The 174,544-nt window shown below is 59.1% G+C and carries 135 protein-coding genes and 2 tRNA genes; 67 read left to right on the top strand and 70 right to left on the bottom strand.

Annotation, left to right across the window (positions count from 1 at the left end):
* A partial coding sequence (locus tag ACNKU7_RS13865) for a hypothetical protein (RefSeq protein ID WP_418297582.1) occupies positions 1 to 199 on the top strand: 199 nt, incomplete at its 5' end.
* Positions 200 to 235: 36 nt separating this feature from the next.
* On the opposite strand, the gene tyrS is transcribed toward ACNKU7_RS13865, so the two are convergent.
* Positions 236 to 1,543, bottom strand: a complete 1,308-nt coding sequence (tyrS, locus tag ACNKU7_RS13860) for a tyrosine--tRNA ligase (protein WP_418297581.1) — start codon at positions 1,541 to 1,543, stop codon at positions 236 to 238.
* A 324-nt stretch (positions 1,544 to 1,867) separates the two neighbouring features.
* Here tyrS and ACNKU7_RS13855 point away from each other — a divergent pair, with 324 nt between their 5' ends.
* Both ACNKU7_RS13855 and ACNKU7_RS13850 read left to right on the top strand, forming a co-directional pair.
* The gene (locus tag ACNKU7_RS13855; protein ID WP_418297580.1) at positions 1,868 to 3,235 is read left to right on the top strand and encodes a peptidoglycan DD-metalloendopeptidase family protein; all 1,368 of its coding nucleotides are present in this window, start codon (positions 1,868 to 1,870) and stop codon (positions 3,233 to 3,235) included.
* Positions 3,236 to 4,357 carry an anhydro-N-acetylmuramic acid kinase gene (locus ACNKU7_RS13850; RefSeq protein WP_418297579.1) on the top strand — a complete coding sequence of 374 codons (1,122 nt, stop codon included), beginning with the start codon at positions 3,236 to 3,238 and terminating at the stop codon, positions 4,355 to 4,357.
* A 127-nt stretch (positions 4,358 to 4,484) separates the two neighbouring features.
* Here ACNKU7_RS13850 and erpA read toward each other — a convergent pair whose 3' ends face one another.
* From erpA to argC, 4 genes are all read right to left on the bottom strand, one after another.
* Entirely contained in the window at positions 4,485 to 4,838 is a 354-nt protein-coding gene (erpA, locus tag ACNKU7_RS13845) for an iron-sulfur cluster insertion protein ErpA (protein WP_226665087.1), read from the bottom strand.
* Between the two features lie 184 nt (positions 4,839 to 5,022).
* Positions 5,023 to 5,433, bottom strand: a complete 411-nt coding sequence (locus tag ACNKU7_RS13840; protein ID WP_418297578.1) for a bactofilin family protein — start codon at positions 5,431 to 5,433, stop codon at positions 5,023 to 5,025.
* Positions 5,434 to 5,508: 75 nt separating this feature from the next.
* Positions 5,509 to 6,252 carry a DUF6776 family protein gene (locus tag ACNKU7_RS13835; protein WP_418297577.1) on the bottom strand — a complete coding sequence of 248 codons (744 nt, stop codon included), beginning with the start codon at positions 6,250 to 6,252 and terminating at the stop codon, positions 5,509 to 5,511.
* A gap of 44 nt (positions 6,253 to 6,296) precedes the next feature.
* Positions 6,297 to 7,340, bottom strand: a complete 1,044-nt coding sequence (gene argC, locus ACNKU7_RS13830; protein WP_418297586.1) for an N-acetyl-gamma-glutamyl-phosphate reductase — start codon at positions 7,338 to 7,340, stop codon at positions 6,297 to 6,299.
* A gap of 147 nt (positions 7,341 to 7,487) precedes the next feature.
* Between argC and ACNKU7_RS13825 the strand changes: the two genes are divergently transcribed.
* The 7 genes from ACNKU7_RS13825 to hemB all read left to right on the top strand — a co-directional run bounded on the left by ACNKU7_RS13825 (position 7,488) and on the right by hemB (position 15,156).
* Complete coding sequence (locus ACNKU7_RS13825; RefSeq protein WP_418297576.1) at positions 7,488 to 9,326, top strand: chloride channel protein; 1,839 nt, start codon at positions 7,488 to 7,490, stop codon at positions 9,324 to 9,326.
* A gap of 20 nt (positions 9,327 to 9,346) precedes the next feature.
* Positions 9,347 to 9,769, top strand: coding sequence for a protoporphyrinogen oxidase HemJ (hemJ, locus tag ACNKU7_RS13820; protein WP_418297575.1), 423 nt, complete (start codon positions 9,347 to 9,349; stop codon positions 9,767 to 9,769).
* Positions 9,770 to 9,871: 102 nt separating this feature from the next.
* Positions 9,872 to 10,663, top strand: coding sequence for a bifunctional hydroxymethylpyrimidine kinase/phosphomethylpyrimidine kinase (gene thiD / locus ACNKU7_RS13815; RefSeq protein ID WP_418297574.1), 792 nt, complete (start codon positions 9,872 to 9,874; stop codon positions 10,661 to 10,663).
* 123 nt (positions 10,664 to 10,786) lie between these two features.
* Positions 10,787 to 12,070: a glutamate-1-semialdehyde 2,1-aminomutase gene (gene hemL / locus ACNKU7_RS13810; RefSeq protein WP_418297573.1), complete on the top strand. Its 1,284-nt coding sequence runs from the start codon at positions 10,787 to 10,789 to the stop codon at positions 12,068 to 12,070.
* Between the two features lie 150 nt (positions 12,071 to 12,220).
* Positions 12,221 to 13,414, top strand: coding sequence for a benzoate/H(+) symporter BenE family transporter (locus ACNKU7_RS13805; protein WP_418297572.1), 1,194 nt, complete (start codon positions 12,221 to 12,223; stop codon positions 13,412 to 13,414).
* Positions 13,411 to 14,037 (top strand): GntR family transcriptional regulator, encoded by a 627-nt coding sequence (locus ACNKU7_RS13800; protein ID WP_418297571.1) that lies wholly within the window; start codon positions 13,411 to 13,413, stop codon positions 14,035 to 14,037. Before ACNKU7_RS13805 ends, ACNKU7_RS13800 begins: the two co-directional genes overlap by 4 nt.
* Positions 14,038 to 14,145: 108 nt before the next feature.
* Positions 14,146 to 15,156 (top strand): porphobilinogen synthase, encoded by a 1,011-nt coding sequence (gene hemB / locus ACNKU7_RS13795; RefSeq protein ID WP_418297570.1) that lies wholly within the window; start codon positions 14,146 to 14,148, stop codon positions 15,154 to 15,156.
* A gap of 115 nt (positions 15,157 to 15,271) precedes the next feature.
* Here hemB and ACNKU7_RS13790 read toward each other — a convergent pair whose 3' ends face one another.
* From ACNKU7_RS13790 to mrcB, 3 genes are all read right to left on the bottom strand, one after another.
* On the bottom strand, positions 15,272 to 15,874 hold the full coding sequence (locus ACNKU7_RS13790) for a rhomboid family intramembrane serine protease (RefSeq protein ID WP_418297569.1): 603 nt from the start codon (positions 15,872 to 15,874) through the stop codon (positions 15,272 to 15,274).
* Between the two features lie 88 nt (positions 15,875 to 15,962).
* On the bottom strand, positions 15,963 to 17,723 hold the full coding sequence (locus ACNKU7_RS13785) for a cellulase family glycosylhydrolase (RefSeq protein WP_418297568.1): 1,761 nt from the start codon (positions 17,721 to 17,723) through the stop codon (positions 15,963 to 15,965).
* Positions 17,724 to 17,878: 155 nt separating this feature from the next.
* Positions 17,879 to 20,611: a penicillin-binding protein 1B gene (mrcB, locus tag ACNKU7_RS13780; protein ID WP_418297567.1), complete on the bottom strand. Its 2,733-nt coding sequence runs from the start codon at positions 20,609 to 20,611 to the stop codon at positions 17,879 to 17,881.
* Positions 20,612 to 20,886: 275 nt separating this feature from the next.
* Between mrcB and ACNKU7_RS13775 the strand changes: the two genes are divergently transcribed.
* A complete protein-coding gene (locus tag ACNKU7_RS13775; RefSeq protein WP_418297566.1) occupies positions 20,887 to 21,891 on the top strand; it encodes an adenosine kinase in 1,005 nt (334 codons plus the stop codon).
* 51 nt (positions 21,892 to 21,942) lie between these two features.
* Here ACNKU7_RS13775 and ACNKU7_RS13770 read toward each other — a convergent pair whose 3' ends face one another.
* The 4 genes from ACNKU7_RS13770 to ACNKU7_RS13755 all read right to left on the bottom strand — a co-directional run bounded on the left by ACNKU7_RS13770 (position 21,943) and on the right by ACNKU7_RS13755 (position 25,914).
* Complete coding sequence (locus tag ACNKU7_RS13770; protein WP_418297565.1) at positions 21,943 to 23,715, bottom strand: EAL domain-containing protein; 1,773 nt, start codon at positions 23,713 to 23,715, stop codon at positions 21,943 to 21,945.
* 151 nt (positions 23,716 to 23,866) lie between these two features.
* The gene (locus tag ACNKU7_RS13765) at positions 23,867 to 24,448 is read right to left on the bottom strand and encodes a YajG family lipoprotein (RefSeq protein ID WP_418297564.1); all 582 of its coding nucleotides are present in this window, start codon (positions 24,446 to 24,448) and stop codon (positions 23,867 to 23,869) included.
* Positions 24,449 to 24,520: 72 nt separating this feature from the next.
* Positions 24,521 to 25,102 (bottom strand): copper chaperone PCu(A)C, encoded by a 582-nt coding sequence (locus tag ACNKU7_RS13760; protein WP_418297563.1) that lies wholly within the window; start codon positions 25,100 to 25,102, stop codon positions 24,521 to 24,523.
* A 44-nt stretch (positions 25,103 to 25,146) separates the two neighbouring features.
* On the bottom strand, positions 25,147 to 25,914 hold the full coding sequence (locus ACNKU7_RS13755; protein WP_418297562.1) for an N-acetylglucosaminyltransferase: 768 nt from the start codon (positions 25,912 to 25,914) through the stop codon (positions 25,147 to 25,149).
* A gap of 167 nt (positions 25,915 to 26,081) precedes the next feature.
* Here ACNKU7_RS13755 and ACNKU7_RS13750 point away from each other — a divergent pair, with 167 nt between their 5' ends.
* From ACNKU7_RS13750 to coq7, 11 genes are all read left to right on the top strand, one after another.
* A complete protein-coding gene (locus tag ACNKU7_RS13750) occupies positions 26,082 to 27,962 on the top strand; it encodes a protein-disulfide reductase DsbD family protein (RefSeq protein WP_418297561.1) in 1,881 nt (626 codons plus the stop codon).
* Between the two features lie 275 nt (positions 27,963 to 28,237).
* Complete coding sequence (gene aroQ, locus ACNKU7_RS13745; protein WP_418297560.1) at positions 28,238 to 28,672, top strand: type II 3-dehydroquinate dehydratase; 435 nt, start codon at positions 28,238 to 28,240, stop codon at positions 28,670 to 28,672.
* 78 nt (positions 28,673 to 28,750) lie between these two features.
* Positions 28,751 to 29,230 carry an acetyl-CoA carboxylase biotin carboxyl carrier protein gene (gene accB / locus ACNKU7_RS13740; protein ID WP_418297559.1) on the top strand — a complete coding sequence of 160 codons (480 nt, stop codon included), beginning with the start codon at positions 28,751 to 28,753 and terminating at the stop codon, positions 29,228 to 29,230.
* 16 nt (positions 29,231 to 29,246) lie between these two features.
* Positions 29,247 to 30,590, top strand: coding sequence for an acetyl-CoA carboxylase biotin carboxylase subunit (gene accC / locus ACNKU7_RS13735; RefSeq protein WP_418297558.1), 1,344 nt, complete (start codon positions 29,247 to 29,249; stop codon positions 30,588 to 30,590).
* Between the two features lie 286 nt (positions 30,591 to 30,876).
* Positions 30,877 to 31,767, top strand: coding sequence for a 50S ribosomal protein L11 methyltransferase (prmA, locus tag ACNKU7_RS13730; RefSeq protein ID WP_418297557.1), 891 nt, complete (start codon positions 30,877 to 30,879; stop codon positions 31,765 to 31,767).
* Between the two features lie 68 nt (positions 31,768 to 31,835).
* A complete protein-coding gene (locus ACNKU7_RS13725; RefSeq protein WP_418297556.1) occupies positions 31,836 to 33,098 on the top strand; it encodes a DUF3426 domain-containing protein in 1,263 nt (420 codons plus the stop codon).
* A gap of 187 nt (positions 33,099 to 33,285) precedes the next feature.
* On the top strand, positions 33,286 to 34,284 hold the full coding sequence (dusB, locus tag ACNKU7_RS13720; protein ID WP_418297555.1) for a tRNA dihydrouridine synthase DusB: 999 nt from the start codon (positions 33,286 to 33,288) through the stop codon (positions 34,282 to 34,284).
* On the top strand, positions 34,281 to 34,586 hold the full coding sequence (gene fis / locus ACNKU7_RS13715) for a DNA-binding transcriptional regulator Fis (RefSeq protein ID WP_418297554.1): 306 nt from the start codon (positions 34,281 to 34,283) through the stop codon (positions 34,584 to 34,586). Before dusB ends, fis begins: the two co-directional genes overlap by 4 nt.
* Before the next feature lie 160 nt (positions 34,587 to 34,746).
* Positions 34,747 to 36,321: a bifunctional phosphoribosylaminoimidazolecarboxamide formyltransferase/IMP cyclohydrolase gene (gene purH, locus ACNKU7_RS13710; RefSeq protein WP_418297553.1), complete on the top strand. Its 1,575-nt coding sequence runs from the start codon at positions 34,747 to 34,749 to the stop codon at positions 36,319 to 36,321.
* A 288-nt stretch (positions 36,322 to 36,609) separates the two neighbouring features.
* Positions 36,610 to 37,905, top strand: a complete 1,296-nt coding sequence (purD, locus tag ACNKU7_RS13705; protein WP_418297552.1) for a phosphoribosylamine--glycine ligase — start codon at positions 36,610 to 36,612, stop codon at positions 37,903 to 37,905.
* Positions 37,906 to 37,936: 31 nt separating this feature from the next.
* On the top strand, positions 37,937 to 38,581 hold the full coding sequence (gene coq7, locus ACNKU7_RS13700; protein ID WP_418297551.1) for a 2-polyprenyl-3-methyl-6-methoxy-1,4-benzoquinone monooxygenase: 645 nt from the start codon (positions 37,937 to 37,939) through the stop codon (positions 38,579 to 38,581).
* Between the two features lie 461 nt (positions 38,582 to 39,042).
* Here coq7 and ACNKU7_RS13695 read toward each other — a convergent pair whose 3' ends face one another.
* Positions 39,043 to 39,450 (bottom strand): OsmC family protein, encoded by a 408-nt coding sequence (locus tag ACNKU7_RS13695; RefSeq protein ID WP_418297585.1) that lies wholly within the window; start codon positions 39,448 to 39,450, stop codon positions 39,043 to 39,045.
* A gap of 321 nt (positions 39,451 to 39,771) precedes the next feature.
* On the opposite strand from ACNKU7_RS13695, the gene crp reads away from it, so the two are divergent.
* The gene (crp, locus tag ACNKU7_RS13690) at positions 39,772 to 40,407 is read left to right on the top strand and encodes a cAMP-activated global transcriptional regulator CRP (protein ID WP_418297550.1); all 636 of its coding nucleotides are present in this window, start codon (positions 39,772 to 39,774) and stop codon (positions 40,405 to 40,407) included.
* 67 nt (positions 40,408 to 40,474) lie between these two features.
* Here the strand turns inward: crp and fba are convergent, their stop codons facing one another.
* Positions 40,475 to 41,539 (bottom strand): class II fructose-bisphosphate aldolase, encoded by a 1,065-nt coding sequence (fba, locus tag ACNKU7_RS13685; protein ID WP_418297549.1) that lies wholly within the window; start codon positions 41,537 to 41,539, stop codon positions 40,475 to 40,477.
* Between the two features lie 180 nt (positions 41,540 to 41,719).
* Entirely contained in the window at positions 41,720 to 42,883 is a 1,164-nt protein-coding gene (locus tag ACNKU7_RS13680) for a phosphoglycerate kinase (RefSeq protein ID WP_418297548.1), read from the bottom strand.
* A 342-nt stretch (positions 42,884 to 43,225) separates the two neighbouring features.
* Between ACNKU7_RS13680 and ACNKU7_RS13675 the strand changes: the two genes are divergently transcribed.
* Positions 43,226 to 43,999, top strand: coding sequence for an alpha/beta hydrolase (locus ACNKU7_RS13675; RefSeq protein WP_418297547.1), 774 nt, complete (start codon positions 43,226 to 43,228; stop codon positions 43,997 to 43,999).
* Between the two features lie 16 nt (positions 44,000 to 44,015).
* A complete protein-coding gene (locus tag ACNKU7_RS13670; protein ID WP_418297546.1) occupies positions 44,016 to 44,210 on the top strand; it encodes a CPXCG motif-containing cysteine-rich protein in 195 nt (64 codons plus the stop codon).
* Positions 44,211 to 44,331: 121 nt separating this feature from the next.
* On the opposite strand, the gene ACNKU7_RS13665 is transcribed toward ACNKU7_RS13670, so the two are convergent.
* On the bottom strand, positions 44,332 to 46,011 hold the full coding sequence (locus ACNKU7_RS13665) for an FAD-dependent oxidoreductase (protein ID WP_418297545.1): 1,680 nt from the start codon (positions 46,009 to 46,011) through the stop codon (positions 44,332 to 44,334).
* Positions 46,012 to 46,507: 496 nt separating this feature from the next.
* On the opposite strand from ACNKU7_RS13665, the gene ACNKU7_RS13660 reads away from it, so the two are divergent.
* Positions 46,508 to 48,085, top strand: coding sequence for a S8 family serine peptidase (locus ACNKU7_RS13660; protein WP_418297544.1), 1,578 nt, complete (start codon positions 46,508 to 46,510; stop codon positions 48,083 to 48,085).
* A gap of 76 nt (positions 48,086 to 48,161) precedes the next feature.
* On the opposite strand, the gene ACNKU7_RS13655 is transcribed toward ACNKU7_RS13660, so the two are convergent.
* The gene (locus tag ACNKU7_RS13655) at positions 48,162 to 48,545 is read right to left on the bottom strand and encodes a hypothetical protein (protein ID WP_418297543.1); all 384 of its coding nucleotides are present in this window, start codon (positions 48,543 to 48,545) and stop codon (positions 48,162 to 48,164) included.
* A 281-nt stretch (positions 48,546 to 48,826) separates the two neighbouring features.
* On the opposite strand from ACNKU7_RS13655, the gene ACNKU7_RS13650 reads away from it, so the two are divergent.
* On the top strand, positions 48,827 to 49,225 hold the full coding sequence (locus ACNKU7_RS13650; RefSeq protein WP_418297542.1) for a globin family protein: 399 nt from the start codon (positions 48,827 to 48,829) through the stop codon (positions 49,223 to 49,225).
* 143 nt (positions 49,226 to 49,368) lie between these two features.
* On the opposite strand, the gene ACNKU7_RS13645 is transcribed toward ACNKU7_RS13650, so the two are convergent.
* The 4 genes from ACNKU7_RS13645 to ACNKU7_RS13630 all read right to left on the bottom strand — a co-directional run bounded on the left by ACNKU7_RS13645 (position 49,369) and on the right by ACNKU7_RS13630 (position 56,372).
* On the bottom strand, positions 49,369 to 51,375 hold the full coding sequence (locus ACNKU7_RS13645) for a pre-peptidase C-terminal domain-containing protein (protein WP_418297541.1): 2,007 nt from the start codon (positions 51,373 to 51,375) through the stop codon (positions 49,369 to 49,371).
* 2 nt (positions 51,376 to 51,377) lie between these two features.
* Entirely contained in the window at positions 51,378 to 52,037 is a 660-nt protein-coding gene (locus ACNKU7_RS13640; RefSeq protein WP_418297540.1) for an Lcl C-terminal domain-containing protein, read from the bottom strand.
* The gene (locus ACNKU7_RS13635; RefSeq protein WP_418297539.1) at positions 52,037 to 53,614 is read right to left on the bottom strand and encodes an ethylbenzene dehydrogenase-related protein; all 1,578 of its coding nucleotides are present in this window, start codon (positions 53,612 to 53,614) and stop codon (positions 52,037 to 52,039) included. The genes ACNKU7_RS13640 and ACNKU7_RS13635 overlap by 1 nt, the downstream gene beginning before the upstream one ends.
* Positions 53,615 to 53,981: 367 nt before the next feature.
* On the bottom strand, positions 53,982 to 56,372 hold the full coding sequence (locus ACNKU7_RS13630) for a zinc-dependent metalloprotease (RefSeq protein WP_418297538.1): 2,391 nt from the start codon (positions 56,370 to 56,372) through the stop codon (positions 53,982 to 53,984).
* A 318-nt stretch (positions 56,373 to 56,690) separates the two neighbouring features.
* On the opposite strand from ACNKU7_RS13630, the gene ACNKU7_RS13625 reads away from it, so the two are divergent.
* Positions 56,691 to 57,509: a sulfite exporter TauE/SafE family protein gene (locus ACNKU7_RS13625; protein ID WP_418297537.1), complete on the top strand. Its 819-nt coding sequence runs from the start codon at positions 56,691 to 56,693 to the stop codon at positions 57,507 to 57,509.
* A 54-nt stretch (positions 57,510 to 57,563) separates the two neighbouring features.
* Complete coding sequence (locus ACNKU7_RS13620) at positions 57,564 to 58,709, top strand: pyridoxal phosphate-dependent aminotransferase (RefSeq protein ID WP_418297536.1); 1,146 nt, start codon at positions 57,564 to 57,566, stop codon at positions 58,707 to 58,709.
* 140 nt (positions 58,710 to 58,849) lie between these two features.
* Here the strand turns inward: ACNKU7_RS13620 and ACNKU7_RS13615 are convergent, their stop codons facing one another.
* Complete coding sequence (locus tag ACNKU7_RS13615; RefSeq protein WP_418297535.1) at positions 58,850 to 61,441, bottom strand: TonB-dependent receptor plug domain-containing protein; 2,592 nt, start codon at positions 61,439 to 61,441, stop codon at positions 58,850 to 58,852.
* Positions 61,442 to 61,717: 276 nt separating this feature from the next.
* On the opposite strand from ACNKU7_RS13615, the gene ACNKU7_RS13610 reads away from it, so the two are divergent.
* Positions 61,718 to 62,551: a DUF2884 family protein gene (locus ACNKU7_RS13610; protein ID WP_418297534.1), complete on the top strand. Its 834-nt coding sequence runs from the start codon at positions 61,718 to 61,720 to the stop codon at positions 62,549 to 62,551.
* Positions 62,552 to 62,674: 123 nt separating this feature from the next.
* Here ACNKU7_RS13610 and ACNKU7_RS13605 read toward each other — a convergent pair whose 3' ends face one another.
* Positions 62,675 to 63,193 (bottom strand): peroxiredoxin, encoded by a 519-nt coding sequence (locus ACNKU7_RS13605; RefSeq protein WP_418297533.1) that lies wholly within the window; start codon positions 63,191 to 63,193, stop codon positions 62,675 to 62,677.
* Between the two features lie 78 nt (positions 63,194 to 63,271).
* Positions 63,272 to 65,572, bottom strand: coding sequence for an Ig-like domain-containing protein (locus tag ACNKU7_RS13600; RefSeq protein WP_418297532.1), 2,301 nt, complete (start codon positions 65,570 to 65,572; stop codon positions 63,272 to 63,274).
* A 399-nt stretch (positions 65,573 to 65,971) separates the two neighbouring features.
* Here ACNKU7_RS13600 and ACNKU7_RS13595 point away from each other — a divergent pair, with 399 nt between their 5' ends.
* Positions 65,972 to 67,282, top strand: a complete 1,311-nt coding sequence (locus ACNKU7_RS13595) for a hypothetical protein (RefSeq protein ID WP_418297531.1) — start codon at positions 65,972 to 65,974, stop codon at positions 67,280 to 67,282.
* Between the two features lie 21 nt (positions 67,283 to 67,303).
* Here ACNKU7_RS13595 and ACNKU7_RS13590 read toward each other — a convergent pair whose 3' ends face one another.
* The 3 genes from ACNKU7_RS13590 to ACNKU7_RS13580 form a co-directional block, all read right to left on the bottom strand.
* Positions 67,304 to 67,738 carry a VOC family protein gene (locus tag ACNKU7_RS13590; protein WP_418297530.1) on the bottom strand — a complete coding sequence of 145 codons (435 nt, stop codon included), beginning with the start codon at positions 67,736 to 67,738 and terminating at the stop codon, positions 67,304 to 67,306.
* A 253-nt stretch (positions 67,739 to 67,991) separates the two neighbouring features.
* Positions 67,992 to 68,138 (bottom strand): hypothetical protein, encoded by a 147-nt coding sequence (locus ACNKU7_RS13585; protein WP_418297529.1) that lies wholly within the window; start codon positions 68,136 to 68,138, stop codon positions 67,992 to 67,994.
* A gap of 62 nt (positions 68,139 to 68,200) precedes the next feature.
* Positions 68,201 to 68,533: a hypothetical protein gene (locus ACNKU7_RS13580; RefSeq protein WP_418297528.1), complete on the bottom strand. Its 333-nt coding sequence runs from the start codon at positions 68,531 to 68,533 to the stop codon at positions 68,201 to 68,203.
* A gap of 97 nt (positions 68,534 to 68,630) precedes the next feature.
* Between ACNKU7_RS13580 and ACNKU7_RS13575 the strand changes: the two genes are divergently transcribed.
* The gene (locus ACNKU7_RS13575) at positions 68,631 to 69,647 is read left to right on the top strand and encodes a hypothetical protein (protein WP_418297527.1); all 1,017 of its coding nucleotides are present in this window, start codon (positions 68,631 to 68,633) and stop codon (positions 69,645 to 69,647) included.
* Between the two features lie 106 nt (positions 69,648 to 69,753).
* Here ACNKU7_RS13575 and ACNKU7_RS13570 read toward each other — a convergent pair whose 3' ends face one another.
* The 3 genes from ACNKU7_RS13570 to tkt all read right to left on the bottom strand — a co-directional run bounded on the left by ACNKU7_RS13570 (position 69,754) and on the right by tkt (position 73,524).
* Positions 69,754 to 70,233, bottom strand: a complete 480-nt coding sequence (locus ACNKU7_RS13570; protein WP_418297526.1) for a DTW domain-containing protein — start codon at positions 70,231 to 70,233, stop codon at positions 69,754 to 69,756.
* Between the two features lie 42 nt (positions 70,234 to 70,275).
* The gene (gap, locus tag ACNKU7_RS13565; protein ID WP_418297525.1) at positions 70,276 to 71,298 is read right to left on the bottom strand and encodes a type I glyceraldehyde-3-phosphate dehydrogenase; all 1,023 of its coding nucleotides are present in this window, start codon (positions 71,296 to 71,298) and stop codon (positions 70,276 to 70,278) included.
* 225 nt (positions 71,299 to 71,523) lie between these two features.
* On the bottom strand, positions 71,524 to 73,524 hold the full coding sequence (gene tkt / locus ACNKU7_RS13560; protein WP_418297524.1) for a transketolase: 2,001 nt from the start codon (positions 73,522 to 73,524) through the stop codon (positions 71,524 to 71,526).
* A 313-nt stretch (positions 73,525 to 73,837) separates the two neighbouring features.
* On the opposite strand from tkt, the gene ACNKU7_RS13555 reads away from it, so the two are divergent.
* From ACNKU7_RS13555 to metF, 4 genes are all read left to right on the top strand, one after another.
* On the top strand, positions 73,838 to 74,806 hold the full coding sequence (locus tag ACNKU7_RS13555; protein ID WP_418297523.1) for a metalloregulator ArsR/SmtB family transcription factor: 969 nt from the start codon (positions 73,838 to 73,840) through the stop codon (positions 74,804 to 74,806).
* Between the two features lie 154 nt (positions 74,807 to 74,960).
* The gene (gene metK, locus ACNKU7_RS13550) at positions 74,961 to 76,181 is read left to right on the top strand and encodes a methionine adenosyltransferase (RefSeq protein WP_418297522.1); all 1,221 of its coding nucleotides are present in this window, start codon (positions 74,961 to 74,963) and stop codon (positions 76,179 to 76,181) included.
* A gap of 72 nt (positions 76,182 to 76,253) precedes the next feature.
* Positions 76,254 to 77,639 carry an adenosylhomocysteinase gene (gene ahcY, locus ACNKU7_RS13545; protein ID WP_418297521.1) on the top strand — a complete coding sequence of 462 codons (1,386 nt, stop codon included), beginning with the start codon at positions 76,254 to 76,256 and terminating at the stop codon, positions 77,637 to 77,639.
* A gap of 99 nt (positions 77,640 to 77,738) precedes the next feature.
* On the top strand, positions 77,739 to 78,572 hold the full coding sequence (gene metF, locus ACNKU7_RS13540) for a methylenetetrahydrofolate reductase [NAD(P)H] (protein ID WP_418297520.1): 834 nt from the start codon (positions 77,739 to 77,741) through the stop codon (positions 78,570 to 78,572).
* Between the two features lie 40 nt (positions 78,573 to 78,612).
* Here the strand turns inward: metF and ACNKU7_RS13535 are convergent, their stop codons facing one another.
* The 3 genes from ACNKU7_RS13535 to ACNKU7_RS13525 all read right to left on the bottom strand — a co-directional run bounded on the left by ACNKU7_RS13535 (position 78,613) and on the right by ACNKU7_RS13525 (position 84,506).
* The gene (locus ACNKU7_RS13535) at positions 78,613 to 80,541 is read right to left on the bottom strand and encodes an alpha/beta hydrolase family protein (RefSeq protein WP_418297519.1); all 1,929 of its coding nucleotides are present in this window, start codon (positions 80,539 to 80,541) and stop codon (positions 78,613 to 78,615) included.
* A gap of 119 nt (positions 80,542 to 80,660) precedes the next feature.
* Positions 80,661 to 83,435 carry a TonB-dependent receptor plug domain-containing protein gene (locus tag ACNKU7_RS13530; protein WP_418297584.1) on the bottom strand — a complete coding sequence of 925 codons (2,775 nt, stop codon included), beginning with the start codon at positions 83,433 to 83,435 and terminating at the stop codon, positions 80,661 to 80,663.
* A 474-nt stretch (positions 83,436 to 83,909) separates the two neighbouring features.
* The gene (locus ACNKU7_RS13525; RefSeq protein WP_418297518.1) at positions 83,910 to 84,506 is read right to left on the bottom strand and encodes an OmpA family protein; all 597 of its coding nucleotides are present in this window, start codon (positions 84,504 to 84,506) and stop codon (positions 83,910 to 83,912) included.
* A gap of 152 nt (positions 84,507 to 84,658) precedes the next feature.
* Between ACNKU7_RS13525 and ACNKU7_RS13520 the strand changes: the two genes are divergently transcribed.
* Positions 84,659 to 85,396 carry a hypothetical protein gene (locus tag ACNKU7_RS13520; protein ID WP_418297517.1) on the top strand — a complete coding sequence of 246 codons (738 nt, stop codon included), beginning with the start codon at positions 84,659 to 84,661 and terminating at the stop codon, positions 85,394 to 85,396.
* A 21-nt stretch (positions 85,397 to 85,417) separates the two neighbouring features.
* Here ACNKU7_RS13520 and ACNKU7_RS13515 read toward each other — a convergent pair whose 3' ends face one another.
* The 6 genes from ACNKU7_RS13515 to ACNKU7_RS13490 form a co-directional block, all read right to left on the bottom strand.
* A complete protein-coding gene (locus tag ACNKU7_RS13515) occupies positions 85,418 to 85,585 on the bottom strand; it encodes a hypothetical protein (RefSeq protein WP_418297516.1) in 168 nt (55 codons plus the stop codon).
* Positions 85,586 to 85,615: 30 nt separating this feature from the next.
* A complete protein-coding gene (locus ACNKU7_RS13510; protein ID WP_418297515.1) occupies positions 85,616 to 86,275 on the bottom strand; it encodes an HAD family hydrolase in 660 nt (219 codons plus the stop codon).
* A 50-nt stretch (positions 86,276 to 86,325) separates the two neighbouring features.
* Entirely contained in the window at positions 86,326 to 86,691 is a 366-nt protein-coding gene (locus ACNKU7_RS13505; protein WP_418297514.1) for a hypothetical protein, read from the bottom strand.
* Between the two features lie 33 nt (positions 86,692 to 86,724).
* On the bottom strand, positions 86,725 to 87,462 hold the full coding sequence (locus ACNKU7_RS13500; protein ID WP_418297513.1) for a 16S rRNA (uracil(1498)-N(3))-methyltransferase: 738 nt from the start codon (positions 87,460 to 87,462) through the stop codon (positions 86,725 to 86,727).
* 187 nt (positions 87,463 to 87,649) lie between these two features.
* Positions 87,650 to 90,784, bottom strand: a complete 3,135-nt coding sequence (locus ACNKU7_RS13495) for an efflux RND transporter permease subunit (RefSeq protein ID WP_418297512.1) — start codon at positions 90,782 to 90,784, stop codon at positions 87,650 to 87,652.
* 2 nt (positions 90,785 to 90,786) lie between these two features.
* Positions 90,787 to 92,001, bottom strand: a complete 1,215-nt coding sequence (locus ACNKU7_RS13490; protein ID WP_418297511.1) for an efflux RND transporter periplasmic adaptor subunit — start codon at positions 91,999 to 92,001, stop codon at positions 90,787 to 90,789.
* 355 nt (positions 92,002 to 92,356) lie between these two features.
* Here ACNKU7_RS13490 and ACNKU7_RS13485 point away from each other — a divergent pair, with 355 nt between their 5' ends.
* The gene (locus ACNKU7_RS13485) at positions 92,357 to 94,705 is read left to right on the top strand and encodes a Tex family protein (protein WP_418297583.1); all 2,349 of its coding nucleotides are present in this window, start codon (positions 92,357 to 92,359) and stop codon (positions 94,703 to 94,705) included.
* Positions 94,706 to 94,799: 94 nt separating this feature from the next.
* Here the strand turns inward: ACNKU7_RS13485 and ACNKU7_RS13480 are convergent, their stop codons facing one another.
* Together ACNKU7_RS13480 and ACNKU7_RS13475 are read right to left on the bottom strand one after the other, a co-directional pair.
* Positions 94,800 to 95,477, bottom strand: coding sequence for a pseudouridine synthase (locus ACNKU7_RS13480; protein WP_418297510.1), 678 nt, complete (start codon positions 95,475 to 95,477; stop codon positions 94,800 to 94,802).
* A gap of 23 nt (positions 95,478 to 95,500) precedes the next feature.
* Positions 95,501 to 97,654: a winged helix-turn-helix domain-containing protein gene (locus ACNKU7_RS13475; RefSeq protein ID WP_418297509.1), complete on the bottom strand. Its 2,154-nt coding sequence runs from the start codon at positions 97,652 to 97,654 to the stop codon at positions 95,501 to 95,503.
* A gap of 316 nt (positions 97,655 to 97,970) precedes the next feature.
* On the opposite strand from ACNKU7_RS13475, the gene ACNKU7_RS13470 reads away from it, so the two are divergent.
* Positions 97,971 to 100,715: a TonB-dependent receptor plug domain-containing protein gene (locus ACNKU7_RS13470; RefSeq protein WP_418297508.1), complete on the top strand. Its 2,745-nt coding sequence runs from the start codon at positions 97,971 to 97,973 to the stop codon at positions 100,713 to 100,715.
* 123 nt (positions 100,716 to 100,838) lie between these two features.
* Complete coding sequence (locus tag ACNKU7_RS13465) at positions 100,839 to 102,140, top strand: alkaline phosphatase (protein ID WP_418297507.1); 1,302 nt, start codon at positions 100,839 to 100,841, stop codon at positions 102,138 to 102,140.
* Between the two features lie 85 nt (positions 102,141 to 102,225).
* Here ACNKU7_RS13465 and ACNKU7_RS13460 read toward each other — a convergent pair whose 3' ends face one another.
* Both ACNKU7_RS13460 and ACNKU7_RS13455 read right to left on the bottom strand, forming a co-directional pair.
* Positions 102,226 to 103,035 carry a DODA-type extradiol aromatic ring-opening family dioxygenase gene (locus ACNKU7_RS13460; RefSeq protein ID WP_418297506.1) on the bottom strand — a complete coding sequence of 270 codons (810 nt, stop codon included), beginning with the start codon at positions 103,033 to 103,035 and terminating at the stop codon, positions 102,226 to 102,228.
* Position 103,036: 1 nt separating this feature from the next.
* Positions 103,037 to 104,773, bottom strand: a complete 1,737-nt coding sequence (locus ACNKU7_RS13455; protein WP_418297505.1) for a phytoene desaturase family protein — start codon at positions 104,771 to 104,773, stop codon at positions 103,037 to 103,039.
* A gap of 151 nt (positions 104,774 to 104,924) precedes the next feature.
* On the opposite strand from ACNKU7_RS13455, the gene ACNKU7_RS13450 reads away from it, so the two are divergent.
* Positions 104,925 to 105,065, top strand: coding sequence for an OsmC family protein (locus ACNKU7_RS13450; RefSeq protein WP_418297504.1), 141 nt, complete (start codon positions 104,925 to 104,927; stop codon positions 105,063 to 105,065).
* 52 nt (positions 105,066 to 105,117) lie between these two features.
* Here ACNKU7_RS13450 and ampC read toward each other — a convergent pair whose 3' ends face one another.
* Complete coding sequence (ampC, locus tag ACNKU7_RS13445) at positions 105,118 to 106,341, bottom strand: class C beta-lactamase (RefSeq protein ID WP_418297503.1); 1,224 nt, start codon at positions 106,339 to 106,341, stop codon at positions 105,118 to 105,120.
* Between the two features lie 285 nt (positions 106,342 to 106,626).
* On the opposite strand from ampC, the gene ACNKU7_RS13440 reads away from it, so the two are divergent.
* The gene (locus ACNKU7_RS13440; RefSeq protein ID WP_418297502.1) at positions 106,627 to 107,199 is read left to right on the top strand and encodes an NUDIX hydrolase; all 573 of its coding nucleotides are present in this window, start codon (positions 106,627 to 106,629) and stop codon (positions 107,197 to 107,199) included.
* A 181-nt stretch (positions 107,200 to 107,380) separates the two neighbouring features.
* On the opposite strand, the gene hutG is transcribed toward ACNKU7_RS13440, so the two are convergent.
* Positions 107,381 to 108,334 (bottom strand): formimidoylglutamase, encoded by a 954-nt coding sequence (gene hutG / locus ACNKU7_RS13435; RefSeq protein WP_418297501.1) that lies wholly within the window; start codon positions 108,332 to 108,334, stop codon positions 107,381 to 107,383.
* Positions 108,318 to 109,547, bottom strand: a complete 1,230-nt coding sequence (hutI, locus tag ACNKU7_RS13430; protein ID WP_418297500.1) for an imidazolonepropionase — start codon at positions 109,545 to 109,547, stop codon at positions 108,318 to 108,320. The genes hutG and hutI overlap by 17 nt, the downstream gene beginning before the upstream one ends.
* 200 nt (positions 109,548 to 109,747) lie before the next feature.
* On the opposite strand from hutI, the gene hutC reads away from it, so the two are divergent.
* From hutC to hutH, 3 genes are all read left to right on the top strand, one after another.
* Positions 109,748 to 110,479 carry a histidine utilization repressor gene (gene hutC / locus ACNKU7_RS13425; protein WP_418297499.1) on the top strand — a complete coding sequence of 244 codons (732 nt, stop codon included), beginning with the start codon at positions 109,748 to 109,750 and terminating at the stop codon, positions 110,477 to 110,479.
* Between the two features lie 265 nt (positions 110,480 to 110,744).
* Complete coding sequence (hutU, locus tag ACNKU7_RS13420; protein WP_418297498.1) at positions 110,745 to 112,418, top strand: urocanate hydratase; 1,674 nt, start codon at positions 110,745 to 110,747, stop codon at positions 112,416 to 112,418.
* 76 nt (positions 112,419 to 112,494) lie between these two features.
* Positions 112,495 to 114,045 carry a histidine ammonia-lyase gene (gene hutH / locus ACNKU7_RS13415; protein ID WP_418297497.1) on the top strand — a complete coding sequence of 517 codons (1,551 nt, stop codon included), beginning with the start codon at positions 112,495 to 112,497 and terminating at the stop codon, positions 114,043 to 114,045.
* A 78-nt stretch (positions 114,046 to 114,123) separates the two neighbouring features.
* Here the strand turns inward: hutH and ACNKU7_RS13410 are convergent, their stop codons facing one another.
* The 3 genes from ACNKU7_RS13410 to ACNKU7_RS13400 all read right to left on the bottom strand — a co-directional run bounded on the left by ACNKU7_RS13410 (position 114,124) and on the right by ACNKU7_RS13400 (position 115,642).
* Positions 114,124 to 114,426 carry a superinfection immunity protein gene (locus ACNKU7_RS13410; protein ID WP_418297496.1) on the bottom strand — a complete coding sequence of 101 codons (303 nt, stop codon included), beginning with the start codon at positions 114,424 to 114,426 and terminating at the stop codon, positions 114,124 to 114,126.
* Between the two features lie 89 nt (positions 114,427 to 114,515).
* Entirely contained in the window at positions 114,516 to 115,148 is a 633-nt protein-coding gene (locus tag ACNKU7_RS13405) for a hypothetical protein (protein WP_418297495.1), read from the bottom strand.
* The gene (locus ACNKU7_RS13400) at positions 115,145 to 115,642 is read right to left on the bottom strand and encodes an RNA polymerase sigma factor (protein WP_418297494.1); all 498 of its coding nucleotides are present in this window, start codon (positions 115,640 to 115,642) and stop codon (positions 115,145 to 115,147) included. Before ACNKU7_RS13400 ends, ACNKU7_RS13405 begins: the two co-directional genes overlap by 4 nt.
* A gap of 253 nt (positions 115,643 to 115,895) precedes the next feature.
* Here ACNKU7_RS13400 and ACNKU7_RS13395 point away from each other — a divergent pair, with 253 nt between their 5' ends.
* From ACNKU7_RS13395 to ACNKU7_RS13360, 8 genes are all read left to right on the top strand, one after another.
* Positions 115,896 to 116,288: a MerR family transcriptional regulator gene (locus ACNKU7_RS13395; protein ID WP_418297493.1), complete on the top strand. Its 393-nt coding sequence runs from the start codon at positions 115,896 to 115,898 to the stop codon at positions 116,286 to 116,288.
* Positions 116,289 to 116,334: 46 nt separating this feature from the next.
* Positions 116,335 to 117,504, top strand: coding sequence for an isovaleryl-CoA dehydrogenase (locus ACNKU7_RS13390; protein ID WP_418297492.1), 1,170 nt, complete (start codon positions 116,335 to 116,337; stop codon positions 117,502 to 117,504).
* 175 nt (positions 117,505 to 117,679) lie between these two features.
* Positions 117,680 to 119,287 (top strand): carboxyl transferase domain-containing protein, encoded by a 1,608-nt coding sequence (locus tag ACNKU7_RS13385; protein ID WP_418297491.1) that lies wholly within the window; start codon positions 117,680 to 117,682, stop codon positions 119,285 to 119,287.
* Positions 119,288 to 119,479: 192 nt separating this feature from the next.
* On the top strand, positions 119,480 to 120,277 hold the full coding sequence (locus tag ACNKU7_RS13380; RefSeq protein ID WP_418297490.1) for an enoyl-CoA hydratase/isomerase family protein: 798 nt from the start codon (positions 119,480 to 119,482) through the stop codon (positions 120,275 to 120,277).
* Between the two features lie 208 nt (positions 120,278 to 120,485).
* A complete protein-coding gene (locus ACNKU7_RS13375) occupies positions 120,486 to 122,486 on the top strand; it encodes an acetyl-CoA carboxylase biotin carboxylase subunit (protein WP_418297489.1) in 2,001 nt (666 codons plus the stop codon).
* A complete protein-coding gene (locus ACNKU7_RS13370) occupies positions 122,483 to 123,379 on the top strand; it encodes a hydroxymethylglutaryl-CoA lyase (RefSeq protein WP_418297488.1) in 897 nt (298 codons plus the stop codon). Before ACNKU7_RS13375 ends, ACNKU7_RS13370 begins: the two co-directional genes overlap by 4 nt.
* A gap of 76 nt (positions 123,380 to 123,455) precedes the next feature.
* A complete protein-coding gene (locus ACNKU7_RS13365) occupies positions 123,456 to 124,712 on the top strand; it encodes a DUF945 family protein (protein ID WP_418297487.1) in 1,257 nt (418 codons plus the stop codon).
* Positions 124,713 to 125,158: 446 nt separating this feature from the next.
* The gene (locus ACNKU7_RS13360) at positions 125,159 to 130,534 is read left to right on the top strand and encodes a S8 family serine peptidase (protein ID WP_418297486.1); all 5,376 of its coding nucleotides are present in this window, start codon (positions 125,159 to 125,161) and stop codon (positions 130,532 to 130,534) included.
* Between the two features lie 115 nt (positions 130,535 to 130,649).
* On the opposite strand, the gene ACNKU7_RS13355 is transcribed toward ACNKU7_RS13360, so the two are convergent.
* The 4 genes from ACNKU7_RS13355 to alaE form a co-directional block, all read right to left on the bottom strand.
* Complete coding sequence (locus ACNKU7_RS13355) at positions 130,650 to 131,003, bottom strand: DUF4870 family protein (protein ID WP_418297485.1); 354 nt, start codon at positions 131,001 to 131,003, stop codon at positions 130,650 to 130,652.
* A 96-nt stretch (positions 131,004 to 131,099) separates the two neighbouring features.
* Positions 131,100 to 132,536: an ATP-binding response regulator gene (locus ACNKU7_RS13350; protein WP_418297484.1), complete on the bottom strand. Its 1,437-nt coding sequence runs from the start codon at positions 132,534 to 132,536 to the stop codon at positions 131,100 to 131,102.
* Positions 132,537 to 132,810: 274 nt separating this feature from the next.
* Positions 132,811 to 133,503, bottom strand: a complete 693-nt coding sequence (locus tag ACNKU7_RS13345) for an aspartate/glutamate racemase family protein (RefSeq protein ID WP_418297483.1) — start codon at positions 133,501 to 133,503, stop codon at positions 132,811 to 132,813.
* Positions 133,504 to 133,537: 34 nt separating this feature from the next.
* Complete coding sequence (alaE, locus tag ACNKU7_RS13340; RefSeq protein WP_418297482.1) at positions 133,538 to 134,116, bottom strand: L-alanine exporter AlaE; 579 nt, start codon at positions 134,114 to 134,116, stop codon at positions 133,538 to 133,540.
* Positions 134,117 to 134,402: 286 nt separating this feature from the next.
* On the opposite strand from alaE, the gene ACNKU7_RS13335 reads away from it, so the two are divergent.
* Positions 134,403 to 134,942: a PadR family transcriptional regulator gene (locus ACNKU7_RS13335; RefSeq protein ID WP_418297481.1), complete on the top strand. Its 540-nt coding sequence runs from the start codon at positions 134,403 to 134,405 to the stop codon at positions 134,940 to 134,942.
* A 39-nt stretch (positions 134,943 to 134,981) separates the two neighbouring features.
* On the opposite strand, the gene ACNKU7_RS13330 is transcribed toward ACNKU7_RS13335, so the two are convergent.
* The 5 genes from ACNKU7_RS13330 to acs form a co-directional block, all read right to left on the bottom strand.
* Entirely contained in the window at positions 134,982 to 137,015 is a 2,034-nt protein-coding gene (locus ACNKU7_RS13330; RefSeq protein ID WP_418297480.1) for a TonB-dependent receptor, read from the bottom strand.
* Between the two features lie 206 nt (positions 137,016 to 137,221).
* Positions 137,222 to 137,599: a VOC family protein gene (locus ACNKU7_RS13325; protein WP_418297479.1), complete on the bottom strand. Its 378-nt coding sequence runs from the start codon at positions 137,597 to 137,599 to the stop codon at positions 137,222 to 137,224.
* A 64-nt stretch (positions 137,600 to 137,663) separates the two neighbouring features.
* The gene (locus ACNKU7_RS13320) at positions 137,664 to 138,080 is read right to left on the bottom strand and encodes a hypothetical protein (RefSeq protein ID WP_418297478.1); all 417 of its coding nucleotides are present in this window, start codon (positions 138,078 to 138,080) and stop codon (positions 137,664 to 137,666) included.
* A gap of 95 nt (positions 138,081 to 138,175) precedes the next feature.
* Positions 138,176 to 139,027 carry a universal stress protein gene (locus ACNKU7_RS13315; RefSeq protein WP_418297477.1) on the bottom strand — a complete coding sequence of 284 codons (852 nt, stop codon included), beginning with the start codon at positions 139,025 to 139,027 and terminating at the stop codon, positions 138,176 to 138,178.
* A 167-nt stretch (positions 139,028 to 139,194) separates the two neighbouring features.
* Complete coding sequence (acs, locus tag ACNKU7_RS13310; RefSeq protein ID WP_418297476.1) at positions 139,195 to 141,132, bottom strand: acetate--CoA ligase; 1,938 nt, start codon at positions 141,130 to 141,132, stop codon at positions 139,195 to 139,197.
* Between the two features lie 110 nt (positions 141,133 to 141,242).
* Here acs and ACNKU7_RS13305 point away from each other — a divergent pair, with 110 nt between their 5' ends.
* Entirely contained in the window at positions 141,243 to 141,794 is a 552-nt protein-coding gene (locus ACNKU7_RS13305; RefSeq protein WP_418297475.1) for a cupin domain-containing protein, read from the top strand.
* Positions 141,795 to 141,836: 42 nt separating this feature from the next.
* Here ACNKU7_RS13305 and ACNKU7_RS13300 read toward each other — a convergent pair whose 3' ends face one another.
* The 3 genes from ACNKU7_RS13300 to panC all read right to left on the bottom strand — a co-directional run bounded on the left by ACNKU7_RS13300 (position 141,837) and on the right by panC (position 145,740).
* The gene (locus ACNKU7_RS13300) at positions 141,837 to 142,763 is read right to left on the bottom strand and encodes a histone deacetylase family protein (RefSeq protein ID WP_418297474.1); all 927 of its coding nucleotides are present in this window, start codon (positions 142,761 to 142,763) and stop codon (positions 141,837 to 141,839) included.
* Positions 142,764 to 142,804: 41 nt separating this feature from the next.
* Positions 142,805 to 144,682 carry a GNAT family N-acetyltransferase gene (locus ACNKU7_RS13295; RefSeq protein ID WP_418297473.1) on the bottom strand — a complete coding sequence of 626 codons (1,878 nt, stop codon included), beginning with the start codon at positions 144,680 to 144,682 and terminating at the stop codon, positions 142,805 to 142,807.
* A gap of 209 nt (positions 144,683 to 144,891) precedes the next feature.
* On the bottom strand, positions 144,892 to 145,740 hold the full coding sequence (gene panC / locus ACNKU7_RS13290) for a pantoate--beta-alanine ligase (RefSeq protein WP_418297472.1): 849 nt from the start codon (positions 145,738 to 145,740) through the stop codon (positions 144,892 to 144,894).
* A gap of 204 nt (positions 145,741 to 145,944) precedes the next feature.
* Here panC and ACNKU7_RS13285 point away from each other — a divergent pair, with 204 nt between their 5' ends.
* The 8 genes from ACNKU7_RS13285 (at position 145,945) to ACNKU7_RS13250 (ending at position 156,266) form a co-directional block, all read left to right on the top strand.
* The gene (locus tag ACNKU7_RS13285) at positions 145,945 to 146,571 is read left to right on the top strand and encodes a DUF6515 family protein (RefSeq protein WP_418297471.1); all 627 of its coding nucleotides are present in this window, start codon (positions 145,945 to 145,947) and stop codon (positions 146,569 to 146,571) included.
* 328 nt (positions 146,572 to 146,899) lie between these two features.
* Positions 146,900 to 148,822 carry a biosynthetic arginine decarboxylase gene (gene speA / locus ACNKU7_RS13280; protein WP_418297470.1) on the top strand — a complete coding sequence of 641 codons (1,923 nt, stop codon included), beginning with the start codon at positions 146,900 to 146,902 and terminating at the stop codon, positions 148,820 to 148,822.
* Positions 148,823 to 148,985: 163 nt separating this feature from the next.
* Positions 148,986 to 150,179, top strand: a complete 1,194-nt coding sequence (locus ACNKU7_RS13275) for a saccharopine dehydrogenase family protein (RefSeq protein WP_418297469.1) — start codon at positions 148,986 to 148,988, stop codon at positions 150,177 to 150,179.
* A gap of 63 nt (positions 150,180 to 150,242) precedes the next feature.
* Positions 150,243 to 151,436, top strand: coding sequence for a carboxynorspermidine decarboxylase (nspC, locus tag ACNKU7_RS13270; protein WP_418297468.1), 1,194 nt, complete (start codon positions 150,243 to 150,245; stop codon positions 151,434 to 151,436).
* A 399-nt stretch (positions 151,437 to 151,835) separates the two neighbouring features.
* Positions 151,836 to 152,711, top strand: a complete 876-nt coding sequence (gene speB / locus ACNKU7_RS13265; RefSeq protein ID WP_418297467.1) for an agmatinase — start codon at positions 151,836 to 151,838, stop codon at positions 152,709 to 152,711.
* Positions 152,712 to 152,924: 213 nt separating this feature from the next.
* Entirely contained in the window at positions 152,925 to 153,566 is a 642-nt protein-coding gene (locus tag ACNKU7_RS13260) for a DUF6515 family protein (protein WP_418297466.1), read from the top strand.
* Between the two features lie 164 nt (positions 153,567 to 153,730).
* Entirely contained in the window at positions 153,731 to 154,411 is a 681-nt protein-coding gene (locus ACNKU7_RS13255; RefSeq protein WP_418297465.1) for a phosphoribosyltransferase, read from the top strand.
* Positions 154,412 to 154,448: 37 nt separating this feature from the next.
* Entirely contained in the window at positions 154,449 to 156,266 is a 1,818-nt protein-coding gene (locus ACNKU7_RS13250) for an adenosylcobalamin-dependent ribonucleoside-diphosphate reductase (protein WP_418297464.1), read from the top strand.
* A 273-nt stretch (positions 156,267 to 156,539) separates the two neighbouring features.
* On the opposite strand, the gene dnaB is transcribed toward ACNKU7_RS13250, so the two are convergent.
* The 5 genes from dnaB to rpsF all read right to left on the bottom strand — a co-directional run bounded on the left by dnaB (position 156,540) and on the right by rpsF (position 160,180).
* Positions 156,540 to 157,982, bottom strand: coding sequence for a replicative DNA helicase (dnaB, locus tag ACNKU7_RS13245; RefSeq protein WP_418297463.1), 1,443 nt, complete (start codon positions 157,980 to 157,982; stop codon positions 156,540 to 156,542).
* Positions 157,983 to 158,122: 140 nt separating this feature from the next.
* The gene (rplI, locus tag ACNKU7_RS13240; protein ID WP_418297462.1) at positions 158,123 to 158,569 is read right to left on the bottom strand and encodes a 50S ribosomal protein L9; all 447 of its coding nucleotides are present in this window, start codon (positions 158,567 to 158,569) and stop codon (positions 158,123 to 158,125) included.
* Between the two features lie 34 nt (positions 158,570 to 158,603).
* Positions 158,604 to 159,443 (bottom strand): YybS family protein, encoded by an 840-nt coding sequence (locus ACNKU7_RS13235; RefSeq protein WP_418297461.1) that lies wholly within the window; start codon positions 159,441 to 159,443, stop codon positions 158,604 to 158,606.
* A 41-nt stretch (positions 159,444 to 159,484) separates the two neighbouring features.
* Positions 159,485 to 159,715 carry a 30S ribosomal protein S18 gene (gene rpsR, locus ACNKU7_RS13230; protein WP_226665363.1) on the bottom strand — a complete coding sequence of 77 codons (231 nt, stop codon included), beginning with the start codon at positions 159,713 to 159,715 and terminating at the stop codon, positions 159,485 to 159,487.
* A gap of 12 nt (positions 159,716 to 159,727) precedes the next feature.
* Positions 159,728 to 160,180, bottom strand: coding sequence for a 30S ribosomal protein S6 (gene rpsF / locus ACNKU7_RS13225; RefSeq protein ID WP_418297460.1), 453 nt, complete (start codon positions 160,178 to 160,180; stop codon positions 159,728 to 159,730).
* A 253-nt stretch (positions 160,181 to 160,433) separates the two neighbouring features.
* Between rpsF and ACNKU7_RS13220 the strand changes: the two genes are divergently transcribed.
* Both ACNKU7_RS13220 and ACNKU7_RS13215 read left to right on the top strand, forming a co-directional pair.
* Positions 160,434 to 161,291: an alpha/beta fold hydrolase gene (locus tag ACNKU7_RS13220; RefSeq protein WP_418297459.1), complete on the top strand. Its 858-nt coding sequence runs from the start codon at positions 160,434 to 160,436 to the stop codon at positions 161,289 to 161,291.
* Positions 161,292 to 161,406: 115 nt separating this feature from the next.
* Positions 161,407 to 162,117 carry a 2OG-Fe(II) oxygenase gene (locus ACNKU7_RS13215; RefSeq protein WP_418297458.1) on the top strand — a complete coding sequence of 237 codons (711 nt, stop codon included), beginning with the start codon at positions 161,407 to 161,409 and terminating at the stop codon, positions 162,115 to 162,117.
* 156 nt (positions 162,118 to 162,273) lie between these two features.
* Here ACNKU7_RS13215 and rlmB read toward each other — a convergent pair whose 3' ends face one another.
* Both rlmB and rnr read right to left on the bottom strand, forming a co-directional pair.
* Complete coding sequence (gene rlmB, locus ACNKU7_RS13210; protein WP_418297457.1) at positions 162,274 to 163,029, bottom strand: 23S rRNA (guanosine(2251)-2'-O)-methyltransferase RlmB; 756 nt, start codon at positions 163,027 to 163,029, stop codon at positions 162,274 to 162,276.
* 3 nt (positions 163,030 to 163,032) lie between these two features.
* A complete protein-coding gene (gene rnr, locus ACNKU7_RS13205; protein WP_418297456.1) occupies positions 163,033 to 165,942 on the bottom strand; it encodes a ribonuclease R in 2,910 nt (969 codons plus the stop codon).
* A 302-nt stretch (positions 165,943 to 166,244) separates the two neighbouring features.
* Here rnr and ACNKU7_RS13200 point away from each other — a divergent pair.
* Positions 166,245 to 166,331 (top strand) — tRNA-Leu (locus ACNKU7_RS13200).
* 137 nt (positions 166,332 to 166,468) lie between these two features.
* Here ACNKU7_RS13200 and ppc read toward each other — a convergent pair.
* Positions 166,469 to 169,135, bottom strand: a complete 2,667-nt coding sequence (gene ppc, locus ACNKU7_RS13195) for a phosphoenolpyruvate carboxylase (protein WP_418297455.1) — start codon at positions 169,133 to 169,135, stop codon at positions 166,469 to 166,471.
* 169 nt (positions 169,136 to 169,304) lie between these two features.
* On the opposite strand from ppc, the gene ACNKU7_RS13190 reads away from it, so the two are divergent.
* Positions 169,305 to 169,391, top strand: a tRNA-Leu gene (locus ACNKU7_RS13190).
* Between the two features lie 95 nt (positions 169,392 to 169,486).
* On the opposite strand, the gene ACNKU7_RS13185 is transcribed toward ACNKU7_RS13190, so the two are convergent.
* On the bottom strand, positions 169,487 to 174,544 hold a 5,058-nt coding region (locus ACNKU7_RS13185), incomplete at its 5' end, for a beta strand repeat-containing protein (RefSeq protein WP_418297454.1).

Genomic DNA, 174,544 nt, shown 5'->3' with positions numbered 1-174,544 from the left:
TTCCGGCGATCTCGATAAGGGCGCGCATTATATCGAGCTCTTATCGCTTGGCAAGCTGTTTTTTGACTTTCTTTCTCAGGGAAAACCCTTTGAAAATCAACAACCTTTCCTGCCTCTCGCGCTGTCTCTGCAGCAGCGAGGGCGCGAACTATACGGTCCTCACTATGACGGCGCAAGCACTTTTATGACAAAACTGTAAAAAAGATTTTTTGCGCCGATTTCCTACTTAATGAGATCAATTCGCACGGTAGAAAAGGTGGTACTTTTTCTTGCCCAGGCGGGCGATATAGAAGCGCCCGTGCAGTGCGCGCTCTGCAGAAAAGACGGCAGCGGGATCAGCATTGCTATCCATACCGACAGCCTCCCCATTAACCAGAACCGCATTGCGGCCAAGCGCATCCTTCACCGGCTTGCCAGACGGCGCCATACCCGCGTCGACCAGCAGCTGGATCAGGCTCTGATCACCAAAATCAGCCGGCAACTCGGAGCTTGGCAGCCCGTCGAGACGCAACTGCTCCAGATCCTCGCTGGAAAGCTCACCAATATCGCCAGAGAACATGGCCTGCGAAATTCGCTCAGCGGCAGCGAGACCGGCATCGCCATGCACCAGACGGGTGACTTCCCGCGCCAGAATGGCCTGCCCTTCAGGCTTGCCCGCGCGCTCCTGATCGGCTGCTTCAATTTGCTCAATCTCGTCGACACTGAGGAAGGTGAAGTAGCGCAGGAACTTGTATACGTCCGCATCCGCGGTATTCAGCCAGAACTGGTAAAAGGCGTAAGGTGAGGTACGCGCCGGATCCAGCCAGATAGTGCCGCTCTCGGTTTTGCCGAACTTGGTGCCATCGGCCTTGGTGACCAACGGCAGCGTCAGGCCGAAGACCTTGCCACGGTGCTGGCGGCGAGTGAGATCCACTCCACCGGTGATATTGCCCCACTGGTCAGACCCACCAATCTGCAAAGTGCAGTTATGGCGCTTGTAGAGCTCGGAGAAGTCCATGGACTGCAGGAGGATATAGGCGAACTCGGTAAAGGAAATGCCCCCCCCCTCGCGCTGAATCCGCTGCTTTACAGATTCCTTGTTGACCATATTGTTGACGGAGAAGTGCTTGCCAACGTCGCGCAGGAAATCGAGCACATTCAGGTCTTTGGTCCAGTCCAGGTTGTTAACTACCAGGGCACTTTTTTCACCCGCCTCAAAGTCCACAAAGGCACTGACCTGCTGCTTGATCTTCTCCACCCACCCGGAAACCACGTCAGGGGTATTGAGTGAACGCTCCTGAGCCTTGAAGGAAGGGTCGCCAATCAGGCCGGTTGCGCCGCCAACTAATGCAATTGGTTTATGCCCTGCCGCCTGAAACCTCTTGAGTGTCAGCAGCGGGACTAGACTGCCTATGTGAAGGGAATCTGCAGTGGGATCGAAGCCGCAATAGAGGGTGCGACTCTCGCCTGCCAGGTGCTGTTCCAGTTCGCCGTCACCGGTGGCCTGATTGACCAGCCCGCGGCGCGTGAGATCTTCCAGCAGTGTCGCATCCACTCCGGCCATTGTATCCCCTTGCGGTAAATTCAGATGTGCTTAAAGAAACCGCCCGACCAGCGGGCGGGCGGTGAAAAATCGGGCTGCAAATGTACCGAATCCTGCAGTAAATACAAGCATTCACCGGCGCTAGGGATCGCCAGCGCGCCGGGGCGGCTTAAGCACCGAATCGCAACGGAGCAAGGAACCGAATCATGGACAGACAGGTCAATTACCTCGTGAACCACGGCGGGAATTTTGTTATAAAGTCGCCTTGGTGTTCGTTTTTTAGGCACACAAGCTGCCCGAACCCCGTAACTATTTCTGTTTCTGTCAGCACTACCTGTTAAGACCATGCAAGAAGAACGCAACAACCCGCGCCTGCTGGGCGCCCTGGGCAGGCACTTTCCACGCACTCACGCGCTGGCCGCCGGCGCTGCCAGCTTTGCGCTGGCGCTGACACTATTCATATCTCCCCCGGAGGTGGAAGCCAAGCGCACCAGTCTCCAGGTATCACTCAGCCTGCCAGAATCAGCGGTAATGGAACCCGCGGTCGCCGCTGAAAGCGTGCCGCAGGAGCCCATTGCCGCCACTGGCCTGCGAACCATTCAGGAAGAAGTGCGCAATGGGGATACCCTCTCCGATATTTTTCAGCGCGCAGGTGTGAGCAACGCCGAGATGTACCAGCTACTGGGTAGCGGGAAGGAAGCCAAGCAGCTCGCAAAACTGACGCCGGGAGAAGAACTGACCTTTCAGGTCGATCAAGACGGCAACCTGCAGAGCCTGGAACTGCACCGCGATCGCCTCAGCAAGGTTGAGTTCAGCCGCGACAGCTCCAATGAATACAAGTACGCCCTCCACCAGCGGGAACCGGACAGCTACACTGCCTTCCGCCAAGGCGAGATCGACAGCTCCCTGTTTGTGGCAGGCAGCAAGGCCGGCCTCAGCAACAACCTGATTATGGAAATGGCCGACGTATTCGGCTCCGATATCGACTTCGCGCTGGATATCCGCAAAGGCGACAAATTCAGCGTCATTTTCCATGAGGAGTTTCTCGACGGTGAGAAAATCGGCAATGGTCCGATTCAGGCGGTGACATTCACCAACCAGGGGAAGACCTTCAGTGCGGTTCGCTACACCGATACCAACGGCGATACGAACTTCTACACACCGGACGGCAAAAGCATGCGCAAGGCATTTATCCGCACACCGGTGGATATCGGCCGCATCAGCTCACACTTCAACCCCCGTCGACTGCACCCGATCTTCAAGACGCGTCGCCCGCATAATGGCACCGACTATGCCGCACCGCGCGGTACCCCAGTCTACTCCGCAGGTGACGGCAAGGTGGTAAAGGCCGGCTACAGCAAAGCCAACGGTAATTACGTCTTCGTCCAGCACGGTGAACGCTATTTGACCCGCTACCTGCACCTGCACAAGCGCCTGGTATCGACGGGACAACGGGTAAAACAGCGCCAGGCCATCGGCACGGTCGGATCCACCGGGTATGCCACCGGCCCCCACCTGCACTATGAGTTCCTGGTAGACGGGCACCACCGCAACCCCGCCACCATCGTGCGTAAACTGCCGAAGGCCAAGGCCATCCCCGCTTCAGAGATGGATCGCTTCCTCGCCCAGACCCAACCGGTACTGGCGCAGCTGGAACGCTTCGAACAGCCTGCGCTGGCTCAGAACAACGACCAGGCCGAAACTGTAAACTGAATGACAGAGCTTTATGTTGGCCTAATGTCCGGCACCAGCGTCGACTGTATCGACGCGGTGCTGGTTGAGTTTTCCTCGCAGGAATCTGCATCCTCGTCGCCCGCACTGCGCACCGTTGCCGCCATAGGTCACCCGATTACGGCGGAAACCCGTGACGCCATCCTGGCCCTGTGTGCCCCCGGCCCTTCTGAGCTGGATCGCAGTGGGCAGCTGGATCGGCAGCTGGGCAGTCATTTCGCGGAAGCAACCCTGGCCGTACTCAGGGAGGCCAATGTCGCCCCCAGTGAAGTCCGCGCCATCGGCAGCCACGGCCAGACCGTGCGCCATCGCCCACCCGGTACGGTATCTACACCATTTACCTTGCAAATCGGTGATCCCAACACGATCGCCGCCTTGACCGGTATCACCACGGTGGCCGATTTCCGCCGCAGGGATATGGCCCTGGGCGGACAGGGGGCCCCGCTAATGCCGGCCTTCCATAACGCCGTTTTCCGCACTAACCAGGATCGCGCGGTAGTCAATATTGGCGGTATGGCAAACATCACCGAATTGGCCGCAGACGGCGGAGTTCGCGGCTATGACACAGGGCCCGGCAACGCTCTGCTGGACTACTGGGTAAAGCTTCACCTCGACAAACCGTATGACGCCGATGGTGCCTGGGCGGCCAGCGGCAGCCCGCACCCGGAGCTACTCAACCGTTTACTGTCCGACCAGTTTTTCGCTGCGCCACCGCCGAAAAGCACCGGTCGGGAGGCCTTCAATCCCAGCTGGCTGGAGCGGGCATGTTCCGGCCTCGAAGTCGCGCCGGCCGATGTGCAGGCAACCCTCGCCGAAGTCACTGCGGCGAGCATTGCCAACGGCGTCCATGAGTTTTCCGCCGGAGGGGAATTGCTCGTGTGTGGTGGGGGCGCGCGCAACAAAGACCTGATGAATCGGTTGCAACGGCGCCTGCCCACCTGGTCTGTGGCCCCAACAGATCAATACGGGCTGGATGCCGACTGGGTGGAGGGCGCAGGCTTTGCCTGGCTCGCACGCCAGACCCTGCTCGGCCTGCCCGGCAATTGCCCGGAGGTAACCGGTGCCGAAAAATCTACGATTCTCGGCGCCATATACCCGGCCTGAAACTGGGCCTGAACGGAACATGCCGAAGCCCACTGCGCACCAAAGGCCAGTGCAGCGACGATTGAACACAAATTGGAGGCAGCAGGGAAAAGCGGATCAGGCCTGACAGGACGCCAGGCCCGGAAGGTCAGATGGAAAAAGAGGAACCACATCCACAGGTGGAGGACGCATTGGGGTTTTGCACCACAAAGCGGGAGCCGGATAGCCCCTCTTCATAATCGACACTCGCCCCTACGAGATAGGGGTAGCTCATGGCGTCGACCAAGACCTGAATACCTTCTTTTTCAATGATCGCATCGTCTTCTGCGACCAACTCGTCAAAGGTAAAGCCGTACTGGAAACCGGAGCAGCCGCCGCCAGTCACGAAAACCCGCAACTTCAGATCCGGGTTGCCTTCCTCTTCCAGCAGCCCTTTCACCTTGGCAACAGCCTTCTCAGTAACCTGAAGCGGGTCGGGAGAAAAGGAAACAGCTTCTGACATAATGACTCTCGATACCTAACATGAACCCGCCCGGGATTACCCATCGAAGCGCCACGATGGACACCCCGGACACTGTGCGACAGCCGCAGTGTGGGCGAATCCGCGCATTATGGGTAAAACCCAGCAAACAGGTCAAGTATTGTCCCGATTACCAGGCTTCACCAGCCGGGTTCAGGCAGACGTGTTACTCGGCGTCCGCAGACGCTTCCGCAGAAAAACCGAGCATACGCGGCTCACTGGCGGAGTCGATTTCAACATTGGAAACCAGAGAGCCGTTGACCTGGGCGCCCTTGACCATCTCGATGAGCTTGTAGTGTACGTTGCCCTCGACGATTGCCTTGGAGGCCAGCTCGAGGTGACCAGTCGCGTGCACATCGCCTTTGACATTGCCGTTTACCACCACATTCGGTACGCGGATTTCGCCCTCGATCACACCGCCATCAACGATCTGCAAGCGCGCATCGCTGTCGCTATGGGCACAGACATTGCCATTGACCTTGCCTTCGATAACCAGGTTGCCACGGAAGTGCAGATCGCCAGTTACTTCGGTATGACGCGCAATAAGGGTCGTGTTGTTGCCACCGGTGTTAGCCATAGTTTTCTCTTTTTTCTTCAACATAATTCAACCAAAACCTCATGAATTGAGCGGGGCCAAGCGAGGCCGAAATACTTAGCTTTTCTGCACCAGCCAGCCATAGCGCTGGTCGATACTGAACCCCTTGCTCTTACTGGACTTGAGCGACAGCTCCACGCCCTCGGGCTCAAAGCCCTCCGGCAACTGCAACTCACCCTCTATGTTCTGAAAATACTTGAATCGCAGTGGAATCGACTCACTTTCCACCTGCGACGACAGATCCGACAGCGCGTAACGCTGCACTGCACCGTTCAGCTGACCGAAAATGGTAAATCGCACGGCACCGGTCACTACCTGGTGGCGCGCCGCAGACTGCTGCACCAAAAGCTTGTACTGGTAGCGACCAGGTGTTCCGGCTTCGGAAATACTGAAGCGACCAATAGACACTCCATCGCTGCCTTCGTCCGGTGCCATGATGCCCCGGTAGAAGGATATCTCCTGCTTCAGCTCGGCAATCTTGTTGTCTTTGGCGATAAGCTCCGCACGCACGGATTCACTGGCCTGCTCGCTGATTGTGACGGACTGCTCGGCCGACGCAGCGCGCACACGCAGGGTCTCAATTTCATCCCGCAGTGCCTCCAGCTGCTTTTCCGCCTGTTCGTGCTGGCGGGTTTTCTGATCCAGCCCCTTGCGCAGCTGGTACTGTCCGGCGAAATAGGCGCCAGCCGTGGTTGAAAGCACCAACAGACTCACCCCCAGCACCGAGAAGACGCCGAAAAACGGGCGGTGTGGAACCACCTTCATCCGATATTGCTTACTGCCTTTAACTTTGCGCGCCATGACCCTGCTGTCGTCTATTTTGTTGTTCCCAAGCCAGCCCGATTCTAAGGCAGCAAGGCAGGGCTCTCCAGCCCTTGGTTCTCATTTAGACCGAACATGATGTTCATGTTCTGAATGGCCTGTGCCGAGGCCCCCTTGGCCAGGTTATCAATGACCGAGAGAACCACCACCGTGTCGCGCCCCTGTGGCCGCAACACGGCAATCCGGCACATGTTGGTGCCGCGCACGCTGCGCGTCTGAGGGTGGCTGCCGGCCGGCATCACATCCACAAAGGGCTCATTCGCATAGCGCTGCTCAAACAGCTGCTGCAAAGCGTCCTGGCTCACATCGGATTTCAGCGTCGAATACAGCGTTGCGTGAATACCACGCACCATCGGCAGCAGGTGGGGAACGAATGTCATCCGCACATCGCTGCCACCACCATTCACCAGGTTCAGGCCCTGCTCGATTTCCGGCAAATGGCGATGCCCGCCCGCCGCATAGGCGCGGAAGCTGTCATTGTTCTCGGCAAACAGGAGATCGGTCTTACCCTGGCGCCCGGCACCACTGGCACCACTGGCGGCGTTGGCGACGAGACTGGCGGGATCAATCACCCCGGCTTCCAGCAGCGGAATGAATCCCAGCTGGATCGCTGTCGGATAGCACCCCGGGCATGCCAGTAATTGCGCACCGGCAATCTGTTCCCGATTGACTTCCGGTAAACCGTACACCGCTTCCCCGGCCAGTTCCGGACAGGCGTGTGCCTGTGCATACCACTTCTCCCAGGTGGGGATATCCTTGATACGGAAATCCGCAGAGAGATCGATGACCCGCACACCGCGACGGATCAGTTCCGGCACCTGCGCCTGCGCAACACCGTGGGGCGTGGCAAAAAACACCACATCGCACTCGGCCAGCTGCGCCACATCCGGAACGCTGAATTTCAGATCATAGTGACCGCGCAGGCTGGGGAAGAGTTCGGATACCGGCGTACCCGCCTCAGCGCGCGATGTGATCGCGGCAACCTCCACCTGCGAATGCCCGGCCAGCAGGCGCAACAGCTCGACACCGGTGTATCCGGTTCCACCTACGATTGCTGCCTTGATCACACTCACGCTTAGTCCTCGCTATCCAATCCATTTCGCGGTTCACGGCCCTTGGGGCCATCCTGGACACACCTGCGCCAAACCGGCGGGTGAGCCCTGTATACTGAGCCGAGCACTCTACCACAAGCCACCAGATAACAAGGACATAGTGTGCCGCGCTCCCCGCGATTCAGAGCCATTTCCAAGAACCTGTTTAACCGTACCCCGGGCCGTCTGCTGGATCGCCTGCAGCTGCAGCTTTCCGCACAGCAGGCCCTGCCACTCCTCGTATTCCTGGCACTGCTGATCGGAATCTGTGCGGGGCTGGTCGTAATTGCGTTTCGCCAGCTCAGTGAAGGCCCGACGATCCTTTACCTCCCGCGCCTGGAAGACTTTGAGTCACTGACACCCGAGTGGCGGTTTATGCTGCCCGTTGGCGGCGCCCTTATCCTGGGGTTGCTGTTCCAGTGGGTCAGTCCCTCCGGTCGCCCGACCGGTGTCGTGCATGTCCTCGACCGGCTGCACAACCACCAGGGCCGGATGCCAAGCAGAAATGCCGTGCTGCAGTTTTTCTCCGGAAGCCTTGCCCTGGTGAGCGGCCAGTCCATTGGCCGTGAGGGACCGGCGGTGCATCTCGGCGCGGCCAGCGGCAGCTGGATCGCCCAGCGTCTGCGCCTGCCCTACAACTCCGGGCGCACCATGCTCGGCTGTGGGGTCGCCGCGGCCATCGCCGCATCCTTCAATACACCGCTGGCCGGGGTGATCTTCGCCATGGAAGTGGTGATGATGGAATACACCGTGGCCGGCTTCCTGCCCGTCATCATTGCCGCCGTAAGCGGCAGCGCGGCTACGCGCCTGGCGTTCGGTCATCAGGCTGCATTCAGCGTGCCGGCCATTCAAATGGAATCGCTGGCAGAGCTGCCCATCCTGTTTGTCAGCGCACTGGTTATCGGCGCCCTGGCCTCTGTATTTATTGTCAGCCAGCGCCACCTCGCCCCCCTGCAGCAGAAGCGATCCCCCCTGCTGCGCTTCGCGGTCGTCGGCCTGGTCACCGGTGCGCTCGCGGTGTATGTACCGGAGATCATGGGCGCGGGCTATGACACTCTGGAACTGGCGATGCTCGGGCACCTGAGCCTGGCCGCACTCGTCAGCATTGTGGTTGCAAAACTGCTCGCCACAGCGGTGGCCACCGGACTCGGGATTCCCGGCGGCGTCATTGGCCCCAGCCTTATTCTCGGTGCCTGTATCGGAGGCGGCGCCGGGCATATCGCCAACTATTGGCTCGGTATCAGCAGTGTCAGTCCCGGTCTTTACGCCATGGTCGGCATGGCCGCCATGATGGGCGCTCTCCTCAACGCGCCCCTGGCAGCGCTGCTGGCCATTCTGGAGCTGACCTACAACCCCAACGTCCTGTTTCCGGCCATGATGACCATCGTTGTGGCGACCCTGACCAGCCGCCAGCTGTTTTCCACAGAGGGTATTTATCAGGAATCCCTGCGCGCGCTGGGCAAAAGCGGTACCCCCAGCTGGCGCGCCCAGATGTTGAGTCGGGTGGGCGTTGCCAGCGTCATGGAAAAGGCCATTGCAGTCGCGCCGCAAAAGCTCGAGGTGGCACAGGCCGAGCGCCTCATCGAGCAACAACCGCAGTGGCTGCTCGTGGGTGGTGAGGAGCATCCCCAGATGCTGCGCACCGCAGACCTTGCCAGCTTCCTGCAACGACCACGGGACGACGCAGCGGCGGAAGAAGGCGAAGTCACTGTGGGAATGAAAGACAAGAAGCCGCGGGAAGAGGAAAAAATAGACCTGCTGCGCCTGCCCGGCGAGCGCCTCGAACTGGCCCCGCTCAGCTGGCGCGCGACCTTACTTGAGGCCCAGCAGCTGCTGGAGAGCTCCGGCGCCGGTGCGCTGTACATTGGTCGCGACTACGATCAGGGCAATCCGGGTGTACTGGACAGCGATGTGGCGGGTATTATCTTGCCCCAACACATAGAACGTTATTATCGACAATAACCCCTGAAGAAGGACGTCGTATGCTCTGGGTCAAAGCTTTCCACCTCATCTCCATGGTTTGCTGGTTCGCCGCACTGTTTTACCTGCCGCGCCTGTTCGTCTATCACGTGGACGCCACCGACGCCCTGAGCAAGGATCGCTTCTGCATTATGGAGCGCCGCCTTTACCGCGGCATCGCGATCCCCGCCATGATTGCCACCATTGTGTTTGGCCTATGGATGTTCAGCTACAACCCGCGCTATTACGAAACTGCCGGCTGGATGCACGCCAAGCTCGCCTTCGTAGTGCTGCTGATCGGCTACCACCATATCTGTGGCGCCTACGTGAAAAAGTTCGCCAAAGGCACCATTACCAAAAGTGGCCGTTTTTTCCGGGTCTTCAACGAGCTGCCGGTACTGGTGCTGATCGCTATCGTTATTCTCGCGGTCGTGAAGCCATTCTAAGCCCCGCGACCAAAGGGGCGCCGTATGTTACCGGTCGCCCCGCAATTCGGGACTAGAATAAAACGATCGACAACCGGGAACCGCGCCCTTCCAGGCACGCCTATGGATACACGCCAACCCATCGTTCTGAGCATTTCCCATCACGACCCCAGTGGCAGTGCCGGGATATCTGCAGACACCGAGACTGCCGCCAGCCTGGGTTGTCACTGCGCATCGGTTGTCACCGCGATTACCGTGGGCGACACCCGTGAGCTGACCGGTGTCGCACCGGTGGACGACAGCCTGCTGGTCGAGCAGGCACGCGCCGTGCTTGAGGACATGCCGGTCGCCGCGATCAAGATCGGCTATCTCGGTTCCGTCGAGAATGTCCACGCCCTCCACAGCGTACTGCGGGATTACCCCGACATCCCCCTGATCATCGATCCAGACGCCACCCTCGCCGACAAGGAGAGCCTGCTCGCGCCGCCACTGTGGACCTCCATGTGCAATATGCTGCTGCCACTGGCAACCCTGGTCGCGCCCAACCGCCGCGAGGCGCGCGCCATGGCCGGAGAAGCGGATGTACACGACGCCCAGGCCCAGGAACTGCTGGAAACCGGCTGCCGCTACCTGCTGCTTACCGGCGTGCCCGTCACCAGCTGCGAACTGGAAAATCGCCTGTACGATGCCCGTGGCCTGGTGCGCCAGTTCCTGTGGAAGCGGCTGCCGCCCGCGGCCTATGGGGTCTGTGGTATCCTGACCACCGCCATCGCCTGTCATATTGCGCACGGGCTCACGATCCTGGAAGCCGTCAACCGCAGCCAGCAATTCACCTGGAGCGCGATCGCCGACAGCCGCCGCCTCGGCATGGGGCGCCCTGTGCCCAACCGGTTTTTCTGGGCCAATAAAGACTGATCTCAGGCCATACGGATATCTTGCCCAACACCCGTTTGCGGCGACCGGCGCAGGCGAAGATAATACGCCCAGTTTTTTACCCTTCCTCACCCCCAATTCATCCAATCCGGTTTCCGAATTTCTATGAGCAAGTCCGAAACTCTCTTTGCCGAAGCCCAGCAATACATCCCCGGTGGCGTCAACTCGCCGGTGCGCGCTTTCCGCGCGGTGGGCGGCACCCCCGTATTCATCGAGCGCGCTGAGGGCGCCTACCTGTACGATGCGGACGAGAAGCGCTACATCGACTACGTACAGTCCTGGGGCCCGATGGTTCTGGGCCACGCTCATCCCGACGTTATTGACGCCGTAGTGGAACAGGCACAGTCCGGACTCAGCTTCGGTGCCCCCACAGAACTGGAAACCGAACTGGCCGAAGCACTCTGCCGGATCTGGCCGAACATGGACTTGGTACGGTTTGTAAACTCCGGCACCGAAGCCACCATGAGCGCCATCCGCCTGGCCCGCGGTTACACCGGTCGCGACAAGATCGTGAAATTCGAGGGCTGCTATCACGGCCACTCCGACTCCCTGCTGGTGAAAGCGGGCTCCGGCGCCCTGACCATGGGCGTGCCCTCTTCCCCCGGGGTACCGGCCTCCCTGGCTGACCACACCATCACCCTCACCTACAACGACGCCGAAGGTGTGCGGAAGTGTTTCGACGAAATTGGTGACCAGATTGCCTGCATCATCGTCGAACCGGTGGCCGGCAACATGAACTGCATCCCCCCGGTACCCGGATTCCTGGAAACCCTGCGCGAAGTCTGCACCCAGCACGGTGCAGTGCTGATCCTCGACGAGGTGATGACCGGCTTCCGCGTCAGCCTCACCGGCGCCCAGGGGTATTACGGCATCGAAGCCGACATCACCACCCTCGGCAAAGTGATTGGTGGCGGCATGCCGGTTGGCGCCTTTGGCGGCAAGCGCGAAATCATGGAACAGATCGCACCACTGGGCCCGGTCTACCAGGCCGGCACCCTGTCCGGTAACCCGATGGCAATGGTGGCGGGTCTCGAAACCCTGCAACTGATTCAGGAACCGGGCCTTTACGATGAACTGACTGCCAAGACCGATCGTCTCGTCGAGGGCGTGCTGGCCGCGGCCAGGGACGCGGGTATTCCGCTGACCGCGAACAAAGTCGGCAGTATGTTTGGCTTCTTTTTCACCGACGCCGAACAGGTAAGCAATTACCAGCAGGTCATGGCCTGTGACACCGAGCGCTTCAACCGTTTCTTCCACGGCATGCTGCAGGAAGGGGTTTACCTGGCACCGGCGTCTTACGAAGCCGGCTTTATGTCTGCGGCCCACAGCGACGAAGACATCGATGCCACCATCGCCGCAGCGCGCAAGGTTTTCGCCACCCTGGCCTAATCCCGCTTGCCGGGGCTCTCTGCCCAAGGCCGCAAAAGCCCGCACAAATGTGCGGGCTTTTTTGTTTCTGGTGTTGCATCCGCGCCCGCAGTTGCACGAATCAGACAACCCGCCTATAAAATGTATACATTTTTGCGGAGGGTATACATAGTGCGCCGCTCACTCCGGGCCGACTTCAGCCTGTCTACGATCAGTGCCGGCTTCGTCGCCGTTCTGGTGGGGATCGCCAGCTCTGTGGCGATTGTCTTTGCCGCAGCCCGCGCCGCCGGCGCCACTGAAGCCCACATGGTGTCCTGGATCGCCGCCCTCGGGCTGGGTATGGGCATCACCTGCATCCTGTTCTCGTGGTATTACCGCGCGCCCATCATTACCGCCTGGTCCACCCCCGGTGCGGCACTGCTGGTAACCAGCCTTGCGGGCGTGAGCCTGGCCGAGGCAGTGGGCGCATTCCTGTTCGCCGCTTTGCTGACCATTGCGCTGGGGCTTTCCGGTGCATTCGAGCGGGTCATGGGAAAAGTGCCAACACCGATCGCCAGCGCGCTGCTCGCGGGCATCCTGGTACAGTTCGGCGTGTCCGTCTTTACTTCACTGCAAGCTAGCCCACCGTTGGTCGGCGCCATGCTGCTGATGTACCTGGCCGGGCGACGCTGGTTCCCCCGCTACGCAATCATTCTGGTACTCATCAGCGGCGCTGCTGTCAGTGCACTGCTGGGGCAAGTGCACATCGAGCAAATGCACTGGGCGCTGAGCCGACCGGCGTGGGTCACTCCGGAAATCAATGCGGCCACCCTGCTCGGAGTCGGCCTGCCACTGTTTATTGTCACCATGACCTCGCAGAACATTCCCGGCGTCGCCACCCTGCGCGCCAGCGGCTATGCAAAGGTGCCGGTTTCACCACTCATCACGGGTACCGGCATCACCGCATTGCTACTCGCCCCGTTTGGCGGCTTTGCCTTCAACCTGGCCGCCATTACCGCAGCCATCTGCACCGGCCCGGAATCGCACCCGGATCCGGCACGGCGCTATACCGCCGGCATTGCTGCCGGCGTGTTTTATCTGTTGGTGGGACTGTTCGGCGCCAGCGTGGTGGCGCTGTTCAGTGCTTTCCCTGAGGCGCTGGTGGCCAGCGTCGCCGGGCTGGCGCTGATTGGTACCATCGGGGCCAGCCTCGACGGGGCAACCCGGGATCCGGACAGCCGGGAAGCCGCCCTGATTACCTTTCTTGTCACCGCTTCTGGTGCCGAGTTTTTCGGCATTGGCGCGGCCTTCTGGGGGCTGGTGGGTGGCATGCTCAGTCACTGGCTGTTTAACAGCGCCCGCAGCCCGGTGGGAGACAGTAAGTGAGCCTGTATCAGCAAATTAAGCACGATTTGCAGCAAGGCCGCTTTGCGCCCGGCACCGTGCTGAAGCAGACAGATCTCGCCGAGTGCTACAACGTCAGCCGGATCCCGGTGCGCGATGCCCTGCAACGCCTGAAAAGCGAAGGCTGGCTGTGCGCACACGGCAAGCGGGGCATTGCGGTACCGCAGTTCGATGCCCGGGAAGCGGAAGACCTCTACCTGATGCGCATGCGCCTGGAACCCCTGTTGCTGACATTCGCCGCGGAACGGCTTAATAGCGAAATACTGGGGCGGGCGCGGGATATTCTCGAGCGCATGGATCACACCCCGGGTCTTGCAGCGGCGGAAATCGGCGCGCTCAACCGGGAGTTTCACGCCTGCCTGTACAGTGCCGCCGAGCGGCAAACCCTGTTCGCCACCGTCGCGCAACTGCAACAGCAATGTGAGCGTTACATCGGCTACCAGTCCCGCAGCCTCGACTATCAGCACACCAGCCAGCGCGAGCACTATGCCATTCTGGAGGCATTGCAGCGGGGCGACGTGGAAGGCGCCAGCCGGGTACTCGAGCAACATATCTCATCCGCAGGACGCGCCCTGGTGGATTATCTGAACGGGCGCCCGGAGTAACCGCGCACGCCTTGGCTCCATCTCGCGTCAGTTTGATATGATGGCAACCTTTCAGGCTGCGCCACCGACGGCGCAGCCGATCCGATCTTCCTCCCGGAGCGAATTCTTATGAGCAGCAGCCTTCTCCGCGGCGCTTATCCCAATACCCGGCTGCGCCGCCTGCGCGCCAACGACTTTTCCCGCCGCCTGGTACGGGAAAACCAGCTCACCAGCGACGACCTGATCCTGCCGCTGTTTGTGATCGAAGGGCGGGGTGAAACCCAGAAAGTGGCCTCCATGCCCGGCGTCGAGCGTCTTACCGTCGACTTGCTGGCGGCCAAAGCCAGAGAGCTGGTGGCGCTGGGGATTCCCGCTGTCGCCCTGTTCCCGGTGGTGGATGCGGCGCACAAATCTGAAGATGCCCGCGCCGCCTTCGCCGCGGACGGCCTTGCCCAGCGCGCGGTGCGCGCTCTGAAAGATGCGGCTCCGGAACTGGGGGTCATCACCGACGTGGCCCTGGATCCGTTTACCAGCCACGGCCAGGACGGGCTGATGGACAACAGCGGCTACATCGTCAATGACGATACCGTGGAGGTACTGGTTCAACAGGCTCTGTCCCACGCCGCCGCCGGGGCCGACGTGGTGGCACCGTCGGATATGATGGACGGGCGCATCGGTGCCATCCGCGCCGCGCTGGAGCGCGAGGGCTACGTGAACACCCAGATCATGTCCTACGCCGCCAAGTACGCGTCCGCCTACTACGGCCCTTTCCGCGATGCTGTAGGTTCCGCCGGCAACCTGAAAGGTGGCAGCAAAGTGAGCTACCAGATGGATCCCGCCAATGGCGATGAAGCCCTGCACGAGTGCGCGCTGGATCTGCAGGAAGGCGCCGACATGATCATGGTGAAACCCGGCATGCCCTACCTGGACGTAGTGCGACGGGTAAAAGACGAATTGAAAGTACCGACCTTCGCCTATCAGGTCAGCGGTGAATACGCGATGCACTGCGCGGCATTTGAAAACGGCTGGCTGAATCGTGAAGCGGTGATCCTGGAGTCCCTGCTCGCCTTCAAGCGCGCTGGCGCAGATGGTGTACTGACCTACTTCGCCGAGGAAGCGGCGCGGCTGCTGCAGCGCTGATCGGAGCCGGATTCACGTGTGAAACAAGGGGCGCTGAGGCGCCCCTTGTTGATATCCGTCCTGTCTATTCCCTGTTACCGCCACGGCGGAACAGCCACAGCGAACAGTTCGCACTTCAGAATATACGGGCCCAGGCACCGGGATCCGTGAACAACACGAACACCAATCCGCTTATCGCACCCCAGAAGTGCGCATCGTGATTGATTCGGCTGTTCTTCCCCCGGCTCGCATACATGCTGTACGCCAGGTACAGCAGCCCGAACAGCCACGCCTGAATCGGAACTGGCAAGAACAGCAGATAGAGCTCCGACGCGGGAAAGTAAACGATAAAGGCAAATACCAGCGCAGAAATGGCGCCGGATGCACCGACACTCGCGTAATTCGGGTTATCCCGCTGTTTAAGCAAGGTGGGAATATGGCTTGTGATCAGCGCCAGCGCATACAAAAGCACAAACAGGGTGCCGCCAATGCGCCGCTCGAGTACCCGCCCGAACAACCACAAACACCACATGTTTACCGCCAGGTGCAGCAGGTTCGCGTGTACAAATCCAGCGAGGCAGATGGAGGCGCGGTTTTTTCCACGCCACACCAGATAGGGACGGAAGGCGCACCGCTCCAGGAGGCGCGGAGACAGATAGAGCGCAATCAGGCTGACGCCGACGGTCACCAGCAGCAGAATGCCGGTTACATCGACAGAGGGTAAGTGAAGTCCATTCAATGGAGGCGCCACCAGAACTGGATTGGGCCCCCATGCTACACCGGTTTGGCGGCGCCGTTTAGCGCCACACGAGCATAGAACTGGCCCGCTATTGCGGAACCAGCTCCAGCTCGGTCAATAACGGCGCACCGGCAGCCACAGCCAATACCAGCGAGCGTGTGCCCTCGGACAAAGCCAGCTCCACCGAGTGCTGCCCCTCCGATTTTTGCAGGGCCATGGCCTGGCCATCGTCAATCGAGAGTGTCAGGGCGGCATTGCCGGTGCCCCCAAGCTCGCGCACCGACAGCCGGTAGTGTCCGGGCTCAGCCACCTCGATGGTATATCGCAACCACTCCCCGGGAGACGTATTGGCGACCGCGAAACCGGCATCCGTGGCGACGATATCCACACCGTCGTTGCGGTAGGTGCGCCCCCGGTTCCACAGAGTGCGCTCACCGCCGGTGCTCACGTGATAGTTTGCGGTTTCACTGTCTGCGTAGGCCTGGCCGGGACGCCCCAGATCGTAATCCACGGCCGCAATCACGATGCCGTTGCTAGTCAGGCGATGTGTGCGAAACGGGCGCACCTGACCGTCGCTGGGCTGGCGCAACATGGCATCCACAACGTCCATGTGGTGAAGTGTATTTTCGAAACGGATATCCACTTTCGCCAGTTGCATCAGCGCATTGAAGGCTTGTTCTGGCTGAGGTCTGGCCCCCTCACCGCGCCAGTACTGAACCAGGGCCCGGTATCCAGGATTGGGTTGAATCTGTAGCGGGTTATTGAAGCCAATTTTCTTCAACGGCCAGAATGCCCAACCGATACCTTCACTCTCCAGCAGCTCAATCGCATCGGTAAACCAGGCATTGGAGTTTTCACCGGATTCTCCCAGCCATACCGGTACCTGGTGCTCCTCGCGCAGTGCCAGTATGCCGGCAATACTCTCGCGACTGTTGTGATTCCAGTATTTGTGGAAACTCACAACCAGGTTGTCATCCCAGGGTGGCAACACGCCCGCGTAATTATTACCCCAACAGTTGCCCTCAACGATGACCATGTGATTGCGATCCACTTCGCGAATCGCCGCAGTGATATCCTGCTGCAGGTCACGCAATGGCTTGTTGCTCTTTTCCGTACAGCCGTGTTTATCCGCGGCATCAGTAAATCCCCAGTTGGGTTCATTGAGCAGGTCGTAGCCGCCGATCATCGGTTCATCTTTGTAGCGCCCAGCGAGCTTGCGCCACAGGGCGATAGTTTTGTCGCGGTTGGCCTGGCTGTCCCAGAGAGAGGGCAAATCGGGGTTGCGATCAGAAATGGCGAGGTCATTACCCTGGCCGCCGGGCGCAGCATGCAGATCGAGAATCAGGTAAAGATTGTACTTTTTACACCAGGCGAGCAGTTGATCCGTCAGTGCAAATCCGCTGTCGAGCCAGGTGTGTTCGCCGGGGACAGGCTCTTGTTCCACAGGCAGGGTAAACAGGTTGAAATGCATCGGCAGACGCACGGAGTTGTAACCCCACTCTGCCATCGCCCGAACATCCTCTTCACGCACATGATTGGCTAACCAGGCGCGGTAGAATTCCGCGGTTTTTTCTTCGCCAATGAGCGTCTCTATCCGCTCGCGGATCACGTGCTGCTGGCCGAGATTGCCCAGTTCCAGCATGTAACCTTCCTGCAGCATCCAGCCGCCGAGCCCCATTCCGCGCAGGATGACCTCGCGCCCACGCCCATCGACGATCTGAGTGCCCTGCGCCTTCAGGAAAGTGCCGGGATGCTCACGCTGATCCCCACCCTCTTGAGCACGGGTTGCCGAATTCACACACAACAGGGCCAGAGCGGCTGCCAAGCCCGTAATATTCTTTTTGTTCATTTGCATCACCCATCATCCGCATGAAGCGCCAATGATGGGCAATAATGGCTGGGGCGGCGTCCCACTTTGCACACCGAATGCTGATCGGAACCACGTTCGAATCGTGCGCGCTACTCAAACGGCGCCGGGGCAACAACCCAGCCTGAGGCCTGGCTTCAGGGCCACTGATCCTCTTCCTCCGGCGGCCACGGTTGTGCCTCCTCGATGGGCGCACCACGGCTTCGACGCAACTCTTCTTCCCGACGCAGGCGCTCTTCAAGGATTTGCCGCTCTTCCTGCGCGCGCCGCTCCTCCTCCAGGTATTGCTCCTCTTGGGCGCGGCGGGCATCCTCCAGCCGGCGCCAGCGCTCTTCTTCCGACTGCGGCAGAGGCTCCCCCTCCAGCGGATAATCGTCGGGCTCCTGTGGCACTGGCTGCGGATAACCGTCCGGGGTTTCCTGCTGCTCCCGCTGCAACTGTTCGCGCAACTCCCGTTCACGGCGTTGCTGCTCTTCACGACGCTGCTGCTCCGGGTCTATACCCCAGCCGGGAGTCATCTCCTCCCGTGGTGCCGCCTCTTCCCGCTCATTGCCAAACCAGTTGCGGAACCAGCCGCGACGCTGGCAGTTGGGCGCGGTTTCCAGGCGACTTTCATCCGATACCGGGATTTCCCGGCCACCCTCACAGTAGCGCGGATCCATGTATAGCCCCTGTTCGTTCACCGGCTTCCATTCGACACCGCGCGGCGCTTTGATTCGGCCGTGGCGGTGAGGCAGCTTGCGCATCATTTCGGTCCAGATGCTCAAGGCGCCGGTCGCACCGGTGAGACTGGTGCGCTCGTTGTCGTCGCGGCCAATCCATACCACCGCTGTCACTCCCGGGGAAAAGCCGGCAAACCAGCTGTCCCGGTAATTGTTGGTGGTGCCGGTTTTGCCGGCGAACGCGACACTATTGGGCAAGCGGCGCAGGGCGCTCTTGCCGGTACCCTCGCGCATCACCTGTTCCAGGCCATAACGCAAAAGGTACACAGGCACCTCATCGACGCCGCGATTTGCCTTGCGCCGGAAACGCTGTACCTGTTCGCCATCCGCATCGGATACCGCAAGCAGCGTGCGGGGTTCCACATGCTCGCCGCCATTGGCAAGGGTCTGGTACATGCCCGCCACTTCAAACGGGGTCATTTCCACCGCCCCCAAAAACAGCGACGGCACCCGCGGCAGGCTGGCCTCAACGCCGAGGCGGCGAATGGTCTGGCGCACGTTTTCAATTCCCAGCTCCAGTCCCAGGCGCGCAGTAGCCTGGTTGTAGGAACGCGACAGCGCAACATACAGAGGTACCAGGCCGTGGCTGCGATTGTTGAAGTTGGCCGGCATCCACACCTGGCCGTCCTGGGTCACTTCGCGAATCGGCGCATCGTCGATCAGGGTCGCGAGGTTGTACTCGTGGGCCCGCTCCAGCGCGGTCAGGTAAACCGCGGGCTTGATCAGTGAGCCGATCTGTCGACGGGCCTCCAGCGCGCGGTTGAAGCCCGGGTAATGGGGGCGGCGGTCGCCGACCATAGCCAACACATTGCCACTGTGGTTTTCCATAATGACCGTTGCCGCCTGCAGCGAGTTGGCCTTGATACCGCGGTTCTTCTCCAGCTGTTCAGCACCTTCACTGATCGACTTTTCCGCCAGCGCCTGCACCGAAGGGGCAAGCGAGGTGTAAACCCGCAGACCGGCCGTGCGCAACTCCTCCACCGAATAGTAAGGGCGAAGTTCTTCCAGCAGGCGCTCGGTAAACGCGGGGTACGGATTCTGGGCGGCGGCGCCGGCGGCAGCGACTTCCAGCGGCTTTTTGCGCAGGCGGTCGTGCTGCTCCTGGGTAATCAGTTTCTGTTCCAGCATGACATCAAGAACGGTGTTGCGCCGTTCCAGCGCCCGCTCCGGATTCCGCCATGGGTTGTAATAGGATGCCCCCTTGGCCAGTCCTACCAGCAGAGCGATCTGATGCGGCTCCAGCTGGCTCAGGGGCTTCTGGAAATAGAATTCCGACGCCAGCCCGAAGCCGTAAATGGCGCGGCTGCCCTGCTGCCCAAGCCACACTTCATTGATGTATTCCTGCAGGATGTACGATTTGTCGTAATGCACTTCCATCAGGATCGCCATCAGCGCTTCGTTGAATTTGCGCCACAGGCTCGGCTTGTGGTCGAAGAAAATGTTCTTCACCAACTGCTGGGTAATGGTCGAGCCACCCTGCACCACCCCCCCGGCCTTGAAGTTGGCCACCATGGCGCGGGCGATCCCGCGAGGTGAAACACCAAAGTGATGAACGAAGTCCTGGTCTTCCACGGCAATGAGGGTAGCGCCCAGCAGCGGCGGTATTTCTTCGATGCGTACCGGTGTGCGGTCGTCACCGCCCCCAAGCAGGGTGCCGATGGGCGCGGCGTCGAGCCGGAATTCCTTCAGGGCGGTTTCAGACTCGTCCCGCAACCGGGTGAGTTCGTCATTGCGCAGACGGAAACGCACTTTGGCTGCCGGTTCGCGCCCGTCAGCGTGGATAAAGTCCCGCCGCCAGACCAGGTACTCCATGCCATCGCGCTGCCACTGCCCGGGCTCGTCCACCGCCGGCATTTTCTTGTAGTTGAGCGCTTCAAACTCCGCTTCAAGCTCATCGGGGCGCATCACCATGCCTTCCCGCAGGATCAGCGGGCGTGCGAACACCCTGGCCGGCAGCTGGTACTGACGACTGTCCAGGCGCTCGCGCAATTGCACGTCCAGCCACACCATGTAGCCGGCCAATACCAGTACCCCCAGCAGAGCCAGCAGGCTCAGGCGCCTGATCCAACGTCCCAGACGTCCGGGCCGTGACTTGCTCGCCCTGGACCGGGTGTTCGACGCTTTTGTACGGCGCTTGTTAGATGCCATAAAAATCCAAATTTCAGCTCGTCAGTTCACTATAAAAAGGTTTGCAGGCAGGTCGAGCCGCTATCACGGCTGTTATAACCGGCTTTTATAAGGTCCCCAGCGCGCAAGTCAAACCGGCCTTGCCCGGCCACGCGCTCCTTCACGCACTCTTGCGGGCCCTGGCGATACACTTGCACTTGCTCCTGTCGCAGCCATAATGCGGCGCACTACTTACAGTCGCCTGGAATATTAGCCCTTCGCGACCCGCCAGTTTTGCAAAAATTAACGGAAGAACTATGCACCAGTACGATCTCTACGGCATTGGCGCCGCCCTGCTCGACACGGAAATTGAAGTCAGCGACAGTGACCTGCAATCCCTCGGCGTTGAAAAAGGGGTCATGACCCTGGTGGACGACCTCCGCCAACAACAGCTGGTAGACGACCTCAAGGATCACCTGGTAACAGCCAGCCACGCCTGCGGGGGCTCCGGTGCCAACACCATCATCGCCGCCAGCTACTTTGGCCTGGATACATTTTATTCCTGCAAAGTGGCGGCCGATGATAACGGCGATTTCTACCGCGACAATCTCGCGGCGGCGGGCGTCAACTACCCCAAGGCGCTGCACAATGCCGAATCCGGCACCACGGGCAAGTGCCTGGTACTGATCACCCCGGACGCCGAACGCAGTATGAATACCTTCCTCGGCATCAGCGCGGAGCTGTCGGTGGCCGAACTCGACGAGGAAGCACTGGCCGAGTCCCGCTGGGCCTACATCGAAGGCTACCTGGTGTCATCACCGACCGGTCGCGCAGCCGCGATCGAGCTGCGGCAGCAGGCTGAACGCAAAGGTGTAAAAACTGCCCTGAGCCTCTCCGACCCCATGATGGTGCAACTGTTCCACGACGGTCTCAAAGAAATGCTCGGGGACGGTGTCGACCTGTTGTTCTGCAACCGCGATGAGGCGCTGCGGTTCTGCGGGACGGATCAACTCACGGAAGCGGCACAGACACTGCGCCAGCACTGTCGCGCGTTTGCAATCACGCTGGGCGCCGAAGGCGCACTGCTGTGGGATGGAGAGCAGGAATACCGCGTTGCCGCGCCCAAAGTGAACGCCATCGACACCAACGGCGCTGGCGACATGTTTGCCGGCGCCTTCCTCTATGGCATCAACCGCAATCTGGGATACCGCGAAGCCGGTGAACTGGCCTGCGCCGCGGCCGCTCAGGTAGTCAGTCAGTACGGCCCGCGTTTGCGCCCGGAACAGCACGGCGAACTGCTGGCACAGACGGCCAGCGCTTGAAGTGTGGCGCGCCCAGCGCGCCGATTCATGTGGATAAAACCGGAATCGCGATCAGCGTACGGGCGTCGTGCGCGGGCCGCTGATTTCCGGCAGGCAGGCGGCCGCGGCAATGCCAAAGCCCTGGGCGTAATCCACCCCCATTACGCGCAGCTTTTCCAGCAGCTCAGGGGTTTCAGCGAATTCGGCAATGGTGCTGATCCCCATGCGCTTGGCCAGGTGATCCACCGTGCTCACCATGGCACTGTCGATTTCATCTTCGAGCATATTGCGCACGAAAGAGCCATCAATCTTCAGGTAATCCACCGGTAACTGGCGCAGGTAGGCCAGGGATGAGGCCCCGCGGCCGAAATCATCCAGGGCAAAACTACAGCCCGCCGCGCGCAGCTTGTGGATAAACACCAGCGCGCGATCCAGATTGTTGATTGCGCTGGTCTCGGTAATTTCAAATTGTACCCGCGAGGGCGCAACGCCAGCCTCAGTCAGCTCACGCAACACAAAATCTGCGAACAGCTCGTCGCCCAGGCTGATACCGGAAATATTGATCGCATAGTGGAAACCGCCCGCGCCAGTGCTCTGCTCCAGCGCCATGTAGCGGAAGATGTTGCGGATTACCCAGCGATCCACCTCATCAATCATCCCGTAGCGCTCGGCCGCGGGCAGGAACAGCCCGGGGGAAATCACTTCGCCATCCCGGCCCTGCATACGCACCAGCACCTCATAGTGATGCACGCGATTCTTGTCCTGCAAGGCGACAACCGGCTGGCGGTACAGCAGCAGGCGATCCTCGCGGATCGCGGCGTGGATCTCCGCCAGCCAGGAACTTTCACGGCGCTTCTCCAGTGCCTTGCGGGAGTCACTGAAAAACTTGATCCGATTTCGACCCTGATCCCGTGCGGCACTGCAGGCATCGTTGGCCGAAGCCAGTAACTGGCTTGCCGGTGGCGCCTGGTGATCCACACTCACGGCACCAATAGACAGGGCCGGGCGGGTTTCACTGTCTTCCCACTGGAAAACAAAGCTGTTAACCGCCTCGCGCAGGCGGGTAACAATACGGCGCGCCTCTTCCAGGGTGCAGTCGCGCAGCAACAGGGCAAATTCATCGCTGCCCACGCGCCCCAGCAAGTCACCCTCGCCGAGGCAACGAGTGAGAATTTTCGCCAGTGCAATCAGCAGCGCGTCGCCGGCACTGTATCCCAGCGAATCATTGACCACTTTGAACTGGTAGACATCCAGGTACAGCAAAATATGGTGCTGCCTGGCCTCGGAAGCAGCGTTGAGCAGGCCCTGCAGGGCGTGCTCGAAAGACTGGCGGTTGGGGAGGTGGGTGAGTGAATCGTGCGTATTTTGCCAGCTGAGGCGCGAGGATATCCGGCGGGCATCGGTGGTATGGCGCAGCACCACCACAAATCCCTCAACCCTGGCGCCTTCGCAAATCGTATTGATCTGCACGCTGACTTCCAGCTCGTCGCCCTCCCCCCGATGGATTCTGGCGCGCACCTCGCGCCGGCTGGGGACTATCTCTGCCCCTTCCTCCTCGACCGAAAGATTCAGGACAAGCGGCTCCCCGTTTTCCCCCAGCAGCGCCAGGCAGTCCACCAGCCGCTGACCGGGCAGCAACCCGACCACATGGCCGCACAGCTCGCTGACGACCGGATTGCTGTAGCGGATCCGCCCCGCGCGATCGGTAATCACTACGCCGTCCGCGACCTCTCCCAGCGCCAGCTCCGCGGCGGCGAGACTGAGCTGGACATCGGCGAACGGCAGACCGCCGGCCTGCGTAAGCAGGCCCTGGGCGTCGGTTTTTTTCTGGGTGAAATCGGTCAATGCAAATCCATTAATTCTCAACAAGCCGCCGGCTCAGCCTGGCCGGCGCTTTCATCCACTGATAATAACGGCATCTTGAGCGACGGGGGGACAACCCCGCCAAAACTGACCGCAACTGTGAACATGGTCACAGGCGCCGCTAAACCAAACCTTACAGATTCTGGCGCAAGAATGCCTTCAGTTTTTCATCCTCAAATGCGCGCTGCAATGTGGCGCTCAGTAACTGGTTAACGCTGGACTGCACCTCTTCCCGACTCGGCTTGATCAGATTGCGATCTTTGCCACTGGTGCTGTAGTTGCCAAAGAAGGTAGCCCCGCCCACGGTAACCTGCAGCTGGATGGAGGCGCCGCTGTCCACCTTGGTGGTATACAGCTTATTGGGACTGTTATAACTGAGGTCGGTCAAGTTGGCGACAACCTGGACATCGGCGCCGCTTTGGACTGGGCGAAACGACCAGGCTCCAAACCCCTGGTTCAGCGCCACCGCCAGGGACTGCTCTATGTCATTGGCCAGCGTCACATTGGACTCGTCAGCATAAATGCCACCCAGCGACCCCAGCCCACCTCCGGGCAACTGGTTAACACCGCGGGCATACACGGTATACCCGGATCCGATCGTATCGGCCGGCACATTGACCTGGGGCTGCACCATCACCTGCACCGGGCTGTGTGCACAGGCAGCCAACAGGGCCGCCGAGAATACGGCGGTCAAAAATACACTTATTTTTTTCATAACTTTACTCCGTTATATGGAAATCACAGGCGCGATGCTCGCGCCCCTGAGAAAGCAGTTTGCGGAAAACGTTCAACCGTGATGGTGATGATGCCCCTGCTGCTGAGCAGCATTGTCAGCACGTACTGGTATCACCACCTCTAAAGTGCCGCCATCGGCAAAAACAAGCCGCAGCGGCAGGTTTTCTCCCGCAGCAAGGCGAACCCCATGCAACATCAAATGGGTAGCACCCGGCTGCATTTCAAGGGATGCACCCTTGGGCAAGGTAACTTCTGCAAGCGGCCGCATACGGCTTACACCGCTCTCTTCAACCGTGCTGTGCAATTCGGCACGGGCCTTGGGATGACGAGGCAGTTCGACCCCTAGCAAGCGGCGCTGCCGATCCCCTCCATTATGAATATTCAGGTACGCGACCCCCATGGGCGCCCCCGGCGGGGTTTCGCGGGCAAAGCCCACCACTTCCAAAGCCGCCACCTTCACTTCCGCAGTTTCCGCCGCCACTGTAGTTAACGGGAAGGCCGCAGAGAAAAACAAACAGCCGAACACAGCCTTCAGGTGTCGCCGAAACAGCGGCGGAAAAGCAGTAACACGAGTCAACTGGCACACTGAAAACACTCCCTTTAACGATCTGGTTATTCTCTGAGAAACATCCAACCTAAATAAGCACACGCGCCCACGCCATCTGGCCTGTCTCACCCTCAAGGGTTTTTCTGCAACAGTAACCGCGGCGGATTGCCAAGCTTGATGTCACCCCGCACCCGATAACCTGGCACTGCCTCGCGCAATTGCCCGTAGATCCAGCGCCCTTCGGCATCGTTGCGGGCGACAATAATCACCCGCATTTCGTGCTGGCGAATCCGCTCCGCCGTAGACCGCAGCATTTGCACCACCTGCGGCGACTTGCTGGCAAGCTCAGCCGGCGGCAGTAATACGGCCTGCGCCCCCGGGCCATCCATTACCACATCAGCCGCCGCCCGGCGCTTCTCCTGTTGCAGCTGCGTCCGCACTTCCGCAGACAGGGCGTTGCCCGGTGCTATTTCATCGGCCCGATTCAACAAACTGTCGACCTGCCCGAACGCGCGCTGGCGCAATGCGTCGCGGGCCCTTGCAACCAGCTCCATCACGATGAGCTGGATTCCTGTGGCCGCGCGCTTGTTGCCCGGGTCCAGCTGCTGCACATTCAGGTAAAAATCGTACGCACTGGCGCCGGCAGGCATGGTGTAAAACCCCTCGCGCTGGGCCGCCTCGGCGCGCTGCAGAAAATGCTCGACTGCGCGCTGGCGGATTTCCTCTTCCGTCGGCCCCTTTGGCGCCACCGGAACCGGAATGGCCTTGGGCGCGGGCGGTGGCGGGGGGGCAGACGCACAGCCGGAAAACAGTACGCTGAGGCCAACCATTGCAGCCACCGAAAGCGTGGCCGGACGAAAGCGGCACGGCGCCGACACCTGACTCTGTTTCCCGCTCACAATCTTCGCCTGTCCTCTGTGTTGTTTTTTTGTACCACTGGCACCGCTATACTGCGCGTTCACCGCGTCCCGCGCCAACTGCGCCATATTCAAGGGACGTCGCACAGCGGAACCGCCGTGTGCTGTTTCAGTCCAATATCGCCAGACTATAAAGAATTTTGTTGCCCATGAGTGTGAAGCCCCCCGGTTTGCGAGAAAAAAAATGGCTGAATCGTTTGCTGGCACCGGCCTTCCTGGCGGTTTACAGCCTGCTGGCGTACGCCTTTGTGTCCTCGGCGTACGCGGCCGGTAATCCTTTATCCAGCCCCCCCTTAGCCAGCAGTAACTTTGGCGCCACGCAGCAGGATGAGTTCCTTCCTGTAGACCAGGCCTACCGCCAGGATTTCCTTTTCGCCCAGTCCGGGGAAGTCAGCGCCCTGTTCCAGATCGCGCCAGAGTACTACCTCTATCGCGACAAGCTGGCGCTCTATGTACTGGGCGAGGGCGGCAAGACCCCGCTTCCCCTCGACATTGAGAAAGGCGAAGTCATCTGGGATGACTACTTCGAGAAAGAAACAGAAGTTTATCGCTGGCAGCTTGAGATACCGGTTAGCATCCCCGCCAACCTGCGCACTGGGAGCGCGCCTGTAGAACTGGAAATCCACTACCAGGGCTGCGCCGACGCCGGACTCTGTTACCCGCCACAGACGCGCCGCTTCGCTGTCGACCTGAACCAGCAAACCGCTTCGCCGCTGGCCGTGGGCGGCCCTGCTTTCAGCACCGGCAACCGCGCCCCACTCGCCGATACTGGGCGGTCGCAAGCAGCGGTCGATAGCAGCAATACCGGGTTACTGCTGGCTCTCGTGCTGGCCTTTGGCGGCGGCCTCATTTTGAACCTGATGCCCTGCGTATTCCCCGTCCTGTCGATCAAAGCGCTGGCGATCACCCACAGCAAAGGCAACCGGCACCTGCACGGCTGGGCCTACACGGCCGGTGTCATTGCCACATTTACCCTGATCGCCGCGGTCATGCTGGCACTGCGCGCAACCGGGGAAGCAGTCGGCTGGGGCTTCCAGTTGCAATCGCCGCCAGTTGTGGCAACGCTGGTGTACCTGTTTTTCATCATGGGCCTGAGCCTTTCCGGACTGACCGAATTCGGCAGCAGACTGATGGGTATGGGGGGCCATACCAGCTCAGGGCTCGGCGGCTCCTTTTCCACAGGCGCACTGGCAAGCGTCGTCGCCAGTCCGTGTACCGCGCCGATGATGGGTTCTGCGCTGGGATTTGCGGTCACTCAGCCAGCTGCTGTGGCGCTGGCCGTATTCGCGGCGCTGGGGGCCGGCATGGCTGCGCCGTTCCTGCTGCTAACCTACGTGCCCCAGCTGGCCGAGCGCCTGCCTCGCCCGGGCCCGTGGATGGAGCGCCTCAAGCAATTACTGGCGTTTCCCATGTACCTGACGGCCGTCTGGCTGTTGTGGGTACTGGGCCGCCAAACCGGTAGTGACGGCGTTGCCCTGGTGCTCGCCGGCGCAGTCGCCATTGCATTTGCCCTGTGGCTCTGGCCGCGCCCCACCGAGGACACCCGGGGCGCGGGGCGCTTTGGACGCAGCGCACTGGCCATAGCCGCGCTGGCTGGCGCCGCCCTGCTGATCCCGCAACTGGACAAGGCGACCGGTTCTTCCGCGAGCGCAACCTCCAGCGCCTACTGGCAGCCCTACTCTCCAGAAGCTCTGGAAAACGCCCGCGCCGAAGGCCAACCAGTGCTGATCAATATGACCGCCGCCTGGTGCATCACCTGCCTTGCCAATGAAAAGGTGGTGCTGTCGAGTGACGCCGTGAGCGATGCCATTGGCCAGCTGGGCATCACCGCCCTCAAGGGAGACTGGACCAACCAGGATCCCAGGATCAGCGATCTGCTGGCGCGCTACGGCCGCACCAGTGTTCCTCTGTACCTCCTTTATCCCGCCGGTGGCGGCGAGCCCACCATCCTGCCGCAAATCCTCACCCGCGACGGCCTCCTTGCTGCGCTGCGCGATGCAGCGGGCACATCCGAAGTGGTTAGCGAATAACCACTAGTGCATTTCGGCCAAGGATTGGCCTTTGTGGCCAATCCTTTAGGCAAACAAGCCATTCACAGTGAAACTTTGCGCTAATCTGGAAGGTATTTTCGGCGAACTGCGTGCAACTTCTCGATTTCAAATTTTGGGGCATGGACAGAGGGTCACTTTTGCGGCAAACTCGCGCCCAATTGTGAAAAATGTGCGTATGGCAGGTGTTTGCCTGCAAGATGTATGACTTTTTCCAGATTTTAGTCACAGTTTCGCGCGCTTTACCGAGGCACAGTATGGCTAAACTGCTTCTGCTACACGGCCCCAACCTCAACCTGCTGGGCACCAGGGAACCGCAGATATACGGTTCCACCACACTGGCTCAAATTAATGAGGCCGCTCGCGCCCTGTGCGCGGAAGCCGGCCACCAGTTGGATTGCCTGCAGAGCAACAGTGAAGCGGAGCTGGTAGAGCGCATACATCAGGCGTTTGCCGACAAAGTGGACTTTATCGTTATCAACCCCGCCGCATATACCCATACCAGTGTCGCCCTGCGCGATGCGCTTGCCGGCGTGGCGATTCCCTTTATTGAAGTCCACCTGTCCAACCCGCACGCCCGCGAGCCCTTCCGCCACCACTCTTACCTGTCGGATCTGGCGCAAGGTGTTATCTGTGGCTTCGGCGCCGACAGTTACCGGCTGGCATTGCAGGCGGCCCTGGGGCGCATTTAGAAAACGATTTCATCCGCGGGTACCGTTCGCGAAACGGGGCCCGACCCGATATTCACACAGACTACGAGTGACACTGTTATGGACATCCGCAAAATCAAAAAACTGATCGAACTGCTCGAAGAATCCGACATCGGCGAGCTGGAAATCAAAGAAGGTGAAGAGTCCGTGCGCATCAGCCGCGGCGTCAGCGGGGCTTCCATCCAGATGCCGCAGATGCAGATGATGGCCCCCATGGCGCCCGTCGCCCCCGCAGCTGCCCCGGCCGCTCCGGCACCGGCTGCCGCACCGGCCGAACCCGCCGGCGATTCCGTTCCAGCCCTGACCGGCCACCCGATCAAGTCACCGATGGTCGGCACCTTCTATGCGGCCTCCAGCCCAGGTTCCGAGCCGTTCGTGAAAGTCGGCCAGCAGGTAAAAGTGGGCGACGTCATCTGTATTGTCGAAGCCATGAAAATGATGAACCAGATCGAAGCCGACAAAGCCGGCACCATCGCGTCCATCCTCGTGGAAGACGGCCAGCCGGTGGAATACGACCAGCCGCTCGTCACCATTTCCTGAGCGGGGGTGTCAGTGCATGTTTGAAAAAATACTTATTGCCAACCGCGGGGAAATTGCCCTGCGCGTGCTGCGCGCCTGTAAAGAAATGGGTATCGCCACTGTCGCGGTTCACTCTCAGGTGGATCGCGACCTGAAACACGTGCGCCTGGCAGACGAAGCGGTCTGTATCGGACCAAACCCGTCGCCGCAAAGCTACCTCAACATCCCGGCCATCATCTCGGCAATGGAGATTACCGATGCCGTCGCTGTGCACCCGGGTTACGGTTTCCTGGCCGAGAATGCCGACTTTGCCGAGCAGGTACAGAAGAGCGGCTTCACCTTTATCGGTCCGGACGCGGACGTTATCCGCCTGATGGGCGACAAAGTGTCGGCCATCGCCGCGATGAAGAAGGCCGGCGTTCCGACTGTGCCAGGCTCCGACGGCCCGCTGCCCGCCGACGGCGAGCGCTGCCTCGAGATCGCGCGCAAGATCGGCTTCCCGGTGATCATCAAGGCCGCCGCCGGCGGCGGCGGTCGCGGAATGCGCGTGGTGCACTCAGAGGGCGCCCTGCTGAACGCCATCTCGGTGACCAAATCCGAAGCCGGTGCGGCGTTTGGCGACAGCACCGTCTATATGGAGAAATTCCTGCAGAACCCGCGTCACGTGGAAATCCAGGTAATGTCCGACGGCCAGGGCAACGCCGTACACTTCGGTGACCGCGACTGCTCCCTGCAGCGCCGCCATCAGAAGGTGCTCGAAGAAGCTCCCGCGCCAGGCATTCCCGATGCCATACGCAAGGAAGTTCAGGACGCGTGCGTTCAGGCCTGTATTGATATCGGCTACCGCGGCGCCGGCACCTTTGAATTCCTTTACGAAGACGAGCGTTTCTACTTCATCGAGATGAACACCCGTATTCAGGTGGAGCACCCGGTTTCCGAGATGGTCACCGGCGTCGACCTGATCAAGGAGCAGATCCGCGTGTGTGCGGGCGAAAAGCTCTCCTTCAAACAGGAAGACATCAAGATCACCGGACACGCTTTCGAATGCCGGATCAACGCCGAAGACCCGAAGACTTTCTTCCCGTGCCCCGGCAAAGTGGAAACTTTCCACGCCCCCGGCGGCCTCGGCGTGCGGGTGGACTCCCACCTCTACTCCGGCTATACGGTTCCGGCAAACTACGACTCCATGATCGCCAAGATCATCACCTATGCGGAAGACCGGGAAACCGCCCTGGCCCGTATGCGCGTGGCCTTGAGTGAAATGATCATCACCGGCATCAAAACCAATATCCCGCTGCAGGAAGACCTGGTTCGGGATGCAGCTTTCGCCAAGGGTGGGGTGAATATCCACTATCTGGAGAAGAAGCTGGGGATGGAATAAGTCCCCTGACGCGCACTTTTAACAGCGCGTTGGCAGGCAAGCACCGGGGATAGGTTTTCAGAACCGGTGCAGATGCATCCCTGTACACTGCGTCGGCGACACCCCAGTCGCCGACGCTTTTGAAAACCTGTCCCCGGGGCACTTCCCCTTCAGTCACACCTTTCTTACCCTGTAAACATCCCATCTTTAGTAGAATGCGCGCAGATCAGAAGTGAAGGTGCGCTGCCAGTAAGACAGTGCAGCCGCCTCGACGCCCTCAAATACCACTATCCCGGACAAGCACCCAATGCCCTGGCTCCAACTCCGTGTAAACACCAGCCGCGAACAGGCCGAGAAAATCGAGAACGCCCTGTTCTTCGCCGGCGCCGTCTCCGTCACCCTGCAGGACAATGCCGACCAGCCCATCCTCGAACCGGGTCTCGGTGAAACCCCGCTGTGGGACGAAACCCTCGTCACCGGCCTGTTCGACGCCGAAGTCAACACCAGCGTCACCGAAGCCAAAGCCGCCTCCTACCTGTGCGAAATGCTCCCCAACGCGCGCTGGGAGCAACTCGAAGACAAAGATTGGGAACGCGAGTGGATGAGCCACTACAAACCCATCCAGTGCGGTGAAAACCTCTGGATCTGCCCGAGCTGGTGCGAGCCGCCACAACCGGAGGCAGTCAACCTGCTTCTGGATCCGGGTCTCGCCTTTGGCACCGGCACCCACCCGACAACCTTCCTTTGCCTGCAGTGGCTGGCCGCTGAACCTGTCGAAGGCAAAAGTGCAATCGACTTCGGCTGCGGCTCGGGCATTCTCGGAATTGCCGCCCTGCTACTCGGCGCCGAAAACGCCATTGGCACCGATATCGATCCACAGGCGCTGATCGCCAGCCGCGACAATGCACAGCGCAACGGCATCGATCCCGATCGCTTCCCGGTCTACCTGCCGGAAAAGGCCCCGGCCGCGAGCGAGGCCAATGCGGATATCATGCTGGCAAACATTCTCGCCGGCCCCCTGGTCGAGCTGGCGCCGCAACTGATCGAGCGCACCCGTATCGGCGGCCGCATCTGCCTCTCGGGGATACTCGAAAGCCAGGCGGAAAAGGTCAAAGCGGCCTACCAGCAGTGGATCGACTTCGAACCGGATGGCGAACGCGAAGGCTGGGTACGCCTGAGCGGCACCCGCATCCGCTAAGAGACGGACTACGCCCAGAGCCGGCAGGCTGATAAACTGGCCGACCAAAGCACTAATCGTCGAATTTCATGTCGCAACTGGTTACCCGCTGCCCACATTGCAGCACATCGTTTCATGTCAGTGAGCAGCAACTGCGCGCCGCCCGTGGTGCTGTGCGCTGCGGTTCCTGCCTGCAGGTATTCCGCGCCGATGAAAACATCGTCTTCAACGAAGACGACCCTCAACCCGCGACCAAGAAGGCGATCGACGAGCTGCTGGACGACGACGACTTCCTGATTCACGACGACATCGACCTCGACGGCGATGAAGCTCAGGACGAAGACGACGACCTACCCAGGGCCAAGCGGGCATCCGCTAGCAAACCAGCGAGCGAACAACCGCCCCGCAAGCCGGAACAGCAGCCACTGATCGACGATGCCTTTGGCGAGCTGCAGTGGCAGGAGCTCGAGTCTCCCACCGAAAGCGACGACCTGGAATTGGGCGAAGACCTGGAAGCTGCGCGCGATGACCTGTGGGCAGAAGAGATTGCGATGGAGGCGCCGCTGGAAACGCCTTCATCCAGCCCCTTCTCCTCAGAGCCTCCCGAAATCACGCCCCCGGAAAGCCTGCAGGATGACTGGAGCGCGGGAGTCCGCCGCGACGATCACGACAGGCTGTCTTCCGGCATGGGTGACAACGACGATTTGCTCCCCCTTCCGCCCAGCCCCAGCGCCAAAGCAGCCGAAGAAGCCACCGGCGACGACCATATCGATGCTCTGCAGCGGAATCAGGCCCCGCTGTTGCCGCGGGATCAGCTGATATCCGCCATTGGCCCGGCACCGATCGAGGTCAACTGGCAGCCCAAACGCCACAATCGTATTCCCGGCTGGCTGTGGGGACTCAGCGCGCTGATGCTATTGATCGCACTTGCCGCACAAATCGCCTTCTTCCGCTTCGACACCCTCAGCAAGCGGCAGCCCTGGCGGCAAATGTACGCCGTCGCCTGCCCGATGGTTGGCTGCACCCTGCCCGCACAGGTGGATGTCCGCGCCATTCACACCTCGAACCTGGTCGTGCGCAGCCACCCCCAGACCAACGGCGCCCTTGCCGTGGAAGCTGTGCTGTTGAACACGGCACCGTTTGAGCAGCCATTCCCCGATCTGCTGCTGCGCTTTACTGACCTGAAGAATGCACCTGTCGCTAGCCGGCGGTTCAAGCCCGCCGATTACCTCAAGGGCGAGCTCGCCGGGCGCCGCCTGATGCCAAGGGGCAATCCGGTGCATATTGCGCTGGATATTGTCGACCCGGGCACGGAAGCGGTGAACTACGAACTTGAAATAGCCCCGCGCTGAACGGTCGGCCACTTTTTGCCAGCCGGGGTTGCCACCCTCGCTGACACATATTGCTACAAATTGTTGCACAAACTTCGCCCTAAACGGCCAGCCATCGACCAATTTGCGCGCTTTTTCGCTTTTCCGCCGGCCGGGCAGCCGCTATCATAGGCGGCTCTTTTGACACCGACCGCAGCGGAGAACACATTTGCGAGGCAGTACCGCCATAGGCCCTTACGAAATCGGCGCACCAGTAATCCTGGCACCGATGGCCGGCGTTACCGACCGCCCCTTCCGCCAATTGTGCCGCGACCTCGGGGCCGGTCTGGTGGTTTCCGAAATGGTCACTTCCGACACCAGTCTTTGGAACAGCCGCAAATCACGTATGCGCCTGGATCACAGCGGTGAAGCCGGTCCCATTTCCGTCCAGATCGCCGGTGGTGACCCACAGATGATGGCGGAAGCAGCGCAGGAAAATGTCCGGCGCGGCGCCCAGATCATCGACATCAATATGGGTTGCCCGGCAAAAAAGGTGTGCAAAAAAGCAGCAGGCTCCGCATTGCTGCGCGACGAAAAACTGGTCGCCGACATTCTGGAAGCCGTGGTGCAATCCGTCTCAGTTCCAGTGACGCTGAAAATTCGCACTGGCTGGTGTCCGGATTCCCGCAACGGAGTGACGGTGGCCAAGATGGCCGAGGATCTCGGAATCTCTGCCCTGGCAGTTCACGGACGCACCCGCGCCTGTGGCTACCATGGTCAGGCCGAATTCGATACCATTGCCGAGATTGTGTCCGCGGTAAAGATTCCCGTCTTTGCCAACGGCGACATTACCGGCGCGGAAAAGGCCCGCATGGTGTTGGACTACACCGGCGCTGCTGCAGTCATGATTGGCCGTGCAGCTCAGGGACGTCCATGGATATTTCGGGAAATCGCCCACTTTCTCGCTACGGGAGAGCGGTTACCTGAACCCTCACTGGAAGAAGTCAGGAATATATTGCTCACTCACTTGAGTGAATTACACCGTTTCTACGGTGAGGTTATGGGGGTACGTATCGCCCGCAAACACGTGGGTTGGTACTTGAAGACACTCGCTGACAGTGAGTCCTTTCGCACGACCTTTAACCAATTGGAATGCGCAGAAGCACAACATGCCAGCGTTCGCGAGTGGTTTGAACGCCGAATAAATAGAGGGGCAAAAGCGGCATGAATAACGAAGCACTGATTCCGGATGCCAATAATGTGGTATCCACCGGGGGCCAGACACAACTACAACAACCGCAGCAGCAGTCGCTGCGCGATGCGGTTGAACACGCGATGGAAAATTACTTCCGTCACCTGGACGGGCAGATGGTCACCGATGTCTACGACATGGTGCTGTCTGAAATTGAAGCGCCTATGCTGGAAGTGGTGATGAAACACACCCGCCACAACCAGACCCGCGCGGCACAGCTCCTGGGTCTCAACCGCGGCACTCTGCGTAAGAAGCTCAAGCGCTACGGTCTGCTGTAAAGCGGCCAGCCGCCCAGGCCAGAGCCGGCAGCCATAGCCGGCGCGAAAAGGGCGGCAGAAATTCGACGAGGGGGGATGGGTTCAGCCTATCCCCCCTCGCTATTTGTTATTCCCGGTTATTTTCAACCTGCTCTTTGTACATTTAGATGGACGATGCGATATGACTGACAAGGTGGCCATTCGCCGCGCGCTGATCAGCGTTTCTGACAAAAGCGGCATTGTGGACTTTGCCCGTGAACTCTCCGCCATGGGCGTGGAAATCCTCTCCACCGGCGGCACCTACCGCCAGCTGGGTGAAGCCGGCATCCCGGTAGTGGAAGTCTCCGACTACACCGGCTTCCCGGAAATGATGGATGGCCGCGTGAAGACCCTGCACCCGAAAGTGCACGGCGGCATCCTCGGCCGTCGCGGCCAGGATGATGCAGTCATGTCCGAGCACGGCATCAAGCCCATCGATATGGTTGTGGTTAACCTCTACCCCTTCAAGGCCACCGTTGCCGACCCCAACTGCGACCTGCCCACCGCGATCGAGAACATCGACATCGGCGGCCCGACCATGGTGCGCTCCGCGGCCAAGAACCACAAAGATGTAGCCATCGTGGTCAACGCGCACAGCTACGACACCGTCATCGAAGAGATGAAAGCCAACGACGGCGCGCTCGGTTACGAAACCCGCTACGACCTGATGGTGCAGGCATTTGAGCACACCGCGCAGTACGACGGCATGATCGCCAACCACTTCGGCGCCCGTAACACCAACAACGAAGCGCGCGAGTTCCCCAACACCTACAACGTCCAGTACGAAAAAGCCCAGGACATGCGCTACGGCGAGAACCCGCACCAGAAAGCGGCCTTCTACGTTGAAGCCGATGCCCAGGAAGCTTCCGTCTCCACCGCCACCCAGCTGCAGGGCAAAGAACTGTCCTTCAACAACGTGGCCGACACCGACGCCGCACTGGAAACCGTCAAACTGTTCGACGAACCCGCCTGCGTCATCGTCAAGCACGCCAACCCCTGCGGTGTGGCCGTAGCCGCTGACATCAAGACCGCCTACGAACTGGCGTTCGCCACCGACCCGGAATCCGCGTTCGGCGGCATCATCGCCTTCAACCGCGAATTGGATGCCGAGACCGCCCAGCTGATCGTCGACAAGCAGTTCTCCGAAGTGATCATCGCACCGAAAGTTTCTGAAGGTGCCGCAAAAGCCGTTTCTGCCAAGCAGAACGTGCGCCTGCTGGAGTGCGGCGAATGGGGCAGCGAGCGCCCGGTCGCCTTCGACTACAAGCGCGTCACCGGCGGCCTGCTGATCCAGGAAAAAGACAATGGCATGGTTGCCAAGGAAGACCTGAACGTGGTCACCAAGGTGCAGCCTTCCGACGAACAACTGGATGAACTGCTGTTCGCCTGGAAAGTCGCCAAGATGGTCAAGTCCAACGCCATCATCTACGCCAAAGACGGCCGCACCATCGGTGTCGGCGCCGGCCAGATGAGCCGCGTAAACTCTGCGCGTATTGCCGCGATCAAGGCCGAGCACGCCGGTCTGGAAGTAAAAGGCGCTGTCATGGCGTCTGACGCCTTCTTCCCCTTCCGCGACGGCATCGACAACGCCGCCAAGGTTGGCATCAGCGCCGTAATCCAGCCCGGCGGCTCCATGCGCGACGACGAAGTCATCGCTGCAGCCGACGAGCACGGTATGGCGATGGTGTTTACCGGTATGCGTCACTTCCGTCACTAAGCGCGAATTCCGACGACTACCTACACAGGTACGTAATATTCCCGCGCTATACGGGAAGGTTCTGGGGCTGGTGCCCCTTCCCGAGACCGTATGCGGCCAGGACGGCCGCATCCGAGCCCCCACGGATGGGTTCACGGCGTGTCTCGGGAAGGGGCACCAGCCCCAGGGCCGCCACAGGACTGGCAACGAAGCGCCAATAGCCCTCTCTTGAGCCCAGTCCTTTCCCGGCAACCCAGCGCACAATGCTAAACTAGCCCACCTAAATAACAGGCACGGGGAAACTCAAGAATGAATATCCTGGTAATCGGCTCTGGTGGCCGTGAACACGCACTGGCCTGGAAGGCCGCACAGAACCCCGCCGTAGACACCGTCTTCGTCGCACCGGGCAACGCCGGCACCGCCCGCGAGCCCAAGCTCCAGAACGTCAACATCGGCGTCGACAACTTCTCCGCCCTGTCCGACTTCGTCGAAGAAAAAGGCGTAGAGCTGACCATCGTCGGCCCGGAAGCCCCCCTCGTGGACGGCATCGTCGACTTCTTCAACAGCCGCGGCCACAACATCTTCGGCCCGGAGAAAGCCGCCGCCCAGCTCGAAGGCTCCAAAGCCTTCACCAAAGACTTCCTCGAGCGCCACGCCATCCCTACCGCCGCCTACCAGAACTTCACCGAAGTCGAGCCGGCGATCGAGTACATCCGCGCACAGGGCGCCCCCATCGTGGTCAAGGCCGACGGCCTCGCTGCCGGTAAAGGCGTGATCGTCGCTGAAACCGTAGAGCAGGCCGAACTGGCCGTACGCGACATGCTCAGTGGCAATGCCTTTGGCGACGCCGGCTGTCGCGTGGTCATCGAAGAGTTCCTCACCGGCGAAGAAGCCAGCTTCATCGTCATGGTGGACGGCGAGCACATCCTGCCGATGGCCACCAGCCAGGACCACAAGCGCGTTGGCGACGGCGATACCGGCCCCAACACCGGCGGCATGGGCGCCTATTCCCCGGCCCCGGTCGTGACCCCGGATGTGTACGAGCGCATCATGAAAGAAGTGATCGAGCCGACCGTTCAGGGCCTGGCTTCCGAAGGCATGCCCTACACCGGCTTCCTGTACGCCGGCCTGATGATCAACGAAGAAGGCGCTCCCAAGGTTATCGAATACAACTGCCGCTTCGGCGACCCGGAAACCCAGCCGATCATGATGCGCCTGAAATCGGACCTGGTTGAACTGTGCATGGCTGCCATTGAGAAGCGTCTCGACCAGGTAACCGCCGAGTGGGACAGCCGCCCCGCGCTGGGTGTGGTACTGGCCGCCCACGGCTACCCGGGCAGCTACCGCAAGGGCGATGCCATCTCCGGCCTCGACCGTGCCGACAGCGAAAACGCCAAGGTATTCCAGGCTGGCACCGCGTTGGATGGCGAGCGCGTCGTCACCAGCGGTGGCCGCGTACTCTGTGCTACCGCGCTGGGTGATACCGTGGCCGAAGCTCAGGAGAACGCCTACAAGTGCGCCCGCAACATCCACTGGGAAGGCGCGTTCTACCGCAAGGACATCGGCTATCGCGCGGTAGCGCGCGAGCAGTCTGAGAACGCATAATTCGCGGTAGTAATCGATTGGAGGGGCTGACATGAGCCAACGTCAACTTTCCGGACTCGACCGCCTGCTGCTGCAGGCGGATCGCGCCCTGCGCACCCTGAGCCCCGGCTCGCCCTGTCACGAGCGGCCGTCGCCGGCCAAGTTCGCGGCGGAGGCAGAGCTGTCCGACGCGGAGCGACGCCATGCGGCGGGCCTGATGCGGGTAAATCACAGCGGCGAGGTTTGCGCGCAGGCGCTGTACCAGGGCCAGGCGCTGACGGCGAAGCTGCCGCAGGTACGGGCTGAGATGGAGCATGCGGCGGATGAGGAAATTGATCATCTGGCCTGGTGCGAGCAGCGCCTGCAGGAACTGGACAGCCGCCCCAGCCTGCTGAACCCGCTCTGGTACGGCCTGTCTTTTGGTATTGGCGCTGCCGCGGGCAAGATCAGTGACAGGATCAGCCTAGGTTTTGTGGCCGCTACTGAAGAGCAGGTGTGCAAGCACCTGGAGGGTCACCTGCAAGGTCTGCCGGCGCAGGACGAAAAAAGCCGCGCGGTGGTGGAGCAGATGCTGGTGGATGAAGCCAAACACCAGCATGCCGCGCTGGATGCGGGTGGAGCACGCTTCCCCGGTCCGGTAAAAGGCCTGATGACGCTGGTATCGAAGGCGATGACTTCGGTGAGTTACCGGGTCTAAGCCACTCTGTCCTTTTATCTTAAGAAGCCCCGACTCTCTTGGGAGGCTCGGGGTTTTTCATTAGTGGTAGTTCAGTGGTATTCGCTTTGAAGCTAGCCCGCTGACGCGCAAGCACTGGGTATTGGGTTTTGAAACCGGGCTAGGCGCCCCCCTTCCATACGTCCCTGTACGCTGCGTCGGAAACGTCCCTGTTTCCGACGCTTTCAAAACCCAATACCCACTACTTCCGCTTCCGTTTAAACACCGGCCCATCGATACAGGCTTGAGGAATCATTCGGAGCGACAAATTTGGATTTGAAGGTTCGGCCAGGGATAGCCATTCGCGAGACCTTCTAAAACAGGGATGTTTTAGAAGAGCCCCCAGGGATGGGTTCACGGCGTGTCTCGCGAATGGCTATCTCTGGTCGAACCGCCACGATAAGGGAGCAGTGCTCCGCGCCGGAAGCTACGGAGCAAGGAACTCAGACCTCTTCGATCCGGTAAGTGTGCACGATTTCCACCTCGCCCTTACCGAGCATGATGGAAGCGGAACAGTACTTCTCTGCTGACAGCTCAACCGCGCGCGCAACCTGGGACTCTTTGATGCCGTGTCCGCGCACAACGAATTCCATCTCGATCTTCTCGAACGGTGCCGGTACCGCGTCCGGGCGGTGGGCTTTCAGTTCAACGTGGCAGCTCCGCACGTCCTGGCGGGCTTTTTGCAAAATGCCAACGACGTCCACGGACGCACAGCCACCAACACCCAGCAGGATCATCTCCATCGGCCGGATGCCATTGTTGGTTTCGCCACCTTCCATCACCACCGAGTTGCCACTGCCTGCCTCGCCGACAAACATGACATCTTTCACCCAGGTAACTTGAGCCTGCATAACGCCAGCCATGGAACATACTCCTTCGAAATTGATGAGGGCCGGGAGCTTATCACAACAAAATCGCCAACTGCAGAACAGTCAACATGCGACCCGTCATTCCCACAGGCCGGCAAAAAGTAAGCCATTACTCACGGCGGTTGTAACAATACCCGACAACCGCTATAAACGACATCTCGGTTCGCCCCTCCAGAAATAGTGGTACAGATCACATTGCGGAGTATTACCGGTCACTGCCCCTGTCAGCCCTACACAATAAGCGGGATAATCCACCGCTTCCCGGGATCAGGCCCAAAAAAATTCTAGAAAAGGAGTAGATCCGTGACGGTTGCTATCGAAGAACCCCTGTCTACAGGCAATATCGAAGACTTCCTGGCGCACTGCCACCGCCGCCGCTACCCGGCAAAAAGCACCATCATTTACGCCGGTGATCGTTGCGAGTCTCTTTACTTCATCATGCGCGGCTCCGTAACCGTACTCATCGAAGACGATGAGGGCCGTGAAATGATCGTGGCCTACCTGAACGACGGAGACTTCTTTGGTGAGATGGGCCTGTTCGACCAGGACACCCGCAGCGCGTGGGTTCGCACCAAAACCGAGTGTGAAGTCGCTGAGATCTCCTACACCAAATTCCAGGAACTGACCCGTCAGCATCCGGAATTCCTGTTCGCACTGGCAACCCAGATGGCCGGCCGCCTGCGCAACACCACCCGCAAAGTGGGCGATCTCGCGTTCCTCGACGTGACTGGCCGCGTCGCGCGCACCCTGCTGGACCTGTGCAACGAACCGGATGCGATGACTCACCCGGAAGGCATGCAGATCAAGATCACCCGCCAGGAAATCGGCCGTATCGTGGGCTGTTCGCGGGAAATGGTTGGCCGGGTACTGAAAACCCTCGAGGAGCAGGGTCTGGTATCCGTAAAGGGCAAGACCATGGTTGTGTTCGGCACGCGCTGATACAACGCGCTTACCGCATACAAAAAAGGCGAACCATCCGGTTCGCCTTTTTTGTTTCAGCCCCGGATCAGTTGATCTTCGGCACCAGTTCGCCCTTTTCGTAGCGCACAGACATGTCATCCAGGCTGATCGCGCGGATCTTACTGGCCTGACCGGCAGTGCCGAAGGCTTCGTAGCGGGCCACACAGATTTCCTTCATCGCCTGGGTGGTGGCCTTGAGGAATTTGCGCGGGTCAAACTCGGACGGGTTCTGTGCCAGGAATCGGCGCACAGCACCGGTAGACGCCAGGCGCAGGTCGGTATCGATATTGACCTTGCGCACGCCGAACTTGATGCCTTCGCAGATCTGCTCTACCGGCACGCCATAGGTTTCCGGGATCTCACCACCGAATTCATTGATCACCTTCAGCCACTCCTGCGGCACAGAAGAGGAGCCGTGCATGACCAGGTGGGTATCCGGGATACGCGCGTGGATTTCCTTGATGCGATCAATCGCGAGGATATCCCCTGTGGGCGGGCGGGTGAACTTGTAGGCACCGTGGCTGGTGCCGCAGGCGATTGCCAGGGCGTCGACCTGGGTTTTCTTGACGAAGTCCGCCGCTTCTTCCGGGTCGGTCAGCAGCTGGTCGTGGGACAGCTTGCCCTCGGCACCAACACCGTCTTCTTCGCCGGCCATACCCGTTTCCAGGGAGCCGAGACAGCCCAGCTCACCTTCCACCGATACGCCACAGGCGTGTGCCATTTCTACCGCGCGCTTGGTGACATCCACATTGTATTCATAGGAAGCCGGCGTCTTGCCGTCGTCCATCAGCGAGCCGTCCATCATCACCGAGCTGAAACCCAGCTGGATGGAGCGCTGGCACACCGCCGGACTGGTGCCGTGATCCTGGTGCATGACAACCGGAATATGCGGGAATTCTTCGATGGCCGCGAGGATCAGGTGGCGCAGGAACGGAGCGCCTGCATATTTACGCGCGCCGGCGGAAGCCTGCACGATTACCGGAGAGTCCGTTTCCTGCGCCGCTTCCATGATTGCGCGCATCTGCTCCAGGTTATTAACGTTAAACGCGGGCACGCCGTAGCCGTGTTCGGCAGCGTGGTCCAACAGTTGACGCAAGCTGATTAAAGCCATGAAAAAACCCTTTCTCGTCGAAATTTAGCTGGATAAAAATTACTGCTGGTGTGCGATTCCGTGCGCATTGCGCCGGTCGCATCTCGTTTTAATAGTGAATACATCAACATCGGGAAGTGAGCGGCCCGGATTGCCCCGGACCGCCTGGAACCTGTAATCGGCTCGCGCCGGAGAGCCCCGTCAGTCGTTCGCGCGGGATTCCAGCATGGCCACGGCTGGCAGCACCTTGCCTTCCACGTACTCGAGGAAAGCACCACCCCCAGTAGAAATATAGGAAACCTGGTCAGCGATGCCGTATTTGTCGACCGCCGCCAGGGTGTCGCCGCCGCCGGCAATGGAAAATGCGTCGCTGTCAGCAATAGCCTTCGACAGGCGCTCGGTACCGCCGCCAAACTGATCAAACTCGAACACGCCCACCGGGCCGTTCCAGATAATGGTCTTGGCGCCCTTCAGGATTTCCGCCAGCGCCGCGGAAGAATCCGGGCCGATGTCGAAAATCATATCGTCTTCGCTCACCGCATCAGCAGGCTTGGTTTCGGCCGCCGCGGACTCGCTGAATTCCTTGCCGGTGACCACGTCGCTGGGCAGCGGGATGTCACATTTCTGCATCAGGGCCTTGGCGGTATCGACCAGGTCGTGCTCGCACAGGGACTTACCGACCGGCTTGCCGCTGGCAGCCAGGAAGGTATTCGCAATACCACCGCCAACAATCAGCTGGTCTACCTTGTCAGACAGGCTTTCCAGCACGGTCAACTTGGTGGAAACCTTGGAACCGCCAACGATGGCCACCATCGGGCGTGCGGGGTTGGCCAGCGCCTTCTCCAGGGCGTCCAGTTCCGCTGCCAGCAGCGGGCCGGCACAGGCAACCGGGGCAAACCTGGCGACACCGTGGGTAGACGCCTGAGCACGGTGCGCGGTGCCGAAGGCATCCATTACAAATACATCGCACAGGGCCGCGTACTGTTTGGACAGGGCTTCGTCGTCTTTCTTCTCGCCGACGTTGAAGCGCACGTTTTCCAGCAGTGCCACGTCACCGTCTGCAAGATCCACGCCGCCCTGCCAGTCTTTGATTACCGGCACGTCTTTGCCCAGCAACTTGCCAAGATGAGCAGCAACCGGGGCGAGGGAAAATTCCTCGGCATATTCGCCTTCAGTGGGACGCCCCAGGTGGGACATCAGCAGCACTTTGGCGCCAGCCTCCACAGCGGCCTTGATGGTGGGGAGCGCCGCGCGAATGCGCGCATCAGAAGTGACAACGCCATCCTTTACTGGAACATTCAGGTCCTCGCGGATCAAAACGCGCTTACCCGCCAGATCCAGATCCTTCATCAACTTAACCGCCATAGCCAATCCTCGTTTGCTAGTTACTGATCACTCACAAACCCCGGTGCATCATGCGCCGGGGAGGGGGCGCGGATTATAAGCTGTTGCGATTACCACTGCCCACAGCACGCAGTTCATCGCCGGCACAGGCGTACCGGGGGAAACTGGTCAGGCCGCGAGTATATCAACCCGCCTTGTAATTGGATTACCGGGGGACACGGATAAGTTATTGATAACGCTGTCATTTTTACAAAACCAACGTTTTTCACCCAACTGGGAGGCGGCGCGGCGTTGAAGGGGGTACCGCGCCTGCCTAAGATTGCCCTCCCCGACTTTTCACCCTCTAAACGCAAACGGCAGCCTATGACCAAGCGCAACACCCGCCGCAAAGTGACCTTCACCAATCGCCGTGGCCTGCGGCTCTCCGGCATTCTGGAGATACCTGGCGCCACACCCCGGGGCTTTGCGATTTTCGCGCCGTGTTTTACCTGCGGCAAAGATGTACTCGCCGCCTCGCGTATCGCCAGGCGCCTGGGCGAGCTGGGGCTTTCAGTGCTGCGCTTTGACTTCACCGGCATCGGCGACAGCGAGGGGGATTTCAGCACGACGAACTTTTCCGACAATGTCGAAGACCTGAAAAGCGCGGCGCGCTTTCTCCGGGAGGAATACCAGCCGGCGACCCTGCTGATCGGCCACAGCCTCGGCGGCGCTGCTGTTCTTGCGGCCGCCGGTGAAATCCCCGAGACCCGCGCGGTGGCTACGATCGCCACGCCCACCCACCCAAGCCATGTGCTGAAGCAGTTCGCGCACGCGCTGGACACGATCAACGAGCAGGGACACGCGCTGGTTCACCTATCCGGCCGCCCGTTTGTCATCCAGAAACAGTTTGTCGAGGACGTCCGGGAAAACCAGGCAGACATGAACATCCGCAACCTGGGCCGCCCACTGCTGATTTACCACTCCAGGAAAGATCAGGTGGTGTCGATCAGCGAAGCGGCGGCGCTGTTCGATCTCGCCCAGTACCCTAAAAGCTTTATCTGCCTTGAAGACGCCGATCACCTGCTCAGCGCGCGTAAAGATGCTATCTATGTAGCCGATACCCTAGCGGCCTGGGCCACCCCCTATTTAAGCGCGTGACGTGCGGAGACACCCGATGGACAGAGTGGAAGAATTCAGTGATCAGTGCCCCTACTGCGGCGAAACCATCCTGCTATTGATCGACACTTCCGCGGGCAGCCAGCACTACATCGAGGACTGCGCCGTATGCTGCCGTCCGATCCAGGTTCTGGTCAGTGTAGATATGGAGGGGGACTGGCAGGTACAGCTGAAGCATGAGAGCGACGTGTAACTTCGCGCCAGGCCTACAGTCAGTAGCCGTGCCACCAGGCTGACTGATTTGCTGTCTTCACAACCAAAAAGGCCGCAGGTATTCCCCGCGGCCTCTCCGGCATCCTGTGAGATGGAGAAACTTATACCGACTGGTGAATTTCCTGCGCGGCGCGTTCACCGGTGGATACCGCGGCGTCGATATAGCCGAAGTATTCCAGTTCGGTGTGCTCGCCACAGAAGTGGATATTGCCTTCCGCCAGCGGCTGCGCACCCCACCAGGAGGTGTAGCTGCCGAATGTGGGCGTCGAGTAGGAGCCTTTGGACCAGGGGTTGGCGGACCACTTGGATTGCATCGCGGTACCTGAGTAAGCCGCGGCTGTGCCCGGGAATACGTTATCCACAAGTCCGAGGAAGTGATTCACGTCGCCCGTTTTCGGCGCCGCGAACGGCGTATTACCGCCCAGATTCGCACCGTAGGTTCCGCCGAAGAAGTTCACCAGGATACCGTCGGTAGCGCCGGTGATAGAGGTGGAATCCCAGGTGTCGAACAGCTCCGGCCGGCCGACATAGGTCACACCGTTACCGGTCACCTGCTGGCCGTTGATGTACATGGGTTGGGCCCAGGGACGGCTATTGGCATGGATCGCCATCTTGCCGTTGGTACCAGATGCCATCTGCTCAATGGCCATGCGTTTCTCGGGACGGAAGCTCGCATACAGGGCCGGCTCGATGTCCACATCCCGCAACAGGGAGAATGGCAGCGCCAGTACCAGCTTGTCGCAGGTGTGCACGTAACCGTCTTCGAACGTCAGGGTGTAGGGCCCGGCAATATCGCCGCGAATGGCCACCAGTTTGCGTCCGGTTTCGACAGTACCTTCCGGCAGCTGCTCGACCATTTTGCTCCACAGCTGGTCGTTGCCACCGGAAATACGGAAGCGCTCGTCTGTGCCTGCCAGTGGCAGCGCGCTGTTTACCGGGTTCCAGGCCAGCAGGTAAATCAGGTTCAAGGCCGTCTGGTCTTCCGGCTGGAGACCATATTCCGCCACGAGATCCGCCTGGAATACCTGGCCCATATTGGAATGTGCGCCGATACCTACCTGATCCATCCAGGTATTGGAATCAATGTAATCCAGCGCCTTGTGCGTGTCGTTGTGCCACTCGTAAGTCGGCAGCCAGGGTGCCTGCTGCTGGGTTTTCTTGAAAATCTTGTATACGTCGCGCCACTCTTCATTCAACTGGTGCTCGGTATAATGCTGGCCGTTGACGTAGTAGATTTCACTGCCACCCGGCACCGCGTTGCCATTCACATCTTCCACATCCAGTCCCAGCTCGTTGGCCAGGTTGCGCACCGCATTGTGTTCGGTAGAAATGAGTTCGCCACCGCGCTCCACCGGACGGCCGAATATCGTGCGGTTGGTATTCACCCGGCCACCAAGGCGGGAATTACCCTCAAATACCGTGCTGGTGATGCCGTACTGTTGCAGCCGGTGTGCACAGCGGATTCCCGCCACGCCCCCGCCGATGATCGCCACACGGCCAGGGCGGCCATCGCCATTGCCGCCGCCCGGATCCGCCTGCGCCGGCCGCGATACGCCCCCCAGGGAAGCGCCTACCCCGACCGCTGCCGCACCCAGCCCGAGCTGCTTGAGGAACTGGCGACGCCGTTCATCGGAAGCCGACTTTCCCCCCAGACGCGCACCTTCGGTAATGATGTCGAGACTTTCGTCTGCAGAAATTCCGGTTTTGTCAGACAGCGCCTGCGCAGCACGCATCCGGCGTAGCAACCCCGCGATGGGGGAAAGGGACTTGCGACTTCTCATGACTTTTTTCCTGTGAGTCGAGACAAATTGGGATCAACGTCCCAATAGTTATTTTTAACGCCATTCTACATAGCACACAGAAAAATGGAATATTTGTTCGGTTTTGAGGTTTATTTGAAAATATATCTCTAAAATTCGGTATCTAGCTGTTTTTAAAAAGGTTTTCACGTCTATACCCGTACAGCCCACAGCGCGAATGTTTTTTCAGAAGAGAAAAATAGATGTTTTAACCGCTTACCGCGGTTTAACTCTCAGGCCACTGCGGACGAACACCCCGCAACTTACCTCCATCAGCTTGCCGCCAAAATCATCCTGAATATTTTAATTTGCATGGCAGCTCACACGCCCATCAGCGCGGAATTGGCGCTTTCCAGAAAGCTGCTACATTTTCTAAGCTGGCAATACATGCGTACCAAAAGCAGTATCCGACGCCGGTCAGCACAAAGTCACACCCTCAACAATAAGAAGTACCAGACCAAACTGGAGCTATAACAAAATGAGAAAACCCCTACCGAAACTTCTGGCCGGCGCACTCGCCCTGGCAATTTCTGCCCAGGCCAGTGCGGCAGATGATCGCTATATCGTCAAATTCAAGGAGGGCAAGGGCCCTGCAGTAAAGGCCCTGATGGAAAGGAATGGCGGCCGCTCGGCACTGGCGCTGGAAAAGCAAAATGCCATGGCCGCGCATCTGTCGGATAAGGCTCTCTCCGCGCTGCGCAGTAATCCCAACGTGGAATATGTCGAGCAGGATGTGAAACGCTATCTGATGGCGGAAACGGAGCCCTACGGTATATCGATGGTGCAGGCACACCTCGTGGATGATGGCGCCGCCAGTAACCAGACCGTATGTATCATCGATTCAGGCTACGATCAGCGCCACGTAGATTTGGCGGCAAACCTGGTCACCGGCAGCAATGACCCCGGTGGTACAGGATCCTGGGATACCGATGAGAACAGCCATGGCACCCACGTGGCCGGAACCATTGCCGCCCTCGAAAATGGTGAGGGGGTTATCGGTGTGCTTCCCGGCGGCAAGATCAAGCTGCATATCGTGAAAGTATTCGGCGCCGACGGCTGGGCCTACTCCTCGTCACTGGTGGCCGCCGCCCAGGAGTGTGCGAACAACGGCGCCAGCGTGATCAATATGAGCCTCGGCGGCACATTCAAGTCCCGCACCGAAGACCAGGCCTTTGCCGACCTCTATGCCAACCAGAACATACTCTCCGTGGCCGCCGCCGGTAACGACGGCAATACCCGCCACTCCTACCCCGCTTCCTACGACTCGGTGATTTCCGTCGCGGCCGTGGACAGCAGCAAGGTGGTGGCCGGCTTCTCCCAGCAGACCGACCAGGTTGAGTTGGCAGGTCCCGGCGTAGGCGTCCTGTCCTCCGTACCGATCGGCATGGGTTTATCCAGCACCGTGAGCGTCGCCGGCAACGCTATTGAAGCCGCCGGCATGGATGGCAGCCCGATGGGATCGGCCAGTGGCGCCCTGGTAAATTGCGGCCTGGGCGAAGCGACCTGTGCGGATGCCAGTGGCAAAGTGTGCCTGATCGAGCGTGGCAACATAACCTTCGCAGAGAAGGTACAGGCCTGTGAGGCCGGTGGTGGCGTCGCCGCTGTCATATACAATAACGAACCGGGCATGCTGTACGGAACCATGGGAGACACCATAACCGGCATTCCTTCTGCCGGCATCACCGATACCGATGGCGCAGCGCTTCTCGGCCAGATCGGTGCCAACTCCACCCTTACCATCGAAGCCAGCGACTACGCCTACTTTGATGGCACCTCCATGGCAACACCTCACGTTGCCGGTGTTGCCGCACTGGTGTGGAGCCAATTCCCCAGCTGTACGGCTGCGGAGATCCGCACGGCGCTGAACACCTCAGCGGAAGATCTCGGGGCTGCCGGACGTGATACCGCCTATGGCTACGGCCTGGTACAGGCACAAGGCGCGGTAAGCTTCCTGACCGCCAACCCCTGCGGTGGCGGTGGCAGCAGCAGTGGTGGCAGCTCTGGCGGTGGCAGTGGCGGCGGCAAGCCCTGCAAAGGCAAAAACTGCACGCTGTAAGCCAATCAAAAACTAGCAACCAACAAAAAAGGCTGGCCGGAAAACCGGCCAGCCTTTTTTCTTCACCGACAAAGATCTACCGCTGCAGATCAGTCACACACTTGTTGTATTCCTGAATATACACATCACTACCGCGGTTCGGCACTTCGTTGGACTTGTCCGCAGCAGCGTTACGACAACCTTCGATCTGATCTGAGGTCAGGCTGGTCGCCGGCACAGTCTGGCTGCGCTGATACATGTGCGCTGCACGATCCTTGTGAGCCTGCACGGTAGGCTGCGGAACCTGATAGAACATGCCTGTTTCTTCGTTGAACTGATAGAAATTATCGCCGCTGTGCCAGTAGGTTTTACCCATAATCTGCACCGTTTCGGCACCCGGAGGCAACTGCTGCACGGTATCGCCTGCCAAGGCAAAACCGGACATGCAGAACACAATTAAAAATGAAGCCAAATAACGCATGAGGTCTTCCTCCTCTTCCGATGTGCTTCGAAGTGTACTCACCCCATAGCACAATCCCAATAATCACATCGGTCGAAAACGCGACGACCCGCGGTTTCTGTCTGTGGGGTTACAACGCGGTACAAACTGGAATTACGTTTTACAAAGAACCCCGGAGGGTAGCCCTACAGACTACAAATTGATTTATATCAATTTTGCCCGAACCTTCTGGGCTACCATGCGCGCCCGCGGGCAAACCGCTCGCGCAAAGAAAATGACAATAGCTGTGGAGAGGGCCGGCGATGGGCAATGCCGACAGCGATATCGTGTTCCAGAGTTACGGCCGCTGCTGTAACAATGAACAATTTTTTATCGATTTTTACGATCGTTTCATGGGAAGTTCCGCAGAGATCCGTGCGCTTTTCGCCGACACGGATATGCCCGCGCAACGCCACCTGCTGCGCAACGGCATCATGCAATTGGTATTGCATTCCCGCGGGCTGCCGGACACCAAATTGAAAGCCCTGGGCAAAAGCCACTCGAGAACCGGCTACAACATTCGTCCCGAGTGGTATGGACTGTGGCTGGATGCGCTGCTGGCCACACTGCGCCAATACGACACACAATTCGATGAATCCACAGCACTGGCGTGGCGCCGCGCCATCGAGCCGGGCATCCAGCTGATTCGCGATGCCTATTAAGAAAAAGTGTATGGATAAAAAAGGCAGTTAATTTCCAGGAAAAAAAACCGGCGACCACAACCCACGCCATTGGTCGGCTATCGTCACCGGCAAAAAATCCGCGAGGTGGGCTCACAACCTCGCGGAGTGGCGCTGGGAAGTCTTCAGTTCCAGTCTGCCTGCAGGGCTACACCACTGTAGCTACTGTAACCTTTAAGGCTCAGGTACCAGGTGCCCGCCTGGGGGCTGGGTATACTGCAGTTTTCTTCGTTGCCGTTTTTATATGGCCGGCAGTCGTAAGCCGTGTTGGTCGGCTGCGAAGCCGCCCGCACATAGAGATCCGCATCACCACTTCCGCCAGTGATCGAAACATTCAGGCTCCCCGTACCGCTCGGCACTTCGATGGCGAAGTGCTGCCATGCGCCCTGGCCGCCGCTCAGATTGGACTGGCTAAAGCTGCCGGGCTCCGGGCCGGAACCACCATCTTCGCTGTAGCTGCCGGTCAGGGTTACGCCGGAGAAACTCGAATAGCCGCGCAGGGTTACAAAATAGCTCGTCGCCTGGGGGCTTGGATAACTGCAGGATTCCTCATTCCCGTTCTTGTACGGGCGACAGTCGTAGTCGCTCGTGGTGGGTTGTGCACCGGGTTTCACGTACAGGTCGGCATCGCCGCTTCCGCCGGTGATGGTAAGGCTGAGGTTCGATGCCCCCGCAGGTACGTCCAGCTGGTATTTGAGCTCCTCGCCCTGTCCCGCGGCGAGGCCGCTGGCGGGCACGCCGTTAGCCAGTGCAATGGCGCCATCGGGGGGGCAGTCTGTACATGGGCCGCCGCTGTCACTGCCTTCGATGATGCTGCGTCCCGCGGCGCTCTGGGTAAGGGTAAGTACCGACCCCACCGTATTGGCCGACCACCAGTTGACGTTGCCCGGCAGCAGGGTCGGGTTGCCGCTGCGCTGCTCGCGGGTGAGCGTGCCGGCGGAGCTGTCAAATTGCGCCGTGCGCACTTCCAGCGAATCCGCCGTGACCGTCAGCACTTTGAATTGCTGGATACTGGCGAGATCAATCGTCCACGCCTTGGGGTCGTTGGCCGAGCGAGCCGGTGCTCCCCAACTGCCCTCACCCACAAACACCGTTCCGCCGTCCACCACCGCGTTGTAGCCGTTGGTATCCGGTTTGAGTGCCTCGGTCAGCTTGTTCATGTGCGTATCCGACTCCACCACCAGGTTCATGCCACGCTGGTAGAAAAGACCCGACCACCAGTCGAACAGCGTCCAGTTATCGGACTTGCCGCTGTAGTGGGGAAACATCGGTTTGTGATACTGGGCAACGCGCCACACCGCCTGCTGGCCCGCCCCGGCGAGGTCTGAACTCAACCAGTTGTTCATGCGGCTCGCGTAGGAAGACCAGCCGCTATTCTGAAACTGGCTGTTGAGGGTATAGGCGCGAAACAGCGGCGATACACCCACTGCACCGTAGGTATCATCCGGCGTACAGCTGCCATCGTTATTGGGATCGATACCGAAGATTTTACAGATACTCGAGTAATCGCCGTCTTCGTGGTTGCCGTGGGTGGGCAGCAGCGGGTAAATACGCTTGTAGGCCACGCCATCGATGGTGTCGCTGGAATAGGTCAGCGCCCAGTCACTTAACCAGGAGCGCACTTGCGAAGCGGTATTCGCATCGGTGAAGTCTCCGCCGTGCATGATGAACAGCGGTCGCAGCTTGGCCACCAGCCGGTTACCCTGCTGGCGGTTTGTCCAGCCGGTACGGGTATCGCCACCGGCTACGGCCACAAATGGCGAGTTGTCGGTCGGTGCCGTGCGGAACCAGAAGCGCTCACCACAGCCATCCTGGTCGCACACCCGATAGTACACCGGTGAATTTGCCGGCAGGTTTTGCAGGCGAACAAAGTAGCTTTGCAGGCTCGAATCAAAAGTCCGACTCGTGGTAACCGCCACCGTCGACCAACTGGCTTCATTGGTACTGGTGCCATACTTGACCGTGGGGCTGGTACTGCTGCCGTTGGGCGAAAAACCGATTACCGCGGTACTGCTGGGATCCGCGTCCCAGCTCAACCGGTGATATTGGGTACTGGCCTGAGCCGAAAAGCTGGCCAGCCCCAACGCGGCCACCGCGGCACCCGCAGCAATCCTCCGTGAGGAAATGTTCATTTTTATTCTCCATCGTTTTTAAATAATGAAGCCGTACTGCCCGGTTCCTCGACTTCGGTTACTAATCGCAAAAATGCCGCATTGCGAAAAGGCAGGGTTCTCTGTCGGCCATCACCAAAATTCACCGCTACTGCGCCCTCTTTCAGGTGTTCAAACACACCACTTAGCCGCCGTCCGCTTGTGCTGCTCCAGTAGTCCCCGGAACGGGTGTGCGGAAAAAAATGTTTGTCAATTTGCGTGTAGCCCGGTGGCACGCTGGTATCCACCAGGCTCATCAGTTCATCCGGGGTGGGGAGCCGCCAGTCGCGGCGGCCGCACAGCCCCGCTTCATTGACACGCCGGATCAGATCCCAGGTGTCGCAGCGTTGCGGCTCGAAAAAACAATCGCCTCCGTTCTCCACACCACGCTCTCCATCGAACCAGGAATAAGTCCAGTCACCGTCGTGCAGATATTCCGCATCCGTTTTCACTTCCCACAACAGCCCGTTGCGCCGATCCAGCACGCAGGACCAGGGACCGGACCAGATCGGCACCGGTGTTCCTTCCGCCGAAATTTTCATTAACGGGAAATCCGCTTTCGGCAGGGGTTCAACCCGAGCAAAGTTGCAATAGGCTGCAATCCCCAAAACGATGGCGAGGAAAATGACCGCTCTGCGTAGCATCAGGGCCTCTCCAACTGCAGCTTGATGGGCCGGCTGTGACGGGTATGTGCGACCTGGGCGTGGTCAAATGCGGCCACCCACAGGCAGACGCCATCGCGAATGGCTACGTCCAGCGGTGAGCCGGTATCCAGCGTGCGCGCTAACTCCAGCGACCAGTAGCCATCGCGCCAGCGTCCGGCGGCGCGCACATCGGCCCTGTCGCCTTCAAAACGATTGGAGCGGTAAATCACTGAGGGAATCACACTGCCTACGGGCAAGTTGTCCTCAGCTTCGCGGTAAGCGGACAGGTCGAACCAGGTACCTAGCAGCGGGTCGGAGGCCACGGGCAAGGTCTGCTCGGCCTCCCGCGGGATGCGTTTGGGCGTGACGCCGTCTGGCTTGAACCAACGCCAGTTCATCACGTAACTGCCAGACTCCTTGCCATCCTGCATGTACCCTGCGGTATAGCGGCGACTGCCGGGGCGCTCGGCATAGGGCGGACCTATGTGGTTGTCGTCGGCAAGCCGCATGCCGTTGGTGCGCACCGCCTTCCAGTGCCACAGGTCGTGAATGGCGTTGTCACTACTGTAGTGATATCCCTTGCCGTGGAAATTCGCCGGCCTGTCTGCTACTGGCCTGGGGCCGAGATGGGATGTGCCAGCGGCTCCCAAGCTGCAGGAGTTGGAAAGCAGCAGGGCAAACTTGTCTTCGTAATAGCGGGTTTCGTCGTCGCGCTCAAAGCCCTGGTAAACAACCTTCCAGCCCTCCTCGGTTTTTTCGATGGGCAGGTGCAGCAGACTCTCGGTGGGATCCTGCCAGCGGACATGCAGGTAAACGTCGCGGCCGTTGTGCACTGCCCTGATCTGCACCTGGCTGCTGCCGCTTGCGAAATTTGCGCCCGAAAATGTATCCACCGTCAGTGCCTTGGCGTTTTGCCAGACGACCTCATCCGCCAGACCGTCCACATGGACGATCTGCTCAATCGGAATAGAGGCCACTTCCAACCTTGAATCCGTATTCTCGTAGACCAGTGCGAGCAGCAGGAGACAACACCCCGCAACTGCCGCAGTGGCCATGACGGGCAAGCCGGAAAATTGTGCGCCTGGCAAAATGCGGTGCAAGGCGGCCACACCAAACTGAACGAGGTAAAAAACCCCGTGCAACAAAATAAATCCCAGCCCCACCAGCGCGAGAAGAAAATGCGCGGCCACCAGTGTCGAAACGTCAGCGGCAGCGAAGAACAACGCCCCCCCGGATGCCAGGGATAGCAATAAGCCCAGACATCCCAGCCACAGCACCACACGGTGATATCGGGCGAGCCTACCGTGCACCTGCCGGTTGTTGTCGCGACAGAACACGTAATAGACGCTGCCACACAGTGCCAGGGCGGATAGCAGAGAACCGCTGACAAAGTGCCATGAATGCACCCGCCCCTGGGGAAGAATGGGCGACAGGAACTCGAGTACCGGGTAACTCAGGATGGCAATCCGCAAACCGCTGAAGAGACTCAGCAGCAGGAGAATCATCGCGGCCAGGTGCAGCCACGAAAAAAGGCTGCGCTTCCAGCGGCTGCCGGCTTTGGATTCAGAATGAGACATAGTCGAAATTATTTTTTTGCTGTTGAATCATGGACACCGCCACGTGGCTTGCGAACCGGGTGAATAATCAGCCCACAAACCGCCAGCCAATGAGCGAATCTAGATCTATTAATATCTACCTGTGCCCGGCTTCACACGAGAGGAGTAAAAGGAACGACATACCGCTTTATTCAGCTGGTTCTTTTTACGCGAAGAATGTTTAAGTTTTCTAACCGAAGTTGATACGGCCGTACCCAGCAACAAAAAATAAAGGTTTACCGCTGTAGCAAGTGGACGGGGCTTACGCAGGAAGAACACAGCAGAGAATTAAAAAAGCCGCACAGTTTCCTGCGCGGCTTTTTCTGTTTTTGAATCGATCGGTGTGCGATCAGATTGGCGACCCCGGCGGCAATGGCTTGAGGTCTTCCGGCTTGACCTGCAACCTGCCGTCGCGGAAGGCGGCGATACGATTTGCCTCGTAGAAGTAGTGAGCGTTGTATCCCTGGGGATCGTCACCGAACAGCTTCATGCTGCCGACAGCATGCTGGATTTTTGCCAGTTCGAAATGTGCGCGGGCACGGGCGGATTCCACCGCGCTCTGGTTACTGGCCAGCAACATCAGGTGGTGGATATACACATGGTTTACCCGCTGGTGAATAGCCGCCTCCAGCCCTGAGTACGGCTCGCTGTTGAGTGCCTGATCCGTTAACGCCGCCAGCAGGCTGCCAAAGCCGGGGCCCTCACCGCGTCGCGCGTGCTGCTCCTGCAGACGCGCTGCACGCTGAGGCTCCAGCAGGATGGAATAGGTATGCCCCGCCGCGGCTTCCGCCATGGCAATGCCGTCAAAGGCAACCCCCGTGTAGGCCGGGAAGCTCTCCCCGGTGCGCTCGTAGCCAAAGGCTTTGGGCGGCAGGAGTTTGAGCACGCGTTCGGGCAGGGCCAGAAAGTCCGGCTGCAGGGTCGCCATCAGCGCATCGATTGCCGCCTGCTGCCGTTCCGGCGAAACCATCGCATAGCTTTCCGGCGCCGCATCGTTATACAGGTAGTCGTAATCCAGCCCCCCGATCAACTTGCCAACCGCCTCGGCCTGGTAACGATGCCCGTAGTACACAGGTACCAGTGTTTCGTCGAGTGCGGATCGCGGGGCGTCCGGATGATTGGCGGCGGGGCTGAAGCCATTCAGTGCATAGCGGCGGAGCTCGCTCATCCGCGCGAATTCCTCTAGCACATCACCGCCGTTATCCCACAGGTGGGAACCTGCATGAGCGTTGTTGATCGTGCGCGAATCCTGATCCGTAATGAAACGCAGGTTTTGCGTGTCGGCTTCATCGAGCACTGCGGTGAGGTAGGCGGGCTCATCAGCGTCCGCTATACCATAACCGTAACGCACCGCGAGCTTGTCCCAGGCACCGATACCGGTGGCATAGGCCTGTTCCAGTGCCAGCTCGTTGTCACGCAGGCTTACCAGCGGGGCGGGGTAATCCATTACCGAGGCGCGGTCGCCGGTACTGGCAATAAAGTTGTGCGCCAGTCCCAATGTGTGGCCGACTTCATGCGCAGACAACTGGCGAATCCGCGCGAGTGCCATTGCCTTCAGCTGCTCGGTATCGGCATTCTCCATACCGTACGGCTGCAACAGCCCCTGCGCAATCAGGTAGTCCTGACGAACGCGCAGGGAGCCCAGGGTGACATTGCCCTTGAGGATTTCGCCGCTGCGGGGATCAAAGATCGAGTAGCCATAGGACCAGCCCCGAGTCGAGCGGTGTACCCAGTTGATCACGTTGTAGCGCACATCCAGCGGATCGGCATCCTCCGGCAACAGTTTTACCTGGAAGGCATTTTTGAACCCTGCGGCCTCGAAGGCCTGATCCCACCAACTCGCGCCCTCCACCAGTGCGCTGCGCACCGGCTCTGGCACGCCGGGATCCACATAATAAATAATCGGCTCTACCGGCTCATCGCTGCCAGGTTTCTTTTGCAGGCGATGACGGAAAATCAGCCGCTGGTCCAGGGGCTCATCGATCGCCGTTGCATAGTCCCGATAGACCAGCGGGAAGTAGCCGCTGTTGCTGTGGAACCTGCGGGGCTGGTAGCCGCCATCTGGCAGCTCCACCAGGGAAATATGCTGGCGCAGGGTCACCAGGCCGGGAGTCGGAACCACCTCCTGCATATAGTTGCCCGGCTCACTGCCGGCAAAGGTCAGTTGCGCCTCGAATTCGCTGTTTTTCGGAAAGCTCTTGGTGCGCGGCAAGTAGATCGCCGATTTACTTCCGTCCAGGGTGTACGCACCCTGCTTGGTTTCCTTGAGGCGCTGGGCAATACCGTGCTGGTCGCTGAGCAGGAACGGCGTGAAATCCACAAGTACATGGCCATCCTGCTCCGCCATTGCCTCAAAGCCCCACAACACCGATGAGGCAAAGGCTTCTGCCACGGCTCTGCGCTCCGCCGGGTTCTCGGAAACCGCGCGGTATTTCAGGTTCGCCTGATGCAGCAATACCTTGTTGCCGACACGCTCGAAGCGGACCACCCGGCTGTCGCCGGCCTGGTTGCGGTCGAGCCCCACGGGGTTGGAGCCCAGCCCCTGGGCCAGCCCGGTGAGCAACAGGAGTTCCCGGTCAAACTCTTCGATTTCCAGCAGCACACGCCCTTTGGCCCCGTCCCAATAGAAATCGAAGTACCCCTCATGCCGATCCATTCCCGCGGTCGCACCGCTGATGGTTTCCGCCTGTGCCGACACGCCAATGATCAGCAGTGCGGCGAGAACAAGCCGTCTTAACATGGTTCCCTCGAACGTGATTTTTATGGTTTATGAAATATTTTGCGTCATTGCGCACAAAAGATTAACACCTGACAGGATTCAGTACACCTCCATAGACAATTTTGACCGTATCCTCGCAATCCCCCTCCAGCCACAGTGTGAAATTCTGCTTGAGTGGCAATTTGTACGCGTGATCAAGCGCACATCAGTCCCATTCCGCTCGACACACTGAAGCCTCCACCCGTCGCTTGACGAGCCGCGCCCCAAGCATTGGCACACTTAATGCTTTTCCCTTGTTGTTCGGCAGCATTTCTTGCAAAAGCGAGTTAAGGGGAAAAGATGAGTCTCGAGGAAATTTCACTGTTTATCCTGCTGCTGTGCGCAGCCGGTTTGATCGCCGGCATCACTGCGGGCTTATTTGGCAATGGCGGCGGTTTTGTTGTGGTGCCGGCACTGCTGGCCGTGTTTCCATTTTTACACAGTGCATCGGACGAAATGATGCGTGTCGCTGTGGGCACCTCACTCGCGTCAATCGTCATCTCCTCGGCGCGCGCGGTACAGGCGCACAACCGCAGGGGCGCGGTGGATTTTGCCGTGCTCAGGGACTGGTCAATCTGGATTGTGCTCGGTGTCTTTGGCGGACTGGTTATCGCTTCTTATACCGACAGCAAAAGCCTGATTCATGTCTTTGCCGGTGGCGTATTACTGTATTCCATCTACTTTCTGTTCCCACATCTGTTTGACGGCCTCAAAGGGAAATTGCAGATGCCCACAGGACTCGCACGCGCTGGCCTCGCCAGCTTCCTTGGCGGGTTTTCATCACTACTGGGCATTGGCGGCGGCACCATCACGGTAATGACCATGGTGCTGTGTAATCGCCCTGCGCACCAGGCAGTGGCAACCGCGTCGGGGATTGGTTTCCTTATCGGCCTCCCCGGCGCCATCGGTTTTCTGGTTATGGGGCTCGGCGCACCAGATCTGCCCATAGGCTCAATCGGCTATATCAATATTCCGGCGCTTGTAGCCATTTCCGTGTTTTCAATTATTTCGGCTCCAATTGGTGCACGCTGGGCACACAGCCTCGATGAAATGCACCTTAAACGCCTGTTCGGCCTCTACCTGATTGCCGTATCCATCACCATGTTCGCAAAGGCATAAACCGGTGATCGACACTCTCGAATTTATTACCGACACAACCAGGAGATCACAATAATGCATAAATCACTGAGTAGAAGGTTGTTCTTGCAGGGCACTACCGCGGCACTGTCCACCGCCGCTATTGGCGGCATGTCTGCTGCTTCGGCAAAAGAAATTTCTCGCCCGGCCCCACTTTACGGACCACCCCCCGGCATAGCCAAACTCAACGCCAATGAAAACCCCTATGGCCCGAGTCCCAAGGCGCTGAAAGCGATGATGGAGGCGAGCCAGAAAGGCGCCTACTACGTATATGACAGCGTCGCGCGCCTGAAAGCCATGATTGCCGAGCGCCATGGCCTCACGCCGGATCATGTGACTCTGGGCTCCGGCTCCAGCGCCGGCCTCGCCGCCGCCGCGATTGTGGCGGCACAATCGGGAAATATTCTCGGCCCGGATCTTTTCTGGGACACCACTTCCCGCGTCGTCGAAGTTCAGAATATTGGCGAAATCAAGCGCCTGCCCAAACTGGACTCCCTCGCGATCGATCTCGACGCCATGTACAACGCCATCGATGACACCATTTCCATGGTGCAGGTGACCAACCCGAACAACCCGACCGGCATGCTGATCGATCCGGTTGCGATGCGAAATTTCTGCATCAAGGCATCGAAGAAGTGCACCGTCCTGGCTGACGAGGCCTATAACGAACTGACCGACGACAGCGATGCCAATACGGTTATCCCGTTAATCAAGGATGGCCACGACATCATCGTTGCGCGCACCTTTTCAAAAATCTATGGCCTTGCCGGCATGCGCGTCGGCTACCTGATTGCGCAGCCGGAAAAAATACAGGAAATGGAGCGTTATGGTTTGGGGTGGTACGGACTCAACCAGGCAGGCCTGGCCGCTGCCATTGCCAGCTACGAAGATCACCAGTTCATGGATTACTGCCGCAGCAAGGTAAAAGAAGCGCGCGAGATGGTGTATGCCGCCATCAAGGAAAATGGACTGAGCGCACTGCCTTCTGTGACCAATTTTATTTTCGTAAACCTGGGTGACCTTAACGCGGAAACATTCCGCACCGAGATGGAAAAGGAAGGCGTATTGATTCGCGGCATCTACCGCGACTACACCAACTGGTCCCGGGTCAGCATGGGCCATCTCGAAGACGTGCAGAAATACACTTCAGCCATACCGAAAGTCTTGCTGCGCATGTCCTGATTTTTCTCCACTGCAATATCTGCAGTCGCTCTAGCCCTGGCCAGCTCTGCTGGCCTTTTTTTATTTTGCAATTCAGCACAAATAACCAAAAAAATCCCCGCAGAGCGGGGATCAAGATGTATAGAAGACTATCGTGTCGGTTAAAAATTGTGATTCAGGCTCATATAGTAGAAAGCACCCTGCCAGTCGACCACAGTATCTGACGGGTAGCGGGCACCACAGCAGTAGTCCCCAAGCATGTCTTCTTCCGGATATTCATCGAAGATGTTGCGGCCGCCGAGGCTGACATTGGTGGACTCCGTCAGGTGGTACTTACCTTCGAGATCAACCTGAACCACCGAGCCGTAATTCTGGATCGCACCGGATTGATAGTTCTCGGAACTGCCATACCAGTTGGCGCGCGCCATCAAGGCAAGCGAACCGACATCGTGCCTGGCAGTCACGGCACCGCGAAGTTTCGGGTCAAAATGCTCAAAGTCGTACTGGTCTTCCTCGTTCAGGTATTCGCTGGGATCGGAAGTGAACTCAGATCGGTTGTAGTTGATGGAGGCCGTTATGTTGGTAACACTGTCGGCCGTCCACTCCAGCGGGTAAGTGGCGACGACATCGACGCCCTCGGTACGCGTATCGAAAGCATTGGTAAAGTAGAACACCCCACCAATCGATTCAGCCCCAACCACACCGGCATCCACCAGTGCCAGGTAATTGGCATAAGCTGCGGGATCCGAGTCATTGGACGAGACATCCAGCGTGGAAATCGCATAGGTGCGGTCGTCCACATCAATCCGGTAAAAATCCACCGTCAGGTTGAGTTTGTCGAAGTCAGCGGTAAAACCGAAGGTAAAGTTGGTGGAGGTTTCCGGTTTCAGCGCCTCGGCACCGAGCGCCTGGGCGACGCTACTGCTGGCAGGGAACAGGCCAGTCGCTACCGGAAAGCCGTTGGGCAGGCGCGTGGAAACGTTGGTGGTGCCCTGCTGCCCCGGGGTCGGCGCTCGGAAACCGGTACCGATGGAGGATCGCAGGCCGATGGTTTCCGTCAGGTCGTACTGTACCGCAAGCTTGCCGACAAGCTCTGAATCAAAGTCCGAATAGTCCTCAAAGCGCGCTGCCGCCTGCACAAACAACCGGTCGGTGAGGTCTGTGCTCAGATCGCCGTAGATTGCATAGGAGTCACGGGAATAGCTGCCGCTGTACTCGGGCGAGTACCCGGGGAACCCGTTCGAGCCGACACCTACCGCGGTGTATACAGGGTCATTTGCGTCCGCGCAATCGAGTGTCGACCCGGCATCGATCACCGCCTGCCCCGCAGCGGTGGCGACCGCACCATCACAGAAGCCCCACGGATCCTGGGTGGCATAGGGCCCTGCCGCGTAGGAATCTGGGTCTCCGCCGCTCAGCTCGTAAGTTTCATCCATGTAGCTCAGACCAAAGGCTGCAACCACCGGACTGGTGAGGCCCAGCATCAGCTCCTGGGAAAAATCCGCCTGCAGCTGGACTTCCTCGTTTGCCAACGTACCGGGCCTGAATGAGGTGGGGCTTTCGGGACCCATTGACGGGTTGATGGTGTTTTTCAGTGTGTAGGCAACTTCCGAGAGGCCATAGCGGGCGCTGATGTCGTAGGTCATTCCGGAGGACATCTCGCCCTTCAGGCCAGACACCAGGGAGTAGTCGGTAACTTCGCCAAAGAAACGCGGGGTAAAGCCACCGGGGAATTTTTCCAGCGGGCTGTAGATGGAACCGTCTTCTTCACGGAGATCCATAATGGTGCCGTTATTCGGGTAGCGGTAATAGAAGCTGCCGTCGGCTTCGCTTTCCGAGTAGTTACCGAATGCGTAGAGTTCCTTGCCATCGCCCAAGTCATAGCCCGCATTGAAAAACAGGCGCGCCGCCTCCGCATTCGGTTGCCCCCACGGCTGCACCACATCGCTCTCCAGTGAGGCATTTTTGGCTGCGGCCATAAAGTCCGGGTCTTCGGTATAAACGGCGTAGTCTTCATAGTCATCCCCCACGCCATACAGGGGGTTATTCTGATCCAGACAGAACCAGTCGCCGCAATACTGTTCTGCGCGGTTGGTAAAGTCTGATTTCGAGACCTCGCCGGAAATGCTCAGGAAGCCGTTGCTGCCCAGGGGCAGGCCAACATTACCCGCGGCTGTAGTCTGGAAACCGTCACCCTCGCTGTATTCGCCGGCATTGACGGTGAAGGAACCACCCTCGGCATTGTCTTTCAGGATGAAGTTGATCACCCCTGCGATCGCATCGGACCCGTACTGCGCCGCAGCCCCATCACGCAGCACTTCCACAGACTTGAGCGCTGTGCTCGGAATGGTGGCAATGTCCGGCCCCTGGGTACCAGATCCGCCGATCTCGACTAGAGAGGCGCGATGGCGGCGCTTGGAATTTACCAGTACCAGCGTCTTGTCCGTAGGCATTCCCCTGAGCTGAGCCGGGCGAATAAAGGTGCCACCGTCGCTGATGGGCTGGCGCGAGACGTTGTAGGAAGGCACCAGCGTCTTTAACACGTCGTTGGTGTCGGTATGGGCTACGGACTCCAGCGCCTCACTGCCAAATACGTCCACCGGAACCGGAGAGTCCGATACCGATCGCGGCTTGCCCCGCATCCCCGTGACCGCGACCTCTTCTATTTCATCAGCCATTACCGGCGTGACCGGCACCAGTGCCGAACTGGCGATTACGGCCATGACCGCACAACTCAGAGACTTCCGTTTCATAGGTTACCCTCTCTTTGGACTATTGCTTTATGCGTTATTTTTTTCAGGCAAAAGCATCCCGTGCGGCGCACCACTATGGGTTGCCGGTAAGTTTTAAGTGCGCGGTTGCGATTGCTTTTAGTGCAGAGAAACTGCGACTGCCGTTAACGGTGATGGAGCAATAAGCGTGCCAGCTGGGGAATACCGCCAGCGAACTTTTTTTTCTGAGCAGTGCATCCAATCCCTGCCCGGGATGTGTCATAGCTACAACTGAAACAATAAAGCGCTGGAAGCCCTATGCATTACCGAACGCTCATCGCCACTACCCTGCTGGCCTGCTCCCCCGTCCTGGTATCCGCCGCAGACCAGGTAACCCTGCACGCTAATAATGAGTTTCATTGCTCCGTGAACCTGAACCACAAGGCGCGCATCAGCCCAACACTGCTCGAGCTGGCCAGTGCCGACGAAAAGGAGACCCTGCGCTACAGCCTCGAAACACCGGACCAATTGGCGATCAATAGCGAGACCTTTGCCCTCACACCTAAGCAACAGGCATTAATGGTTCGCTACCAGGCCGGGCTACACCAATCCGCACGGGATATTCACGCGATTACCATTGATGCGATTGATATTGCCATCGAGGGGCTGGGCATAGCGCTGGCGACACTGGCGGGAGAGGATCACCCCGATACACTGGAATTCTGGGAAGCGGCAAGTGCGTTGCGCAAGCAGACCGAGCGCCGCCTGCTGAGTGCTGAAGACACCTACGTGATCGGCAACGACTGGGATGGCCATACCGGTCTTGAGATTGAAAAGGCGGTCAACGAGCTGGTGGAAAATGAGCTTGGCCCCAGAATTGAAAAGCTCGCCACCGCATCCGCGGGCACCATCGCCTGGCACGCATTAAAGGCGGTATTTACCGGCGGCCGCAGTATCGAGCGCGACGCTGAGGACGCTGCGGAGAAAGTGGAGGAACGCGTGGAGAAGCGCGCAGAGAAGCTGGAAATGTACGCAGACAAACTCTGTCAGAACCTGGTGGCGCTGGACATGACAGAAACAGAGTTGCAGCAAAGTATTCCACAGGCCAGGAACTGGGATTTCATCGAACTGGGAAAGACAGACAAAGATTGACCCCCCAATGCTCGGCCGCAACTGCGGCCTTTTTTTATTTCCCGAAAGTCTTATCCCCGCGTCACAAAAAAGGGCCGCTGATGCGACCCTTTTTCACCGAAACTCAAACCCCAAAAACAAGCTTCAGGACTTTTTATCCACGCCCAGCTCACCCAGGGTGCGCGCCATATCTTCGGCGCTGGTGGCTGGCTTGATATCGCGATCAATCTTCAGGACATTGCCATCTTTGCCGATATAGATGGTCACCCGCTTCGCCATGTTCAGCACCGGCATTTTGACATCGTAAGCTTCCGCGACCTCGCCAGAGGGATCACTCAGGAGTGGGAAGTCTGCCTTCTGCTCTTCCGCAAACTTCGTATTGTCTTCTACGTCGTCCGTGCTGGCCATGAAGTAGGCAACGTCGTAGGCGCGAATGAGATGACCATTCTCCGCCAGGGACTTGCATTCAATGGTACAGCCTTTGGTAAACGCCTTGGGATACCAGGCAACCACTACCGCCTGTTTGCCCTTGAACTCCGACAGCGTATAGGTCTTGCCATCGGAAGCCTGAAGCGAAAACTCAGGTGCAGGATCTCCCACCTCCAGAGCCAACGCCGGTAAAGCCATTAGCCAGGCCGAGAAGAATGCCAGAATAGTTCTCATGTTTCCCATCTCCCAAAATGAAAAAAACCATTGCCACTTAGTGGCAATGGTTTTCAAGGTTACACCTTTGAGGGGTAATTAACCATTTCCAGGGGTCTGCAGCGTTGGGTATGCCACTACCCGTGCTTGCGCTGGCGTGGCAGCACGGTTTACTTCGGGATTAGCCCAATCGCGATAGACGTTTATGCGCGGAGGGAATACCAACCCTTCATACTGCTGGAAGGACTCACGCTCCAGAACGATGATCTCGCCTTCTGACGCCTGCAGGCCCAACCACTCGCGGTTGCGACATGCTGCAGTTGGACAGCGGGTTACCGTCAGCCTGTTGTTAGCGACGTTCCATGTGCCAGGCAGACGGGTGTCCATCACTTCTGAAGTATTGCCGTCACCGTCTTCGTCGCCCAGGTCGAAATAGAACTGTACGTTGTTGGAAGTGCCATCCCCATTGAGTTCCCAGCCAAAGCCGGAGCCCTCAACGTACTGGAATTCGCCGCCCTTCCAGAAATCAGCGATCCAGCCGTTGACGAAAGTTGCCCAATGGCGCCCTTCCGCGGTCACCAGGACTTCTGGCGTCAACACTGCACTTTCATCCTGCCAGGTACCAAAGTTGTAACTAAACGCAATCAGCTCGCCTTCGCTATTGAAGGTGCGCAGGGAAAATGCGCTCAGCTCGCCCGCCTCATCAATTTTTTGCGCGGCCAGGACAGTGCCATCATCGAAGGTTACCTGCACTTCGTTGTCCACCAACTGCCAGGTAAAGGCGCGCTCAGACAGGTGCGCTGTACCTGTGCCACCGTCGACAAATTCCAGCAGGTCACCGGCGTAGCTGGTGGCTGCCTGGGGGCCATTGTAGGTAGAAACCTGATACTCGTAGTAGCTGTCAACCGCCCAGCTGTCTTCCAGGTCAGCGGCGACAATCGGCAGCGCCTTGGACGCGGCCGCGTCGCGCAGCAATTGCTGGCCGCTGCTGGTTGCATCCACCTGATCCGGAACAGTAAGGCCCGTGCCGGCTGTATCGAACGTGAGATCGTAGGTGCTCTCGTAAGAAACGGTATCGATAATGGCACCGTCTACCAAGCGCGTAAACGTGATCCCCTTGTCGCTGCGGGTAGCGCCAATCTGGCCTGATGCGGTCGCTTCCGCCCACTGGATTGCCAGCTCTTCACCCAGCAATTCTGCCGACGCCGCGTAGTAACCGTAAGACTCCAGCGGCGCATCGTAGGTCACCACAATCGAACCATCAGTGATGGCCCATTTGAAACTCTGTGCGCCCTGTTCGTTGGCCAGGCTTCCGGTGCCGTCCGCATTGAACTGGTAACGGTCGCCACCACGGGACAGGAAGCCCGGTGCCGCAGGGAAAGTACCGTAGTAAACGCGGGCGAGCTTCTCGGCGGTATAGCCTTGGACGAGGGCCGGATCTTTCACAATCTGATCCATGGCCTGGGTCAGAGCGTTATCGTCCGGATTTTCGCTGGTCACTTCGGCAACAAAAGTGTTGTAAGCCTCGGTGTTTTGCACAAGATCGACAACACTTTCCATGCCTTCCGGCAGGCTGTAGTCCGGGTTATCCAGAATGACCTTGATGACCGCGGCAATTTCAAGCAGCGCATCGGCATCGATGGATTTTTCGGCTTCCGCCATCGCTTCGTCAGAAGCGATTTCCTCACCACCATTGGCATCAACCGCGAGCACGTAACGGGCAGTTGTTACATTGGTCACGTTGGCTTCAGTTTCGCCCTCGCCGCCCAGGACTCGGTCTTCACCGGCGGACTCGATCAACGTGCCGATTTCACCCAGCAGGCTCACCAGTTCAATGCCCTTGCCTTCACTACCGTCGCCGCCGGTTGCGCTGACCTTAACGTAGCTGTCGAGATCCAGGGTGGAAATTTCCAGGGTGTAGTTGCCATCGGCATCGGCGACAGCCTGGAATTCGCGGCCACCCAGAGTGACGGTTACGATAGCGCCCGGAATAGGTTCATCAACAACCTGACCAGACAGTGATACCTGCTGATACGCATTGAACGTAACGGTGCCGGATACATCATCGGTACCGTCTGTCAGGGTAACACTCACGGTTTCGCTGCCGGCAAAGTCATCTGCCGGGTCGTAGGACAGCGTGAGTCCACTGGCTGTCAGTGCGCCATTTGCGACAGTGCCGAGCGCCTTGATCGACAGCACATCGCCATCTGCATCACTGGCGTGCGCGGCCAGATCCGCCTGAATTGCCCCACCATTCAGCGCGTCGACGCTGAAGGAATCAAAAACCGGTGCCGCATTTTGTGGAAGCGTGTCGACGCCGCCATCATTATTGCTGCCACTACCGCCCCCACAGCCAGTGACAACGGCCGCTAACGCGACGCTCAATAATCTGAGTTTCATTAAGTCCCCAATTCGAACGAATTATTTATTTTGCGGATAAAAAATATGCAGCCCAATGAGAACTGCATCACAAAATGAATGGTACACAAGTCCCACTTTATCCGGCCAGAGCTTTAAGGCTACTTTTTAGATTTTTTTATGGCTTTTGTCCTCAATGACACCGGAGACGTGAAACTTGATTACAAGGCATGCACTTTGTACAAGGTATATACGGCAAGAATGTCGCTGCACGCTGGAACTGTTCGATTTTTAACCGTAGAATCGGCGGCTTTATGCGGTACCAGGGACAAGCAAGGAAAAGGCACCGAAAATAGGCACGAAGGATTGAGGCGCAGGACTCCGAATAACCAGATGGGCTTGCCTGAAAGCCCACCAAGATGTGACCTCAACTCAAATAATATGCAACGTCCTTTAGCCAGACTGTTATCCGCCCTGTTTCTATCAACCCTGCTCGCCGCTTGTGGCGGTGGAGGCGCAGCAGGTGAAGCGCAGCAAGCGCCAGTGGAAGCACCGAACCCATCCGGATCCGTTCCAACCACACCGGGCTCCTCCGCAGGTACGGGCCAGGCCTCCCCTGACACAGAGTCCGGTATAAATACCATCCAGGTCTCGCCAGGTGACTACGCAGACATAGCCAACTGCCCACCATTTGTCGGTAGCGAAAACGCCGAGTACAAGTTGCTGTTTATCAACCTGGATTCAGCCCCGTACTTCGACGACATTGTCGATGACGCCATCACCAATCAATTCCAGGTACTCCCACCCTATTCTGACTACTTCTCCCGATTCGCGTTTTACAAAATGCCGCTGAGCGACAGTGCCGCGCTGGGTTGTGAAAAGTCCGACAGCACCAACGCTGCCGCCTTCAGTTGTGACGACGAAAAGATTCATCAGGCCATTCAGCAGCACTGCGCGGTGGATGACATCGAGGGAATCATCAAGGTGGTGATCGCCGGTGCCGAATTTGGCGCGTCCGGTGGTGAGGTGATCTACTTCGGCAGTGATGCCAGCTGGACTGATCGGGATACGGCGCTGTATTACACAAAAAACCTGGTGATCCACGAAGTGAGCCACAACTTCGGGCTGGCAGACCTGTATGACGGGGGCACCAATAAAGACGGTTCCGCGGTCACCGGCTGGCCCAGCAGCCTGTCCCGGCAGTGGCACAACCTTGATGGCCCGGGCTGTGACAAGTGGTGTGCCAGCGCCAAGCCCGCGTCCGAATATATCCTATCGGCCAATTCTGCGTGCCATACCTTCAGCGACCGGCAGAGCTGTGTCGACTTCAACCGCGCGCAGGATGGCGAGTGCAAGACCGATGACGGCGGCAGCTACGCATGCTGTGCCTGGTCCGAAGACACCGTGGACGATTATTTCGGCTCGCAGTGCACCCCGGCCTGGGGTACAGAGGATATCGGGCTGGATTGTCTCGACGGCGCCGGCTGCTATTACGGCGGCGCCTACGGCAATAACTCGTGGCGCCCGGTCAAGTCCCCCGCCGACAGCATCATGTACAGCGCATGGCAGGCGGCAGAATTTGACAGCGTATCCCGGCGCGAGCTCGCAGAGGCCATCCGCTGTTGTGGGACTGCCGACGACAGCACCGCTAGCTGCGAAATGTTTCGTCAGGAGTATTCGACCTTCCTGCGCGAGCACCAGCCATTCAAAAACCGGGTTGGTTCCTGTGGTGTAAAGCCCCCGGCCGAATAGATGAGCGGGGTCGCCACCGGCTCAGGTGGCGAACAGCTCCTGCTCGATATTCCTGAACCCTTTGAATTCCAGCGCATTGCCACTGGGATCCATAAAGAACATGGTGCCCTGCTCTCCGGGCTGGCCCGCGAAGCGGATGTAGGGTTCGATCACGAAACTGTCCACGAACGTCCGCGCGCGTTCGGCAAACGCCCGCCACTGATCAAATTCCATGACCACACCAAAATGGGGAACAGGCACACCGTGACCATCAACCGCGTTGGCGATCGCCGGCACTTTGCCATCCGGGCCGATAGCCGGATTAAGGTGAGTTACTACCTGGTGGCCGAAAAAGTTCCAGTCGATCCAGTGATCCGAACTGCGCCCTTCGGCGAGTCCCATTTTGTTGCCGTAAAAGTCCCGTGCCTCGGCGATATCGCGCACCTGAACAGCGAGATGGAAGGGGGTGAGTTGCATTGGATACTCCCGATTGTTGCCTGCCCGCGGAAGTATGCGAGCTGACGGTCGGGGATGCCAGTGAAGGCAGGCGAACACCGGCAACCACCTGCCGACACAGTCAGGGACAGAGGCCGGTGCGGCCCCCGATGTCATGGCTCAGGCCACCACTCAGGCTGGTAACGCAGAAGCTGACAGACAAGTTCCCACTAGCGGGCGCTGTGCTGGTAACCGTCGCAGTGCCATTGCCACCGGTGAGGCCAGTAGCACCCAACTAGAAGATGGTGCCGCTGAAATTACCGGTAACGGATACACCTGCAATACCTCGCCCAAGATTATCCAGCACTGTCACCGTCGCAGAGGCATATTTCTGCCCCCGGCCCGCGGACACCGTACCGGTAACGACACTGGAGTCATACATACTTGTGGCGCCATCGCTCACTGTCACTGCGAAGTTCGTCTGGCCACTTGCCCCCCTTATTCCTAGTGATTTATATAAATTGCCAGCCAGCATTGAACGCACATTAATGCAATATACGAAAAAACGCTGATATGATTGACTTCGGAAAGCAAACACGAACCAAATATAAAAATGAATAAATATATCCTCGCTTTAATTGCTAGCCTCACCATTAGCGCATGTGGCGGCGGCTCCGGCGGAGAAAGTAACCAAGAGACCGCGCCTCCGGCAACTTCCAGCTCCAGCTCCAGTTCCAGTTCCAGCTCCAGCTCCAGCTCCAGCTCCAGTTCCAGCTCCAGCTCCAGCTCCAGCTCCAGCTCCAGCTCTAGCTCTGGTTCCAGCTCTGGATCAGACAATGCGGGACGCAGCTACATCCCCCCGGGGAGTTACGCCACCATTGAAGGTTGCTCCCCTTTCGAAGGAGCGGAGTCAGCAGAAATCAAAGTAATGTTCGTGAATCTAGGTAACACGCCTCAATTCGATGATTTCGTCAATGACGCGATTGAAAACCAGATCAAAACCCTTTCCCCAACCCGAGATTACTTTTCCAATTTTTCGTTCTATCGACTCGACTTGGACGATGACGAGTCTTTTGAATGCAGAGGGACAGGAGGCTCCCTCAGCGGTTCGGGATTCACATGTAATGAAGACCAAATCCACGATGCGATCATGCAGCAGTGCAATGTAAGTGACATTTATGGAATCATTAAAATAGTGGTCACCGAATCAATTTATGGTGGCTCGGGAGGAGAAATAATATTTATCGGAGAGGGCCCTCAATTTAGTGAGAGCCAGCAATTAGACGCCTGGCGAAATACTGCCATCCACGAATTAGGTCACAATGTAGGACTCGCCGACCTGTATGGTGGCGGGATAAGGTTTAATGGTGATCCTGTCACCGGATGGCCTAGCACCCTCTCTAGAGAGTGGTATAACCTGGATGGCCCCGGCTGCGGAAAATGGTGCAACTCTTATAAGCCCGTATCTGAATACACCCAAAGCACAACCGCCGCCTGCCATCGCTTGACCACCAAAGAGGAATGCATCACCTTCAATCGCCTCGAAGATGGCGATTGCAAAGCAGACAACACTGAAAGCTTTTATGAGTGTTGCTCATGGTCGGATGACTCTATCGACGATTATTTTGAATCGCGATGTACCCCCGCGTGGGGAATGGAAAATATAGGGCACGACTGCCTAGATGGCACGGGCTGCTACTATGGTGGCGCATATGGCAACAACTCTTGGCGACCGGCCTATTCATGGAGTGACAGTATCATGTACGGGCCGCAACAATCTGATAGCTTTGACGGCGCCTCAGAGAGAGCTTTCAAGGAAGTATTGCGCTGTTGCGCCACTTCTGATGATGCAATAGAAAATTGCGCTGATTTTAGAAAAGAATTTTCTGATTTTCTGGAAGATTTCCAGCCGTTTAAACGCAGGGTCGGATCCTGCGGGGTTTCACAATAATTTCTAGACCTCGTTGAGTACCGCGGCTATCAGCATTCATGTGGTAGATCTACCTAGTTGGATGCTGATACCCCGAAATTTAAGCATCAATTAATTCTTTAAATACTTATTTTTTATTGAAAGCAAGGAAAAGACGCTCAACCTCATCGGCATATTCCTGCCTCCCTTTTTTTCGAAGAACTTCAATTATACATTCTGCCGTACACAGACCACTTTCCTTTTGATTTCTCCGCAAACGAAAGCGCGATTTCTGTTGAGGTCTCAATCTCACCCGAGGAACAGTTCTCAGGTAGGAACTGCGGTTGTACATCTTGCGCGCCTCCTGCCAAGTGGCGTCAAGCAGGATAAATTGTTCACAATCCGCGATTTCAACCTCGTAGCCTTCAACCTCAGTTACCGGGTATAGCAGACCACAGTTTTCGTTTGCGATCTCTGACAATAGCTCCTGATTCGGGGCGGTTCGGTTCCAGACAACCCGCCGGACAATATCGCAATCTCCTCCTGCAACGCCAATCGCAAGCGAACCGGTATTGCTAGGACGGTCGAGTTCACGCTCGTGAGTCAGCAGAATAATTTTCACGCCCATACTACGCCGCCAAGAGATTGAAAATAGTCGATTGGTACCACCTTAAATAGTCAGGTGCCTGGCAATATCGAGCATCCGGTTGGCAAAGCCCCACTCGTTATCGAACCAGATCAGTACCTTCACCAGCTTGCCGCCCGCGACCCTTGTCTGGCTGGCATCGACGATACCGGAGCGCGGATCGTGGTTGTAATCACAGGAGGCGAGGGGCTCTTCGGTGTAGCCGAGCACACCGGCGAACTGGTTCGCGGCGGCGGCTTTCAATACTGAATTGACTTCCGCCTGGGTCACTGTTTTGTGCAACTGCACCGACAGGTCGATCGCGGAGACATTGACCGTGGGTACGCGCATAGCCTGGGCTTCGAATTTGCCGGCCATGTCGGGCAGGATTCGCTCGATTCCGCGCGCGAGGCCCGTGTCCACCGGGATGATGGAATTCATCGCCGAACGGGTCTTGCGCAGGTCGGTATGGTGATAGGCGTCGTTTACCGGCTGGTCGTTCATGGCCGAATGTATGGTGGTGATCACACCGGCATCGATACCGAAGGCTTTTTCCAGCGCGGCGATGACGGGCACGCTGCAGTTGGTGGTGCAGGAGGCGGCGGAGATGATGGTCTCATCGCCCGTCAGCGCAGTGTCATTGACGCCGTAGACGATGGTGGCATCCACATCGCGGCTCGCGGGCTGGGAGAAGATGACTTTTTTGGCGCCCGCCTTGAGATGCAGCTCTGCCCTTTCCCGCTCACTGAAGCTGCCGGTGCACTCGAGCACGATGTCGACAGCGGTGCTGTGCCAGTCGAGATCTTCCAGTTTGCGGTGATGGGTGACGGCAATGGTGTCGCCATTGATGTGCAGGCAATCGTCGTGCACGGAAACGTCGCCGTGGAAGCGGCCGTGGACGGTATCGTATTTGGTGAGGTGCGCGATGGTGGCGCAGTCGGCCAGTTCGTTGATGGCAACGATCTGCAACTGGTCACGCTGCCTGGATTCGTAGAGAGCACGAAGGACGCTGCGGCCGATACGGCCGTAGCCATTGATGGCGATTTTTATTGGCGGTTGGTTACGCATGTATTCCTCGGGCTGTTTCCACCGCCCTCAGAACCGTTTTATTCCAGCGCGGTGGCGTCCGAGCACTGGGGGCAGATTTTCAGGACCGGGCTAGGCGCCCCCCAGCGAATACATCCCTGTGCGCTTCGTCGGCAACGTCCCTGTTGCCGACGATCCTGAAAATCTGCCCCCAGTGCTCGGCCTGCAATTCTGATTATTGAGCGTCGTCAGTAACCAGAGTGCTGATTACTTCAGCAGGCCTTCAACCGCTTCCGCAACTTTCTCGGCAGTGATGCCAAACTCTTTCATCAGGTCGCCTGCCGGAGCGGATTCCCCGAAGGTTTCCATACCGACAATGGCACCGTCGAAGCCGACAAACTTATACCAGTAATCCTTGTGTGCGGCTTCTACCGCAACGCGGGCGCGCACGGAGGAAGGCAGTACGGATTCGCGGTAGTCGGCGCTCTGGGCAGAGAAGGCTTCGGCGCAGGGCATGGAAACCACGCGCACCTTGCGGCCACTCAGCTGCTCGGCGGCGGCAACCGCCAGCTCAACTTCAGAACCGGTGGCGATGATGATGGCTTCCGGCGTGCCGTCGCAGTCGCGCAGGATATAGCCACCCTTCTCGATCGCGGCCAGCTGCTCGTCGGTACGCGCCTGCGGGGCGAGACCCTGGCGACTGAAGATCAGCGCGCTGGGGCCGTCGTTGCGGGATACCGCCATTTTCCAGCTCACCGCGGATTCGGTGGCGTCACAGGGGCGCCAGGTGTGCAGGTTCGGGGTGGCGCGCAGTGCGGTCAGCTGCTCAACCGGCTGGTGGGTCGGGCCGTCTTCGCCCAGGCCAATGGAGTCATGGGTGTACACGAACACCACACGCTGCTTCATCAGCGCAGCCATGCGCACGGCGTTGCGGGCGTACTCCATGAACATCAGGAAGGTGGCACCGTAAGGCACGAAGCCACCGTGCAGGGCGATGCCGTTCATGATGGCGCTCATGCCGAATTCACGCACGCCGTAGTAGACGTAATTACCAGAGGCGTCATCCGCGGACACGCCTTTGGAACCGGACCAGATGGTGAGGTTGGAACCGGCGAGGTCGGCGGAACCGCCGAGGAATTCCGGCAGCAGCGGGCCGTAGGCATTCAGCGCGTTCTGGCTCGCTTTACGGGAGGCGATTTTCTCGGCGTCGGCCTGGCACTGTCTGATGTACTCGTCGGCTTTCTGCAGGAAGTCCGCCGGCAACTCACCCTTCATGCGGCGCTCGAACTCGGCGGCCAGCTCCGGGTGGGTTTCCTTATAGTCTTCGAAGATGTCATTCCACTCATCTTCCTGGGCTTCGCCCTTGCCGCGCGCGTCCCAGGCGTTGTACAGCTCGTCCGGAATCTCGAATGGCGCGTGTTTCCAGCCCAGGGTCTCGCGTACCAGGGCGATTTCCTCGGCGCCCAGCGGGGCGCCGTGACACTCTTCACGGCCCTGTTTGTTCGGGGAACCGAAACCGATCACGGTCTTGCAGCAGATCAGTGTGGGCTTGGCGGTTTCCGCGCGGGCTTCTTCGATCGCAGCCTTGATCGCCTGCGGGTCATGGCCATCCACACCGGCGATCACATGCCAGCCGTAGGATTCAAAGCGCTTGGGCGTGTCATCGGTGAACCAGCCTTCCACTTCACCGTCGATGGAAATGCCATTGTCGTCGTAGAACGCGATCAGCTTGCCCAGGCCCAGGGTGCCGGCAAGAGAGCAGGCCTCGTGGGAGATGCCTTCCATCAGGCAGCCATCACCCAGGAAGCAGTAGGTGTGGTGATCCACCAGTTCGTAACCTTCGCGGTTGAACTGCGCTGCCATAACTTTTTCCGCCAGCGCCATACCCACGGCGTTGGTGATGCCCTGACCCAGCGGGCCAGTGGTGGTTTCGACACCCGGCGCGTAGCCGTACTCGGGGTGGCCCGGGGTCTTGGAGTGCAGCTGGCGGAAGTTCTGCAGCTCGTGGATCGACAGGTCGTAACCGGAGAGGTGCAGCAGTGAATACAGCAGCATGGAACCGTGGCCATTGGAGAGCACAAAACGGTCGCGATCGGCCCACTCGGGGTTGGCCGGGTTGTGCTTCAGGTAGTCGTTCCACAGCACTTCGGCAATATCGGCCATACCCATGGGCGCACCGGGGTGGCCGCTGTTGGCTTTCTGGACAGCATCCATGGACAGGGCGCGGATGGCATTGGCCTTTTCTGTGCGAGACGGAGTAGAAGACATAGGGAATTCTCGGTTTGGGGATCTTCGGTTCATCAGATGCGCTGCGGGCCCGGCTCTGACGGCCAGCTTGCCGCTGTCTCCATTTGCCGTATCCGGTTCGACCCGACGGCAAAACGGGGGCGTATTTTCCCGTAATCCTCCCGTCGGCGCAAAGGCTCTCAGCCCAATTACCGGTTGGTGACAGCAACATTTTCCTAACAAAGCACAATCTGGCCAATCATACAGGCGATGCTTACAACTGCATCAAAAAAACTTTATACAACTAAATCAAAAAACTTTGATGTAGCCTGCGGACGCTGCTAGACTCCCCGCCATGCTTGACTCCAGTAACGCCCTTCCGGGCCAGCCGTCGCCCAGCGACGACCAGATTCCGCAATTGGCGGCGACTCTCAAGGCCGCTGGCGACCCTCTTCGCCTGGAAATTCTGCGCTTGCTCGCCCAGGACTCCTACAGCGTGCTGGAGCTGTGCCGCATCTTCGATTTGCGCCAGCCTGCGCTGTCCCACCACCTGAAGGTGCTGGCACAGGCGGGACTCGTCAGCAAACGCCGCGAGGGCAACAACCTGTTCTATCGCCGCACTGCGGGCAGCGAGCTGCTTCAGCAGCTGTTTGCCGGCCTAGATCAACTGCCGCTGACCGAAACCCGCGCGGAGAATGTGGCGCTGATTGCCGCTGAGCGCGCTGAGGCGTCGCGGCGGTTCTTTGCCGACTATGGCAACCGCTTCCGCGAACAGCAGGAACTGATCGCCAGTTATAGCGTGTACGGCCCCCAGGTAGCACAACTGCTGAAACCGGGGCGTCATGCTCTGGAGGTGGGCCCGGGCGAAGGCGAGTTCCTCGAAGAGCTGGCAAACCGGTTTGGCACAGTCACCGCACTGGATCTGTCGAAGACCATGCTGGAGCGCGCGCAGGAATTTGCCGATGAGAAAGGCCTGCAGAATATCGAGTTTGTCTGTGATGACACCCGCGCGGCCGCGGCGCGCCCGGAGAGTGCGGACTGCATTGTGGTGAACATGGTGCTGCACCACACACCCGAGCCGGCACAGATTCTTCACGACCTGCAAAAAACGTTGAAAGTGGGCGGGCAGCTCCTGGTCACGGAGCTGCACGATCACACCCAGGATTGGGCCCGGGACGCCTGTGGCGATTTGTGGCTCGGTTTCGCCCCCCAGCAATTGGTTGAGTGGGCCGCTGATGCCGGGCTGCAGAAGGGACGCAGTGTGCACAGTGCGCTTCGCAACGGGTTTCAGATTCAAATTCAGGAATTTGTGAAACCTATTTGAGCTTCATCACTTTTTGTCAGGGGCTCGGCATGGAGCCCCTGCCGCCACCAGACCTAGATCAGTGCTTCGACCAAGAAAGGCAGGGCACACGAAGTTTTATACCCGCCAGCAGCGGAATAAATGGAGCGCCGAGAGCGCAAAGGAGAAACTCACAATGAGTGAATACAGCATCTTTACCTCGGAATCTGTATCCGAAGGCCATCCGGACAAAATCGCCGACCAGATTTCCGATGCAGTACTGGACGCACTGCTGGCGCGCGACAAGAACGCCCGCGTTGCGTGCGAAACCCTGGTGAAAACCGGTATCGCCATCATCGCCGGTGAAATTTCCACCTCCGCCTGGGTCGACCTCGAAGACCTGGTGCGCAAGGTGATCACCGATATCGGTTACACCTCCTCCGACGTTGGCTACGACGGCGAGACCTGCGGCGTACTGAACGTGATCGGCAAGCAGTCCGTAGACATTGCCCAGGGCGTAGACCGCGTAAAACCGGAAGACCAGGGTGCCGGCGACCAGGGGCTGATGTTCGGTTACGCCACGGACGAAACCCCGACCTTCATGCCCTCCCCGATTTACTACGCCCACCGCCTGGTAGAGCGCCAGGCGGAAGCGCGCAAATCCGGCCTGCTGCCGTGGTTGCGTCCGGATGCCAAAAGCCAGGTCACCTTCCGCTATGACGAGAACGGCAAGCCCTGCGCGATCGACGCCGTGGTCCTGTCCACCCAGCACAACCCGGAAGTCAGCCAGGAAGACCTGCGCGAAGCGGTAATGGAACTGATCGTGCACCACGTGCTGCCCGCCGAATTGCTGCATGAGAACACCAAGTTCCACATCAATCCCACCGGCAAGTTTGTAATCGGCGGCCCCGTGGGCGACTGTGGCCTCACCGGCCGCAAGATCATCGTCGACACCTACGGCGGCTCTGCGCGTCACGGCGGCGGCGCTTTCTCCGGCAAGGATCCGTCCAAGGTGGATCGCTCTGCGGCCTACGCCGGCCGTTACGTGGCGAAAAATATTGTCGCCGCCGGTCTCGCCAAGCGCTGTGAAATCCAGGTGTCCTACGCCATCGGTGTGGCCGAGCCGACTTCCGTGTCCATCAACACCTTCGGCACCGGCAAGGTCAGCGACGAAAAACTGATTGAACTGATCCGCGAAAACTTCGACCTGCGCCCCTATGCCATTTCCAAGACACTGGATCTGCTGCACCCCATGTACCAGCTGACCGCTGCCTACGGCCACTTCGGCCGCGAGCCGTTCGAGCACACTTACAAGTGGGTCGACAGCAACGGCCACGAGCAGACCGAAACCTTTACCGCCTTCCCGTGGGAAAAAACCGACAAGGCGGAAACCCTGCGCGCACAGGCAGGCATTTGATTTGAACAGGCGGGCCACGAGCCCGCCCGAAGCGCTTGGCACAACCAAAGCGACCACTCAGAGAATTAGGTAATGAACCAGATGAGCACCGAATTTAAAGACTTCAAAGTAGCCGATATCAGCCTCGCCAATTGGGGCCGCAAGGAAATTGAAATCGCCGAAGGCGAAATGCCGGCACTGATCACCCTGCGTGAAAAGTACCGCGCAGAGCAGCCGCTGGCCGGCGCCCGCATCATGGGCTGCATCCACATGACCATCCAGACTGCGGTTCTGATCGAGACCCTGGTAGCCCTGGGCGCCGAAGTGCGCTGGTCTTCGTGCAACATTTTCTCCACCCAGGACCACGCCGCCGCCGCCATCGCCGCCAGTGGTATCCCGGTGTTTGCCTGGAAAGGCGAAACCGAGGAAGAGTACGAGTGGTGCCTGGAGCGCACTATCGGTGCCGACGTGGCCGGCTGGCAGCCGAACATGATTCTCGACGACGGCGGTGACCTCACCGAACTGCTGCACCGCAAATACCCGGAGCTGCTGGACAAGGTCCACGGTATTTCCGAAGAGACCACCACCGGCGTTCACCGCCTGCAGGACATGCTGAAAGCCGGCACCCTGAAAGTTCCGGCGATCAACGTCAACGACGCTGTGACCAAGAGCAAGAACGACAACAAGTACGGCTGTCGCCACAGCCTGAACGACGCCATCAAGCGCGGCACCGACCACCTGCTGTCCGGCAAGAAAGCGCTGGTGATCGGTTACGGTGACGTGGGCAAGGGCTCCGCGGCATCCCTGCGTCAAGAGGGAATGATCGTTAAGGTCACCGAGATCGATCCCATCTGTGCGATGCAGGCATGCATGGATGGCTACGAACTGGTATCCCCGTACATCAATGGCGTCAACACCGGCGAAGCCTCCTGCATCAACAAGGATCTGCTGGCCAACACCGACCTGCTGGTAACCACCACCGGCAACGTCAATGTGTGCGATGCCAACATGCTGCAAGCGCTGAAGAGCGGCGCCGTGGTGTGCAACATCGGCCACTTCGACAATGAAATCGATACCGCATTCATGCGCAAGAACTGGGAATGGCAGGAAGTGAAGCCGCAGGTGCACAAGATTGTGCGCAATGCGGAAACCAACGATCACCTGCTGCTGCTCTCCGAAGGCCGCCTGGTAAACCTGGGTAACGCCACCGGCCACCCCAGCCGCATCATGGACGGCTCCTTCGCCAACCAGGTGCTGGCCCAGATCCACCTGTACCAGGAAAAGTTTGCCGACCTGCCGGCGGACCAGAAAGTATCCGCGCTGTACGTGAAGGTATTGCCGAAGCACCTGGACGAGGAAGTGGCCAAATACATGGTGGAAGGTTTCGGCGGTGTGATCACCCGCATGACCGAAGACCAGGCCAAGTACATCGGCGTTTCCGTCGATGGGCCTTACAAGCCGGAAAGTTACAAGTATTAATTTACCTCCGAGAAGCTGGATCCCGGGCCAGGCCCGGGACGACCAAATTTGTCGTTGCGGCGCGCGCCGCAATCCAGCCCGAGGGAATGGAACAGAGCAATGAGTGATTTACGTATCAGTTTTGAGTTTTTCCCGCCGAAAACCGAAGAGGGCCGGGAAAAGCTGTACAAGACCCGCGAAGAACTGCAGGCATTCAACCCGGCGTTTTTCTCCGTCACCTATGGCGCTGGCGGTACCACCCGGGACACTACCGCGAATATCGTGACCGGCCTGCGCAGGGACGGCATTTCCATTGCACCGCACCTGTCGTTTGGCGGTGACAACGAGGAAGCCGTACTTGGGCTACTGGAGCGCTACAAAGAAGCCGGGGTAGACCGGATTGTTGCACTGCGTGGCGACATGCCTTCCGGAATGGGTTCAGTGGCGCAATTGGTTTACGCCAACGAGCTGGTTGCATTCATTCGTCGTCATACCGGTGATCACTTCCACCTGGAAGTCGCTGCCTATCCGGAAATCCACCCGGAAGCCGAAAGCTACGACGACGATATTCGCTTCCTGAAAGGCAAGTTCGAAGCGGGTGCCAACAGTGCACTGACCCAGTACTTCTTCAATCCGGATGCGTATTTCTATTTCCTGGACCAGTGTGAAAAGGCCGGCATCGACAAGCCCATTTATCCGGGCATCATGCCAATCACCAATTTCACCAATCTGGCACGCTTCTCCCGCAACTGCGGGGCGGAAATTCCGCGCTGGCTGAAATACCGCATGGAAAGCTACCGCTCCCCGGAAGATGTGAAAAAGCTGGGGCTTGAAGTTGTTACCGACCTGTGTGAAACCCTGCTGGACGGCGGTGCACCGGGTCTGCACTTCTACACCATGAACCAGGTGGAGCCCACGGCGAGCATTCTTAACTCCCTGGACATTTTAGCTTGACGTAAAAATCCCGGCTTAAAGCCGGGATTTTTTATTTGCCTCATAGGCCGCCAGGGCCGCATCTTTTACCGAGATAGTCCTCGACACTGGTTAGAACCGCGAGGTGGTGCTGCGGAAACCACGGCATACTATGCCATAAATCCGGAATTTCCAGATACTCCACAGGTTTGCCCAGTTTCTCTAAACGCTCGTAAAATTTGCGAGACTGATCTATTGGTACACGCTGGTCACGGTCACCGTGGAAAATAAATAGCGGAATATTGGCCTCCTCCGCCACATACTGAGGCGATAATCCTGCAATCGTCGGATTCTGGAAGGCGCGGTTGAACGGGTTCTCGAAAGTGATCTTATCGAAAGTGTCCAGCTCGGACAGGCCCGCACCAGCTATAGCACATTGATAAGGACTATTGGGACGAACAGTTGCCGCCATCGCCGCATAGCCTCCGTAAGAGTAACCATAAAGCGCGATACGATCCTTGTCAGCGATGCCTTGCTCCACCAGCCATGCTGCACCATCATCCTTGTCGTCCTGCATTTTTTTACCCCACTCACGATCACCGGCACGCCAAAGCTCCTGCCCCCAACCTTCAGAGCCGCGGTACTGGGGCTGCAATACCGCATAGCCGCGATTGGCCAGATACTGCGCCCAGAGGTCCCACCCTAAATAATCACGAGCCCAAGGTCCGCCGTGGGGCATAATCACTGTCGGGAAAGGCGCCTTGCCTTGATTAGGTACGGTGAGAAATGCGGGAATTTCCAGGCCATCGCGGGCTCTATACGTAACGAACTTCATCTCGGCCAGTTCTTCCGGTTTCAAGTTCGGGTAACGACGTCCCAGTGACACTAGCTGCTGACCATTGATCAGCAAACTGTATGCGCCGGGCTCTTTGGGACCGCTAGATTGCACAACGATCAGCTTCATGTCTTTAGACATGGAAGTCATTCTATGCACCTGCCCCTTCGGTAAAGCAGCGTCAATATTTTCCTGCAGTTGGGCGAACTTTGGATCGGTGTATACAAGTTCTATACCGGGACCAGAAACATAATAACCGACGAGATCTGACTCCCCTTCAACCTTGTACGGTTTCGTGGCGATCCCGGTAATTTCATAATCTTCTCCGACGAATACAGGTTCACTCAATTTCTTTGCTTTCGGGTCATACTTACGAATGACAGCCTTGTCTCTGCCCGTGTTATCCGAAACATAAATTTCGTTATTTGCCGTGATAGTCAAGCCATCCAGGCCGACACCTTCACGTTTGGCCGCGTAAAAAGTGAAATGCTTAACCCACTCGCCGGTTGCATCATCTTTCAGGTATGTATCCATATGGATATCATCACCGGCACCTGAGACCTGCTGCCGAACCTTCACATTCCCCAGAGTATCGGTTCCGAAGCTACTTCTATCATCACCTCGGAACACTCGCTTGGTCGTCAGGCGATCCAAGTCCAACTCAAGAAATTCTTCATTTCTCTGACTCGTTGTAATACTAATCAGAACTTTATTTGGGTCACCTGACAACAAATTAACGACAGATGCGGACTGAATGTCGCTTCTGTGTCCCATCAGCTCGCGAAACTTACCGGTTTTAGCGTCCAGTACATAAGGGATATTCCTGAACCACTTGGTAAAGGTTCCGCCAAAACGATAGTCAAATTTTTGCCGGCCAACCGCAAACAGCTTTTCATCATTCAACCACTGAAGTGCTATTAACTTACTGGACTTTGGGCGAAACTTTTTCGGTTTCTGGGCAAAATTTCCGGTATCCCATATTGTTGCGAATGGCGCTTCATTGACATCATCCAAGGTCAGCGCTGCCAACCTGCTTCCCTGAGGGTTTACATTTACCGCATCAATCAACGGATCATGTATCCAGGCCTCAATCGGAATTTCATTCGCTACAACTGGGACTGTAGCGCTCAGTGCGACAAAGACACCAATGGCTACTTTCTGAAAAAAGAGTTTCATAGGCTTACATCGTTTTTATTCGGTAATTCCATTTAAACAGGATTTTTTTGTTCGGACAAAAAAATGCACCAGCCAGAATGTATCTGACTGGTGCAATATCAATCAAGTTAACCTGCTAATTAAAAATCGTAACCCATGCGCAGCATGAAGGTACGACCAATCAACGGATAACCCGAACCTGGCAGTGTGTTAAACACGCGACCACCAGATACAGAGCCGGTACCGTCGGAAACGATCGGCGGCTGATCGTCCAGCACATTGCGGACAGTTGCGGTCATGTTCCAGTCACCCTGACGGTATCGCGCCGACAGCGTGTGGAACAATTCGTTGTCTGTGCTAGTGATCAGACGCTCATTCGGCTCTTCGGCAGTTGAACCGATGTAGTCGATACGCCAGTTAAAGGTCCAGTCTTTGTAGTCGACTGCAACATCCATATCTCCACGCCAGTGCGGGAAAGAGAATGCACCTTCGTAGTTTTCAACCTCTCCAAGCATTTCGGAGTTTGCTTCATCGGTGTAGGTCACAGAAGTGTCTACCGTCAGATCAAAACTATTGAAGGAGTGCTCATAAACAACATCGACGTCGTAGCCAGAGGAGTTGTACTTACCAACGTTGATAAACGAAGCATCAATGGAGGTAATGAAACCAGCATCATCACGCTCGCCAATGCGGGAACAGAATACACTGGAGAACCCTTCAGAGGCATAGCAGTTGGCCAGCAGGGCGGACGCAGACAAGCTCTGAACCGTGTTTTCGAGTTGGATATCGAACCAGCTTACCGCCAGAGAGAGACCAATGTCTTCTGGCTGCCAAACAAATCCATAGGTGTAGGAATCTGAAGTTTCAGCCTTCAGGTCGTCGGCACCACCGGTAATGGTATAGATGCTTCTAGTTCCGTTCTGGCCGTAGTCCTCTGCAACCACAGCAGCACAGTTCTGGTAAACAATGTCCTCTGGGTCGTAGTTGGACGCATAGTTGATACACGGGTCTGACAATGCAGCGGAGAAGCTTGACTGGTCACCCAGAGACATTTCGTACAGATCCGGTGCACGGAAGGAAGTTCCTTTCGTCGCGCGCAGGCGGAAAGATGGAACCACCTGCCAGTTCAATGCCGCACGATAGGTAGTGTCATCGCCATAAGATGCATAATCGGTCCAACGAGAAGAAAGGTTCAGGCTCAACTCTTCCACGGCCATGACATTCGCCAGCAGTGGAACTTCAAGCTCACCGTAAATCTCTTTGACGTTATCGTCACCCTTGGTACGACCGGCCGCGGTATAACCCCACAGGTTGTCGTTCTGAGACTCTTCATCGGGCACATCATCAATGGACTCACGACGGTATTCGGCACCAATTACGCCCATTACCGCGCCAGCGGGCATGTCGAACAGCTCACCCGTCGCATGGCCGGCCAATTGGACACTGTCATAAGTGGTGGAGCCTTCTGTCCAGGCGGTGATGTAATCCAGCAGGGCTGGATCCAGTCGACCGTTAAGCAGTGCATCTTCGGTGAACAGGTCTGCGGCGATACAGCCCGGGTTGTTAGCGAGGTCCTTACAAACGAGGTTACCATCAGCATCCAGCTCCGCGTTCAGAGAAGCGGTAACCCGGTCATCCAGGAACATGTGATTGCGGTAGGTGCCCTTCGAGTAGCCATAGCCCATATAGGCGTCGTAAGTCCAGGTTGCGGACAGGTCGCCTCTCAGGCCGGTGAAGAAGTTGTAGCGATCAAGTTCAACCTTGGTAGAGCCATCGGTCAGCTCATAACTGGGCAGTACCGGCTGTACCGCAAATCCACCATAAATATCACCAAGAAGACCACTGTTTTCACCAAACGGGTTCGTCGGGTTATCCGCAGGGACTACCGGGAAGAACTGGCGATAGCCGCCGTTGGAATCTGTGGAACGACGGTTGTAGTAAAACTCGTAGTAGGCCGTCGCACTCAAGTCATTGATGGAAAAGTCATAACTGCCAAGGGATGACAAGGAGATCAGGTCCATCTCTGTCTGGACTTGTGCCACCGCGCCATCGCGGGTATCGCGATAGAAACCGCCGGCATTGTCCAGATCCGTTGCCGGGACGCCGGTGAAATAGGGAATCCCAAAGGTTCCGTTAATTGTTGGGTCGAAGTTAGGGTTACTCGGGTCGGCGTCCGGCCCCAGGCTCGGATCGAAGCGCACGTAACCAAAGGGAGATACGGTGAGACCGTAGATCATGCCGAAACATAGTTCTTCACCGGTCTCAGGGTTACGGTTATCTATATTGCCGTCGCCATCACTGTCAGTTAGACGCGGACGCGTTGAGCACTTCGCATAGTCAAGATCGTTACGTACGATTTCTGCCTGATGAGAAACTGACGTTCCAACACTGATACTCCAGTTATCACCGGTAGTGCCCCATACCGCGTCCAGAGAGTAGTCCTCTCCGTCACCAATTTCAGGCATGCGGTAAGTGAAATCCACTGATCCACCATCGATGGAAGTGCGGGTAATTGCATTCACAACCCCGGCAATTGCATCCGCCCCATAAATAGAGGAAGCACCGTCTTTCAGAATCTCATAACGGTTGAGCATCCCTGCCGGCAACGCAGTCAGGTCCACGGAGTTTGTCGCGCCGCGCACACCGGATGGAGCCCAGCGCTTGCCATTGACAAGCACCAACGAACGCTGACCACCCAGGCCTCGCAGAGAAATTTGATGAGCTCCCGGACCACCGTCAGTCACGTATCCGGAAAATGAATCATCAATTTGCTGACCGGAAGCAACAGAAGAATTCTGCAAAATATCAGAGGCTGAAATCAGACCAGCAAGTGCAGATTTGTCGGAAGTAATAACTTGTATCGGTGCGGTGGTATTAAAATTATCTCGCTGAATACGAGAACCGGTAACCGTCACATGCTCAACTTCTGTTTCTTTGGCTTTCAGCTCACCTGAGTCAGATTCAGGAGCGACTGATTCAGTTTGCAAAGTATCCGCAGGTGATTTCTCTTGTGCAAACGCTGGCACGAAGCCAACAGTAAACGAGCCAGCAATCGCGAGGCTCAGCAGAGTCTTATTGAAGCTTGGCAAAATTTGCCCCCCTCTTCATTAAATTTTTTTATGCAGGCATCCGAGCCTTAATCTGTCTTATCTATCGGAAATGACTGCCGTACGTAAGTGAGACGTACGAACCAACCTACCCCTCAAGAGGAAATGGAAAAATAATTGCAAAAAAAAGACCATACTAGGAAAATAGGACTATGCGTAAAAACATGACAATTCATGACGCGTAAGCCAATATCTATACCGCTTTGACGGAAATCTAGAATTAGCCATCCCGTACACGCGAACTTATTAAAAAATATGTGGGTGAGTATTTACTAATTAAAATCACCAACCTTTTATTCGACTTTCTCGCACGGGCATAGGTTTGCCGTTGTAATTCTTTACTCGTACTACCAACCTGCGATTTTTTTTCCGCTCTTCTTCCGTATCATTTCCGACTATTGGCTCACTATCCCCCATGCCTTTCGCGTCGACTCTTTCGGCGCTGATACCGCGCTCGAGTAAAAACTGCTTTACCCAGTTCGCCCGCCACTGCGAAAGTTTCTGGTTTTTCTGTGCATCCCCCGCATTGTCCGTGTGTCCCTCGATGGCGATTTCCAGCGACGGAAAATCGCGCATGACCACCAACAGGGCCTCAACGTCACCAATAGTGTCCATAATCGGCGCAAAGCCGCCGGGCTCAAAATCCACCCGCAGGATGAATTCATCGCCTTCACTGCGGGGTTTTCCCAGAAGGTAGCGCACCAGTTCATCGCCAAACGGCGCTGCAGCGCGCGCAGACTGTTCGTCGAGGCCATTGGCCACCAGGGCGCGCGGATCCAGGGTGTATTTCTTCATCGGATCCGGGCAGCCGGCAAGTAACAGTGCAGTAATGGGCAGCAGTGCACGAACCAGGGCAGGCTTTCGCCAAGCGGTAGACATGTAAGGAATTGCCTCCGTCAGAGCAGTCGTCGGAATGGCGTTAAACTCATTGTAGACCAGTTCTGCAGACTGCAAGCCCGCTCAGGTTTTTCTCCCATGCCGTATCACGCTAGCATTGGGCCAGAACGATACCCGATTAACTGGAGAACACTGTGGCCGGAAAACGCTTAATAACGCTGGGCCTTGCACTAATGGTGACCGCCGGTTCCGCTACTGCGCAGCAGATTGTCACCGTCGACCCCGGCGATGCCTGGCTCAACGCCAGTGACGGCTACCGCGAACAGGTCACCTGGCGGGTGGCCAGCCGGGGCGGTGCAGCCTCACCGCGGGGCGTATTCGTGAACCTGGACAACAACAGGGAACTGGCGGCGGTGGACAAGATCCTCGAGTTCAGCGGCGACCGCGGGGAGGTCACCGAGGTGCTGCGGATTTCCCCCGAGCAGGTGCGACAATGGCATCGCCAGGGTGTGCGCCGCGTGGGTTACCGGCGGATATTTGCCGGTGCTGCGGGCAGCATTTCCAACCACGTGCTGTTTGATCTGGACGCCAGCGGTCGCCTCGCCCAGGTGCAAGCCACGCCTCCGCAGCAGACCCTCACCGGAAAGTCCCGCCAGATGATGATGTCGTGGAATCTCGACGGTGACCTGGGCAGTATCAGTGCCCACTCGGTCAGTGGACAGTTTCTGGTTGGCGATCGGGTAGTTTACGAAGTGTTGGAACCAATTACGGCCAGGGCCGGGCAACCCATGCGGGAAACGGTAAAGCTGCCCGCGGGGCTGGTCAACGAACTGGTCGCCAACGGCATCTATCAGGTGCGCTATACCCGGACGTTTGTGGATGATAAAGATACCCGCCGCAGCGCGTCAGTAGAGCTCAACCTGACGGAATAAGCGAATGGGCGTGTGGCGCGATCAGTTGTTGCGCTCGCGCCGCCGGGTCAGCTGGAACCAGAACATCCCCTCCAGCAATAGCCCCAACACCAGGAAGACTGCGCCGCCGGCGGGAATGCCGAATACATAACAGGCGATGGCGGCAAACAGGCAGGCAAATGCCACCAAAAGCCGTTTGAATGTTTGCATGCAAAGATCCCTCTCACTCATTGCCGGGGATTAAAAGTAATCCACCAGCAGCTGCATATCATTGATAACGTGTGCCCCTTCTGCTTCCAGCTGTCGCGCGCGATTGTAATTGTGGCTGTAGCCGATCACCGGCATGCCGGCGGCCACTGCCGCTTTTACTCCGGCAATGGAATCCTCCACCACCAGGCAGTGCTCCGGCGCCACGTCAAAATGGCGCGCGCTGTGCAGGAACAGATCGGGCCACGGCTTCCCGCGCCCTACATCCTCGGCGCTGAAAATGCGCCCGTCGAAATAATCCCACAGGCCGGTTTTGTTCAAGGTGATCTGCATTTTCGCGTGCGGCCCCGACGAGGCAACGCAGGTCTGAAGGCTGGTGTTCTGGAGCTTTTCCAGTACTTCGCAGATTCCGGTCACCGGCTCCAGCTCGCTGTGAAAAGCCTCACGGATCCGGCGCTCGGTGTTGTGGAAGTAGGACTCGGGCAGCGGTCCACCGTAGCGCGCCTCAATATCCATAATGCAGTCCTGGGAGGGGCGGCCACTGAATTGCTCATCCAGTTCGTCCAGCGTCGCCGGCATCCCCAGCTTGGTCATCTCTTCTGCAATCACCCGGCAGACAATGGTTTCACTGTCCACCAATACCCCGTCGCAGTCGAAGATGACCAGCCGGGTAGCTCCATTGAGTTTTACCATCTTACCTTGCACCCAAACGTCCCAATCCGAATGTTTCCCTGGCAAATGCTTCAGCTGGCAGAAATCAGCAATATACCGACCAAAACCCCAGCGCCGCCGGCAACCCGCAGCAGGTTTTCATCCCCGTGCACGATTTTCAGCACCAGTGCCCGCGAGCGTTCGTAACCGATCTGCAGCGCATAAGCGCCCACCACCACCAGGAAAATACCCAGGACATTGAACAGGGTCGACCAGCTGCGGGTATCCGATACCAGCAGGAAAACGATACCGATGACCACCCGCGCCCAGGCGCCAAAGTAATACATCTGCGGGCTCATGCGCTCCGACAAATCCCGCGCTACCTGCGGTTTCAGAATCACAATAATCGACATCGCGGTAATCGCGACGCCCAACAACCAGATAATGGTCTTAACCATGATGAAATCCCTTTGTATGAAAAAATGCCGGGGTCAGAAATCGCCCCACTGAAACTGCAATACGGAAAGTGCCGCCACCGGTGCCGTCTCGGTGCGCAATACCCTGGGGCCAAGACGCAACGGGTGGAAGCCGCAGCTCAGGGCAAGTTCGATTTCCTCGGCCGACAGCCCGCCTTCCGGCCCCACCAGCAACAGGGCCGCCTGCGGGCGCCCGCACCGATCCTCAAGCTGCTGCAGTGTCACCTCGGTGCGATGATGCAGTACCAGGTTCATGCTGTCGCGGCCGGCACTGTCGAGAAACTGTGGCAGTTTCAGCGGCTCGAGAATCTGGGGCACCCGGTTGCGGGCACTTTGCTCACAGGCACTGATGGCGATCTGCTGCCACTGCCCGAGCTTTTTCTGCAAACGCTCACCGGACAACTTAACCTCACAACGCTCGGTAAACAGCGGCTGGATATCCTGCACCCCCAGTTCGGTCGCTTTCTGGATCACCCAGTCGAAACGGTCCCCACGGGAAACGCCAATGGCCAGGGTAATCGCCAGTGGCGACTGGCGATCATCCGCCGAAAAGTCACCGATACTCACGCGCGCTTTCTTGCCCGCTTCCAGCAACTCCGCGGAATACTCACCGCCCTCCCCATCAAACAGGATCAGCGGGCGCCCCGGCCCCAGGCGCAGGACTTTGACCAGATGACGGGAAGCAGCTTCATCCAGCTGGACTTCGGATTTACCCGCCAGTGATTCGGCGGAAAAGATACGGGGAATACGCAATGCAGGATCCTGGATGCGAAACAAGATTGCGTGAAGGGTAATACAGGCGGGGAAGAAGTTGTAGGTCGGAGGTGCTCTGTTCAGGGGGCCGGTGGCGGTGCAGCACCGGCGAGGTTGTTAAGCAGAGGATTACCCCGTTCCGGTGAGGGGCCGCCACCGGGCTACGAATACCCGGTGGCGGTAACAATCAGACCTTCTCGAAGCTGACCGGCAGCTCGTCGTGGATCTTGTCGCCTTTCACCTTGATACGCAGAGTCTCGATCACCTTGTACAGGTTCGGTACCAGGATCAGGGTCACAAACGTCGCAAACATCACCCCGAACGCCAGGCTCACCACCATCGGGATCAGGAACTGGGCTTGGATAGAGCGCTCGAACATAATCGGTACCAGTCCCACAAACGTGGTAATGGAGGTCAGGATAATCGGGCGGAAACGGTCGCGCCCGGCCTGCACCACCGCATCCATCACCGCCATGCCCTGGGCGCGCAGCTGATTGATGCGATCCATCAATACCAGGTTATCGTTAACCACAACGCCCGCCGCGGCCAGGAAGCCGAGCATCGACATCAGGCTCACGTTGTGCCCGGTAATCAGGTGGCCAACGATGGCACCGAAGAAGCCAAACGGTACCGCCGTCAGGATCAACAGCGGCTGCGAGTAGGAGCGGAACGCAATGGCCAGCAGCGCGTAGATGGTAAAGAGTGCCAGCACAAAGTACGCCACCATGGCACCGTTGAACTCTTTCTCCTCCTGCATCTGGCCGGAAGTCTTCAGGCTGAAGCCCGGGTAGCGGCGCTCCCAGTCGGGAAACGCGTTCGCACGCAGGTCTTCCAGAACCTTGAAGGATTCGGTAGTCCCCGGCAGGATTTCCGCGGTAATGCTCACCGCGCGCTCGCGGTCATTGCGACGGATGGTGGTGAAACCGGGAACATAGACGGCGTCGGCCACAGCGCTGAACGGTACTTCGCCCTCATTGGTGCGAATCCGCACGCGGTCGATCTGGTCCTCACTGGCACGCTCATCCTGTGGGTAGCGCACCATCACCCGCACATCCTCACTGCCCCGGGGAATACGCTGTACTTCCACCCCGTAGAAGCCCTGGCGCACCTGCCGCGCAACACCGCTCAGGTCGACGCCCATATTGCTCGCATGGGGCTTGAGCTGAATCTCAATATCCCGGCGCGCGCTGCTCAGGTTGTCGCGTACGTCGTACAGCCCCTGGTAGCTGGCGAGCTTCTGCTTCACTTCGTCTGCGGCGCGGCGCAACTCAGCCATATCCCCTGAGCTCGTGCTCAGGTGCAGCGACATGCTCGGGCCGGAGTCATTGATGCTGTGGGCAATACTCATGTCCTCGACGCTCGCCGGCACTTCGCCGATGTACTCGCGCCAGCGCTGCGACAGCTCCTCCGGCGAGACATCGCGGTCTTCGCCCGGCTCCAGCTGCAGCAATACAAAAATATTGCCGCGCCACAGGAACACCACGCTGCTCTTCAGGAATGGCTTGCCGTTGTTCTTGGCCAGCATCTCTTCGTCCGCCGCCATTTTATCCGCGGCTTCGACGAACTGTTCCATCACGCGCTCGGCTTCCTCGAAGGGTTCGCCCGCGGCCATGGTGGTGTTCAGTCGCAACATGTCCGAGGCCACATCCGGCATAAAGCTGGTTTTCAGGTAGCCACCGGCGTAGATCGCCAGCGAGGTCGCGAGGGCAAAGAAAAACACCATCACTGTGACCCGGCTGCTGCCCAGGGACTTTTCCAGCAATGGCATGTAGTAACGCTCATTGAGGGTTTTAAGGCCCCCGGCAAAGTGCCCGCGCAGAACCTGCAATTTCCGCCCGAGGCCTGAGCGCGCCGGCTGCTCTGGTTTCATGCCCACCAGGTGGGCCGGCAGAATCAGCAGGGACTCCACCAGCGAGAAAAACAGGCACAGCAGCACCACCGCAGCCAGTGACAGCGCCATTTGTGCGGTAGCACCGGGCAGCAGCAGGAACGGCACGAAGAACACCATGGTGGAGACCACCGCGAAGATCACCGGCTTGGACACCTGCCGCACGCCTTCATCCGCCGCCTGCAGGCCGGTGAGGCCGCGGTCGTGGGCGGCGTGCACGGACTCACCGACGATGATCGCATCGTCGACGATAATGCCGAGGATCAGCAGGAAGGCGAACAGCGACAGCATGTTCAGGGTCACGCCGGTGGCCGGGAGCAACCAGAACGCCCCCATAAACGCGGTGGCGATACCGGCAGTCACCCATATGGCCAGCGCAGGACGCAGGAACAGCATCAGCAGCACAAATACCAGAACCAGCCCGCCAATCGCATTGGACAGCAGCAGGCTCATGCGATCCGCATACAGGTCGGACAGATCGGACCAGATTTCCAGCTGCATACCCGGGGGAAGCGTCTCGCGCGCCTCTTCCACAAAGTTGCGCACGCGCTCGGCGGTGGCAACAACGTCCAGCGGCTCGCCCTGCAACACCCGCAGGTTCATCGCCGGCTTGCCGTTGAAGCGGATTACAGAGCCCTCTTCCTCAAAGCCGTCGCTGATGGTGGCCACATCGCGCAGCAGCAGCATGGTGCCGTCGGCGCGACTGCGCACCGGAATCTGGGCAAAATCCTCCGCGGTATAGGCCTGTCCACGGGTCTGCACCTGGATATCGCCGCGATCCGAACGGATCATGCCCGCGGGCAGATCCAGGGAGGAGCGGCTCACGGCATTGGCCACATCCTCAAACGTCAGGTTGTAGCGGCGCAGGTTGATTTCCGACACTTCGATCGACATTTCATCCGCGCGCTCACCCCAGATATCAACCCGGCGCACACCTTTCAGCAGCAGCAGGCCGTCGCGCAAACCGATCGCGGTCTTTTTCAACTGGCCTTCGGACACATCGCCGCCGAGCGCGATATGCATCATCTGCTGTTCCCACTCATGCACCTGAACCACCGGGCGCTCGATACCGGAGGGGAAGGTATTGATGCTGTCGACCTTGACCTTGATGTCATTGAGCAGGCGCAGCTGGTCGTAGCCCTGCACGGCCTGAACCTGTACCGAAGAATGACTGCGGCGGGAGTAGGAGTTGATCTCCTTGATGCCCTTGACCTCGGCGATCGCCTGCTCCACGCGCACTGTGACCTGCTGCTCCACTTCAGCGGGGCCCGCACCCGGGTAGGAGATTTCCACCGCGACGGTATCCGAGTCCACGGACGGGAACACCTGCCGCCCGATGCTACCGATGCCGAAGAGGCCGCCGATGATGATCATGATCATCAGCAGGTTGGCAGCCTTGCTGTTACGTACGAACCATCCAACAATTCCGTTCATACTCAGAAGGCTCCCTGCGCAGAGACAGATGCATCACTGGGCGACTTTGCCGTATCCCCGGCACCGACACCGGCTTTATCGCCAATGATCACCCCCAGGGGTTTTTCATTCAGCGGGTGAGGCTTCAACACCATCCCCTCGCGGGAATAGCCGAGGCTCGAAACCACCACCATCTCACCGGTGGCGATATCACCGCGCAGCCAGACCTGATCACCCACGGTCTGCAACAGCTCCACATCGCGGAAACCCAGCTGGTTTTCTTCATTCAGCACCAGAATGTGGCGGCCTTCGTGCAGCGCCTGGCGTGGCAGGAGGGTAATATCGTCAAAGGTGCGCCCGGCAATCTGCGCCTCCACAAACAGTCCGTTGATCAGCGGGGCCTCGCCCTGATAGGGATTCGGGACCTGCGCTACGGCGTAGACAAAGCGGCTGTTGGGGTCGATGGCCGCCTCAGTGCGCACGATCTGCCCGCGCCACTCACGCTGCTGACCGGCCAGGTTGGCGGTGAGGCGCACCGCTGGGCCGTTCTCGATGGCGCGACCGAGAGGCAGCTCCAGCAGTGACAGCTGGTGATCCGTCAGCGGCAACCGCACCTCGGCCTCGCCGACACTGTGGATACGTGCCAGCTTGGTGCCCGGCGTTACGTACTGGCCGATATCCACCAGGGTTTCCACCACACGGCCCGCAAAGGGTGTCTTCACGCGGGTGCGTTCCAGATCCAGGCGGGCCTGATCGCGGTCTGCCTTGGCCGCCTCGAGTGCTGCGCGGGCCGCGGCCAACTGGGGCTTGCGCAGAAACAGGGCATTGGCTTTTTCCGTGCCCAGATCGCGCCACTCGCGCTTGGCCTGTTTCGCCACACCCTCTTCCTGGGCGAGGGCGGCGGCGGCAGTCGCGACCTGGGATTCCGTTCGGGTCAGGGCATGGCGGTAGTCCGCGGACTCAATCTGGACCAGAGAGTCGCCCTGTTCGAAGAAACCACCGGGAACAAAGGCATCACTGACGCCTTCGATCACGCCACCCACGCGGGCCACCACTTCAATCTCGTGGCGCGCATGCACCGAGCCCTGGCTCGGCACCAGCATCGTGTGGCGCCCGGGTTCCGCGTACAGTACATCCGCAACCGGTGGCATCACGGTTTCCGCAACTTTTTCCTGCGGCTTCGGCCGCATGAGGATGAGCGCAGCGATTACGGCGACGCCGACCGCAATTACAATCAATAAAATTGCGTTTTTGCTTTTACTCGTTGTTGTTGGTTTCACAGATACGCCCATTGATCAAAATTTAACTAGCCGAGCATTCTACTGAAGTTCGGCGCCAATTGAACTGTCCCCAGGTGCAGGCTGTCGCAACCAAATGCGCTTGACCGCAAACCGCAGCTGTGAGCCAGTTCCACGACCGGCTGTCAATGTTGGTGACCGCGCCCGCATGGCCCATAATGGCCGCCACTTTTACACCGCCCAGCACCTGTTGTTGGACAATTTTTGCTCGAACCCGATCGCCGCAGCCTTTGAGAAACACGCCATTGTTCGTGTAGCTCGCGGCCAGAGATTTACCGAGGATGTAAATAACAAGATGTTGGATATCAACGCCCGTATCGCCGAAGAACTCAATGTGCGCCCCCAGCAGGTGGCCGCCGCCGTGGGATTGCTGGACGAAGGCGCCACCGTGCCGTTCATTTCCCGCTACCGTAAGGAAGTGACCGGCGAGCTGGACGACACCCAGCTGCGTACCCTCGAGGAGCGCCTGCGCTACCTGCGCGAGATGGAAGATCGCCGCGCCGCAATCCTCAAAAGCATTGATGAGCAGGGTAAGCTTACGCCGGAACTGGCCGAACAGATCAATGCTGCCGATACCAAGAACCGCCTCGAAGACCTCTACCTCCCCTACAAGCCCAAGCGCCGCACCAAAGGCCAGATCGCCATTGAAGCCGGCCTCGAACCCCTCGCCGATGCACTCTACGCCAACCCCTCCCTGAACCCGGAAGAGGAAGCGCAGAAGTACCTCAACAGCGACAACGAAGATGCGGCCCTGCACGTAAAAGACATCAAAGCGGCCCTCGACGGCGCCAAGTTCATCCTGATGGAGCGCTTTGCCGAGGACGCCGAGCTGCTGGGCAAGCTGCGCGACTTCCTGCAGCGTGACGGCCTGGTCAAATCCAAGCTGCTGGATGGCAAGGAAGAGGAAGGCGCCAAGTTCCGCGACTACTTCGAGTACTCCGAGCCCTTCTCCAAGGTGCCAAGCCACCGCGCGCTGGCCATTTTCCGTGGCCGCAACGAGGGTATCCTGGCGATCAACCTGGGCCTGGAAGGTGATGAAGAGCGCACCCCAACCCAGGGCCACCCCTGCGAGTCCATGATTGCCCGCCATGTGGAAATCGAAGACCTGGGCCGCCCGGCAGACAAGTGGCTGGGAGAAGTGGTGCGCTGGACCTGGCGTATCAAGCTGCTGACCAGCCTGGAAACCGACCTGCTGGGCCAGCTGCGCGAAATGGCGGAAGAGGAAGCCATCAAGGTGTTCTCCCGCAACCTGAAAGACCTGCTGCTGGCGGCACCGGCTGGCCAGAAAGCCACCATCGGCCTCGACCCGGGCCTGCGTACCGGGGTCAAAGTGGCCGTGGTTGACGCCACCGGCAAGGTACTGGACCACACCGCCATCTACCCCACCCCGCCGCAGAACCGTATCCAGGAGTCTGCCGCGGTCATCGCCGCCCTTTGCAACAAATACGACGTGGGCCTGATCGCCATCGGCAACGGTACCGCCAGCCGCGAGACCGACAAGTTTGTCGGTGACACCATCAAGCAGTACAAACTCACCGCACAGAAAGTGATGGTGAACGAGGCCGGTGCTTCCGTGTACTCCGCTTCCGAATTCGCCGCGCGTGAGTTCCCGGATCTGGACGTCACCATCCGCGGCGCCATCTCCATCGCCCGCCGCCTGCAGGACCCGCTCGCCGAGCTGGTGAAGATCGACCCCAAATCCATCGGTGTGGGCCAGTACCAGCACGACGTATCCCAGACCCAGCTGGCACGCTCCCTCGACGCGGTGGTGGAAGACTGTGTGAACGGCGTTGGCGCCGAGCTGAACTCCGCCTCGGCGCCGCTGCTGGCGCGGGTATCCGGCCTCAGCCAGTCCATCGCCAACAACATCGTGACCTACCGCGACCAGAACGGTGCATTCAAGAGCCGTGACCAGCTGAAGGAAGTGCCGCGCCTCGGCCCCAAGGCGTTTGAACAGGCCGCCGGCTTCCTGCGCATCAACAACGGTGAGAACCCGCTGGATAAATCCGGTGTGCACCCGGAATCCTACATCGTGGTGAAGCGTATCGCGGAGAAGAACGGCCGCGAGATCAACAGCCTGATCGGCGACTCCGGCTTCCTGCGCAAGCTGAACCCGGCGGATTACACCGACGACAAGTTTGGTCTGCCCACCGTGAAAGACATCATCGCCGAACTGGAAAAGCCCGGCCGCGACCCGCGCCCGGAATTCCGCACCGCGAAGTTCGAAGACGGCGTGGAAGAGATCAAGGACCTGCGTCCGGGCATGGTGCTCGAAGGCACCGTCACCAACGTCACCAACTTCGGTGCGTTCGTGGATATCGGCGTACACCAGGACGGCCTCGTGCACATTTCTGCACTTTCCGAGAAATTCGTGAAGGATCCGCATGAAGTGGTCAAGGCCAACGACATCGTCAAAGTGAAAGTCATGGAAGTGGACGTGGCGCGCAAGCGTATCGGCCTGTCCATGCGCATGTCTGACGAGCCCGGTGAGCAGGGCAGCGGCGGCGTCAAGAAAAGCGATCACCGCGAGAGCCGCCAGGCGCAGCGTCACAACAACCGCAGCCGCCAGCAGCAAGGCGCCAGTAGCGGTGGCCGCGGCAGCATGGGTGACCTGCTGGCGGCGGCGATGAAGGGCAAGAAGTAAGCCTGGAATCCCGCAAACGCAAAAGGGCGGCCACTGGCCGCCCTTTTTTTGCCCGCCCCCCATTCGCCGGCCGGCAGCGCGACCTGAACAGCTGCTAACCCGCACCACTCCCAGGGTGAAACTCAGGCCCCGCGTTGCACAAAAAGTGCAGCGGGCTTTCCAGTACCGGGTGTACGAATCCCAGCTCCTGGGCGTGCAACAGCAGGCGTGGCGCGGCTGCGAGCGCCTCGGCATGGGCATAGAAAGGGTCGCCCAGTATCGGGTGCCCCATGGCCTGCATGTGCACCCGCAGCTGGTGTGAGCGACCCGTGACCGGGGTCAACTCCAGCAGGGTCGTGTTGCCGTCTGTGGATAACTTCCGCCAGCGGGTAAGTGAGGGTTTGCCGACCTCGAAGTCCACCATCTGCCGGGGCCGGTTCGGCCAGTCGCAGATCAGCGGCAGATCCACCTCGCCGCTGTCCTGCGCCGGCTCGCCCCATACCCGCGCCAGGTAGGTTTTATCCACAGCACGCTGCTGAAACAGTGCACTGAGCTTGCGGTGGATGTCCGCGCCCCGCGCCATCACCACAAGCCCGGAGGTGTCCATATCCAGGCGGTGCACGATCAGGGCGTCGGCATACGCCCCCTGGGCGCGACTGGCCAGGCTGTCGCGGTGCGCGGGATCACGGCCCGGGACCGTGAGCAGCCCGCTCGGCTTGTCCAGCACCAGCAAGGCGTCGTCCACGTAAATGACGGACAGGTGGGGATCCGTTGGCGGGTTATACGGGCGCACGGTAGGTTCCCTTTCGACCTCGCTCAGTCATTGAGCTGAAACTGGTAAATATCTGACTGGTAGGGTTCCATCTGGGTAAACAGCAGCCAGTCCTTTTCCGGGATGTAACTGAATTCGCCATACTTATCCAGCGCCCCCCGCGGCAGCAGGGCCACACCGGAGACCTCCCCGGAGGACAGATCCAGTTTCATCACTTTGCTGTGTATTCCAGCGTTCACATGGAAGTACACCTGGTCTTTATAAGCGTCCCAGTTGTACAGCGGGGAAAATTGATCCTCGGGCAAAATCTGGCGAATGTTTTTCAGCTCGGGAACGCCCGTATCCAGCGCTGCCCGCCACAGGCCGCTGCCCGCCGCGCGGCTGAACAGTACTTCGCCATTGCCGATATGCCGCAATTTAAGCACCGGCATATCCGCAACCGGCAAGCCTTCCCCCGCTCCCAGATTAAATTGATAGGTCTGGTAGCCATGCCCGTCAGATACCGCCGCGTACAAGTAGCTGTCGTCTTCCGACCACACTGGGCGCCGGTAGTCGTGATGCTTCGGCTCCACCTTGCGGACTTCCCGGGTGGCGAAATCAATCACCATTAGCTGGTTTCCGGCCGCCGCCGGATCCGCCGCGATAAATGCGATGCGGTCGCCGTTATTGGACCAGCGCGGCATTTTCACTTCGCTCTTGAAATTGGTGAGCCGCTCCCGCTTGCTGCCATCCAGGTCGCTGACCCAAAGTTCCATGGCCCCGGATTCATTAGAGCAATACACCAGCTTCCGCTGCCGAGGGGAGTAGTGGGCATTGCCCTGGTCAAAGTTTGCCTGCAACAGTGGAATGGCCGCTTTCAGATCGCCGCCCAGATCCAGGTAGCTGATAAAGGTGTCGGTATTGCCGGCACCAAACACAAAGGTATCGGTGCCGGGCACCGGGTTGATGCTGCTGATGCCGGGCAATGCCAGCGGCTCGATGTTACCGGTCTGCAGGTTCACCATACGTGTGACACGCTTTCTCGCCACTTCACTGGCATACACAATCCGGTCATCGCCCCGGGACCAGGCCAGCCCCTTGATGTCACTTTCCCCGCTGGTGAGCTGCTGTTCTTCACCGGTGGCCAGATCGCGCAGATAAATGTTCTCCGACAGCAAGTCGGTGCGCCGGGTCAGTGCAATGCGGGTGCCATCATTGGAGAACGCCATATCCCGGTCTTCGTATCGGCACTCATCCCCGCATGACAGGCGCGTTTCCCGCACCCCGCGGATCCCCGTTTCTGCCGGGGAGATATCGCTGTCATGCAAATCCACCAGATACACGCCGCTGTTTTGAATACCGGGCCCGATTTTATTCACCGCGAGCGGGGAGCCCGATGGGTGAATCGCAAGGTGGGTATTGAGGTTGTAGAAGCAGTCGGTGATCTCAGTGCGCGTCAGGGTCGCAAGGTCCAGATACTTGACCGCACAGGCGTGCAGTGATTTGTCACGCTCAATGTAATACAGGCCCTTGCCGTCGGCAGCCCACACCGGGCCGTACTCGCTCTGTTCGGAAAAGGTCAGCTGTTTCGGCGCCGCCTCAGTTTTCAGCGAGCGGAGGTAAATGTCGGGGTTCTGGTTCGGGCGCGCCCAGGTGAACGCCACCCAATTGCGCTCGGGATCAACCACGGGGGTAAACTCGCTGCCGGGATAATTGGTCAGTCGCGCAATGGAGGACACTCTTTTCTCAGGTGCTGTACCCAGCCAAAGTGACTGAACAGTGAACCACGCGAGCGGAATCAGCATTGCGGCGCCGAGGCCCAATCGCAACCGCCATTTCGCCGGCTGGTTGCCCCCCTTAGCGTCAGAGACTTCGGGCACGCGCAAAACCGGCTCAACCGCCAGTCGATAGCCGTGACCGCGCTTGGTGACCACATACTGCACGTCTGGATCCACCTCAGCCAGCGCCTTGCGAATATGCCAGATGGCGTTGTTGATTGCCTTGTCACCGACAAAGTGGTTTCCCGCCCATACCAGGTCAATCAGCTGCTCGCGAGTCACCCAATTCGGATACTGCTCCACCAGACACTGAAGCACATCGAAATATTTCTTCTGCGACAACTCCAGGCGCTGCTCGCCGTGGGAAACACTCTGCTCCTCCAGATTGACCCGGACGCAACCGATTTCGTATTCCGCTTTGCCGGTCACTGGCTCACCCATTTCCAAGTCACCAAATCCTTATATTGAGTCTCGCGATATTTGGGCAGGAATTATACCTAATGCCCCCCGGTTCAAAACCGGGAATAGAAGCTTAAATGTGTGCAACTAATTGATTTCCGGTCAAAAGATATTAATAGAGATCGCGCGGACACTTTAAGACCAGCCTCTCCTTGTCCTCTTTTTGCCCGTTCACATAAAAAGTGACTCCCGCCTGATCGAAGGTCTTGGGTACTGCGTTGCCCTGTGGCAACGCCGAGTTATGCATTGTGACGGCGGACAGATAATAACCAGGCAAAAAGCTTCGGAGGGTTACCACTTGAAAGCGAATAAACTCGCGCTGATGATCGGTCTCAGCGTATCCGGTGCCTTGGGCACCATCCCGGCGCATGCCGTCATGCAGGAAGCGGGTGCTACAACTCCTGCAGCAGAAGAAAATCTCCTGGAGCGGGTTGAGGTTACCGGCTCCCGAATCAAGCGTATCGACCTGGAGGGCGTAGCCCCGGTACAGGTGATTTCAGCCATGGACATCGAGGCCAGCGGCCTCAACACCATCACCGAAGTACTGCAGACCTCAACCGCAAACTCCGGGGTGAACTTCACCGCAGATGGCTCTTACGTAGAGAGCGCCAGCTCGGTTAACCTGCGTGGCATGGGGGTTAACCGTACCCTGATCCTGATCAACGGTCGCCGCCAGGCCTCGTTCCCCACCGCCTACGGTGGCTCCACCAACTTCACCGACGTTTCCGACATTCCCGCCAGCGCCGTTGAGCGCATTGAGATTCTCACCGGTGGCGCCTCAGCCATCTACGGCTCCGATGCCATCGGCGGCGTTGTGAATATCATCCTGAAAAAGGGCTACGAAGGTTCCGAACTCGACATCCGCTACACCGCACCGGAACAGGGTGGCTTCGAGCAGACCGATATTGCCTTCTCCCAGGGATTCACCACCGAAAAGTCCAACACCATGGTGATGGTGGAATACAAGAAAGTCGAGGAATTACTGAACCGCGACCGCGACTTCCTTTACTCCCCGCAGTACTACACCAACGAAGATGGTGAACTGGCCTGGGGTAATGGCCCGGATCATACCGACAGCCCGTCGAGCACCGCAGCCTACCTGCGCGATTACGACGAGGTGTTCGGCGAGTCCCGCAACTACGCCAGCGAGGCCGTGTGTAACGACATCCTCGGCGAAGGTGCGGTTTACCTGCCCGACCAAACCTACAAGTGCTATTACGACAGCGATGCCACCGAAGGCGTACTGCCGGCGGACGAGCGTATCAACCTGGTGGTGAACACCGAGTACGAACTGAACGCGGACTGGACCCTGTTCGGCAGCCTGCAAAGCTCCTACAAAACCTCTGATCGCTTCAAAACCGACAAAGGCATTGGCGAAGACATCTACATGGATTCCGCCGATGGCCGCCTGGCTTATACCCCGGAAGGCATGGATGACTACCACCGCTTCCAGGTTCGCCGCCGCTTTGTCGATTTCCCCGGCGAGCGCATGTACGAGTCCACTGTGCAGAAATACGCACTGACCGCCGGCGCCTCCGGCATCCTATTCGATGACTACGATCTGGATATCTCCTGGACGTCCGGCCTGAACCTGTACGACCGCAAGAAGTACCACATGGTCAATGGTGCCGCGCTGCTGGACATCATCACCTTCGATCCCAACGATACTTCTTCTGATAAATGGTATCCGCTGGACAAGCTGACCGATGCCCAGGCCGCACGGATCATGGATGTTTCGGTCACTGACTCCGAAGCGACCATCAACCAGTTCATGGCCACCCTGTCTGGCGACCTGATGGAAGGTTTCGCCGGCCCCATCGCCTTTGCCTCCTCATTCGAGTGGGCCAGCGAAAGCTACGACGACTCTCAGGATGAAGACACCGTGAGTGGCGGCCTGCTCGGCCAGGGCGGCACCAACGGCGGCGGCGACCGCCAGCGCAGTGCCATTGCACTGGAACTCGCGATTCCGCTGCTGAATACCGCCAGCGGCCAGTCTCTGGAACTGTCCACCGCGGCCCGGTACGACCACTACAACGACGACTCCAGCGTGGGCGGTGCCTTTACCCCACAGGTGGGCCTGCTGTACCACCCTTACGAGGACATGCTGATCCGCGGTAGCTGGGGCAAGAGCTTCCGCGCCCCGGATATGCACCGTCTCTACGCCGGTGACACCCTCGGCTTCGGAGCGGCTGATCTGACCCTGGATACTGGCGAAGTCATCGAAGATCCCTATGACTCCTACTCCGCCGGCAACCTCGACCTGCAAGAGGAAAAAGGCGATTACTGGAACCTGGGCCTGGTATGGACACCCACCGACGATATCGAGATGACCCTGGATGTGTGGGAAATCGAGTTGCGCGGTGCCGTGCGCAGTATTAGCAACCGCGAAATCATCGACGACCCGAACTACAACATGACTGGCAGTTACACCGGCTGTAACCAGTTCAGCGGCCTCGGCTACATCTACACCGTCGACGACGGCATTACTAACCTGCTGTGCATGCGCAAAGGGCCTATCAATGCCGCATTCGAATCCACCCGCGGTATCGATGCCAAGTTCAGCAAGGACTTCGACCTGGGCAACTTCGGTATGCTGGATTTCTCTATCGAGACCTCTTACGTAGCGGAAAAGCTCTACCAGGAGTACGAGGGCGGCGAGGTGGAAGATGCCACCGAGCTGTTCTACACGCCAAAAGTGAAAGCCAACAGCAGTATCAGCTGGAGCAAAGACGCGTACACGGTAAACCTGAGCTACTTCTACACCGGCGAAGCCAAGGGTAACGATTACTTCGAATACCCCGACGGTACCGAAGAACGCGCTTACGACACGCTGGATGCGTACAAGACCATCAACCTCAACGCCAGTTACGAATTTGCCTGGGACGGCCGCGTAACACTGGGCGTGAACAATGCGACGGATGAACTGCCGCCGCTGTTCCACGAGTACAACGTGTACCGCAATAGTTTTCCCTACCATGCCGACTGGCTGGGTTACGACGTAATCGGTCGCACGGTATACCTGCGCTACAAGCACAACCTGTAAAAGGTTGCGACGGGGTGGTCCACCACCCCGTCTTTTCCATATTTCCAAAATTGGCCGGCACAATTTATTTGCTTCACGAAATCAATTGGGTAGCGCTGGCGAATAAGTATTACGGAAGTCTTTATGAAAAAGTTGTCTCTGTTGCTACTGCTATGTCTCGCCAGCCAGGCTTGCCAGACGCAGCCAAGACCGCGCAACGTCATTTTTATGATCGGCGACGGCATGGGCCCGGCCTATACCACCGGCTACCGCTACTACAAAGACAATCCGCAAACGGAAATTGTGGAAACAACTGTATTTGACCGCTTGCTGGTGGGCACTGCCAGCACCTATCCCGACGACGACACCTACGTCACCGACTCGGCCGCCTCGGCTACCGCCCTCGCCACCGGAGTTAAATCCTACAATGGCGCTATCGGTATCGACGCCGCACACCAGCCGCTCGACTCGCTGCTCAAGCATGCAAAACGCCAGGGCAAGGACACCGCGATCGTCGTCACTTCAGAAATAAATCACGCAACGCCGGCAAGCTTCGTTGCCCACAACGAATCCCGCCGCAACAAGGACGCCATCGCCGACCACTTCATCGATAACAAAATCGACGGCCGGCCAATGGTCGATCTGTTACTGGGCGGCGGGCAGCAATATTTCGCACGCAGTGATCGCAATCTGCTGCAGGAATTCGAAAATTTTGGTTACCAGAGCGGCAACAATATCCAGCAATTGCAGGAGTTGACGCAATTGCCAGCCATCGGCCTGTTCGCCGATACCGGACTGCCGCGCGCCATCGACAGCGATACCCCACAGCGCCTGTCCAACATGACCGAAAAGGCTCTGCGCCTGTTGCAGAAAAGCAACAATAAATCCGGTTTTTTCCTGATGATCGAAGGCAGCCAGATCGACTGGTGCGGCCATGCCAACGACATCGCCTGCGCCATGCACGAAATGGACGACTTCGCACGCAGCATTGAAGTGGTGGAAAAATTTATTCAGGACAATCCGGACACACTGCTGGTGGTTACCGCCGACCATTCTACCGGTGGATTAAGTCTCGCGGCCACTAAAGATTATCGCTGGCAGACCGATATTGTATCTATGCAGAAACGCAGCCTCGCGGCCTTTATTGGCTTGCTCAACGAAGATGCGGATCTGGCAACACTCTGGCAGGAAAATTTCGGCTACCCACTGGAGCCACAGGATCTGGCTGCATTACAAGAGAATATGAATGACCGCCGCGCGCTTTACGACACGGCGGTAAAAGTCAGCAGTAAGTATTCCAATACCGGCTGGACCACCAGTGGCCACGATGCCGTGGATGTACAGGTCTTCGCCAGCGGTAAAGGTCACGAACTGTTCCGTGGCTTTCAGGACAACACCATGATTAGCCAACGAATCCTCTTGCTCATGGATGGCAAACCTCTCTAGTTGTCATGTCACGACAATTGTTGTTTGCGCAGTTCGATGCATGATGCAACGGACTGCGCTTTTTTACGTTTCGCCATAGCGGCCGTTACTGCCACAGATACATGCTCGCCCGTTTGTTGAGAATATTCAGCACAAACGCTTGCGGCCGGCGCACTCCAGCGAGGCCACAACAGACATGCAGAGGCAGCAGGTGCTCCTCGCGCGGATGACAAAAACGCGCACCGGGTGCTTTTTCCCAGTGGATCAGGCGATCCTTCCGATCCTTTCCAGACAGCGCCGTGCTGGTACAGGTTTCCTGTAACCACTGTTCAAACGCCCCATTCAGTTCACGAGTCTGCGCTGTTTCCGGGGCAAAAAAGGCGCGCATATTGTGGAATGAAAACCCGGAGCCAACGACCAGCAGGTTATCCCATGCAAGGCCCTGCAGTGCCTCACCTATCGCCAGGTGTTCTGCAGCATTCAGGTTACTTGTGAGCGACAATTGCACACAGGGAATCGCGGCGTCCGGGAACAATATTTTCATTGGCACAAACACCCCGTGGTCGAAACCGCGGGCGTCATCCAGTGCGGCCTCAATCCCCGCACGATGGAAAACAGACTGGAGTTCCCGGGCCAGTTCGGGCTCTCCCGGGCAGGGATACTGAATACTGTAGGAGGCTTCGGGAAAACCGTAATAATCGTAAATCAGTGGCGGGGTCGCGCCGGAGGTGATCGTGGGTACGGCCTCCTCCCAATGGGCGCTGATCACCAGCACCGCCGATGGCTTGCGCAAGCGCCCGGCAATACGCTGCAGGCATGTGACCATTTCGTCATGCCCGGGATCCCCCAGCAATGGCAGCGGGCCACCGCCGTGGGACAGGAATAATATTTCTGGAGTGCCGCTTGCAACTGCCATTTTATGAACCTGATACCTGCCAGCGCGACTTTGTAGCCTTTTCAGCCTTTTCGCCGGCGGAGCCGGCGCCGGCCCCAGTGTTGGCGATAAAAATCTGCTTCAGTAACGCGCCGCCCCGCCGCCACCCCAGCACACTCTGAGCACACAGCAAACCGCCAAACATGGCGCCTGCAACGCCACAACTCATCACATCCTGACCGGTCAGGTACAACCCCTTGATACGGGTCTTCGGGCGCAGCCAGTCCTGATCAAAGCGCGCCGGGTCGTGATCCAGTCCGTAGATCTCCCCGTGCCGGTAGCGGCAGAAGTAACGGGTTGATAGCGGCGTCGACAGCTCGCAGTAGTCCACCTGTCCACGCAGCTGGGGAAAATGCCGGTAAAGATGCTCCAGCAAACGTTCGCTGAAGTGCTGCTTGAGCGCTTCGTAGTCATCACCGCGCTTGCCCCAGGTCTCGCCTTGCCACTGCTCGAACCACTCGTATTTTCCCGGCGCCACTATCTCGATGGTGGCGCGCTGTGGGTAGCGATCGCTGAAGCTCGGATCCTTGGCGGAGGGGAACGAGATGTACACCAGCGGTATTTCTGCGTCAGGATCCGCCATAAAGGCGGACACATCCCCTTCGTAGTCGGCACTGGGATACAGCCAGTAATTGGTCTTTGGCAATCCCAGCTCCCGCGCAGTTTTCTGCAGGCCGATATACAGGCACATGTGTCCCATGGACGGCCTGACCTCCCGCAACTGTCGCAGGTAACCTGCGGCATAGGACGCACTCTGCGGCAACAGTTTCTCAAATGTATTGAACACACCGGCATTGGAAATCACTGCCGGGGCATGAATTTCAAGGCCATCACTCATTCTCACCCCGGTGACCTTTTTACCATCCAGCAACAGGGTATCGACACTGGCGTAGGTAAATACCTCGCCACCGCTTTTCTGGATCTGGGGAATGATGGTTGCGGCAATCTGGCTGGCACCGCCCACCGGGTAATAACCACCATAGAGGTAGTGTTTGGCGATGAGTGCGTGGATGATGAAACTGCCGGTCTTGGGCGTCATACCATTATCGCCCCACTGGCCGGTCAACACTGCAATCAACTGCTCGTTGTCGGTCAGCTCCCGCAGAACTTCATAAGTGGTCTTGTTCAGGTAGCCCGGCGCCCGGAGTTTGCTGATCGCGTTCAGGATAGGGGCGCACCATGCGGGCAACAGTTTTTGCAGCGCAGCCAGCGGCATGGTTTTGGCCACCGCGTGTACCCGCTCCAGATAGCCTTCGATGGCCTGCCGCTCACCGGGAAAGCGCCGCACCAGCTCATCCACGAAGGCCTCGCGCCCGGCCCTCAGGTCGTAGCTCTCATCGCCGAGGCAGATGCGGTCGTAGGTTGCATCCATTGGCGCCCACTTGAGTTGACCCCCGGACAGGAAATCAAACAGCTTGCGCGTCATGGTGGGGTGCTCGCCGACATCCCCAATGTAATGAACCCCTACATCCCATTCGTAACCATTGCGGTCGTAGGCGTGAGTAAAGCCACCGGCCGTGTAGTGCTGCTCGAGCACCAGCACTTTCTGCCCCGCCGCGCTGAGCATTGCCGCGGTCGTCAGCCCGCCGATGCCGGACCCGACCACAATGGCGTCGTAAGGACCATCGAGACGGCTGGGTCGGTAGCGACGACCAATACGTAAATGCCCAGGCTTAACAGGCTCCGGCTTCCGGGTTGTTTTCTCGGTGGACTCGCTCATGGGTGACCTCAGGCCTTGTCTATTGTTATACCGCCACGATAGCTTTGGTCACAGCCAGATACAACGGATGGAACCGGCCGCTCGTCCGTCGCTCGGAAACATCAGCGAGCGAGCCGAAGCGGGTATTGGTCCCATCGAAGGCGGTTCTGGCTTGGACATCGATTTGTTTGTCACCCTTCCGGGCATGGATCAGTCAATCGCCGAGGACCTGGTCAGCAGCGCCCATGAAGTCTGCCCCTACTCGAATGCCACCCGTAACAATGTCGATGTCAGGTTGCATGTGGATACGTGAACAGTAGCTGCCAAGCCGACGTATTGGGGCGAGGCCGTGCCCCAATACACCGTTAATTTTCGGCCAACACATCCGGCGACAGTGCACTGAGTACATCCAGTAACACCTGGACGCGATGTTCATTGGGGAAATATTTGTTCGCCAATAGGACAAATCCAAACCGCCGATCCGGGATAAATGCCACGTAAGCGGAAAACCCCTCGGTTGAACCAGTCTTGTTGATCAGCACATCCTGTTGCGGCAGCAACGCGGGAGATAGACTGGTTACCGGGTGATCGCCGCTAATCATATTGCGCGAGTTCCCCGCCAGCAGCCGGGATCTTTCCACTGGCAAGGGATACTGCTCCCAAACCATATCCTGCACGTAATAGTCGGTTTTGAAGTAGCCCTGCCGGGTTTTCTGCAGGGCAGCATCCAGTGCAGTGCCTACCTTGATCATCTGCATCTGTGCGGCCAGAAAGCGCGTGAGATCGGCGGCGCTGGAGCGCACGCCGTAGGCTTCCTCGCCCAGCAGCCCCATATCCAGCCGCACCGGCTGCTGTCTGCTGTTGTGGCCTTCGGCATAGTCCGGCATTTTTGCCGCCGGCACATGGATGAACGTCTGCGTCATTCCCAAACCGCGGAAGATTTTTTCCTCCATCGCTTTGGAAAACGGCTGGCCGAGACTGCGCGCCGCCACCAGCCCGAGCAATCCGCTGCCGGGGTTGGAATAGGTACGTTTGCGACCGGCCGCGTATTGCGGTTGCCAGTTGCGGAAATAATCCAGTAGCTGGCTGTCGCCGCGCACGTCCGACGGCACCTGCAGTGGAAAATGTCCGGCGGTATGGGTCGCCAGGTTGAGCACGGACACGGAATCCAGGGCGCTGCCCCGCAGTGGCGGCAAATAGCGGCTAACCGGGCTATCGAGATCCAGCGCGCCGCTGACTTCGGCGTAGGCCGCCAGGGTTGCGGTAAAGGTTTTGCTGATCGAGCCGATTTCAAACAGTGTGTGTTCAGTGACAGGAGCACCGTCCACCAGAGCGGTCTCTCCCAGATTGAAAAAATACGCTTCGCCATCGATGGTCAAAGCCAGCGCCAGCCCCGGGACATCGTACTGCACTACCAAGGGCTGGATAGCATCAATGACGATGGATTCAAGCCGCTCCGGGTCTACCCCGATGCGGGTTTCTGCGGCACTGGCAACCAGGGTTGCCGCGGCCAGCACAACGGAAATCACATGGCGGGCATATCGGCAAGCCCCGCTGGTTGGCCGGTTTGTAGAGATGAGTGACCGCATGGGGACATTCCTTTGCGACGGGCCCTAAGAACGGTTCATTGACCGGGAGCATTCGCCCGAGCCCCTGAACAGAAGTGCAACACTATTTTTTATTTTGGCGCGTAAACAACCGTCCACTGAAACGGCGCCCGCCGTGCGGGGTCGATTATGTGACCGGCTCATCCTGAGGCGGGCACCACATAGTGCAATATAGACCGATTATGAACTCGAAAGCCCCGGCAATGGTCGGATACACTTAACCGGTCATCACCGCAAAGAATCTATTCCGGGATCATGCGTTTATTTTTGAAAAGAGCTTTTCTCCTGCTGCTGGCACTGGGTGTGCTGGCGGCAGGGGCGTTTGTGGTTTTTCCCGGGCTCAAATATGAACTGTACCGTAAACTGCCGCCCAAATTGCGCTGGAATATTTCCTATGCCCTTACCGACAAGTTTGTCGTGGGTATGGTGTATTTCGTCGAGCGCAACAACCAGTTATTGCTTGTGCGCCATAGCTACCAGGACAAGTGGGCGCTACCCGGCGGCTGGGTAGAACGCAATGAGTCATTCGAGGAATCCGCGCGGCGGGAGCTGGATGAGGAGCTGAACATAAAAATCGATGATTTCGAGGTGCTGGAAGTCAACAAGGTACCGCGCTCCGGGATCATCAACATTGCCATTCGCGGGCGCCTCAAGGATCAGCGTATCGCAATTCGTGACGGCGAAATCTACGGTTACCGCTTTTTCGAACTGCACCGGCTACCGGACGATGTGATTTACACCCACAAGCCTTATCTCAAGCGCTACCTGGAATCTCGCCGCCCACCGCGACAGACACCACCGGAGCCGCAGAGCAGTGAGCCCAAGGTTCCCGAGCGATGATTGTGTCCCGCCTCCATATGGACTAACCCCACAAAGCCAGCCTAGGCATCGCGCCGGTGGCAAACACAAAAAAGCCGCTCGCAGTGCGGGCGGCTTTTTCTACCGTCCAATCGCAGCCAACAGGGCGCGATCGGTCAGAAGTTCTAGTTAACGCCGACACCTCGATAGCCCCGGCTTGGTCCTAGCCCTTGACCCCGTTGGCGATCTGGAACGCCACGCGCGCGGCGGTGCGGGCCGCGTGGTCTTCAATATCGAAATACGGATTGAATTCCGCCAGATCCGCGAGGCAGACCTTCTTCGACTCCAGCACCGTATCCAGCAGGGGTTCGAACAGTTCGAAACCCACCCCGCGTCCGGCCGGGGCACTTACCGCAGGCATGATGGCCGCCGGGAATACGTCCAGGTCGATGGTCAGGTAAACAAAATCCACCTGGTCGATAAATTCCGCGATCTGCTTCTGCACCTGCTCGATACGCCAGGGCACAATCTCGCGGTCGGAAATCACCTTGGCCCCAAGCTCTTCCGCGCGCTGATACAGCGCCGGCGTATTGGCGGTGGCCGCCGCGCCAACGCAGAGGTAATTAAAGGCGCGACCATTGAGGTCGCACTGCTCGGCGATCTGGAAAAACGGTGTACCCGAGGAGCCCCGCGGGGTCGGCAAACGCAAGTCTAGGTGGGCATCAAAGTTGATGATGCCGAGAGTCTTGTCGCGGTGCTGCTCGCGCATCCAGCGGGCAATGCCCTGGTAACTCCCGTAAGCGATCTCATGACCACCGCCGAGTACCAGTGGGAAATGCCCTGCGGTCATCAGCTCCGTAATACGCGCACCGAGCATGGCCTGGCCGGACTCCAGGTCTTCCTTTTCCACCCGTACATTGCCCGCATCGTACAGCGGTGCACTGAAGGTCTTGGGCAGGTTGGCCATGGCCAGACGCAGGATGCGCGGCCCTTTGGCGGCACCAATGCGCCCCTTGTTTCGGCGCACGCCTTCGTCGGAGGAAAAGCCGAGTACGGCGATTCCCGGCGGGCTGTCCAGATGCAGCGGCACGATATCCTGGTGCCAGCGTCTGCCCGCTTTTCCATCTTCACTGTCAACGCGGCCGCTCCACAGACGCATATCAGCCAGCTGTAACATGGCGTCCTCCAAAAAATACATCAGAAGGCTTGAGCGCGCCCACTTCATAGGCGAGCTGATCCGGGCTGTCCATGGGCCAGAGCACCATGTCCGCCACCAGTCCCACGCGCAGGACGCCGCGGCTGCAGCAAATGCCCAGCGCCCGCGCCGCCGAGCGGGTCACGCCCGCAAGGGCTTCCGCCGGCGTCAGGCCAAACAGGTTACAGCTCATATTCATCATCAGGCGCAAGGATGCGATCGGGCAGGTGCCGGGGTTCAGGTCAGTGGAAATGGCCATAGGCACCCCCGCCGCCCGCAGTTTGTCTACCGGCGGCACCCGGGTTTCTTTCAGGGTATAGAAAGCACCGGGCAACAGCACTGCCGCTGTGCCGCTCTCCGCCATCGCCGCCACATCCGCGTCGGTAATGTATTCGATATGATCCACCGACAACGCACCGGCCTTGGCCGCCATTTCAGTAGCGCCAGTGCGCGCCAGCTGTTCCGCATGCACTTTAACCGGCAGTCCCAGCGCCTGCGCGGCATTGATCACGCGCTGGCACTGCTCCACCGAAAACGCGATCGTTTCACAGAACATGTCCACCGCATCGGCCAGCTGCTCTTTGGCCACCGCCGGCAGGATTTCGTCGCACACCAGATCGATGTATTCATCAGCGCGACCGTCATATTCCGGCGGCAGCGCATGGGCGGCCAGGCAGGTGGTGAGAATATTCACCGGATAGTGCTGGGCCAGTCGGCGCGCAACCCGCAGCTGCTTGAGCTCGGCATCCAGCTCCAGCCCGTAACCGGACTTGATCTCGATACTGGTGACACCTTCAGACATCAGCGCTTTCAGGCGCGGCTCCGCAGCGTGATACAGGTCTTCCGCACTGGCGGCGCGGGTAGCGCGCACGCTGGAGAGAATGCCACCACCGGCGCGCGCGACGTCTTCATAGCTCTCACCGCCGAGACGACGGGCAAATTCACCCGCACGGTGGCCGCCGTACACCAGGTGGGTGTGGCAGTCGATCAGCCCCGGCGTCAGCCACTGGCCCTCGCCGTCAATAATCTGATCGGCGGTGCACTCCGGCAGCTCCTGGCGCGGGCCTATCCACACGATCTTGTTGCCCGTCACCGCTACCGCGGCATCTTCAATCGCACCGTAGGCACCCGGTAAAGAAGGATCCATCGTGGCCGCGTGGACATTGGTAATCAAAAGATCACAGCGTTCAGTCATGTTCGCTCACTGAATTGGCGTTAATTGTAACGATAGCCCGAGTGGGGCTGTTTGGCGCAGATTCTCGCTTTGCCAACCACTGCGCGCTATTGACAGCGGGTAGACCTGAATTCATAGTTGCGCCTCTTACACAGCTTGTATATACAAGAATGTACAACTGGGTAGCCACTTTACCCGAGCAGGCAAAGACCACACAAGTTATGAGCAGTCAGGCGTCAGTCCCCGACAGCGGCAGCCAACCACGCTACGCCGCCATCAAAGCCCATATCCGCACCCAGATCGAAAGCGGCGAATGGCCCGCGCACTTCCGCGTGCCCTCGGAAAACCAGCTCGCGCAGGACTTCGGCGTCAGCCGCATGACCGCCCGCCGCGCCCTGTCGGAACTCACCGACGAAGGCGTACTGCTGCGCTCCCAGGGCCTCGGCACCTTCGTCGCCGAGCCGGTACCCGCCGGTTCCCTGCTGGAAGTGCGCAACATCGCCGACGAAGTCGCCGCCCGCGGTCACAGCTACGCCGCGCGCATCCTCAGGCTGGAACAGACCATCGCTAATACCGAAGTGGCCGTCGCCCTCGGCCTCGCCGAAGGCGCCGCGGTATACCACTCGATCATCGTGCACCTGGACAACAACCTGCCGATCCAGTTCGAGGAACGCTATACCAACCCCACACTGGTGCCGGAATACCTGCAGCAGGACTTCAGCGCGACTACCCCCAACGAATACCTCACCCGCGTGGCACCACTGACCGAAGTGGACACCACCGTAGAAGCCATCGGCGCGGATGAAACGGTCGGCAAAGCCCTGGAGATCAAACCGGGTACCGCCTGCCTGCAGATCTGGCGACGCACCAAAAGCAGCGCGGGCACCGTGAGTTTCGCGCGACTGGTGCACCCCGGGAACCGATACCGGTTGGGCGCGCAGCTCCGATTTTAATTTTCGTCATGCCGGACTCGGTCCGTGCTAACGAGAAACGAAGTACAGAAATTCGAATTGAAGGTGGGGTGCCGGGGGCGGGTTTTCAGGATCGTCGCAAACAGGATGTTTGCGCCGAAGCGCCCAGGGATGGGTTCACAGCGGTCCTGAAAACCCGCCCCCGGTACACCGCCGCCACAGCACTGAACAAAGTACCAAGGGCCAAAAACCCACAAAACTCAAATTCAAACTTATCCACAGAATTTGGAAAAAAGACGAGGCAACCATGACCGATAAACGCCACGACCCCAGCCGCAAGATCATTCCCCCCGCCGGCACCCAGCTGAACGCAAAAAGCTGGCTCACCGAAGCGCCCCTGCGCATGCTGATGAATAACCTCCATCCTGACGTCGCCGAGCGCCCGGAAGATCTGGTTGTTTACGGTGGTATCGGCCGCGCCGCGCGCGACTGGGAGTGCTACGACAAGATCGTCGAAGTACTGAAGCGTTTGGAAGACGACGAAACTTTATTGGTCCAGTCCGGCAAACCCGTCGGCGTATTCAAAACCCACGCCGACGCCCCCCGCGTACTCATCGCCAACTCCAACCTCGTCCCCCACTGGGCCAACTGGGAACACTTCAACGAGCTGGATAAAAAAGGCCTGGCCATGTACGGCCAGATGACCGCCGGCTCCTGGATCTACATCGGCTCCCAGGGCATCGTGCAGGGCACCTACGAAACCTTCGCCGCGGTTGCGCGCAAACACTTCGATGGTGAAGCCAAAGGCAAATGGGTACTCACCGGCGGCCTCGGCGGCATGGGCGGCGCCCAGCCTCTGGCTGCCACCATGGCCGGCTTCTGCATGATCGCCGTCGAGTGCGATGAAACCCGCATCGACTTCCGCCTGCGCACCGGCTACGTGGACAAGAAAGCCACCAGCCTGGACGAAGCGCTGGCGATGATCAACGAAGCGATGGAGAAAGGCGAAGCCATTTCCGTCGGCCTGCTCGGCAACGCCGCCGACGTCTTCCCGGAAATTGTCGAGCGCGGCATCCTTCCGGACTGCGTCACCGACCAGACCTCCGCCCACGACCCACTGAACGGCTACCTGCCGAAAGGCTGGACCATGGAGCAAGCGGCCGAAATGCGTAAGCAGGACGAAGCCCTGGTAGTGAAGGAAGCCAAGAAATCCATGGGCATTCAGGTACAGGCCATGCTCACCCTGCAGGAGCGCGGCGCGGCTACCCTCGACTACGGCAACAACATTCGCCAGATGGCGTTCGAAGTGGGCGTGGAAAACGCGTTCGACTTCCCCGGCTTCGTACCGGCATACATCCGCCCGCTGTTCTGCGAAGGCATCGGCCCCTTCCGCTGGGCGGCACTGTCCGGCAACCCGGAAGACATCTACAAGACCGACGCCAAGGTAAAAGAACTGATCCCGGACAACCCGCAGCTGCACAACTGGCTGGACATGGCGCGCGAGCGCATCCAGTTCCAGGGCCTGCCCGCGCGCATCTGCTGGGTCGGTTTGAAAGACCGCGCGCGTCTCGCGCTGGCATTCAACGAAATGGTCGCGAATGGCGAACTGGAAGCGCCGGTCGTGATCGGCCGCGACCACCTCGACTCCGGCTCCGTGGCCAGCCCCAACCGCGAAACCGAATCCATGATGGATGGCTCCGACGCCGTCTCCGACTGGCCGCTGCTCAACGCCCTGCTGAACACCGCCAGCGGCGCCACCTGGGTGTCCCTGCATCACGGCGGCGGCGTGGGCATGGGCTTCTCCCAGCACTCCGGTGTCGTGATCGTGTGTGACGGTACCGAAGCGGCGAAGAAGCGTATCGAGCGCGTACTGTGGAACGACCCGGCCACCGGCGTCATGCGCCACGCGGATGCGGGCTACGACATCGCCAAGAAGTGCGCGCGCGAGCAGGGCCTGGACCTGCCGATGCTGAAAGACTGATTCACAAACGCAATTTCTAAGCCGCCATGTCCAAAAGACATGGTGGAATTAAAAAATATTTTCGGTGAAAAATTTTATGTACCAACTGGAAATCAATCCGGGTCAACTGAGCCTGCAACAACTGCGTCGCGTTGCCCGTGAACCTGTACAACTGAGCCTCGCCAAAGATGCTTACCCGGCCATCGAAGCTTCTGCCAAAACCGTAGCGCTGGTGCTGGAACAGGGCCGTACCGTTTACGGAATTAATACCGGCTTCGGTCTGTTGGCTAACACCCGCATCGAGAAGCAAGACCTGGAGACCCTGCAGCGCGCCATCGTGCTTTCACACGCTGCAGGCACCGGCAACTTCATGACCGAAGACACCGTGCGCCTGCTGATGGTGCTGAAGATCAACTCCCTCGCGCGCGGCTACTCCGGCGTGCGCCCGGAAGTGATCGAAGCGCTGATCAAGCTGGTCAATGCCGGCGTGTACCCGGCGATCCCGGAAAAGGGTTCAGTGGGCGCCTCCGGCGACCTGGCGCCACTGGCACACATGAGCGTAGTGCTTCTGGGTGAGGGCGAATGCTTTATCAACGGTGAGCGCAAGCCGGCTTCTGAGGGCCTGCGTTTTGCGGAAATGCGCCCGCTGGTACTGGCGCCGAAGGAAGGCCTGGCACTGCTGAACGGCACCCAGGCTTCCACCGCGTTCGCCCTGCAGGGCCTGTTCTCTGCCGAAGACATGTTCGCCGGTGCCGTAGTGACCGGTGCCCTGACCCTGGAAGCCGCCAAAGGCTCGCGCCGCCCGTTCGACGACCGTATTCATATGGTGCGCGGCCAGAAAGCCCAGCGCGATGTGGCTGCTAGCTATCGCGACCTGCTGGGTGAAGGCAGTGAGATTGGTGACTCCCACGTGGACTGCGCCAAGGTACAGGATCCCTACTCCCTGCGCTGCCAGCCCCAGGTCATGGGCGCCTGCCTGCAGCAGATCCGCTTCGCCGCCGAGATTCTACTCGCGGAAGCCAATGGTGTTTCCGACAACCCACTGGTATTCACCGACGAGGAAAACCCGGAAAACTCCGACATCATCTCAGGTGGTAACTTCCACGCAGAACCGGTGGCCATGGTAGCCGACAACCTGGCGCTGGCGATCGCGGAAATCGGCTCCCTGTCCGAGCGCCGCATGGCCCTGCTGATCGACTCCAACCTGTCCGGCCTGCCACCGTTCCTGGTAGACAACGGCGGGGTGAACTCCGGTTTCATGATCGCGCAGGTTACCTCTGCGGCACTGGCCAGCGAGAACAAGACCTTCGCCCACCCGGCGTGTGTCGACTCACTGCCCACTTCTGCCAACCAGGAAGACCACGTGTCCATGGCCACCTTCGCCGGCCGCCGCCTGCGCGACATGGCGGACAACACCTGTGGCATCCTAGCGGTGGAACTGCTGGCCGCCTGCCAGGGCCTGGACTTCCGCGCCCCGCTGAAGACCACCGAGAAACTGGAAAGCGCCAAGGCCGCCCTGCGCGCACGCGTACCTTTCTACGACAAGGACCGCTACTTCGCGCCGGATATCGAGGAAGCCAAGCAGCTGCTGGCGAGTGCTTACTACCGTGAGTACCTGGCGACTGAAATGCTGCCAAGCAACCAGTAATTATCCATAAGCCCGCCTTCGCTTGCACCGCAATGTGTGCAGGTGAAGGCACTTTGTCCGACAATAAAAATCAGAAGATCAATTTCCGGGTTTCAGCGCGGACTCCGGAGATTGTGGACTGTATTTTTTCGCCAGTTTTCCGCTCATCTTGCCCGTGGAGGCCCACACCAGCAGTGCCACCCAGGCGATCCACGACAGCCCTGCGGGCACATTGGCGATGGCAATCTTCCCCAGGTGCGCGCGATTGAAAAAGATCGCCAGCAGGCTCGGCAGAAACCAGACCACAAAAAAGAACACCACAAAGATACCCGCCTGCAGCGGATCCATCTGCGCAAACAGGCTGAGGAAATCGGAAAATTTTTGTTCAAGGTTCGACAACATTTTTGAAATCTCTTCTATTAATTGGCTATTGAGTTCGTTTGTTCGATCGACGCCTTTTGTAGTACCTGCGCAATTCCATTTCTTACAATTTATTTTTTATTTGTTTCGATATCTTCCCACTGCCACTCGGCAATCTGCTGTTCGCTGCTTTTTATCCGGCGCCAGTACCACAGACTCCAGATCCCCATCCCCAGAGCAAATACCGAGACCCAGCTGACGGTAAAGATGGCCTCGCCCACAAAGATCGGCTCCAGCCAGCCAAATCTGGACAACCATTGCCACACCGCAAAGATTCCCAGCTCGGCAATAAACAGTATCCAGGCAAAGCGGAGCATGCGCCGCTTGCGCGCCAGCCGCAGCCGCGCCAAGTCCAGATAACCGCGGGTCGATTCCTCCAGCGGGTCCCACACCCCGCGGCGGTTGGACACCGAAAACGCCATAGCCCAGGTCAACAGTGCAACCACCAGTAGTGCGCGCCAGGGAGCATCACTCACGCTGCTGTTCAACATCAGATAAATACCGCCGACGCCCACCACAACGGCCCCCATCCATTCGAGTAGCGCAAACAGGCGCATACGCCGTTCCTGCTGGCGGATATTCGTGCGGATGACGTCGGGCACCGGTACGGTGACCGGCGCCTGCCGCCAGAGATTCGCCAGGTCCTGCAACGCATCGTGGTCGCCCAGCTCGCCTGCCGGCTTGCGGGAGTGTTCGCTATTCATGCCACCTCACTCAATTTTGTATTCAAGCGTTCGCGCGCCCGGTTCAAGCGCACGGCCACGTTGGATTCGCTGATACCCAGCACCTCGGAAATCTCGCTGTAACCCAGTCCCTCGAAGCGCAGGGTCAACACCTGGCGCATTCCCAGCGGCAGCGCGGACACTGCCCGCATCAGCCGCTCCGCCTCCCGGCTTTGCACAAGATGCGCTTCCGGCCCGGGGCGCTCATCCTCAAGCGCCTCCAGCAGGTCGCTGTCGCCGGTGTCGCGCCGGCGTGCGAGCTGGGTGACGCTGCGGTTGTGGGCGATGCGGTAAGCGAAGGTGCGCAGACTTGCGTCACCGCGAAACCCCGGCAGTGCGCGCCATACCGCCAGCCAGATTTCCTGTACCAGGTCGTCCCGCTCTGCAAGGCTGCGTACATAGCTGCCCGCGAGACGGGCGATACCGCCACCGCATTCCTCAAGTAATTGCTGAAAAATCTGTTCGCGTGCGTCCACGTATTCGCTCTTCTGTCCTTGGTGAGGGTCGCCGTAACACTGGCTCTTGCAGCCAGGAATGGCAGGTATCGCGTTCTTCTGTACCCAGCGGGCGGAAAACCTTACATAAATTTCTACTCCCGCGCTCAGCATCTTCGAGAACCAGCACCGGTAAAACAGTCACAATTCGGCCCAGATTGACGTTTACGTTAACGTAAACGTCAACTAGACTTCAGGCACTTCTGAGGTATGGCCCAATGAGCATTACAACAGCATGAGCACCGCAAGCGCCGACAGCTACAGCATTTCCGAGCTGGCCCAGGAATTCGGGATCACGACCCGAACCATTCGCTTCTATGAAGACAAGGGCCTGCTGAGCCCCGAGCGGCGCGGGCAGACACGGATTTACACCCCCGAAGACCGGGTGCGCCTGAAGCTGATCCTGCGCGGCAAGCGCCTCGGCTTCTCCCTCGATGAGAGCCGGGAAATCATCGACATGTACGACCCCGCCGGTGGCAATGTCGAACAGCTCAACCGCCTCCTCGAACGCATTGATTCGAAGCGCCAGCAGCTGCTGCAACAGCAGCGGGATATCGAAAAGATGCTGGCGCAACTGGATGACGCGACTGCCCGCACCGAGGCAGCACTGAAAGAACAGACCAACTGAACCCAATCAAATAACTACCTCTGACTGATTAAAAGCGGAGCAGCCAATGAATACTCCTTACCCAACTCTCAACTTCGACCTCGGCGAAGAAATCGACATGCTGCGGGACATGGTCTACAAGTTCTGCCAGGCAGAACTGGCCCCGCGCGCAGCCCAGATCGACGAGGACAACCTGTTCCCCGCCGACATGTGGAAAAAATTCGGCGAGCTCGGCCTGCTGGGCATGACCGTGGAAGAGGAGTACGGCGGTTCCAACATGGGTTACCTAGCCCACGCAGTAGCGATGGAGGAAATCTCCCGCGCATCCGCCTCCGTCGGCCTGTCTTACGGCGCGCACTCCAACCTGTGCGTCAACCAGATCCGCAAGAACGGTACCCACGAGCAGAAGATGAAGTACCTGCCGAAGCTGTGCTCCGGTGAGCACGTGGGCGCACTGGCGATGAGTGAGCCGAACTCCGGTTCCGACGTGGTGAGCCTGCAGCTGAAGGCGGAGAAGAAAGGCGACCGCTTTATCCTGAACGGCAACAAGATGTGGATCACCAATGGTCCGGATGCCGAGACCTATGTGATTTATGCACGCACCGAACCGGGCATCAGCTCCGGCGGCATTACCGCGTTTATTGTTGAGCGCGGTTTCAAGGGTTTCACTCAGGCGCAGAAGCTGAACAAGCTGGGCATGCGCGGTTCCAACACCTGTGAGCTGGTGTTCGAGGACTGTGAGGTACCGGAAGAGAATATTCTGGGCCAGCTGAACGGCGGCGTGCGCGTGCTGATGAGCGGCCTGGACTACGAGCGCACCATCCTGTCCGGTGGCCCGGTGGGTATCATGCAGGCGTGTATGGATATCGTGGTGCCGTACATTCACGACCGCAAGCAGTTCGGCAAGGCAATTGGTGAATTCCAGCTGATGCAGGGCAAGGTTGCGGATATGTACGCGGACCTGAATGCGAGCCGCGCTTACCTGTACGCGGTGGCCAAGGCCTGTGACCGCGGTGAGGATTCCCGCAAGGACTCTGCGGCGGTGATCCTGTTTACTGCGGAGCGCGCGACGCAGATGGCACTGCAGGCGATCCAGACCCTGGGTGGCAACGGCTATATCAACGAATACGCGACTGGCCGCCTGCTGCGCGATGCCAAGCTGTATGAGATTGGCGCGGGCACTTCCGAGATCCGTCGCATGCTGATCGGGCGCGAACTGTTTAACGAGACTCGCTAAGTCCTTTTTAAATTCGGTGGCGGTGCTGCTGCCGGTGTGGGCTTACCAGACACGTCGTGAACCCATCCCTGGGGACTCTTCTAAAACATCCATGTTTTAGAAGGTCTGGTAAACCCACACCGACATCAGCACCTTCGCATCCAGGTTCTGACTACGAATTGGCCTCGTATTTTTTATGAATCAGATTCAGAGCAAGATTAATTCCCGCGATCCGGCGTTTGCGGAAAACCGCGAACAGATGCAGAAGATCGTGGACGACCTGCGGGATAAACTGGAAACCATCGCCAAGGGCGGCAGTGAGCGCGCGCGGGAGAAACACGTTTCCCGTGGCAAGCTGCTGCCGCGCGATCGTATCGATACCCTGCTTGACCCGGGCAGCCCGTTCCTGGAGTTTTCCCAGCTGGCCGCCTATGACGTGTACGGCGAAGACGTGCCGGCGGCGGGTATCCTGACCGGCATCGGCACCGTCGCCGGCCAGCCCTGCGTGATTGTTGCTAACGATGCGACGGTCAAGGGTGGCACCTACTACCCGCTGACCGTGAAAAAGCACCTGCGTGCACAGGCGATCGCGGAGCAGAACAATCTGCCATGTATTTACCTTGTGGACTCTGGCGGCGCCAACCTGCCACGCCAGGACGATGTCTTCCCGGACCGCGAACATTTCGGTCGCATCTTCTTCAACCAGGCCAACCTCTCTGCCAAGAACATTCCGCAGATCGCGGTGGTGATGGGCAGCTGCACTGCTGGTGGTGCCTATGTGCCGGCGATGGCGGATGAGTCCATCATGGTGAAAGAGCAGGCGACGATTTTCCTCGCAGGACCGCCGCTGGTGAAAGCCGCGACCGGTGAAGAAGTATCTGCGGAGGAGCTGGGCGGTGCCGAGGTGCACTGCAAGACTTCCGGGGTTTCCGACCACTTTGCCAATAACGACACCCACGCACTGCAGATCGCGCGCAATTCCGTGGCGCGACTGAACCGGGTGAAGAATCCGGGCCTGGATATTCACAAGCCAGTTGAACCGATTTATCCCCCGGAAGAGATCTACGGCATTGTGCCTAAGGATTCCCGCCAGCCGTTTGATGTGCGCGAGATCATCGCGCGCGTGGTCGACGGTTCCGAGTTTGATGAATTCAAAGCGTTGTACGGCACTACCCTGGTTACCGGCTTTGCCCGGATTCACGGGTACCCGGTAGGTATCGTTGCCAACAACGGTATCCTGTTTGCCGAGAGCGCACAGAAAGGCGCGCACTTTATCGAGCTGTGCGCGCAGCGCAATATTCCGCTGGTATTCCTGCAGAACATCACCGGCTTTATGGTGGGCAAGCAGTACGAAGCCGGCGGTATCGCCAAGCACGGCGCGAAGATGGTGACGGCGGTGGCCACGGCAAAAGTGCCGAAGATCACCATCCTGATCGGCGGCTCTTTCGGTGCCGGCAACTACGGCATGTGTGGCCGCGCCTACGATCCCAACTTCCTGTTTATGTGGCCCAATGCGCGTATTTCCGTAATGGGCGGTGAACAGGCGGCGGGTGTGCTGGCGCAGGTGAAAAAAGACCAGATGGCCGCACAGGGTGAGGACTGGAGCGAGGAAGAAATCGCCAGGTTCAAACAACCGATCATCGACGACTACGAACACCAGGGCCACCCCTACTACGCGTCAGCGCGCTTGTGGGACGATGGCGTGATCGACCCGAAAGACACCCGCACCGTGCTCGGTCTGTGTCTCGCGGCGGCTACGTACAAGGAACCTGAAGAGACCAAGTTCGGGGTATTTCGAATGTAGTATCGTGGCTCGCACAGACTTTTGTGCGGGCCCTTATGCCGATGCAGATTTGCTGGACACGCCGTACACCCGTCCATGGGGGCTCTGCACCGCCATCCATGGCGGTGAAGGTCCAGCAAACCCGCATCGACATAAGGACCTTCCGAGCTTCGAACCTGATCAAGCGAACGAATACAGAATCAAGGAAACACCATGAGCGAAAAAATGTTGTGCGAAATCGATAGCGAAGGCGTCGCGACGGTCACCCTGAACCGTCCGGAAATTCACAACGCCTTCGACGACGACTTGATTCGCCAGCTCGGCGAGACCTTCGACAACCTCGCTCGCAGTGGCGGCGTCCGCGCGCTGGTACTCGCATCCAATGGCAAGAACTTCTCCGCCGGCGCCGACCTGAACTGGATGAAGCGCATGGCGGAATACAGCGAAGACCAGAACCGTAAGGACGCCGCCGCACTGGCCGCCATGCTGCACAAACTCGACCAGTTCCCCGCCCCCACCATTGCGCGCGTACAGGGTGCCGCTTTTGGTGGTGCTGTTGGCCTGGTCAGCTGCTGCGACATCGCGGTCGCCGCACAGCGCGCCAGTTTCTGCCTGAGCGAAGTGAAAATCGGCCTGCTCCCGGCCACCATCAGTCCTTACGTGATCAATGCAATCGGCGCGCGCCAGGCGCGTCGCTACTTCGTCACCGCCGAGCGTTTTTCCGCGGAGCGCGCGAAAGAAATTGGTCTGGTGTCCGAAGTAGTACACGAGGGTGAGCTGGATCTCACCGTGCAGAAGCTGGTGAACAGCATTACCGACAACGGCCCCAACGCCGTCACCATGGCCAAGCAACTGGCGATGTCCATGTCCAACCGGGTAATCAATGAAGAACTGCAGGGCCAGACCAGCGCGCTGATCGCCGCCGTGCGGGTTTCACCGGAAGGCCAGGAAGGATTGAGTGCGTTCCTTGAGAAACGCGCCCCGAGCTGGATGAACACCAGCGAAGATTAAGCCTCGCGGACTTGATTCGAAGTCCAGAAGCTACGAAGCAATAAAATTCAAATCGAAGGCCGGGCGCCGGGAGCAGGTTTTCAGGATCGTCGCAAACAGGATGTTTGCGCCGAAGCGCCCAGGGATGGGTTCACAGCGGTCCTGAAAACCTGCTCCCGGCGACTGGCCGCCACCATCGAAGACCAGAGCACTAAACACAGAGCCAGCTATGATTCGCAAACTGCTGATCGCCAACCGCGGCGAAATTGCCTGTCGTATTATCCGCACTGCGCGCCGCCTCGGCGTGGGCACGGTTGCGGTTTACTCCGATGCCGACGCCAACGCCCTGCATGTGCAACAGGCCGATGAAGCCTTCTATCTAGGCCCGGCACCCGCCAAAGAATCCTATCTGGACGTCGACAAAGTCATCGCCGCAGCGAAAAAAACCGGTGCCGATGCCATCCACCCCGGTTACGGATTCCTGTCAGAGAACGCCCGCTTCTGTCGCGCCTGCGAAGAAGCCGGCATCATCTTTGTCGGCCCGCCCGCCGCCGCCATCGAGGCCATGGGATCCAAGTCCGCCGCCAAGCGCATCATGGAAGAGGCCAAGGTACCACTGGTACCCGGCTATCACGGCCACAACCAGGACCCCGGTATTCTCGAAGGCCACGCCAACCGCATCGGCTACCCCGTACTGCTCAAGGCCGCGGCCGGCGGCGGCGGCAAAGGCATGCGCCGTGTCGACAAGCCAGCCGATTTTCACGCAGCGCTCGACGCCGCCAAGCGCGAAGCACAGAACGCCTTTGGCGATGACCACATGCTGATCGAGCGCTATGTGGTCAACCCGCGTCATGTGGAAATTCAGGTGTTCTGTGACAAGCAGGGCAAGGGCGTCTACCTGTTCGAACGCGACTGCTCCGTGCAGCGCCGCCACCAGAAAGTGGTCGAAGAAGCGCCCGCACCGGGCCTGCCGGCAGAAACCCGCAGGAAAATGGGTGAAGCCGCGCTGCGCGCTGCCCACGCTATCGGCTATGTAGGCGCCGGCACTGTCGAATTCCTGCTCGATGCCAGCGGCAGCTTCTACTTTATGGAAATGAATACCCGCCTGCAGGTGGAGCACCCGGTGACCGAAATGATCACCGGCCAGGACCTGGTAGCGTGGCAGCTCGCCGTTGCCGCCGGCCAGCCCCTGCCACTGGAACAGGACGACCTGCATATCGTCGGCCATGCCTTTGAAGTGCGCATTTACGCCGAGGATCCGGACAACGATTTCCTGCCCGCAACCGGCAAACTGCTCAGGCACCAGCCGCCCGCAGAAGACCGCGGGGTACGCGTGGATACCGGTGTGAAAACCGGCGATGAAATCAGCGTGCACTACGACCCGATGATTTCCAAGCTCATCGTACACGGCAACAACCGCCGCGAAGCGCTGGCCAAGCTCGATCGCGCGCTGCAGCAGTACCAGATTGCCGGACTGCGCCACAACATCGAATTCCTGCGTCGGGTGATCAACCACACCGCCTTCGTCAACGGCCGCGTGAACACCCACTTTATTGAAGACCACGAGCAGGAAATCCTGCAGCAGGAACAGCAGCTGCGCTCCCAGCAGTGCGCCGCCATCGCCGCCTTCCTGCAGCACAGCCAAACCCGTGCCCAGCACCGCTCCGCGCCCAAGGCCGATGCCTTCTCGCCCTGGCACAGCGGCAACAGCTGGCGCAACGGCCTGACCGTGTGGCGCAGCCAGCGGGTCGAAGTGCACGGAAAGGAAATCGAAATCCGCTTTTCCGGCAATGAAGAAAAGCTGCAGTGGCAGTGCAGTACTGCGGTCGATGCCCAGGCCGGAGAAATCAGCGCGCTGCACGGCCAGAATATGGCGATTATTGACGGGCGCCGCCTGAGCTACAGCAGTGTGGCCGACGGCAACCGCGGATCCGTATTCATTAATGGCGAACAGGTGGACTTCACCGTCCTCCCCGCCGACATTGGCGAATCCAGCGATGCGGCGCACGGGCTTGAGGCCCCCATGAATGGCACGATTGTCGCCCTGCTGGTGGAGCCCGGTGCGGCCGTGGAAAAAGATCAGCCTCTGCTGGTGATGGAAGCCATGAAGATGGAGCACACCCTGCGCGCGCCCGCCAACGGCACGGTGAATCAGTTCTTCTGCGCCGCCGGCGAGCTGGTGGACGGCGGCAGCCTGCTGATCGACTTCGAAGCGGAGACCAAACAATGACCCTGCCGGATCGCGTAAAGATTGTCGAAGTGGGCCCCCGCGATGGCCTGCAGAATGAAAAGCAGCCGATTTCGGTCGAGACTCGGGTCAAGCTGGTAAACCTGCTGAGCGACAGCGGTCTGCAGGTCATCGAGGCCGGCAGCTTCGTCAGTCCCAAGTGGGTACCGCAAATGGCCGCCAGCGAGGAAGTACTCGCAGGCATCCAGCGCAAACCCGGCGTTATCTACAGCGCGCTCACCCCAAACATGCTCGGCTACGAGCGGGCGCGGGAGGCAAAGGCGGACGAGGTGGCGGTATTTGGGGCAGCCTCCGAGAGCTTTACCCGCAAGAACATCAACTGCTCGATTGAGGAGAGTTTGGAGCGTTTCCGCCCTCTGGCGGAGCAGGCCCACAGGGATGGCATTCCCGTGCGCGGCTATGTCTCCTGTGTGCTCGGCTGCCCCTACGAGGGCGATATCCGTGCAGACAAGGTGGCGGAAGTCAGTGCGGCGCTGCTGGGCATGGGCTGCTACGAGATCAGCCTCGGCGACACCATCGGCGTCGGCACCCCGGAGAAGGCCCGGCGCATGATCGAAACCGTCGCGCGCAAGGTGCCGCTGGACAAGCTCGCGGTGCACTTCCACGATACCTACGGTCAGGCACTGGCGAACATCTACGCCGCACTGCAGATAGGTATCAAGGTGGTCGACTCCGCCGTCGCCGGCCTCGGCGGCTGTCCCTATGCCCGCGGAGCCTCCGGTAACGTGGCCAGTGAAGACGTGCTGTACATGCTGGACGGACTGGGCATTCACACCGGCGTGGATCTCGGCAAACTGGCGCTGGCTGGCAACTTCATTTCCGCCGAGCTGGGACGCGAGAGCAATTCGAAAGTCGCGCGGGCGATCAGTTCTTAGTGCGGACAAGGTCACGGCCCGCACTCCGATCTGCTAACATCGGGCGCTCAGTTTTTCAGCGCCCGATAACGAACCCATGAAAGCTCTACGATTCCTCCTGATTTCCCTCACTGCCCTGCTGTTGCTGGCCGCCCTGGTGGCGCCAGGCCTGATCGGCCCCCGGGTTGAAGAAACCCTGCAGCAAGAACTCGCCAACCAGCCCAATGTCGAAGTGACCGGCTACCAGCGCAGCTGGTTCGGCGCTGAGGTTGTGACCCAGCTGAAAGGCAAAGACGGTGCGACCGAAGTCCTCAGCGAAATCCAGCACGGCCCGGTGCTCTTCACCGAGAGCGGGCCTCGCATCGGGGTCATCTACAGCAAAACCCGCCTCAGCGGCCAACAGCTGGAACCGGCGTTGCGCCACCAGCTGGAAGCCTATTACGGCCCCATTGGCACAGGCGTTGAGCACAGCCCGCTGCTGCTCGAAACCCTGGTGGCCACCGATAACCGGGTCATCAACACCCTGCACCTGCTGCCCATCGACCGCAATGAGGGCGACCAGGGCCTGCGCTTCAAAGGTGCCGAGATCCAGCTGGTGACAGACTACCAGGGGCAGCAGCAGGACAGCCGCTTCGAGCTGGGCGAGTTCGTGCGCATGGACGGACACCGCGAAGCGCTCTACCTGCAGTCCGCCACCGGCGACTTCAAGCTCGATGGCGACGGTGCCGGCACCTTGCAGGTTTCTCTGCCGCTGGTGCGCGCCAACAATGATTCCGGCCCGCTGGAGCTGCGCGACGTAACCGCCGACTACACCGGCGAACTGGTTGCGGCGCGCACATTGAAAGTGCAGACAAATATAACCCTGCCGGAAATCCAGTCGGCCACCCCGGCCAGCTCACTCACCCAGCAGCTCAATTTGCCTGCGATCGGCTACGACGACCTGCACCACTATCTCTACACCCTGCTGCTTACGCCTTCCGCCGAACGCAGCTGGCCCCAGGTGTTTGACCGTCCACTGAAGATGCAGCAACAACTGGATATCGAGACCGCCAATGGCCCAGTGCAACTACAGATGGATGTGGACTGGCAAGGCATGCCGCGCAAGCGCCAGGCCAATGACAAGCTCTTCTGGATGGATGCGCTTAATGGCGAAGCCAATATCAATGCGGCAGAGCAGGCGCTGATGCAGTCTCCCGCAATCATGCAGGCCCATACCCTGAAACAGTATGGATTGCTGATCGAAAATAATGGTGAACTCACCATGCATGTACAACTGGATCGCGGCAATCTGGTGGTCAATGGCCAGCCTCTGCCTGCGGATCTGTTTATGTTGGCAATGCTGGGCAGTTTCTGATTCTTCACCCCTCGCCTGATTTTTCTTCACAGCAAATCGGGCGGGGGAATAAAAATGATAAGCGGCTAACTCCGACTCCTTTCTCTTCTGAAAATGCCGCCCCGCTTTAGTGCAGCATCTCTGTTTCATTTTCTATCCTACCCGCTCCGCTATTTGAGCAAATACCGCGGGCAAATCCTGACAATCCTGTCATAAATCCAAATCCCGATATTTTTTAATCCGGAATTTCAAACGCTGCCAATTTTTATCTCGAAAAAATGGCCTGCCACAGAACGGGGCAAACGTATCAGTTTGTCACAGAACCCAAAAACATCTGGAAATTGACCGACCGGTATGAAAAAAATCGTCCGGCAAAATGGCTTTTGGCTCAATAAGTACCGATATAAATCACGCAATTTTTTTGCGTGGATAAGCCATGCCATAAAATAAACAGATTAGGGTTCAACATGTTTAATAAGAACAAGATGGCCGTGGCGGTTGCCTCGGCCCTGTGTATCAGTGCGTCTGTCGGCGCATCGCAGTCCGGTTTAGTTCCGGAAAATATCGCCCAGTGGGCAGCTCCCGACGAGCAGAAAGTCATCCAGCCCATGCAACAGTATGACTGGGATGGCAAAACCAATTTCCAGGTTAAAAAACAGAACCGTGTTTTCACTGAAGAAGACGGTATTTATGGCAAGCACGCCTATATCGTGCAGCTGGAAGAAGCGCCGATCTCTGCCTACGACGGCGGCATCGCCGGCCAGCCAGCCACGCGCAGCCTGGTGCAGTCAGCCCGTACCCAGCGCGGCCCCCTCAACCTGAATCAGCCGGAAATTGCCAGCTACCGCAGCCACCTGGAGCAATCCCGTGCGAACGTGCTGAACAATGCGATGCAGCAACAGGGCCTTTCCCTGCAGGTGAAAAATGCGTTCTCTGTTGCCCTGAACGGCTTCACCACCGAAATGACCCAGGAAGAAGCCAAGCGTCTGGCCAAGGTTCCGGGTATCAAGCGCATTACCCGCAACACCATCAAGCAACTGCACACCTTCAATTCTATTGAAGAAACCGGTGCCCAGACCGTATGGCAAAACGCGACCACCGCTGCAGGCGAAAACAAGGGTGAAGGCGTCGTTATCGGTATTCTCGATACCGGTATCAATACCGATCACCCGTCGTTTGCCGCCGAAGGGGACGATGGCTATGTGCACACCAATCCCCTGGGCAGCCAGTACCTCGGTGACTGCGTTGAAGATCCGAACCTGTGTAACGACAAGCTGATCGGTGTTTACTCCTATCCGGAAATCACCGCCGCTTACGTCGACCCGGTATTCGAGGAATCCCGCCCCAGGAACGGTGAGGACTACCACAGCCATGGTTCCCACGTAGCTGGTACCGCAGCGGGTAACGTCCTGCACAATGTGCCTTACAAGCTGACCGAAAGCACTGCACAGGGCAGCGGCATGGAAACCGATCTGGTATTCGGCCAGGTTTCCGGTATGGCGCCCCACGCCAACGTTATTTCTTATCAGGTGTGCTGGCCCGGTAACGGCGGCGACCCCTATGCAGGCTGCCCTACCATTACCCTGCTGGCCGCAATTGAACAGGCTGCCATCGATAATGTGGACGTCATCAACGCCTCCCTCGGCGGGCTGGAAGAAGACCCGTGGCTGGATCCGATTGAGCAGGCCTTCTACAACACCGCCAAGAGTGGCGTATTCATTGCTGTTGCCGCCGGTAACAACGGCCCCGAGCTGAAAACCGCAGATCACTCCTCCCCATGGGTGACCACTGTCGCCGCGCACACCAACCAGACCAAAGTCGACTTTACCGACAAGGAGCTGAAAGATCTGACCGGTGGCGACACGACACCGCCGGAAACCATCAGCGGACGCGCGATCACCTTCGACGACCTGACTGGCCTGGTGGTAAACGCCGCAAGCTTTATCAACCCGAATAACACCTCGCCGTATGTCCAGGCAAACTGTGACACCGCGTATCCAGAGGGCTTCTTCGATTTCCCGGATGACCCGGAAACTGCGCTCGACGAAAGCCAGCAACCGGTCATCGTGTTATGTAAGCGCAGCTCCAGCCCACTGTATAACAAGGGGATCAACGTTGCCGCGGGCGGCGCCGAGGGCGTAATTGTTTACAACCAGTCGTCCTACTACGACAACTACACCACTATCCCGGACGTGCCCTACACAATCCCGGCCATCCACATCAAGAACAGTGATGGTCTCAAACTGGTGAACTGGCTGTCCTCCGGTAAAGAGCACGTCGCCACCATCACCGGTTCCTCTGCGGTTGAAGGCGATCTCGAAGAACAGTACACCGCCTACTTCTCCAGTCGCGGCCCCTCCTACTTCGGTATCGACACCCTGCTGGTGGATATCGGTGCTCCGGGTGTGGATATCTACGCACCAGGCTCCGACGACCAGCCGTTTACCAGCCGCCCGAGTACCGCCGATTGGATGTCCATGTCCGGCACCTCCATGGCCAGCCCGCACGTAGCCGGTGCCGCGGCTCTGCTGCGCCAGTCGCACCCGGAATGGTCCGCGATGGAAATCCAGTCCGCGCTGCTGATGACCGCCAGCAACGACCTGAAAAACTCCGTGTTCCTGAACAATTACAAAACCGATGGCTTCGACTCCAGCCTCCAGGACGCTGGCGCCGGTCGCATGCGCGTGGAACTGGCTGACAAGGCCGGCCTGGTACTCGACGAGTCCATCGAAAATATGGACGCCGCCAACCCGAACCTGGGTGGTTACCCCAAGCGCCTGAACACCGCGTACATGGTCGATAACACCTGTACCGAAGAGTGCTCCTGGGTGCGCACCTTCACTGCCACCGAAGACGGCAGCTGGACCGCCAGCGGCGAAACCTTCATTGGCAACTTCGAGATTTCCGTTGCGCCGGCAAGTTTCACGGTGAAGCAGGGCGAGCAGGTCACCCTGACCATTACCGCCCGTCACCGGGACACGGCATCGGAAACCCAGTACATCGACCTGTCCGGCAACCAGGGCCAGGTAGTCCTAACCCCCACTTCCGGTAATTCACCAGTACTGGAGCTGCCGGTATGGACCTACAACGACGCCACCGGTTTGCCCGACTTCGTGAAGGTAAATGCCCACCGTACCTCCGGCACTACCCCGGTAGGCCCGCTGAACATCGGTGAAGTTTCCGATTTCACCACGCGCAGCTATGGCCTGGTGAAAGCGGATGTCACCAGCCAGCTGGTATACACCGACACCACCGGTGGCGATCCGTTTGACGATGCCGAACAGGTCATGGTCACCCTGACCGAAGTGCCGGAAGGCAGCAAGATGGTCGCGTCCCACGTGGTCGGCGAAAACACCAACCGCGCCATCGTGTTTATGGGTATGGACAGCAATGGCGATGGCCTGCCTTCCTGGGATGAGCTGCTGTGTCAGTCCACCACTTATGACGCCGCCAACTTCTGTACCATCAATGATCCGATGGGCGGCACCTACTGGACCGTGGTTTCCAGCCTCGTGAATATTGGCTATGGCCAGGAAGACGAGGGCCGTGAAATCCAGCTGGCCACCGCAATTGTGGACAAGGATAACGGCAACCTGACCGTTTCCGCCCCGAGCCAGGTCGCCGGTTACGAAGAGTTCACCCTGGATCTCGCGTACAACCTGCCGGAAATGGAAATCGGGGACTACTACTTCGGTGGCTTCGATGTAGGCAGTAATGCCAATGATGCGGGCAATATCGGCTTCGTACCGGTGATCGTGAACCAGGTAGATGATGATGTAACCTTTACCGCGAGCCAGGCGACCGCCAAAGCCGGCGACACTGTGGACTTCTCCATCAGTGTGATTGCCAACAACGAAGCGCAAGCGCGCGCCTTTACCCTGGAAACCGCCTTCCCGGAAGGTATCGAGATCATCCCGGCATCCATCAAACCGACTGCCAGTACCCCGGCAGAACCGATGCTGGACAGCAACACCCTGACCCTCGACGGTATTCAGGAAACCACGCGCGACGTACAGCGCAACTACAAGGTCACCACCAACAAGAACGACAGCATGTGTTCTTTGACCGCAGGCAACTCCCCATATCCGGATTACCTGGATCTGCGCACGCTGGGCTGGCGCACGATTGAGGGGCTGGAAGGTGGCTATAATCAGTACCAGGAGTTTTCGCTCAAGGAACTGATGGCAACCAACCAGGACGTGCGGATTCCGTTCTACAACACCAAGCATTTTGACTCGATCAAAATCAGCCCGGCGGGTCTCGTATACTGGGGCCCTCGCCGCCTCCCCTGGAACCACCAGGAGTTCCCCAACGGCAATGGCATTCCAATGGCGGAGGACATGCTCGCGCCGCTGTGGGTGGGCGACCAGGAATTGACCCGTTACGACAGCACCTACCCCAACCATCACCTCAACGCCGGTGTAACCCAATCCTATACCTACAGCCGTGAGTGGCTGGTACTGGAGTGGGATAACGTAGAGCGCTCCGGTACACCGGGTCACCTGGTGGACTTCGAGATGTTCCTGCGCACCCAGATCAACTACGAGCCAGGCGAGTACGAGATACTGTTTGCGTACGATAACCTGACGCTCGGTGACGACCAGGGATCCATCGGCTTCAAGACCTTTGTCGACACCATGATCGTGGACGGCGACATTGCCAGAGACGTTTCGGTCGGCGAGAGCTACGCCTACAACGACCTGCCAAGTAAAATCGACAATGGCACCGTAATCTGTATGGATTACACCGGCCCGGAAATCTCCCAGTTCTCTGTGAATTTCCAGGCTTACGTGTCCCAGAAAGCCGCCGGCGCCGTGCACACTATTGCCCTTAACAATGGCCTGGTGGGCTCCGAGAACGAAGTTCTGGAAGTGACCCTGGACGTGACCGGAAACATTCAGCTGTCTCCGGTAGACGACATCGTGCTGAACGAAGGTGAGTCCGCCGAGTTCACCGTGACCTACGCCGACGAGAACAACGTCAGCAATGTCATCGAACTGATGGGCGAAGGCTTCACCTACGAAGTCAGCGGCCACGAGTCCGGCAGCACGGTCACCATTACCGCCGGTGAAACTGCCGCAGGATCACATGCTGTGGATCTGGCGGTAACAGACTCCGTGTCACCCAATGACAAGGCTACCCAGTCCTTTACCCTGACCGTCAACAAGCTCAATACTGCGCCTGAGGTCATGGCAAGTGCGGCGGGTGCTGAGGCCGGCACCACAATCAAGCTGGATGCCAGCGGCTCAAGCGACAAGCACAACGATCCGTTGACCTTTAGCTGGTCGCAAACTGACGGCCCATCTGTATCTCTGACAGATGCCGACAAGGCAATCGCCAACTTCACCCCAAGTGAGGCCGGTGAATACAGCTTTGAAGTGACCGTGAGCGATGGCCAGCTGAGCAGCAGCAAGATCGTCAAGGTCACTGTGAGCTCCGCCAATACCGCACCGCAAGTCGTGGTATCGGTCAGCGACGGCAAGGTAGGCAGTGCTATCCAGTTGGATGCAAGTGCCTCCAGCGACAAGCAGGGCGATGCCCTGAGCTTCAGCTGGGCGCAGACTCAGGGAGCATCTGTTGCGCTGGATAACGCCAATCAGGCTGTTGCCAGCTTCATTCCTGAAGAAGCGGGCAGCTACAGCTTCGAAGTAACTGTCAGCGATGGCGAATTGAGCAGCAGCAATGTTGTGAATATCACCGTCAGCGAAGATGACAGTACTGCAGAAGTCGTAGAGCCTGAGCCGAAGAAGAAGAAAAAATCCGGTGGTTCCACCTCCGCGTGGATGCTGCTGATGCTCGGCATCGCCGGCGTTCTGCGTCGCCGCCGTATCTTCTTCCGTTAATCCCTGCCATGGTTACCCGGCTTCGGCCGGGCAACCCTCTCCGGCAAAAAAAAAGAGCGGCCAACTGGCCGCTCAACTTTCTCTCACCGTTAATCGGTATTACCTCAAACTGTCGTCACGTATACGCGGGGCGATTGTCAGCCAGTGCCAGCCAACCGCGCACTACCCGGTAAATCACCCAGATCTGGTTCACAAACAAGATCAGCATGCCGATCAGGATCACCCAGGTTACCGTGCCGATGACCAGCCATAACAGCCAGTACCAGAAAGTGCGGATCTGCCAGCGGAAGTGGGACTCGGCCAGGGTTCCGCGCACGTCACTGCGCTTTGCGTAGTTGATGATCACCCCCACAAAAAAGGGCACGGCCGTCAGGATACTGATGGCTTGTATCAGGTATACAAACGTCGTGATATCCCGTGCGGATCGCTCGCGTTCCTTGTCTACAGGACTCGGATACTGCTCGGACATGGCTCAATTTCCAGTCAGTCAATCAGCATTCAGTGTACGGTGGAATTGCCGAAATGCACACGCACGCGCCACCACTGATCGCAGCGGCACAGACATTCATCTCAACGCCCACTCGGTATGCACATTTTTCTCCCGCCACGACTTTAGCTGCTGGATCGAGTTGCGCATCAGGCCGAGAATTTCAGTGCGCTGGTGGCGGCAGTAATCCCGCTCACTGTCAATCGTCAGGCGCGCGGCCATGGCTTTCAGGCGACTCGACACCAGTTCAAGGCCAACGCTTTCCGCCTCTGCGGCGATGGCCTGTGCCTGGTGCTGCGCGTCGAGCCAATGGCGACCGGTAAGTGCACTGGTGAAGGCGGTGATTTTTTTCGGCAATGATGCCAGGCGATCCCCCAGCAGCTCGGCAAAAGCATGGTGACCGAGCGTATCGCGCTGGCGCTCCAGGGTAATCGGGTTAAACACCTTGGAGGAGCGGCTCGTCTTGCCGGTTGGCGCAGTGGTACGGGTTTTCTCGTCTACCCATCCCAGTAGCTGTAACAGCTGGTTATCACTGGGGCTTACCGGTAAAACACCACTTAGACCCCGCGCGACAAGGCGCTCTCGATCCGCGGCGGTGGGATTTTCCACCATGCCGAAGATCAAAAGGGATTCGTTGGCGTAATCCCCGCGAATTTTGCGGGCAGTTTCCACCCCGTCGATCAGCGGCAGGCGTATATCCACCAGCACCAGATCGTATTTGGCCCGCAGTGCCGCATCCGCGCCATCCACGCCGTTGGTCTCGCGGCGAACGCGGTGCCCGAGCGCTTCGAGACGCGTGCGCAGGGTCGGGTGATTGCTGTTTTCGATCAGCAGTATCTCCAGCTCGCGCTGGGACTCCTGCCGGGCAATCATGGAGTCTGCGGATTCCTGGGCACTGGCCTGCCCCGCTCGCTGGATATCCTCTATGCCACCGCGCAACATGCGGCACTGCCCGATAGCCGCTTCAGCCAGCTGCCTGACGTCACCATCTTCAACCCGGGAAAGCAGGTTCAGGGTGCTGACCAGGGTCTCCAGTGGCTTGCGCATGCGATGCCCTGAGATTGACAGGAAATCCCGGTGCTCCTCTTCCTGCTGCTCCGCCGCTGCCTTGGCTTCGTCGAGCAGTTTGTCGCGCGCCATCAACTCGTGCACCCGGGACTGCAACTGCCGGAACAGTTTTGCGTTCTCCACCTGCAGATCCGCCACCTGTGCCGCCCCCGACTCACGCGCGGCACTCGCCTGGGCACTGGCCCGTATCGCGGCAGCGATGGCGATCACGGCGATAATGCCCGAGACCAGCACCCACGCCAGTGGCAGCTGGATATCCAGCAGCCACTCCTCGCCCGGAAACGCAAACGCCAGCGATGGCGCCATCGCCAGTCCCGGCACTGCCAACAGGCGCAGGCATAGGCTGCGTAACGATTTCGACGCATCGAGGGGGGAAAAATCTATGGGGAAAAGCGCACCGGCATGGGTGCCATACGCCTTACGGCGACTGACAATGGTCCTGATCATCCTTGTAACCACTTGATGTTGCGCGGGTCAATCCTGCGACCCGGTTGCTGAATAGCGCGTTATTTTTACTATTAACGCCTGTATCCATGTTTCCATGGAGACCGAACTAACTTCGAGCCACCCTGGCTCCAAGTGGCCAAAAATAGCCTCTTCGTCGGTCTCTGGCGCGATTGATACTGCAATTTCTCGCGTCAAACAAGTCTATTGTACGCCATTTCTCAGAAAAATCAGTGGAACCGTAGTTACCAGACACTAATTCCACTTAAGCCAGCACTCAGGCGGCCACGGGCAGACGCTCCTGCAACATAGCCAACATCCGCTCGGAAGGCAGGAACAGCCGTATGCCATCACAGTGGCTCAGTAGCTCCTGATAAAAGTAGTCGAAATGTGTGCAGCCGAGGATAAGAATTTGCACCCCACTCTTCACCAGGGCGGCGGCGAGGTCATCCAGGGCGTGCTGCTGAACGATCACCGCAGGGGAAAGCCCGTCCTCGATATCCTCAACAATCTGCAAATTGCCAATGCCGATCACCTTCGCCGATGGGTTGCCAGACAGGATCTCGCGCTCGATATTGGCACAGCTCTGGCAGTTGGCGGCCAGCAGACCGAAATTGCGATAGCGGCGGGTCAGCTCTGCATACACATCCAGGGGAGAAATCACCGGTACCGCCACAGCGGCACGCACTGCGGGCATGTCCACCGCGCCAGACAGCGAATTACAGTAAATCATGGCCGCTTCGGCGCCACCTTCAACCAGAGACTGGATGGCTTCGATGAGGCGCCCGGTCAGTTCCACCCGCCCCAACGCCTGAAGCTGGGTCTGGGCCTGGGGAGAGCTGGAAATGGACACACCGATGCCCGCAACCTCCCGTGCCGCGAGGAAATCAAGGCCAAACCGGGTATCGGTGGGCGTGCCGGCGACGACGCCAATGGTCAGGGAGCTGTGTTCGATATTGTTGCGCTGCATTGTTTTTCTCCTGCGAACCGCCCCCTCAGGACGCTCAACTGGCGGTAGCGGTGTCTACCGCGGGGCGCTTATTCAGCCACAGCCGGCGCAAACAGTCGAGATACATACCGTACGGACGGCCAAGCGCGCCGGCAATCAACACGAATACGCCACTCGCCGTGGCAATCTCCACCAGTGACGCCCCACCGAGGGCCATGTTGGTGATGTACAGGGGCAGTTGGAAGCTCAGGAAGACAAAAGTGTCGACCATATAATTGCGCAGCGCGCCGGCGCCACCGAGTCGCCCCACCACCCAGTTGCGGTACAGGCTGAATGGGCGTGCGATGACCGTATTGAAGACAACTGCCAGCAGGCGTACCTGCAGGTGCTCGCGCCAGCTCATGCCGGCCAGCAGCAGCTCGATGGGGATGGCAATCGCCCAGGAGAAGCTGTTCATGGCGAACACATCCAACAGCCACTCGCGACGACGGGACGCCGGCTTGGCCGGAGTGTCGCAAATGTCCGGCTGATCATCCTCGAGCACCATGACGGGCGGTGACACCGGGATAGCTTCAGTGGCTTTGGAAAGAGGTTGGGGGGACATGGCTGAATCTGTCTCGCGCTTATTGCTCATTATTTGCTCACATCGATGAGCAACGCGATTATATCCGCTAGATTGTTAAAATCTAGGCTGCACCTACCATAAGACAGTAACTTCCCTACAAAACATCCTAACAAGAGCGAAACGAGACAATAAATATCCTAGGCAAAGGCAAGCGCAGCCAAATTCTCTCCCCGGTTGTGGGTAGAAGGGGTTTCAGGCGGCAGAATCCGCATTAGACTGCCCCCCTGTATGCAACCGATTGCATATTCAACCCGTTCACTGCGCTTCCCCGGGAGCCCAACCACAGCGAGCCTCCATGTCACTGCGATTCGCCGTACTCACCCTGCTGGATATCGAGCCCGGCAGCGGTTACGACCTTAAGCGCCGCTTCACCCGCAGCGTTACCCACTTCTGGAGTGCCAGCCACCAGCAGATGTACCGCGAGCTCCACAGACTTCACGAAGAGGGCCTGCTGGACTGTATTGAGCAGGCGCAGGCAGGCAGGCCAGACAAGAAGGTCTACAGCCTGACCGACGCCGGCCGCAGGGCACTGAAGGGCTGGGCCGAGCAGCCGGCCGCGCCACAGAAGATCCGCGACCCGTTGCTGCTGCAGGTGTTCGCCGGCCACCATGTGGATCCGACCGTCATGCGCGCGGAGCTGGAGCGCCACCTGGCCGAGCACCGCGCCCTGCTGCAGACCTATGAGGAGCAGAACCAGCGCTTCTACAATCGCGACGCGGCGTCGCAACAGCACCTGTGGCTGGCGCACCAGCCACTGCTGCTCGGTATTGAAACGGAAAAGACCTGGATTCGCTGGGCTGAGCAGCTGCTCGCGCGCCTGGGCGAAGCCCAGTAAGCCGCAGGCTCTGGATCGGCGGCGACCAGAGGAAAAGGGTCAAAACCGGTAGCGCACCGCCGCGCGCATTGTGCGCGGCTCGAAGATATGAAAATGACTATCCTCCACCCCCGCAGCAGCCTCGCCAGGCAGCCGTGAGGCGTAGAAGTAATCCACATCGTGATCGCGGGAATCGAGCAGGTTCAGCAGATCCAGCTGGAGTTCCCAAGAATTCAGCACCCGCCCGAAGCGCAAATTAACCAGGGATGCCCCCGCGGATTCGACACCGCCATCCTCTATCAGGGGGTAGGCGCCGAAATGGCGCAAATGCAGCGAGGCAAACCAGCCGTCGTCCCCTCGGTAGTTGAGCGCCGCGCTGGCCACCAGCGGAATAGCCCCCGGAACCTTGTCGCCAGACACATCCGTGTTGCTGAACCGGCTATCGGTGTAGGAAATTTCCAGCTCACCGCTAATCTTTTCGGCGGCAAACCAGTACACCCCCAGTTCGACACCACGCCGGTCACTGGGACGGCTGGCCTCGGTGTTGCCGGCATCCCCCACAAACAGTAATTCCGAGTCCAGCGCCAGTTGCCATGCCGCCAGTGTGCCGTGCAGCTGGTCGGTGACAAATACACGGGTGCCCAGCTCGGATCCGCGGGATTTCACCAGTGGATCCACTGCATCGACCGGCTCTCCGGTGCGTGGATCTACCTGGATCACCGTACCGCGGGCATCATTGGAGTGCAGCCCCTCCCCGTAACTGAGGTAGAACTCCGCCACCGGCCAGGGCTGCCACGCGAGGCTCGCCTTAAGCGACGGCTCTCCCGCAGCACGGCTGCCGCTGTTGGCTGCAATCCCCGCGCTCACATCAAAGTCGTAGTGGTCATAGCGGAGCCCGATATAACTGCGGAGCTTCTCACTCCACAGGTATTCGTTCGATACGTAAATGCCCAGGCTGTCTTCGGTGACACGGTCTTCACGGATAGTACCCAGCCGCTGCCGGGCGCGGCTGTGGTACAGGCCGACGCGACCGATGTCATCGCGCCTGGCCTCCAGCCCCAGCTGCCACAAGGCTGCGCCCTGCTGCCAGCTTTGTGCCACATCGAATCCGTAGATACGGCGGGCATCCCGCTGCTGAAACTGATCACCGGCAACCGGATCCTCCAGTAAATAGGTAAAGTTGGACCACAGACGGAAGTCATAATCGATCGCGTAAGCAGCCACTGCGAGTTCACCGCCCGCCGCTGCCCCATCCCAGCCTCCGGAGACACTGTAGCGGCGGGTCTCGCCGCCCAGGGTTGGATCCAGCGAGCCAAAAGCACTGAGCATCCCAGTACTCACCACACGCGCCGGGATCTGATCGGGGGAGTTCCAGCTATTGTCGTACCCCATCAGAGTGACGCGACCACGGCCACTGCCCAGGACACCGGTAAGGCGGGACAGAAGATTGAGCTTGCCTACATCCTCGCGAACATCGCGCCAGGGCCCATCGTACGCCTGCCACTCGGCGGCGTAGAGGAAATCCCGCGCGCCGGACGAGACCGAATCCACCAACACGCCGCGCCGATACCCGTACTCCCCCACACTCAACTCGGCGGTTCCGCGCGCGACCTTTTCCGCGAGCTCAAAGCTTGCGCTCCCCGCCGAGGAGAAATCCCCTACCTCAGCGTAATAGGGCCCCTTGCGATGGTGCAGCCGTTCCACCGTTTCCGGGATGACAAAATTAAGGTCGGTATAGCCCTGGCCATGTCCATGAGTACGCAGATTGACCGGCATACCATCGACGAAGGTCGCAAAATCCGTACCGTGATCCAGATTGAACCCACGTAGGAAGTACTGGTTGGCCTTGCCACTACCCGAGTGCTGAGTGGCCACCATCCCAGGCACAAACTCCATAAGATCGCCGGTTCTGATCAACGGCCAGGCACCGATCTCCGCCGGCCCCACCTCTCCCTGGGAGGCGGAAATCGCCTCACCATTGAGGTTAAGCCTGCGGCCGAGCACCTCTAGCTCTTCTATTAATTCTTCTGAAGGCTCCGCCGCCGTGGCAACGACACCAGTTACCGCACAAACCACGAAAACGAACAATCTCATCGCGACCCCGAGTTATCGTTATTTCAAACAGTTGGATGGTGGCGGCGACCAGCCGCCGCGCCAGTGGTGGTTCCACCGAGATTCAAGATAGTTGGCGAGGGAGAGACTGACAGGCCTAAAGGGAGATTAAAGCGCCGGACAGTCGGACAACCCAGTAGATAGGCACAGGTAGCGGATAGAACAAAACCCGCACACAGCTTCCAGGGCTATTCAAAAGCATCTTCGGGAATGTGGCATACCACCTCGAGGTTGTGCCCGTCTGGGTCGAGTACCACAGCACTGTAGTAGCTGTCGTGGTATTCCGGCCGTAAGCCGGGCGCGCCATTATCCTTGCCCCCGGCTTGCAGGGCAGCTTTATAAAAGGTGTGCACCGTTTCCCGGTCTTCAGCGCGAAACGCGATGTGAACGGCAGGTTTGGTACTGGATCCGCCCTTGATCAGGAGATCCGGCTTGTCTCCCCAACCGAACCCGGCCCACTCCGCCATTTCCATGACCAGCTCGTAGCCGAGTGGCGCCAGCGCCGCCTGGTAAAACGCTTTGCTGCGCTGGTAGTCGTGCACAATCAGGCCTATGTGATCCAGCATCTCGACTTTCTCTCACTTTTTCCGGCTTCCCAAGGAAATCAGTATAGAGTCCCCCGGGGAGGAGTCAGGTCAGGCCCAGGAGGCGCAGGAGCCCATAGACAACCACGCCGGTTCCAAACAGAAACTGGCCGAGGATCAGGGCGCGAATGGCAAAGGTATAGCGCACGATGCGGCCGTGGCTGCCGCTGTCGAGGGTGAACAGGCGCGCTGGTGCCGAGAACCCCTGTTCCAGCGCCTTGAGCCCCGGTACCGACAGGCTGAGAAGCTGGCGGCTGCGGGTGTCCACCAGCCAGAAAACGGCCGAGACGATGACCACGAATCCACCAACGAGAAACAAAATGAACGGGTGGAATCCTTTTTCCACCGCGGTAAACACGCCGCCATCGGCAAACATCGACAGCACTACAAAAAAGTTGAACCCCTTCAAACGCTGTTCGGCATTAAATCGATAATGCTCGCAAAGATACTGCTGCTCATTCACCGCTGTGTTCCTTCACCACACTGTTGCGTTTCCGCCGCGTGCAATTTTAGTTTTAAGCTTTTTGCCGATTGATTCCGGGGCTGCCTGCCGGCAAATCAGGGGACGACCAGTACATCGGTATTGGAGCGGCCGAGAATACGCTCTGCTGTATTGCCCAGCACAAAACCGCGGGCGCCCTTGCGCACGCCGCGCCCAACCATGATCAGCCGCGCCTTGTTGCGATCCACCACCCGGTTGACCTCGACCGCCGGCTTGCCGGTGACAAAATGGGTCTTTTTACAGGCGACGCCGCTCTCGGCGATGACCTTGTCCAGCGCCCCCATCAGCGTACCGGTCTGTTCGCGGAAGGCGTCCAGATCGGCGACCATATCGGGCACCGGCATACACGCCACCGCCTCGAATTCAGCTCCCAGCGCCTGTGCCATTGTCCCGCCAAGCTTGAGAACCCGGTGGTTCAGCTCCACATGCAGCGCGTTGCTCACCGCCGGATCCATCGCCGCCACGATGCGATCCCGTTTTAGCCAGTGGGTGTTGACCGCCAGCCACAGGGGCACCGACAGGCTTTCAATCAGCCGCCAGTCGATCGAGCCAAAGCCGCCTTTGCCAAACTGTTTCTGGGCGGTCTTAACCACCATTGCAAAGGTATTGTCTTCGAGAAAATCGAGGATCCAGGAAGGGATATCCGGATGCCACACCACTTCACTGGTGGTACCGTCCGGCAACTCGCTGTCCTGTTGCAAGGATTCCAGCCAGTTCTCCCGTTCAGCGCGGATTCGCGCGGAAATATCATTGGCAGGATCCTGTACAAACGGCATCCATTGAATTGGTTCGTAAACAAAACTGACCAGGTGCAGCTGCACCGCTTCTTTACTTGCCAGCTCCAGCGCGCGACGCAGCGCGATCTGTTCGTGCTTGGGCTTGTCGAGGATGACGAGAATTTTCTGCATGACACTTCCTGTATCGTCAGTGGAACGGTCTATTCAACACCAACACCTGGCGGAAAGAGAACATTTAATCACCGGATCGGCTGTTTGTCTGCATCAGGAGTTCGCAGTTATACGCTGCAAAAACAAAGAAGCCGGGCTTATGCCCGGCTTCTTCAGTGCTCCCGCACTCAGCGATTGGCGCGATGATCGATCAGGTCATCGACAACAGCCGGGTCGGCAAGCGTGGAAGTATCGCCAAGGGAATCCAGTTCGTTGCAGGCAATCTTGCGCAGGATACGGCGCATGATCTTGCCTGAGCGGGTTTTCGGCAGGCTGGGCGCCCACTGGATGATGTCCGGCTTGGCAATCGGGCCGATTTCCTGCACGCACAGGTCAATCAGTTCCTTGCGCAGCGCCTCTGACGGCTCGCGCCCGTTTTTCAGGGTGACATAGCAGTAGATGCCCTGTCCCTTGATGTCGTGCGGGTATCCCACCACCGCCGCCTCAGCGGTATCTTCATGCAGCACGATGGCGCTTTCGATTTCCGCGGTACCCAGGCGGTGGCCGGAAACGTTCAGCACATCGTCGATACGGCCGGTGATCCAGTAGTAGCCATCGGCATCGCGGCGGGCACCGTCACCGGTGAAGTAGTAACCGGGGAAGGTGGAGAAGTAGGTATCGATCATGCGCTGGTGATCACCGAAGACACTGCGGATCATACTCGGCCAGCTGGCCTTCATGACCAGAGCTCCCTCCCCTTCGCCTTCGATTTCCTGGCCCTTGTCATCCAGCAGCGCCGGCTGTACGCCGAAGAATGGACGGGTCGCGGAACCGGGTTTGAGGTCAGTGGCACCGGGCAGCGGGGTGATCAGGTGCGCACCGGTCTCGGTCTGCCACCAGGTGTCCACAATCGGGCAGCGTTCTTCACCCACGACCTTGAAGTACCACTCCCACGCTTCCGGGTTGATCGGTTCACCCACGGTGCCGAGCAATTTCAGTGAGCTGCGGTCACACCGGGTAACGAAATCATCACCGGCACCCATCAGCGCCCGGATTGCCGTCGGCGCGGTGTAGAAAATATTGACCTTGTGCTTCTCCACAACCTGCCAGCAGCGGGACGCATCCGGGTAGGTGGGCACACCTTCAAACATCAGCGAGGTCGCTCCCGCGCACAGGGGGCCGTACACGATATAGCTGTGGCCGGTAATCCAGCCCACATCCGCGGTACACCAGAAAATATCGCCTTCCTTGTAATCGAAGGCGTATTTGAACGTCATGGTGGACATGAGCAGGTAGCCCGCGGTCGTGTGCAGTACGCCCTTGGGCTTGCCGGTGGAGCCGGAGGTGTAGAGGATAAACAGCGGGTCTTCGGCATTCATCGATTCAGGCGCGCAGTCGGCGCTCTGCTCGGCCACGGATTCCGCGTACCAGATGTCCCGCTTGCTGTCCCAGTCGATGTTGGCGCCGGTGCGCTTGACCACTATCGCGGTGTGCACGTCGGGACAGCTGGCCAGTGCCTTGTCGACATTCGCCTTCAGCGGCACCTTGCGTCCACCGCGCACGCCTTCGTCGGAGGTGATCACCAGGCGGCAGTCGGAGTCGAGAATGCGGTCTTTGAGCGAGTCGGGAGAGAAACCGCCGAATACCACCGAGTGCACGGCACCAATGCGCGCACACGCCAGCATGGCGTAGGCCGCCTCCGGAATCATCGGCATGTAGATGCACACCCGGTCGCCCTTGTTGACGCCGCGCGCCTTGAGCAGGTTCGCCAGGCGGCAGACGTGCCCGTGCAGCTCGCCGTAGGTAATGGCTTTGCTGTCCGCCGGATCGTCGCCCTCCCAGATAAAAGCGGTCTGGTTGGCGCGCGCGGGCAGGTGGCGGTCAATACAGTTGACCGTGACATTCAGTTCGCCATCGGCAAACCAGGCCGCATGGCCTTTCTTCAGGTCTTCTTCACAGACGCGGGTAAACGGCTTGTCCCACTGCAGGAAATCGTTGGCTTGCTGCGACCAGAACGCCTGCGGGTCTTCCACCGACTGGCGATACATGCGCTGGTAGTCATCAGCGGTGACCAGGGCTTCGGCGGCAAACGCTTGCGGCACCGGATGGATATGCACTTCAGACATTTTTTTCTCCCTTATTAGAATTATCAGGGGTGCGCGTGCCGCCCATCGCTGAGGGCTGAACCGCCGGGCAACGCCCGGATCAGTGATCGGCACACGGTACGGGGGGAATTATGACCACCCATTTCCCGATCAGTTATACCACTGGCAGCAACTGGATGACAACGCTGTCACCACTCCTTTCACACCATCATAGCCTGCCCGCTTTCGCGATTCCCACCCGGCAACTGGAATACCGTGCCTTTTTTCCCGCGCCCATGCACAATACCCACAACAGGAAAAACGTGATCACATTTTCAGGAGTTGCGATTATGACGGCAAAATTACTGCGTATCCGCGAGGGTCAGGGGGAGAGAGAAGCGGGGCCTGTCGCCCCGGAAAAGGTGCTGGCCGGCATGCCACAACAGCTCACCGAGCATTTTTTCACGAATAGCAAAGGCAATTTTTTCTGTGGCGTCTGGTCGTCGGATGCCGGCAAGTGGACACTCACTTACAGCGAGGATGAGTTCTGCTACATCATAGAGGGCGAAGCCATCATCACCGACGCCGAGGGCAGCAGTGAGACGGTTACCGCCGGCGACGCCTTCTGTATCCCCGCGGGCTTCACCGGCACCTGGGAAACCATCGGCAGCGTGAAGAAGTTCTACGCGATTTACGAAGACTGATTGCGCTACCGATGCTGACGGCTGGATACGGCAAGTCCGTATTCAGCTGCCGATCAATCCGTTCAGGTGCGCAACCACACTGCGCCCCAGCGCCGAGAGCGCGTATCCCCCCTCGAGCGCCGACACAATACGGCCCTCGCAGTGGCGCTCGGCAAATTCCCGCAGTTTTTCAGTCACCCAGCGATAGTCGTCCTCACGAAAGCGCAGCTGCGCCATGTGATCCTCCAGATGGCCGTCAAACCCTGCGGAGATAAACAGCATCTGCGGGCGGAAGGCCTCCAGTGCGGGCAACCAGTCCGTCTCTACCAGCGCGCGCAGTGCGTCGCCATTCGCCCCCGCCTCCAGCGGTGTGTTGACGATATTGCCCGGCACCTCGCCGGTACCGGTGAACGGATAGAGCGGCGCCTGAAAACTGGAGCACAGCAGGTAGCCATCGCGACCGGCGACAAAATCTTCCGTACCGTTGCCGTGGTGCACATCGAAATCCAGGATCGCAACGCGCTCGAGGCCATGTGCGGATCGGGCATGGGCGGCGCCAATGGCAATGTTGTTGAACAGGCAAAAGCCCATGGCCCTGCCCATTTCTGCGTGATGCCCGGGCGGGCGCACTGAACAGAAGGCCGAGTTCACTTCACCGGCAATCACTTTATCCACAGCCTCCACCGCCGCACCGGCCGCATGCAGGGCCGCTTCCAGGCTGTGCGGGCACATGCGGGTATCCTCATCCAGGATTTCCAGGCCGTGGCGAGGACTGCGCGCGAAAATGGACTCGACGTACTCAGGCGTATGCACCCGCTCCAGTTGCGCGCGGGTTGCCTGCGGGGCCTCGAAATGGCGCAGTACAAACTCCAGGCCGCTGCTGATCAGCTGATCCTGGATCGCATCCAGGCGCGCCGGGCACTCCGGGTGCTCATCCCCCATATCGTGCAGGCTGCAGGCCGGGCTCGTGAAAAATCCTACGGTCGACATAATTATTCCCTGTTCTTGTCTGCACTGCCGGCTGCGACAGCCTACTGGCCTTGCGCCTTTCCATCGCCACGCAAATCGAGTTCGAGATAGAGTTCGTCCAGGCTATCGCCCGGGCGGGCAACGAAGCCGTTATTTTCAAATACCGTGAGCATCGGTTTGTTATCCCGGCGCACGCAGGCAAACATTTTACCGATACCGCGCTTGCGCGCGATGAGTTCCATTTCTTTCAGCAGCGTGGTGGCAATACCCTTGCCGCGACGACTTTCCTTGATCACAAATGCGACTTCGCAGCTGTTATCCGCCTCGTAAAAATAGTAACGCCCCACCCCCTGAATCACTTCGCGCCCGCCATCGTTGTCGATGAAACACAGGGCCAGGTCACGTTGCTGGTCAACACTCACCAGGCTGCAGGATTTCTCCCGCGACATCTGCGTTACGTGGTGGTTGTAACGCATCATCAGGGTTTCTTTGTTGTGGGTGTAGAAAAATTCCTGCAGCCGGCGCTCGTCGGCAGGGCGCAGCGGGCGCAATGTGTAGCGGATACCGCCAAACGTGTAGCGCTTCTGCTCCACCGCTCCCAGTTCCGGCACCGAGGTGGGCGCCTGCGCCTGATATTCCGGCACCCAGTAAAACTCCCGCACGGTTTCCAATAACTCGCGGCGAAAATCCGGGTGGGCGATGCGAATCATCTCAAGTGTGCGCTCGCGCACGCTCTTTCCACGCAGCGAGGCAATGCCGTACTCGGTGACAACGTAATGCACGTGCGCGCGCGAGGTCACCACGCCGCTGCCGGGCGTTAGCGAGGCAACGATGCGGGAAATCAATTTGCCATCCTTGTCGCGCGCGGTGGACGGCAGTGCGATGATCGGTTTCCCCCCCTTGCTCAGCGCAGCGCCGCGGATGAAGTCCACCTGGCCGCCGATGCCGCTGTACAGCAGCCGGCCGATAGAATCGGAAACAACCTGCCCGGTCAGGTCGACTTCAATGGCGCTGTTGATCGCAACCATTTTGTCATTGCGGGCAATTTTGACCGGCGAACTCACATGCTCCGCGGGGTACAGCTCTACATGGGGATTGCCGTCGACAAAGTCGTACAGCATTTTGGAGCCCATGCAGTAACTGGCGATGGTTTTTCCGGTGTGGAAGGTTTTCTTGCGGTTGTTGATCACCCCGCTTTTCATCAGGCGCGCGACACCGTCGGAAATCATCTCGGAGTGCACCCCCAGATCCCTGTGGTTTCCCAGGTAACGCAATACCGCATCGTGGACTTTGCCCATGCCAATCTGCAGGGTTGCACCATTCTCCACCAGCAGCGACACATACTGGCCGATCTGCTCCACCGCCTGATCCATTTCCGGTGGCGGCGACTCCGGGATGGGCGCTTCTGCAGTCATCCAGGCGTGGATCTGATCGCGGTGGATGAAACTGTGGCCACTGGTGCGGGGCATGGCCGGATTAACCTGCGCAATCACGGTGGTGGCGTTTTTCACCGCCGCGGAAACCACATCGACACTCACACCAAGGGAGCAATAGCCCAGCTCATCCGGCGGGCTGACCATGATCAGCGCAGCGTCCAGGGGCAGCACATGGTCGCTGAACAGTTTGGGCACTTCGGAGAGGAACGTCGGAGTGTAATCCGCACGCCCTTCGGCAACGGCATTGCGAATGGCAGTACCGCCGATGTAGAGCGCATTTATGGTAAACAGCTCGGCGTATTTGCGGTCGGCCCAGACGTTGTCGGACAGGGTGAACACCTGGGTGACCTGGATATCGTTGAGCCCGCGGCTGTTGGCGATCAGATCTGCCATCAGCGCATCCGGCACAGCGGCGTGTGAGCCGATAAAGATACGGCATCCGCTTTTCAGCAACTGATCCCAGTTGAGCGGCACGTTGGTTTTGGGTTGTGTCAGGGATGACATGATTCGACTGCGGCTTCCTACCTTGATCGGGTCATGGTAGGCGGATGGCCACTGAGCCACAATACTGGGCTACAAGGTTGGGCCCGGGTTTCGGGGTTCCCTTACTGCAAACCTGTAGCCCCGGTGGCAGCAAAGCTGCCGAGCCTGCCTGAGCTGCAACCGCAATGAATCAAGCCGGCTCGGCCATCCATATCGAAATGGCGCTGTGGTTACATCGACAGGGAAACATTGTCGATCAGGCGCGCGCCGCTGGTGTACATCGCGCCCAGCAGGGTAATTTCGCGATCATCGTGCGCGGCCGGCTGCAGGTCGCGGCTGTTGCAGATGGAGAAGTAATCCACCTTGAAGCCCGCCTGCTCGATACGCGCCTTGGCTTCATCTTCCAGCGCAACAAAGTCGCGACGGCCGTTTTCGATCGCCTCTCGCGCCCAGTTCAGCGACTGGTTCAGGATCGCCACCTTCGGTCGCTCTTCCTCGGTCAGGTAACCGTTGCGTGAACTCATCGCCAGGCCGTCCGCCTCGCGGTGCACCGGCGCGGCGACGATTTCCACCGGGATACACAGGTCTTCCACCATGCGGCGGATCACCGCCAGCTGCTGGAAGTCCTTGATACCGAACACCGCCTTGTCAGGCTGCACGATGTTGAACAGCTTGGAGACCACCGTGGTCACCCCTTCAAAGTGGCCCGGACGGCTCGCGCCGCACAGCACATCGGTCATCGCCGGGCAGACCACGCGGGTCTGCTGATCCATGCCGTTGGGGTAGATCTCGCTCTCGTCGGGGTGGAACAGGTAGTCACAGTTGGCCGCGCGCAGGCGCGCCATGTCCTGCTCCATGGTGCGCGGATACTTGTCCCAGTCTTCGTTGAGGCCAAATTGCAGGCGGTTGACGAAGATCGACACCACGACGACATCGCAGGACTGCTGGGCCAGTTTGACCAGCTCGATGTGGGCGTCGTGGAGATTGCCCATGGTGGGCACAAAACCGATGGTCTTGCCATCGCGACGGGCCTCCGCCAGCGCCTCGCGCAGGCTGGCCACGTGGTGAAAGACTTGCATTACCGGGAATCCGCCAGAAGTTTACTCGCGCGGCATCTTACCCCTCACCCCTGACCACGACAAATCGGGAAACATTGGTCAACTTCGGTTTTTGGGGAAGTTTTCTCTTCGGGTTCAGGAAAGATTCAGTGAAAGCCGGGCAAACTGGCCCCCAAGTTCCGAGAGAATACACAGAAGCCGCCCCGGCGGCCGTGGAGAGCGACCATGAAAACACTGATTACTGCCCTTGCCACAGCCGGCCTGCTGCTTACCGCAGGCCCCGCCCTGGCAGACCGCGATGATCGCCACCACCGCGGTGATCGCGACTACAAGCATGTCCAGCAGCACCGCGATCACGGCAAGAAGGATCACCACAACGAGAAACGACGCCGCTATGATCATCAGGATCAGCGCGACCGTCGCGACTATCATGGGGACCGGGATCGCGGTCACAAATATCGCGGTGACCGGCACCACGGCGATCGCTACAGCCATGGCCATGGCCGCGGACACCACGGGCCCTACCGCCCGGTACACCGGCCGCACAAGCACCGCTGGCGCCCGGCCCACTACCACTATGGCTACCACTGGAAGCGCCTGCCCAGCTCTTACATCAGCCTGTCGTTTGGCGGCTTGGGCTACTACTTCAGTGACGGGATCTTCTATCGCCCTTACGGCCCGGGCTACGTGGTATCGCAAGCACCGATTGGCGCGATTATCCACAACCTGCCCGGCACTGCGGTCAGTGTCAGCTTTGGCGGCCTCAACTACTTCGTGGCCTATGACACCTACTACCGCTGGGATCACCACCGCGGCGGTTACCGGGTAGTGGCCAACCCCGGTTTTTATTGAGCGTTACGAAAGCACCAGGCACTAGGCACCAGTCAGGCTTTAAAATCTTCCAGTGAACCGAAGTATTATTCGGTTACTTGCCCCAGGCGACTCCTTCTGAGTCGCCTTTTTTATTTTTAGACCCTATACGTTACCCTGTTATATCTATTGCCACGCGATGCACGGGCGCGAACATGAAAAATTGCGACAAAAAAACCGAACAAAAATTTAATTTTTTCCCGCTAAAAAAGCTATTTTTCTTTTCTATAGTTATTGCTTTCAATAAACGTTGGCCCCAAGATTCGCGCCCCTGTAAACCAACAGTTCTCCAGCCCATTAACGAGGCGCCATGAAACAGCAACAGATCGAAAACTGGACCTGCGAAGACTCCGCAGAACTTTACGGCATCCGCAACTGGGGTGCCGGTTATTTCAACTTGAATCAGTCCGGCGAGATTACTGTTGAGGTAAAAAATGAAGCCGGTGAAACCCATGCCGTTTCACTGCTGGATATCGCCCACGGCGCGACCGAGCGCGGACTGGGTATGCCGCTGCTGGTGCGTTTTGAGAACCTGCTCGACGCACAGGTTGCACGCATCAACAATTCGTTCCGCAGTGCCATCGAGCGCTGCGGCTATCGCAATAAATTCCGCGGCGTGTTTCCAATCAAGGTGAACCAGCAGTGCCAGGTGATCGAGGAGATCGCCAAGGCCGGCCGCCAGTTTGGTCACGGCCTGGAAGCCGGCAGCAAGGCGGAACTGATCGCCGCCCTGTCGATTCTCGACAACACCGAAGCGCTGATCGTTTGCAACGGGTATAAAGACGAAGAGTTCATCAACCTCGGCCTGCAGGCCCAGCGCCTTGGTGTGCAGGTATTCTTCGTGGTGGAAACCCCGTCTGAAGTGGACACCATCATCCACTGCGCCGAGCGCGAGAAAGTGGAACCGAATATCGGCGTGCGGGTAAAACTCGCCAGCAAGGTCGGCGGCTACTGGAATGCCACCAGTGGCGATCGCAGTATTTTCGGTCTCGGCAGTAACGACCTGATCGCCATGGTCGACAAGCTGCGCGATCACAACATGCTGCACTGCCTCAAGCTGCTGCACTACCACCTGGGCTCGCAGGTGCCGAATATCCGCGATATCCGCACCGGCGTGCTGGAGGCCTGCCGCTACTATGCGGATCTGGTCGAAGAAGGCGCAGCCATGGGCTACCTGGATCTCGGCGGCGGTCTGGCGGTGGACTATGACGGTTCCAAGACCAACTACACCCACTCCAAAAACTACTCCCTCGACGAGTACTGTGTGGACGTAGTGGAAGCTATCATGGGCACGCTGGACAGTGAGGGCGTGGAGCATCCGGTCATCATTACCGAGTCCGGGCGCGCCACCGTAGCGTATTCCTCGGTGCTGCTGTTCAACATTCTGGACACGACCAGTTTCGAACCGATCGAACTCGAGGAAGGCCGCATCGGAGAAGATTCTCACCCGATGCTGAAAAACCTGCAGGATGCACTGAACAGTGTAACCGCGAGAAACCTGCAGGAAAGCTACAATGACGCGCTGTATTACCGCGATGAAATTCGCGCCCTGTACCTGCACGGCCAGGTGAGCCTGCGCGATCGCGCGCTGGCAGAAAACCTGTTTTTGCAGTGTGCGCAGAAGATTCGCAAAATGCTGGATGAAGTGGATCAGGTGCCAATAGATTTGCAGGCACTGCCGGAAGTACTGTCTGACATTTACTACGCCAACATGAGCGTGTTTCAGTCACTGCCAGACATCTGGGCCATTGATCAGCTGTTCCCGCTGGTGCCGGTACACCGCCTCGATGAAGCACCGACACGCTCGGCGATCATTGCGGATATTACCTGCGACTGCGATGGTAAAATCGATCGCTTCATCGATCGCCAGGACGTGCGCAAGACCTTGCCGCTGCACCAGCTGAAAGATGGCGAGGAATATATTCTCGGAACTTTCCTGGTCGGTGCGTATCAGGAGACACTGGGTGACCTGCACAATTTGTTCGGCGATACCAACGTGGTAAGTGTGCGCATCGAGGACAACGGGCGTGTGGATTACAGCCGTGAAATTCACGGCGACAGTATTGCCGATGTCCTGAGTTATGTTGAGTACTCGCCTCAGGATCTGTTCGAGCGTTTCCGCAAGCTCGCGGAAGGTGCCGTGAAGGAAGGTCGTATCACCGCACAGCAGCGCAAGCAGATTCTGCACACGTACACTGCGAGCATGAGTGGTTATACCTATTTCGAGAAGTGATTAGCTCGTAGCTGACCCGGCCCTGGTTTAAAGCCGGTTCAGTGGCGGCAGAGCACCGGGGTTGTCTGCGAGAAACTGCGCAAACAACCCCGGCAAAGAATCCGCCACACATTCAATAAGTGGGTACCCAGCCCCCACAACCACCCAAGATAGGGAGAAAATAATGGCCAATGTTCTGATAGTAGGCGCCGGCGGCGTCGGTCAGGTGGTTGCGCACAAATGTGCGCAGGTTGAAGAAGTGTTCGAGAACATCACCCTCGCCAGCCGCACCAAGTCCAAATGCGACAAAATCGCAGATATGCTGCCGCGCAAGATCAACACCGCGGAAGTCGATGCCGACAACGTGAGCGAAATGGTCGCGCTGATCGAGAAGGTCAAGCCCGACATGGTCATCAACGTCGCGCTGCCCTACCAGGATCTGCACATCATGGATGCGTGCCTGGAGACTGGCGTGCACTACCTGGATACCGCCAACTACGAGCCGCCGGAAGAGGCCAAGTTCGAGTACAAGTGGCAGTGGGCCTACCAGGAGAAATTTGAGAAAGCCGGCCTGATGGCACTGCTCGGAAGCGGCTTCGACCCCGGTGTCACCAGCGTGTTTACCGCCTATGCGAAAAAGCACCACTTCGACACCATCAAGACCCTGGATATCCTCGACTGTAATGCCGGCGATCACGGCCTGCCGTTTGCGACCAATTTCAACCCGGAAATCAACATCCGCGAAATTACCGCCAACGGCCGCTACTGGGAAAACGGCCAGTGGGTAACCACCAAGCCGATGGAAGAAAAGCGGGTTTTCGAATTCCCCGAAGGCATCGGTGAAAAAGACCTGTACCTGTTGTACCACGAAGAACTGGAATCCCTGTCCAAGCACTACCCGGAAATCGAGCGTGCGCGCTTCTGGATGACCTTCGGCGCCAGCTACCTGAAGCACCTGGAAGTCTTGCAGAACGTGGGCCTGACCAGTATCGAGCCGATCGAGTTCCAGGGACAGCAGATTGTTCCGATCCAGTTCCTCAAGGCGCTGCTGCCGGATCCGGCGAGCCTCGGCCCGCTGACCAAGGGCAAGACCTGTATCGGCAACATCATCAAGGGTGTGAAAGACGGTGTAGAGAAGATCTACTACGTGTACAACATCTGCGACCATCAGGAGTGCTTCAAGGAAGTCCAGTCACAGGCAATTTCCTACACCACTGGTGTGCCGGCGATGATCGGCGCCAAGATGATGATGGAAGGCAAGTGGATGAAGCCGGGCGTGTGGAACATGGAGCAGATGGATCCAGACCCCTTTATGGACGACCTCAACAAGTACGGCCTGCCCTGGCAGGAAACCTGGCTCGACAAGCCCTTCGTCTAAGATCGCCAATCCCGGGCCGCAAGGCCCGGGATTTTTGCCAATTGAAGCAGCAAGAAAACCCTTATGGACCTGACTCCTCGCAAAGACTATTTCGGTGACTTCGATCCCAGCCGTGTGCCCACACCCTGTTTTGTGGTCGATGAAATTGCATTGCGCGATAACCTCGAAGTCCTCGCCGATGTGCAAAAACGCAGTGGCGCCAAGGTTCTGGCGGCCCTGAAGGCCTTTTCCATGTTCAGCATCGGCCATATCGTTGCCGAGTACCTGACCGGTACCTGTGCCAGCGGTATCAACGAAGCACGCCTGGGATTCGAGGAGTACGGTGGCAAGGATCTCGGCAAGGAAGTACACGTATTCAGCGCCGGCTACAAAGAGCAGGAACTGAAGGACATCCTGGAATTTGCCCATCACGTCATTTTCAATTCGTTCTCGCAGTGGAAGCGCTACAAATCCCTGTGTATGGAAGCGCAGAAAAAGCGCCCGGAGCTGCGGTTCGGCCTGCGGATCAACCCGGAACACTCCGAGGGCCACACCCCGATCTACGATCCCTGCGCGCCCTGCTCGCGCCTCGGCATCGTGCGCTCGCTGTTTGAAGGCGAGAGCCTTGAAGGAATCAGCGGCCTGCACTTCCACACTTTATGTGAACAGGATTTCAAGCCCCTGGAACGCACGATCAAGGCGGTGGAAGAGAAGTTTGGCGATCTGTTTCCGCAGATGGAGTGGATCAATTTCGGCGGCGGCCACCATATCACCCGCTGTGATTATCAGGTGGAAGAGCTGATCAGTGCGGTAAAGGCGTTTTCGGAAAAGCACAGCGTACAGGTTTATCTGGAACCGGGTGAAGCGGTGGCACTGTTCTGTGGCGTGCTGGTGGGCGAGGTGGTGGATCTGGCGTGGAATGGAAAAAACCAGGCCATTCTCGACGTCTCCGCCACCTGTCATATGCCGGATGTCATTGAGATGCCCTACCGCCCGGAAATTACCGGCGCGTCGCTGCCGGAAGAGTTGCCCCACAGCTATCAGCTGGGCGGCCAGAGCTGCCTGGCTGGCGACCGGATCGGCGAGTACAGCTTTGCCGAGCCGCTGAAAATTGGCGACCGGATTGTGTTTGAGGAAATGGCCTATTACACCATGGTCAAGACCAACACGTTCAACGGCATTCCATTGCCGTCGATTGCACTGTGGAATTCCGATACTGACGAACTCCGGATGATCAAAGAGTTTGGTTACGAGGACTTCAAGAGTCGTCTTTCCTGATTTATTGCTAGTCCGCCGCTTCTCGCTTGATCGCGAGCGCGGTGGCGGGAAAGCACCGGGTGCGGGTTTTCAGGACCACTGTGAACCCATCCCTGGGCGTTTCGGCGCAAACATCCTGTTTGCGACGATCCTGTAAACCCGCACCCGGTACTTTCCCTTCATTTTTAAGTTCAGCACTTCGTTAGGCAGTTTCCATTCAGCTACGAAGTACCGGAACATAAGGCGAAGGCCGAGTGCCGGGTATTTGTTTTCAAAAGCGTCGGCGACAGGGACGTCGCCGACGCAGCGTACAGGGATGTATTCACAGCGGTTTTGAAAACAAATACCCGGTGCTCGGCCGCCACACAAGGTCAATCAGGGCCACTAACGCGGCCTGACCACAGCACCAGAGACATGACCATGCACACCGAAGACCCCAACATTTTCCTGGGCTCCGAAATCGAACAACCGAAGCCCGAAGACGCCCTGTTCCACATCCTGCCAATTCCCTACGAGGAAACCGTCTCTTATGGCGGAGGCACCGGCAAGGGCCCGGCCGCGATTATCGAAGCCTCCCACCAGCTGGAGACCTTCGACAACTTCTCCTCCCCCTGCGAGCTCGGCATCTATACCCGCGAAGCTGTGGATGTCAGCGGCCCGGCGGAGCAGGTAATGGAAAATATCGCCAGCGCCACCCGCGAAATCCTGGCCATGGGCAAAATGCCCGTGGGCATAGGCGGCGAGCACTCCGTCACCTGGGGCATCATCAAAGGCTATCTGGACGCAGGCATCACCGACTTCGGCGTGGTGCAGATAGACGCCCACGCCGACCTGCGCGACCGCTACGAGGGCCATAAGCACAGCCACGCCAGCGTCATGCGTCTGGTCTGTGAAGCCGGCATCCCGCTGTTCCAGCTCGGGATCCGCGCCTACTGCGAAGAAGAGATGGACGCGCGCAAGCAGTACAACGTCGGCTACCTGGATGCCCACCAGCTGGTGCCCACCCAGGTGCAGTCTTTCGAGCTGCCGGAGAACTTCCCCAGCAAGGTGTTCTTCACCCTCGACATCGACGGCATGGATCCCTCCGTGTTCCCGTCTACCGGCACCCCGGTGCCCGGCGGACTGGGCTGGTACCAGACCCTGAATCTGTTTGAGTCTGTGGCGAAACAGCGCGAAATCATCGGTTTTGACCTGCTGGAGTTCGCCCCCATCGAAGGCTTCCACGCCTATGAGTTTGGCGCCGCGCACCTGCTGTACAAGCTGATGGGCATCGTCCAGCGCAACCGGCAAGCCTGAACTGCCCTCCCCAGACCGGAGCGCACGCTCCGGTCAACCCTGCCCCACCGGTCACCCGCTATCGTTTGAGATGGGCTGACAATTCTTTACGCCCAATGCGCTCAGCAGCATAGAACTGTCCGCTGGAAGCGGTTACTATTTGCACAATGTAAGTGCTCGCTTCGCTGCGGAGGTATATATCGTGAAGGGGACTGTTTTGGGGAAGGACGCGCAATGAAAAAAACTGCAAAAGTTATTCTGTTTGCTGCCGGGTTGCTCACCCTGCTGTCTTTTGCCTTTGCCAAGCCTGCAGAGGCCCGTGGATATCATCACGGCCATGGACATCATCACGGCTACGGCCATCGACACGGTTACTGGGGCCCCCGCTTCCGCGGGCCGCGCTTTGGGATCGGCTTTACCGTGCCCATTCTGCCCGCCGGTTATATCAACATGGCGGTGGCCGGTAATCCTTACTACTACCACGGCGGCTACTACTATCGCCCGGCACCGACCGGCTATGTCGTTGTCTCAGCGCCGCTGGGGGCGTCCGTGGTCACCCTGCCAGCCAGCGCAATCCAGGTACAAATTGGTGGCTTCACTTACTACCAGTACGGCGACGCCTACTACCAGTGGCAGCCGCGCATGAGCCGCTATGTGGTGGTGCCGCCGCCCGCCGGCGTGGCCACAGTAGCGAGCACCGGCCCGATTGCCGGAACCACACAGCCGGGCTATAGCCCCGGACAAGTGGTCGACACATTGCCGGTGGGATACACCGCTGAGGTGATCAATGGGGTTCAGTACTACCGCTACGGCGGCCACTATTTCATGCCCACCCAGCGCGACGGCCGGGAAGTCTACGTCGTGGTGCAGATCTGACCACAGACCTCCGGGAAGACGCCCGAACAACAGGCCGCGGTTACCAGCCGCGGCCTTTTTTTTGTCCCTGAATTCCTGACGAGACCAATCGGCCACGCGGAAATGCGTGTCAGCTTGGCTAACCTAGGGTTATTGGGTGTCACTGATCGCGGGGGCGAAGCACTATGGAGCCCTTTGAAAACCGTAGCGAGGCCGGACGCCAGCTCGCACAATTACTCGCCGACTATCGCGACCAAAGCGGCCATGGGGATGTGATTGTCCTGGCTTTGCCCCGTGGCGGCGTGCCGGTAGCACTGGAAGTCGCGCGCCATCTGCACGCACCGCTGGATCTGATGCTGGTGCGCAAACTGGGGGTTCCCGGCCACGAGGAGCTGGCGATGGGTGCCATCACCCACAGTGCGCGCGTGCTGAATGAGGAGGTCATCCGCAACTGCGGCATCTCTGACGAGGCACTTGCGCGCGAGACACAGCTGGAGCGCGCGGAACTGGAGCGGCGAGCAAGCCGGTACCGCGGCGATCGCCCCTGGCCATCACTGGAAAATCGCCGGGTTATCCTCGTAGACGACGGTATCGCCACGGGCGCGACCATGGCCGTCGCGGCACTGGCCATCCGTGAACAACATCCCGCTGAGCTGGTGATCGCAGTTCCGGTGGCTCCGCCATCCGCACTGGCGCGCTTTGCGCACCTGGCCGACCGCATTGTGTGCCCCATGCAGCCGACTTCATTCTGGGCCATTGGCGCCTGGTACCGGGATTTTTCCCAGCTCAGCGATGAGCAGGTATCCCGCCTGATGCTTGAAGCCGGTGAACTGCCGGAGCCAACGCGGAGGGGAGCAAGCCCATGACAACGGATTTCTGCAACTCGGTGTCCAAGCGACCGGCATGAGCAGCTTTGATAGCGAGATCTCGCGTTTTATCTGGGAAGCCAAGTACCGCTACCACAAGGGTGACCAGTTCTGCGAGGCATCGATGGAAGACAGCTGGCGGCGTGTGGCGCGTGCGCTCGCCGGTATCGAGGCGCGCGATCGCGGGCGCTGGGCACTGCGTTTTTTCCGCAACCTGGTGGATTTCCAATTCCTGCCCGGGGGACGCATCCTTGCCGGTGCCGGCACGGATCACCGCGTCACCCTGTTCAACTGCTTCGTGATGGGCACGATCGATGACTCCATGGCGGCAATTTTTGAACGCCTCAAGGAGTCCGCGCTGACCATGCAACAGGGGGGCGGCATCGGCTGCGATTTCTCCACCCTCCGCCCCGCCGGCAGCCAGGCACAACATACCGGTACCATTGCTTCCGGCCCGGTATCCTTCATGCGCATCTGGGACGCCACCTGCGCGACACTGCTATCCACGGGTAGCAGGCGCGGCGCGATGATGGCGACACTGCGTTGCGACCACCCGGATATTGAGCGCTTTGTGGACGCCAAACGCGATCCGCGGGAGCTGCGCCACTTCAACCTGTCGGTACTGGTCAGCGACCGCTTTATGGTGGCCATAGAGCGGGACGAGGACTGGCCGCTGGTGTTCCCCGAGCGGATGCTTGATGGCCACGGCAGCGAGCAGGTCGCGTGCATCTGGAGCGGTGCCACGACACCCCAGCCCTGCCGCGTGCTGAAACGTATCCGCGCACGGGATCTGTGGCGCAAGATCATGCGCGCCACCTACGACTGTGCCGAACCCGGTGTGCTCTTCAGTGATCGCATCAACACGCACAACAACCTCTACTACCGCGAACAGATCAGCGCCACCAACCCCTGCGGCGAAATCCCTCTGCCCGCTTACGGGGCCTGCAACCTGGGCTCGGTCAACCTGATGCGCTTCGTGCAGGCACCCCTCACCGAGCGCGCCGAACTGGACTGGGCCGGTATCGCGGCCTGTAGCGCAGTTGGCGTGCGTATGCTCGACAACGTGATTGATCTCTCCCGCTACCCGCTGCCGGCGCAAAAGAAGCAGGCCCAAGGCAGCCGCCGCATCGGCATCGGCATCACCGGCCTCGCCGATGCCCTGATCGCACTGGGCCTGCACTATGACAGCGAGGCGGCCCGGGCGCTCGCCGCACGGGTCATGCAGACAGTGCGCGACGCCGCCTGCCAGGCCTCGATTGAACTGGCCGCGGAGAAAGGCGCCTTTGCGCATTTTTCCCGCGGCGCCTATTTACAGGGTATTGATATACGCGCACTGCCGGAGGCGCTGCGCAAGGGGATTGCCGAGCACGGTATTCGCAACAGCCACCTGACCGCAATCGCGCCGACAGGCACCATCAGTCTGCTGGCCAATGGCATTTCCAGTGGCGTGGAACCGGTGTTTGATTTCCGCCACCGGCGCCGGGTACTGACAGCAAACGGCAACTACCGCGAATTCGAGATTGTGGATCCGGTTTACCGGGTCTGGTGTACCCGTGGAGGTGACCCGCAGCAACTGCCTGCGGCATTTGTTTCTGCACAGCAGCTGTCTCCACTGGCCCACCTGCGCATGCAGGCAGCGCTGCAGCCCTATGTGGACAATGCCATCTCAAAGACCGTCAACATCCCGGAGCACTACCCCTTCTCCGAGTTCGAATCCCTCTATCGCGAAGCGTTCACCCTGGGCCTCAAGGGCTGTACCACATTCCGTCCCAACCCGGTCACCCAGGCGATACTCACCAGCGGCGGGCCGGCACCGGCCAGCCACTGTTGTGATATCGAGCGGGAGGGGGAATAGAAAAGCGAGTACGGGATCAGGCGACGGGACACAGTTTGGCAGGCAGCGCGACATGAGGGATGCGGCACGGGGGACGGGGCAGGCGCCACCGGGTTGGTGACCACCGAGACAGGCGCGAGATTTACCCTTCCTTACACACTCGGGCGGAACCCTGGTTCGCAACGGGCCTCAAAGTAAGCAGAACTTAGTAGCTCCTCTCAAACCCCCTAAGCTTCTCTCGCCCCGATGCTCCCCCCAACGTCGGGGCTTTTTTTATCCGCTGTATGCGGGTGATCAATCGCCCTGGTAGTACTCAGGCGCCAGGTTGTCGAAGCGGGTGTACTTGCCCACAAAGGCGGCGCGACAGGTACCGATTTCACCGTTACGCTGCTTGCCGATGATCAACTCCGCCATACCCTTGTCCGGGCTGTCCTCGTTGTAATACTCGTCGCGATAGATAAACAGGATCACGTCCGCATCCTGCTCGATCGCCCCGGATTCACGCAGATCCGAGTTCATCGGGCGCTTGTTGGGACGCTGTTCCACCCCGCGGTTCAGCTGCGACAGGGCAATTACCGGGCACTCGTATTCTTTCGCCAGTCCCTTCAAGGAGCGCGAAATTTCCGAAATTTCCTGGGTGCGCCCCTCGGTACTGCCCTTCACCTGCATCAGCTGCAGGTAGTCCACCATTACCATGGCCGGCATTGCACGGCGCTCGGCTTCTTCCCGCGACAGCTTCGGATCGGCCTGCATCAGCTTGTTGGTGTGGTCGCGCACCGTGCGCTTGACCCGCGCCCGCACTTCGCTGGGCGACAGGCCCGGGGTATCGTCGATATACAGCCCCTTGCCTTTCATCTTCTGCACGGCGCTGGAGAGCTTCGGCCAGTCCTCTTCCTGCAGCTTGCCGTTACGGATGCGACCCTGGTCGATACGGCCAATGGACGACAGCATACGCATCACCAGGCTGTCGGAAGGCATCTCCATACTGAAGATCAGGGTGGGTTTTTCCTGGGACAGCATGGCCGCTTCGATGAAGTTCAGTGCCAAAGCAGTCTTGCCCATGGAGGGTCGGGCGGCGAGGATGATCAGCTCGCCTGGCTGCCAGCCGGACGTACGCTCATCCAGCTCCTGCAGGCCGGTGCTGAGGCCGGTGATGTCACCTTCGGATTTGAATAACTCGTCGATGCGCTCGACGGTCTTTTTCAGCAGGGTATCGACACCGACGAAGCCGCCTTCTTTGGCGCGCCCCTCGGCGATTTCTGCCACGCGGCGCTCGGCCATCTGCAGCAGATCCAGCGAGCCCAGGCCGCCGGGATTGAAACTGGTGCGACTGATTTCGCCCGCAGCCGCGATCAACTGGCGCAGCATGGAGCGCTCGCGCACGATCTTGGCGTAGGCAACGATATTGGCCGCCGATGGCGTGTTTTCCGCCAGTTCGGCCAGGTAGGCCGGGCCACCGATGTCCGCGAGCAGTTCGCGGCGGGCCAGTGCCTCCGCCAGCGTAACGATATCCAGCGGCTGCTCTTCGTTGGCAAGTTCCAGCATCACCGCGAAGATGGTGCGGTGCGCGGCAACAAAGAAATCGCCTTCACTCAACTGTTCCGCCACCGCGTCCAGGCGGCTGGCGTCCAGCATCAGGCCGCCGAGAACCGATTGCTCCCCTTCCACGGAATGTGGCAGCGGCGAGCTGGTTGCGGCTTCCTGTAGGTCGTCGTCAGGCACAGCGTAATCGTTCATGTCGCAAAATTTACCGGGCTCAGAAACAAATCAGGCGCTGAATTCACTCAGGAATCCAGCGCCCGATTGTAGCGCGGCTCGTCCGGCAATGGGTACGAAAGACTCAGACTTGCCAGACAAACGCGAGTTGCAGCGCGGCCTTACTCGGCAGCAATCACAACTTTAACAGCGGCGATCACGTCGGAGTGCAGCTGCACGTCCACGTCGAACTCACCAACTTCGCGCAGAGCGCCTTCCGGCAGCTTAACTTCAGCTTTGGCTACTTCAACGCCAGCAGCGGTGATCGCTTCAGCGATGTCACGCGTGCCGATGGAGCCGAACAGCTTGCCTTCGTCGCCAGCGTTGGCGGTGATGGTAACAACCACTTCAGCCAGCTTCTCAGCGCGAGCAGTCGCTTCGCTCAGCTTGGCAGCAGCAGCCGCTTCCAGTTCAGCGCGCTTGGCTTCGAACTCAGCGATGTTCGCTGCGTTGGCCAGAATGGCTTTGCCAGTAGGCAGCAGGTAGTTGCGACCGAAGCCGGCCTTAACGTCAACGCGGTCACCCACGTTGCCCAGTTTGCCTACTTTGTCGAGCAGAATAACTTCCATCTCGGAACCCTCAGTTTCAGTTCTGTTGCGGCGATCAGGCTTTGTTGCCCGTCCGCGCGCGAATATCTATCCAGCTATCTATCAGTGCGAGGCCACACAGGAAACCGGCCAGCGGCAGCGCCGCGATAACCAGCATCACATAGAGGGCGATCAACGGACCGCGCCCCCAGCCTTTCTGGGCCACCATCCAGTGGATCAGGCCAATACCTGCCACCAGCATCGGGAAAGCGACAACCGCGCCCCAGAATACATAGTGTTCGCTGACCAGGCAGAAAATCCACAGCAGCATACCAACAGCCGCAATCGGCAGAGGCATGCGCAGGTTGTGTATTTCCTGCTGCAATCCACCCGGGTTGTACAGCATGGCCTGCCACCAGCGCCCCAGCACCAGGGCCAGGGTGGCGCTGATCACGGAAACCCAACTCAGGTATCCCGTGGCCTGGGCCTCGCTGTTGAAAACCCGGCTGAGCTGCTCGCTGTCAGCACCTGCTGTGGCCTCGCTTGCGGCTTCCAGCAGACTGCTGAGTATCCCGCCGGAAATCTGCGAAGTCAGCAGAATCCCCAGCGAGGTGGCAACTGCCAGCGCAATCAGCGCCCAGCTCCAGGCTCGCGTGGCGCGCAACACCAGTGCACCGGCCAGCACCCCCACGAAGTGGGTGATTGCCAGCCCGGACATCAGCGGCGACATATAGCCGGCGCCCGCGGCGGCCACCACCGGCAGCACTGCCCAGGCCAGAACAAACAGGCCGTCACTGCTGCCGCGGCGCAACCCCACCAGTGCAAGCACCGCAGGGCTGATCAGCGGAATCCCCACCATGGTGAGGAGCACCGCACGCACGCGCGACCGCATGGAAAACTCAGCGATAGCGCGCATTAGATAGCTTCTTCTCTTGTGAAGCGACTAAGCAACGGGGCTTAGGCTTCGTGGCTGTCCGTGTACGGCAGCAGCGCAATGTAACGCGCGCGCTTGACCGCGGTGGCCAGCTGACGCTGATACTTGGCTTTGGTGCCAGTGATACGGCTCGGTACGATTTTGCCAGTTTCAGAGATGTAGGCTTTCAGAGTATCGAGATCTTTATAGTCGATACGCTTTACACCTTCAGCGGTGAAACGGCAGAACTTACGACGACGGAAAAAACGTGCCATCAGATTATCCCCTTACTCTTCGTCTTCGGATTCATCGGAGGACGCATCATCATCAGCGCCGTCGGAGGAATCGTCTTCGTCACGCTCGGCGCGCTCACGGCGCTCAGAACGCTCGGCACGAGCAGCCTTGCGCTCGCGAGACTCCTTCTCTGCCTTCATGATCGGGCTTTCTTCGGTGATCGCTTCGTCTTCGCGGATCACCAGGTTACGCAGCACCGCATCGTTGTACTTGAAGTTGGTGGTCAGTTCCGCCAGTGCTTCTTCAGTACACTCGACATTCATCAGAATGTAGTGAGCTTTGTGGATTTTGTTGATCGGGTAAGCCAGACGGCGACGGCCCCAGTCTTCCAGACGGTGAACGTTGCCACCGCTCTCTTTGATGGTCGAAGTGTAACGCTCGACCATGCCAGCAACCTGCTCGCTCTGGTCCGGGTGAACCAGGAATACAATTTCGTAATGACGCATTTTTGCTCCTTACGGGTTAAACAGCCTCCCGGGGTATCCGGTGAGGCAAGGAGTGCAACGGGCGCAACAGATCTACTAAAGACCTCAGGCCTATTGCGGGCGGCGTATTCTATGCGCCCTGCCAACTGGTTGCAAGTTGATCGATTGGATGTGTCCTGGCAGGCAAGGGCCATCCAGCGGGACGTTCCGGTCATGGCCAGCGCCGGCAGCATGACTATATTGGGTGCTTCAGTTTTATTCACGCCAGAGCGCCATGACCACTGCCACCCCAGTCGCCGCAGCTGCCGCTGCATCAGGCCAGCATATCCGGGCTTTACAGCTCGGCCGTTTCCACATCCCGCTGACCGTACACCGGCTGCCCGGCGACCACCCGCTGGCGCTGGTACTGCCCGCACTGGGCGTCCCCGCGTCCAAATACCGGCTATTGCTGGCCACGCTGGCAGAGCGGGGCTACCACACCGCCATTGCGGAGCTGCCGGGCACCGGAGACAGCCACCCCCAGCCGGGACGGCAGGCCGACTACGGCTACAGTGACCTGGTATTCGAGTGGATTCCCCTCCTGCTGCGTGCACTGCGCACCGAGTTCGGGGGTGAGCCGAGCCTGATTCTGGGCCACAGCATCGGTGGGCAGACGGTCACCCTGGCCGCGCGCGCCGGGCTTACCGGCAATGCGCACGTGGTGAGTGTCGCCGCGGGCCATCTGGACAGCCGCAGCTGGCGGGGTTTCAAGCGCGCGGCGGTCATAGGCGCAGCGCTGGCGGCGCTCGCCAGCACCCGGGTACTGGGATATTTCCCGGGCAAACAATTGCGCTTCGGCGGCCGCGAGGCGGCAACCCTGATGCGCGACTGGGGCAAGGGCATCATCCGCGGGCGCTTCGTGCCGGAAACGCACATCCCCCGGGCGGCGGTGCTGCCCCGCCGGTCGCTGCACCTGTGCATCGACGGCGACCCGTTCGCACCCCGCAACGCCACCCAGCGGCTGGCGGAGCTGGTGAGTGGCGAAGTTCGCCGGATCCCCCCCACCTATCACAAGGGCAACCCTCACCTCAGCTGGATCAAGAATCCGGCACCGGTACTGGATATCGTGGAAACCTGGATGACCGACGACTGAGCCGCAGTCGCGATAATTTCCCTCAGTCGATTGAGGGCTTGTCCCCACGCTTCGTCTAATTCTTCAAAGATGAGTCAAAGATGGGCAGACTCAAGATGTTGCGAGGGGAAAGACCATGGATCCGATGATCGTGCAGTTCGACGACGCGGTAGCGGCCGATTATTGCGACCGCTTGATCCAGCGCTTTCAGGAATCCCCGAACAAGACCGCCGGCCGCACCGGTGCCGGCGTGGATACCACGAAGAAGGAAAGCTCTGATCTTTACCTCTCCACACTCGAACCCTGGCGGGATGTGTGCCGAGATATAAACGGCGTGGTTTACGAAGCGCTTACCGCGTATTGCCGGCGCTACCCGCACCTGCTCACCGGGGCTGTTTCCCCGAGCATTCGCGACGCATCCGGTAACGGAGTGCGCGCGCTGGCGGCAGAGGATATCGCCGACCTGGACGAGCAACTGCTCAAGCAGCTGGTGGCCAGCTTCTACCGCTTCGATGGCATCAATATGCAGCACTACCTGAAAGGCAGCGGCGGCTATCACCATTGGCACTCGGAGCACTATCCACATCCGCGGGATCCCGAGCAAAAATCCCTGCACCGGGTACTGTTCTGGCTGCTGTACCTGAACGATGTGGAGGAAGGCGGGGAAACCGAGTTTTTCTACCAGGGTACCAAGGTCAAGCCGCGACGCGGCCGCCTGCTGTTATCCCCGTGCGCCTTCACCCATACGCACCGGGGCAATGTGCCGGTATCCGAAGACAAATACATTCTGACCTCCTGGGTGATGTATCGCCCAGCAAACCAGCTTTACGGCAAACCGGCAGGTTAAAAGACCGGAAACACAACAACAAAAAATAACAATAAAAACAGAGACAACAATAAAAACGAGAACTGACTGGACCTAAGAAAAACAATCTGGATGCAAACAAATGGGGGCTTTGGCCCCCATTTTTTTACCTGCCGATTATTCGCCCCGATCGCCCTGTTAGCGCACCCGCTGGCGTACGGCCTCAAACAGGCACACACCCGTCGCTACCGACACGTTCAGACTGCTGACCTCGCCGGCCATGGGGATTTTGATCAGGTGATCACAGTTCTCCCGGGTCAACCGGCGCAGCCCCGGACCCTCTGCCCCCATTACCAGCGCCAGCGGCCCGGTAAGCTGGGTCTGGTAGATATCCTGCTCCGCCTCGCCGGCGGCGCCATATATCCACACGCCCGCCTGCTGCAACATCTGCAGGGTTCTCGCGAGATTGGTCACGGTGATGAACGGCAGTACCTCAGCGGCACCACACGCCACCTTTCTGGCCGTGGGGGTCAAACCTGCCGCATTGTCCTTGGGCGCTATCACGGCGTGCACTCCGGCCGCCTCTGCAGACCGCAGGCAGGCGCCGAGGTTATGCGGATCCGTGACGCCATCCAGGATCAGCAGGAAAGGGGCCTCACTGCGGCTGTCCAGATCCTGCAGCAGGGATTTGAGAAACTGCTCGTCATACACCTTGGTCGCACTGGCACAGATTGCCAGCGCCCCCTGATGATTCCCATCGTCGCCCACCTTTTCATCCAGCACCCGGCGCTCGACAAAGCGAATCGCAATGTCGTTCTGCTCCGCCTGGCGAATGATCTTTTGCAGTTTCTGATCCCGGCGCCCGCGCAACAGCAGTAATTCCTGCACCTGCTGCGGAGCGCTTTTCAGCAATGCCTGCACTGCGTGCAGGCCGTATACCAGTTCCTGTGCCACTTGTTACTTCTTCTTTCCGGGTTTCTTTTTGGCAAGCTTCTTGTTTGCCTTCTTCTGCGCCGCTTTTTTACCAACGGCCGCCTTGGCGGCTTTGTGCGCCGCCTTGCGCGCAGCTACCGCGGGACGCTTGCCCCCCTTGCGCGTCGGGGTGCGTTTTGGCCCGCGCTTCTTGAACGGCGGCTCGCCGCCGGGGGCCGCATCGCGCTCACCAGGCTCAGCGTCGCCGCCATCCGCAGACTGCCCCCAGGCACTGGCCGGCGGCACGACTTCTGCTTCGCTGCTGCCTACCCTGCGCTTGCGAATCGGCCGCGGGGCTTCTTCTGCGCCCGCATCGCTGGCTGCGGCCTTGCCCTTGATTCCCCCCCAGGGGCTGGGCTTGCCGGCACCGGCACTGAAATCAGACTTGCCGCGACGCTGGCGCTCCTGCTGGAACTCCACGGCCATCTCCATCGCGCGGCCGCTGACACTGGTGGATTCGGCGCCGGACTTGGTCGCCGCTTTCTTCTGCGCTTTCTGCACTGGTAACTCCGGGGGCTCGGCATCGGCGGCGTACCGCCCCGCGGCCTTGGACTGTGACTTCTCCGCTTTCGGTTTGCGGTACTTCGGGTTCTTGTACGAGGGACGCGGGTGCAATTCCACGAAGGAAAAATCCACCTTGCGCTCCTCCAGGTCGACGCGCGCAACCTGCACGGTCACCGAATCGCCCAGGTGGTAGCGCGCACCGCTGCGCTCGCCGATCAGGCGCTGGTGCGCCTGCTCAAAATGGTAGTAATCCTTGGGCAGCGCGGTGACGTGAATCAGCCCCTCCACATACAGGTCATCCAACTCCACAAACAGGCCAAAGCCAGTAACCGCGCTGATCACGCCGCGATACACCTCGCCCACGTGATCCTGCAGGTACTCACACTTCAGCCAGCTGACCACATCGCGGGTAGCGTCATCGGCGCGGCGCTCGGTCATGGAGCAGTGCTCGCCCAGCTCCACCATGGCCGCGGTGCTGTAGGGCAGGATGTCTTCGCGCTCGATGGCGTGGGCACCCGCAGCCTGGCGCACTTTCTTCGCCACCGGCGCAGGGTTCGCGCTGCCGTTGCGGATCAGCCAGCGCAGTCCGCGGTGCAGCAGCAGGTCCGGGTAGCGGCGGATCGGCGACGTGAAATGGGCGTAGGCGCGGTAATCGAGGCCGAAATGGCCGCGGTTTTCCGGCTGGTACACCGCCTGGTTCATCGAGCGCAGCAACATGGTCTGGATGATGTGGAAATCCGGCCGCCCTTCCACCTGCCCCAGCAGGGCCTGGTAATCACTCGGCTGCGGTTGACTGCCGCCCTCCAGCCGCAGACCCAGCTCGCCCAGGTAGGCGCGCAGGTTTTCCAGTCGCTCTTCCTTGGGCGTATCGTGCACGCGATACAGCGCCGGCAGCTCGGCCAGCTCCATCAGCTGTGCCGCGCACACGTTGGCCGCCAGCATGCACTCTTCGATCATCTTGTGCGCATCATTGCGCACCACCGGCACAATGCGCTCGATCTTGCGGGCTTCGTCGAAAATGATACGGGTTTCGGTGGTTTCGAAATCAATCGCGCCGCGCCTGTCCCGCGCCGCCCGCAGGGCCCGGTAGAGGTCGTGCAGGTTGTCGAGGTGCGGGGTCAGCGCTGCAAACTGCTTGCGCAGGCCACTGTCGCGATTGTCACGCTCGTCGACGATCTGTCCTACCTGGGTGTAGGTAAAGCGCGCATGGCTGCGCATCAGCCCTTCGAAAAACTGGTAGCTCAGGATATCCCCGGACTCGTCGATGTGCATTTCACACACCATGCACAGGCGATCCACTTCCGGGTTCAGGGAGCAGAGGCCATTGGAAAGCTTTTCCGGCAGCATCGGCACGACAAAGTCGGGGAAATACACCGAGTTGCCGCGCTGGTGCGCCTCCACATCCAGCGCCGTCCCCACTGCCACGTAGTGGGAGACATCCGCGATCGCGACCAGCAGCTTCCAGTTGCCATTGGGCAGCAGCTCGCAAAATACCGCATCGTCAAAATCCCGCGCATCCTCGCCGTCAATGGTGACCAGGGGCAACTGGCGCAGGTCGATGCGGGCCTTTTTGTCCTCTTCCAACACCTCGTCGGCGATACCGGCCACCTGCGCCTGCACTGCGGCCGGCCACACATGGGGGATTCCATAATTGCGGATGGCGACGTCGATCTCCATCCCCGGTGCCAGGTGATCGCCGAGGATCTCGGCCACCTCGCCCTGGGGAAGGTTGTTGCGACCGGGCTGCGTGGTGATATCCACCACCACATACTGGCCGCTTTTTGCCTCGCCGCACTTGCCTTCGGCCACCAGCACATCCAGGGTCAGGCGGGGATTGTCCGGGCGCACAAAGCACACACCATCCTCGCGGTACAGGCGCCCGGCCAGCTGGTGGGTGTTGTGCTTGATGACGCGCACGATCGCGCCCTCGCGCTTGCCGCGAAAACCTCCCGGGGTCTCGCGCACCAGCACTTCATCACCATCGAACACCTTGCGCATCTGGCGGTGGGACAGGAACAGGTCGTCACTGCCATCGCCCGGGGAGACGAAGCCAAAGCCGTCGCGGTGGCCTATCACATGGCCGCGCACCAGGCTCATTTTGTCGAGCACGCCAAAATCACCGGCGCGATTGCTCGCGATCTGGCCGTCGCGGGACATGGCAATCAGGCGGCGACGCACGCCTTCGCGGCGGTCTTCATCTTCCAGGCTTAGCAGGTCTGCAACCGCTTCCCACGCAACCGGGCCCGACTGCTGCTCCAGCAGGTCGAGCAGGAATTCACGGCTGGGGATGGGTTTTTCGTATTTTTCTGCCTCGCGCTCGGCATGGGGATCGGCATGAACCTCAGCCTGGGAGGGAGAATTTGGTTTGTCTTGATTCAAAACAGCTTCCATTGTTCTGCGAGTGACCGCGCAACAGGCGCGGCTCCGGCATGCACCCGGCGCAGTGGTATGAGTAGGTACAACCAGAATCGGCGAATGCCAGGGCAGCTACCGCTACCCGCAATGTTGCACATTGCCGGCAGTATAAGCGATTTGCGCCCCGATTCCCGACCAGTTTTCACTTGCGGTTCCAGCCCTCCGCTGCGCCGCCGCCACTGGATCCGCGCCCACGGCATAAATTTTCACAAAAAGCGTTGACACCCGTAACCCAACTCAATATAGTGCGCGTCCTCAACGGAGCACACCGTTGAATTGCCCAGGTGGCGGAATTGGTAGACGCGCTAGCTTCAGGTGCTAGTGGCCTTACGGTCGTGGAAGTTCAAGTCTTCTCCTGGGCACCATATCCGCAAAAAAGGCCGACTCGCGAGAGTCGGCCTTTTTTCTTTTCAGATCCCGAGAATCAGCGCAAGCCCAACTAAATCCCAGCCAGCGAGCGCCCACCCCCGCATTCGCGAAGCCGGGCGCCCCAGCGGTACCATCAGCCGGTATTGCGCATACCCGCGGCAATCCCCGCGATAGTTACCATCAGCGCACTCTCCAGCACCGGATCCTCCTCCCGATGGCGCAGGCGATCCATCAATTCCGCCTGCAGCAGATGCAGCGGATCGGTGTAGGGATCGCGCACACGGATGGACCAGCGCATCACCGGGTTGTTATCCAGCAGGCTCTCGCGCCCGGTCAGCCGACTGAGGGCATTGACCGTCCGCGCCAGACGGCTGCGCAACTCAACCCCCAGGCGCTGCAGCTCAGGATCATCGGTCAGGCGCTCCTCATACCAGGACGCGACCCGGGTATCGGACTTCGCCAACACCATCTCCAGCATATCCACCACAGTCTGGAAGAAGGGCCACTCGTCACTCATGCTGCGCAGGGTCTCCGGCGCACCCTCCAGGCCGGTTTCCAGTGCCGCGCCAGTGCCCAGCCAGGCCGGCAGCATCAGGCGCATTTGCGTCCAGGCAAACACCCACGGAATCGCACGCAGCGTTTCAACGCCACCTCCCGGCTTGCGCCGCGCCGGGCGGCTGCCCAATGCGAGACGACTCAGCTCGGTTTCCGGGGTAACCGTGCGCAGGTAGGACACCAGCGCCGGATCCTCACTCACAACCTCTCGGTAGGCCTGCACAGACACATCGGTCAGGCGATCCATCTGTTCGCGCCACTCCGGCCGCGGCTCGGCCGGCGGCAGCAGGGTTGCCTCCAGAGTGGCGGCAACATACTGCTCCAGATTGTACGCAGCCACGGACGGCCGCCCGTACTTGAAGCGAATCATCTCACCCTGCTCGGTTACCCGGATTCGACCGGCAACCGACCCCGGCGGCTGTGACAGCAGCGCCATGCGGGTGGGCGATCCTCCACGGGAAATCGAACCGCCGCGACCGTGGAACAGTGTCAGGGGGATACCGTGCTCGCGGCAAATGGCGGTGAGCTGCTCCTGCGCACGGAACTGCGCCCAGGCAGCCCCCAGGAAGCCCGCATCCTTGGCCGAATCGGAATAGCCGATCATGACCTCCTGCCCTGCGCGCACGCGCTCGCGATAGAACGGCAGGTCAAGCAGCGCGCTCATGGTGCCCGGTGCATTGTCGAGATCGTCCAGCGTCTCGAACAGTGGCACAACGCGCATCGGCTGGGTCACGCCGGCAACCTTCTGCAACAGCATCACGGCGAGCACATCGGAGGGCCGGCGCGCCATGGAAATCACGTAGGCACCCAGGCCCTCCTGCCCCTGCTCGGCAATCACCTTGCAGGTTTCCAGCACCTCGCGCACCTCTTCGGTGCAGTACTCACTGCGATAGAAGGCACCATTGATGAGTGGCCGGCGGCTCTGCAGCTCGGCCTGCAGGAATTTCTGCTTCACCGACTCGCCCCACTCGGCGTAGCTGCCGAGATCGAGGAAGCGGGTGATCGCGTCCACCGCCTCCATATGACGGGTGGACTCCTGGCGGATATCGAGACGCAGCAGGGTAATCCCGAAGCAGTTCAGCCGGCGCATTGTGTCCTTGAGCTGACCATCGGCAATCGCGGCGAGGCCCACATGACGCAGGGAGCGATCAATCAGCGCCAGCTCCTCATACAACTCACGACCACTGGTGTAACCCTCACCCTGCGGTTCCAACCCACCGGACACGCGCGCCTCCATCTGTTCCCGGGTCGTGCGCAGCCGATCCCGGACTTCCCGCAGCAGCAAACGGTATGGCTCGCTACTCGGCCCGGTGCGCGCCAGCAGCTCCTCGCTTGCGCGATGCATCGAGAGGTCGGCAAGCAGGTTTTCCACGTCCCGCAAGTACAGATCCGCCGCCATCCAGCGCGCCAGCAGCAACACCTCGCGGGTAACCCTGGCCGTCACGTTGGGATTGCCGTCGCGATCCCCACCCATCCACGATGCGAAGCGGATCGGCACCCAGTCTGCCGGCAGCGGCCCCAGGCCAGCGAGCGCAAGCTCGTCCTCGATATCCCGCATGCCTTTGGGCACCGCCTGCCACAGCGACTGCTCGATGGTGGCGAAGCCCCACTTGGCCTCGTCGACCGGGGTCGGGCGCTCGCGCCGGATTTCATCCGTGCTCCAGGCCGACAGGATTTGCTCCCGCAGCAAGCGCCGCAGGTGCTCCAGCTCTTCCGGGGTGCGGTCCGGGCGATCCAGATCGGTAAGCAGGTTCGCAATCTGGTCGTATTTGCGGATCAGGGTGCGGCGGGTAACTTCTGTAGGGTGGGCGGTGAGCACCAGCTCTACCGAAAGATCTTCCAATACCTCGCGGACAGTTTCGGGAGCGACATTGGCCGCTTTCAACTCAGCGAGCACCTGACGCAAGCCGCGATCGGTATCGGGGTCACCGGGGAAACGTTCATGCCGACGACGCAGGCGCTCGCGATGGCGCAACTCGGCAATATTGGCAAGATTCAGAAACTGGCTGAACGCCCTGGCAACCTCCAGCAATGTCTTGTCATCCAGCGGATCCAGCAGCTCCCGTAGTCTGGCTACCGGCATTTCGCCATGACTGCGACTCTCAACCGCCGCCTGACGGATGGTCTCAACGGTTTCAAAAAGCGGCATCCCCGCCTGCTCTCGCAGAACTTTGCCAAGTTCTTCGCCCAATAAGCGCACATCTTCCCGCAACGGGGCATTTTGATCCTGATCCACGGACTGCATCTCCCTTTTGGAACTTTGCACCATTTTACATATTTCAGCCGCGAGTTAGATGCCCCCGGCCAATTTTTTGTAACAAAACTACAAAATACATGTCTTTTCAGTCACAACGAACATTTGACACCCCGAAAAAAACCACTATAGTGCGCACCTCAGCGGTGCAAACCGCTTTGCCCAGGTGGCGGAATTGGTAGACGCGCTAGCTTCAGGTGCTAGTGGCCTTACGGTCGTGGAAGTTCAAGTCTTCTCCTGGGCACCATATCTGCAAAAAGGCCGACTCTCGCGAGTCGGCCTTTTTTATTTCTGGCTCAGCGCCCTGCCCGCGACCGCCACTGCGGCCGCGAGCGGCAATACCTACTTACCACCGTTGGCAACCGGCGCCCCCTTGTCTTTGCGGCGCTTCTTCTCGCGCTCATCAACCGGCACCAGCTCCCCGGCAAGTAACCGCAGCTCCGGAGAGTTCAGCGCTTCCACACTGAGACTGTAAGGGCTCACCTCCGTGAAAATCGCAGGGTCGAGCTGGGCGATATCATCCGCGGGAGACTGAACCGTAGACCTGAGGCCCTGTGCCGTTTGCGCACCGGCAACGGACTCCAGGCGATCACCAAAGCCAGCAAATATACCGCCACCGAGGATAAACGGATCGTAATAGGTAATCGCATACAGATTGGCGGACTCGGTAGCGTACAGGCCGAGCGGGATGTAGGTGGTACCCACATCGCCCCAGGGTTGTGTCTCAGTACCCAGGCCAATTTGGCCCGCAATAATGTGTTGATTATCCCGGCCCTTGCCGCTCAGCGCTCCGGCTGTCAGCTTGCCGACACCCGCACTGAGCAACTGCACACTGCCACCGTTGCCCGCGTCAATCTGCCCCAGGATCAGGTCTTTTTCCGCAATCACGGCAACATTGATGTTGCCGCCACTGGTATGGACAGAAAGCGTATCCACTGCGGAATTGATATCCAGGTCACCAGCCAGCGTCAGATCCGCATTACTAGCGCCCAGGGTACCGGTTACGGTTGCCGTATTACTGCTCTCCAGAACCAGGTCACCACTCGGGTCATAACCGAGAACCATTCCCGCCGCCGGGAAGCTCACCGCCGCGCCGGTATCCGAAACTGAAAATGCCAGCTGCTGACTGGTAGCGAGGTGTAATCCACCGGTGCTGTCGGCGAGGGATTCAAAACCTTTGAAGCGATATTCGCCGGCCTGGTTGAATGCGTTTACGCCGCCGTTTACCCGCCACGTCTGTCCGGCCAGCTGCAGGTCGAACCTGTCATCCCCGCTTCCACCGTCGATGGCGGTAGGCTGACTTCCTGACAACACGGTAACCTCGTCATTGCCGCTCCCCAGCACCAGTTGATCCAACAGGGTACCGCGCAGCGAAACAACATCGTTACCGGCGCCGGTATCGAGCGACGTGAGCGCCCCACCTTCCAGCGTGAAGCGATCGGCTCCAGCGCCAGCCACAATATTTTCAAAGCCAGAGAAATCCAGGCTCCCGCCAGAGCCATCGAGGCGCCCACCGGAACTCCCCAGTGTCCAGTTCAGGTCAGCGTCGTCGCTGTACAGGGTATCATTGCCAGCACCCGCAGCCAGCGTCTGCAGCCCATCAAACGTAACGCCCCCGATCTGGATACGGTTTTGTCCCTGCAGGAAATATTCCGTATCCAGCGCGGTGCCGGTGTAGTGGCCGGTATTCGCTACCCGCTCGAGATTTTCAAACAGCACACTGACCGATTCCAGTTCGGCAACCGCCGCACCATTCTGCAACGCACCACCGGAAACTACAGAGGTCCAGCTGGCTGTCTCGCCGCGGACGACGTCCTCACCGCCGGCGCTGTCCACCCGGGAAATTCCGCTGAATTCAACTCCCGCGACACCAACACTGCCATCAGCGCCCAGGACAAACTCCTCGCCGGTGCTGGTGGCCGTCAGGCGATCCGAACCGCCATTGCCATCCACACGATCGACACCTGAGAATTCGATGCCACCCGCAAGCACCTCTCCCACTGTGCCGGTGAGCGAGAAATTCTCATCAGCGCCGCTGCCAGCCAGTCCCGCACCCTCGGTGGTCACGCGGTTTATCCCGGTAAAGGTCACGCCATTTGCCGCGACCTGGCCACTTGCCCCGGCGAGCTGCCAGAGGTTCGCGCTGCTGACGACGGTGTCGCCACTCTCACCACCTGCCGCGACTTCCGCTACATCTTCAAACAAAAGGCCCATGACGGACACTTGCGCCGTGTCGGCGGCCAGGGAGAACGTCTCTGCCCCGGTATTCGCGGCGGCATCAATTCGTGCCGACGCAGTGGCGATTTGATCGATACCGCTGAAGGCGACGTTTTGTGCGCTGGCAGTGCCGCTGGTATCGCCCAGCACCCACTGCAAACCACTCGCCGTGCGCACGGTATCAACGCCGGAACCACCGACGACAGAATTCACCGCGTCAAAGCGAATACCGCCTGCATTGAGCGCGCCGCTGGCGAGCAGGGAATACTCTGTGTCTGTACTGCTTCCGCGCACGACGCCACTGCCGCCGGCAGCATTCTCGAGCCCGGTAAAGGCAATTCCGGCGTGGTCGAGAGCGCCGCTCGCTGTGCCCAGCTGCCAGTCATTCCCCGCCAGCCCCAGAACAGTGTCATTGCCGACACCTGCGGCGACAGAGCTCACCCCCTCAAACTGCATTTCAGCCAGCGCAATCCCATTGCGGCCCGTAACGGTAAGCTCATCGTCATTGCGCGTTGCCGTCAGCGCACCCGTGTTCGCAACCGATGTGACGCCGGTTACCGCAATGCCACCACTGGTCACAGCACCGCTACCATTTACAGTGACGCCATTTAAGGCTTCCAATTGTGTGGCCTGGTCTTCGAATGCCATAGATTCGACACCTGTGAACACCGAAAGCCCCGAGGCGACACTGCCACTCGCGGTAATACGCGCTGAATCCTGCCCGGCTACCGACAGCCGCGCACCCGCTCCCTCAAAGGCCTCGATCCCAGAGAAGGTTATGCCATCGTGAAATACGCTGTCGTCTGCACTCAGCGTGTAGTCTATTCCCGCACGGGAGACCACCTGATCATTCTCGCTGCCTGCGCCCCCGGTAACGTCGCTCACACCGGAGAAATCAATACCCGCTACCGAGAAAGCGCCACTGCCGGTCATATTGAATATATCCGCCAAAGCGCTGCCAACGACGGACGCCGCGGTTACCCGATCAATGCCGCTAAACGCAATACCACTGGTGCTAAAGCCCCCGGTGCTGCCACTTAGGGAAACCTGCGCTGCCGCAGTAACGCCATCGTCGCCCCCGTTTGCATCGACACCTGTAATTCCGGAAAACTCGGTCGTGCCGACCCTAACCCGGTTGTCCCCCGCTACCGCGAACTGGTGACCTCCGGTGTGCCCTGTGAGCAGTCCGTTTCCGCCAGATACATTGGTGAATCCATTAAAGGTCACACCGCCGTGAGCGAAGCTTCCAGCGACCGCAGACAGCGACCAGGCATCGTCAAAACCGCTTGCCAGCTGATCATTGCCACCACCGCCCTGTACCCGCTCAACGCCGGAAAAGTCAAAACCACCGACACTCAGCTCACCGGTGTCACTCAGGCTGAATTGTTCGGCACTGGCGGTACCAATAACCAGCCCGGCCATTGCATCTTCGACGCCGAGGATCTGCAACGACCCGGCGGTAAGAAGCCCGGAGGTATTGCTCAATGCCAGCCCATCAGAGAATCCACTCGCATCAATTGTGTCGCTGCCGGCCAGACCGTCAACAAACGACAAACCGCTGAACGACATGTCCCCGATGGATACAATTCCCGCAGCGTCAAGTGCAAAGTTGTCTATACCGTCAGTGCCATAAAGTCCGGCGCCGGCAACCTCGATCCGCTCAAAATTAACCAGTAAAAAACCATTGCTGGTGACACTGTTATCGCTTTCCAGAAACCAGTCCAGGCCATCTGCACCATAGATAATGTCATCACCACCACCGGCATCAAACCCGAGAATATCGACGAGAACCTTACCGCCGTAGCTGATGCTGCCGTCAGCAGAGAGCCACACCTTGTCATCGCCGCCACTGCCCTGGTAAAGCACCCCACTGATCAGGTCTACGTCGGAAAACAGGATACCGGCAACACTGGTATCGCCATTTGGCATTTCCGTTGCGGTAAACCCGACCGCCGAAATAGTATCGTCACCACCCTGGCCGCTCACATTCTGCAAGCCGACGATATCCATACCGGAAGCGAAAATGGCGTTGTCTGCAGTCACCGTAAATACATCGGAGCTGGAAGAACCCGCCAGACTTTCAACGTCTACCGTTTCTATACCGCGAATTGACAGCGAACCAGCCAGCAGCTCTTTCTCTGCCCCGGTCAGTTCAAGCCCATCAAAATTTCCCGCCCACAGCTGATCACCGCTGACCTCACCTCCGGCATCCAGGAATGTGAGGTTGGCAAACGTCATGTCACCGACGGAAATTAATTGCGTACCGCCGCGCTGACCGCTTGCGACAACAAACACGTCGTCGCCCGCAGTGCCGACAAGTCCTGCAGAAACGGCTTCCAGCTGACTGAATCCGGAAAAGGAGATGCCGTTGTTTTCCGCACTGGATGAATCGGTGAGCAGCCAGTCAACCCCGCTCTGCCCTACAGCAACATTCGCCGCCCCCCCGGATTCCACGGTGGAAACACCGCTAATGACCATCGATCTCGCGCTGATACTTGCATTGTCGACGACTACCAGGCGATCCGCAGAGTCGCTGCCGATCAGGGTCGGGACGCGCACCGTGCTTAAACCGCTGAAGGTTAGGCCGGATGCAGCCAGCGCACCCTCATCGCCCGTCAAAGACAGGCCATTGCTATAGCTACTGGCATCAAGGTCGCCCGCGCCATCGGCAATTACGCGGCTCAAACCGGTAAATACCGCACCGTCCAGGGTGACACTGTTATCGGTGCCCAATACAAATGCAGCGCCGCCCAGGTTATCGGTCAGCGCGCCGTTGTTTGTCGCGAAATCCTCGATTCCGACGAAGGCAATATCTGCATTATCAGTATTCGAAAACCCACCCGCATTTCTTGCCCAATCGTTTCCACCGGACACGGAGTCCTGCCCCGCGCCACCATTAACACGGCTCACCTGGGAGAAAGCCATTCCGTTTGCAGTAACCGAGCCATTACTGTTCAGCACAAAACTGCTGCCGGCACCATTGGCGTTCAGGGTTGCGGTGGTCACCGCCAGGATGTTCGAGAAATCGATACCGCCGGCGGTTAGGGCGAAATCCCCGGTGCCGAGGGTGGCGCTGCCGGTGGCGGTCGCATCCAGGGTGTCCGCACCATTGCCGCCATCAACGGCATCCAGCCCGGAGAAGGTCAGCCCGCCGGCTTGCACTTCATTGGCAGCCGCCAGTAC

Origin of the sequence: Microbulbifer weihaiensis (assembly GCF_048323715.1) — a bacterium.
Lineage (GTDB): Bacteria > Pseudomonadota > Gammaproteobacteria > Pseudomonadales > Cellvibrionaceae > Microbulbifer.
The sequence above is the reverse complement of the archived record's forward strand: the minus strand, read 5'-3'. Positions and strand labels throughout refer to the sequence as shown.

Excerpts from the sequence above, each read along its gene's own strand:
- tyrS (WP_418297581.1), bottom strand. The coding sequence starts at position 1,543 with ATGGCCGGAGTGGATGCGACACTGCTGGAAGATCTCACGCGCCGCGGG.
- ACNKU7_RS13855 (WP_418297580.1), top strand. The coding sequence starts at position 1,868 with ATGCAAGAAGAACGCAACAACCCGCGCCTGCTGGGCGCCCTGGGCAGG.
- ACNKU7_RS13850 (WP_418297579.1), top strand. The coding sequence starts at position 3,236 with ATGACAGAGCTTTATGTTGGCCTAATGTCCGGCACCAGCGTCGACTGT.
- erpA (WP_226665087.1), bottom strand. The coding sequence starts at position 4,838 with ATGTCAGAAGCTGTTTCCTTTTCTCCCGACCCGCTTCAGGTTACTGAG.
- ACNKU7_RS13840 (WP_418297578.1), bottom strand. The coding sequence starts at position 5,433 with ATGGCTAACACCGGTGGCAACAACACGACCCTTATTGCGCGTCATACC.
- ACNKU7_RS13835 (WP_418297577.1), bottom strand. The coding sequence starts at position 6,252 with ATGGCGCGCAAAGTTAAAGGCAGTAAGCAATATCGGATGAAGGTGGTT.
- hemJ (WP_418297575.1), top strand. The coding sequence starts at position 9,347 with ATGCTCTGGGTCAAAGCTTTCCACCTCATCTCCATGGTTTGCTGGTTC.
- thiD (WP_418297574.1), top strand. The coding sequence starts at position 9,872 with ATGGATACACGCCAACCCATCGTTCTGAGCATTTCCCATCACGACCCC.
- hemL (WP_418297573.1), top strand. The coding sequence starts at position 10,787 with ATGAGCAAGTCCGAAACTCTCTTTGCCGAAGCCCAGCAATACATCCCC.
- hemB (WP_418297570.1), top strand. The coding sequence starts at position 14,146 with ATGAGCAGCAGCCTTCTCCGCGGCGCTTATCCCAATACCCGGCTGCGC.
- ACNKU7_RS13785 (WP_418297568.1), bottom strand. The coding sequence starts at position 17,723 with ATGAACAAAAAGAATATTACGGGCTTGGCAGCCGCTCTGGCCCTGTTG.
- mrcB (WP_418297567.1), bottom strand. The coding sequence starts at position 20,611 with ATGGCATCTAACAAGCGCCGTACAAAAGCGTCGAACACCCGGTCCAGG.
- ACNKU7_RS13775 (WP_418297566.1), top strand. The coding sequence starts at position 20,887 with ATGCACCAGTACGATCTCTACGGCATTGGCGCCGCCCTGCTCGACACG.
- ACNKU7_RS13765 (WP_418297564.1), bottom strand. The coding sequence starts at position 24,448 with ATGAAAAAAATAAGTGTATTTTTGACCGCCGTATTCTCGGCGGCCCTG.
- ACNKU7_RS13750 (WP_418297561.1), top strand. The coding sequence starts at position 26,082 with ATGAGTGTGAAGCCCCCCGGTTTGCGAGAAAAAAAATGGCTGAATCGT.
- aroQ (WP_418297560.1), top strand. The coding sequence starts at position 28,238 with ATGGCTAAACTGCTTCTGCTACACGGCCCCAACCTCAACCTGCTGGGC.
- accB (WP_418297559.1), top strand. The coding sequence starts at position 28,751 with ATGGACATCCGCAAAATCAAAAAACTGATCGAACTGCTCGAAGAATCC.
- accC (WP_418297558.1), top strand. The coding sequence starts at position 29,247 with ATGTTTGAAAAAATACTTATTGCCAACCGCGGGGAAATTGCCCTGCGC.
- prmA (WP_418297557.1), top strand. The coding sequence starts at position 30,877 with ATGCCCTGGCTCCAACTCCGTGTAAACACCAGCCGCGAACAGGCCGAG.
- ACNKU7_RS13725 (WP_418297556.1), top strand. The coding sequence starts at position 31,836 with ATGTCGCAACTGGTTACCCGCTGCCCACATTGCAGCACATCGTTTCAT.
- fis (WP_418297554.1), top strand. The coding sequence starts at position 34,281 with ATGAATAACGAAGCACTGATTCCGGATGCCAATAATGTGGTATCCACC.
- purH (WP_418297553.1), top strand. The coding sequence starts at position 34,747 with ATGACTGACAAGGTGGCCATTCGCCGCGCGCTGATCAGCGTTTCTGAC.
- purD (WP_418297552.1), top strand. The coding sequence starts at position 36,610 with ATGAATATCCTGGTAATCGGCTCTGGTGGCCGTGAACACGCACTGGCC.
- coq7 (WP_418297551.1), top strand. The coding sequence starts at position 37,937 with ATGAGCCAACGTCAACTTTCCGGACTCGACCGCCTGCTGCTGCAGGCG.
- ACNKU7_RS13695 (WP_418297585.1), bottom strand. The coding sequence starts at position 39,450 with ATGCAGGCTCAAGTTACCTGGGTGAAAGATGTCATGTTTGTCGGCGAG.
- fba (WP_418297549.1), bottom strand. The coding sequence starts at position 41,539 with ATGGCTTTAATCAGCTTGCGTCAACTGTTGGACCACGCTGCCGAACAC.
- ACNKU7_RS13680 (WP_418297548.1), bottom strand. The coding sequence starts at position 42,883 with ATGGCGGTTAAGTTGATGAAGGATCTGGATCTGGCGGGTAAGCGCGTT.
- ACNKU7_RS13675 (WP_418297547.1), top strand. The coding sequence starts at position 43,226 with ATGACCAAGCGCAACACCCGCCGCAAAGTGACCTTCACCAATCGCCGT.
- ACNKU7_RS13670 (WP_418297546.1), top strand. The coding sequence starts at position 44,016 with ATGGACAGAGTGGAAGAATTCAGTGATCAGTGCCCCTACTGCGGCGAA.
- ACNKU7_RS13665 (WP_418297545.1), bottom strand. The coding sequence starts at position 46,011 with ATGAGAAGTCGCAAGTCCCTTTCCCCCATCGCGGGGTTGCTACGCCGG.
- ACNKU7_RS13660 (WP_418297544.1), top strand. The coding sequence starts at position 46,508 with ATGAGAAAACCCCTACCGAAACTTCTGGCCGGCGCACTCGCCCTGGCA.
- ACNKU7_RS13655 (WP_418297543.1), bottom strand. The coding sequence starts at position 48,545 with ATGCGTTATTTGGCTTCATTTTTAATTGTGTTCTGCATGTCCGGTTTT.
- ACNKU7_RS13650 (WP_418297542.1), top strand. The coding sequence starts at position 48,827 with ATGGGCAATGCCGACAGCGATATCGTGTTCCAGAGTTACGGCCGCTGC.
- ACNKU7_RS13645 (WP_418297541.1), bottom strand. The coding sequence starts at position 51,375 with ATGAACATTTCCTCACGGAGGATTGCTGCGGGTGCCGCGGTGGCCGCG.
- ACNKU7_RS13640 (WP_418297540.1), bottom strand. The coding sequence starts at position 52,037 with ATGCTACGCAGAGCGGTCATTTTCCTCGCCATCGTTTTGGGGATTGCA.
- ACNKU7_RS13635 (WP_418297539.1), bottom strand. The coding sequence starts at position 53,614 with ATGTCTCATTCTGAATCCAAAGCCGGCAGCCGCTGGAAGCGCAGCCTT.
- ACNKU7_RS13630 (WP_418297538.1), bottom strand. The coding sequence starts at position 56,372 with ATGTTAAGACGGCTTGTTCTCGCCGCACTGCTGATCATTGGCGTGTCG.
- ACNKU7_RS13625 (WP_418297537.1), top strand. The coding sequence starts at position 56,691 with ATGAGTCTCGAGGAAATTTCACTGTTTATCCTGCTGCTGTGCGCAGCC.
- ACNKU7_RS13620 (WP_418297536.1), top strand. The coding sequence starts at position 57,564 with ATGCATAAATCACTGAGTAGAAGGTTGTTCTTGCAGGGCACTACCGCG.
- ACNKU7_RS13615 (WP_418297535.1), bottom strand. The coding sequence starts at position 61,441 with ATGAAACGGAAGTCTCTGAGTTGTGCGGTCATGGCCGTAATCGCCAGT.
- ACNKU7_RS13610 (WP_418297534.1), top strand. The coding sequence starts at position 61,718 with ATGCATTACCGAACGCTCATCGCCACTACCCTGCTGGCCTGCTCCCCC.
- ACNKU7_RS13605 (WP_418297533.1), bottom strand. The coding sequence starts at position 63,193 with ATGAGAACTATTCTGGCATTCTTCTCGGCCTGGCTAATGGCTTTACCG.
- ACNKU7_RS13600 (WP_418297532.1), bottom strand. The coding sequence starts at position 65,572 with ATGAAACTCAGATTATTGAGCGTCGCGTTAGCGGCCGTTGTCACTGGC.
- ACNKU7_RS13595 (WP_418297531.1), top strand. The coding sequence starts at position 65,972 with ATGCAACGTCCTTTAGCCAGACTGTTATCCGCCCTGTTTCTATCAACC.
- ACNKU7_RS13590 (WP_418297530.1), bottom strand. The coding sequence starts at position 67,738 with ATGCAACTCACCCCCTTCCATCTCGCTGTTCAGGTGCGCGATATCGCC.
- ACNKU7_RS13585 (WP_418297529.1), bottom strand. The coding sequence starts at position 68,138 with ATGTATGACTCCAGTGTCGTTACCGGTACGGTGTCCGCGGGCCGGGGG.
- ACNKU7_RS13570 (WP_418297526.1), bottom strand. The coding sequence starts at position 70,233 with ATGGGCGTGAAAATTATTCTGCTGACTCACGAGCGTGAACTCGACCGT.
- gap (WP_418297525.1), bottom strand. The coding sequence starts at position 71,298 with ATGCGTAACCAACCGCCAATAAAAATCGCCATCAATGGCTACGGCCGT.
- tkt (WP_418297524.1), bottom strand. The coding sequence starts at position 73,524 with ATGTCTTCTACTCCGTCTCGCACAGAAAAGGCCAATGCCATCCGCGCC.
- ACNKU7_RS13555 (WP_418297523.1), top strand. The coding sequence starts at position 73,838 with ATGCTTGACTCCAGTAACGCCCTTCCGGGCCAGCCGTCGCCCAGCGAC.
- metK (WP_418297522.1), top strand. The coding sequence starts at position 74,961 with ATGAGTGAATACAGCATCTTTACCTCGGAATCTGTATCCGAAGGCCAT.
- ahcY (WP_418297521.1), top strand. The coding sequence starts at position 76,254 with ATGAACCAGATGAGCACCGAATTTAAAGACTTCAAAGTAGCCGATATC.
- metF (WP_418297520.1), top strand. The coding sequence starts at position 77,739 with ATGAGTGATTTACGTATCAGTTTTGAGTTTTTCCCGCCGAAAACCGAA.
- ACNKU7_RS13535 (WP_418297519.1), bottom strand. The coding sequence starts at position 80,541 with ATGAAACTCTTTTTTCAGAAAGTAGCCATTGGTGTCTTTGTCGCACTG.
- ACNKU7_RS13525 (WP_418297518.1), bottom strand. The coding sequence starts at position 84,506 with ATGTCTACCGCTTGGCGAAAGCCTGCCCTGGTTCGTGCACTGCTGCCC.
- ACNKU7_RS13515 (WP_418297516.1), bottom strand. The coding sequence starts at position 85,585 with ATGCAAACATTCAAACGGCTTTTGGTGGCATTTGCCTGCCTGTTTGCC.
- ACNKU7_RS13510 (WP_418297515.1), bottom strand. The coding sequence starts at position 86,275 with ATGGTAAAACTCAATGGAGCTACCCGGCTGGTCATCTTCGACTGCGAC.
- ACNKU7_RS13505 (WP_418297514.1), bottom strand. The coding sequence starts at position 86,691 with ATGGTTAAGACCATTATCTGGTTGTTGGGCGTCGCGATTACCGCGATG.
- ACNKU7_RS13495 (WP_418297512.1), bottom strand. The coding sequence starts at position 90,784 with ATGAACGGAATTGTTGGATGGTTCGTACGTAACAGCAAGGCTGCCAAC.
- ACNKU7_RS13485 (WP_418297583.1), top strand. The coding sequence starts at position 92,357 with ATGTTGGATATCAACGCCCGTATCGCCGAAGAACTCAATGTGCGCCCC.
- ACNKU7_RS13475 (WP_418297509.1), bottom strand. The coding sequence starts at position 97,654 with ATGGGTGAGCCAGTGACCGGCAAAGCGGAATACGAAATCGGTTGCGTC.
- ACNKU7_RS13465 (WP_418297507.1), top strand. The coding sequence starts at position 100,839 with ATGAAAAAGTTGTCTCTGTTGCTACTGCTATGTCTCGCCAGCCAGGCT.
- ACNKU7_RS13460 (WP_418297506.1), bottom strand. The coding sequence starts at position 103,035 with ATGGCAGTTGCAAGCGGCACTCCAGAAATATTATTCCTGTCCCACGGC.
- ACNKU7_RS13455 (WP_418297505.1), bottom strand. The coding sequence starts at position 104,773 with ATGAGCGAGTCCACCGAGAAAACAACCCGGAAGCCGGAGCCTGTTAAG.
- ampC (WP_418297503.1), bottom strand. The coding sequence starts at position 106,341 with ATGCGGTCACTCATCTCTACAAACCGGCCAACCAGCGGGGCTTGCCGA.
- hutG (WP_418297501.1), bottom strand. The coding sequence starts at position 108,334 with ATGTTACAGCTGGCTGATATGCGTCTGTGGAGCGGCCGCGTTGACAGT.
- hutI (WP_418297500.1), bottom strand. The coding sequence starts at position 109,547 with ATGACTGAACGCTGTGATCTTTTGATTACCAATGTCCACGCGGCCACG.
- hutC (WP_418297499.1), top strand. The coding sequence starts at position 109,748 with ATGAGCAGTCAGGCGTCAGTCCCCGACAGCGGCAGCCAACCACGCTAC.
- hutU (WP_418297498.1), top strand. The coding sequence starts at position 110,745 with ATGACCGATAAACGCCACGACCCCAGCCGCAAGATCATTCCCCCCGCC.
- hutH (WP_418297497.1), top strand. The coding sequence starts at position 112,495 with ATGTACCAACTGGAAATCAATCCGGGTCAACTGAGCCTGCAACAACTG.
- ACNKU7_RS13410 (WP_418297496.1), bottom strand. The coding sequence starts at position 114,426 with ATGTTGTCGAACCTTGAACAAAAATTTTCCGATTTCCTCAGCCTGTTT.
- ACNKU7_RS13405 (WP_418297495.1), bottom strand. The coding sequence starts at position 115,148 with ATGAATAGCGAACACTCCCGCAAGCCGGCAGGCGAGCTGGGCGACCAC.
- ACNKU7_RS13395 (WP_418297493.1), top strand. The coding sequence starts at position 115,896 with ATGAGCACCGCAAGCGCCGACAGCTACAGCATTTCCGAGCTGGCCCAG.
- ACNKU7_RS13390 (WP_418297492.1), top strand. The coding sequence starts at position 116,335 with ATGAATACTCCTTACCCAACTCTCAACTTCGACCTCGGCGAAGAAATC.
- ACNKU7_RS13385 (WP_418297491.1), top strand. The coding sequence starts at position 117,680 with ATGAATCAGATTCAGAGCAAGATTAATTCCCGCGATCCGGCGTTTGCG.
- ACNKU7_RS13380 (WP_418297490.1), top strand. The coding sequence starts at position 119,480 with ATGAGCGAAAAAATGTTGTGCGAAATCGATAGCGAAGGCGTCGCGACG.
- ACNKU7_RS13375 (WP_418297489.1), top strand. The coding sequence starts at position 120,486 with ATGATTCGCAAACTGCTGATCGCCAACCGCGGCGAAATTGCCTGTCGT.
- ACNKU7_RS13370 (WP_418297488.1), top strand. The coding sequence starts at position 122,483 with ATGACCCTGCCGGATCGCGTAAAGATTGTCGAAGTGGGCCCCCGCGAT.
- ACNKU7_RS13365 (WP_418297487.1), top strand. The coding sequence starts at position 123,456 with ATGAAAGCTCTACGATTCCTCCTGATTTCCCTCACTGCCCTGCTGTTG.
- ACNKU7_RS13360 (WP_418297486.1), top strand. The coding sequence starts at position 125,159 with ATGTTTAATAAGAACAAGATGGCCGTGGCGGTTGCCTCGGCCCTGTGT.
- ACNKU7_RS13355 (WP_418297485.1), bottom strand. The coding sequence starts at position 131,003 with ATGTCCGAGCAGTATCCGAGTCCTGTAGACAAGGAACGCGAGCGATCC.
- ACNKU7_RS13350 (WP_418297484.1), bottom strand. The coding sequence starts at position 132,536 with ATGATCAGGACCATTGTCAGTCGCCGTAAGGCGTATGGCACCCATGCC.
- ACNKU7_RS13345 (WP_418297483.1), bottom strand. The coding sequence starts at position 133,503 with ATGCAGCGCAACAATATCGAACACAGCTCCCTGACCATTGGCGTCGTC.
- alaE (WP_418297482.1), bottom strand. The coding sequence starts at position 134,116 with ATGAGCAATAAGCGCGAGACAGATTCAGCCATGTCCCCCCAACCTCTT.
- ACNKU7_RS13335 (WP_418297481.1), top strand. The coding sequence starts at position 134,403 with ATGTCACTGCGATTCGCCGTACTCACCCTGCTGGATATCGAGCCCGGC.
- ACNKU7_RS13330 (WP_418297480.1), bottom strand. The coding sequence starts at position 137,015 with ATGAGATTGTTCGTTTTCGTGGTTTGTGCGGTAACTGGTGTCGTTGCC.
- ACNKU7_RS13325 (WP_418297479.1), bottom strand. The coding sequence starts at position 137,599 with ATGCTGGATCACATAGGCCTGATTGTGCACGACTACCAGCGCAGCAAA.
- ACNKU7_RS13315 (WP_418297477.1), bottom strand. The coding sequence starts at position 139,027 with ATGCAGAAAATTCTCGTCATCCTCGACAAGCCCAAGCACGAACAGATC.
- acs (WP_418297476.1), bottom strand. The coding sequence starts at position 141,132 with ATGTCTGAAGTGCATATCCATCCGGTGCCGCAAGCGTTTGCCGCCGAA.
- ACNKU7_RS13305 (WP_418297475.1), top strand. The coding sequence starts at position 141,243 with ATGACCACCCATTTCCCGATCAGTTATACCACTGGCAGCAACTGGATG.
- ACNKU7_RS13300 (WP_418297474.1), bottom strand. The coding sequence starts at position 142,763 with ATGTCGACCGTAGGATTTTTCACGAGCCCGGCCTGCAGCCTGCACGAT.
- ACNKU7_RS13295 (WP_418297473.1), bottom strand. The coding sequence starts at position 144,682 with ATGTCATCCCTGACACAACCCAAAACCAACGTGCCGCTCAACTGGGAT.
- panC (WP_418297472.1), bottom strand. The coding sequence starts at position 145,740 with ATGCAAGTCTTTCACCACGTGGCCAGCCTGCGCGAGGCGCTGGCGGAG.
- ACNKU7_RS13285 (WP_418297471.1), top strand. The coding sequence starts at position 145,945 with ATGAAAACACTGATTACTGCCCTTGCCACAGCCGGCCTGCTGCTTACC.
- speA (WP_418297470.1), top strand. The coding sequence starts at position 146,900 with ATGAAACAGCAACAGATCGAAAACTGGACCTGCGAAGACTCCGCAGAA.
- ACNKU7_RS13275 (WP_418297469.1), top strand. The coding sequence starts at position 148,986 with ATGGCCAATGTTCTGATAGTAGGCGCCGGCGGCGTCGGTCAGGTGGTT.
- nspC (WP_418297468.1), top strand. The coding sequence starts at position 150,243 with ATGGACCTGACTCCTCGCAAAGACTATTTCGGTGACTTCGATCCCAGC.
- speB (WP_418297467.1), top strand. The coding sequence starts at position 151,836 with ATGCACACCGAAGACCCCAACATTTTCCTGGGCTCCGAAATCGAACAA.
- ACNKU7_RS13260 (WP_418297466.1), top strand. The coding sequence starts at position 152,925 with ATGAAAAAAACTGCAAAAGTTATTCTGTTTGCTGCCGGGTTGCTCACC.
- ACNKU7_RS13255 (WP_418297465.1), top strand. The coding sequence starts at position 153,731 with ATGGAGCCCTTTGAAAACCGTAGCGAGGCCGGACGCCAGCTCGCACAA.
- ACNKU7_RS13250 (WP_418297464.1), top strand. The coding sequence starts at position 154,449 with ATGAGCAGCTTTGATAGCGAGATCTCGCGTTTTATCTGGGAAGCCAAG.
- dnaB (WP_418297463.1), bottom strand. The coding sequence starts at position 157,982 with ATGAACGATTACGCTGTGCCTGACGACGACCTACAGGAAGCCGCAACC.
- rplI (WP_418297462.1), bottom strand. The coding sequence starts at position 158,569 with ATGGAAGTTATTCTGCTCGACAAAGTAGGCAAACTGGGCAACGTGGGT.
- ACNKU7_RS13235 (WP_418297461.1), bottom strand. The coding sequence starts at position 159,443 with ATGCGCGCTATCGCTGAGTTTTCCATGCGGTCGCGCGTGCGTGCGGTG.
- rpsR (WP_226665363.1), bottom strand. The coding sequence starts at position 159,715 with ATGGCACGTTTTTTCCGTCGTCGTAAGTTCTGCCGTTTCACCGCTGAA.
- rpsF (WP_418297460.1), bottom strand. The coding sequence starts at position 160,180 with ATGCGTCATTACGAAATTGTATTCCTGGTTCACCCGGACCAGAGCGAG.
- ACNKU7_RS13220 (WP_418297459.1), top strand. The coding sequence starts at position 160,434 with ATGACCACTGCCACCCCAGTCGCCGCAGCTGCCGCTGCATCAGGCCAG.
- ACNKU7_RS13215 (WP_418297458.1), top strand. The coding sequence starts at position 161,407 with ATGGATCCGATGATCGTGCAGTTCGACGACGCGGTAGCGGCCGATTAT.
- rnr (WP_418297456.1), bottom strand. The coding sequence starts at position 165,942 with ATGGAAGCTGTTTTGAATCAAGACAAACCAAATTCTCCCTCCCAGGCT.
- ppc (WP_418297455.1), bottom strand. The coding sequence starts at position 169,135 with ATGCAGTCCGTGGATCAGGATCAAAATGCCCCGTTGCGGGAAGATGTG.